Origin of the sequence: Cellulosimicrobium sp. RS, assembly GCF_046159675.1 — a bacterium.
Classification (GTDB): domain Bacteria; phylum Actinomycetota; class Actinomycetes; order Actinomycetales; family Cellulomonadaceae; genus Cellulosimicrobium; species Cellulosimicrobium funkei.
The window spans coordinates 1-228,469 of record NZ_JBJXVU010000005.1 but is presented as its reverse complement, the minus strand read 5'-3'; the positions used below and the strand labels follow the sequence as shown (position 1 = coordinate 228,469).

Here is a 228,469-nt window from a genome sequence, read left to right as displayed (position 1 = left end):
AAGGGGAAGACGGACCCCGCGTCTCGTGAGGCCATGAGCCGCGAGACGATGGAGCTCTACCGCAAGCACGGGACGAACCCCTTCGCCTCGTGCATGCCGATCCTGCTCCAGTCGCCGATCTTCTTCGCACTCTTCCGGGTGCTGAACTCGCTGAAGCCGATCTCGGACGGTACGTACTCGCGCGACAGCATCGGACCGATCGACGCTTCGGTGGCGAGCGACATCGAGAGCTCGTCGGTCTTCGGAGCCAAGCTCTCCGACGTCTTCCTCCAGACGGACGACCTGCAGACCCGCATCGTCATCGCCGTGCTCATCCTGGCGATGTGCGCGACGACGTTCTTCACGCAGCGACAGCTCACGATGAAGAACATGCCGAAGGCCGCTCTCGAGGGCCCGATGGCCTCGACGCAGAAGATGATGCTCTACGTCTTCCCCTTCATCTTCGCCGTCTCCGGCGTGAACTTCCCCGTCGGCGTCCTCGTCTACTGGACCACGACGAACCTCTGGTCGATGGGGCAGCAGTTCTACACGATCCGACGCATGCCGGCCCCGGGTTCGGAGGCGGAGCGCCTCCTCAAGGAGCGCCAGGCGCGCAAGCGCGCGGCGAAGGGCGTCGTCGAGGACGCGACGCCGGTCATCGAGCAGCCTCGCGGCCAGCGTCAGCAGCCCAAGCGCAAGGACCGCCAGAAGAGCGCCCCCCGTCCCGTCGGGACGGTGTCCGCGACCACCCCGGAGGATGCCCCGGTGGAGGATGCCCCGGCGGACAAGCCGGCACCGGGCGGTGCCGCGAAGGGCGGGTCCGGGACCGGCGCGTCGAAGCCCGCGCCCAAGAAGAAGAAGCAGAAGTAGACCTGCGCCCGAGCGCGCACGTGCCGTGAGGAGCAACGCATGACGCCTACCGAGACGCCCGCGCCCGACGCGACGTCCACCGAGGAATCCGCCCCGGAGACCACCCGACTCGAGGAGGAAGGGGAGATCGCGGCGGACTACCTCGAGGAGCTCCTCGACATCGCGGACCTCGACGGTGACATCGACATCGACGTCGAGCACGACCGGGCCGCTGTCGAGATCGTCGCGGACGACCCCGCCGCTCTGAGCTCTCTCGTGGGCGACGACGGCGAGGTGCTCGATGCGCTGCAGGAGCTGACGCGTCTCGCCGTGCAGGCCAGGACGGGGGAGCGGAGCCGCCTGATGCTCGACGTCGCCGGCTTCCGTGCGGGCCGCCGTCGTGAGCTCACGGCGCAGGCCGCAGAGGCGATCGAGCGCGTGCGTGCCGAGGGCACCAAGGTTTCGCTCGAGCCGCTCAACGCCTTCGAGCGCAAGGTCATCCACGACGCCGTGGCCGCAGCAGGGCTGCGGAGCGACTCGGAGGGTGTCGAGCCGCAGCGCTACGTCGTCATCTACCCGGCAGACTGACACCGTCGGAGACGACCCCTCCGCTTCTTCGCCCCGCGTTTCACGTGAAACGCGGGGCGAAGTGCGTTCCTGAGGGTGTGCAGGTGCCCACGAGCTGCGAGTGACTCTGGGTGCGGAACTGCTGACGATCCCGCCGGCAGGGGAACCGCACAGGAGATGCGGGGCGCGGCGAGCGCCGGTGGCGGGGCGTGTGCGGTCCCGGGCCGATGCCCTGATAGACGGCGTTCGCTACGTCGCGACGACCGCCGTTCCTCGCGTCGGCGAGGAGAAGTGTGACGACGATCCTCGGAACGTGCGGGACCGTGGTCGCAGCGCGTCGAACCTCGCTCCGCACTCGGTGGGCCGCGCACGCTCGACGTCGTTTCACGTGAAACGATGAGGCGTTCGCACACGAGGAGGCAGACGACCCGATGCAGCACGAGTCCGTAGGCAACGAGGATCCGGACATCCCCCGGGAGGCGTTGATCGAGTACTTCGGTGACGCGTTCGTCGTCGTCGAGAAGTTCGCCGAACGGTTGCGGAGCGAAGGCGAGCTGCGCGGTCTCATCGGACCGCGGGAGGTTCCGCGGATCTGGGATCGTCACATCCTGAACTCGGCCGCCGTCGTGCCCTTCCTGCCCAGGACCGGGTTGATCGCTGACGTGGGATCGGGCGCCGGCCTGCCGGGCGTCGTGATCGCCGCCATGCGGCCGGAGGCGACCGTCTACCTCATCGAACCGATGGAGCGGCGCTGCGCCTGGCTGACGGAGATCGCCGAGGACCTCTCCTTGCCGAACATCGAGGTCAAGCGAGGACGGGCCGAGGAGTATCACGGGGCGTTCGAGTGCGACGCGGTGACGTCGCGAGCCGTCGCGGCACTCGACAAGCTCGCGCGACTGTCGCTCCCGCTGGTTCGACCCGGCGGAGAGATGATCGTTCTCAAGGGTCGTAACGTGAGTCGCGAGATCGATCCGGCGCGGAAGGTCCTGCGCAAGCTCGAGGGGTCGGAGCCGGAGATCATCGAGGCACCGACGCTCCCCGGCGTGGAGACCACGACGGTCGTTCGTATCGTGCGGCAGACTGGATCCCGCTGATCTGGGGAACGGGTGCCGAGGACGTGAGCGACACGCCCGATCTCGGCCCCGACATCCGTCGAAAGCCATGGCGCACGGCGGATGCTGAGAGGCGACGACGGAGAGGATGAGACGCGTGACGCAGAGCCCTGTGGGCCCCGACGGCTCCGAGGAGCAGGTGGCGCTCTCCCACGACGGGGAGGGCGATCGGAGCATGGGAACCGAGGACGACCGCCGGGCAGCGCTGATGGCGAGTCTTCCCGTCGCCGACGAGTCGACGCCGTTGGCGGCTCAGCTCGCGGAGGACGCTCGCCGCCGGATCGACCTCCACGGACGTCGCTTCCCCCGACCGGTGACGACCCGGATCATCACCGTCGCGAACCAGAAGGGCGGCGTCGGGAAGACCACGACGACGGTGAACCTTGCCGCCGGGCTGGCGATGGCCGGGCTCAACGTCCTGGTGATCGACAACGATCCCCAGGGGAACGCGTCGACCGCTCTCGGCGTCGAGCATCGCGCAGGGACGCCGTCGGTCTACGAGGTTCTCGTCGATGGCGACCCGTTGGCGAGTGCGGTGCAGCAGTGTCCCGACATCCCCACCCTCTGGTGCGTCCCGGCGACCATCGATCTTTCGGGTGCAGAGATCGAGCTCGTGTCGCTCGTTTCACGTGAAACACGGCTTCGTCGTGCGCTCGATGAGTATCTCGCCCAGCGTGAGCGCGACGGCCTCGAACCCATCGACTACGTCCTCGTGGACTGCCCGCCGAGCCTTGGCCTCTTGACGGTGAACGCCTTCGTGGTCGGTCGGGAAGTGCTCATCCCGATCCAGTGCGAGTACTACGCCCTGGAAGGCCTGAGCCAGCTCCTCAAGACGATCGAGCTGATCAAGGCGCACCTCAACCCGGGGCTCCATGTCTCGACGATCCTGCTCACGATGTACGACGGCAGGACGAACCTTGCGCAGCAGGTCGCCAGCGAAGTCCGCGAGCACTTCCCGGAGCAGACGCTGCGCACGACGGTCCCGCGCTCCGTGCGCATCTCGGAGGCCCCGAGCCATGGGCAGACGGTCATGACCTATGACCCGGGGTCGACGGGGGCCCTCGCGTACCTCGAAGCGGCCCGCGAGCTCACGCAGCGAGCGGAGAACCGTAGCGACGAGGGGACGAGCGAGGACCGTCAACGGAACGCCGACTTGCGGCCACCCCAGGACCCTCCGGGGTCAGCACATTCCGGTTCCACGTCTCACCACGATCATGAGTTCGCCGGCACCATCGGTGGTCCCGGCCTGCGGCAGGAGGAACAGCGATGAGCGAGAAGCGCCGAGGACTCGGTCGAGGACTAGGTGCCCTGATCCCGACGAGCTCCGAGGGCAGGCGGCCCGTCGACGTCTTCTTCCCGAGCCCTGCCACGGACGAGGCGAAGCACCACGAGACGGCCGGCGCCGCAGAGACTTCTGTCGACCAGCAGGCCGAGGAGGCGGCAGCCACCACGAGTGTGACGACGCTGGTGGCGGACGCGGACGCGGACGCGGACGCCGGGCCCGCTGACCTCGCGTCCCTTACCTCGCTCTCGGACGCGGACCTCGCTGAGCTGGATGCTGTGGCGGCGGGGGACACCGCCGACTCGAGCGCGAGCCTGGCGCCGACTCGCGACTCGTCGACGACAGACCAGGCGACGACAGACCAGGCGACGGTCGACTCGGCAATGACGGGCGCGGTTTCACGTGAAACGACGTCGGACTCCAGCCTGAAGGCCGGCGAGGAGGAGATCACCGCAACGGAGCCTGGTGCCTCTTCATCTGCGGGATCGACCAGCGTGGAGGAGTGGGCAGGCGGGGCCGCCGACGACCTGGTGCCCGTTCCGGGCGCGCGGTTCGCCGAGCTCCCGACCTCGTCCATCCGACCCAACCCGCGGCAGCCGCGCACCGTCTTCGACGAGGGCGAGCTCGACGAGCTCATCGGTTCCATCCGAGAGATCGGCGTGCTCCAGCCGATCGTCGTGCGCCCGGTGCCGGGGGAGTCCGGCGCGTATGAGCTGATCATGGGCGAGCGCCGCTGGCGGGCGACGCAGGCAGCGGGTCTTGATGTCATCCCGGCCATCGTCCGGGAGACCGACGATGCCGACCTGCTGCGTGATGCGCTCCTCGAGAACCTGCACCGCAGTGCTCTCAATCCCCTCGAAGAGGCAGCCGCGTACCGGCAGCTCCTGGACGACTTCGGCTGCACTCACGAGGAGCTGGCGGACCGCATCTCGCGAAGCCGTCCGCAGATCTCGAACACCCTGCGTCTGCTGCGCCTGCCTCCGCTGGTACAGCGTCGGGTTGCTGCCGGAGTGCTGTCGGCAGGACACGCCCGGGCGCTCCTGGGGCTCACGGACGGTGCGGAGATCGAGCGCCTGGCGCAGCGCATCGTCGCCGAAGGCCTCTCCGTGCGGGCGACGGAGGAGATCGTCGCGATGGGCGGTCTGGACGGGGAGCGTCGCCCGCCGCGAACTCCTCGCGCCGGACAGCGGTCCGCGGCGATCGACGAGCTCGCGCATCGGTTGTCCGATCGCTTCGAGACGCGCGTCAAGGTCGACCTGGGCAAGAACAAGGGCCGTCTCACCGTGGAGTTCGCGTCCGTCGAGGACCTCAACCGCATCCTCGATGTCATGGCGCCCGACGACCCGGGTCTGTTGCGGAAGTAGACGACGATCGCGCCGGTGTTGTCGGTGAATCTGCGTCGACCAGCGTCGGCTCGCGGGATCACCTAGGGGGCGGGTGCGCACGCCATACGGCGAGTGCACCCGCCCCGCTGGCCTGTCGGGAGGACGGACCGCACCTCGTCTCCTCAGCATTACGGTGAGACGCGTGATCCGGCCTCACCGGCGCGCGTCCGAGTCGCATGACCAGCAACCCCTGTGTCGGCCGGTCGCCACAACGCGCTGTGCCCGTGGCGCGTGGTGAGGGAATTGCGTATCTACCGCAGACCCGCCTCGGGACGGGCGGAAGGAAGACTGCCGGGTGGAGCACAAGGCTATTCAGCGAGTGCTGGAACGCCTCGCTGACGAGGACGGCCGTGTCACGATGGGCGGCCTTCGCTCACACCCTTCGAGCGCTGTGTACACGCGAAGGTGATGGTTCCCGCCCGAAGGCAACGGCGGATGTTCCACGTGAAACGGCAGACCAGCGGCCGCGCGCGGGGCATACGCCGTGGAGCGCTCGCGGCTCGGCAGACCCAGCTTCGCCGAACGCTTCTCTGGGAGCGCCCGCGTTGCGTACGCGTGCGAGGTCGTCGCGCCCCGCCTCGACCGACACCGTCGCCGTTCACAGCGTTCCTCCTCGCGCAGAGTCGAGACGCGCATCACGGAGCAGGCTGTGGTCGCGACGTGTTTCACGTGCAACATGTCCGGGACGACGTGGCTGCTGATCCGCTCCACGACGGCGAGCAAGCAGAAGGTCGACGCCGAGCTCCTCATACGCTGCAGCGCCAGCCCATCGTCGAGGCAGCGTAGGCCCGCGGCGCTCTCCGCTCGGAGGCGCGCGCGTCGGAGGCGAGGCCAAACCGCCCCGGAGATGTCGGGCAGATCAAGCGCTCCGTGATGTGGCCGCTCTGGCATCCTGCCAACGGGTCGATGTGCGGGGCGGCGCCTCGTTGTTCTTTGCGGCAGAGGCCGAGGACCCCCGACACCACGCAGATGCTCTGCCAACGGGATGGCCCGTGAGCGGGGCGGCCCTCGGGTCTTCGACGATGGGCCGCAGAGCTGTCGCTCGCGGTTCAATGGCCGACGCCGCTCGATGCCGCTGCCATGCACCACGGCCGACCTCGGGCGCCGGTCGACGGTCCGCCGGAGTCCTCTCGTGAGAACACAGGGGCGTCGCGGCTGGTCGGTACGCGGACGGGCCGGACAACGCGGCGCCTTTCGCTCACGCGCCGTGACCGGCTGTTTCACGTGGAACATCGGAAGGTCGTGGCACCGTCCGATGCGGCTGGGCTAGACACCGCGCACCTACCCGCACCGCGTCGTCCGACTCCGCAGGTGAAGCGCCAGGGCGCGCGACGCATCGGCGGGGCTGGAGGCCACAGCCCGGCACCGGGGGAGGGGAGGGGCTCCCGTGATGCGCCGCCAGGGTCACCAGGGGTGGACCTGGATGCAGGGGAGGGGCTCCCGTGATGCGCCGCCAGGGTCACCAGGGGTGGACCTGGATGCAGGGGAGGTCAGAAGTGCCGCGGTCGGGAAGCTCGCCGCGTGAGGCTCGCTCTTTTCGCTCTCGACCATCCCGATTCCGCGGCAGCCGTGGACGGTCAGCGGCGTCAGGCATCGGTACGGGCGAACCCCCCGCCCACCCGAGACCATCGCCACAGTGGCTCTGCTGCACCGTGCGCGTCGCCGTGGGTGGGAAAGCTCTCCGCCTTCGGAGAATGAGTCAGCACGGGTGCGTCCACACGAACCAGACGTCTACGCGCTTCGCGAGCGCGACGCCGTGCGTCGCCCAGTCCATGGGCGCGGACCCGGGACGCCGTCCGGGGACGGCGCGTTCGCGACGCGGGGCGGTTCGCCCGGAGAGTGGCCCCGCGCGAAGTCGGCCGGTCCCATCAGGCGTGTTTCACGTGAAACGACGCTCCTGTCGGCGACCCCGAGCCGACCTGTCGGTGGGGCGCGAGGGTGCACCGTTCGAGATCATGACGGGAACGTGGGTCGGGCCGGGAACGAGCATCCGCGCCACGGTCGTGATGGGTCGCATCAGTCGGTGCTATCCCGTCGGGCCACCACACCGCGAACTCCGTCGCGGCAGGTCGTGGCATCGCCGTGTCTCTCGCTCACCAGTGCCACCGGAGTGGGCCGAAAACGAACCCCGCGGAGTGGGCCGAAAACGAACGGCGCCGCCGTTTCACGTGAAACAGCGACGCCGGTCAGCCAGGCGGAGGAGGGATCAGTGCCGCACGTGCGCGTTGACGAGAGACCGGTAGAGGTGCCCGAGATCGAGTCCGGCAGCGCGTGCCGCCTGGGGGAGGAGGGACGTCTCGGTCATCCCCGGCGCGACGTTGACCTCGAGGAACTGCACGACCCCGTCAGCGTCGAGGATGACGTCCGTCCGGGAGAGGTCGCGGAGACCGAGCGCGGAGTGGGCTCGAACGGCGACCTCGCGGACGACGCCGAGGACGTCGTCGTCGAGTCGCGCCGGTGCGAAGTACTCGGTGCGGCCGGGGTTGTAGCGTGCGTCGAAGTCGTACGGACCCGTCGTCACGATCTCGACCGGCGGCAGGGCCTCCGGACCGCGGCCCAGGTCGACGACGCTCACGGCCAGCTCGACACCGCGGACGGCCTGCTCGATGAGTGCGACCTCGCCGTACGCGAAGCAGTCGACCATGGCGCGAGGAAGCTGGTCGGCTCGCTCGACGAGCGTGACGCCGAGCGCGGACCCGCCGTGCGTCGGCTTCACGACGAGCGGCAGCCCGAGGCGTGCGACGACCGCGTCGAGCACGGGCTGGGCGCCGAGCTCGCGGAACAGGCTCTGGGGGAGGGTGACGTACTCCGGGGTGCACAAGCCGGCCCCGAGGACGACGTTCTTCGCCACGGGCTTGCTCCAGGCCGCACGGCTCTCGCGCGGACCGGTGCCGACGTAGGGCACGCCGACGAGCTCGAGGACGTCGCGGATGGAACCGTCCTCTCCGCTGGCACCGTGGAGGAGCGGCCAGACGACGTCGGGTCGTGCGGACTCGAGGAAGGGGAGGAGGTCGGCGTCGACGTCGTGCACGGTCACCTCGAGACCGGCGGCGCGGAGGCTCTCCGCGACACGGCGCCCGGAGCGGAGCGAGACGTCGCGCTCGTGCGAGAGACCGCCGGCGAGGATGGCGACGTGCCCGCCCGGGGGGACGTCGTCGTCGGGCCGGAGAAGGTGAAGGTGCTGGTCAGGGCGCTGCGCGTCCGTCGAGGTCGTGCTGTCGGGTACGCCGCTCGTCGTGGGGCTGCCCGTGGTCGTGTCCACTGGTGACGGACTCCTGTTCGGTGCCGCGGGCGCCCGGTGGGGCGGCCGCGGCGTCGTGTGGTGAGGGGCTTCAGGCCAGGTTCGGCGAGGGGTTCTCGACGTCCGTGACGTCGGGGTCGAGCTCGGCGTTGGTGCCGAAGATCTCGACGAGCTCCTGCTCGGCGTTCACGACGCCCGCGAGGCGACGGACGCCCTCGCGGATCCGCTCCGGGGTCGGGAAGCAGTAGGAGAGGCGCACGTGGCTCGCGCCCGTGCCGTCGGCGTAGAACGCGGTCCCGGGGACGTAGGCGACGCGCGCGGTGACCGCGCGGGGGAGCATGGATCGCGCGTCGAGCCCGTCGGGGAGCTGGACCCAGGTGTAGAAGCCGCCGTCGGGCACCGTCCAGCGCGCCGAGGGGAGGTGCTCGGCGAGGGCGCCGATCATGGCGTCGCGACGCTCGCGGTAGAGCTCACGGAACTGCTTGATCTGGCCCTTCCAGTCGCACGTGTCCAGGTAGGCGGCGATGGCGAGCTGCGACGCGTTCGACGGGCACAGGATCGCGGACTCGCTGGCGAGCACGAGCTTCTCGCGGACGGCGTGCGGCGCGACGACCCAGCCGACGCGGTAGCCCGGGGCGAAGGTCTTCGAGAACGAGCCGAGGTAGAGGACGCCGTCCTCGTCGAGGGATCGCAGCGCGGGGAGCGTCTGGCCGTCGAAGCCGAGCAGCCCGTAGGGGTTGTCCTCGATGACGAGGACGCCGTATCGCTGCGCGATCTCGAGGATGCGCGGGCGGCGCTCGGCGGTGAGGGTCACGCCGGCGGGGTTGTGGAAGTTCGGGACGGTGTAGAGCAGCTTGACACGACGCCCGTCGGCGGCGAGGCGCGCGAGCGTCTCCTCCAGCGCCTCCGGGACGAGACCGTGCTCGTCGAGGGGCACGTGCACGACGTCGGCCTGGTACGACCGGAACACGCCCAGCGCCCCGACGTAGCTCGGCGCCTCCGCGACGACCACGTCGCCCGGGTCGACGAAGATCCGCGTGACGAGGTCGAGCGCCTGCTGCGAGCCGGTCGTCACGACGACGTCGTCGGGGTGGCACTCGATGCCTTCCATCCGCACCACGTCGAGGATCCGCTCACGCAGGGTCTCGTCGCCCTGGCCGGAGCCGTACTGCAGCGCCGTGGCACCGCGCGTCGCGACGAGGCGCTGCATGGTGTCGGCGATCTGGTCGAGGGGGAGGCCTTCGAGGTACGGCATGCCGCCGGCGAGCGACACGACCTCCGGCCGGTTCGCGACCGAGAACAGCGCTCGGATCTCCGACGCTCGCATCCCGTGCGCTCGCTCTGCGTAGGCACCGAACCACGGGTCGAGGCGGGTGCCGCTGGGAGCGGGCTGCTGCGAGGGAGTCGTCGGTCCAGTCACGATCCCCAGTGTGGCACGGAGGATCGGGGGATCGCGTGAAGACGCCGGAGGGCGGACCACCGTGCTGGTGGCCCGCCCTCCGGCGTGCGTGGTGCGAGGTCGCTCGCGGACCGTGCGGTCGCGGGAGGCGACGGCTCAGACGGTCGTGGCGAGCACGGCGTCGATCTCCTCCGTGAGCGCGCGCTTGGGGCGCGCACCGATGATCGACTTCTGCAGCTCGCCGCCGACGTAGACGTTGAGCGTCGGGATCGACACGATGCCGTAGGCGGCGGTCGTCTCGGGGTTCGCGTCGGTGTCGAGCTTGGCGATCTTGATCTTGCCGTCGTACTCCTCGGCGAGCTCCTCGAGGATCGGCGCCACCTGGCGGCACGGGCCGCACCAGGTTGCCCAGAAGTCGACGAGGACGGGGACGTCGGACTCGAGGACCTCCGCGCGGAAGGTGGCGTCGGTGACGGGGACGGTCGACATGGTGAACCTCCTGGGGACGTCGGTGGCTGCGGTGCGGGGTCAGGCCTGGAGCTCGGCGAGCGCCTCGGGCAGCTCGTCGGGGTTCGGCGTCTGCGGGGTGCCGGCGAGGTCCGCGAGGCCCGCCGCGTCGGCGAGCTCGGTGAGGTAGCGCTGCGCGTCGAGCGCGGCGGAGCACCCCGAGCCGGCGGCGGTGATGGCCTGGCGGTAGGTGTGGTCGACGGCGTCGCCGCACGCGAACACGCCCTCGAGGTTGGTCGCGGTGGTGCGCCCGACGACCTGGATGTAGCCCTCGTCGTCCAGGTCGATCTGACCCTTGACGAGCTCGGTGCGGGGCTCGTGGCCGATCGCGACGAACAGTCCCGTCGCGGGGAGCTCGCGCTCCTCGCCGGTCACGGTGTCGCGCAGCGTCACGCCCTCGACCTTCTTGTCGCCCTCGATCCCGGCGACCTCGCTGTTCCAGGCGAACTCGATCTTCGGGTCGTTGAGCGCGCGGTCGGCCATGATCTTCGACGCGCGCAGCTCGTCACGACGGTGCACCAGCGTCACCTTCTCGGCGAAGCGGGTGAGGAACGTGGCCTCCTCCATCGCCGAGTCGCCGCCGCCGACGACCGCGATGTGCTGGTCGCGGAAGAAGAAGCCGTCGCACGTCGCGCACCAGGACACGCCGCGGCCGGACAGGCGCTTCTCGTCGTCCAGGCCGAGCTCGCGGTACGCGGACCCGGTCGCGAGGATGACGGCGCGGGCGCGGTAGGTGTCACCGTTGCCCGTCACGACGGTCTTGACCGGCCCCTGGAGGTCGAGCAGCGTGGCGTCGTCCCACTCGATGCGCGCGCCGAACCGCTCGGCCTGCTTCTGCATGTGGTCCATGAGCTCGGGGCCCATGATCCCGTCGGGGAACCCGGGGAAGTTCTCGACCTCGGTCGTGTTCATCAGCGCACCGCCGGCGGTGACCGACCCCGCGAGCACCAGCGGGGACAGGCCCGCGCGCGCCGCGTAGATCGCCGCGGTGTACCCGGCGGGACCGGACCCGACGATGATCAGGTTCTGGACGGCTGACTGCTCGGTCACGTGCTGCTCCTCGGATGCTCGGTGCGTGGCGGCCGACCACGCGAGAGTGTGAACGCCGCCGGGGCGGCTTCTGTTCCACGGTACGGGGGTTCGCGGGTCGGCGGGTGCTCGGCTCACCGTGGGTGCGAACCGACCGGCACCCGGCTCGCCGCGGCGATGGTCCCGGCGCCGGCCCGCGGCCGTGCCGGCCGACACGGTGCCGTGGGCGGGCGCTCCACGGCACCGTGGCGCCGGAGCGAGGGGCGGTCGGCGACGTCGCACGTGCCCGCGACGAGCACCGCACCACGGGCACGAGCGCAGCGGCAGGCGACGCCGCGGACCGTGGGGGACCCGGCGTCGGGCCCCCCACGACGTCAGGAGACGAGGATCTCGTTGATCTCCGCGCGGTACTCGCCGGCCGGGTTCTGCGGCAGCTCGGTGAACCACAGGACGATGGACTCGGCCTCGACCGGCTGCTCGAACGTGAACGTCGCACCGGGGGAGAGCGGCCCGGAGGCGAGCACCGTGCCCTCGGTGGGGGTGTCCGGGCTCGTCGCGCGGATCTCGACGTTGCCACCGTTCGTCGCGGTGTCGATGACGATCGACGAGACGGGCGCCTTCTCCTCGAGGGTGACGGCGAAACCGATCCCCGAGCGCAGCCCGGCGAAGTCCGCCGCGTTGTAGCGCCGCGAGATCCACGTCGTGTCCGGCTGCTGGTCGTAGGCCAGCGACGCCAGCTCGGGGTGCTCGCCGTCGTTGTTGCCGGCGGCGTCGCCCTCGGGGTCGAGCGCGGTGCCGGACGCGATCATCGGGCGGACCTCGGGCGCGGGGGGTGCCTCCTCGCCCGCGGAGCCGGTGCCTTCACCGCGCTCGGCCGGTGCCTCCGACCCGCCCGCGGTGGGCTCGTTGGTCTGCACGGCGGGGCCGAAGCCGTCGAACGCCGTGTTGACGGCCCAGACGACACCGCCGACGACGAGGGCCAGCACGAGCACGAGGACGATGGGGGTCGCGTTGAACCGTCGCGGCCCGCGCCGCGACGGGACGGGCTCGCTCCACGCTTGCGCGGCGTCGGGACCTGCGGGCGGGGGCGGCGGGGACGCCGGGTCGTACGGCAGGGGAACGGTGCCCGCGTCGTAGCCGACGGGCGGCGGCGGGACCGAGTACGCCTCGGCGGTGGGCGGCGGCACGGCGGCGGTGGCCCCGGTCGCCGCCCCGGCGGCGTACGCAGCCCCCGCGCCCGCACCGGCCGACCCCGGCACCGCGCCGACGCGGTGGATGCGTCCGGTCGTCGGACGGCGGACGGGCGGCGCGGGCGGCGGCGTCCCGGGCGGCGCGCTCGCTGCGCCGTCGAACGCCGTCCGCACCGACTGGCGGCTCACACCGGCGGCGGGCTGCACGAACGCGGGCAGCGCCGCGACGACGGAGACCTCGCCCCAGGGCTCGACCGCACCCACGACGTCGGCGGGCGAGCGCGGGCCCTCTCCCCGGGGCGTCGCGGTCCACTCCGCGGCGGTGCCGTGGGTGCCGGCGAAGGTCTCGGCGCACAGCTCGTCGAGCTCGGCGGGGACGTCGGGACGGACGTCCGAGAGGGCGAGCACGCTGTCGCCCGCGCGCTGCGCGGGCAGCGGGTGGATGGAGTCCGCGGCGATCCAGGGGACGTCGAGGGACGGCCCGGCCCAGCGGGCCGTCATCGCGTAGTAGAGGAGCGCGACGAGCCCGACGGCGTCCGCGCGCGAGGTCTGCTCGGCGTCGTGCTGGTCGTGGCCCGCCACGCCCGCGTCGAGCCCGAGGCCCGTGACGAGCACGCGGCTGCCGTCGACGCGCACCGCGTCCGGGCGCAGCGCGAGATGGTGGACACCGCGGCGCCGGGCGACCTCGAGCGCCGCGGCAGCCTCGCCGACGATGGCGCGGGCCTGCTGCGGGTCGACGATCCCGCCGGCGACGACCTCGCTCAGCGTGATGCCCGTGTAGCGCTCGGTCACGACGTACGCCACGCCGTCCTCGGACCCGACGTCGAGCACCCGCGTGAGGCGCGGGTCGACGACGAGCGCCGCGCGTCGTGCGGAGTCGAGCGCCTCGGCGACGTGCGCGCCGGTGACGACCGAGAGCCGCACCGGTCGGTCGAGGATCTGGTCGTGGGCCGACCATGCCGTGACGTCCGACAGGTCGGACGCGAGCTGCTCGTCGAGCCGGTAGCGCGCGACGAGCAACGTTCCTGGGGCCACGCCGTTCACCGGACCTCCTCCGTGTGGGACTCGTGGTCGAGACCCCATGGTACGCGGGCCCGGATTGCCCCCGTATCACCGGATACCCGCACGTCAGACGTGTCGCGTCACCGGCGGACGAGGCGTCTGACGCGGCCCACGAGCGGTCCCGCGAGCTGGTCGAGCTCCCGCACGCGCATGAGCTTGAGGCCGCCCGCGTAGACGAGGCCCATCACGGTGCCGCCGACCGCCACGACGACGACCGACTGCCACCACGAGAGCCCGTAGATCCCGTCGGCGGGGTCACCCGAGAGCACGACGAAGGCCCGCAGCACGCCCCACCCGGCGACGGCGCTCACGAGCGCGGCGAGGCCGGCCTTGACGTGCAGGCGGAGGATCCGCGCGCCGTCGAGCCCGTGGAGGGTGCGGCGCAGGCCGACGGTGCGGAGCCCGACCGCCACGAGGTTGGACAGGCTCATCGCGAGGCCGATGCCCACGACCCACAGCTGAGGAGGGAGGACCTGCGTGCCGAGCCACGACACGCCGACGAGCACGAGCGTGCCCGGCACCTGGATCCAGAAGACCGTGCGCCCGTCCTCGAACGCGTAGTAGACCCACTTCATGAGGACCATGCCGCCGAGCGGCACGAGCCCGAGCGCCATCGCGCGCAGCACCATGGACACGGCCTCGCCCGAGGCGGCGTCCACCGAGGGCACGAGCAGCTTGGTGACGGGCAGGGCGAGGACGACGAGGACCGCCGTCGCGAACACCGTGAACACGCCGACGGTGCGCACGCCGCGCGAGAGGTCGTGCCGCACGCGCGCGAGGTCGCCCGCGTGGGCGGCCGCGCTCATGCCCGTGAACAGCGCCGTCGCGATGGAGACGGTCACGAGGGAGTGCGGCAGGAGGTAGATCATCAGCGCCTGCGTGTAGGCCGCGTTGCCCGCGACGGCCAGCGCGTCCGAGAAGGCGCCGGGTGCGCCCGTCACGAGCCCGGTGACGGCGCCCAGGGTCCCGGGGTCGTCGCGGTAGGCCCCGAAGGTCTGGGCGAGCGCCGCACGGGGCGCCTCGCTCGCGAAGCGCGTCGTGAACAGGACGCCGACCTGCTCCAGGAGGACGGCGGCGAACGTCCACAGGGCCACCTGGCCCGCGGACCGCAGGCCGATGCCGTGGAGGCCGAACCGCAGGTGCCAGCGGAAGCCCGCGCGCCACAGCGGGACGACGAGGATGAGCGCCTGGGCGGCGACGCCGAGCGTCGCGGTGCCCGCGAGGAGCGCGATCTTGGTCCCGTCCCACTGCGTGAGGTCGTCGACGTTCCCCGTCGCCGCCGGGCCGTACAGCGCGATGAACGCCGCGAACCCGGCGATCGACACGACGTTGTTGAGCACGGGCGCCCACATGAACGGGCCGAACTGCCCCCGCGCGTTGAGGACCTGCCCGAGCAGCGTGTACAGGCCGTAGAAGAAGAGCTGGGGCGTGCACCAGAACGCGAACGCGACGGCGAGCGACGTCTGCGGTGCCGTCCAGCCCGGTCCCGTGTACAGCGCGACGAGGATGCTCGAACCGGCCGTGAGCAGCGCGGACAGGGCCAGCAGGATCACGCCCGAGAGCGTGAGCAGCTTGTCGAGCCGCTCCTGCGTGTTGCGCGCGCGGTAGGCGCGCACGATCTGCGGGACGAGGACGGCGTTGAGCACGCCGCCCGCGAGGATGGCGAAGAGGACGTTGGGGATCTTGTTCGCGACGTCGAACGCGTCCGCCACGAGGCCCGTCGTGCCGATCGCGGCGACCAGCAGGACGTTGCGCACGAGGCCGAGGCCGCGCGAGACGAAGGTGCCGGACGCCATGAGCGCCGACGACCGGCCGAGACTCCCCGTGCGGGGTGCCGGGGCCTCGGTGGCGCCCGCCTCCGCGGTCTCGTCGGGGGTGCCCGACGCCGCGGGGTCGCCGGGGAGGGCGCCGCGGTCCGGGGCGACGGCGCGCGCGGTGCCGGGGCGTGGCCCCCGCCCGGCACCCGCGGGCCGGACGTGCCGCGGCTGGCCGGGGCTCACTCGACGCGCTCCTCGTCACGCCGGGGCGGTCCGTCGGACCCGCCCGGCGCCGCGGCCGGCGCGTCCTGCGGCGACGGCTGGTCGAGCGTGGCGCCGGCCAGACGACGGGGCGAGCGGCCACGACGCACGGTGCGCCAGATGCCGGCGAACAGGGCGATGACGAGCAGGACGGCGACGACGACCGTGCCGACGGACTCCCAGTCGGCCCGCACCCGCACGACGAACTGCTGCGGCTCCGCGACCCGCACCTGGGGCTGCGCGGCGCTGACGAGCTCGACCTCGACCGTGACGTTGCCGCTCCCGAAGCCCTCGACCGGCACCCCGACGCTCGCCTCGGTCGGGACGAGGTCGCCGTCCGCGTCGCGCGTCGCCGCCGGGATCGTCACCGTCGTGCGCTCCGGGGCCCGCAGCCGGGGGTCGTCCGGACGGAGCACGACCTGGACCGTCGCATCCTGCGTGAGGGTGCTGCGCACCCGGACCGGCAGGTCCTCCTGCTCGGCGACGAAGAAGAACGACGAGCGCGTCTCCACCGAGAGCCCGCCCCGCACCGCGGCGGACCGCTGCTCGGCCTGCTGGACGGCGAGCGTGCGCGACGGCGGCGCCGCGCGGTAGGCGACGGCCGTCGGCGTGACGAACGCCGGCTCGAGCGGGCGCGTGAGCGCCGTCGGGTCCGCCGCGACCGTCGCGAACGCGGCGAGCTCCGCGCGCGACCGGTCGAGGGACCGGAGCTCGGCGGCACCGATCTCGCCGTCGGCGGGGGCGTCCTCGGGCAGGGACGCGCGGTCGACGGCGGGCGGCTCGACCGCGAGGAGCTGGTCCACGGGCGCGAGGTCGACCCAGCCGGAGTCGCGCAGCGCGTCGAGCCGCGCCGTGAACAGGCCGGGCTCGGGCTCCCACGACCGGGGCAGGGCGGCGAGGACGTGCCGCTGGTCGGCGGGGCGCTCGCGCGCGATCACGGCCGTCTCGGCGAGCAGGCGCTGCGTGGCGGAGACGCCGGAGCCGTCGCCGGCGGAGAGCAGCGCGGTGAGCACCGGGTCGGCGACGAGCGCCGTGACCGGTCCCGCGGACGTCGTCACCGTCGCGACGCCCGAGGGCGTGTACGTGAGCGACTCGTCCGGCGCGAGGCCGCCCGGGCCGACGACCGTCGCGGTCGCCCCCGACGCGACGGCGAGCGTCGTGGTCGCGAGGTCGGGGACGGCGTCGGCCGGCCAGGCGAGGTCGGTGCGCCACCCGTTCGTCGGGTCCGGGGGCGCGGGGGTCCCCGTGTCCGCGGCGTCGTCGGTGCCGTCGGTCGTGTCGTCAGCCGACGTGCCCGACGCCGGGTCGGACGAGGTGCCCGACGACGGCAGCGGCGTCCCCTCGGGCAGCGCGAGGCCCGCGTGCGCGAACGCCGCGACGTCCGGGTCGTAGGCGCGCAGCGCGAACGTGGAGCGCCCGGCGGTCGCCCCGCTCACGGCGTCCGCCCAGGCGTTCACCGCCGGGTCGGCGGCGACGGCGGCCGCCGCGAGCAGCGCCGGGTCGGCGACCCAGCCCACGTCGGACGTCCCGCCCGTCGCGGCGAGCAGGCGGCCGAGCCGTCCCTCGCTCGCGACCGCGGCCGAGAGCGCGTCGTCGTACGCGACCGGGTCGGGGTCGACCGGAGGGCCCGTCACCGCCGCGACCACGCTGAGCCGCACGGGAGACACGTCGTCCGCCGGGGCCCGGAGCGCGAACGTGCGCTGCACGGCGAGGCGCGTACCGCCGTCGGACACGGCGACCGCCAGGCCGCGCGGGCCCGGGTCGTTGCCCGTGCCGAGGCCGAGCTCGGCGGCCGACGCGGAGAGCGTCACGTCGGCGCTCTCCCCGGGGGCGAGCGGCCGCCCGACGTCCTCGGTGGCGACGGTGGCGCCGACACGCCCGTCGAGACCGGTCGTCGTCCAGCTCTCGAGCGCGGACCGCGTGCGCAGCGCGCGGCGGTCGACGCCGAGGGTCACCGCGGGGGAGCCGAGCGTCTGCTCCGTCCCGTTCGTCACGCGCGCGGTGACGGTGAGGGTGCTGTCCGGCGCGAGGACGGTCGGTGCGAACGACGTGAGCTCGAGCGTCACCGCGTCCTCGCCCTCCGGGACCGTGTCGGCCGCGGCGGGCGGGGCCGCCGTCGTGCCGCCGAGCAGGACGCCGGCCGCGACGACCAGCACCAGGAGCAGGGTGACGAGCAGCCGTGCGGTCGGACCGCGGAGCGAGGCCGGCGCGGCGCCGGGAGGGCGCGCACCGCTGCGGGAGGAGGGCGTCATGAGTGGTCGGTCGAGCTCCGTGGGGCGGGCGGTGCCGGGCCGCCGCGGCCGTCGTGCGGGTGGCCGTGCGGGCGGACGATCGTCCGGGTCACACTACTCTCGACCACCCCGTGGAACCGCGTGCGACGGCCCTCGAGGACGCCCTGCGCGACGACGGCGATGCGCCGCTCGTTCGGGTACGCCAGCCGGGCCGGAAGGTCCACGACCGGGATCCAGGCGACGTCCTCGGCCTCGCCGTCCGGGTCGCCCTCGACCGTGAGGTGCCCGCCCGTCGCGCGGAGCAGGAAGTGGTGGACGACCTTGTGCACGCGCCGGTCGTCGCCCGTGAACCAGTAGTCGATGACGCCGAGGGGCTCCTGCACCGCGCCGCGGATGCCCGTCTCCTCCGCGATCTCGCGGACGGCCGCCTGCTCCGGCGTCTCGTCGCCCTCGAGGTGGCCCTTCGGCAGGCACCACTCCAGGCGGCCCCCGCGGTTGCGCCGCGCGATGATCGCCGCGCACGGGTAGCCACCGGCGACGGTGATGACGAGGCCGCCCGCGGAGACCTCGTCGACGACCGGGAGCGGCGCCGGCGCGGGGCCCGGTCGCGAGCGCGGGTCGATGCGGAGGGCGTGGCCGCCCGGCGGGGCCGGGACGGGGGCGGGCTGCCCGCGGCCGTCGCCACGCCCGCCCGCCGGATCCCTCCGGGGGTCGTCGGCGTGCGCGGGGGTGGACATGGGTTCAACTTTACCGAGTGGGCACCCACCTCCCCGGGACCGGCTCCCCGGCGCGGGCGCCGCATCTGGCAGGCTTGGGTGTCGTGCCCCAGCCTTCGTCCCCCTCGCCGTCGCCCCAGCCGACACCGCCCGCGACGCCGCACGCGCTCGAGCTGCAGCGCCGCGCCCTCGCGGTGCTCACCGAGATGGCGCCCGCGGCGATCGAGCTCGGCGAGGCATTCCGGGCCGCGGGCCACGAGCTCGCGCTCGTCGGGGGACCGGTCCGCGACGCGTTCCTCGGGCGGGCGAGCAACGACCTCGACTTCGCCACCTCCGCGTCGCCCGACGAGACCGAGGCGATCCTCGCGCGGTGGGGCGACGCGCACTGGGACATCGGCAAGGAGTTCGGCACGATCGGCGCGAAGCGCTTCGGGAGCAGCGGCCCCGGTGACGACCTCGTCGTCGAGGTGACGACGTACCGGACGGACGAGTACGACCCGACGTCACGCAAGCCCGTCGTCGCGTTCGGCGACACGCTCGAGGGCGACCTGTCGCGCCGCGACTTCACCGTCAACGCGATGGCCGTGCGGGTGCCGGACATGACGTTCGTCGACCCGTTCGACGGCCTGGGCGACCTCGCCCGCCGCGTCCTGCGCACCCCGATCGCCCCCGAGCGGTCGTTCGACGACGACCCGCTGCGCATGATGCGCGCGGCGCGGTTCGCCGCGCAGCTCGAGTTCGACGTCGACGGCGGGACGCTCGCCGCGCTGGTCCTCATGACCGAGCGCATCGAGATCGTCTCGGCCGAGCGCGTGCGCGACGAGCTGTCGAAGCTGCTGTGCGGCGCCGCGCCGCGGCGCGGGCTCGAGGTCCTCGTGGACACGGGCCTCGCCGACCACGTGCTGCCCGAGCTGCCCGCGCTCAAGCTCGAGATCGACGAGCACCACCGGCACAAGGACGTGTACGAGCACTCGCTCACGGTCCTCGACCAGGCCATCGCGCAGGAGACCGGGCCCGACGGCGCCGTCCCCTCGCCCGACCTCGTGCTCCGCCTCGCGGCGCTCCTGCACGACGTCGGCAAGCCGCCCACGCGCCGGTTCGAGGCCGGGGGCGGCGTGAGCTTCCACCACCACGAGGTCGTCGGCGCCAAGATGGTCGCCAAGCGCCTCAAGGCGCTGCGGTACGACAAGCAGGTGGTCAAGGACGTCGCGCGCCTCGTCGAGCTGCACCTGCGGTTCCACGGCTACGGCGACGGCGCGTGGACCGACTCGGCCGTGCGCCGCTACGTGACCGACGCCGGCCCGCTGCTCGAGCGCCTGCACCGCCTCACGCGCGCCGACTGCACGACCCGCAACCGGCGCAAGGCCCAGCGGCTGCGCGAGTCGTACGACGACCTGGAGCGCCGCATCGCCGACCTCCAGGCGAAGGAGGAGCTCGACGCCGTCCGCCCCGACCTCGACGGGCAGCAGATCATGGAGATCCTCGGGATCCGCCCCGGGCCCGTGGTGGGGAAGGCGTACAAGCACCTGCTGGAGCTGCGCCTCGACCGCGGCCCCGTCGACGAGGAGACGGCGCGCGCGGACCTCCTGCGGTGGTGGGCCGAGCAGCCGGAGTCGTCGGCGTCCTGAGCGTGGCCCGCCCGCGTGCGCGCGGGTGAGCGCTCGGGGGCGAGAAGAAGCAGGAACACCGCAGGGGTGCCGCTCTCGGGCTGAGAGCGGCACCCCTTGCCGTGCGCGCGGGTGCGACGTCGTGCCGGACGCCTCAGACGTCGTCGGTGGCCAGGGCGGCCTCGACCTTCACGTCCGCGGTGCGGGCGTCCGTGGCGCGGGAGTCCCCGGTGCGGGCGTCCTCGACCGGGGCGTCCTGCGTGCCGGGCTGAGCCGGGCCGTGCCCGTGCGCCGGCGGCGCGCTGCGGCGCAGGAGGAACGACAGGCCGACGGCGACCAGCATGACCGCCGTGCCCCAGACGAACGCGTCACCGACGCCCTCGGCCAGCGCCACCCGGGGCGACGCGCCCGCCTCGCCGTAGGCGATCGAGCGCGACGTCATGACCGCGACGAACATCGCGGTCCCGGCGGCGCCTGCGAGCTGCTGCACCGTGCCGATCGAGGCGGAGCCGTGCGAGTACTGGTGCGGCTCGAGCGACGAGAGCGCGGACGTGAACAGCGGCGTGAACATGAACGCGAGGCCCAGGCTCAGCGTGACGTGCAGCGCCAGGACGAACCACGGCGACGAGTCCGCGTGGATCGTCGTGAACGCCGCGAGGGCCACCGCGACGACGCTCACGCCCGGGATGACGAGCGGACGCGGGCCCACCCGGTCGTAGAGCCGGCCGACGGTCGGGCCGAGCAGACCCATGAGGAGCCCGCCCGGGAGCACGATGAGCCCGGTCGCGAGCGGCTCGAGGCCCATCGCGTCCTGGAGGAACAGCGGCAGGAGGATGAGCGACCCGAACATCGCGACCATGCCGACGGCCATGATGCCGAGCGGCACGCTGAACCCGCGGCGCGTGAACACGCGCAGGTCGAGCAGGGCGCGGTCCTCGCGCTGGAGGACGATCTGCCGCCACGCGAACGCGGCGAGCGCGAGGACGCCGAGAGCGAGCGGCACGGCGGGCGGGACGACGGGCGTGTGGCGCGCGGCCTCCCCGATGCTCGAGAGCCCGTAGACGAGCCCGCCGAACGCGAACGCCGCGAGGACCAGGGAGAACGGGTCGAGGCGCGAGTGCGTACGGTCCGCGACGTCCCGGATGTACAGGAAGCCGAGGAGGAGCGCGACGAGACCGATGGGCAGCACGATGCCGAAGACCCACCGCCAGCTCAGGGAGTTGAGGATGAGGCCCGAGAGCGACGGACCGAGCGCGGGCGCGGCAGCCATGACGATCGAGATGTTGCCCATGACCTTGCCGCGGATGGCCGGCGGCACGAGCGTCATGATCGTCGTCATGAGGAGCGGCATCATGATGGCCGTGCCCGACGCCTGGACGACGCGCCCGACGAGCAGCCACGCGAAGCCGGGGGAGAGCGCGGCGAGCAGCGTGCCCGCGCTGAACAGCGACATCGCGAGCAGGTAGGCACCGCGCGTCCCGAGCCGCTGGAGCAGGAACCCGGTCGCCGGGATGACGACGGCCATGGTCAGCATGAACGCCGTCGTGAGCCACTGGCCGGTGCTCGCGGTGATCCCGAGGTCCGCCATGAGCGGCGCGAGCGCCACGCTCATCGTCGTCTCGTTGAGGATCACGACGAACGCCGAGCCGAGCAGCAGCGCGATGACGAGGAAGTCCGCCCGGGGGAGGCGGTCGACGGCGGCCGAGGTGTCGTGGGTGGGGGAGGCTGTCACGGTGTGTCTCCGCTCGCGTCGGTGGCGGCCCGGGCGCAGGGTCGGACCCGGTCGGGGGGCAGGGTGCGCTGCAGGGCAGCGCGACGGTCGCGTGCGGGGGCACGCGACGACGGTGTCGGTTCGGTCGGCGGGGTCACGAGCAGGGTGACGCGACCCGGGACGGCCCGCGCGGCGCTCGCCGCGAGATCCGTACCCTGTACGACCATTCACCATCCTGCGTTATTCCCGCCGACGGTGACGACCTCTTTTCCGCCCCGGACTCATCGGTACGCCGAGGGCAGAAGGCGGCCCGCGCGCGTCGCGCAGGCGGTCGAGCGGAGGGCCGCGTCAGGCGGGCGACGTGCGGGGGGAGGCCCCGGCGTCGGGCACGACGGCGTCGCCCGGCTCGGACGGCGTGCGCGCCCCCCGCGTCCACAGGACCAGGGCGGCCACGCCGTATGCCACCGCCAGCACGGCGAACACGCCGCGCGACCAGCCCGTGTCCGGGAGCGTGAAGGCCGCGAGGGCCGCCGCGCCCACGAACGCCGCGTTGTAGAGCACGTCGTAGAACGCGAACGCGCGACCGCGAAACTCGTCGTCCGTGTCGCGCTGGACGATCGTGTCCACCGCGATCTTCGTGCCCTGGGCGGCCAGGCCCAGCAGCGTCGCGCCCGTGAACACCACCGCGCGCGACGGCGTCGTGACGAGCAGGAGCTGGCTCGCCGCCGCGAGCAGCAACATGATCGCGATCCACACCTGCGGGCCGGTGCGGCGCGACAGGAACGGGGTGATGACCGCCGCAGCGGCACCCCCCACGCCCGTGAGCCCCACGACGAGCCCGAACGTCACGAAGCCCGCGTCCTGGTCGCCGGGGCTCAGGAGGTTGCGCGCGATGAGGATCGACGCGATGAACACCACGCCGTAGAGGAAGCGGTGCGTCGCCATCGCGAGCAGCGCCTGCCCCGGCGTGCGGCGCGCGACGAGGTACCGGGCGCCGTCGGCCAGACCGCGCGCGACCCGCGCGATCTCCGAGCGGATCGCGGACTCCGCCGGGCGCTCCGGGCCGAGCTGCGTGCGCCCGAGGCGCAGCGCCAGGAGCGACGCGACGCCGAAGACCAGCGCGGCGCACACGAGCGCCGACGAGTCCTTGACCCGGCCCGGCTCGAACGCCAGCCCGAGCACCACGCCGATCCCGCCCCCGACGAACGCCGCACCCGCGCCGAGCGTCGGCGTGAGGGAGTTCGCCGTGAGGAGCAGCGGGCCGTCGACGACCCGCGGCAGGCCCGCCGAGAGCCCGGCGAGGAGGAAGCGGTTCACGGACAGCGCGGCCAGGCCCAGCGCGTAGATCCAGCCGCTCACCCCGCCAGTCAGCATGAGCACCGCCATGCCGAGCGTGATGACGACGCGCACCGCGTTGCCCCACGCGAGGACCTGACGCCGCTGCCAGCGGTCGAGGAACACCCCGGCGAACGGGCCGACGATCGTGAACGGCGCGAGCATCACCGCGAACGCGCCCGCGATGGCCGCCGCCGTGCCCTGCGACTCGGGGGAGAAGAACAGGAGCGACGCCAGGCCGACCTGGAACATGCCGTCCCCGGCCTGCGACACGAGCCGGACGGCGAACAGCTTGCGGAAGCCGTCCAGACGCAGCAGCGCCCGCAGCTCGGAGATCACACCCACGCGGTCACCCTACGTTCGTCGTCGTGCGGTCGGACATGCGGTTGTCCCCCGTGGGGCGTCGTGCGGTGGGTCGGCGGGGTCGGGGGCCGACGACGCGGGTCGCCCTGGGAGGTCGGGCGGGGAGGCGCGCCGCGTCTACCATCCGCCGCTCGTCCCTCGCGGCTCCCGCCAGGCCCGCCACGACGCGGCGCGCCTCCCCGCCCTGCCGGTGCCGTCTCACCTCGGGCGTGCCCGCGGCCGACGGCGAACCCGGCCGAGCGAGGTAGAGCCCTGGTCCTCCTGCCGGACGACCAGGGCTCTACCTCGGCGGAGCGCTCAGCTTTCAGGGCTCCAGGTCAGCGCTCGACTCTTCGGTCGCGCTGGTCCTGCGCTCCGCTACGGCCGGGAGCCCGGCGAAAAGCGTGCCGGGCTCTCGACCTTCGCTGCACTCCGGATCAGCGCTCGACCTCACCGGCGATGAAGGCCTCCAGCTGCGCACGGCCCTTCGTGTCCTCCATCTGGACCGGCGGGGACTTCATGAAGTACGTCGAGGCCGAGAGGATCGGGCCGCCGACGCCGCGGTCCTTGGCGATCTTCGCGGCGCGGACGGCGTCGATGATGATGCCGGCGGAGTTGGGGGAGTCCCACACCTCGAGCTTGTACTCCAGGTTCAGCGGGACCTCGCCGAACGCGCGGCCCTCGAGGCGCACGTACGCCCACTTGCGGTCGTCGAGCCACGCGACGTAGTCCGACGGGCCGATGTGGACGTTGCGGTCCTCCTTCTTGCCGCCGAGCGGGCCCTCGAGGTTCGAGGTCACGGCCTGCGTCTTGGAGATCTTCTTGGACTCCAGGCGCTCGCGCTCGAGCATGTTCTTGAAGTCCATGTTGCCGCCGACGTTGAGCTGGTACGTGCGGTCCAGCACGACGCCGCGGTCCTCGAAGAGCTTCGCGAGCACGCGGTGCGTGATCGTCGCGCCGACCTGCGACTTGATGTCGTCGCCGACGATCGGGACGCCGGCCTCCTCGAACTTCGCGGCCCACTCCGGGTCGGACGCGATGAAGACGGGGAGCGCGTTGACGAACGCCACGCCGGCGTCGATCGCGGCCTGCGCGTAGAACTTCGCGGCCTGCTCCGAGCCCACGGGGAGGTAGCAGACGAGCACGTCGACCTGCGCCTCGCGCAGCGCGGCGACGACGTCGACCGGCTCCGCGTCCGACTCCTCGATCGTCTGCGCGTAGTACTTGCCGACGCCGTCGAGGGTCGGGCCGCGTTGGACGGTCACGCCGAGCGGCGGGACGTCGGCGATCTTGATCGTGTTGTTCTCGGAGGCGTTGATGGCCTCGGAGAGGTCGAAGCCGACCTTCTTCGCGTCGACGTCGAACGCCGCCACGAACTCCAGGCTCGACACGTGGTAGTCGCCGAACTGGACGTGCATGAGGCCCGGGACGGTGCTGCTCGGGTCGGCGTCACGGTAGAAGTGCACGCCCTGGACGAGGGACGATGCGCAGTTGCCTACGCCGACGATGGCGACGCGGATGGAGGTCATCCTCGCTCCTTGGTGTTCGTTGTTCCAGGGTCCTCGGGACGCCTCGCGCCGTCGGGCTCCTGCTCGGATGGTTCCGCAGGATGCGGGGTGCTGCTGGACCGCGCACGGGCGGCGCCCCGGGCGTGCCCGGAGCTCCTGTCGCGCTCGGTGGTGATGAGACCGTCGAGCCAGCGCACCTCGCGCTCGACCTGCTCGAGTCCGTGGCGTTGCAGCTCGAGCGTGTACTCGTCGAGCCGCTCGCGCGTGCGAGCCGCGGACTCCCTGACCGCCTCCAGCCTCTCGGTGAGCCGGGTGCGCCGGCCCTCGAGGATGCGGATGCGGGTCTCGGCGTCGGTCTGCGCGAAGAACGCGAACCGGACGTCGAAGCTCTCGTCCTCCCACGCCGCCGGCCCGGAGGAGGCCAGGACGGTCTGGAGGTGCTCCTTGCCCTCGGCCGTCAGCTCGTAGACGATCCGCGCGCGCTTGCCCGAGAGGGCGGGCGCGAGGGTCGACTGCGCGGCCGACTGCTCCGTGCCGGTGATGAGCCCGCGGGCCACCAGCGACTTGAGGGCGGGGTACAGCGAGCCGTAGGACAGCACGCGGAAGGAGCCGAGCATGATGTTGAGCCGCTTGCGCAGCTCGTACCCGTGCAGCGGTGCCTCCTTGAGGAGCCCCAGGATCGCGGTCTCGAGCACAGGTGTCTTGCTCCGCACGATCCCACCTCCTGACGCTCCTCGGCGTGCCCCGGAGGGACCCGCTGGGATCTTGTTCGACCCGATGTATCGAGTCGATACATCGACAGGTTAGGTCGTCCCGATGTGTCGTGCAATCCTGACCGGACTGTGACACGCGTCGCCGGGCATGTGAAGAACCCGCGGAGGCGGCGGGACGCCCGGGCGAATCAATGGCGGACGATCCCGCTCACGGTGCGCTGAACCCTTGTCGGGACAGGGGGACGCCCTATTGTTCAGGGTGGTCCGGCGTGCGCCGACCTCGTGCCCGACGGCGGCCCGCCCCCGAGGCGGGGCCCGTCCCGTCGGTCAGGTGGTCTCCGCACTGCGGCCCACGGGCGGGCCCGCGGTCGACGCGGGCCGGCTCCTCGATGCCCCCCAGAGGAAGGTAGACCGTGGCGCGATCCACGAGGACGAACGGACGGACGACCCCGCGCGGGCGCCGTCGGTTCTTCAACTACCCACGCTCGCACGTCAAGGGCGTCCGCCGCTGGCTGCCGTCGTGGCGCGTGGTCGTCGGGACCATGCTGACGGGCATCGCGCTCGTCGCGGGCGTCGCCGTCGCCGCGTGGTACACGACCGACGTGCCGACGAAGCTGCCCAGCGTCGGCGCCCAGACGTCGACCGTCTACTGGGGCGACGGCACCACCGAGATGGGCAAGTACGCGGTCGAGGACCGCGAGATCGTCGACTACGCGACGCTGCCGGAGTACGTCGGCAACGCGGTCGTCGCGTCCGAGGACCGCACGTTCTGGACGAACTCCGGCGTCGACGTCAAGGGCATCGCGCGGGCCTTTTACAACAACATCAAGGGCGGCGGCCGTCAGGGCGCGTCCACGCTGACGCAGCAGTACGTCGAGCGGTACTACACGAACACCGTGACCGACTACGCGGGCAAGGCGCGCGAGGCGATCCTCGCCGTCAAGATCACCCAGAAGCAGGACAAGCCCGAGATCCTCGGCAACTACCTCAACACCATCTACTTCGGTCGTGGTGCCTACGGCATCCAGGCGGCCGCCAAGAAGTACTACAACGTGAACGCCGCCGACCTTACGGTGTCGCAGGCCGCGATGATCGCCGGCATCATCCCCAGCCCCACCAACTGGGACCCGGCCGTCAACCCCGCGCAGGCCGAGGAGCGGTGGAAGCGGACGCTGCGGAACATGGAGGAGGACGGCCACATCACCGCCGAGGAGCACCAGGCGGCGGTGGACGCGGGCTTCCCCAAGGCCGAGGCGTACGTGAAGTCCCAGAAGTACGAGGGTCCCACCGGCTACCTCCTCGCCATGGTGGAGAAGGAGCTGGCCGGCGAGGGGATCGGCATCAGCGAGGACGCCCTCACGAGCAAGGGCTACAAGGTCACGACGACGATCGACCCGGCGATGCAGCAGGCCGCCGTCACGACGGCGGACTCGCTCCCCCAGGAGGGCCGCGACGAGAACCCGGTCTCCCCGAACCTCCGGACCGCGATCGTCTCCGTCGACCCGAACGACGGGTCGATCCGCGCCCTGTACGGCGGCAAGAACTTCCTCGAGAACCAGTACAACAGCGCGACCCCCGGCGCGGCGCAGGGCGGCTCGACGTTCAAGCCGTTCACGCTCATCGCGGGACTGGAGAACGGGCACACGCTCGACGAGCGCTTCGACGGCAACTCGCCCAAGACCTTCCCCGGCGCCAACAACGGCGAGGACTGGAAGGTCCGCAACTTCGGCGACCACGACTGGGGGAACGTCGACCTCACCGAGGCGACCGCGCAGTCGGTGAACACCGCGTACGCGGAGCTCAACCTCGAGGTCGGGCCGGAGAAGACCGCGGACGTCGCGGCGCGCCTGGGCATCAAGGCCGACGTCGGGTCGAACCTGGCGAACGTGCTCGGTGACGCGACGGTGACGCCGCTCGAGCTGACCAACGCCTACGCGACCATCGCGGCCCAGGGCATGAAGGCGACGCCGCACATCGTGGCCTCCGTGACCGACTCCCGCGGCAACCTCGTCTATGAGGCGCCGGGGGCCGACAAGCGGACGCAGGAGTTCGACCCCGAGGTGATGGCAGCGGCGACGTACGCGCTCTCCCAGGTCGTCGAGACGGGTTCGGGCAAGCCCGCGCAGGCGATCGGTCGTCCCGCGGCAGGCAAGACCGGTACGTCGACGGACAACAAGTCCGCGTGGTTCGCCGGCTTCACCCCCGGTCTCGCGACGGTCGTCGGTCTCTACCAGTCCGGCCCCAACGGCGAGCAGGAGCAGATCACGCCGTTCGGCAAGTGGGTCAACAGCGAGATCACCGGTGGGTCGTGGCCGGTCGAGGCCTGGACGTCGTACATGCAGACCGCCGCGGCGAACCTGCCGGCTGGCGAGTTCCCGGACTACACCCCGCCCAAGCCGAAGCCGACGGAGACGCCCACCGAGACCCCGACGGAGACCCCGACCGAGGAGCCGACGCCGGAGGAGACGGAGGAGCCGCAGCAGCCGGAGAACGTGGCCGTGCCGTCCGTCGTCGGCATGGAGGCCCGCGCCGCGCGCGCCCAGATCGAGGCCGCCGGCCTCAAGGTGCGGATCACCGAGGAGTTCTCCGACCAGCAGCCGCGGGGCTACGTCATCAGCCAGTCCTCGATGGACCAGGTGCCGCCGGGGTCGACCATCGCGCTCGTGGTCTCCAAGGGGACCGACCCGGGCCAGCAACCGCCGCCGGAGACGCCGGATCCGGAGGATCCGGACCCGTCGCCCACCGAGACCGGGAACCCGGGTGGTGGAGGCAACCCCGGCGGGGGCAACGGCAACGTCGGCGGCATCATCCCGGGCCGGGGCTGACCTGCCCGTCGGCCGCAGATTTCCGGGCGCCCGCGCCGAGCGGGTACCCTGGGGAGCTGCCGTCCGCCCGTCGGACGGCAGCAGCATGAAGCATGAACCCTCCTGTCACGGAGAGACCGTGACCGCGAAGACCAGAGGAGGTGGGTTATCCGCATGCGTCAGTACGAACTGATGATCATCCTCGACCCCGAGATCGAGGAGCGCACCGTCGCCCCGTCGCTCGACAAGTACCTGTCGGTCATCAAGACCGACGGCGGCTCCGTCGACAAGGTGGACATCTGGGGTCGTCGCCGCCTGGCGTACGACATCAACAAGAAGTCCGAGGGCATCTACGCGGTCGTCGACTTCACGTCGACCTCCGACACCGCCAAGGAGCTGGACCGTCAGCTCGGCCTCAACGAGGTCGTCCTGCGGACCAAGATCCTGCGCACGGACGCTCGCTGATCCTCCCCGCTTCCCCCGTTCGACCGTCCTGCACCGGGATGCTGCACGCCGTAGCGCGTGTGGGCGCCGCGTGGTGGGATGAGCGACGCGAGAACGTTACGAGCGAGGCGCACGGCGCCGTCGACGACACAGACGACACACGAAGGAGCTGGCCATGGCAGGTGACACCGTCATCACGGTGATCGGGAACCTCACGGGAGACCCGGAGCTGCGTTTCACCCCCTCGGGTGCGGCGGTGGCCAACTTCACGGTGGCGTCCACGCCGCGGACCTTCGACCGCCAGTCGAACGAGTGGAAGGACGGGGACACCCTGTTCATGCGCTGCTCGATCTGGCGCGAGGCTGCGGAGAACGTCGCGGAGTCGCTGACGAAGGGCATGCGCGTCATCGTGCAGGGCCGCCTCGTCCAGCGCTCGTACGAGACCCGCGAGGGGGAGAAGCGCACCGTCGTCGAGCTGCAGGTGGACGAGATCGGTCCCTCCCTGCGCTACGCCTCTGCCAAGGTCACCCGCGCTCAGCGCTCGGGTGGCGGTGGCGGCGGCTTCGGCGGCGGTGGCGGCTACGGAGGTGGCGCCAACTCCGGCGGCGCCTCCGGCGGCGGATTCAGCTCCGGCGGCGGTCAGCAGCAGAGCGACGACCCGTGGGCCACGGCTGGTCCCGCGTCGTCCGGTGGCTCGTTCTCCGACGAGCCCCCGTTCTGATCGTCCGCCACTCCCAGAACACACACCCGTCCCCGCGGGTGCTGCGCCGCTCGTCGGCGCAGTCCGCACGCGGGGATCGCACCTTGTAGAGGAGCAACACCATGGCGAAGCCTGTGGTGCGCAAGCCCAAGAAGAAGTCCAACCCGCTGAAGTCGGCCAAGATCGAGTCGGTCGACTACAAGGACACCGCGCTGCTGCGCAAGTTCATCTCCGACCGCGGCAAGATCCGCGCGCGTCGCGTGACCGGCGTCTCCGTCCAGGAGCAGCGCCAGATCGCCCGTGCGGTGAAGAACGCGCGCGAGATGGCGCTGCTGCCGTACACGTCGACGGCTCGCTGAGCGGGAAGGGAGAGAACTCATGGCCAAGCTGATCCTGACCCACGAGGTCACCGGTCTCGGTGAGCCCGGCGACGTCGTCGAGGTGAAGGACGGGTACGCCCGTAACTTCCTCGTCCCGCGCAAGCTCGCCACGCCGTGGTCCAAGGGCGCCGAGTCGCAGGTGACTGCGATCCGCAAGGCGCGCAAGGCCCGCGAGATCGCGTCGCTCGACGACGCGAAGGCGATCCGCGACTCGCTGCAGGCGAAGCCGGTCGTCGTCGAGGCGAAGGCCGGCGCTGCCGGTCGCCTCTTCGGCGCCGTCACGACGGCGGACATCGCGTCCGCCGTGACGGCCGCCGGTGCGTCGGTCGACAAGCGCAAGATCGAGATCGGTCAGCCGATCAAGGCGACGGGGGACTACACGGTCTCCGTCCGCCTCCACCCGGAGGTCTCCGCGACCCTCGCGGTGAAGGTCGTCGCTGCCTGATCTGCTGCTGAGCAGTCCACGAAGGCCCGGCCCCTCCTCGGAGGGGCCGGGCCTTCGTCGCGTCCGGCCCAGTCGCCGGCTGCGCGCGTCGAGCCCTCAGGCGGTGCCGGTGACCATCCAGGCGCTCCCGCGCGCACGGAGCCCGGTGGTGACGGCGCGTGCCGCCATGAAGACCCCCGCGAAGGCGAGCCAGAGCCACGCGAGGCCCGCCGCGCCGTCGGGCGCCCAGTGCCGGACGGCGAGCGCGAACGGCGCGTAGACCACGAGCGTGAGCATGCCCGCCCAGGCGAGGAAGCGGCCGTCCCCGGCGCCGATGAGGACGCCGTCGAGCACGAACACCCACCCCGCCATCGGCAGGAGGACGCCGCACACCGCCATGCCGACGGCGACGGCGGTGCGCACCTCGGGGTCGGACGTGAAGAGGAGCGCGAACCACCAGCCACCCGCGGCCATGACGACGCCCAGCCCTGCCCCGGCGGCCACTCCCCACTGGAGGGTGCGGCGCAGGACGGCGCGGACGCGCGGGACGTCGTCGGCCCCCAGCCCGTGCCCGACGAGCGCCTGCGCCGCGATGGCGAGCGCGTCGAGAGCGAAGGCCGCGAGACCCCAGACGGAGTTCACGACCTGGTAGCCCGCGAGCGTGACCTCCCCGAGCCCGGTCGCGACGAACACGGTGAGGAGGATCGCGAGGCGGAGCGAGAGCGTGCGGACGAAGAGCGGAGCGCCGGCGCGCGCGTTGGCCCAGATCCCGCCCGCGGCGGGCCGCAGCGACGCGCCGTGCCGCCGGGCGCCGCGCACCACGACCACGACGAGTACCGCGCCCATGGTGAGTTGGGCGACGGCCGTCCCGATGCCGGACCCGGCGATCCCGAGCCCTGCCCCGTAGACGAGGACGACGTTGAGGACCGCGTTGAAGGTCGCGCCGCCCGCGGCGACCCACAGGGGCGTCCGGGTGTCCTGCATGCCGCGCAGCACGCCGGTGGACGCGAGGACGAGGAGCATCCCGGGGAGCCCGAGCGCGGACCAGCGGAGGTAGACCACGGCGTGCTCGGCGACCTCACCCGTGCCGCCCATCGCGCCGACGGCCCACGGGGCCGTCGTCCACAGGACGGCCGCGAGGAGCGCGCCCAGCCCGACGGCGAGCCAGAGGCCGTCGATCCCGGACTGGAGGGCCTCCCGCGTGTGGCCCGCACCGATGCGGCGCGCGACGGCGGCCGTGGTCGCGTAGGCGAGGAAGACGCACAGGCCGACGAGGGTCACGAGGAGGGTCGACGCGAGGGAGAGGCCCGCGAGCTGCGCGGTGCCGAGGTGGCCGACGACGGCGCTGTCGACGAGCACGAACAGCGGCTCGGCCACGAGCGCGCCGAGCGCGGGGACGGCGAGGGCCAGGATCTCCCGGTCGAGCCGGGACCGGGCGCGGCGACCTGTGGACGACGCACCGGGGCCGGACGGCGGCCCGATGTCGTCGGGGTGGCCGGACGGTGTCCGGCGTGTCGTCGGCGTGTCGCCCGACTTTCTTTCTTCCACACCCCTGAGGGTAGTGATGAGGCTGGTCAGAGGCCGCTCACGGCGATGTACACAGGAAGATCGTGAGGTTGTCCACACCGTTTTCCACCGGGTGTGCACAGTGTGGGGGACTGTGTCCACAGGAACGGGGGTCCCTGTCCACCGGGCGTGCACAGGGCCGTTTGCAGGGCGTCCGGTGGCGATCTAGTGTCGCGGGGTCGTGCCCGTCGGAGGCGGGGGGCGCGGCCACCGGGACAGTCGTGTGGGTGGCCCGCGGTAGAACACGTGTACGACGAAGAGTGGTCCCGGTCGTGCGGTCCCGCAAGGGCCGTTCCAGTCCCGGGGGAGCGAGGGGCGCATGTCGATCGAGGAGCTCGAGGAGAGCTACGGGGGACCGGGGCCGTCGGGGTTCGACCGGACGCCGCCCCAGGACGTCGCCGCCGAGATGAGCGTGCTCGGCGGCATGCTGCTGTCGAAGGACGCCATCGCGGACGTCATCGAGCAGATCCGCGGCTCCGACTTCTACCGCCCGGCGCACGAGATCGTCTACGAGTCGATCATCGACCTCTACGGTCGGGGCGAGCCCGCCGACGCCATCACCGTCGTCGCGGAGCTGACCAAGCGCGGCGAGCTCCAGCGCATCGGCGGCGCGCCCTACATCCACGACCTCATGGCCGGCGTGCCGACCGCCGCCAACGCCGGGTACTACGCGCGCATCGTCCGCGAGCGTGCGGTCCTCCGCCGTCTCGTCGAGGCGGGCACGCGCATCGTGCAGCTCGGCTACGCGACCGACGGCGGCGACGTCGACGAGATCGTCAACAACGCCCAGGCCGAGGTGTACGCCGTCACGGAGCGGCGCACGACGGAGGACTACCTCCCCCTCGCCGAGATCCTCGGGCCCACGTTCGACGAGATCGAGGCCGCCCAGGGGCGCGGCGAGGGCATGACCGGCGTCCCTACCGGCTACTCCGACTTCGACCGGCTCACCAACGGCCTGCACCCGGGCCAGATGATCGTCGTCGCGGCGCGCCCGGCCATTGGAAAATCCGTTCTAGGAATCAATGTTGCGACGCACGCCGCGGTGCACCACCAAATGGCGGCCGTCATCTTCTCCCTGGAGATGAGCCGCAACGAGATCACGATGCGTCTGCTCGCCGCCGAGGCGAAGGTGCCGCTCACGCGGATGCGTTCCGGGAAGATGGACGAGCAGGACTGGCAGAAGCTGGCCTCGACGATGGGCAAGGTCGCCGAGGCCCCGCTGTTCATCGACGACTCGCCGAACATGTCGCTCATGGAGATCCGGGCCAAGTGTCGACGGCTCAAGCAGCGGCACGACCTGAAGCTCGTCGTCATCGACTATCTCCAGCTCATGAGCTCCGGCAAGCGCGTCGAGTCGCGCCAGCAGGAGGTCTCGGAGTTCTCGCGTGCGCTCAAGTTGCTCGCGAAGGAGCTCGAGGTTCCTGTCATCGCGATCTCGCAGCTGAACCGTGGTCCGGAGCAGCGTGGCGACAAGAAGCCGCAGATGAGCGATCTTCGTGAAAGTGGGTCTATCGAGCAGGATGCTGACGTCGTGATCCTTTTGCACCGCGAAGACGCCTATGAAAAAGAATCGCCCCGAGCGGGCGAGGCGGACCTGATCGTCGCTAAGCACAGAAATGGTCCGACCGACACGATTACCGTCGCGTTCCAAGGTCATTACCAACGCTTCGCGGACATGCAGATGTAGCCGCTTGGGTGTTTCGCGTCTGTCGAGATTCCGGCTCAGTGGCCATCACATGCTTGATGAACTCGTAAGCCGCTCCGACGGCTCTCCGTGATCGAAACGCCCTGGAACGTGTGGCAAGACCGCTCCGCCTCGTTCGGGAGAACACCGCCGGGAGCTATCGACAACGAGGGCGCCTCTCGACGCACACCTGCGGGCTCAAGCCGGTGGTCCGAGAGAGAGATCGGCGATCCGCGGCCGTGGCATGCCGTCGCCAGGCTGCCTTTCCACCATGCTGCTCAGGGCGCGACGCGCCATCGACGAGCCGTCTGAGCCCGCTGGGAGAGCATCACCGACACGAGGGCAAGGATCACCACCCCCGTGTTGGCGGCGAGGGTGCCCGCCCAGGTCGTCGGCGGGATGCCGAGGGTGAAGCTGGCGGCGTTGAACACCGTGTGGGTGAGGATGCACAGGAGCACCCCGTTCGTGCCCGCCACCCGGAAGATCGCGCCGTAGAGGAAGCGGAACGCCATGACCTGGACCGCGAACATCCAGAAATCGATCTGACCGGACTCGTGGTTCGTGCCGGGGATGAAGAAGAGCGGCACGTGCCAGAGGAGCCAGACGATCCCGACCACCAGCGAGGACGGGACGAACCCCCACCGCCGATCGAGCCCGGGTTGCAGCGCGGTCATCCAGCCGGCCTCCTCCATGCCGCCGATGACGAGGTTGCCCGGCAGGGACAGGAAGAACATGAACCACGGGAGCGCGTGCGCGGAGGGGCCGGAGACCAGCAGGTGGAGCGCGAAGTACAGGGCGAGCGCGGAGAGGGCGAGCAGAAACCCCGCGGGACGGCCACGGACGGCGAAGACGAGCCACAACCACTCCCGGAGGCCTGAGACCCTGCGGTTCGCTCGCAGGACGACGTAGGAGGCGATCGCCGGCGAGAGGATGTAGAGCGCGAACGGCACGTTCGCCAGGAGCTCGGGAACCGTGGTGACGACGTTGTTCACCTCGTAGCCGAAGCGGGCCGCCACGATCAGACCGCCGGAGAGCCCGTAGGCGATCAGGAACGTGAGCGTCACGAACTGGCGAGCGATCCGTGCGTCCGTCACCCCGCAACGATAGGGCCGGCACCGAAGGCGGACGCCGCTCGTCCAGGAGCGCGGCACGACGTGGGCGCGAGGGGCCCGGACTTCAGCCGCACGTCGTCGGTGGGCACGGTCGTCCGGTCGCTGCTGCGGACGAGGTGCGGTCGGGACGGCGGGTCGTCGTCCGCCGTCAGCCCGCGACCGCCATGCGCGCGAGCGCCTGGACGGCGCGCTCCGTGACGACCGCGAGCGACGCGCCGACGTGGTGGTGCAGGGCGGTGCGGGCCTCGGGGAGCCGGTCGGCGAGCACGAGCTCGAGGATCCGGACGTGCTCGTCGACGGTGCTGCGGACGCGCTCGTCCTCGACGAAGTCGTACCGCCGCACGGCGCGCACCTTCTCGTTGACCTCCACGAGCGCCTCGGTGATCCGCTCGTTCCCGGCCGCGCGGGACAGCGCCGTGTGGAATTGCTCGTCGAGCAGCACGAAGCCGGGGTCCGGTCGGGGAGGTGCGGCGCGGAGCTCGACCCACCGCGCGAGCTCGGCGCGCAGCACGTCCGTGTCGTGGCGCAGCCCCGGGTTCTCGATGACGCGGTCGATCCCTCGGAGCTCGAGGGTCGCGCGCAGCTCGTCGAGGTCGCGCAGCTCGGCCAGGCTCGGCACGACGACGGCGTACCCGAAGTCGGTGCGCTCGACGAGTCCGTCGGACAGCAGGCGGGACAGCGCCTCGCGCACGGGGGTGCGTGAGACGCCGAACCGTCGGCCGAGCTTGGGCTCGGTGAGCCGTTCGCGGGGGTCGACGCGCCCGTCGAGGATCTCGCCCCGCAGGCGTGCGTACACGGCGTCGCGCAGCGAGGTGGTGGCTCGTTCCGACGCGGTGACGACGTCCGTGCGGGCGCCCGGGTCGTCGGCCCGGGCCCCGGCCCGTGCTCTCACCGTCCGCACGCGCCGTGCCGTCGGTCGCCGCCGGTGGCCACCCACCGCCCCGCGAGCACGGTGCCTACACCGCCATCGCCGCGCGCACGCTGTGCTCGGCGGCCTCGCCGCCCGCGCCGCGGCTCGTCACGCGCCCGGACTGCAGGACGACGTAGTCGCGTGCCGCGCCGAGCGCGAACCCGACGTGCTGCTCGACGAGCAGCACGGACAGCCCGCCCGCGTCGGTGAGCGTGAGGATCGCGTCCTCGATCTCCGTGACGACGGACGGCTGGATGCCCTCGGTGGGCTCGTCGAGCACGAGCACGCGCGGGCCGGTGAGGAGGGCGCGCGCGATGGCGAGCTGCTGGCGCTGCCCGCCGGACAGGAGCCCCGCCCGCCGGCCGAGCAGCCCGCGCAGGGCGGGGAACAGGTCGAGCGCCTCGTCGAGGCGGCGCGGCCCCTCGCGCGACGTGTCGGCGACGAGCTGGAGGTTCTCCCGCGCCGTGAGCTCGCCGAACGACTGCTGCCCCTGCGGCACGTACGCGAGACCGCGCCGCACGCGCTGGTGGGTCGGGAGGCGGGTGAGGTCCTCGCCGTCGAGCACGACGCTCCCCGACCGGGCCTTGAGCAGCCCGAGCGCGGTGCGCAGGAGCGTCGTCTTGCCGGCGCCGTTGTGCCCGAGCACGGCGGCGACGCCGCCGGTGGGCACGGTGACGTCGACGCCGTGGAGCACCATGGTCCGGCCGTAGCCGGCGTGCAGGCCCGTGAGCTCGAGCATCACGCCTCCTTCTCGTCGGTCGTCGTGGCCGACGACGTCGGCGCAGCGCCCCGTCGTCGGGCGCCGCGGGTCGCGCCCGCGCTGCCGAGGTAGACCTCCTGCACGCGCGGGTCGGCCTGGACCTCGGCGTACGTGCCCTCGGCGAGCACCTGCCCGAGGTGCAGCACGGTCACCGAGGATGCGAACGCCCGCAGGAACTCCATGTCGTGCTCGACGACCACGACGGTCCGCTGGGCGCCGATGCGTCGCAGCAGCTCTCCCGTCTGCTCGCGCTCGGCCTGGCTCATGCCGGCGACGGGCTCGTCGAGGAGCAGCAGCCGCGCGTCCTGGACGAGCAGCATGCCGATCTCGAGCCACTGCTTCTGCCCGTGCGCGAGGATCCCCGCCTGGACGTCGCGCAGGTGGGCGAGCCCGACGGTCTCCAGCGCCTGCTCGACGGCCGCGGGGGTCGAGGACCGGCGGCGCAGCAGCGTGAGCGGGCCCCGGCCGGCGCCGGCCGCGATGTCGAGGTTCTGCAGCACGCTCAGCTCCTCGAAGACGCTCGCGGTCTGGAACGTGCGCCCGACGCCCGCCCGCGCGATGCGGTGCGTCTTCTTCCCGAGGAGCTCGACGCCCCCGAACTGCACCGAGCCGGACGCCGTGGCGAGACCGGTGATCGCGTCGACGATCGTCGTCTTGCCCGCGCCGTTGGGCCCGATGAGGAAGCGCAGGTCGCCCGCGGTGACGGTGAGGTCGACGCCCTGGACGGCGACGAACCCGTCGAACTCGACGCGCAGCCCCCGGACCTGGAGGTAGTCGTGGCGGAAGCGCGAGTCGTCGACGCCGAGGACGGCCTGCGCGGCCTCCAGGTCGAGGCCGTCGCCCGCGACGCCGGTCTCGAGGACGGCAGCGCCGAGCGCCTTCAGGTCGGTCGCCGTGGCCGCCGCGTCCGCGGCGGGCTCGGTGGGTCGGGTGGTCATGCGGTCCTCCCGGTGGTCGCGGGGTCGTGGTCGACGGCGGTCGTCCCCGCGGTGGCCGACCCGCCCGCGGTGGTGCCGCCGCCCGGGCGAGCGTCCTCCGAGGCGGCGTCGCCTGCCGGGGTGGGGCCGCCGTCGGGCACGGGGGTGGCGCGCGACCGGCGCCATCGCGTGAACAGCTCGGCGAGGCCGCCGGGCAGGAACGCGACGACGAGGATGAACAGCGCGCCCTGCGCGTAGATCCAGCCGGACGGGAACGTCTCGGACAGGCTCGTCTGCGCCCAGCTCACGGCGACGGACCCGAGCACCGGCCCGAGCAGGGTGGCCCGGCCGCCGATCGCGACCCCGATGAGGAAGCCGATCGAGGGCACGACCCCCACGTCGGCGGGCGAGACGATCCCGACGATCGGCACGAACAGCGCACCGCCCACGGCGGCCATGAAGGCGGCGACGGCGTACGCGACGACCTTGACCTTCGCGGGGTCGTAGCCGAGGAACCGCACGCGGTTCTCCTGGTCGCGCACGGCGACGAGCAGCTCGCCGAACCGCGACACCATGAGCTGGCGCGCGACCGCGACCATGACGAGGAGGGCCCCTGCGGCGAGGAAGAAGAGCATCCGCTTGTTCACGGGGTCGGCGAGGTCGTACCCGAAGAACGAGCGGAACCCGTTGAGGCCGTTGGTGCCGCCCGTCGTCGCCTGCTGGCCGACGAGGAGGATCGCGAACGCGGCGGCGAGCGCCTGCGAGAGGATCGCGAAGTACGCGCCCCGGACGCGTCGCGTGAAGACGGCGAACCCGAGCAGCGCGGCGAGGCCCGCGGGCACGACCGCGATGGCGAGGAGCGTCACGACGGGCGACCGGAACGGCTCCCACCAGCCCGGGACCTCGCCCGAGCCGTAGAGCATCATGAAGTCCGGGACGCCGTCCGGCCCGGCGTCCGCGAGCTTGAGGTGCATCGCCATGAGGTACGCGCCGAGGCCGAAGAACACGCCCTGGCCGAGCGTGAGCATCCCGCCGCGGCCCCACGCGAGCCCGATGCCGACGGCGACCATGGCGAGGCACAGGAACTTCCCGAGCAGGCCGAGCCGGAACGTGGACAGCGTCGCGGGCGCGACGGCGAACAGCAGGACCGCGGCGACGGCGAACCCGACGACGACGCGGGCGCGCGACGAGCGGTACAGGGCGGCGAGCCGCGACGGGCTCCCGGTCGTGACGGCGGTCATGCGAGGCTCCTCGTCCGGACCGACACGAGGCCCTGGGGTCGCACCTGGAGGAAGACGACGATGACGACGAACACGAGCACCTTGGCGATGCTCGCCGTCGTCGAGTACTCGAAGGTGGCCTGGAGCAGCCCGAGCGCGAACGCGGCGACGACCGTGCCCTTGATCTGCCCGATGCCGCCGGCCACGACGACGAGGAACGCGTCGACGACGTAGCTCGTCCCGAGCGTGGGCCCGATGGACCCGAGCAGGGTGAGCGCGACGCCCGCGATCCCCGCGAGACCCGAGCCGACGAAGAACGTGAGGCGGTCCGTCGCGCGGGTGGAGACCCCGCTCGCCTCGGCGAGGTCGCGGTTCTGCACGACGGCGCGGATCCGCCGCCCGAGCGGCGTCACCTTGAGCACGACGGCCAGCGCGACGACCGCGACGACGGCGAGCGCCAGGATGAACACGCGCGTCCTCGGGACGGCGAGGCCGAACAGGTCGACGGCGCCGCTCAGCCAGGCGGGGGCACGCACGTCGACGTTCGGGGCGCCGAACACGTCGCGCGCGACCTGCTGGAGCACGAGCGCGACGCCCCAGGTCACGAGCAGGGTGTCGAGCGGCCGCTTGTACATGCGGTGGATGAGCGTCGCCTCGAGCAGCAGGCCCAGCAGCCCGCCGACGAGGAACCCGAGCGGCAGCGACACGAGGAGCGAGAGCCCGGCGTTCCCGACGACCCCCTGCACGACGAACGCCGTGTAGGCGCCCGCCATCATGAACTCGCCGTGCGCCATGTTGATGACGCCCATCTGACCGAACGTGAGCGCCAGCCCGAGGGCGGCGAGGAGCAGGACCGAGCCGAGGCTCAGGCCCGCGAAGAGCTGCGAGAACAGCACGTCCATGGGCGTTCGTGCCTTCCGGTGGGTGCGGAGGAGGACGGGTGACGTGACCGCCGAGGTGGGGGGCGGGGGTGCGCGTGCCGGGTCGTGGCGGGTCTGGCCGAGGGAGACTCCGTAGTGAGCTTGCGAACGGAGGAGGATCCCGACCGAGAACACGGGAGCCCGCGAGGAACGAGCGGGCGGATGGTAGACCCGGCACGCGCACCCCCGGTCCCCACCGGACTCAGCGGGTCGGGAGCGACGAGGTCGTCAGGAGAGGCCCTCGGCCCAGTCGTAGCCCTCGAGGTACGGGTCGGGCTCGATCGGCTCGCCCGAGCTCCACTCGGTGTAGATGAGGCCGTCGGGGCCGATCTTGCCGATGAGCGCGGTCTTGGCGACGTGGTGGTTGTCCCCGTCCACGGTGACGGAGCCCTCCGGCGCGTCGAAGGTGACGCCGTCGGCGGCCTCCTGGACGTCGGCGACGTCGAACGACTCGGCCTTCTCGACCATGCCCTTCCACAGGTAGAGCGACGTGTACGCGGCCTCCATCGGGTCCGACGTCACGCGGTCGGCGCCGTACTTCGCCTGGAACGCCTCGACGAACGTGGTGTTCTCCGGGCTGTCGATGGTCTGGTAGTAGTTCCAGGCCGTGAGCTGGCCCTCGACGTTCTCGATGCCGACGCCGCCGACCTCCTCCTCGGCGATCGACACCGACACGACGGGCATCGTGTCCGGGCCGAGCCCGGCGTTCTTGTACTCCTTGAAGAACGCGACGTTGGAGTCGCCGTTGAGCGTGTTGAACACGGCGTCCGCTCCGGCGGACCTCACCTTGTTGACGATCGTGGAGAAGTCGGTGTGGCCGAGGGGCGCGTACTCCTCGCCGAGGACCTCGATGCCGTGGGCCTCCGCGTAGGCGTTGATGATCTTGTTCGCGGTGCGGGGGAAGACGTAGTCGGAGCCGACGAGGAAGATCGACGTGACGCCCTGCTCCTCGAGGTAGTCGAGCGCGGGGACGATCTGCTGGTTCGTCGTCGCGCCGGTGTAGAAGATGTTGGGCGACGACTCGAGGCCCTCGTACTGGACGGGGTAGAACAGCAGGGAGTCCTGCGCCTCGAAGACGGGGAGCATCGCCTTGCGCGACGCGGAGGTCCAGCCGCCGAACACCGCGGCGACGCAGTCGCTCGTGATGAGCTTCTCCGCCTTCTCCGCGAAGACGGTGGGCTCGGACTGCCCGTCCTCCTGGACGATCTCGAGCTGCTTGCCGAGCACGCCGCCGTCGGCGTTGATCTCCTCCGCCGCGAGGGCGAGCGAGTCGGCGACGGTCTGCTCGGAGATCGCCATCGTGCCGGAGAGCGAGTTGAGGAAGCCGATCTTGACGGTGTCGCCGGAGGTGTCGACGCAGCTCTCGGCGGCGCTGGTCGTGGAGCCCCCGCCCTCGCCGGCCTCCGTCCTCGCGCCGCACGCGGTGAGCGTGAGCGCGAGCGCGACGAGGGCGGCGGCCGGGGCGAGACGGGTCGTGGCGCGTGAAGGTGTCACGAGGGTCCTTTCAGCGGGTTCTCACAGCGGGGTTCTCGGCGGGTGCCGACGGCTGCCGGACGGGCGGCCGCTCCTCGCGGGCTCCGGGTACGGGCGCGTATACGGCCGTGCGCCCTGCGCGGTGCCCACGGTCGTCGACGCTAGTGACGGCGTGTTTCGGGTGTTCTGCCCGGGTTGTTAACGGGGCGTGTCAGGCAGTCACGATCCGGTCACGCCGACCCGGGCGGTGCGACGGCCGGCGGCGCGCAGGCCCGCGCCCAGCACGCCGACGGTCAGCGCGACGACGAGCACGACGCCGACGAGCCCTGCGACGCCGACGAAGATCCCGCCGACCTCGCCGTAGTCCGCGAGGGGTGCGCCCGCGAACGCGTGGTCGCGCGCTGCGTCGGCGAACCCGACCGACTCGGCGGTCGCCTCGAGCCCGTCGGGCGTCGCCGCGGCAAACGACGACACGACGACGGCGGCGAGCAGCGCCCCGGTGCCGAGGGCGAGGACGGCGCGCCGCACCGCGGCGAGGGGGGCGGACGGCGCGAGCGCCGGGGCCCGGCGGCCCTCGACGGCCGCGGCGCCCGGCGCGACGGCGAGCACGAGGCCGACGACGCCGGCCGTGATGAGCGCCTCGCCGAGCCCGACGAGGAGGTGCACGCCGAGCATCTGGCCGACGAGCTCGCCGACCGGGACCGGCACGGTCCCGCCGACGGCGAAGAGGCCTGCGAACACCGCGGCGGACACCGGGACGCTCACGAGCGCGCCGGCGCCGGCGGCGGCCGCGGCGCCCCGGCCGCGCGTCGCGCGGAGCACCCCGCGCGTCACCGCCCAGCCGACGAGCGTCCCGACGACGGCCATGAGGAGCACGTTCGTGCCCAGGGCGGTGAGCCCGCCGTCGGCGAACACGAGCGCCTGCACGAGCAGCACGGCGGTCACGGACAGGACGCCGAGCCACGGCCCGACGAGCGCCGCCGCGAGCGCCCCGCCCATGAGGTGCCCGCTCGTGCCGGCGGCGACGGGGTAGTTGAGCATCTGCACGGCGAAGACGAACCCGGTCGTCGCGGCCGTGAGCGCGACGCGCCGGGGCGTGAGGTCCTCGCGTGCCCGGTACGCGGCGTACCCGACGGCGGCGAGGGACACGACGGCGGTGGTCGCCGACGTGGGGTCGTCGAGGAAGTGGTCGGGGACGTGCATGTCAGGCTCCTGTCGTCAGCAGTGCGGTGCGGTGGTCGGGGAGGCCGAGGTCAGGGAGGCCGCGCGTGGCGCGCGCGGCCGCCGCCCAGGCGGTGACGACGCCGTCGGTGCCGGCGTCGTGGGTGCTCGCCCCCAGGTGGCGGACGACGGCGCCCGGGCCGTCGAGGTCGAGCCACAGGGGGCCGGACGGGGCGGCGGCGTGCGCCGCGGGCGGCCGGGCGCCCAGGCACAGCACCGAGTCGACGACGCGGGCGTCACCGAGGATCCCGGGCAGCGCCCGGTCGTCGCCGAGGTCGAGGTCCTCGACGAAGAGCTCGCGCGCCTGCCGGGGCGTGCCCCCTGCATCTGGTGACTCTCGCGGGGCCCCGGTCTCGTCGGTGGCCCGGGTGCGCGAGCGCAGGCGCCCGCCCCGCTCGCCGGTCCGGCCGAGCACGAGCGTCTCGCGGAGCAGCGCGACGGCGCTCCTGCCGAGGCGCACGTCGGTGCGCCGGTCGACGTCGGCCCCGTCCGCGACGACGAACGGCAGCGCGTCCCAGACGAGGAGGCCGTCGTCGTCCACCCGGACCGCGACGTCCCAGGACGCGGACCGGCCGCGCCCGGCGTACGCGACGGTGCCCGACACCTCGACGAGCTCGACCTCGACGCCGCGCCCGACGTGCACCTCGACCCGGACGCGGTCGCCGCCCAGGAGCAGCGCGCGCGTCGCGACGAGCGCGATGCGCACCGTCGTGGGGCTCGCGGACAGCACGCGCGGGCTCAGCGCGCCGGGGCGCAGGTCGCAGCGCACGCGGCCGCCCTCGCGGTACGCCCCGACGCGCGTCACGTCGTCCACGTGCGGCCCGTCGCCCGGGGTCAGCCGCGCCCGGGCGCGGTCACCGGCTCCGCGGCTGCGGCGTCGTGCTCGTAGGCGGGGGAGTGGCCGTCGTGGGCGGGCGCGTGGTCGTGCGGGGCGTCGCCCTCACCGTGGGTGTGGAGGAACCCGCCGCCGTCCTCGTCGGCGTGGAAGTGGGGCGCCATCGGGCCCGGGTCCTGCGGCACGTGCGCACCGGCCCGGTGCGCCGCGAGGAGCGTCTGCACCCACGTCGTGAGCGTGTCGATCGACTCGCGGTCGAGGCGCGAGAGCGCGAGCACGGGGGCGCCGTCGCGCGCGGCCGTCGCGTCGAGGACCATGCGCGGGACGTCCACCCCCACGTACGGGGCGAGGTCGGTCTTGTTGACGACGAGCAGGTCAGCCCGGGCGATCCCCGGTCCGCCCTTGCGCGCGACGTCGCCGCCCCCGGCGACGTCGAGCACGAAGATCTGCGCGTCGACGAGCGCGGGCGAGAAGGTGGCGGTGAGGTTGTCGCCGCCGGACTCGACGAGCACGACGTCGAGCGGCGCAAAGTCCTCCTCGAGGTCCTCGACGGCGAGGAGGTTGGCGGTGACGTCGTCGCGGATCGCGGTGTGCGGGCACGCGCCGGTCTCGACCGCGCGGATGCGCTCGGGGTCGAGCACGCCCGCGGAGCGCAGGAACCGCGCGTCCTCGTCCGTGTAGATGTCGTTGGTGATGACCCCGAGCCGCAGCACCTCGGACAGCTCGCGGCACAGGAGCGCGATGAGCGAGCTCTTGCCGGTGCCGACGGGGCCGGCGACGCCGAGGCGCAGCGAGCGGGTCGTGGGGGTCGTGGCGGTCGGGGCGTCGGGCAGGTTCTCAGGCACTGAACAGCCTCTCGGTGGTGCGGGCGTGGGTCTCGGCCCACTGCTCGACGAGCGGTGCGCCGTGCGCGGGGATCGCGCGGGGGTCGGTCAGGGGGGCGACGTCGTGGGCGAGCGCGTCGATCGCGGCCTGGGACGCGACGACCCAGCCCGTCGCGACGACCGGGTCGACGGGCTCGAGCTTGAGCGTGGCCGCGGCGACGGTCTGCACGTCCTCGTACCCGACGAGGCGCGCGACCTGCAGCGCGGACAGCCCCGCGCAGGCGGCCGTCACCCCGAGCACCAGGGGGCGCGGGGGCTGCGGCGCCCGGCGGCCCGACGGCGGTCGGTCGCCCGGACCACCGCGTCCCTCGTCCGCTGGGCGCGCGGCGGCGACGAGCGCCGCCGCCGCGTCGAGCGCGGCGACCGCGGGGTGCCCCGCCCACAGGCGGCGCAGGAGCCGGAGGTAGCCCCGGCCGAGCCGCTGCGACGTCTCGCGGAGCGCGGGCGACGGCGTCCGCGCCGCCCACGCGACCCAGGTGTCGGCGAGGGCGACCGCGACGGGCGGGGGGCCGTCGTCGGGCGCGAGCGCCGCGTGCCGCGCGACGACGGCGGTCGCGGCCTCGGTGCGCGTGACGGTGGCCAGGCGGGCGCGCACGTAGTCGGGGACGTGCGCGGCAGGCATCCCGGCGCGCAGCGCGGGCTCGAGGCCCGCGGACTGCGTGTGGCCGCCGGTCGGCAGCCGCGCGTCGGCGAGGAGCGCGAGCATGAGCTCGGCGCGCCCGTCGGCGTCGTGGCGGGGGAGGGCGTCCATGTCAGAACAGCGAGTAGAGCTGCGCGAGGGGCAGCCGGTCGGCGGGGGCGGGCACGACGAGCTCGCCGTCGACCTCGATCGCGAACGACTCGGGGTCGATGTCGATCCGGGGCAGGTAGTCGTTGTTCCGCATCTGGGCCTTCCCGACGTCGCGCGTCCCGGCCACGGGCAGGAGCGTCCGGGCCAGGCCGAGCCGCTCCGCGAGGCCGTCGTCGAGCGCGGCGGGCGACACGAAGGACACGGACACGTCGGCCCCGATCGCGTCGGCGAGCGCGGGCCGCATGAGCACGGGCTGCGGCGACGGGATGGACGCGTTGGGGTCGCCCAGCGCGCCCCACACGAGCGCCCCGCCCTTCATGACGACGCTCGGCCGCACGCCGAACAGCTTCGGCTCCCACAGCACCAGGTCGGCGAGCTTGCCGGGCTCGACGGACCCGACGTGCGCGTCGATCCCGTGCGCGACGGCCGGGTTGATCGTGTACTTCGCGACGTAGCGCCGGGCGCGCAGGTTGTCGGCCGGCAGGACAGGACCGGGGGCGCCGCCGGGGATCGGGCCGCGCCGCGCCTTCATGACGTGCGCCACCTGCCACGTCCGCGTCACGACCTCGCCGATGCGCCCCATGGCCTGGGCGTCGGACGACGTGATCGAGATGGCGCCGAGGTCGTGCAGCACGTCCTCGGCGGCGATCGTGGTCCCGCGGATGCGCGACTCGGCGAACGCGAGGTCCTCCGCCACCTGCGGGTTGAGGTGGTGGCACACCATGAGCATGTCCAGGTGCTCGGCGACAGTGTTCACCGTGTGCGGGAGGGTGGGGTTCGTCGAGCCGGGGATGACGTTCGGGTGGCTCGCGACGGTGAGGATGTCGGGCGCGTGCCCGCCGCCCGCGCCCTCCGCGTGGAAGGCATGGATCGAGCGGCCGCCGATCGCCCGGAGGGTCGACTCGACGAACCCCGCCTCGTTGAGCGAGTCGGAGTGGAGCGCGACCTGCAGGCCCCAGTCGTCGGCGGCCCGGAGCGCGGCGTCGATCGCCGCGGGCGTGGACCCCCAGTCCTCGTGCACCTTGTAGCCGCCCGCGCCGGCCATCGCCTGCTCGCGCAGACCCTCGGCGCTCACGGTGTTCCCCTTGCCGAGCAGCAGCACGTTCACGGGGAGCCGGTCGAGCGAGCGGTGGATCGCCTCCAGGTGCCAGGCGCCGGGCGTGACCGTCGTGGCCTTCGTGCCCTCGCTCGGGCCGGTGCCGCCGCCCGCGACCGTCGTGATGCCCGTGGCGAGCGCCTCGACGACCTGCGACGGCGAGATGAGGTGCACGTGCGAGTCGATGCCGCCCGCGGTGAGGATCCTGCCCTCGCCGCTCACGACGTCCGTGCTCGGGCCGATGTGCAGGTCGGGGTGCACGCCGTCCGCGACGTCGGGGTTGCCCGCGCGGCCCAGCGCGACGATCCGCCCGTCGCGGATCCCCACGTCCGTCTTCACGACGCCCCACCAGTCGAGCACGACGGCGTTGGTGATCACCGTGTCGAGCGCGCCCTCGGCGCGGGTCGTCGTGCCCTGGGCCATCGACTCGCGCAGTGACTTCCCGCCGCCGAACACGACCTCCTCGCCCCCGAAGGTGCGGTCCTCCTCGACCTCGATCCACAGGTCCGTGTCGCCGAGGCGCACCTGGTCGCCCGTCGTCGGGCCGTAGAGCGCGACGTAGCGCTCGCGCGAGATCGCGACCATGCGTCAGTCCTCCTCGGGTGCGGTGGGGTCCAGGGCGCCGCCATCGGGCTTGCCGCGCTGGAGCCCGGGGACGCGCCGTCGGCCGCGCAGCGCCACGGCCTGGACCTCGGCGGACGCGCCGGGCTCGAACCGCCGCGACGTGCCGGACGGCACGTCCAGCCGGAAGCCGTGCGCCGCCGCGCGGTCGAGGTCGAGCGCCGCGTTGGCGTCGGGCAGGTGGAGGTGGGAGCCGATCTGCACGGGCCGGTCGCCCGTGTTCGTCACGACGAGGGTCACGCGCTCGTCGTCCGAGCGGTCGGCGTTGAGGACGAGCGGCACGTCCTCCGCGCCCTCCCGGAGCCGGATCGCGCCCGGTCCCGAGGTGCTGATGCCTGCCATGCCTCGCCGTCCTCTCGTCGTGCGTCGCGTCGCCGGGACCGGCTCAGGCGATGGGCTGGTGGATGGTGACGAGCTTGCGCCCGTCGGGGAACGTCGCCTCGACCTGGACGTCGGGCAGCATCTCCGCGACGCCCTCCATCACCTCGTCGCGGCCCAGCACGGCGCGCCCGGAGACCATGAGCTCCTCCACGGCGGCCCCTTCGCGGGCCCGCTCGATCACCCACGTCGTCAGGAGGGCGACCGTCTCCGGGTAGTTGAGCAGGACGCCGCGCTCGCGCCGGTCGCGGGCGACCATGCCCGCGACGGCGAGCAGCAGCTTCTCGGTGTCGGCGGGCGTCAGGTGCATGGCCGCGATCCTGTCGCGCCCGCGTTTCCGGCGTGTATACCCCGCGTTATACGTTCGTGTACCCGCTCCGCGCGGGCCGCCGCCCGCCACGCCTCCGCCGTCGTGCGCCGGCTCCGGGCGAGCCGTTGACCCCTGCTCGACCGAGGGCTACTCTCTCCGCCCCCATTCGGAAAGTTCGGCCGAAATTTCGGGGCCGTGACACGAAGGAGTGCCTGATGGATGGATCGACCGACCGCGCGTGCGAGACGACGCGGCGCCGACGCAGGGCGACGGGCCTCGTCGCCGGTGGGCTCGCCGGCGGGCTGGCGCTCGCGGCGGGACTCGCCGTCCCGGCCGCGGCCGCGAGCGCCCCGGCCGCCGCCGAGGGCGCCCTGCGCACGGCGAGCGTCCCGGCGACGGCGACGTCCGCCGTCGGGCAGCCCGCCCTGACGGGCGCGCAGCGCGCGACGCTGGAGACGTACCTGGAGGACACCTACACCTCGCTGGAGGCCATGACCGACGAGGAGACCGGCCTGCCCGCGGACAACATCGAGGGCGACCTGGACCCGGCGTCGAGCAGCGCGTACACGTCGCCGACGAACATCGGCGGCTGGCTGTGGTCCACCGTCGTGGCGCGCGACCTGGGCCTGGTCGACGAGGCCGAGGCGCGCGACCGCCTCGCGACGACGATCGACACGGTCGCGTCCCTCGACCGGCACGACGCGAGCGGCATGTTCTACAACTGGTACGACCCGGCGACGGGCGACCGGGTGGAGACGTGGCCGGACGACGGCAACCCGGTGCACCAATTCCTCAGCTCGGTGGACAACGGCTGGCTCGCCGCGGGCCTGCGCGTCGTCGCGGAGGCGGAGCCGAGCCTCGCGGAGGAGGCGCTGGCCGTCTACGACGGCATGCACTTCGGCGCGTTCTACAACGCGGAGGCGCGGCCGGACCTCGGCGTCGGGCTGCTGCGCGGCGGGTTCTGGGACGAGGAGCCGCCCGGGTGCTCGGTCGCCGGGGACTACCTCGGCACGGGGACCGACGTCTACTACACGTGCCACAACTACGACACGACGGTCTCCGAGACGCGCATCGCGACCTACCTCGGCATCGCCGAGGGCGAGGTGCCGCCGGAGGCCTACTACGCGAGCTACCGGACGTTCCCGGACACGTGCGACTGGTCGTGGCAGGAGCAGAAGCCGGTCGGCGAGACGCGCGAGCACCTCGGCGTCCCGGTGTTCGAGGGGGCGTACCGCTACCGCGACCTCGCGGTCGTGCCGGGCTGGGGCGGCTCGATGTTCGAGGCGCTCATGCCGGACATGCTCGTCCCCGAGGCGGAGTGGGGTCCGACGTCGTGGGGCGTCAACCACCCGCTCGTGGTGCGCGCGCACAAGGAGCACGGCCTCGACGAGGCCGGGTACGGGGCCTGGGGCTTCTCGCCCGCGAGCAACCCCTTCGGCGGGTACGCGGAGTACGGCGTCGACGCGATCGGTCTGCGATCCGACGGCTACCTGTCCGACGGCGAGACCGACGTCGACCTCGGCTTCGAGGGCTGCCGCGAGGCCACGAACCCGGCGCCGGAGTTCGGTGACGGCGTCGTGACGCCGCACGCGTCGTTCCTCGGGCTCGCGTACGACACCGAGGGCGTGCTCGACAACCTGGCCCACCTCGCCGACGACCTCGACGCGTACGGGCCGGGCGGGTTCTACGACTCGGTCGCGGTCCGCTCGGGCACGGTCGCCGAGCGCTACCTGTCGCTCGACCAGGCGATGATCGTCGCCGCGATCGGCAACGTCCTCGACGACTCGCGCCTCAAGGACTACTTCGTCGACGACCGGCTCGAGCAGGCGCTGCGCCCGCTCATGGAGGCGGAGACGTTCTCGGCCGTCGCCGACCTCACGCCCGGCGTGGGCGCCGACGTCGAGGTCGAGGCGCGCTGCCTCGGCAACCGGGCGGCCGTCGCGGTGCGCGCCACCAGCACGTCCGACGGCCGCACGACCGTCGAGCTCGCCACCCCGTACGGGACGCGGTCGTACGACGACGTCGCCCCGCACCGCAGCACCTACCGGGCGTTCTCGGCGCGCACGGCGGAGATCCCGTCGGGCACCGCGACCGTGACGGTGACGTCCGACGACGGCGCGACCGTCCAGGAGCTGCCGTACCGCTACGCGGGCGTCTCCTGCGGCTGACCCCCACCCACCGCGGCCGACTGCCGTGCCGCGCGCGTCAGGCGCGCGGCGCGGCGGTCGACGCGCGCACGACGAGGCTCGTCGCGAGCTCCGTGCGCAGGGTGCGGCCGCTCGCGCTGCGTGCCCGGTGCACGAGCGCGACGGCCGAGGCGCCCATCTCGACGAGCGGCTGGCGCACCGTGGTGAGCGGAGGGTCGGTCCAGGGCGCGACGGGCAGGTCGTCGAACCCGACGAGCGAGACGTCGTCCGGCACGGAGCGACCCGCCTCGCGCAGCGCCCGCAGCGCGCCGAGCGCGGTGTCGTCGCTGCACGCGAAGATCGCCGTCGGGGCGTCGTCGAGGGTGAGCAGCCGCTGCGTCTCCTCGTAGCCCGCGGCGACCCCGTAGGTGCTCAGGCGCACGAGGTCGTCGTCGACGGGCACGTCCGCCTGGATGAGCGCGGCGCGGTAGCCCGCGAGGCGGGCGAGCGCGTTGTCCTGCTCGGGGACGCCCGTGATCGTCGCGATCCGTCGGTGCCCCAGGGCGAGCAGGTGCGCCGTCGCCTCGAGCGCGCCCTGGAAGTTGGCCGCGCCGACGCTGAGCACGTCCTCGGGCGGACGGCGGCGCGGGTCGACGACGACGAGCGGCACCCCGGCCGTGGCGAGCGCGGCACGCGCCTCGGCGTCGGGCACGGCGACGACGCTCACGAGACCGTCCGTGCCCCGGGCGAGCGCGTGCCGGACCCAGGCGCCGCAGTCGTCGGGGTCCAGCTCGACGGACAGCACGACGTCGAGCCCGAGGCGCCGCGCCTCCGCGACCGCCCCGCGCACGACCGCCTCGGACCACGGGCCCTCGAAGTCGACGATCCGGACGTCGACGAGCCCCGTCCGCCGGGACGTGGGGGGCCGGATCTCGTAGCCGTGCCGCCGCAGGACGCCCGCGACCCGTTCGCGCGTCGCCGCCGAGACGTCCGGGCGCGCGTTGAGCACCTTCGACACCGTGGGGACGGACACCCCGGCGTCGGCCGCGACCCGGGCGAGGGGGACGCGCTGACCCGGCTGCGACGCTGCCATCCGAGCCCTCCGTCCGTCGTGCGACCCGCGGCCGGTCCGGCCGGGGGAGCGTGCCCCGACCCCGGATCGTAGCGAGGCCCCGGGTCGCGACCGGGCCTGGCACGGACGACGACGGCCCGGCCGGGACCGCGAGGTCCGGACCGGGCCGCCGTGCGCGCGGTCAGTCGTCGAGCGAGACGCTCCCGCGGGCGACGCCGCCGAGCCAGCCGAGGCTGGGCTTGGGCGTGCGCTCGAAGGTCTCCGGGTCCCACGCGACGAGCCCGAACGTCGGGGCGAACGAGCCCCACTCGTAGTTGTCGAGCAGCGACCAGTGCAGGTAGCCGAGCAGCGGGAGGCCCGCCTCCATCTCGGCGTGCAGCGCGCGCAGGGCGTCGCGCGTGTAGTCGATGCGGCGCGCGTCGTCCGCCGTCGCGATGCCGTTCTCCGAGACGAGGACCGGCAGACCGGTGATCTCGTGCCCGAGGCGCGCGGCCTCCGCGATGGCGGCCGGGTAGTACTCCCACCCGGTGAGCGTCTTCTCGGAGTCCTCCGGGGCGGGCAGCGGCCCGTCCACGGTGATCCGCGTGCGCGTGTAGGCCTGGACGGCGACGAAGTCGTCGCCGCGCGAGGCCTCGAGGAAGACGGTCTCGCGGGGGTAGGCGTACTCGCGCAGGACCTCCTCGGCGCCGGGGTCGGCGAAGAACTGCTGCGGCGCGACGGACCACCCGACGGGCACCCCGACGGTCCGCACGAGCTCCACGGCCCGGCGGTGCGCGGCGATGAGGTGCTCGGTCGCGACCGGGTCGGGAGCGTGCATCGTGCCGGCCTGGAGCTGCTCGGTGCCCTTGGCGGCCGTGATCATCATCGCGAGGATGTTCGGCTCGTTGATGGTGAACACGTGCGACGCGCGGTCGAGCAGCGGCAGCACGTGCTCGACGTACCGCGCGAACCGCTCGACGGACCGCGGGTCGGTCCAGCCGCCGTCCTCCGCGAACCAGCGCGGCGAGGTGAAGTGGTGCAGCGTGACGAGCGGCGTGACCCCGTGCTCGAGGCAGCAGTCGATCATGCGGCGGTAGTGGTCGACCTCGGCCCGCGAGAAGCGGCCCTCGGCCGGCTCGATGCGCGCCCACTCGATCGAGAACCGGTACGAGGTGAGCCCGGACTCGGCCAGCAGCCGGATGTCGTCGGCGTACCGGTGGTAGGAGTCGGCGGCGTCGCCCGACGGCTCGGCGAGGGTCGAGGCCGGGTCGACCTCGCGCGCCCACCAGTCGCTGTTGACGTTGTTGCCCTCGATCTGGTGGGCCGCCGTGGCGGCGCCCCAGACGAAGGACTCGGGGAAGGTGATCGACACAGGCTCTCCTCGTCGGTCGCCGGTCACTTGATGCCGGTCATGGCGATGCCCTGCACGAAGTAGCGCTGCAGGAACAGGAACAGGATGAGGATCGGCGTCACGACGAGCACGGACCCGGCCATGAGCAAGCCGTAGTAGGTGCCGTTCGAGCCGACCGAGTACAGCGAGAGCGCGACGGGGAGGGTGTACATGTTCTCCGTCTGCGCGACGACCAGGGGCCACAGGAAGTTGTTCCACGACCCGAGGAACGTGAGGATGCTCAGCGTCGCGAGCGGCGGCCCGCACTGGGGGAGCACGATCCGGAAGAAGACCCGGAACTCGCCCGCGCCGTCGATCCGGGCGGCCTCGATGAGCGCGTCCGGGATGCCGAGCATGAACTGCCGCATGAGGAACACGCCGAGCGGGCCGGCGAGGAACGGCAGGATGAGCGCCGGGTAGGTGTTGACGAGGCCCATGTTGGACACGAGCACGAACATCGGCACGAGCGTGACGACGCCCGGGACCATGAGCGTGAGCATGACGAGCGCGAACAGCACCTTCTTGCCGGGGAACTGCATCTTCGCGAGGGCGTAGCCGACCATCGAGCAGAAGACGATGTTGCCGAGCACCACGACGACGGCGACGACGATCGAGTTGGTGAAGTACTGCCCGTAGTTGAGCTGGGACAGCCACCGCTCGTAGTTGTCGAGCGTCGGGTTCTCGGGCCACCAGGTGATGGGCCGCTGCAGGAGCTCGCCCTGCGTCTTGAAGCTGCCGAGCGCCATCCAGATGAACGGCATGAGCGTCAGGAGCAGCCCGACGACGAGCGCGGTGTACGTGGCGCCGCGCGACCAGCGGACCGGGCGTCGCGGCCGACGGCGCGGCGCGTCCTGGGGGGCCGACGTCGCGGAGGGGGTCCGCGAGGACGTGACGGTCATGTCAATCCTCCTTCGACCGCAGCAGGCGGAACTGGACGGCGGCGAGGGCGGCGATCAGCGCGAAGAGCACGTACGCGGCTGCGGAGGCGAACGCGTAGTTGCCGTACCCGAACTGGTTGTAGACGTAGTAGCTGATGGTCAGCGTCGAGTTGACCGGGCCGCCCTTGGTCATGACGAAGGGCTCCTCGAACACCTGGAGGAAGCCGACCGACAGCAGCACCGCGCCGAGCAGCAGCGTCGGGCGCATCAGCGGGACCGTGATGGAGCGGAAGCGGCGCCACGAGCCCGCGCCGTCGACCTCGGCCGCCTCGTAGACGTCGCGCGGGATCGCCTGCAGGCCGGCCAGGAAGATGATCATGAGCGTGCCCATGTTGCGCCACGCGGCCATGAGGATGATCGACGGCATCGCCCACGTGCTGTCGTTGAGCCAGTCGGGACCGTCGATCCCGACCCAGCCGAGCACGGTGTTCACGAGGCCCGAGTCCTGGAGGATGAACCGCCAGACGACCGCCACGGCGACGATCGACGTCACGACGGGCGTGTAGAAGCCGACGCGGAAGACGCTGCGGAACTTCTCGATGCCCGAGTTGAGCGCGACGGCCAGGGCGAGGCCGAGCACCATCGTCAGCGGGATGCCGACGAGGACGAAGTAGAAGGTGTTGACCAGCGCCTTGCGGAACAGCTCGTCCTGGAAGACGCCGGTGAAGTTCTCGATCCCGACGAAGTTCACCGCGAACGGGGTCTTGATGTCACGGATCGTGAGGTCCGAGAACGACATCCCGAACGACGCGAGCAGCGGCCCCAGCATGAAGACCGTGAAGACCGCGACGAACGGGAGCGCGAACAGCCAGGCGACGAGCGCTTGCCGTCGCCGGTGGACGGCGCCGGCCGTACGCCGGCGCCGTCCCTCGGTGGTGGTGGTCATGACTGACGGGCCCTGTTACCAGCCGAGCCCGAGCGTGTCGGCCTTGGCCTGGATGGCCTTCGCCGCGTCCTCGGAGGACACCTGACCGTTCGCGACCTTCTCGGCCTCGGTCTCGATGGTGGCCGAGAGCTCGTCCCAGCTCGGGACGGTCGGCGGGGCGATCGTGTTCTCGAGCTGCTCCTGGAGCACCTGGGTGCGGGGGTTCGAGGTGAGCGCCTCGTAGTCCCACGCGCTGTTCAGCGCGGGCAGGTCGCTCGTCGCGTCGAACCACGCCTGCTGCGTCTCGGGCTCGGAGAGCCAGCGGATCAGCTTCCAGGCGCCGTCGGCGTTCTTGGCCTCGGCGAAGACGCCGAGGTGCGCGCCGCCGATGTAGGAGTCGTTGTTGGCGGAGCCGGCGGGCACGGGCACGGTGGCCACGTTCTGCTCGACCCAGTCCTCGCCCTGGAGGTCGGCGAGCACGTTGACCATCCACGGGCCGGAGATGAACGCCGGGTCGGAGCCGTCGACGAACGCGCTGTTCTGCGAGTCGCCGTAGCCGGACAGCGGCGACAGGCCCTCGGTGAAGAAGGACGCGTAGTAGTCGAGCGCGTCGACCATCGCCTGGTTGTCGAGGTCGAACCCGTCGCCGGCCTCGTTGAGGACGGAGCCGCCGGCCTGCGAGTAGAACGGCAGGATGACCTGCGTCGAGTCCTCGGCGTCGCCCATCGGGAGCTGGAGGCCGTAGGTCGAGCCGTTGGCCTTCATGGCCTCCGCGAACGCGGTGAGCTCCTCCCAGCTGGTGGGAGCCTCGACGCCCGCGGCCTGGGCGAGGTCGGAGCGGTAGTACAGGACGCGCGTCTCGACGTACCACGGCACGCCGTACGCGACGCCGTCGGCGACGGTCGAGGCGGCGGCGCCCTCGACGAAGTCGTCGTTGTCGACGAGGCCCTCGGGGACGGGGGCGAGGCCGCCGGTCGCGACCATCGTCGGCATGAAGGACGAGCCGATCATGATCGCGTCGGGCACGGTGCCCGCGGCGACGGCGGTCTGGAACTTCGTCATGACGTCGGCCCACGGGATCGTGGTGACCTCGACGTTCGCGTCGGGGTTCTCCTCCGTGAAGCCCTGGACGAAGTCGGGCAGCTTCTCGCCCTCCTCACCCATCGCCCAGATCGTGATGTCACCCTCCGCGGGCGCGTCGTCCACCGTCGTGGTGGAGCCGGCGCTGGTCTCACCACCCGTGGAGTCGTCGTCCGCGCGACCGCACGCGGTCAGGGCCAGGAGTCCGACGACGCCGATGGCGACCGCCTTGCGTCCGAGCTTCATGAGCAATCCTCCTCATCGAGCAGTCGGCTCGTCCGTGTGAGCCGCTGTGGAAACTACCTTAGCGTGCGCTCGGTTAGTATTTTCAACCGGGGCGTCCAGGCCGTACCGTTGGCGCCGACAGACCTGCCGAAGGAGACGGTGATGAACGAGAGCGACCCCGCAGGTGGCGGCGCCACGACGGGGACGGCCGGGGGCCCGAGGACGACGACCGCGACGGGCGCTCGCGGCACGACGGCGGCCGGCCTCCCCGACCGCCGCATCGTCCGCGGCGAGCAGCGCCGCCGCGAGATCCTCCGCACGGCGGTCGAGGTGTTCGGCGAGCAGGGCTTCCGCGGGAGCTCGCTGCGCGAGATCGCGGCCCGCGTCGGGATCTCCGAGGCCGGGCTCCTGCACCACTTCGGCAGCAAGGCCGGCCTCCTCACGGCGACCCTGGAGGAGCGCGACCGGCGCGACCGGGTGCGCCGCGGCGAGGACGAGGCCGCCGGCGCCGACCTGCTGACGACCATCCGCGACCAGGTGCGCCGCAACGCCGAGACGCCCGGCCTCGTGTCCCTCCACGTGGTGGTCGCCGCCGAGGCGACCGATGCGACCCACCCCGCGCACGACGTCGTCCGCGACCGCTACCGCGCGCTGCGCCACCAGGACGACACCCGCTTCCAGGACGCCGTCGCCCGGGGCGAGCTGCGCCCCGAGGTCGACCCGGCCGCGATCGGCCAGCTCTTCTCCGCCGTCATGGACGGCCTGCAGCTCCAGTGGCTGCTCGACCCCGACAACGTCGACATGGTCGCCCTCTTCGACCAGTTCCTCGCGCTGCTGCGCCCCGACGGCACGTCGCCCGCAGCACCCGAGCCCCGCACCACCGAGCAGGAGACCGCGTGACCCTCACCGCGACCGAGACCCCCGCCCGCGCCACGCTCACCTCGGGCGGCCTGACCGTCGAGCTCACCGGCGGCGGCGACGTGCGCGCCGTCAGCACGGACGGCCTGCTCGTGAACCAGTACCTGCCGGGCGAGCACGACCGCATGCCCGGCGGCATCCTGCTGCGCGCCACGCGCCCGGACGGCACGGTCGAGGTCGCGCGCCTCACCGGCTCCGCACCCGCCGTGACGGCGGTCGAGGTCGGCGCCGACCGCGTCGTGTGGTCGGGCGCCGCGCTCGGGCTCGCCACGCGCGTCGCGCTCACGCTCGACGGGCGCGCGCTCGTCTGGCGCGTCGACCTCACGGCCGGCCCCGCGACGGACGCCGGGACGCGCTACGACGTCGTGCACGCGCAGGACCTGGCGCTCGCGCCGCCCGCCGCGGCGCTGTCGAGCGAGCCGTACGTGTGCCAGTACCTGCTGCACCGCGCGCTCGAGCACCCCGACGCCGGGACCGTGCTCGTCAGCCGGCAGACCATGTCCGCGCAGCCGCGCCTCCCGCTCGCGGTCGCGTTCCTCGTCGAGGGCGCCGTCGCGCACCTCACGGACTCGCTCCAGGTCTTCACCGCGCGCTCGCGGCGCGACGGGCTGCCGCACGGCCTGCTCGGCCCCGTGCAGCCGGGCGTGCTCCAGTACGAGTACGCGATGCCGACGCTCGTCTCGCGCCCGCTCGACCTCTCGACCGGGACCGCGGTCGTGCACGCCGTGACCGTGGTCGACGCCGACGCGCCCGGGCCGCTCGCGGCCCACCTCGTCGAGGTGTCCGGCTGGGCCGCCGCCGCGGTCGCCGCCGCGGCCGCCGAGCGCCCGACCGCGCGCTTCACGCCCTCCGCCTCCGCGCTGCGCGACGCGCCGCTCCTCGCGGGCGACGAGCTCGACGAGGCCGGGCTGCTCGCCGCCGTCGGCCTCTCCGCCGACGACGTGCTCCTGCCCGAGCGCGACGCCGACGGCACGCTCCTGTCGTTCTTCACCGCGACGGGGACGCACGTCGTCGACGCGCGCAAGGACACCGTGACCGAGCGCTCGCACGGGCACGTGCTCAAGGCGGGCGACGACGTGCTGCCCACGGACGACGTCCTCTCCACGACGGCGTTCGCGCCCGGCGTCTTCGCGTCGCACGTCGTGCTCGGCAACACCACGGCGAACCGCCTCGCGACCGTGCACCGCCACCACCTCAACCTCGTGCGCAGCAGCGGCCTGCGCGTGCTCGTCGACGACGGGCGCGGGCCCCGGCTCCTCGGCCTGCCGTCCGCGCTCGTGCTCGACGTCGGCGGCGTCCGCTGGCTCTACGAGACGCCGCTCGGGCGGGTCGACGTGCGGACCGTCGCGCACGACCGCGAGAACCGCATCGACGTCGCCGTGCGCTGCGAGCGCCCGCTGCACGTCACCGCGACCCTCGAGCTCGAGGACGAGGCCGGCGGCTGGCTCGCCGAGCACGTCCCCGCGGCCCCGGGCGACGCCGTCGTGGTGCGGCCCGTGCCGGGCGGCGACGTCGACGCGCACTACCCGGACCTGCGGTACGCCCTGGCGTCGTCCGCGCGGCTCGTCGTCGAGGACGCGGGCGCCGGGGACGCCGCGTCCGGCACGACCCGCCGCCTCACGAGCACGACCGGCACCGGGTCGCTCACGCTCGCCCTCACCGGCTCGCTGCGTGGGACCGACGCCGCGCTCGGGCTCCTCGCGGGCGCGCTCGACCCCCTGGCGGACGTCGACGCGACCCTCGCGCGGCACGTCGAGACCGTCCGCGGCGTCGTGCGCGGGCTGCGGTTCGCGCCGCACGCGACGGTCGAGACGCAGGAGCTCGACCTCCTCGTGCCCTGGTACGCGCACGACGCGCTGATCCACTTCCTCGTACCGCACGGCCTGGAGCAGTACTCCGGCGCGGCCTGGGGCACGCGCGACGTGTGCCAGGGCCCGTTCGAGCTCGCGCTCGCGGGCGGGCGCCACGACGTCGCGCGCGAGATCGTGCTGCGCGTCCTGGCCCACCAGCACACGTGGGGCGAGTTCCCGCAGTGGTTCATGTTCGACGCCTACGCGGAGCGGTACAACGACTCCTCGCACGGCGACGTCGTGGTGTGGCCGCTGTTCGCGCTCGCCCAGTACCTGGAGGCGAGCGGCGACCTCGCCGTGCTCGACGAGCACGTCCCGTTCTGGGACCACGAGCAGCGCCGCCCGGCCGCCTCGGGGCCCGACGCCGCGGCGACCGTCCGCGACCACGTGGCCCGCCTGCTCGACCACCTCGACCGCGACCGCCTGCCCGGCACCGCGCTGCCCGCCTACGGCGAGGGCGACTGGGACGACACGCTGCAGCCCGCCGACCCGCGGATGCGCACCGACCTGGCGTCGACGTGGACCTCCGCGCTGCTCGTGCAGGCCGCGGAGCTGCTCGCCCGCACGACCGCCGGCCGCGACGACCTCGCAGCGCTCTCCGGGCGCGCGGGCACGCTCGCGGCGGAGGTCCGCGCGGACCTGCGCGAGCGCGCCCTCGTGGACGGCGTCCTCGCCGGGTACGTGCGCCACGGCGCCGACGGCGACGAGCTCGTCATCCACCCGTCGGACACCGTCTCCGGGATGCGGTACCGCCTCATCCCCATGTCGCAGTCGATCATCGCGGGCATCCTCACGCCCGAGGAGGCCGCGGACCACGAGCGACTCGTGCTGGAGCACCTGCACTTCCCCGACGGCGTGCGCCTCATGGACCACCCGGCCGCGTTCGACGAGGGCGTGCCGCACACGTTCCTGCGCGCCGAGCAGGCCGCGAACGTCGGCCGCGAGATCGGGCTCATGTACGTGCACGCGCACATCCGTTACGTCGAGGCGCTCGCGGCCCTGGGCCGCGGCCGCGCGCTCGACGAGCTGCTGCGCATCAGCCCGGTCGACCTCGGCCGGCGCCTCGCGCACGCCGCCCCGCGCCAGCGCAACGCCTACTTCTCGTCGAGCGACGCGGACTTCCCCGACCGCGAGAGCTTCGCGCGCGACTTCGACGGGCTCCGCGACGGGAGCGTCGGGGTGCGCGGCGGGTGGCGCGTGTACTCCAGCGGCCCCGGCATCTACCTGCGCCAGCTCGTCCAGGGCGTCCTCGGGCTGACCGAGCGCGGCGGGGAGATCGTCGTCGACCCCGTGCTGCCCGCGGCCGCGGACGGCCTCGCCGTCGACCTGGACCTCGGCGGCCGCACGCGCCGCGTGGCCTACCGCGTCACGGCGACCGGGGACGGCGTGCGGGTGCGCGCCGGGAGCGGCCCGGACGCGCTCGCGCCCGTCCCGACGACGGCGCGCACCGGCGACTACCGGCAGCGCGGCGTCGTCGTCGCGACGCGCGACCTCGGGGACGCCGCGCACGTCGAGGTCACGGTGCCCGCGGGGTCGTAGGCCCGGCCGCCGGTCAGGTGCAGTCGACGCCCGCGTAGGGCGTCTCGACGACCACGGGGCCGTCGGCGCCGGGGACCGTGAGCGTCGCGGTCCCCGCGTCGACCGACGCCGCACGGGCGCTGAACGCGCGGTACGCGTTGCGCCCCGGCGCCACGGCGTCGAACGTGCGCTCGCCGGCCGGCGTGCCGAGCGTGACGTCGACCGGGTCGCTCCCGACGTTCTCGGCACGGACGGCGACGTGCGCCGTCCCGCCGAGGCACCGCGCGTCGGCCTCGACGTGGACGGGCGGCAGCTCGCGGACCCGCACCTCGCGGAACGACACGACGTCCGGCGCGGAGCCGTGCGCCTGGAGGCCGACGTACCCGACGAGCCCGCGCGAGCTCGAGTCCGGGTCGAGCGGACGGTCGGGGAACGGCACGCCCGGCAGGTTCTCGTACTCGTTGATGACCACGCCGTCGCGGATCACCGTGTAGTGCTGCCCGACGACGCGCACCTCCAGCTCGTTCCACGTGCCCTTGGCGGTGGGCCGGGCCTCGTCGAGGCCGAGGTCGGCGAACCCGTAGACCGAGCCCGTCTTGCGCGGGTCGTTCGAGCCGCCCTCGGGGGAGTCGTTGACCTGGATCTCGTGGCCGCAGTTGACCGCGATCCACGACAGGTTGCCCGTCTCGTTGCCGTTGAACGTCGTCGGGCAGCCCTCGACCGGACCGGACAGGTCGGGGAACCGCACCTGGATCCCGCTGTTCGCGCGCGCGTCGCCGGGGGCGTCGTCGCGGAGCTCGACCACCATCGAGAAGTCGCCGTACTGGCGCACCGGGTACCAGAGGGTCCCGAACCCGCCGCGCGCTCCGGCGCGGCTGCGCACCGTGCCGTCGTCGAGACGGTCGAACCCGCCGTCGCCTGCGTACTCCCACGCGTCGAACGACTCCGGGGTGCCGTCGAGGATCACCTCGTAGCCGTCGTCGGCGGGTGCCGCGGTGGGCACGACCGCCGCGGCCGGCGCCGCGAGCGCGATCCCCGCGGCCAGGGCCGTCGCCCCGGCGAGCCGGGCGCGGCGCACCCTGCCCTGGGTCGCGCGGGCGGGGGTACGGGTGGTGCTCGTCATCGGAACTCCCTCGTTCGACGCGGTCCCGTCCACCCTCGCACGGTCCGCACGGGCTCTCAACGGCACCCGGGCCGGTGCGAGAATCGACGCGTGGCCGGAGCCGAGGAGCGAGTGCTGGAGTCCGCGCGGGTCGCGTCCCGGCTGCGGGACGAGATCCTCGACGGCGTGCGCGAGCCCGGCTCGCGCCTCGTCGAGCGCGACCTCGCCGCCGGGTTCGGCGTGAGCCGCATCCCCGTGCGCGACGCGCTCAAGGTCCTGGAGGGGGAGGGGCTCGTCGCGCTGCGCCCGCACACGTGGGCCGTCGTGCGGGCGTTCACCGACGCCGACCTCGCCGACCTGGACGAGGTCCGCACCGTGCTCGAGCCGCTCGCGTTCCGCCTCGCCGCCGAGCGCCACGAGCCCGCGGGCCTGGATCGCCTGCGCGCCGTGCTCGACCGCGAGCAGGAGGGTGCGCGCGCGGCCGACCCCGTGGGGTCGCGCCGCTCGGCCGCCGACTTCCACGAGATCGTCACGGCGCTCGCGGGCAACCGGCTGCTCGACGACATGATGCAGGGCATCCGCAGCCGGATGCGCTGGGCCCTGTCGCAGCACGACGACCTCGCCGACGTCACCGACGAGCACGTGGCGCTGTTCGACGCGGTGCGTGCCCGGGACGGCGACCGGGCCGCGGAGCTCGCCGCGGCCCACGTCGAGAGCAGCCGACGGCGGCGGGCCGCGCTCGCGTCGCGTCGCGCCGCGTCGCGGGCCTGAGCGTCAGACGGGCTCGTCAGACCGGCCCGGGCGTCCCGTCGCCGACCGACCGGGCCGGGATCTGGACGGCCTTGTCCCACGCGCCGACCAGGCGGCCGTCGGAGGTCTCCAGGCGGAACGGTGCGAGCGGGAGGTTGCCGGCCCGGCGCCGGGCCCGCAGCACGTCGAGCGCGTCCTCGTCCGTCTCGGCGCCGAACGGCTCGCCGCGCCGCGCACCCGTGGCGGTGACGACGCGATAGCTCGTCATCCGGTCGTCGTCGTGGTGGACCTCGTCGGCGAGCGAGGCGACCTCCTGGGCGATCTCGAGGCTCGGCAGCGCGCCCCACGTGCGGCCGGGGCCGTCGAGGGTCCAGGTGCCGGTGTCGTCGCGCCGGACGACGTACTCGCGCGAGGCGCTGCGGGCACGCCAGGTCCGGTGGTCGACGGCGGTCCAGGTGAGCAGGTTCATGTGCGGTGAGGTGGGTCGGACGACGGTCGGTCACTCGTCGGTCGAGCAGTTCCCCCCTGCCGTGTCCGGCGACCCACCGGCAGCGTACTGGTACCGATCGCGCGCGCGTGTCCACCCTGAGGAGGAGATCGGGCGGCGGGTACGGCGCCCGGGGTAGGCCGCGCGGGGGACCCCGTCACCCGACGCGCGGCCCGCCCGCGACGCTGCCATCATCGACCGGGTCAGCACGGCGACGCCGAGCCGCTCGGCGCGGGCCGGCACGCGAGCGCGAGGGGCGTGGGGCATGACCGCTGAGGGCACGGCGCAGGGCACGACGTCCGGCACCACGAAGGTCACCGTGCTCACGCTCACGGCGATGGTCGTGGGCTCCATGGTGGGGGCGGGCGTCTTCTCGCTCCCGCGCCGCTTCGCGCAGGAGACGGGCGTCGCGGGCGCGCTCGTGGCGTGGGTCGTCGCGGGTGCGGGCATGTTCACGCTCGCCCTCGTCTTCCAGCGGCTCGCGGTCCGCAAGCCCGGGCTCGACGCCGGGGTCTACGCGTACGCGAAGGCGGGCTTCGGGGAGTTCACGGGCTTCTACGCCGCCGCCGGGTACTGGGCGAGCGCGTGCGTGGGCAACGTGACGTACTGGGTGCTCATCATGTCGACGCTCGGGGCGTGGGTTCCGGCCCTGGGCGCGGGGGACACGGTGCTCGCGCTCGTGCTCTCGTCGGTCGGGCTGTGGCTCTTCTTCGCGCTCGTGCGGCAGGGGATCCGGGAGGCGACGGCGATCAACCGGATCGTCACGATCGCCAAGCTCGTGCCCATCCTCGTCTTCGTCCTGCTCGCCGTGCTCGCGTTCGACCCCGCGGTCTTCGCGGCGAACCTCCACGGCGCCTCGTACACCGGGTCGCTGTTCGACCAGGTGCGCGACACCATGCTCGTCACCGTGTTCGTCTTCCTCGGGGTCGAGGGCGCGAGCGTCTACTCGCGGCACGCGCGCCGCCGCGAGGACGTGGGGCGGGCGACGATCCTCGGGTTCACGAGCGTGCTCGCGATCTTCGCGTCGGTGACGATCGTGTCCTACGGGATCCTGCCGATGGCCGAGATCGCGGAGCTGCGCCAGCCGTCGATGGCGGGCGTGCTGGAGGCCGCGGTCGGGCCGTGGGGGAGCGTCTTCGTGGGCGTCGGGCTGATCGTCTCGGTCCTGGGCGCCTACCTCGCGTGGACCCTCATGGCGGCGGAGGTCCTCTTCGTCGCGGCCCAGGACCGGGACATGCCGCGGTTCCTCACCCGCACGCGCCGGGAGGACGTCCCGGTGAACGCGCTGCTGCTCAGCACGGCGCTCTCGCAGGTGGTCCTCGTCGTCACGTACTTCTCCGACGACGCGTTCGACTTCGCGCTCGACCTCACCGCGTCGATGACCCTCATCCCGTTCCTCCTGGCCGCGCTCTACGCGCTGCGGCTGCGGCTCACGCGCGAGACGTACGACGGCGCCCCCGCCCGCACCCTGACGGGCGACCTCGTCGTGGCGGTCCTCGCGTCGGCGTACACCGCGTTCCTGCTCTTCGCGGCCGGGCTCGACCTCGCGCTGCTCGCGTTCGTCTTCTACGCGCCCGTCACCGTCCTCTTCGTCATGACGCGCCGCGAGCAGGGGCGGCGGGCGTTCGGGCCCGCGGAGCTCGCGCTGCTCGGCGTCGTCGTGGCGCTCGCGGTGCTCGCCGTCGTCGGGCTCGCGGCGGGGTGGGTGTCGCTGTGAGACCACCGGACCGTACCGACCGCACCACCGAGAGGGAGCACCCATGAGCGTCGCGTCCGCCGTCCCGTCCACCGTCCCGCCCGCGCAGCACGGCGTCCACTCGGAGGTGGGGCGCCTGCGCAAGGTCCTCGTCTGCGCACCGGGGCTCGCGCACGAGCGGCTGACCCCGACGAACTCCGACGACCTCCTCTTCGACGACGTCATGTGGGTGGAGGCCGCCCAGCGCGACCACCTCGACTTCGTCAACAAGCTGACGAACCGGGGCGTCGAGGTCGTCGAGCTGCACGACCTCCTCGCGCAGACACTCGCGATCCCCGAGGCGCGGGCGTGGGTGCTCGACCGCAAGGTCGTGCCGAACCAGGTGGGCCTGGGGCTCGTCGAGGGCACGCGGGCCTACCTCGACTCGCTGAGCGAGCGCGAGCTCGCGCGGTTCCTCGTGGGCGGCCTGGCGACGACCGACCTGCCCGACGACTACCGCACCGGCTACGTGAACCTCGCGCGCGAGTCGACGGGCGGGTTCGAGTACCTGCTCCCGCCGCTGCCGAACACCCTGTACACGCGCGACACCACGTGCTGGGTCTACGGGGGTCTGACGCTCAACCCGCTGTACTGGCCGGCGCGCCAGGAGGAGACGCTCCTCATGAAGGCGGTCTACGCGTTCCACCCCGAGTACCGGGAGTCGACGGTGTGGTGGGGCGACCCGGAGCAGGACTGGGGCCAGGCCACGCTGGAGGGCGGCGACGTCATGCCGGTGGGCAACGGCGCGGTGCTCGTCGGGATGAGCGAGCGCACGTCGCGCCAGGCGATCTCGCAGCTCGCGAAGGCGCTGTTCGACGCGGGCGCGGCGGAGCAGGTCGTCGTCGCGGGCATGCCGCGGCTGCGCGCGGCGATGCACCTCGACACCGTGTTCACGTTCGCGGACCGCGACCTCGTCACGGTGCACCCGGCGATCGTCGACGGCATCCACACCTTCACGCTGCGGCCGTCGGACCGTGCGCCGGGCGTCGAGATCACCGACGAGGGCGACACGCCCTTCGTCGACGTGGTGGCGCGCGCCCTGGACCTGCCCGCGCTGCGCGTCGTGGAGACGGCGGGCGACGCGTACGCGTCCGAGCGGCAGCAGTGGGACTCGGGGAACAACGCCGTCGCCATCGAGCCGGGCGTCGTCGTCACCTACGACCGCAACACCCTGACCAACGCGGCGCTGCGGCGCGCGGGCGTCGAGGTCGTGACGATCGTCGGGGCGGAGCTCGGCCGCGGCCGGGGCGGCGGGCACTGCATGACGTGCCCCGTCGCGCGCGACCCGCTCGACTGAGACGCCGCTCGGCGGACCACCGGCGCGGCACGGCTCCCGGGATACCCTGCACGAGCCGCCCACGACGAGAGGACCCGCCCGATGTCCGACCCCACCGAGCCGTACGAGCCGGTCGACGACCAGACCGTCATGCGGCCGCCGCGGCGGTACGGGGACGACGGCGCCGCGACCCCGGGCGGGACGCCGCCCCCGCCCGGACCGGGGCAGCCCCACGCCCAGGTCCCGTACGGCACGGACCCGTACGGGCAGCGCGGGGCGCCGCCCGCGCCGCAGGGGTACCGCGGCCCGGACCCGCACGCGACGATCCCGCCCGCGGACACGGGCGCGACCTGGCCCCCCGCGGAGACCGGCGCGACGTGGCCGCCCGCCGCGACGTCGTCGGGCCACACGGCACCCCCGCCGTCCGGGCACACCGCGCCGCCGCCGCCCGGGGCGTACGCGGGCGCGCCCGGCGCGCCCTACGGCGCCCCGCCGCACGGCACCCACCCCACGGCTCCGTACGGCAGCCCGTCCGGGCCGTACGGGGCGCCGTCGGGCCCGGGCTACGGCGCGCCCGACGACGCGACGGTCGTCCCGACGGCGACCGCGCCGCCGTCGGACCCGTACGGCTTCTCCCCGTACGCGACGCCGCCGGGCCGCGGCCGTCGCCCGTGGCTCGTGCCGGTGCTCGCCGGCCTGGGCGCGTTCGGGCTCGTCGCGGGCGCCCTCGGCGTGTGGCTCGGGCTGCGCGACGACGCCGCGCCCGACCCCGGGCCGACCTCGGCCGAGCAGGCGCCCGCGACGTCGGACGCGCCGACGGAGCCGGAGCCGGAGGAGACCGAGGACCCCGCGGACACCGACGTCACGGACGACGAGCCGTGGCTCGCGCAGGAGTACCGCGCGGGCGCGGAGATGGACCCGGAGAAGGGCCCCGAGCTCGCGCCGATGTCGTGGGCGTACTTCTCCGACAACGACTACCTCGTCAACGACGACCGCATCGCCCTCGTGGCGCGGCGGGACTTCGCGTGCGACGACGTCCCCGCGATCCCCGCGATCCAGGCCCTCGCGGGCTCGTGCCAGGCGGGGTTCGAGGCGCGCGTCGTGTCCGACGACGGCCCGACCGTCGCGCTCGACGTCGTCGTGCTGGACGTCGGCTCGAAGGAGGAGGCCGAGCGCGCCGCCGCGGCGTTCAACGACGCGCCGGAGGGCGACCCCCTGGCCGACACCACCGGCCCGGCCCACCCGACCCTGGCCGCGGCCGTCCCGCAGCCCGGGTTCCAGGGCTCGTACGCGATCCTCGACGACGGGGACGCGCCGTCGGTCATGCTGAGCACGGGCACCGTCGTGATCATGTACCGGCTCGGGATCGACGACGGCCTGGAGCGCGACCAGGTGCTCCCGGTCGCGCAGGCGGTCGGGTTCGTCGTCACCGACCACGAGCTGGCGAAGTCGTTCGACGAGAAGAAGTTCGCGAAGCCCAAGGCCGGCTGAGCGGGCGGTCCCGGCGCTGGCTACGCTGGGAGCGGTGATGGATCCCGCCGGGGCGCAGCCGCCCGAACCGCCGCCCGGGCTGATGGTTCCTGACTCGTCGCACGTCGGCGGGCAGGGCGCTGCCCGCGGGAGGAGGCCGCATGAGAGCACGGCCGCACGCGGGGGCGGTGCCCCAGCCCGCGCTCGACAGGATGGTCCCGTTCGCGGGGCACGCCGTGGTGGTGGGCGTCGTCCCGGGCGGTGACCCGCTCGTCGTCCGCACGGCGGCGGCCTGGGCGGACGCCGCCGGGTCCCGGCTCGTCGCGGCGTACGCCGACGCGTCGCGCGCCGTGGTCGAGGAGCACCCGGACGGGTCCGTGACGCACGCGCCCCTCGACCCGGACTCCGCCGACGACGCCTGGCAGGGCACCGCCGAGCGCCTGCGCGCCGAGGTCGGCGCGGAGCTCGCGGGAGCACGCGTGCCGTGGGAGCTGCGCTACCTCGCGGGGCGGCCCGACCGCGCGCTGACCCACCTCGCGCGCGCCGTCGACGCGGCGGTGATCGTCGTCGGCTCGCGCGCGCCGGGCTCGCTCGCGCACGTGCGCGAGCTCGTCGAGGGGTCGGTCGCGGTGCACCTGGCCCACCACCAGCACCGTCCCGTGCTCACGGTCCCGCTCGCCGTCGTGGACTGGAAGGAGATCCGCACCCCGTGGGAGAGGTGACGCGCCGGACCCCGCTGCTCGCGCTCGCGGGCCTCGTCGCGGCCGGGGGAGCGGTCGGCACGACGGCGCGCGCGCTGCTCGAGCAGGCGTTCGCGCCCGTGCCGGGCGCGTGGCCGTGGACGACGTTCTGGATCAACCTCGTCGGCTCGTTCGTGCTCGGTGCGCTGCTCGAGACGCTGCTGCGCGCGGGCCCCGACTCGGGCCGGCGCCGGGCCGTCCGGCTCGGGTGCGGCACGGGCGTGCTCGGCGGCTTCACGACGTACTCGACGTTCGTCGTCGAGGTCGAGCGCCTCGCGAGCGGCGGGCACGCCGCCCTCGGCGCGGCCTACGCGCTGGGGAGCGTCGCGCTGGGAGTCGCGGCGGCGGTGGGCGGCGTCGCGCTCGCGGCCGCGGCCCGACGGCGGCGCGTCGCCCGGGGCGGTGGCGCGCGGTGACGGGGCTCCCCGAGCTGCTGCTCGTCGCCGTCGCTGGCGGGCTCGGTGCGGCGTCCCGGTTCCTCCTCGACACGGTCGTCGCGCGGCACAACCGCTGGTCGACGCCGCTCGGCACGCTCGTGGTCAACGTGACGGCGTGCTTCCTGGTGGGGCTGCTCACGGGCTGGGGGGCGACGCACCCGGGCCAGGGGGACGTCGTGGCGGTGCTCGGCGTCGGGTTCCTCGGCGGCTACTCCACGTTCTCGACGGCGTCGGTCGAGGGGGCGCGGCTCCTGCTCGCGGGCCGAGGTGCGGCCGCGCTCGTGCACGCGCTGGGGATGCTGCTCGTGTGCTCCGCGGCCGCCGTGGCGGGGATCGCGCTCGCGGGCGGGTGACGTGACGCCCGTGCCGGTGCAACCAGGGGGTTGCGCTCGATGGAGCACTGTGCAACTGTGGAGTTGCACAGCGAGACCTTCCCCACGGAGAGGACGCACCATGACCACCACCAACGAGCCGGCCGTCGTCGACACGGCGTCGTACACCGTCACCCGGACCGTGACGATCGACGCCCCGGCCGCCCGCGTCTGGGCGGCGCTCACCCAGGAGGACCTCATCAGCCGCTGGTTCGGTCAGCGCACGTCCCTGCCCGACCTGCGCGTCGGCGGCGAGGGCGTGTTCAGCTGGCCCGACGTCCCCGACGTCCAGGTGCGGATCGAGGAGTACGACCCCACGACGACGTTCGCCTTCCGGTGGGGGACCCCGGTGGGGCAGCCCCTGGACGAGACGACGTCGACCGTCGCGCGCTTCACGCTCGAGCCGCAGGGCCCGACGACCGTCCTGCGCGTCGTCGAGACCGGGTTCGAGCGCACCGCCGACCCCGAGGCGCTGCTCGAGAGCCACCGGCAAGGGTGGACGAGCGAGCTCGACGAGCTCGTCGAGCTCCTCGAGGGCGCTCTCGCGGGCGAGGGCGGGCCCGCGTGAGCGCAGCGGCGACGGAGCTCGCCCCCGTGTTCTCCGCGCTCGCGGAAGACACCCGGTGGCGGATCCTCCAGGAGCTCGGCAGCGCGGACCTCTCGGCGTCCGCGCTCGCCGAGCGGCTCCCCGTGAGCCGGCAGGCCATCGCGAAGCACCTCGCCGTGCTCGCGGAGGTCGGGCTCGTCGAGTCGGTGCGCGTCGGGCGCGAGGTCCGGCACCGGGCCGTCGGGACGCGGCTCGGCGAGACCGCGCGCGCCCTCGAGGCCATCGGCGCGGCGTGGGACCGCCGGCTCGCGGCGATCAAGCGGATCGCGGAGGCGTAGCGGTCGTCGGTCAGGAGCCGGGAGCGGGGACGGGGTGCGCCGCGAGCGCCGACGCGACGGCGTGCAGGTTGTGCGCCATGAGGCGCCCGGTCTCGCGCGCCCACTCGTGCCCGTGGCCGGTCTGGACGTAGTCCGGCCCGGGCCCCGGGCCCTGGTTCCAGTAGGTCCACGCCTGCCCCGGGATCGTGTAGCCGATGTCCGCGAGGGCGCCGCTCACCTCCGAGATGACGTGGTGCGCGCCGTCCTCGTTGCCCGTGACCACGACCCCCGCGACCCGGTTGTACGCGACCGGGATCCCGTCGGGCCCTTCCTCGGAGATCATCGCGTCCATGCGCTCGAGCATGCGCTGGGCGAGCGACGACGGGCGCCCGAGCCACGTGGGCGTGAGGACCACGAGGATCTCCGACGCGACCAGCCGCTCGTGCACGCGGGGCCACTCGTCGCCCTCCCCGACGTCGGTGACGACGCCGGGCGGCACGGCGAGGTCGACGAGGCGGACGTGCTCGACCTCGACCCCGCGGTCCTGGAGCGCCTCGGCGACCACGCGCCCGAGCGCCTCGGTGTTGGACGGCTCCGGAGAGCTCTTGAGCGTGCAGCTGACGAACAGCGCCTTCATGGGGTCCTCCCGTGGCGCCGGGCGGTCGTGCCGCCCGGGACGGCCGGCGGCGGCTGGCTCCACCGTCCCGTCCAGCGTCACGGGGACGCGCGCCGCTCGCAACGCGCGACGGCGTCAGGGGAGGGCGGCGTCCTCCTGCCGGTAGCCGCGCGCGAGCCGGACCTCGCCCTGCCCGACGGCGGCGACGTCGTCCCACGGCACGAGGAACGTGCCGCGGTGCCGACGCCGCACGAGCTGCGGCACGGGCCACGGCGCCGTGACGCCCGTGCGCTCGTACCCGAGAAACGAGGTCCCGGTCCGCGGGCTCACGAGGATCCCGACGACCCGCGCGCGCCCGACGCGGCTGCGCCGTCGCACCTGATCGCTCAGCGCGCGGTCCTCGGGGTGCGCGTCGTCGGGGTCGGCCCGGCCCGCGGGCGGGCCGTCGTCGGGCAGCGTGTCGAGGGCGAGGCGCACGTCGACGAGGAACCCGAGGTCCTCCCCGCCGGGCCCGAGGACGCGCGCGTCGAGCAGGTCGCCGAGGATCACGACTCCTCCTCGGGGTCGTGCCGGCCGCCCGGGATGCGGCCGACCACGTGCTCGCGCAGCCAGTCCTCGGTCCAGTGCAGGTCGAGCGAGTCCGCGCGGACGGTGAGCTCGAGCGCCGTGCCCACGTGCCCGACGTCGGACCACGGCACGCGCTCCCAGCGCGACGCGGGCGGGCGGCCGCCGAGGAGGCGCGTCACGAGCACCGGCCCGGTGAGGACCGCGCCGACCTCCGCCGGCTCGCCGGGCACCGCGTCCCGCGGGCCGTCGTCCGGCGAGCGGTCCGGCGCGGCGTCGTCCGCGGCGGCGGAGGCGACGAGCTCGAGGTCGTCGACGGTGGTGACCGGCTCGCCGTCGACGTCGAGCACCTGACGGCTCAGCAGGTGCAGGCGCGCGTCCACGACGCGCACCCCCGTCGGCGCGGTGGTGTCCCGGCTCATGACCCTGCTCCCGTCGCGATCATCAGGGGGATCGCCGCCACCGCCGCGACGACGACGATCACCAGGTACACCATGCCGAGGGCGTTGGTCACGCGCCCGTTGACGTGCTCGCCCATGTACTCCGGGTCGTTGGCTACGAGGAGGATCGGCACGTACGTGAGGGGCAGCGCGACCGCGGAGAACACGACGGACATCTCGGTGACCGCCACCGGGTCGACGCTCGTCATGAGGATCGCCACCGCGAGCAGCAGCGCGACGACCATCGTCAGGTGGAAGCGCACGGCGCGCGCCGGGCGGCGGAACTTCCCCCACGACCAGCCGAGGTACTGCGCGAGCGTGTACCCGCTCGACAGGGCCGTCTCGAGCGCGGCGCCGAACGTCGCCGCGACGATCCCGACGATCACCACGGCGAGCAGCAGCGTCCCCCCGGCCTCGGCGACGGGCAGCACGATCTGCGACAGCGACGACACCTCGATGCCTGCGGGCAGCAGCACGACGGCCGCGCACGCGGCGATCGCCACCGACAGGAGCCCGCCGAGGGGGAACCCGACGAGCACGTTGACGCGGTTCTGCGCGAGGTCCTTCGCGGTCCAGCCCTCCTCGACGGCCCCGGACGAGAAGAAGAACACCTCGTACGGCGTCATCGCGGCGCCGAAGAGCGCGACGGCGTAGTACCAGTACGTCGCGACGTGCTCCGTCTCCGGGGGCGACGGCGGCACCGCCTGGCGCAGCAGCTCGCCCCAGTCCGGCCCCAGCAGGAACAGCGCGACGCCGAACCCGACGAGCAGCAGCCCGAGCAGGCCCGCGACGTTCTCCATGACCTGGAACTTCACGCGCCACAGCACGAGCCAGACGGCGAGCGCCGCGACCGGCATCCACAGGCGCGGCTCGACGCTGCTCGCGAGGTGCAGCGCGAGCGCGATGCCGCCGATCTCCGCGGTGAGCGTGAGGAGGTTGATCGCGAACGACGCCGCGAGGTTCGCGCCCGCCGCCCGGGGGCCGAGGCGCTCGCGGATGATCTCGAACGTCGCGCGACCGCTCACCGCCGCGACGCGGCCCGACATCGACGCGAACAGGCAGATCCCGACGACGCCCACGACCACGACCCACACGAGCGACAGCCCGAACCGCGACCCCACGACGGCGTTCGTGACGAGGTCGCCGATGTCGACGAACCCGCCGATCGCCGTGAGGATGCCGAGCGCGACACCGAGGAGCTGCTTCACGCGCCACCCGCCAGGACGAGCACCGTGTCGAGGTCGTCGGCCGCGCGCGCGAGGTCGGCCTCGAGCTCGGACGCCGTGAGCGGCACCGCCCCGGCGGCCGACAGGTCGCCGCCCGCCTCGCGCGCGACCCAGGCGCGCGCGGTGACGACCTCGGCCGTCGCGTCGGCGACGGCCGCGAGCCCCGCGTCGCGCTGCGCGGAGGAGACGTCGTCGGGCGGGACGAGCGTGGTCAGGGCGGTCGTGGACTCCTCGAGGACCCGGACCTGGTCGAGCACGGCGGCGTCCGCCACGGGGGTCGTCACACGGTCGGCGTCGAGCAGCCGCACGGTGAGCCGCGTCGTCTCGACCGCGGACCCCGCCTGGGCGACCGCGTCGGCGACGGCGGCCGTCGCCTGGCCCGGCTCCTGCCGGCTCGCCGTGCAGCCCACCGTCGTGCCGAGCGCGAGCCCGAGCAGCAGCCCGAGCGCGGCCCCGGACCGGGTGATGCGCGCACGACGTCCCACGTCAGCGATGGTGCCGCTGCTCCGGGAGGCCCGCACCCGGACGGGCCGGCGGTCAGGCGGCCTGGACGCCCGCGAGCACGCGGTCGAGCGCCGGTCGCGGGTCGGCCCCGGCCGGCAGGTCCTGCGCGACGGCGACGACCGACTCGGCGATGTCGCGCACCTTGACGTTGGCGAGGCTCGACGAGCGACGGAGCGACGCGAACGCGGCGTCGGGGGTGACGCGGTAGGCGAGCGCGATGATGCCCTTGGCCTGCTCGATCGCGGCGCGGGACTGTGCCCACAGGCCGATCTGCTCGTTCGCCTGGGCCCGTGCGCCGACGCCGACGACGCTCGTCACGTCGAGCACGACGCCCCGGGCGACGGGTACGCCGGTCGGGTCGGTCCAGGCGACGTCCACGAGCACGATGACCGCGCACTCCCGGCCCCTCGCGTCCCGCATGACCTGCACCTGCACCGGCGCCTCGCCGGACACGGCGCGCGCGATGGCGGTGAGCGTCTGCGCACGGTCCTTGCCCGTGGCCCGGTGGTGCCACAGGAGCAGCTCCGTCGTGGGGACGACCTCACCGGGGGAGTAGCCGAAGAGCTCGAGGAGCGGGTCCGACCACCACCACCGGTCCTCCTCCGGGTAGTACCGAAACTCCCCGGCGGCGACGGCGCCGGGAGAGGGCACCCACGTCGAGAGGGCGGCGTCGGCCGAACCGTTCACTTCTGCTCCTTGCGGCCTCGAGGGCGGCGTCCGGGCCGCTGCATGACCCCGTCGCCCCGGCGCACATGCTCCCGCACCGCGCCCCCGGGCGACGAATCGCGTGCTCAGGGGCGCGGCGGAGCGGTTCGACGCCGCGCTACGGGCGGTCCGGGGCCGTTCCCGCGGGCGCCTGCGCGGAGTCGGCCGACGCGTCGGCCGCCGGGCCGGAAGCCCTCTCGGCCGCCCGCCCCGGGCGCGACGGCACGAGCTTGAGGCCCACCACCGCCGCGATGATCCCGGCGATGAAGACCACCTTGCCCACGCTCACGGACTCGTCGCCCGTGAGGATGGCGTAGGTGACGGTGAGCGCCGCGCCGACCCCGACCCACACCGCGTACGCGGTGCCGATCGGGATGTGCTTGGTCGCCCAGCCGAGGCCGAGCATGCTCAGCGCGAGCGCGACGAAGAAGACGACGGACGGCCCGAGGACGGACAGCCCGTCGGACGTGCCGAGCGCCGTCGCCCAGACGGCCTCGAAGACGGCGCTGACGAGCAGGATGATCCACGGCACGGTCAGCTCACCGCCTTGAGCCCGATGACGGAGCCGACGAGCAGCACGAGCAGGCCGACGCGCGCCACGGTGGCGCGCTCCTTGCCCGTGACGAAGCCCCAGACGACGGTCAGCGTCGCGCCGATCCCGACCCACACCGCGTACGCGGTGCCGGTGGGGAGCGTGGTCATCGCCCAGGCGAGACCGACCATGCTCAGCGACATGGCGACGAAGAAGACGACGGTCGGGCGCCACCGGCGGAAGTTCTCCGACGCTCCGAGTGCGGTGGCCCACACTGCCTCGAGCAGGCCCGAGAGGACCAGGACGAGCCAAGCCATGACAAGTAACCCTCCTGAGTCAGTCTTGTCCGTGCGGGTACTGCTCCCTCGTCCGCAGAGCTACCTCGACGCAACTCTGGTACTAACGTACCACATTCGACCTCTCCAGCCGCCAGCCGCGGCTCACGGTCGTCAGCTCGCGGAACCCCCAGGCGCGCAGCTGGGCGATCTCCTCGTGGTCCGTCGCGTCCGTGCCGACCAGGACACGGTGCACCCCGGCGAGCTCGAGCCACGCCCGGGCCTCGGCCAGCACCCCGGCCAGCAGGGCGTCGTCGGCCCCCGGGCCGGGCGCGAGGTCCACCAGCTCGGCGGTGCCTCCCGTCGCGGCCTGTCGCTCGGCGCGGCCGAGGGTCGTGTCGAGCTCGACGTACGCGGCCGTCTCCGTGCCGCGGTGCGCGGTGAACCGCACGCCCCCGCCGGGGCCGAGCGTGCGCCGCAGGGCGACGTCGTCCGGCACGGGGACGGCGCGGGGGAGCGCCGAGGTCGGGGCGAGCAGCACCGTCTCGGCGTGCTCTCCGGGACGGAAGCCCGCGCGCTCCAGGGCCTCGCGGACGTGCGGCCACTGCTCCGGCACCCCGTAGACGCCCGCGAACGGCAGCTGCCCGTCCGCGTACGCGACGCGCACCTGCCACGCCGCGAGCTGTGCGTGGCACGCGGCCGTCAGCGCGTCCGCGGCCGCGCGGGCCTCGGCGGACTGCTCCGGGTCCTCGTCGTCGGGCGGCGTGAGGAGGAGCCACTGCACGAGGCCGGCGTCGCGGTAGTCGTCGCTCGCCTCCGGCCCGGCCGTGAACCGGTGCAGGTGCGCGGCGCCCACGACCCGGTGCCGGGACTCGACGACGAACGTCGCGCGCTCGACGACCCACGGGTCGACGACGTGCTCGTCGGGCTGGCGCTCCAGGCTCCCGAGCACGCTGTTGACCGAGAGCCGCGCGCCCGGCACGACGGCGGAGAGGTGGGAGTTGACGAGGTCCGTGAGCTGGTCGCGGTCGTCGCGACGGAAGGTCCGGACACGGGGACGTGCAGACATGCGGCTGTCTCCAGGCAAAAGGATGAGCTGGGAAGGCCGCCACGCGATGCGGTACGCGGGCACCCTAGCAGCCGCGGTCGGCCGCGGTCAGGGGCGCAGCAGCGCCTTGATCGCGCGCCGCTCGTCCATCGCGGCGTAGCCCTCGGCCGCGTCGTCGAGCGAGAGCTCGAGGTCGAACACGCGCGCGGGGTCGATGCGCCGCTCCAGCACGAGGTCGAGCAGCTCGGGCAGGTACCGGCGCACGGGCGCAGGGCCGCCGGACCAGTGCACGTGCCGGTAGAACATGTCGACCGCCGGGAGGTCGACGCCGTGCGGCAGCCCGACGACCCCGACGTGCCCGCCCGCACGGACGGCACCGAGCGCCTGGCTCATGGAGTCCGGCGTGCCCACCGCCTCGACGACGCTGTGCGCGCCGAGCCCGTCGGTCAGCTCGCGGACCCGCTCCACGCCCTCGTCGCCCCGCTCCGCGACGACCTCCGTCGCGCCGAACGCGCGCGCGAGCTCCTGGCGCGGCGCGTGCCGGCTCATCGCGATCACCTGCTCGGCGCCGAGCTGCGCGGCGGCGAGGACCGCGAGCAGCCCGACGGCGCCGTCGCCCACCACGACGACCGTCTTCCCCGGGCCGGCCTCGGCCGCCCGGGCGCCGAACCAGCCGGTCCCCAGCACGTCCGACGCCGTGAGCAGCCCGGGCAGGAGGTCGTCGTCGGGGCGTTCCGGCGTCGCGACGAGCGTCCCGTCCGCGAGCGGGACGCGCAGCAGCTCGGCCTGGGCGCCGCGCACGGGCTCCCGGTGCACGCACGACGTCTGGTACCCGGCCCGGCAGATCGGGCACGTGTTGTCGGACGCGAAGAACGACCCGACGACGAGCTGTCCCGGGCGCACGGTCCGGACGTCCGCGCCGACCTCCTCAACGGTGCCCACGTACTCGTGCCCCATCGCGACGGGGTGCTCGACCCGGTTGACGCCGCGGTACGTCCACAGGTCCGACCCGCACACGCACGCGGCCTCGACGCGCACGATCGCGTCGGTCGGCGCGAGCAGGCGCGGGTCGTCGCGCTGCTCCACGCGGACGTCGTACGGGGCGTGGATGACGGTCGCGCGCACGGGGGCTCCTCGGGGTGGGCGGGTGGCGGTCGGGACGTCGTCGAGCCTACGGCGACCGGTGGCGCGGGGCCTGTGCGGCTGTCGAGAGCCTGAGGTCAGCCGTCGTCGGTCCGGAGCGTCTGGACGGCGTGCTCCTCGTCGTAGGCGAAGCTGAGCCGCCTCGTGACGACCTCCTCGGCGACGTCGTCGAGCGTCGTGGACCGGGCGTAGGCGTGCGCCCGGAGCACCGCGAGCGCGTCGCCGGGCGGGATGCGGAGCTGGGCGGTGACCATGCCGGTCGCCTGGTGGACCTCCGCGCGGGGCGCCCAGTCCAACGAGTCCAGGTCGCCCAGCAGGGAGAGCCCGACGGTGTCGGCGAGGAGCTGCACGTCCTCCGGTCCCCGCGCCAGCGTCCGGGAGGAGGTGACGAGGCTCAGCACGCCGACGACCCGCCCTCCCGCGTGCATCGGCACGGCGTGGTACGCGCCCGGGCCCGTGATCGCCTCGACCGCGTGGGAGAAGACGGGGAAGTCGTGCTCGTCGCGGCCCTCGTCGGCCCCGCTGACGACGATGTGGTCCTCCGAGAGGGCGCGCTGGACCGGGCCCTCCCCGATCACCTCGCCCAGCCCCTCGATCCGGGCCGCGAGGCCGTCCGCCGTGGACACGGTGAGCCGGTCGTCCGCCGTCGGCGCGACCGTCAGCGCCGCGCTCCGGGCTCCGAGGACGGTCGCGGACGCCTGGCACAGCCGCGTGGCGAGGGGCAGGCTGCGGTCGGCCCGGGAGAGGGCGCGCGAGAGCAGCTCCAGCAGATCCGGCGCGGCGCCCACGGTGTGCCTCCCTACCTCGTGCACGGTCAGTCTGACAGCGCTCCCCGCGCTCGCTCGTCGGCGGTGCGCGGACGGCCCCGCGGCGCTCCCGGTCCGGGCAGCTCCCGGACCGGTTGCAGGAAACCGCCACCGGGCTAGAGTCCCGGAGTCGAGTCTGGACCTGGCTCACCACCCCGCTGAACGACGACGGAGACGACCCATGTCCGTGGAGAACCCCGCAGCGCTGCACCCTGTCTCGCTCGGCGACGGCACGACGCCCGGGCAGTTCCGGGTCGACCTCGCGACCGACGTCTGGTGGTGGTCGCCGGAGACGTACCGCCTCCACGGCTTCGAGCCCGGGGAGGTCGTGCCCACGACGTCGCTCGTGCTCGCCCACAAGCACCCCGACGACCGCGACCGCGTCCGCGACCTGCTGGAGCGGGCCCGCGTCGACGGGGAGCCGTTCTCGAGCATGCACCGCATCATGGACGCGCGCGGCGCGGAGCGGGTCCTCGTGCTCGTCGGGCACGGCCGTCGCGACCGGGACACCGGCCGGGTCGTCGAGCTGATGGGCAGCTTCGTCGACGTGACGGTCGCCGTCCGGGACCGGGCGGAGCAGCAGGCCGAGCGCGACATCGCGGCCGCGGCCCGCAGCCGCGGACCGATCGAGCAGGCCAAGGGCGTCGTCGCCGCCGCGCTCGGGGTGGGGACGGAGCAGGCGTTCGGGCTCCTCAAGCGCGTCTCGAACGACCGCAACGTGCGTCTGCGGGAGCTCGCCCGGCGGGTCGTCGAGGAGGGCACCACGCCGAGCCCGGACCGGGCCCGGCGCGTCGTGTCCCTCCTGCGGTAGGCGGCGGGCCGGGCGGTCAGCGCCGCGCGAGCGCCCGGACGACCGCGGCGACGTCGCCGGGCGCCTCCTCGGCCATGAAGTGGCCCGCCGTCGTCGTGAGGTGCTCGAGGTCGGGCGCCCAGCGCCGCCAGACGCCCGCGGCGTCGTACCCGAGCTGCGCGCCCCAGTCCTGCTGCACCACGGCGACGGGCATCGCGAGCCGGTCGCCCGCGTCGAGCGACGCCTGGTCGTGCTCGACGTCGATCGTCGCGGTCGCGCGGTAGTCGGCCACGATCGAGTCGACCGCGTCGCGGCTCGACGCGAGGTAGTGCGCGCGCACGTCGGCGGGGATCGCGGCCGGGTCCTGCGTCCACGCGTCGAGGAAGGACCCGAAGAACGCGTCGGCGCTGTTGCGGATCATCGTCTCCGGCAGGCCCGGGGGCTGCGCCATGAGGTACAGGTGGAACGCGACGGCGGCGTCCACGCCGTGCAGCACTCCCCACGTGTCGAGCGTGGGCACCACGTCGAGGATGCCGAGGTGGCTCACGCGGTCGGGGTGGTCGAGCGCCGCGCGGAACGCGACGAGCGCGCCGCGGTCGTGGCCCACGAGGACGAACCGGTCGACGTCGAGCGCGTCGGCCAGCGCGACGACGTCGGCGGCCATGGTGCGCTTGGCGTAGACGTCGGGCGTCGTGGCGGCGGGCTTCGCGCTCTCGCCGTAGCCGCGCAGGTCGGGCACGACGACGCGGTGGTCGCGCGCGAGGTCGGTCGCGACGTGCCGCCACATGTGGCGCGTCTGCGGGAAGCCGTGCAGGAGCACGACGGGCGTGCCCTCGCCCGCGGTCTCGGCGCGCAGCGCGACGCCGGGCGCGACCTCGACGGTGCGGGTCTCGAAGCCGGGGATGTGCATGGGGTGTCCTCTCTCGGGGCGGTTCTCGGCCGTGCCGGGGTCGTGCCCGGTCGGTTCGTCGCCATCCTCCGGGCGGCGGATCAGCGTCCGATCAGTGCCGCCCGATCCGTGCCGTCCGATCAGTGCCCCGGCGCGGCGAGAATGGCGGGGTGGTGGAGCTGCGCGTCGAGGTGCTCGGGCCGGTCCGCGTGCTGCGCGACGGCGCGGACGTCGACCCCGGCGGACCGCGCCAGCGCGAGCTCCTCGCGCGCCTCGCCGCCGCGCGCGGGCGCCCGGTGCCGTTCGACCGCCTCGCCGACGACCTCTGGGACGAGCCCGGCGCGGGGACGGGCGACCGGCGCGGCGCGCTCGCGACGTTCGTCGGCGACCTGCGGCGGCGCCTGGAGCCCGGGCGCGCGCCGCGCACGCCCCCGCGCGTCCTCGTCACCGCGCACGGCGGCTACGCGCTGCGGCTCCCGGACGACGCGCTCGACGCGGCGCGCCTGGAGGCGGCCGTCGCCCGGGCGAGCGCGTCTCCCGGGGCCGGGGACGCGGCGTCGGGCACGACGCGCGCGCTGGCGGACGCCGTCGCCGCCTGGCGCGGCGAGCCGTACGCCGACCTGCCGGACCGGGAGTGGGTGCGGGCCGAGCGCCGGCACCTCGTCGAGGTGCACGCGCGCGCCGTCGAGCTGCTCGCGGACGCGCTGCTCGGCGAGGGCCGGGCCGCGGAGGCGGTCGTCGTGCTCGACGCGCACGCCGCCGCGCACCCGTGGCGCGAGCACGCGTGGGCGCTGCTCGCGCTCGCGCTGTACCGCGACGGGCGGCAGGCCGACGCGCTCGACGTCCTGCGGCGCGCGCGCCGCCGGCTCGCCGACGAGCTCGGCCTCGACCCGGGCCCCGAGCTCGTCCGGCTCGAGCGCGACGTGCTCGGCCACGCGGCGTCGCTCGACGGCCCGACGCCGGGGCCGCGCCTCGCCGTCACGGCCCCCACCGGCTCGCGCACGCACCTGCGGTCCACGGTCGACGTCGCGCGCACGCTCGCCGTCGCCGGGGGCGACCACCTCGCGACCGCGCAGGAGCAGCGCGTCGCCGCGGCGCTCGCGGCCGAGGCGACCGGCGACCCGGTGCTCGCCGCGCGGACCGTCACCGCGTACGACGTCCCGGCCGTCTGGACCCGGAGCGACGACCCGGCGGCGGCCGACGCGCTCGTCGGCGTCGCGCGGCGGACCCTCGGGCGCCTCGGCCCGGACGCGCCCCCGGTGCTGCGGGCGCGTCTGCTCGCGGTGGTCGGCATCGAGCACCGCGGGACGCGCGACGCGTGGGCGTGGGCCGCGGCGGAGGACGCCGTCGGGATCGCGCGCGACCTCGGCGACCCGGCGACGCTCGCGCTCGCGCTCAACGCGCGGTTCCTCCAGTCCTTCCAGCGGCCGGGCGCCGGTCCCGAGCGGGACCGGACCGGCGCCGAGCTGGTCGCCCTGGCGGAGGACCACGACCTCCCGACCTTCGCGATCCTCGGCCACCTCGTCCGGATGCAGGCGGCGGCGGCCGCGGGCCGGTTCCCCGACGCCGACGCCCACGCCGCCGCGGCCGAGGAAGTCGCCGCGGGCTACGAGTCGCCCGTGGTCCCGATGCTCACCGCCTGGTACCGGGCGATGCGCGACGCCGAGACCGCCCCGCCCGACGCCGCGGCGCGCGCGTACCGCGCCGCCGACGACCGGCTCGCCGGGGTGCGCATGCCCGGCGTGCGCGACGGGCTGCTCCCGCTCGCGCTCCTCACCGTGCGCGTGCGGCACGGGCGCCCGCTCGCCGGGATCGAGATCGCCGACCTCGGCCCGTACGCCCCGTGGGCGGAGCCGCTGCTCGTGCTCGACGCGGGCGACCCCGACGCCGCCGCACAGCTCGCGCTCGCGGCGCCCGAGCCGCCCGCCGACCACCTGCGCGAGCTGCTGTGGGCGCTGCGCGCGGAGACCGCCCTGCGGCTCGGGGACCGAGCGCTCGCCGGGCAGGCCCGACGCGCGCTCGCCCGCACCCCCGACGAGCTCGCCGGGGCCGGGTCGGGCCTGGTCTCGCTCGGGCCGGTCCGCGGCTGGCTCGACCGGCTCGACGAGCGCCGCGCGTCGTAGGAGCGGCCGTTCGGGGGCGGGCGTGAGGCCGCTCAGCGCTCCGGGAGCAACCCCGCCACGAGCGCGTCGACGACGTCGTCGGTCGGGATGTCGGGGTCGATCGGCGTGGTGAGACGGTCGAGGAGCAGCCCGTCGATCGCGTAGTGGAACAGGGCGATCTCCCGGCGTCCGCCGGGCAGGCCGGCCGACCGGTTGAACGCGACGTCGGCCTCGAATCCCGCGCGCAGCCACGGGCCGAGCACGGCCGCGAGCTCGCCCCGACGGCCGGACTCGAGCCGCAGCTCGAACAGGGCTCGGGTGACGTCGGCGTCGGTCGACAACCGGCGCACGATGTCGCGGAGGTAGTCCGCGAACAGCGCGCGGTCGGGCGTCTGGGCCGCGCGTCGGGCGAGGTCCTCGGGTGTCGGCGCGAGCCGCTCCCCGATGCGCTCGAAGAGCCCTGCGACGAGGGCGTCTCGGCTCCGGAAGTAGTTCGACGTCGTGCCCGTCGGGACCCCGGCCTCGTCGTCGATCGCGCGGTGCGTCAGGCCGCGCGACCCCTCGCGGGCGAGCACGGCGATCCCGGCGTCCGCCAGGGCGCTGCGCCGTGCGGTGTTCTTCGCCATGCGCCGAGGCTATCGCAACCACTGCACCTGTTGTAGTCTCACCGGCAACCACTTCATCTGTAGTTGTCAGGAGACATGATGCGCGAGCTGACCTACTACGTCGCCGTGAGCCTCGACGGGTACATCGCCGGGCCGGGAGGCGAGTTCGACGCCTTCCTCGCCGAGGGCGACCACATGGCGCCCATCTGGTCCCGGTACCGCGGCACGGCGCCGACGGACCTGGCCGAGGCCGCGGGGCTCCCGGTCGCCGACGGCCCCTTCGACACCGTCCTCATGGGCTGGAACACCTACGCCGTCGGCCTCCCCGACCACCACCTGCCGAACCCCTACCGGCACCTGCGACAGATCGTCTTCACCCGCACGCACGAGGCGCCCGAGGGGAGCGAGGGGGTGCTGTTCACCGGCGCCGACCCGGTCGAGACGGTCCGCGCGCTCAAGCGGGAGGACGGCCAGGGGATCTGGCTGTGCGGCGGGGGAGCGCTCGCCGCCGTGCTCGTCGACGAGATCGACCGGCTCGCGCTCAAGGTGAACCCGGTGATGCTCGGCGCCGGCGTCCCGCTGTTCGGCGAGCGGGACTACGCGCCCCTCTCCTGGAGATCGACGGGCACGCAGACGTTCCGCTCCGGCGTCACGCTCGCGGAGTATGCGCGGGCGTGAGTGCGGGTCCCGCCGAGACGACCGTGCGCCTAGACGTCGAGCGGTCCCCGCACGACCGAGTCGCCCGAGTGGGACGGGTCGCCGTCGAAGTGCTCCTCGGAGACGTCGACCACCGGGAACTCGGCGAGGTCCAGGCCGTCGGGCACGTCGAAGCGACCCTCCGTGCCGTCGAGCACGCCGAGGCTCACGAGGCCGCTGAGGTCCTCCGCGAGCAGCCACACCTCGCGGTACGTGCCGTCGGGCACCGGCGCGTCGACCGTCACGACGACCTGGCGCCGCCCGTCGGGCCGCTCCTCGACGCGCGCGTCGCCGCTCGCGCCCTGCCAGTCGGGCAGCGGGTCGAGCGTCGCGCTCGCGACCGTCGTCTCGGGCGGCTCGACCTCGCGGCGCTCCCAGAGGACGCCGCCCACGCCGCCGACGACGAGCGCGGCCGCAGCCGCCGCCGCGACCGGGACCCAGACCCGTCGGCGCCGCGACGCGAGCGGCACGACGACGGCCGTGCCGGTCGCGCCGCCGTCCTCCGTCCTGGGCTCGGCCGTGTCCCGCGGGAGCGTCGTCGCGGCCGGAGCGTCGGTGACCGCCCTAGGGGCGACGACGGGCGGAGCGGCGGCGCTCGTCAGGCCGAGCTCGGCCTGGACCCGCGACCACACCGCGGCGTCGGGGGCGACGAGCTCGTCCGCCGGGTCCGCGCCGTCGAACGCGTCGACGACGCGCGCGAGCCGGGCGACGGCGTCGGCGCACTCCGGGCAGGAGGACAGGTGCGCGCGCGCGTCGTCGTCGAGCACGTCCTCGCCGAGCGCGAGGAGCGCGAGGGTCTCGTCATCGATGTGCTGCACCGTCCACCTCCAATCGGTCGCGCAGCCGGATCAGGCTTCGTCGTACGTGGCTCTTGACCGTACCCAGCGGCAGGCCGAGCTCCTCGGCGATCTGCACGTGCGTCAGGTCGCGGAAGAACGCGAGCTCCAGGATCGTCCGCCCCGGGTCGCCGAGCCGTCGCAGCTCCTCGGTGAGGAGCACGCGGTCGGCGACGCGTCCGACGTCGCTGTCCTCGCTCGCCGCGCGGCCCGGGTCCGGGGCGGTCGTGGCCGCGGCCTCCTCCGACCGGCGGACCCGCGACCGGGCCTCGTGCGCGTCGGCCACCGTGTGCCGCGTGATCCCGACGAGCCAGGCCGGGAGCCGGGCCCGGTCGGGGTCGAACCGGCCCCGGCCGCGCCACGCCGCGACGAACACCTGCTGGGTGACGTCCTCGGCGTCGGCGCGCGTGCCGAGCGAGCGCAGCGCGATCGTGTGCACGAGCGCTGACCAGCGCCGGTAGGCCTCGGCGAGCGCCTGCTCGTCGCCGTCGGCGAAGTCGCGGCCGAGGCGCCACAGGTCCGGGTCGGTGGTCCCGGTCTCGGTCACGTTCAGGGCGGGTCCTCGAGGGTCGGTGCCGACCACCCGGGCGGCAGCGGCGAGCGGGTAGCAGCGATCGTAGCGCCCGTGCGGGCCGTCACCGCGACGGGACCGCGGTCACGACGACGTTGTCCGAGTACGAGCGTCGTTCGGCGTCCCAGCGGCCGCCGCACGTCACGAGGACGAGGCGGCGCTCGCCGTCACGGTCGAACAGCGCGTCGAGCGGGACGTCGGGCTTCGCGATGCTCCTGATGTCGGTCACTGTGTAGGTGTACGAGGTGCCCGTCGCGTCGACGACGTCGACGCTCGCGCCCGTCGTGATCTCGCGGAGCCGCGCGAACGGCCCGACGCCGTCCGGGTCGTCCACGTGGGCCGCGACCAGGGTCGTCCCGGTGGGGCTCGCCGGGGCCGGTCCGAACCGGTACCACGCGGCGACGTCGCCGGAGCCCGGCAGCGCCATGCGCCCCTCGGGGTCGACGCCGGCCGGCTCGACGGGCAGGTCGATCCCGAGGTCACCGACGACGACCCGTGCGGGTGCCGGCGGCGGGGGAGCCGGGACGTCCCGGGCCGGGCGCACCGGCACCGGTGCGTCCCGGGCCGGCCCGGGCGTCCCCGCGGTCGCCTCCCCGCCCTGGTGGGGGGCCGGGGTGGGGAGGGGGTCGGCCGACGGTCCGAGTCCGTCGGCAGACCCGTCGGCGGACGGCAGGGAGCATCCGCCGACGACCGCTGCGGTGACGAGCACCGCCCCCAGGAGGGTCCGGAGGCCGGCCCGCGCGCCCCGGGCGGGGCGCGCGGGACCGGCGGTCGTGCGCTGCGTCATGCCGTCCGGTCGCTCCGGACGGCGTGGGCCGCGTGCTGCTGGCGCCACGCGCGCGCCAGCATGAAGGTGGCCGCGACGAGCAGCAGGCCGAACAGCGACGCACCGAACGCGATGGCGACGCCCGTGGCGGTGCTGCTCGGCGCGTCGGCCGCGAGGCCCGAGAGCCCGGCCGGGACGCCCGACGGCGACGAGTGCAGGCCCTCGACCGTCTGGGTCGCGAGGGCGAGGTTGCCGTCCTCGAGGCTGCCCCACGCGTAGGCGATGGTGTTGACGCCCTCGGCGACCGTGAGGTCGGCCGGGCCGAGCACGGGCTCCGTGGTGCCCGCGGCGGCGACGGTCGCCGAGATCGTGCCGGCCGGCAGGTCGAGCACGGCCTCCTTCGGGTTCTCCAGGCCGGTCACGACCGCCTCCCCGCCCGCGAGGACGTCGACCGCGGGCGCCGCGGCGACGTGGCGCACGGTGAGCCGGCCCTGGCCCGCGGCCGTGGGCTTCGTGTCGTTCGTGAAGAGCGTCGCGGTCGGCTGCCCGCCCGCGTCGAGGTGCGCGACGGCGGTGTAGCTCGTGCCGCCCGCGAGCTGGAGGTCGACCGGGCCGATGACCGGGGAGCTCGTGTCGGTCGCGTCGGGCGCCGTGATCGCGACCGTGTACGTCCCGGCGGGGAGATCGAGCGGACCCGCGAGGTCGCCGGGCTGGAAGTCGTCGAGGGTGAGCTCGTCGTTCACCCAGACGTCCACGGGCGTGTCCGGCACGCCGTGCAGGACGGAGAGCGAGGCGCCGTCGTCGGTGGCGGCCTGGGCGGGGAGCGCGACGGCCCCCAGCGCGACGAGGGTCGCTGCGCCCGCGAGCGCGGCGGTGCGTCGTGCGGTGCGGTGCATGGTGTCCTCCGGTGGTCGAGCCCGGTCCGTCCCGGGCGCTCGATCTGCTGACACCCCCTCTTCCCCCGCAGGTGCGGATCTGGATGCACACGCATCAAAAAAAGTGCCCGGCCCCGCGGGTGCGGGGCCGGGCACGGGGGACCGGTCAGAGGTTCTGGGGCCGCAGCACCGCGCTGATGCCGTGCGCGATCTGGACGTTGCCCTTGTTGAGGTCGAGCTTGCTCTTCACGAGGAACGGGTCGACGTCGTTGCGGTCCTGGTCGACGAGGCGGACCAGGGCGAGGCGCTTGCTCAGCACGTCGACCCGGAACGTCGCGCCCTGCGCCGTGGTGAGGACGGCGTCGTCGGACCGCAGCGCGGTGCCGGAGTCGATCGTCGCGCCGGGGACGACGTGGTAGAGCAGCACCTGCTCGATCGCGTCGATGCCGACCGCCCCGGCGAGCGAGGTGAGCACGCGCTCCTCCGTGGGCTGCCAGCGGTGCGTGAGGTCGAACGCGAGGAGCTGGAACGCCCGGTCGTTCGGCAGGAACGCGGTGAGCGGCACCGTGCCGTCGGCCAGGACCGCCACGGGGCTGTCCGGCTTGGCGGCGAGGACCGCGGCCACGGCCTGGTCGACGATGTCGAAGTCGTACCAGTTGCGGTCGAACGTGTCGCCGTCGGCCGCGAGCACGGAGGCGAGGCTCGCGGTGCCCGACGGCGGCGCCGTCGTGGGGGCGGGTGCCGCGACGGCCGGTGCGGCCGCGGCGGTCAGGGCGAGGAGCGCGGCTCCCGCCGCGGTGAGCGTGCGTCGGAGGTTCATCGTCGAGTCCCTTCGTCGTGCACGGGACGGCGGTGCGCCGTCGGACGCCGGACGGCGTCCACCTCTCCTTCACCCGGACCGCCGCCCGCGGATGCACCCACCGCCGACGACTTCCTGACGCGCTCGACGCGCCGCCCGCTCAGCCCTCCGCGTCAGGCCCGTCCGTCGCGCCGCCCCCGAGGGGGCGCGCGAGCGCGCGGACCGTGTCGATCGTGTCGGCCTCGGCCGCCGTCTTGTCGTCGCGGTACCGGACGACGCGCGCGAAGCGCAGCGCGAGCCCACCGGGGTAGCGGGTCGAGCGCTGGAGGCCGTCGAACGCGATCTCGACGACCTGCTCGGGGCGCACGTGCACGACATACCCCTCGTCGGAGGTCTGGAGCTCGCGGAAACGCTGCGTCTGCCACGCGAGCATCTCGTCGGTCATGCCCTTGAACGTCTTGCCGAGCATGACGAACCCGCCCTCGGGGTCGCGCGCGCCGAGCCAGATGTTCGACAACCACCCGCTGCGCCGGCCGGAGCCCCGCTCGACGGCGAGCACGACGAGGTCGAGCGTGTGCCGCGGCTTGACCTTCACCCAGCCCGCACCACGCCGCCCGGCCGCGTAGGGCGCGTCGAGCGACTTCACGACGACGCCCTCCTGGCCCTCCGCGACGGCGGTGTCGAAGAACGCGGTCGCGGCCGCGGCGTCGTCGGTCACGAGGCGCCGCACGACGAGCGGCTCGGCGGCGTCGGCGAGCAGGTCGTCGAGCACCGCGAGCCGGTCGCGCAGCGGCTCGTCCAGCAGGTCGCGGCCGTCGGTGTGGAGCACGTCGAAGAAGAACGGGGAGAGCTCGAGCGAGGCCGCGAGCTCGGCCTCCTCGGCGGCGCTGCGCTCGCCCTGGGTCGCGGAGCGGGCGGCGGTCTCCTGGAACGGGCGGGGGACGCCGTCGGGCCCGACGACGAGCGCCTCCCCGTCGAGGACGAGCGCCCGGGCGGGGAGCGCCCGCACGGCCGCGACGATCTCGGGGACGCGCTCGGTGATGTTGTCGAGGGAGCGCGTGAAGACGCGCACGTCGTCGCCGTCGCGGTGCACCTGGATGCGGATGCCGTCGAGCTTGACGTCCACGGCGACGGCGGTGCCTGACGCGTCCTCGCCGCCCGGCGCGGCCCCGAGCTTGTCGAGCGCGGCGCCGACGTCGGGTGCGGACTGCGCGAGCATCGGCCGCACCGGGCGGCCGACGGTGAGCCGGAACGCCGCGAGCGCCTCCGTCGCGGCCTCCGGGCCGCCCGCGGTGAGCGCCGCGCGGGCGACCGGCCCGGTCGCGCCCGCGAGCATGACCGCGCGCCGCACCGCGTCGGCGGGGACGCCCGCAGCCTCGGCGACGGCGTCGACCACCACGGAGTCGAGCGCGCCCTGGCGCAGCTCGCCCGAGACGAGCCCGGCGAGGAGCGACTGCTCGCGCGCCGTCGCGGCGCCGAACAGGGCGGCCGCCTCGGCCTGGCGCGCGGTCGACGACCCGGGGCCGGAGAGGTCCGCCATGCGGGCGAACGCGGCGTCGACGTCGGTCAGCGTGAGACCGGGCTCCTCCGCGGGCGCGGGGAGGTCGCGCAGCGACCGCCACCCGAGCCCGGTGCGGCGCTGGCGCAGCTCGCCCGCGAGGTACGCGACGGCGATCTCCACCTCCGCGCTCCCGGCCTCGGCGCCGTCCGCGACGCGCCGCAGCAGGTCGGCGATGGCCGCGCGCTTGGCGAGGCGCGAGCGCGTGGCGGCGACGGCGTCGGACGTGGCGGCGACCTCGGCGAGCAGCATGCCCCATCCTCGCGCCGACCACCCACGCCTCGCCCGCCGGGGCGCGCTCAGGGGGAGGGGGCCACCACGACGTCGACCCGCCCGACCGACGGCAGGACGTGCCGCAGCGCGTCGTCGGCGCGGGCCGACGTCCGGTCGGCGACGGCGACCGAGGTCTCGGGCGGGACGAGGACGCGCGCCTGCACGGTGAGCCGGTGCCCTGCCCAGCGCAGACGGACGTCGTCCACGCCGTCCAGACCGTCCACCGCGTCGAGCGCGCGGCGGGCGCGGTCCGTGAGCGCGGGGTCGACGCCGTCCAGCAGCCGACGGCCGACGTCGCGCGCGGTGCCCCACAGGAGGACGAGGATCGCGACGGTGATGAGCAGGCCGACGGCGGGGTCGGCGAGGGGGACGCCGACGAGGACACCGAGCGCGCCGAGCACGACCGCGAGCGAGGTGAACCCGTCCGTGCGCGCGTGCACGCCGTCGGCGACGAGCGCGGCGGAGCCGATGCGGCGCCCGACGCGGATCCGGTAGACGGCGACGGCCTCGTTCCCGGCGAACCCGACGACGCCCGCGGCGACCACCCACCCGAGGTTCTCCACGGGCTGCGGGTCGGCGAGGCGCCGCACGGACTCGACGCCTGCGACGACGGCCGAGAGGGCGATCATCGCGACGATGAACAGGCCCGCGAGGTCCTCGGCCCGGCCGTAGCCGTGGGTGTACCGGCGCGTCGCGGCACGACGACCGAGCACGAACGCGATCCACAGCGGCACCGCCGTGAGCGCGTCGGAGAGGTTGTGCACCGTGTCGGCGAGGAGGGCGACCGAGCCGCTCACCGCCACGATGGCGAGCTGCGCGAGCGCAGTGAGCCCGAGGACCACGAGCGAGACCTTCACCGCGCGGATGCCCTGGCCGCTGGCGACGAGCTCGTCGTCGATCGAGTCGGCCGCGTCGTGGGAGTGCGGCACGAACACCTCGTGCAGCCAGCCGCGCAGGCCCGTCGGGTGCGCGTCGTGATGATGGTCGTGGTCGTGGTCGTGGTCGTGGTCGTGGTCGTGGTCGTGCGGGTGGCCGAGGGCGGCCGGCCGCGGCGCCGTCACCGCGCGGCCTCGTCCGCACTGCCCGCGGCCGGCTTCTCCGCCGCCTGGTGCGCACCGTCGGCGTGATGCTGCGGGTGGTCGTCCACCGCGTGCTGCGCCTGGAAGACGGCCTGCGTGACGAGCGTGCGTGCGTGCTCGTCGACGAGCGAGTAGAAGACGCGGTTTCCCTCCTGCCGGGCACGGACGATCCGGCCCCACCGGAGCTTCGCGAGGTGCTGGGAGACCGCGGTCGGTGACTTGCCCACCACCTCGGCGAGGGCGTTGACGGGGAGCTCGGCGTCTCGCAGGGCGAGGACGATCCGGACCCGCGTCGCGTCGGCGAGCAGCGAGAACACCTCGGCCGCGAGCTCGACGTAGGGGCTCTCGGTGCCGAAGGTGCAAGCCTTCGTATCTTCACGCATACGCAGATAGTAGCGGTCCGGCTGACCCCCGTCCTTGCTCGGACGACCGCCTCGGTCTCGCCGTGAACGACGCCTCACGGGTCGGAGCAGCGCGCCCCCGTGGCTGCGAGGGCACGAGCCCCCGGACCGCCGAGCGTGGCGCACCGGTCGTACAGTGACCGCCGTGACGACCGAGCCTCCCCCTGATGTCGGCGTGGACTCCGGCGCCGCCGCGGGCACGGCTCACCGGCGACGCCGCCGTGGCCTGCCGCCGTGGCTGCTCGCCGCGGTGGTCGTCGTCGCGCTCCCCGCGACGGGTCTGCTCCCCGCGGCGGACGCGCGCGACCTGCTCGTGCGCACCGGGCCGGTCCTGGTGTTCCTCCTCGCCATCACGGTCGTCGCGGAGCTGTGCGCGGGCGCGGGCCTGTTCGACGCCGTCGCCGCCCGGGCGGCGCGGCTCGCCCGAGGTCGGCGGATCGTGCTGTGGGTGCTCGTCGTCCTGCTCGCGACGGCCAGCACCGTCGTGCTGTCGCTCGACACGACGGCGGTGCTCGTCACGCCCGTCGTGCTCGCCCTCGCCCGCCGCACGGGCACCAGGCCCCTGCCGCTCGCGCTCACCGTGCTCGCGCTCGCCAACACGGCGTCGCTCCTCCTGCCGGTCTCGAACCTCACCAACCTGCTCGCGGCGGACCGGTTCGGCACCGGGTACGTCGGGGTGATGTGGGCGCCGGCGCTCGCGGTCCTCGCGGTGACGGTCGTCGTCCTGCTCGCGCTGCACGGTCGCCACCTGCGGGGACGCTTCGACCTCGCGGGCCCCGGCCCGACGCCGCCCGACCGGGTGCTCCTGCGCGTCACCGGGGCCGTCGTCGTGCTCCTCGCGGTCGCGTTCGCGCTCGAGCTGCCCGTCGCGCCGACGGCGCTCGCGGGCGCGGCGGTGCTCGCGCTCGCGACGTGGTGGCGGCGCGTGCGCCCGCTCGTGCCGGTGCGCGAGATGCTGCCGTGGCGGTCGGCGCTCGTCGTGGCGGCGCTGTTCGTGGTCGTGGAGACCTGGCACGCGCACGGGCTCGGCGACCTCCTCGCCGCCGTCGCGGGCACGGGGACCGGGCCGGGCGACCTCGCCCGCCTGGCCGCGACGGGCGTCGTCGCGGCGAACCTCGTGAACAACCTGCCCGCGTTCCTCGCGCTGCTCCCCGCGGCGGGCGAGGACGTCGAGCGGCTCGCGACCCTGCTCGTCGCGGTCGACGCCGGGCCGCTGATCACGCCCTGGGCGTCGCTCGCGACCGTGCTGTGGTGGCAGCAGTACCGCCGTCACACCTTCGGGCAGGAGGCGCCGCCCGCGTGGCACGTGATCCGCCAGGGCCTCGTGCTCGCGCCCCTCGCCGTCGCGGCGGGGGTCGCCGTCGTGGTGCTGACCCGGCCGACGTGACCCGGCATCACGGCCGAGCGGTCATGACGAAGCCCGCGCGAGGAGACGAGACGAGATCTCCGGACGCGGGCTGCGTGCTGTCTCAGGCTGAGAGCTTGTGGTTGGCGAGACGGTTCATCGAGATGCCCTGCGCGGCAGCCTCCTCGACGAGCCGACGGTGCATGGCCGGGGGGATCCGCACGCGGAACTCGCCGGAGTAGTGGCGCTCGGACAGGGGCTCGGGGACCTCTTCGCCAGAGGCTGCGAGGTCCTCGACCACCTCGGAGGCGAGCTTCCGGATCCCGGCGAACGCGGCGGCCGACTCGGGCTCGAGCCAGGAGAGGGAGGGTAGCTCGAGAACCGTACCGACGAACTCTCCGTCGTCTGCGGACCAGGACACGCGGTAGCTGTAGTGCTCGGCGGCGTTCACTTCTCCTCCTCCGTGGAGTCGTTCTCCTCGTGCATGGCCTCGAGCCTGTCGATCGCCTCGAGGACCTGTCTGACCTGGTAGGCCTTGGCCCGGCCGTTGCTGTTCTGGATGTTGACCCGGGGGTCACCGGGCCACGGCATGGCATAGACGTGGTGCGAGCCCCCGCTGCGTCTGGGCTCGCCGAAGTAGTGGTCGCACACGGCGGCGAGCTCGTCGAAGCGAACGCTGCCGGGGCTGTTCCGCATGCGGTCCAGCACCTTGTCTCGCTTCGTCACAAGACCTACGGTACCAATAGTGGTACCACCCGTGCTGTGGCCCGGCGTGCTCGGCCGCACAGGTCCGGGTGCGCTCCTCGCGGGGCCGTGGTCGGATGGGGAGCGATGACTTCGCGATCGATGACGACACGAACCGTCCGCGCCGCCGCCTCGTCGCTGGCGGCGGTCCTCCTGCTCGGCGGGGTCCCCGCCGCGGCTGTCGCGGGCCCGGGGGGTGAGCCAGCCCGCACCGGTGCCGCCACGGCGTCGGCCCGCACCGGACCCGCCACGACGACGGCCGCCCAGGTCGAGGCACCCGTGCCCGAGATCGCGTGGGGCCCCTGCGACGGCGACGGCCTCGAGGCGTTCGAGTGCGCGACGGCGCAGGTGCCGACCGACTACGACCGCCCTCACGGCCGTACGACGACCATCGGCCTGACGCGGCTCCCGGCGTCCGACCCCGAGCAGCGGATCGGGAGCCTGTTCACCAACTTCGGCGGCCCGGGCGGGCCGGGTGTCGAGACGCTACACCTGCTGGGGGGCTCGCTCTTCGACGACGACGTGCTCGCGCGGTTCGACGTCATCGGGTTCGACCCGCGCGCCGTCGGGACGTCCGACCCCGCGACGTGCTTCCGCGACCAGGAGCGGGAGAACGCGTTCCTCGCGGGCCTGCCCGCGTTCCCCGTGACCGACCGCGAGGAGGCGCGCTACCTCGGCCAGATGGCGGCGTTCGGGGCGTCGTGCACGCTGTTCTCCGGCGACCGGATCGCGCACGCGTCGACGGCGAACGTCGCGCGGGACATGGACCTGCTGCGCCAGGCGGTGGGCGACGAGCAGCTCAGCTACGTGGGGTACTCCTACGGCACGGTGCTCGGCGCGACGTACGGGGCGCTGTTCCCCGACCGCGTCCGCGCCCTCGTGCTCGACGGCACGATGGACGTCGACGCGTGGTCGGGCGTCGGGTCGCGCGAGCTGATCGGCGCCCGGATCGGGCAGGCCGCCGGCGCGACCGAGACGTTCGGCGAGTTCACGCGGCTGTGCGCGGAGGCGGGGCCGTCGGCGTGCGCGCTCGCGTCGCTCGGCGACCCGGCCGACGTCGTCGAGGCGACCTACGCCGCGCTCCGCGGGGCGCCCGTCGACGTGCCGCTCCCCGACGGCACGAGCGTGCGCGTCGGCTACCCGGACACGGTCGCGCTCGTCTTCCAGTACCTGTACGAGCCCGTCGCGTGGGGCGACCTCGACCTCACGCTCGCGTCGCTCGCCGTGCTGAGCGGCGCCGTCGAGCCGCCCGCGGCCGCGGACCGGCAGCGCACCCTCGGCGCCCTGCCCTCGCTGGGGGAGCTGCTCCGCCGCGCCGGATTCGCCGAGGACTACGCGTCGGTCGGCGGCGCGCTCGCGAGCCTGTGCGTCGACACGACGACCCCCGGCCGCCCGTGGCAGTACCCCGCGAAGGTCGACGCGCTCGACGCGCAGTACCCGCACTTCGGGCGCTTCCGCGGCTGGGTGGGCGTCCAGTGCGAGTTCGTGCCCGTCGAGGACCGCGACGCGTTCACGGGCCCGTGGGACCAGACGACGGACGCCCCCGTGCTCGTGGTCGGCACCCGGTTCGACCCCGCGACGCCGTACGGGTTCACGCAGCCCTACGCGGACCGCTGGCCCGACGCCCGCGTGCTCACCGTCGAGGGCTGGGGCCACACGATCATCGGCAAGAGCGCGTGCGCGGACGCCGCCGTCGCGCGGTACCTCGTGGACCTCGACGCGACCGACGGCGCGACGTGCGAGCAGGACGCCGTGCCGTTCCAGGGCCCGTCGGTCCCGCTCGGCGAGGCGCTGCGCCTGCCGGTCGTCTGACCCGCGGGGCGCTGCCCGCTGGTCCCCGCGGTCACGGCCGTTCGGCCCTGGCGACCCGTCCCGGCGCATGCCCACCCTGGAGGCATGACCGGACCGGGCCGCCGCGTGACGGAGGCCGCCCGGCGCTACCCGTGGGTGGTCGCCACGGTGGCGGTGGGTGGTCTCGCCGGCGTGCTCGAGGCCTGGGGGCCGGCCCTCTCGGCCCAGGTCGTGGTCTCGGCGTTCGCGCTCGTGCTCGTCGTGGTCCGGGCGCGCGGCATGGTGGCGGACCTGCGGGCGGGCACGTACGGCGTCGACCTGCTCGCCGTCCTGTCCGTCACGGCCACGGTGCTCGTGGGGGAGTACTGGGCCGCCCTCGTGGTGTGCCTCATGCTCTCGGGCGGCGAGGCGCTCGAGGACTACGCGAACGGGCGCGCGCGGCGCGAGCTGTCGAGCCTGCTCGCCGGCGCCCCGCGCGTCGCCCACCGGGCCGGGCCCGGCGGGGAGCTCGAGGACGTCCCCGTCGACGACGTGCGCCCCGGCGACGAGGTGTGGGTTAGGCCAGGGGAGGTCGTTCCCGTGGACGGCGTCCTGCTCAGCAAGGCGGCCACGTTCGACGAGTCGTCGCTGTCCGGGGAGTCGCTCCCGGTGGAGCACCGGCGCGGGGACGTCGTGCTTTCCGGGTCGGTCAACGGCGGCGGAGCGGCGCAGGTCCGGGCGACCGCGACGGCCGCTGGCTCGCAGTACCAGGCGATCGTCGAGCTCGTGAAGCAGGCGCAGGAGTCCAAGGCGCCGTTCGTGCGCCTCGCCGACCGCGTGGCGGTGCCGTTCACGGTCGCCGCCCTCGCGCTCGCGGGCGCAGCGTGGGCGCTCAGCGGCGAGGCGACCCGCTTCGCCGAGGTGCTCGTCGTCGCGACGCCGTGCCCGCTGATCATCGCGGCCCCGGTCGCCTTCATGTCCGGCATGTCCCGCGCGGCCCGGAACGGGATCATCGTGAAGTCGGCGGGCACGCTCGAACAGCTCTCGCGCGTGCGCACCGTCGCGTTCGACAAGACGGGCACGCTGACCCACGGGGCGCCGGTCGTCGTGGAGGTCCTGCCCGCGGGCGACCGCACGCCGGACCGCGTGCTCGCGCTCGCGGCCGCCGTCGAGCAGTACTCGGTGCACCCGCTCGCGGCGGCGATCGTCCGCGCGGCCCAGGAGCGGGACCTCGCGCTGCCCGCCGCACGGGACGCGACGGAGGAGACCGCCCGGGGAGCCCGCGCGACGGCGGACGGCCACGCGGTGGCGGTCGGTCGGCTGGCCTTCGTCACCGCGGGCGCGCCCGCGGGCGTCCCCGTGCCCGGCGCGGGCCGCAGCGCCGTCCACGTGGGCGTCGACGGCGCGTACGCCGGGACCGTGCTCCTCGCCGACGAGCTGCGGGCCGAGGCCCGCCCCACCGTCGCCGCCCTCCACGCCGCGGGCGTGCGGACCACCGTCATGCTCACCGGCGACGGCGCGGCGACCGCCCGGCACGTCGCGGACCAGGTGGGCATCGACGACGTGCGCGCCGGCCTCCTCCCGCAGGACAAGGTCGACGCGGTGCGTGCGCTGCCGGACCGCCCCGTGATGATGGTCGGGGACGGCGTGAACGACGCCCCGGTCCTCGCGGTGGCCGACGTCGGCATGGCCATGGGCGCACGGGGCTCGACGGCGGCGACCGAGTCCGCGGACGCCGTCGTCGTCCGCGACGACCTCGCGCGCACCGTCGGCGCCGTGCGGATCGGCCGCCGCACCGTGCGGGTCGCGTGGCAGGCCATCGGCATCGGGATCGCCCTGTCCGGGCTGCTCATGGTCGTGGCCGCGACGGGGCGGCTCCCCGCGCTCGCGGGGGCGTGGCTCCAGGAGGTCGTCGACCTCGCGTGCATCCTCTGGGCGCTGCTCGCCACCCGCCCGGGCAGGGACGAGACGCCGCCCGGACCGTCCCGGTCGGCACCCGCCGCGGAGGTCGGCGAGCCGCTCGTGCCGGCGGCGTCGTCCCGCTGAGACCCGGCGTCCACCCGCCCACGGGCGGACGAGAGGGTCGGACCCCGGATCACCGGCACCGTCTCCGAGAATGCTCTGAGAATCGGCGGGCACGCTGTCTCGCATGAGCATCCTCACGACGCGCCGGACGTCGGCCCCGCAGGCCCAGCAGGCCCAGCAGGCCCAGCCTCAGGACCGGGCCACGGCCCGGGCACGGCGCGGAGCGGGCGCACCCGCTCCGGGCGCGGTCGTCCTGTGGGCGGTGCTGGTCGGTGTCCTCGTGCTCGTCGTCGCGTTCTGGTGGCGGGGCACGCCGCCGTCCGCCGGGGCGTCCCCGGCCGGCGCGCTCACCGGCGTGGGGGAGCTCGTGGGGCTCGTCGCGTCGGTGCTGGTCTGCGCCCAGCTCCTCCTCGTCGGGCGCGTGCCCTGGTTCGAGCGTGCGGTGGGCCTGGACCGGCTCGTCGCGTGGCACCGCGTCCTCGGGACGGCCGTCGTGCTCCTCGTCCTCACGCACACGCTCCTCATGGTGGCCGGGACCGCCCTGCCGGCGCAGGCCGCGTCCTGGTGGCAGGCGCTCACCCTCGTGCTGGCGGAGCCGGACATGACGGCCGCGCTGGTCGGCACCGGCCTGTTCGTGGTCGTGGGGGTGTCCGGCGCGCGCCTCGTGCGGCGGCACCTGTCGTACGAGGCGTGGTTCCTCGTGCACCTGACGATCTACGCCGGGGTGTACCTCACGTTCGCGCACCAGGTCACGGCGGGCGCGCACTTCGTCGCCGACCCGACGGCCCGCGCCGCCTGGGTGCTCCTCTACGCGGGCACCGCCGCGGCCCTGCTCACGTGGCGCGTGGTGCTGCCGCTCCTGGGCGTGCTCCGGGACGCGCCGCGGGTGAGCGCGGTCGTGCCGGAGGCCGGGGGGATGACGAGCGTGTGGGTGTCGGGTCCGGCGCTCGCGGACGCCGGGGCACGGGCGGGCCAGTTCTTCCTCGTGCGCTTCCTCGCGCGGGGCCACGTCGTCACCGCCCACCCCTACTCGGTCTCCGTCGCGCCCGACGGCGAGCACCTGCGCTTCACCGTCGGTGGCCTGGGCGACCACTCGCGCGCGGTGGCCCACCTGCGGCCGGGGACGCGCGTGCTCCTCGAGGGACCGTTCGGCCGCTTCACCGCCGCCCGGGCGCGACGCCGCGGTGTGCTGCTCGTCGCCGGGGGCGCGGGCGTCGGGCCCGTGCGGGCGCTCGCGGAGGACCTGGTCGCGCGCGGTCACGACGTCGTCGTCGTGCACCGCGCCCGGTCCCGGGCGGACCTCGGCCTCGGCCACGAGCTCGCCGACGCGCCGCTCACGTACCTGCCCGTCGTGGGCCGCCGGGCCGACCTCGGGTACGACCCCCTGGGCCCGGGGCGGCTCGACGCCCTGGTCCCCGACATCGCGTCGCGCGACGTGTTCGTGTGCGGTCCGCCCGCGATGGTCGCCACCGTCGAGGACTCGGCACGCCGCGCGGGCGTGCCGCGGTCCGCCGTCCACCACGAGGAGCTGAGCCTGTCATGACCGGACGCCGCTGGAGAGGGACGATCGTCTACGCGGGCAGCGTGCTCGCGCTCGGGGCCGCCGCGCTCGCGCGGTACGGCGGGGTGCCGGGCCTCGCCGGGGACGGGTCCGCGACGTCGGCTGGTCCCGCCGCCGTCGTCGCGGGGTCGGAGCCCGTGACCCCCACGACCCCGACGCCGGCCCCCTCCACCGCGGGCTCGACGGACCCGGGCACGTCCCCGGCGAGCCCGGGCACCGGCACGCCCGACCCGACGCGGGCGACCGTGACGGGGTCGGTCGTCCAGACGCGGTACGGGCCGGTGCAGGTCGCGGTGACGTTCACCGGGACGCACCTCGACGCGGTGCAGACCGTGCGGTCGCCCAGCGGGGGAGAGAGCTCCCAGATCTCCGCGCGCGCCACGCCGCTGCTCGCGCAGGAGGCCGTGCGGGCGCAGTCCGCGCGCATCGACACCGTCTCCGGGGCGACCTACACCTCCGAGGGCTACCGCGAGTCCCTCCAGGCCGCGATCGACGCGCGGGGCTGACGGTGCGCCGGACGGAGACGGTCATGGGGCTGCCGATGTCGCTGGACCTGCGCGCGCCCGACGACGAGCGTGCGCAGGCTGCCGCCCGCGCGGCGTTCGCGGTGCTCCACGCCGCGGACGCGCGGTTCAGCGGGCGACGCGCGGACAGCGAGCTGTCCCGCCACCGGCGCGGGCTCGTCGCGCGCCCCTCCCGGGACCTGCGCGAGGTGCTCGACCTCGCGGAGGCCGCGCGCGTCGCGAGCGGTGGCGCGTTCGACGTGCACCGGCCGGACGGCACGCTCGACACCGACGGCGTCGTCAAGGGCTGGGCCGCGCAGCGCGCGGTGGACCGGCTCGTCGCCGCGGGGTTCTCCGACCTGTGCCTCAACGCCGGCGGGGACGTCGCCGTCCGTGGCGGGCCGGAGCCCGGCCGGCCCTGGGTGGTGGGCGTGCGCTCCCCGGCGCGCGTGGACGGGCTCGTGGCGCGGGTCGAGCTGCACGACGGCGCGGTGGCGACGTCGGGGACGTACGAGCGCGGTCTCCACGTGTGGGACGGGCGCACGGGTGCCGCCGCGCGCGGGCTCCTGTCGGCGACCGTCGTCGCGCCCGACCTCACGACCGCCGACGTCCTCGCGACGAGCGTCCTCGCGCTGGGCGAGGAGGGGGTCGCGTGGGCGGTGGACCAGGGGGCCGCCCTCGTGCTCGCCGTCCTCCCGGACGGGACGGTCGTCAGCGACGGGCCGGCGGGCCGAGCGGCAGCGTGAGCACGAGACGGGCCCCGTGCGGTGCGTCGGGGCGGTTCGTCGCCTCCACGGTGCCCGCGTGCTGGGCCGCGACCTCCGCGACGAGCGCGAGCCCCAGCCCGTAGTGGCGGCGCCCGCCCTCGTCGGGTGCCGGCCCGGGGCGGCGCGAGGCGAAGCGTGCGAACAGGTCGCCGGCGTCCTCGCCCAGCCCGGGTCCGTCGTCGTCGACGAGCGCCTGCGCGGCCGACCCGGCGCGCCGCACCGTGACGACGACCTCGTGCGTCGCGTGGTCGACCGCGTTGTCCACGAGCGCGGTGAGCGCGCGGCGCAGCGCGGCCGGCGCCCCCGCGACCGTGAGGTCGTCCGTCCCCGCGCGCCGCAGCGCGACGGAGCGCGACGCCGCGCGCGCCTCGGCCGAGCGCACGACGGCGTCGGCCAGCGCCGCGAGGTCGACGGGGACGAGGTCCACGGACCGCGTGTCCGCGGCCGTCAGCAGGTCGTCGAGCACGTCGCTGAGCGCGGCCGTGTCCTCGAGGAGCCCGTCGACGTCGCGCGCCACCTGCTCCGCCGTCCCCGGGCCCGGTCGTTCGAGCCGGCGACGCAGGAGCTGCGCGCGCGTCGAGAGCAGGGTGAGGGGGGTCCGCAGCTCGTGGCTCGCGTCCGCCACGAAGCGCCGCTGCATCGCGAGGGCCTGCGCCGTGGGGAGGACGGCGCGACGCCCGAGCCACCAGCCCCCGACGGTGGCGAGCACGACCCCGACGGCCGTCGCGACACCGAGCGCGAGGAGGAGGCGCGCCAGCTCCTCGCGCGTCTCGGACGGGTCGAGGACGGCCTGGACGACGCCGTCCCGACGCTCCACCGTGAGCACCCAGAACGTGCCTGCCGAGGTCGTCACCCGCTCCCGCGCGCTCGTCCCCGTGCGTGCCACCTGCTCGACGAGACCGAGGTCGGGCAGGCCGGCCGGCATCCCGGGCGACGCCTCGACACCGCGCGGCGAGGCCACGGCGACCCAGGTCCCTGGGCCCGCGTCGGTGACCTCGTCGGCCGACGCCGCCGACTCGAGCCGACGGTCGTCCGCCTCGCCGAGCGCGCGAGCCACCACGGCGAGGACGACCGCCGCCACCACGAGCAGGCTCACGAGCACGAGGAGACCCGTCTGCACCGCGAGGCGCCGGCTCGTGCGCCGCAGGAGGTCGCGCTCCGCGCCCGTGATCACAGTGCGCCCCACCGGTACCCCAGCCCGCGCACGGTCGTGACCGCGCGGCGGCCGAGCTTGCGGCGCAGGTAGTACACGTAGGTGTCCACGACCCCCGGGTCGGACGCCTCGGGGAACACGCGCTCCAGCAGCTCGTCCCGGCCGAAGACCTGGTGCGGGTGCCGGGCGAGGACCTCGGCGAGCGCGGCCTCGCGCGCCGAGAGGTCGGCGGTCGTGCCTGCGTCCGTCGTCACGCGGCGGGTCCCGAGGTCGAGCGTGCCGCCCGGGAGGCGGATCGCGCCCGCCGCCGGGGACGCCTGGCCCCGCCGGCGCAGCGCGCGCAGCCGCGCCAGCAGCTCGTCGACGTCGAACGGCTTCCCCACGTAGTCCTCGGCCCCGGCGTCGAGGCCGGCCACACGGTCGGCCGGGTTGCCGAGCGCCGACAGCACGAGCGCGGGCGCCGTGACGCCGCGCGAGCGCAGCCGGGCGAGCAGGTCGAGCCCCTCGACGGCGGGCAGGCCACGGTCGAGGAGCAGCAGGTCGTACTCGCGCGCGAGGCCGAGGTGGAGCCCGCGCTGGCCGTCGTGCGCGACCTCGACGGCGTAGCCCTCGCTCCCGAGGAGCTCCACGAGCATGTCCGCGAGCATGCGGTCGTCCTCGACCACGAGGACCCGTGCCTCGACTGTCATGCGGTTCCGCCTCGTCTCCCGGACGTGTCCATTCTGACCGCCGGGCGGTCGGGCACAACTGCGGCCGACGCACCGCCGCCCTCCCGGAGCGGGTCCTCACGGACGGTCGCGACGTGCGACAGTGTTCCGGGCGTTCGAGCACAGGACGCCCGCCGTCCGACCGTGAGGCGCCCCGTGGCCACCTCGACCTCCTCGTCCGACCCCCCGGCCGCCGCCCTGGCCGAGGCGGAGCGGCTCGCCGTCGCGCTCGAACGCCGGGCGATGTCCGCGAGCGATGTCTCGTTCACCATCGCCGACGCGCGCGCTCCCGGCATGCCGCTGGTGTGGGCCAACCCCGCGTTCACGGCGACGACCGGCTACACCGCGGACGAGGTGCTGGGGACGAACTGCCGGTTCCTCCAGGGTCTGGGCACCGACCGCGAGGCGGTCGCGAGGATCCGCGCCGCGGTCGACGACGGCAGCACGGTGGGCGAGACGCTGCTGAACTATCGCAAGGACGGCACGGCGTTCTGGAACCAGCTCACCATCTCGCCGGTCCACGACGACCACGGGACCCTCACTCACTTCGTCGGCGTCCAGGCGGACGTCACCACCCGGGTCGAGGCGGAGCGGTCCCGCGAGGCGGCTCTCGACGCGGCGATCTCCGCGAACCGTCGGCTGACCACGACGACGCGTCTCGTCGAGCGGCTGGGCGAGCTCCTCGACGTCGAGGACGTGCTGGCCGAGGCGGCGCACGCCGTGGCCGAGGTCTTCTCGGGCTGGGCGGTCGTCGTGACGTACCCGGACCGTCGCTCGCGCACCGACGTCGCGTCGCACGACCCGGCGCTCGCCGCTGCGGCAAGGCGCCTGTCCCGGACGCCCGGCTGGGCCGACCGGTCGCTCGCGGCGGTCGACGTGCTCGGGGGCGGCGCGCGGTTCGCGCGGCCGTTCGACGTCACGCCCGACCTCGTCTCGCCGCACGCGGACGAGGAGGAGCTCGCGGCCATGCGCGCGCTCGGGCTCGGCTCCGCTATGTCGGTGGGGCTGCGGGCCCGGGGCCGGGTCGTCGGCGTGCTCGCCGTCGTCAGCCCGCAGGCCGGGTTCTTCGGTGACGAGGACGCCGTGATGTTCGAGGACCTCGGGCACCGGATCGGCCTCCTGCTCGACAACGCGCGGCTCTACGAGCGGGAGCGCGACGCCGCGCACACCCTGCAGGAGCGGATGCTGCCTCGCCTCGCCCCGCTCGACGACCTCGACGTCGCCGTGGTCTACCGGCCCGCGGCCGGCGCGTCGGGCGCCGCGGTCGGCGGCGACTGGTTCGAGGCACTCGAGCTCCCCGGCGGCCGCGTGCTCCTCGTGGTGGGTGACGTCGTCGGGCACGACATGCACGCCGCGGCGGCGATGGGCCAGATCCGGTCGGCGCTGCTGAGCGTCGCCGCGGACGGCACGACGCCCGAGGAGGTCGTCGAGCGCCTGGACGGGCTCGTGAAGCGCTTCGGCCTCGCGGACGTCGCGACGTGCGTCGTCGCGACGCTCGGGCCGCCCGACGCGGACGGCGGGCGCGAGCTCGTCTACTGCCGGGCCGGCCACCCGCCGCCCCTGCTCCGCACGCCCGACGGCGCCGTCCGCCCGCTCGACGAGTCGCTCACCACGCCGATCGGGGTCGTCACGCCCCGGCCCGTCACGGCCGCCCGGCTGCGACCGCGTGCCGGGAGCGTGCTCGCGCTGTACACCGACGGCCTCGTGGAGTCCCGCGCCCGGGGCCAGCGCGAGGGCGTCGCGGAGCTCGCGCGGGCCCTCGGCCGCGCCCCGGCGGACGCGGACGCTGCCGCCGTCCGGGACCACCTGCTCGACCAGGCCGGGGGCCGCAGCGACGAGGACGACACGTGCCTGCTCGTCGTCCGCCTGCCGCGCGCGGACGAGGCCGCGGCGTCCGACGGCGGTGCGCCGCCCCACGCCTGAGCGGCGGGCGTTACGGACCCTCGGCGAGCGGCCCCCGCAGCCGCGCCCGGTCGTCCTCGGTCCCGCCCCGGAGCCGGCGCGCGAGCGTGTCGCGCCAGCGCGCGGGGAGCGTCGGGAGCGCGGCGAGCGCCGCGGCGGCCGGGAGGTCGTCGCGGTCGAGGTTCATCACGCGGTTGACCTCGCGCACCGTCGCGCTCCGGCGCGGCCGGTCGACGACGACGGCGGTCGTGCCCGACCGCACCGTGCCGGGCGTGAGCACGCGCAGGTACCAGCCCGTGCGACCCGACGTCTGGACCCGGTCCGGCAGGTCGACGAGGCCGTGGACCGCCGCGAGCTTGTAGCAGGGGCGGCGCGGCATGCTCACCTGGAGGGTCGCCGTCCCGAGCGTGAGCACGTCGCCCAGCAGCAGGTCGTCCTCGGTGAGCCCGCGCGTCAGGAGGTTCTCCCCGAACGCGCCGGGCGGGAGGTCCGCGCCGAGCTCGTCGCGCCACGCCGCGTAGTGCTCGACCGGGTACACGCACACCGCCTTCTCGGGGCCGCCGTGCACGCGCCGGTCGGCCTGCGCGTCGCCCTCCAGCCCTTCCGTCCCCACCGCGACGGGGCCGAGGCGCGGCCGCTTGCGGAACGCCGTCGGCACCTCGCGCCCGCGGTGGGCCACCGTGCCCACCCCGCCGGTGCGCACCTCCAGCACGACGGCGCTCGCGGGCCCCGGGGCCGGCACGGGGGAGCGCGGGTCGCCAGGTCGGGACGGTGCGGCGGGGCGGGACGGTGCGGCGGGGCGGGACGGCACGGTGGCTCCTCTCAGGCGGCGCGGCGCAGGCCGACGGCGGGGAAGTCGACGGGGACGTCGAGCGCCACGTTGACGTAGTTGGTGAACAGGTTGAGCGCGACGTGCGCGACGACCTCGACCACCTGCTCGTCGGTCCACCCCGCGTCGCGCACCGCCTGGACGTCCTGCGCGGTCACGTGACCGCGCTCGTCCACGAGGGCGAGCGCGAAGCGCAGCAGCGCCTCGACGCGCGGGTCGGACGCGGTGCCGTCCTGCGCGGCGGTGAGGTCGTCGCGCGCGACGCCGGCCTTGCGCCCGAGCGCGGTGTGGGCGGCGAGGCAGTACTCGCACGCGTTCCGGTTCGCGACGGCGACGGCGATCTGCTCGCCGACGGCCGCGCCGAGCGTGCCGGTGCCGAGGGCGCCGAACGCACCCCACATGCTCTGCAGGGCGGCGGGCGAGTTCGCGACCGCCCGGAACATCGCCGGGACGCCGCCGAACGCGGCACGGATCTGGTCGAGCCCGTCGGCGACGGGGCCGGTGGCGGACTCGGGGCTGAGGAGGGGGACACGGGACACGGGGATCTCCTCCGGGTGCGGGGACGCCGGTCCCGGGCGGGGCCGACGCAGTCCAGCCTGGTCGCTCGCGTCGGACGACGGGGAACGAATCGTCCTCGGAACGTGTCCGATCGTCTGGCATCCTGGGGTGATGGCTCCCGTCGACCGGCTCTCGCACCTGCTCGAGCGGTTCCGCGTGCGGACGCACCTCTTCCACACCGGGCCGCTGTGCGGCGTCACGACGTTCGACGCGCGGCCCGGGCGCGGGTTCCTGCACGTGCTCCGGCGGGGCGAGATGGACATGACCCACGTCGGCGCGGACGGCCGGGTCGAGCGCCGCAGCGTCGACCGCCCGAGCCTGCTCTTCTACCCGCGCCCGCTCGACCACGCGTTCCACAACGCACCCACCGCGGACTCCGACTTCGCGTGCGCGACGCTCGACGTCGAGGGCGGCGCCACCCACCCGCTCGTGCGCACGCTGCCGCCCGTGCTCGTGCTGCCGCTCGCCGACGTCGCGGGGCTCGAGCCCGCGCTCGACCTGCTCTTCCGCGAGATCGACGACGTCCGCTGCGGCCGTCGCGTCCTCGCCGACCGGCTCTTCGAGGTCGTGCTCGTGCAGCTCTTCCGGTGGATCCTCGACCACGCCGACGACCTCGCGCTCCCGCCGGGGCTGCTCCCCGGCCTCGCCGACGAGCGCCTCGCGCCCGTGCTCGTCGCGGTGCACGAGGCGCCGGGGGAGCCGTGGACGCTCGCGTCGATGGCGCGCGCGGCGCACCTGTCGCGGAGCGCGTTCGCGGCCCGGTTCACCGCCGTCGTCGGGCAGCCGCCCGGCGACTACGTGACCGGGTGGCGCCTCACCGTCGCGCAGGACCGGCTCCGGGCGGGCGCCTCGGTGAGCCGGACCGCGACCGAGCTCGGGTACGCGACGCCCGCCGCGTTCTCGCGCGCGTTCAGCCACCGGGTCGGCCGTTCGCCGCGCGCGTGGCTGGCCGAGCGCGCGGACCCGGTCGCGCCGCCCGTGGCATCCTGACGCGGTGCGGTCGAAGGGGCGGGTCGAACGGTGCGGGCCGAACCGAGGCGGGTCGAGCCGGTGCGCGTCGAGCCGCTGAGCGAGGACGTCCTCGTGGACCGGGTGGTCGAGCGCGTGCTCGCCGTCGGGCGTGAGCAGCCCCGGGCGGTCCGCCTCCTCGTCGACGGCCACCCCTCCACGCGGCCCGAGGACCTCGCGGATCGTCTGGTCGCGCCGCTGCGCGCGGCGGGTCGCCCGGTCGCGCGCGTGCGCGTGCAGGACTTCTGGCGTCCCGCGTCGCTGCGCCTCGAGCGCGGGCGCGAGGACCCCGACGCTCTTCTCGACGAGTGGGTCGACGTGGCCGGGCTCCGGCGCGAGGTGCTGGATGCCGTCGGGCCGGGTGGTACCGGCCGCTACCTGCCGAGCCTGCGCGACCCCGCGACGAGCCGGTCGACGCGCGCCGCGTACGTCGAGGCCGAGCCGGGCCTCGTCGTCGTGCTCGACGGCGCGCTCTGCCTGGGCCTCGGCCTCGCGCTCGACCTCACCGTGCACCTCGCCCTGCGCCCCGCGACGCTCGCGCGCCGCACCGCGCCCGACGCGGCGTGGACGCTCGCCGCCTACGGCCGGTACGCGCAGGAGGTCCGTCCCGAGGACGTGGCGGACGTCGTCGTGCGGGTCGACGACCCGCGGCACCCGGCGCTCGTCGTCCGCTGAGCGGCCGTGGCCGTGGCCGTGGCTGCGGGGGCGGCGGGCCGGAGCGGGCGCGGTCAGCGGGGGAGGTGCGTCTCGACGAGCTCGACGATCGCCGGGTCGTCGGGCAGGGTGCGCGGCCGGAACCGGTGCACCTCGCCGCCCGGCAGGACGAGGAACTTCTCGAAGTTCCACGTGACGCGCCCCGCCTTGCCGTCCGCGTCGGGCGTCTTCTTGAGCTCCGAGTAGAGCGGGTGCGCATGGCGGCCGTTGACGCGCACACGGTCCACCACGGGAAACGTCACGCCGTAGGTGAGCGAGCAGAACTCCTGGATCGCCTCGTTGCTGCCGAGCTCCTGGAGGAACTGGTTGCTGGGGAACCCGATCACGGTGAACCCGCGGTCGCGGTACTTCTCCTGCATCGCCTCGAGCGTCGCGTACTGCGGCGCGAGCCCGCACCGCGACGCGACGTTGACGACCAGCACGACGTCGTCCGCGTGCTCGCGCAGGGTGCGCGCCGTCCCGTCCATGGCGTCGAACGGGATGTCGTACAGGCTCATGGGACCTCCTCGGGCGAGGCGCCGGCGCGTCCGGGCCCGTCCCATCCTCGCACCGCGGGTGTGACGTCGTGCGGAACCCGTCCCCACCCCCGGTCGAGCGCGCGCGAGCCTGCCCGTGGCGTGCTGAAGTATGTGCGCGATGCCAGCAGCCGAGAGAAGGGACGCCTCCATGCGCCCGTGGACCCCGAAGACCGACATGGTGCGCCGGTTGTACGTCGCAGGCCGGGAGGCGACGAGCCCGGCCGAGGCGCTCCGGATGTCCCCGCAGGAGCTCGCGGAGGAGTTCGACCGCTGGCTCGAGGGCGTCCGCGCCGCGCGCGAGCAGTAGGAGCGGCGGAATCTCGGTGGCCTCCCGCGCCCGCGCGGGACAGACTCGGGGCATGACGACGCGGCTGCCGGACGACGGCCCGGGCCACGGACACGACGGGGGACCGGACGACGGCCCCGACACCACCTCGCCCGTGACCCGGGCGGTGGTCGGCGTGGTCGTGGGCATCGCGATCTTCGCGTTCGTCGGCGTCGTGGGGTACTTCGCCGTCGTGACGGTCGGGATGCGGTCGTGGGCCGACCAGCGGGGCGCCTCCGCCGAGCGGTCGGTCGCGAGCGCCCCGGCGAGCACCTCGGCCGGCGCCGGGACCGGGCGCGAGGCGACGCTCGACGCGTCGAACGAGGCGTACCGCCAGCGCCAGGGCACGCCCGAGCGCGACGCCGAGGCGGCCCGCTCGGTGCCCGCCGTCCGCGCCGCGCTCGACCCGGTCGCGGACGGCTCGGCGGTCGACGCCGACGAGGTCGCGGCGGCGCTCGCCGCCGCGGGGTTCGAGACCGTGCAGGTCGTGGGCACGACGGCGTCCGGCGAGGTCGCGACGACCGTCGGCGTGGGCGTCGCGGTGCCCGGCGGCTGCGTGTTCGGGGGCGTCGCGCCCGACGCCGTGACCCTCGAGGCCGGGGGTCCGATCGCGGACGGCGGCTGCCTGGAGATGCCGGCGCACTGACGCCCCTCGCACCGGGCGCCTGCGGCCGCGAGGCCCGGCCCGGGCGGTCCGGGAGGCCGCCGGGCGGGTCGATCTCGCGACCTGCGGCTCCACCTGGGTACGGTCAGCGGGGCGGGCGACGGAGCCCGCACGGCTGACGGAGGATGAGAGATGCGGATCGAGGGCGCGGTCGCGCTGGTGACGGGCGGGGCGTCGGGCCTCGGGCGCGCGACGGCGGAGGGCCTGGTGGCTGCCGGCGCGCGCGTCGTGCTCGCCGACCTCGCGTCGTCCGACGGCGCGGCGGTCGCCGAGGGCCTCGGCGACGCGGCGCGGTTCGTCCCCACGGACGTGACGAGCGAGGACGACGTCGCGCGGGCCCTGGACGCCGCCGACGCCCTGGGCGGGGCGCGCGTCGTCGTGAGCTGCGCCGGGATCGTGCTCGCGCAGCGGGTCCTCGGCCGGTCCGGGGTGCACGCGCTCGACGCGTTCCGCCGCGTGGTCGACGTCAACCTCGTCGGCACGTTCAACGTCGTCCGGCTCGCCGCGGAGCGCATGCTCGCCCTCGACCCGCTCGGTCCCGACGGCCCCGACCCCGACGGCGAGGAGCGCGGCGTCGTCGTGCAGACGGCGTCGGTCGCGGCGTTCGACGGCCAGGTCGGGCAGGCGGCCTACGCCGCGTCCAAGGCCGGGGTCGCCGGCCTCACGCTGCCGCTCGCGCGCGACCTCGCGCAGCACCGGATCCGCGTCATGACGATCGCGCCCGGGATCTTCCGCACCCCGATGATGGCGTCGCTCCCCGAGGCGGCGCAGGAGTCGCTCGGGGCGCAGGTGCCGCACCCGAGCCGGCTCGGGCGCCCGGAGGAGTACGCGCACCTCGTGCGCGCGATCGTGGAGAACCCGATGCTCAACGGCGAGGTGGTCCGCCTCGACGGCGCCATCCGCATGGCGCCGCGCTGAGCCGCAGGACCGCCGGGGGCACGGGCCGCCCGACGCACAGGACCCCGGGCACGCGCCCGGAGGAGAGGAGAGGGACGATGCCGCCGTACACGACGGCGACCGACTTCCGGGCCGACCTGCTCGCCCGCGCGACGGCGGCCCAGCGCCGCGCGTCCGCCCGGAGCTTCCCGGGCGACGGCACCGTCGCCGGGGTACGCATGGGCGACGTGTTCGTGCTCGCGAAGAACGCCCTCGACCTGCCGGTCGACCAGATCGAGCTGCTGCTCGAGGACCGGATCCACGAGGTGCGGGCCGGCGGGTGCTCGATCATGGGCAAGGCGGCGACCGCCCGGCGCGTGACGGTCGAGCGGCACGCGGAGCTCGTGGAGCTCTTCCTGCGCCGGCACGACCGCATCGACACGTGGGACCTCGTGGACCTCACCGCGTCCCAGGTGCTGGGGACGTGGCTGCTCGACCGCCCGCGCGACGTGCTCGACGACCTGGCGCGCGCGCCCGACTGGCCGCGCCGTCGCTCCGCCGTCGTCGCGACGGCGGCGTTCCTGCGCCGCGGCCAGGTCGACGACACGTTCCGGCTGTCGGCGATGCTGCTCGACGACCCGGAGCCGTACGTCCAGAAGGGCGTCGGCTGGATGCTCCGGCACGCGGGCGACGTCGAGCCCGAGCGGCTGCGGGCGTTCCTCGAGGAGCGGGCCGCCACGATGTCGCGCGACGTGCTGCGCGCCGCCGTCGAGAAGCTGCCGCCCGCGGAGCGCAAGGAGTGGCTCGCGCGCTGAGCGCCGGGGTCGCCCTCAGCCCCGGGACGGCATCCGGCCGCAGCAGGGCTCGAGGATCCGCAGCCCTTCGCGGCGGGAGAACCAGACCGTGAGCACGGCGGTGGCGCTGCCGAGGAGCGCGAGGTCGACGAGCAGCACGAGCGGCTCGATCGCGCCCTGCTCCATCGACGAGGCGCTGAAGGGCGCGAGGAGGAACAGGAAGAGGTTGTTGGCGACGTGCACAAGCACGGCCAGCTCGAGCCCGCCCGTCTTCCAGACGAGGAACCCGGTGCAGAGCGCGAACGCCGCGATGCCGATCTGCCCCACCCCGTCGTACCCGTGGCCGACGACGAAGAACGGGACCGGCAGGACGATCCCCCACACCGGCGAGCGCAGCCAGGTGCCGAGCATCTGCTGGGGCAGGCCGCGGAACGCGTACTCCTCGGCGGCGCACTGCAGCGGCCCGAGGAGGAGGATGCACCCCAGGCTCACCAGCAGGGCCGGGGTCACGGCGGGGGTCGCGAGGTCCGACGGCGGCCGGAGCAGGAACCCGCCCACGGTGACGACGCCGTAGAGCGGCACGACGAGCGGCACCGCGCTGCCGACGAGCCCCCACCGGAACCGTCCGGTGACCGAGTGGATCGTGCCGCGGCGCCGACCGCCCCAGCGCACGCCGAGCACGACGGCGGGCAGCAGGAGCGCGATGAGCCCGAGGCCGATCGCCCAGTCCAGCGGGTTGAGCGGGTCGGAGAAGTCGTCGGACGGCGTCGGCAGCCCGGGCCGGTAGGGCACCAGCACGGCGTAGGCGACCGCGACGACGGCGACCGGGGCGAGGAAGGCGAGGTAGAGGAGCGCCGTCGCGCCGAACGTGGTGAGCGGGCTCCACCACCGTGCGGGGCGAAGGTCGACGCGGGCCGCCCGGTGGTAGGCGAAGGTGGTCGCGGTCGTGCTGTCGAGCGTGGGCTGGGACACGGGACCGAAGAGCGGCGGGCCGGGCACGGGTGCCGTCGGGACGGGGCTCTCGTCGAGCGAGGGGTGCATGCGTCGAGCCTGGTCGGGCGGCTCGGGCCGCGGTATCGGTCATCGGTCTGATTTCCCGTCCTCAGCCGGGGCGCCGGGCTCGTCGGTGCCTACAGTGCTCCGGTGAGCATGTTCGCGCAGCGCCCGGCGTGGCGTCGGGTCCTCCGCGAGACCGGCCTCCTGGCCGCGGTCGCCCTGTCGGGTGCCCTGCTGTTCCTCGGCAACTTCGCGCTCAGCGTCGACACGCCGGGAGCGCAGGACGACCCCGTGCGGTTCGCCGCGCTCCTGTTCCTCGACCTCGCGTTCGGGGTCGCCGCGTGGGTCGTCGTGCTCTGGCGCCGCAGCGCGCCCTTCCTCGTCGCCCTGCTGCTCGCCGTGCTCGCCGTCGTCTCGACCGCGGCGGTGCCGGCGGCCCTCTTCGCGTTCGGGTCGCTCGCCACCCGGCGCCGGCTGCGCGAGCTGGCGCCGGTCGCGGCGGTCTGGCTCGTCGGCGTCCTGACGGTGGCCGCCCTGGGGATCGACCTGGTCGGCGTCGCGCTGCCGTGGTGGGAGGTGGTGGCCGCGGTGGGCGCGACCGCGGTCGTCCTCGCCGTCGCGCTCGCCGCGGGCCTCGCGGTCGGCGCGCGGCGGGACCTCGTCGCCGCGCTGCACGAGCGGGTCCGGCTGACCGCGGAGGAGCAGCGCCTCGGCGAGGAGCGAGCTCGCCACCAGGAGCGCACGCAGATCGCCCGGGAGATGCACGACGCCCTCGCCCACCGCCTCTCGGTGACCGCGATGCACGCGAGCGTCCTGCGGCACCGGACGGACCTCGACGCCGCGGACCGGGACGAGGCCGTCGCCGCCCTGCACGACAGCAGCCGTCAGGCGCTCGCCGACCTGCGCGAGCTCCTCACCTACGCGCGGGGCCCGAGCCGGTCGGACGACGACCGGCCCCAGCCGACCCTGGACCGGCTCGACGAGCTCGTGGCCGAGACGCCGCTCGCCCGGACGGACTGCGCCGTCGACCTCGAGCGCCTGCCCCCGACCGTCAGCCGGCACTCGTTCCGGATCGTCCAGGAGTGCCTGACCAACGCCCGGCGGCACGCCCCCGGGCAGCGCGTCGACGTCGCCATCAGCGGCGCTCCCGGCCGTGAGCTGGCCATCGTGGTGCGCAACGCTCTCGCGGGGCCGCGGCAGGGTGCGCCCCGACCGGGCCTCGGCGTCATCGGGATGCAGGAACGGGCGCGGGCCGTGGGCGGGTCCGTCAGCGTCCGCCCGGGCGTCGACGAGCACGTGGTGTCGGTGACGATCCCCTGGCCCGCCGCGTGAGCCGCCCGTCGCCCGACGTCGTCCGGGTGGTCACCGTCGACGACCAGCCGGAGGTCCGCTCGGCGCTGCGCCTGATGCTCGGTGGCGAGCCCGACATCGCCGTGGTGGGCGAGGCGGTCGACGGGGACCACGCGCGCGACGTCATCGAGGCCTGCCGGCCGGACGTCGTGCTCATGGACCTGCGCATGCCACGCTGCGACGGGCTGGTCGCGACGGCGCGCGAGACCGCGCTCCGGCCGGAGACGGCGATCATCGTCCTGACGACCTTCGACACGGACCACCACGTCGTGCGCGCCCTGCGTGCCGGGGCGTGCGGGTTCCTCCTCAAGGACGCGCCGCCCGACGAGCTCGCCCACGCCGTCCGCGCGGCGGCCCAGGGGCGGCCCGTCCTCGCGCCCGCGGTGCTGCGGCGGGTGATGACGCTCGCCGCCGAGAACACCCGACCGCCGGACAGCGCCGCGGTCGACGCCCTCGCGACGCTCTCCCCGCGCGAGCGCGAGATCGCGCGCGCCCTCGCCCGGGGGATGTCGAACGCGGAGATCTGCGCGGCGCTGTTCATCTCGCTCGCCACCGTGAAGACGCACGTCAGCCGGGTGATCGCCAAGCTCGGCGTGGAGTCGCGCACCCAGGTCGCCGCCCTCGTGCTGCGGAACGACCCGGAGCACGGATGACCGCGGCGGGGGTTCCCGCGGCGGGCCGGGCGGCGTACGGTGAGCGCACGCGGCCCGGACATCCTGGCAAGAATCTCCCTTTTGACTCTCTGCTGTGAAACTTTGTGCCACACTGGCCCCGTGAGCAGCAGCACGCCCGGGGGGCCGTGGGTCGTCGGGCTCGACGTCGGGGGGTCGGGGAGCCGCCTCCTCGCCCGTCGCCTGCCCGCTGCGGCGGGCTCCGGTGCGAAAGCGGACGACGTCGCGCTGACCGGCCGACCGGTCGCGATCGGGCCCACGGGGAGCGACGCCGCGGACGTCGTGCGCGACCTCCTCGACCGGCTCCGGGACGCGGTCCCCACCCTCGCCGCGGACGGCGTCGCCGCTGCCGCGGTCGGTGCGACCGGCCTCGCGTCCCTCGTGCGCGATCCCGCCGAGCTGCACGCCGCGCTGCGCACGGGCCTGCCTCCCGCCGAAGGTCTCGGGGTCGACGGCGACCCGTCCGTCCGGCCCGGCCCGCGTACCGCCGTCGCGGCCGACGCGCTCACCGCGCACCTCGGCGCGCTGGGTGGCCGTCCCGGCGCCGTCGTGGCGGTCGGGACGGGGGCGATCGCGCTCGGCACCGACCTGCGGACCGTGTGGCACCGCGTCGACGGGTGGGGCCACCTGCTCGGCGACCTGGGCTCCGGGTCGTGGATCGGCGCGCAGGGGCTGCGTGCCGCGGTCGCCGCGCACGACGGCCGCGACTCCGGCGGTTCGGCGGCGCTGCTCGCCGCCGCCGTCGCGCGGTTCGGCCCGGTGCCGTCGTGGCCCGGGCAGCTCTACACGCGCCCCGACCGCGCCCAGGTGCTCGCGTCGTTCACGCCCGACGTCGCGGCCGCCGCCCGTGCCGACGACCCCGTCGCGCGGCAGGTCCTCGCGGGCGCCGGGACCCACCTCGCGACGACGCTCGCCGCCGCGCTCGTCGACGGCGTCCCGCCGCTCGCCGCCGCGACCGGCGGGGTGCTGGGGATCGGCCCGCTCCTCACCGACGCGTTCCGGGCGCGGCTCGCCGTGCTGCGGCCGGACGTCGCGCTCGTCGACCCTGCGGGCACGCCGCTCGACGGCGCGCTGCACCTCGCCGCGCGCCTCGCGACCGAGCCGGGCTCCGTCGTCGAGCACGCGCCCTGGCTCACGCTCGGCGACCACGCCGCGCCACCGACCGCCGCACCACCGACCGCCGCGCCACCGACCGCCCTGCCGCCGGGCGCGCCCGGCACCGCCCCGCACCCGACCACCGCCGAGGAGACTCCATGACCGCCGACGGCCTCGTCCGCATCCGCCAGGCCCTGCCGAGCCTGCGGCCCGCCGAGGCGCGCATCGCCGAGGCCGTGCTCGCCGACCCGGCGGCCGTCGTGGGCAAGACGATCACGGAGCTCGCCGCGCTCGTCGGGACGTCGCAGGCGACGGTCGTGCGGTTCTGCCGCGCGGTCGGGTACGCCGGGTACCCGGAGTTCCGCATCGACCTCGCGCAGGCGACGAGCCGCCGCGCCGTCGAGCAGGAGCGCGCGAACGTCGCGCACGGCGAGATCGACCCCGACGACACGCTGCACGACGTCGTCACGAAGATCGCGTTCCACGAGGCGCGCACCATCGAGGAGACGGCGCGCATGCTCGACCTCGACGCGCTGGAGCAGGTCACCGCCGCGGTCGCGCAGGCGACGCGGATCGACCTGTTCGGTGTCGGGTCGAGCGGGCTCACGGCGCAGGACCTCGCGCAGAAGCTCCAGCGCATCGGGCTGCTGTGCTTCGCGTCGCCGGACCCGCACGTCCAGCTCCAGTCCGCCGCGCTCCTGGCCGAGGGCGCCGTCGCCGTCGGCGTCTCGCACAGCGGGCTCACCGTCGAGACGAACGACGCCCTGCGCATCGCGCGCGACCGCGGCGCGACGACCGTCGCCGTGACGAACTTCCCCGAGTCGCCGCTCGTCGAGCACGCGGACCTCGTGCTCACCACGACGGCGCGCGAGACGCAGTTCCGGTCCGGCGCCCTGTCGAGCCGCATCGCGCAGCTCGCGCTCGTCGACTTCCTGTTCGTGCGCGTCGCGCAGCGCCTGTACGACCGCACGACCGCGAACCTGCGCGCGACGTACGAGGCCGTGCAGCCCCACCGCCTCGGCTACGACCGCCGGACGCGCCCGTGACCGCCGTCGAGACGCCCGGCCTCGAGCTGCGCACGGACCTCCTGACGCGGGTCGCGCAGGCGCACGACGCGTCGCACTACCTCCTGCGGCCCGAGGTCGTCGTGCGCGCGCACGACCGCGACGGCGTCGTCGCCGCGATGCGCGAGGCGTCCCGCCGCGGGCTGCCGGTGACGTTCCGCTCCGGCGGCACGAGCCTGTCCGGCCAGGCGTCGGGCGCGGGCGTGCTCGTCGACACGCGCACGCGCTTCACCCGGGTCGAGGTGCTCGACGGCGGCGAGCGCGTGCGCTGCGAGCCCGGCGCGACGCTGCGGCTCGTCAACGCGCACCTGCTGCGGCACGGGCGCCGGCTCGGCCCGGACCCGGCGAGCGAGATCGCGTGCACGATCGGCGGGGTCGTGGCGAACAACTCGTCGGGCATGTCGTCGGGGACGGCGCGGACCGCGTACCGGACGGTCGAGGCGATGACGGTCGTGCTCGCGAGCGGGACGGTCGTCGACACGGGCGCGCCCGACGCCGACGCGCGCCTGCGCGCCGCCGAGCCCGCGATCCACCGCGGTCTCGCGGAGCTGCGCGACCGCGTGCGGGGCAGCGCGGCGGCGCGCGCGGAGATCGAGCGCCAGTTCTCGATGAAGAACACGATGGGCTACTCCGTCAACGCGTTCCTCGACCACGACGAGCCCGTGAAGATCCTCGAGCACCTGCTCGTCGGGAGCGAGGGCACGCTCGGCTGGGTCGCCGACGTGACGTTCCGGACGGTGCCGCTCCTCGCGCACGCCGCGACGACCCTCCTCGTGCTCGACTCGCTCGAGCACGCGACGGACGCGCTCGTGCCGCTCGTCGCGTCGGGCGCGGAGGCGATCGAGCTGCTCGACGCGGCGTCGCTCCGCGTGGCCGCGGCGGACCCGGCCGCCGACCCCTCGATGCGCTCGCTCGCCTCCGGGGCGGGGATCCACCGGCAGACCGCGCTCCTCGTGGAGTACCGGGCCGCGACCCCCGAGGGCCTCGCGCCCTTCCAGGAGGCGGCGCGCGACGTCGTCGGCTCGCTCGCCGGCTCCCTCGCCGTCCCCGCCACGGTGACGACCGACGCCGCGACGCGCGAGCGCCTGTGGCGCGTGCGCAAGGGCCTGTACACCGCCGTCGCGGGCGCGCGGCCCGCGGGCAGCACCGCGCTGCTCGAGGACGTGGCCGTCCCCGTCGCCGACCTCACCGCGACGGTGCGCGACCTCGGCGCGCTCTTCGAGCGCCGGGGCTACGGCGACGCGGTGACGTTCGGGCACGCCAAGGACGGCAACCTGCACTTCATGATCACGCCGCGCCTCGGCGACCGCGCCGAGCTCGACCGGTACGCGGCGTTCAGCGACGACCTCGTCGACCTCGTGCTCGGCCACGGCGGCACGCTCAAGGCCGAGCACGGCACCGGCCGCATCATGGCGCCGTTCGTGCGGCGCCAGTACGGCGACGAGCTCTACGCCGTCATGCGCGAGGTCAAGCGGCTGCTCGACCCGCACGGCCTGCTCAACCCGGGCGTCGTGCTCACCGACGACGACCACGAGCACCTGCGCAACCTCAAGGTCGAGTCGTCGGCGGGCGGGGACGACGCGGCGCTCGTCGACCGCTGCGTCGAGTGCGGGTACTGCGAGCCGGGCTGCCCGTCGCGCACCGTGACGACCACGCCGCGCCAGCGGATCGCGCTGCTCAAGGAGATGGCCGCCGCGCCGCCAGCGGAGCGCCGTGAGCTCGAGCGGCAGTACGCCTACCAGGGCGTCGCGACGTGCGCCGCGGACTCGCTGTGCGTCGAGGCGTGCCCCGTGGGCATCGACACGGGCGTCGTCATGAAGGGCCACCGCGCGCGCTCACAGCCGCGGCTCGTGCAGCGCGGGGGAGCGGCCGCCGCCGAGCACTGGGGGACCGTGGTCACGGGCCTGCGCGCCGCGCTCGGCGTCGTCGAAGCGCTCCCGACGCCGCTCGTGCGCGTCGCGTCCGACGTCGCCCGCGGGGTCGTCGGGACGGACGTCGTGCCGCGCGTCGACGCCGACCTGCCCGGCCCGGGGCCGCGCCGCGGGACCACGGCCGTCGTGCCCGACGGCGGCGACGCCTCCGCGCGCGCGGTGCTGTTCGCGTCGTGCATGGGCGAGCTCTTCGCGCCCGCCGGGGCCGGCCTGCCCGCGGGCGCGTGCGGCGGGGACGGCGCGAGCCGCCCGGTCGGGGCCGAGGCCGCGTTCCGGGCGCTGTGCGAGCGGGCGGGCGTGGGGCTCGTGGTCCCCGACGGGATCGGCGGCCTGTGCTGCGGCACCCCGTGGTCGTCGAAGGGCCTGCCCGACGGCGCGGCCGCCATGGCCCGCAAGGTCGTGGACGCGCTGTGGGTCGCCACGCGCGAGGGCGAGCTGCCGGTCGTGTGCGACGCATCGAGCTGCACGCACGGCCTCGTCGAGACGGCGCGCCACCTCACCGGGACGGACCCGCGCGACGAGCGGGCGCGCGACCGGTTCGCCCGCCTGCGGGTCGTCGACGCCGTGACGTTCGTGCGCACCGACGTGCTGCCCGGCCTCGCGGCCCGCGGGGTCGACGTCGCGCGGGCGGGGGACGTCGTCGTGCACCCGACGTGCGCGACCGTGCACCTGGGCGCCGTGGACGACCTGCGGGCCGTGGCGGAGGCCGTCGCCGAGCGCGCCACCGTGCCGACGGCCTGGGGCTGCTGCGGGTTCGCGGGCGACCGGGGGATGCTGCACCCCGAGCTCACCGCGGGCGCGACGCGCGCCGAGGCGGACGAGGTCGCGCACCGCGCCGGCAGGCTCCCCGAGGGTCGCTTCGACGCGTACGTGTCGAGCAACCGGACGTGCGAGATGGGCATGTCCCGCGCCACGGGCGAGGACTACGTCCACGTGCTCGAGCTCCTCGAGGCGGCCACGCGCCCCGGCGCGGCCGTCTGACCCCCGCGCGGTCGAGCCGGGAGCGGGCGCTCGGCGCGGTCGCTGCGACGCGGGGAGGCGGCAGACCGCTCGTCGCGGTGCATAGGGAGTGCTGACCGGTGGACGCCACCGCCGGCACGCTCCCAGGAGGACGACCGGATGGACGGCATCACCGCGATCGCGCAGCGGGTGGCTGCCATCGAGGCGACCCTCAGTCCCGCCCGCGCCGTCGACGTCCGTGCTGTCGATCCCGGTGCGGCGCAGGCGGTCGCGACCGGCTCCGGCGCGCGCTTCGACGAGCTCCTCAGCACGGTGCTGGCGGGCTCGACCGGCACCGGCAGCACCCCGGTGGCGGGCGCGACCGGTCCGGACCGGACGCGCACGGTCGACGGCGTCCCCGGCGACCTCGCGGCCTACGGCAACGGGAAGATCCCCCGGACCGCCCTGCAGGAGGTCGGCACGACCGGCCACCGCCTCTGGGCGCCCGCGGGCCAGGCGCTCGAGGGCCTGCTCGCCGAGGCGGCGCGCGACGGCGTCCGCATCGGCATCACGGACTCCTACCGGTCCTACGACGCGCAGGTCGACGTCGCCGCGCGCAAGGGCCTGTACTCCCAGGGCGGGCTCGCCGCCGAGCCGGGGACCAGCCCGCACGGCTGGGGCATCGCGGTCGACCTCGACCTGGACGACCGGGCCCAGGCGTGGATGCGCACCAACGGCGGCCGCTTCGGCTTCGTCGAGGACACCCCGCGCGAACCGTGGCACTGGGTGTACCGGTCCTGACCACCGCGGTCGCGACCTTGTGCGGTAGGCGTCGCAACAACCGCTCGGCCGCGGTCGCGACCTCGAGCCGCCACGCTGGGGGTCTGGTCGGCGGTCACCGGGCCGGCAGCCCCGACCGTGCTCGCAGGTCGTCACCGGACGTCGTCGCGCCCTCGGCGGCGGCGCGACGGGCCCCGTCGACGTCGTCGAGCACGCAGGGCTCGGACAGCCAGAACAGCGTCTCGCGCAGCGACTCGAGGTAGTCCCCGGCCATCAGCACCGCGGCACCGCGCCCCTGCCGGGTGATCCGCACGATCTGGAGCTCTCGCTCGGCCTCGTCCACCAGGGCCGACAGCCTGTCCCTCGCCTCGCTGAGAGCTACCGACTTCATGCGCTCATACTGTCCGGACTACGAGCCTGTGAATAGCCTCATTCTTGCCAAAGAGGCACCCCTTCTTCCCGTGCTCGCGGCCTTCTCGGCCCACGGGACGCCGGGAGGCCCGCGCAGCGGGCGTGCAGGCCGTCGGCCTCGACGTGCTCGACGGCGGATCGTTGGCGGGATCTCTGCGCGCTCGAGGTCAGTTCCCGAACCCGACAGCGCAGTCAGGATTCGGCTGCGTTCCTGCCTGTAGTCCGTGCATCGGCGGACTTTCGACTTTTGATTGACACCCGACAGAAGCCTCGTAGGATGACGACCGAGTGGTAGGTGAATTTCACCCGACCGCTACGGCCCGACCGCCTCCGCGCGTGCCCCGGTGCACGTGGTGGCACTCTCCGTCCGCACGACGACGTGCGGGGGGATCGCGCTCGACGACGAGACGAGGAGGACCACCGGGCAGGGGGCGCGCAGCCCTCCCACCAGCACAGACAGACCGAGCCGCCCTGATTCCGTCGTTGGCGCGACGGGGGCGACCCGGTCCGGATGACCCCTCACAGGCGACTGAACCTCACAGGAGCGGCATCAGATGAAGGATATCGACCGGCGTACGCGCCGGAACCGGCGGGTGACCGCGGCTCTGGCCGCCGGCGCCCTCGCGCTCACGGGCCTGGGCGCGGCGACGGCACCCGCCGTCGCGCACGACGGCGTCGACCACGGCGCGGAACCGGGCGCCGAGGCGGCGCTCGACTGGTCCAACTACGAGCGCGTGCTGCTGACGAAGGACGTGGGCGAGCCCATCGACCTCGCGATCCTCCCGGACTCGCGCGTCCTGCACACGGCCCGCAACGGCGACGTGCGGCTCACGGACCCGGCGACGGGCGTGACGCGCGTGATCACGACGCTCGACGTCTACGCGAACTCGGAGGACGGTCTCCAGGGCGTCGCGCTCGACCCGGAGTTCGAGGACAACGGGTGGGTCTACCTCGTCTACGCGCCGCGCGACGCGGACGGCGACGGCGTCGCGGACACCCCGACGGGCAACGCGCCCAACTCGCTCCCGGCGGGCGAGGACGAGAGCTACTGGGACCGCTGGGTGGGCGTGAACCGCCTCGCCCGGTTCCAGTGGACGGGCGACACGATCGACCTCGCGAGCGAGCAGGTGATCCTCGACGTCGAGGTGCAGCGCGGGCAGTGCTGCCACGTCGGGGCGGACATCGACTTCGACGGCGACGGCAACCTCTACCTCACGACCGGCGACAACACGCCCGCGAGCACCCCGGGCGCGAACGGCTTCGCGCCGAACAACGACGCCCCCGGCATGAACCCCGGCTTCGACTCGCGTCGTGGCGCGGGGAGCACGAACGACCTGCGCGGCAAGATCCTGCGGATCCACGTCGAGGACGACGGCTCGTACTCGATCCCCGAGGGCAACCTGTTCGCGCCGGGCACCGAGGGCACGCGCCCCGAGATCTTCGTCATGGGCGTGCGCAACCCGTTCCGGTTCGAGGTCGACCCGGAGACGAACTCGCTCTCGTGGGGCGACTACGGCCCCGACGCGACGAAGGCGGTCGCGGAGACCGCGGGCCGCGGGCCCATGGGCCTCGTGGAGTGGAACGTCGTCTCGCTCGACGACCCGCACAACGCCGGCTGGCCCTACGTCCAGGGCGACAACTTCGCCTACAACGACTGGGACTTCGCGACAGGCACGCCGGGGGAGTTCTTCGACCCCGAGAACCTCGTCAACGACTCCCGCTGGAACACGGGCCTGCGCGAGCTGCCGCCGGCCCGCGCCGCGACGCTCTGGTACGGCGACAACCCGGGCGACCAGCCGTGGGACGAGCTCGTGAACTTCGGCTCCGGCTCCGGCCAGGCGCCGATGGGCGGCCCCGTCTACCACTACGACGCCGACAACCCGTCGACCACGAAGCTCCCCGCGTACTGGGACCGCAAGGCGTTCTTCGGCGAGTTCTCGCAGGACTACCTCGCCGCGTTCACGGTCGACTGGGAGACGTTCGACGTCACGCACATCGAGGACTTCCTGCCGAACGCCGCGCTCGCCGCGGCGGGCCAGCCGCCGCACGACAACCCGATGGACCTCGAGTTCGGTCCCGACGGCTCGCTCTACGTGCTCGACTACGGCGACGGCTTCTTCCGCGCCAACCCCGACGCGGGCCTGTACCGGATCGACTACGCCGAGGGCAACAAGGCGCCCCAGGCGCGCTTCACCGCGACGCCCACGTCGTCCTCGCAGGCGCCGCTCGAGGTGACGTTCGACGCGTCGACGTCGTCCGACCCCGAGGGCGACGACCTCACCTACGCGTGGGACGTGGACGGGGACGGCACGTTCGACGCCGAGGGCGTCCGGACGACGCACACGTACACGGAGATCGGCGCGTACACCGCGCGCCTGCGCGTCACCGACGCGTCGGGCAAGTTCTCCCTCACGTCGCGCGTCATCTCCGTCGGGAACCAGGCGCCCGAGGTCACGATCGAGTACCCGGCCGACGGCGCGTTCTTCGACTGGGGCCAGGCCGTCCCGTACAAGGTGACCACGACCGACGCCGAGGACGACCTCGGCGGCGGCGAGGCGCCGACGCCGCACCTCACGTCGGGCGACCAGATCGGGGAGTGGCTCGCGGACGCGATCGGGCACGACGCCCTCGTCGAGACGCTCGGGGTCGACGCCGAGACGCTGGGCGAGGCCTCCGGCTTCACCCTCGACGAGCTCGTCGCGATCTCCGGCGGCGCCGTCACCGCGCAGATGGTGGCGGACGTGCTCGAGGCGTACGCCGCCGCGTTCGAGGACCCGCAGGCGGGCTCGGGCACCGTGTGCTCGCGCGTCGCGTGGACGTACGGCCTCGGGCACGACGAGCACGCGCACCCCGAGTCCACGGGCACGGGCTGCACGGGCGCGTGGCGCACCGACCCCAACTCGCCCGAGCACGGCCCGGGCGCGCTCCTGTACGGGGCGGTCGTCGTCACGTACACCGACGCGGGCCACAACGGCCTCCCGCCGGCCACGGGCGAGGCGACGCTGCGCCTCAACCCGAAGGAGCAGCAGGGCGAGCACGCGATCGGGCGAGAGGGCGTCGAGGTGTTCGCCGACGCGACCGCACGGGGTGGCAACGCCGTCCGCGGGCTCGGCGCGGGCGACTTCCTGCGGTACGACCCGGTGAGCTTCGCCGGGATCGACGGCGCCGTGGTCCGCGCGAGCGGCGGCGGCGAGCTCGAGCTCCGCTGGGGCGCGGCCGACGCCGAGCCGTTCGCGACCGCCGTCGTCCCCGCGGGCGAGGGCTGGCAGGACGTGGAGATCACGTTCGACGCCCCCGAGGGCTCGGGCACGCTGTTCGTGACGTCGTCCGACGAGCTCGCGGTGGACGCGATCACCATGGTGGGCGCGGGCGCGGCCGACGTCACCGCCCCGACCGTCGCGCACACGCTCGCGCCGGAGACGCCCACGGGCGTCGGCGGCGTGTTCAACGAGCCGGTGCGGTTCTCCGTGCAGGCCACCGACGACGGCGCGGTCGCGAGCGTGCAGTACTCGCGCGACGCGGGCGCGACGTGGACGAACCTCGCGGCGAACCAGCAGTACGGCGTGACGTTCTCGCAGGACGGCGCGTACGACCTGCTCTACCGCGCGACCGACACGGGCGGCAACGTCTCCGAGGCCGGCGCGGTGTCGTTCACGATCGACCTCGACGCTCCGGACGAGCCGACGGTCGCCTCGGCCACGACGGTCTCCGTCGGCGCCGCGCGCGTCTCCTACGGCGCGCCGGGCGAGGCCGTCGTCACGGTCACGGGCGAGGGTGGCACGCCCACGGGCGAGGTCGTGCTCACCACGGGCGAGACCGAGGTCGGGCGCGGGACGCTCGCGGACGGCACGGCGACGATCGCGATCGACCCGTCGCTCGCCGTCGGGACGCACACCCTCACCGCGACGTACGGCGCCGACGGCGTCTACACGGCGTCGGCGGGGACGGTGCGCCTCACGGTGGCCCAGGCCCGGTCGACCACGACGGGCAGCGTGGCGCCGAACCCGGTGAAGCCCGCCGTCGCGGCGAAGGCGACGCTCCACGTGGAGTCGTCGACCGGCGTCGTGCCCACGGGCGACGTGCAGGTGACGGTGCGCAGGAACAACGGCACCGTCGCGTCGCTCACCGGGACGCTCGACGAGGCGGGGGACGTCGTCGTGACGCTCCCCAAGCTCGCGGCGACCGGCACCTACCAGGTGCAGGCCCGCTACCAGGGGTCCGCCGGGGTCGCGCCCAGCACGGTGAACCTCACCCTCACGGTCCGCAGCTGACCGTCCCACCGGTGGCCCGGGCGACCCGCCCGGGCCACCGGCCCCCAGGCGTCCCCGGGTGCGGTCCCGGGGCGGCTCACCTCGAAGGAGAGACATGAGTTCACACCACCACCCGACGGTCTCGGCCAAGCCGATGACCCGTCGCAACCTGCTCAAGGCGCTCGCGGCGTCGTCGGTCGCCGTGGGCGTGGGGGCCGCCCTCGGTCCGTCGGCGGCGAACGCGCTCGGCGGCGCCCTCCCGACGGCGGTCGCGCCGTCCGGCGGGCGCAACCGGCTCGTGCCGGTGAACCGCATCGGCATCCAGCTCTACACCGTGCGGGACAAGGTCAGCTCGCTCGGGTTCCGGGCCGTGTTCGAGGAGCTCGCCGACATCGGCTACTCCGAGATCGAGTTCGCGGGCTACACGCAGGGGAGCGTCGGCGCGATCACCGTGCCGGAGATCCGGCAGCTGCTCGACGACTACGGCCTGCGGGCCGTCGGCGCGCACGTCAACCTCACCCCGGCGAACATCGACGCCGAGATCGAGAAGGCGCTCGCGCTCGGCATGCCGCACCTCGGCCAGGGCGGACCCATCGCGGGCGGCTACGGCGGACCCATCCCCAAGGCGCAGTGGCTCCAGGCCTGCGAGACCTGGAACCAGATGGGCGAGAAGGCCCGCGCGGCGGGGCTCAAGCTCTACTCGCACAACCACGCCCAGGAGTGGGCGTTCACCAGCGACGACCCGAACCAGCGCGTCTACGACCTGCTGTGGGACAACCTCGACCCCGAGCTCGTGTTCTTCGAGATGGACGTCTACTGGGCGTACGTGGGCCGCCACCTGTACCCCGGGTTCGAGCCGATCGACTACGTCGCGCGCGACCCGCGCCGCTTCCCGATCCTGCACCTGAAGGACGGCAAGACCAACGAGTCCAGCGGCAACGGCTACGACATCATCGAGTTCGGCGCCGGCGACATCCCCTACCAGGCGTTCCTCTCCCAGCTCCGCGACCGAGGGCAGCGGTTCGGGCTGTACGAGCAGGACAACGCGGCGACCGTGGCCGAGCCCGGCAACGCCCTCAACTCCCTGGGCAACGCCCGCCGCAGCTACGGCGAGATCTCCTCGCTCCGCGGCTGACGCGGACCGACCACACCTGACAAGGAGCATCACATGAAGTGGAAGTGGAAGGTCCCGGCCGCCGCGCTGCTCGCGGTGGCCACGGCCACGGCGGTCGCGCCCGCGGCGCAGGCCGCCGACGTCGAGTGCACGACCGACCTCGGCGACCGGACCGTCAGCGGCGACCTCGTCGTCCCCGGGGGCGCGGACTGCGTCCTCGGCGGCGCGACCGTCGAGGGCGACATCGTGGTCCAGCCGGGCGGCTGGCTCGACGCGACGTCCGTGACCGTCGGGGGCGACGTCGTCGCGACCGACGCGTACGGCGTGCTGCTCGACGGCACGAGCGTCGCCGGGGACGTCAGCGTCTACTCGGCGGGCACCCGGAACGGGTTCCTGTACCTCAACGACCTCACCGTCGGGGGCGACGTCGCGGCTGGGGGCGTGGACGTCGAGATCAGCGACTCGACCGTCTCCGGCGGGCTGCTCACGCAGGAGGCGAGCTACGTCGACCTGCTGCGCACGTCCGTGCGCGGCGACGTGACGCTCGACGGCTCCGCGTTCGGCGTGACGGTCGCGGGCGCCGTGGTCGGGGGCACGCTCACCGTGAGCAACGGTGCGCGCGACCTGCTCGTCGGCGCGACGGCGTCCGGCGAGGCCGACGAGTGGGGCAACGCGGTCGCGGGCGACCTCGTGCTCAGCGGCAACGCCGGCAACCTGCGGGTCGCGGGCACGGCGGTCCAGGGCACGATCCGCGCGACGGGCAACGACCCGGCCGCCGTCTTCGGGCCCGGGAACACCGCGGGCGGCGTCGAGGGAGACCACACCGGTGAGGAGCCGGGGGCTGCGCCCGAGGGCGACCAGGCCGTGGCCGTCACCGTGCCGCAGCAGTCCGGGGGCGAGCTCACGTGGTCGCTCGAGGGCTCGTCGCGCCTCGTCGACCTCGGCGTCGCCGACGAGGAGCTCAGCTACTACCAGGCCCAGGGCCAGCTCGTCCCCGTGCGCGTGCAGGACACGCGCGCGGGCGACCCGGCGTGGTCGGTCACCGGCCAGGTGTCCGACTTCACGGCGGGCGGCCAGACGGTCGACGGCAAGCACCTCGGCTGGACGCCGGGCGTCATCGAGAACGGCGGCGACGCGGTCGCCGGCGCCCCGGTCGCGTCCGGGTTCGACGAGGGCGAGGGCCTCAAGCAGGCACGCACCCTCGCGCGGGCCGACGAGGGCCACGCGCGCGGCGCGTCCGTGGTCGGCGCCGAGCTCGACCTCAAGATGCCGCTCGACACCCCGCGCGGCACCTACACCGCGACGATCACGCTCACCGCACTGGGCTGATCCCGCGGGACACCGCAGCCCGGCCCGGCACGGGTCGGGCGACCGGTCGGCCACCACGCACGCCGTGGTGGCCGGCCGGTCCGGCGGCTCTCGTCCGAGCCGCCCCACCTGCACCGACGAAGGACCGAGCGCATGACCCACCGCCGCACCTCTCCCGCCCCCGCGTCCCGCGCCCTGCGCGCGCTCGCCGGGCCCCTGCTCGCGCTCGCGCTGACCGCCGCGCCCGCCGCCGCCGCGCTCCCGGGGGACGCCGCGGCCCCCGGCCACGTCGCGCCCGCCGCGCGGACTGCCGTCGCGACCGACGACGCCCCCGCGCCCGACCCGGAGCAGACCGTGCAGTGGGGCGTGCGTCCGGGAGACACCGCCCAGGGCGTCGACCGGCCCAACTTCGCGTACTCGCTCGCGCCCGGCGGCTCCCTGCGCGACAGCCTCGTCGTCTCGAACCACGGCGACACCCCGCTCGCGCTCGCCGTCTACGCCGCCGACGGCTTCCTCACCGACGACGGCACGCTCGACCTCCTGCCCGCGGGCGAGGAGTCGACCGCGCTCGGGACGTGGATCGCCCTCGACCAGGCCGAGGTCGAGATCCCTCCGCAGGAGCGCGTCGAGGTCCCCTTCACCGTCACCGTGCCCGACGACGCGACGCCGGGAGACTACGCCGCCGGAGTCGTGTCGTCCCTCGTCGTGGTCGCCGAGGACGGCGTCACGACCGATCGGCGGCTCGGCTCGCGCGTGCACCTGCGGGTCCAGGGCGAGCTCGCCCCGGCGCTCGCGGTCGACGACGTGCGGCTCGCCTACGACGGCACGCTCAACCCGTTCGCGCCCGGCAGCGCGACCGTCACGTTCACCGTGACGAACGAGGGCAACGCGCGCGTCGCCCCGGCGACCGCCGTCCGCATCTCCGGGCCGTTCGGGCTCGGCGCGACGTCCGCGACCGACGTCGACGTGCCCGAGCTGCTCCCCGGCTCGTCCGTCGAGCGGACCGTCGAGGTCGACGGCGTCTGGCCGCTCGGGCGCGAGGTCGCGACGCTGACGGTCGGCGGCGAGGTCGTGCCGCTGCCCGGGACGGTGCCCGACCCGGAGGTCGTCGTGCCGGGCGTCGTCGCGACCGCCACCACCTGGGCCGTGCCATGGGTCGCGCTCGGCCTCCTCGCCCTCGTGGCGCTGGTCGTCGTCTGGCGCGTCCGCGCGCGGCGCCGGGCGCGGACCGCCCAGCAGCGCGCGGTCGACGCCGCCGTCGCCGCCGCGCTCGCCGAGCGTGCCGCGGGTGGGGCGGACGAGCCGACGACCGAGGACTCCCCGCGAGACCCCGACGCCGTCGGCAGCCCCGGTGCCTCCGGCAGCGCGGTCGCCGGCTCTGCAGGCTAAGGGGCCGAGGAAACGCGTGCCGTGAGATCACACCGTACGACGCGCCGGCCCTGTGGCGAGGCGCTGAGTCGGGGGATCAGTGCAGGTGGATACCCAGACGTCTTCGGGCGGTGCGGAGTGCGGGGTCGGTGAGCTCGAGCGGATCGTGAGACAGCACCTCGTACTCGGTCGCGACCGCTTCGGCGACGGTGACGTCAGGCCCATGTCGGTCGAGATCGACCCAGAGCGCGTAGCACTGGAGGTCTGTGCCATGGCGCGAGGGGTAGACGATGCCGGCGGGAAGCGATCCGTCGGCCAGCACGGTGCGCGAGAGCCACCAGGCTGCCTGGGTGGTCGCAGTTCGGCGAGGGCCGGTGAGGGTAGCCACGTCGATCGACAGCGGCTCGTCGCGCAGCCCGCGCGGAGCCCACTGCTCTGCCGTCGCGCGTAGATAGGCCAGGGAGTTGCTGGAAGCGATGTCGACGACGCGACCGGCGCCGACGCGCCGGAAGGAACTGATGGTGCGGACGTCACGCCACTGGCGAGGGACTGAGCGCGTCGGCATGTGCCCGAGCCGCTCCCACTGCTGCTCGACCGGTTCGGGGTTCTGGTCGTCGAACAGGTCGGCGAGCGGTAGGGGGACGAGTTCGGCGTAGGCGAGGGACTCCATGAACGCGCCGACGGGATTCACGGCCCCGTAGAGGGTCGCCCAGCCGCGCAGGTCGAACCTGCCCCAGGTCTTGTTCGGGCGGCCTGCGCGTGGAGGAGGGTTCAAGGGGCCGTACGACGTCTTGTGAACCCGCCACAGCGCCTTCGGGACGGTGACGACGTCCGGGAGCGGCGCACCTGCCGTACGGGAATCCGCGGCAGGTGTGCCCTTGTTCAGTCGTGCCATGTGCCGGTGACGAAGGCCTCGGCCGCCTGGGCGACCTCCTTGGCGCGGCCCTCGCGCAGCGCGAGTACCGGTGAGGTCTCGCCCAGGAGGGGGTTGTTTCCGAGGAACCACGTGCGCGCCACATGGTCGGACTCGGCATCGGCGATCAGCAGCCACACGCGATGAGCGGTGTAGATGCGATCCTGAGCACCCTGGCCCGGTTCGGTCTCCTTCGCCCACCGGTAGGGAAGCTTGCTGTCGCGGCTTCCTGCGAGTGCCGCGACCGCGGTTGCGCCCAGGTGTGTGTTCAGTCGCCGCACGACTTCGTGAATGTCCATCCGGGTCGAGCGCATGTGTGCGTCGACCATCGCGTCGAGAGCCATCAGGCCACCCTTCCTACCACCTGCTTACCACCCGAGAATACACCGGTGTCTTCCGGGAATGCTCTGCCTGCCACGGGCGCCCCGCGGCAGAGGCGCCTGAGCGACCCCGCCGCGCGGCCGCAGGCTCAGCCTCCGGGCCGTGCGACGTCGTCGTGCGGGACGAGCACCCGCACCCCCGGCCGGTCGAGGACGGTCGTCGTCGTGGCGTCGAGGGTCTGCCAGGTCTCGTCGCTGAACCCGTTGCCGGTCGACCGCACGAGCACGGCGGACGACCCCGACGTCAGGTAGCGCAGCGCCTCCTCCTGCCACGCGAGGTTCCGACGGCGCGGCACCGGCTCGCCGGCGGCGTCCCGCGCGCCGTGGTCGTACGAGTACCCCGACAGGTCCACGGGAAGCTCGCAGCCGCGCTCGAGGTCGCGGCTCAGCACGTCGAGGACGGCGAGGACCCCGGGGGAGTCGGCGCGGACGCAGCCGTCGTCGGGGACCGCCGCCGCCACCTCGGCCGTCGGGAACGGGGCGATGCGCGGTGCGGTCTGCACCGCGGCCACGAGGAGGGCTGCGGCGCCGATGCTCAGGAGCGCCCCCGCCGCGACCCGGCCCGGGCGGGGCAGGAGCGAGCACGCGGCGGCCAGGACGAGGACCAGCGCCGGTGCCGAGAACGCGGCGTACTGCGGGTACGCGGACGGCGAGAGCAGCAGGACGCCGACCTGCACCGCGAGCAGCACGACCCACAGCCGCCCGCGCCGCCCGACCCACGCCGCGACCGCGGCGACCGTCGCGAGCGTCAGCACGGTCCACGCCACCGCGAGCTGCTCCTGCTCCGGCACGAGGTCGCGCAGGCCGCCGGTCCCCGTGAGCCACACGAGCCGCTGCTCGAGGTCCGTCGTCGCCGGGGGCCGGGTGAGCTGGTCGAGCACGACCATGCGGACCATGTCCGACCCCGCGGCGAGGAGGAACGGGCCGAGCACCGCCACCAGCGCGACGACGGCGGCCGCGGCCGCGCGGGCCGCGGTGCGCCACCCGGCGCCGACCAGCAGCCAGAGGAGCACGACGAGCAGCGGCACCACGCCCCAGATCTTGACCGTCGCACCGAGCCCGAGGACGGCACCGCCCGCCCAGAGCCACGGGCGCTCGCGGCCGGTGCCCTCCCGGTGCCGGTCGAGGCCCCGGAGCAGCAGCACGACCCCGCCGAGCAGGCACAGGGAGCCGAGGGGTTCGAGGAGCGTGAGCCGCTCGGCCCACGCCGCCGCGTACGACAGCGCGTAGAGGACGCCGCCCACGACGGCCGCCGTCGTGCCCCACCGGCGCGCCACGCGCGTCACGAGCACGGCGTTGGCCGCGCCCACGAGCATGATGCCGACGCGCGCGGCGACCAGGGCGTGGTCGTCGCTCGTCCACGTGGTGAGCGCCGCGAAGGGCGTCAGGGCGAGCGTCGAGCCGGGCGGGTGCAGCAGCAGGAAGTCGCGGTAGGGCACGCGGCCGTGCACGAGCGCCACCGCGGCCGAGAAGTACACGCCGTCGTCGTAGCCGCGGTACCCGCCGATCCCGGCCGAGCCGCCGACGAGGTGCCACCGCACGAGGAACGCCAGGCCCGCCACGACGGCGGCCACGACCCACCCCCACCGCGCGGCAGCGGGCGCTCGGCGCGGGGCACGGGCTGCCAGGCTCACACCCGCCAGTGTGCGCCGGGGCCGCGGCGGGCGCGCGACGCGTCCTCCTAGCGGGACCCGACCGGGCGCTCCCGGCCGGGCTCCGGCAGGTCGTCGGCCGGGGCGGGCGCCGCCGGGCGCGGCAGCGGCCGGACCTGGCCCGCGACCGCGAGCGACAGCACCGTGGCGGCGCAGATCACGAGGAGCGCGTGGCGGGCCCCGACGCCGTCGACCAGCAGGCCGAGGAGCGGGGGAGCGCTGAGCATCGCGACCGTGGAGAACGACGTCGCGACCGCGACGCGGGGCGCGGCGTGCGCGGGGTCGTCGGACGCGGCAGCGATCGCGACGGGGTTCGCGAGCGCGGCACCGCAGCCCCACAGGACGATGCCGACCCACGCGAGCGGGAGCGTGGGCGCGAGGCCGAACACGAGGAGCCCGACGAGCGCCGAGGCGCCCGACGCCCGGAGCACGGCGACGCGACCGAACCGGTCGATGAGCCCGGTGCCCGCGAACCGGAACACCGTCATCGCGCCGACGAACGTCCCGTACGCCACCGCGCCGAGCGCCTCGCGCACGTCGAACCCGTCGACCACGGCGATCGACAGCCAGTTGCCCGCCGAGCCCTCGGAGAGCGACGACGCGAGCAGCACGAGCCCGATGAGGAGGGTGCGCGGCTCGCGCCACGCGGCGAGCGCCGCGCGGACGCCCGCGCCGCGCCGGGGTGCGGGGGCGCCGTCGGCCGCCGCCGTGCGCGCCGCGGCCCGCTCGGGCGCGATCGCCGTCGCGGGCGCGATGAGGAGCGCGCGGGCGGCCGTGACGACGAGCGTGACGACGACGACCTGCGTGGCGATGCCCACGTGCGCCCACGAGAACGCGGCGGCGACGAGCGCCCCGCACGCCGCCCCGATCGAGAAGGCCGCGTGGAAGTGGGGGAGGATCGCACGCCCGACGTGCTGCTCCACCGACGCCGCGCAGATGTTGATGGGGACGTTGGTCAGCGCGCCGCACATGCCGTTGAGGAACGCGCCCGCCGCGAACACGCCGACGCTGCCGGTCGCCGTGCCGAGCGCGACGAGGCCGAACCCGACGACGTTCGCGGACGTCGCGACGACGAGCGTCGTGCGGCTGCCGAAGCGCGCGACGACCGCGCCCGTCACGACGACGGCCGTGAGGGTGCCGACCCCGCCCACGACGAGCAGCGCGCCGAGCTGGCCCGAGCTCAGCCCGAGCGCCTCGCGCACCGACGGCAGGCGGCTCATCCACGACGTGCCGACGACGCCGAACAGCGCGAACTGCACCATGAGCGCCCACCGCGCGCGCGAGACCACGGCGCGGTCCGTCAGGGCGCGCGCCGTCCCGGAAACCGGAGGGTTTGTTGACACTTGCCCGAGTCTACGGAGCGAGCGGGCCCCCGGGCCTCCGTTTTCCGCGGCGGCGACCCGTCAGAGGCGGACGGTCCCCGCGACGCACGTGACGCTCGACCCGCCGACCCAGACGGTCCCGGCGCCGTCGCGCTCGACGTGCACGCGCCCCGCCCGGCCGAGCGCGGCGCCCTGGGCGGCGACGTAGCGCCCGGGGAGGCGCCCGTCGCGCGTGAGCCACTGCCCGACGACGGCGTTGAGGCTCCCGGTGACCGGGTCCTCGGGGATGCCCATGGCGAGCGCGAACCCGCGCACCTCGACGGCGGTGCCGTCGGGGCCGCCGTCGTCCCCGTGCAGGCCGGCGACGCCCACCGAGAGGTCGGGGTGCTCCGCGCGCAGCCGGGTCCAGTCGGGCGTCAGCCCCGCGACGCGCGCGGCGGAGTCGAGCAGGACGACGCGCCAGCCCGGACCGTTGTCGAGCACGCGGTGGTCGAGGACGGCCTCGTCGGGGACGCCGAGCGCGGCGACGATCGCCGCGAGGTCCTCGGCCGGGACCGGCTCGTCGGCCAGCAGCGCGGGCGCGGCGAACGCGAGCCGCTCCGTGCCCTCCTCGCGCCGGATCGTCACGAGCCCGACGCCGCACTCCTGCACGACGACGTCGCCCGCGCGGGGGGTGCCGCCCGCCTCGAGCCACGCGTGGCACGACCCGAGGGTCGGGTGGCCCGCGAACGGCAGCTCGCCTGCCGGGGTGAAGATCCGCAGGCGGTAGTCGGCGCCGCCCGCGGCGCCGTCGGGCGTGGGCGGCAGGAGGAACGTCGTCTCCGAGAGGTTGGTCCAGCGCGCGAAGGCGGCCATCTGCTCGTCCGTGAGGCCGACGGCGTCGAGCACGACCGCGACGGGGTTCCCGAGGGTCGGCGTGCGGGTGAAGACGTCGACCTGGGCGAACGGGCGGGACGCGGTCCGGTCGGCGATGTCGCCGTGGCGTGCGGTCATGCCGTGAGCGTACGTCCCCGCTGGTGGGACCACTTTTGTCGACGGTGCGACGGAAGTTGTAGACACATCGATAGAACGGGGGCTAGCCTGTCCAGCGTTGTCATCGACGGAGCCAGGCAGGGGTTACGCTCCGTGGACTCGTAGTCCGACCGAGTAAGGAGCAACGATGCTCGAACGCACCAGCCTGCCGGTGTCCCGCCGGATCAGGTACCGACGCGGCGCGGCCGCCCTCACCCTCGGCGCCCTGGTCGTCGCGGGCTGGGCCGTCCCCGCCGCGGCAGAGCTGCCCGAGCAGGAGCCCGGCGTCACGCTGCGGACCTTCCAGCTCGCGCAGAACCCCGGCGGGGTCTGCACCCTGAAGTCCGGGCAGACGCCCAACGTCGACAAGCTCATGCCGACCATCGACTGGTCCACGGCCGAGCAGTTCGGCGCCGAGGACAACTTCATCTCGCAGGTGAGCGCGAACCTGCACGTCCCCGCGGACGGCCAGTACCAGTTCCGCGTCACCAACGACGACGGCGCGCTCGTCTACATCGACGGCCAGCTCGTCCTCGAGAACGACGGCCCCAACGACTCGACCTCCGTCGAGGGCAGCGCGACGCTCACCGCGGGCGTGCACGACCTGCGGGTCGACTACTACGAGGGCAGCGACAAGCAGCGCCTCACGCTCGCGTGGAAGACGCCGGGCAGCTCCTCCTTCCAGGTGATCCCGACGTCGGCGCTCAGCACCGAGGCCGGCGTCGTGCGCGTGACCGCGCCCGGCTACAAGTACTGCGAGGGCGCGACCGACACGGCCGGCGACGGCCTGCGGCTCGACTCCGTCAACCCCAACTACGAGCTCGTCGACCTGCGCCCCGCGGGCTTCGAGCCCAAGGTCTCCGGGCTGGCGTTCACGCCGGACGAGCAGCTCGCCGTCGTGACCACGGGCGAGGTCAGCTCCGGCGGCTGGCGCCCCGACCCGGTGTCCGGCGAGGTGTACTTCCTCGACGGCGTCACCACGGCCGACGGCCCCGAGGACGTCACGGCGACGCTCGTCGCGGACGAGCTCCTCAACCCCATGGGCATCGAGGTCGTCGAGGACTCGATCTTCGTCTCGGAGCGGTACCAGCTCACGCAGCTCACCGACCCCGACGGCGACGGCTTCTACGACACGCACACGAAGATCGCGGAGTGGCCCGACGGCGGCAACTTCCACGAGTTCGCGTTCGGCCTGATCCACGACGAGGACTACTTCTACGTCAACCTCTCCGTGGCCATCAACAACGGCGGCGCGACGACGAACCCGCAGCCCGCGGCCAACCGCGGCACGTCGATCAAGATCGACCGCGAGACGGGCGAGGTGAGCTACGTCGCGGGCGGCCTCCGCACGCCGAACGGCATCGGCTTCGGCCCCGAGGGCGAGATCTTCGCGACGGACAACCAGGGTGCCTGGCTGCCGTCGAACAAGCTCATCCACATCCAGCAGGACAAGTTCTACAACCACTACACGAACCCGGCCGGGCCGTTCGACTCGAACCCCGTCGCCCCGCCGGCCGTGTGGCTGCCGCAGAACGAGATCGCCAACTCCCCGGGCAACCCGATCCTCGTCGAGGACGGCGAGTTCGCGGGCCAGATGCTGCTCGGCGACGTCACGTACGGCGGCATCCAGCGCGCGTTCCTCGAGAAGGTCGACGGCGAGTTCCAGGGTGCGGTCTTCCGCCACACCGCGGGCCTCGAGGTCGGCGTGAACCGCGTCATCTACGGCCCCGACGGCGCGCTCTACGCCGGCGGCACCGGTGAGGGCGGCAACTGGGGCGAGTCCGGCAAGCTCCGGTTCGGCCTCCAGAAGCTCGTCCCCGTCAACGAGGACTCCTTCGACATGAAGGAGATGCGCGTGGTCGAGGGCGGCTTCGAGATCGAGTACACCGACCCGGTCTCCGACGAGGTCGTCGAGAACCTCGCCGACGCGTACCAGATCAAGCAGTGGCGCTACGTGCCGACGCAGCAGTACGGCGGCCCGAAGGTCGACGAGCAGCCGCTCTTCGTCACGGACGCCCAGGTGTCCGAGGACCGCACGACCGTCACGCTGAAGATCGACGGTCTCAAGCCCGGCCACGTCGTCTACGTCCGGTCCCCGCGCCCGTTCGCCTCGGCCGACGGCGCGGAGCTCCTCAGCACCGAGGCCTGGTACACGCTCAACTCGCTGCCCGGCTACGTCGCCCCGGCCGACCGCGGCTGGTACGAGGCGGAGCTGGCCCAGCCTCTCGGCGGCTCGAGCATCGGCTCGGACCACAGCAACTACTCCGGCTCCGGCTTCGCCGCGGGCATGACGAGCGTCGGCTCCGGCCGCACGTTCTCCGTGACCGTCCCCGAGGCGGGCACCTACCCGGTGAACGTGCGCTACGCCAACGGCATCCACCCGTACACCGAGCTGCGGTCCAAGAACGTCTCGCTCCACGTGAACGGCCAGGACCTCGGCCAGTGGAACTTCCCGACCACGGGGAGCTGGAAGGACTGGGGCGTGCAGACGCGCGACCTCGAGCTCCAGGCCGGCACGAACACCATCACGCTCGCGTACGAGACGGGCGACCAGGGCAACATCAACATCGACGTGCTCTCGATCGGCGAGAACCCGGACATCTGCACCCCGGGCGAGGTCGAGGACGGCTACACCGCCCTCTTCGACGGCACCCTCGCGAGCCTCCAGGAGGGCTGGCGCATGGCCGGTCCGGGTGGCTTCGGCCGCCAGGAGGACTGCTCGATCCAGGGCGCGGGCGGCATGGGCCTGCTCTGGTACAACCAGGAGCTCGGTGACAGCTACAGCCTGAAGCTCGACTGGAAGCTCCTCAAGGACGACAACGGCGGCGTGTTCGTCGGGTTCCCGAACCCGGGCGACGACCCGTGGGTGGCCGTCAACAAGGGCTACGAGATCCAGATCGACGCGACCGACGCCGCCGACCGCACCACGGGTGCCATCTACACGTTCCAGGGTGCCGACGCCGCGGCCGTCGAGGCCTCGCTCAAGCCGGTCGGCCAGTGGAACGCGTACGACATCCGCGTCGAGGGCGACCGCATCCGGGTCTACCTCAACGACGTGCTGGTCAACGACTTCACGAGCAGCGACCCGGCCCGCCTGGTCAACAGCTTCGTGGGGATCCAGAACCACGGCAACGGCGAGATGGTCAACTACCGGAACATCCGGTTCAAGGAGCTGACCGACGAGCCCGTCGAGGAGCTCGCGATCTCGACGACGGTCCAGACCCGCTGCCTCGCGGGCAAGGTCTACGTCGCGGTCCGTGCCACGAACGACGACACGGTGCCGGCGGACGTCACGCTCACGACGCCGTTCGGGACGAAGACGGTGACCGGCGTCCAGCCGGGTGCCTCCGCGTACCAGTCGTTCGCGACGCGTGCCACGTCGGTCGAGGCCGGCGTCGCGCAGGTCTCCGCGACCGGTGACGGCCGGACGTTCGAGGCGGACGCCGCCTACGAGGCCGTCAGCTGCGGCTGAGCCGATGACCCGGGGCGGGCGGCGTGAGCCGTCCGCCCCGGGTCGCACCGGGCGGGGGCGGCGGCACGAGCCGCCCCCGCCCGACCCGTCTCGTCCGGCGCCCGGCAGGGCGTCCCCGCAGGGCGGAGCGCGGTCCGACGGCGCTCCCACCCTCGCGTAGGGTGCTCACGTCCGCGCGCTGCCGCACGGACGCACCGCACGAACGTCGTGGGCGAGCCGGCCGAGGCCGACCCCACGACTCCCCGACGAGTTCCCGACGAGGGGAGCCCCCATGACGCTCGGACGCCTCCTGCACCGGACCGGACGGTTCGCCGCCCGCCGCCGGGGCGTGGTCCTCGCCGTCTGGGCCGTCCTCCTCGTCGCGGGCGCCGTGCTCGGCGGGGCGGTCTTCGACAAGACCTCCGACGTCGACCCCGCCCCGCCGGGCAGCGCGTCCGCCCTCGCGGCGGAACGCCTCGAGGAGCTCGCCCCCGAGGGGGAGACCGTCGTCGCGGTGCTGTCCGGCCGCGACCACTTCTCCGCCGACCTCATCGCTCAGGCGAGCGAGGTCATGCACGGCATCCGCGCGATGCCCGGCGTCGTGGAGCTCTCCGACGCCTACACCGGCGGCGGGCTCATCGCCGACGACGCGCAGGGCTCGCTCGTCGTCGTCGAGCTCGACCCCGCGCTGTCCGACGACGAGGCGCTCGCCCTCGCGCACCGCGTCGCCGACGCGCTGCACACCGTCGACACCCCCGAGGTGCTCGTGGGCGGTGCGCTGCTCGCGGAGGAGGCGTTCGTCGAGCAGGCGATCACCGACGCCGCGGTGGGCGAGGGGATCGCGATCGCGGTGCTCCTCGTCGTGCTCGTCGTCGTCCTCGGCGGCCTGCGGGCCGGCCTGGTCCCGCTGCTCTCCGCGCTCGCCGCGATCGCGGTCGCGCTGCTCGTGCTCAGCGGGCTGCTCGGCGTGGTGCCCGTCAACGAGTTCGCCGTGAACGTCGTGACGCTGCTCGGTCTCGGCCTCACGGTCGACTACTCGCTGCTCGTGCTCGCGCGCTTCCGCGAGGAGCGCGCCGCGTCCCCGGGCCTCCCGCTCGACGAGCTCGTCGGGCGCACGCTCGCGACCGCCGGCCGCGCCGTGCTCGCCTCCGGCCTCGCGGTCGCCATCTCGCTCGCCGGGCTCCTCCTGCTCGGTGACTCCCTGCTCTCCGGCATGGCGGTGGGCGGCGCGATCGTCGTGCTCGTCGCGACCGCCGCCGGGCTCACGCTCGTCCCCGCGCTCGTCGCGACGTGGCACCGCGCGATCCCCGCGCCGGGCGCGCGCACCTGGTCCCACCCGTGGACGGGCCGCGGCGGCGCCGGCACGCTCGGCCGGCTCGCGCGCACCGCGCAGCGCCACGCCGTGCTCGTCACGCTCGGCGCGACGGCGCTCCTGCTCGCGCTCGCCGTGCCCCTCGGCTCGCTCACGCTCGGCAGCTCGGAGGTCCGCTCGCTGCCCGCCGACGCCGAGGCGCGCCTCGCCGCCGACGCCACCATCTCCCGCTTCGCCGACCTCGGCGTCGCGCCCGTCACCGTGCTCGTGGAGGGCCCGGTCGACGACCCGGCGGTGCCCGACCTCCTCGACCGGGCCGCCGCCCTGCCCGGTGTCGAGGACGCCATGCAGGACACCGGCTACCCGCCCGAGGTCACCGTTGTCGACCTCACGCCCGACGTCGGCCCGGGCGGTGACGCGACGGCCCAGGAGGCGCAGGACCTCGTGCACGCCGTGCGCGCCCTCGACACCGACCTGGAGGTGCGGGTCGCCGGACCGGCCGCCGAGGTCGTCGACACCCAGGAGCACCTCGCGCAGCGGCTCCCGCTCGCCGCCGGGGTCGTGGTGCTCGCGACCTTCGTGCTGCTCTTCCTGCTCACCGGCTCGCTCGTGGTGCCGCTCAAGGCCCTCGTGCTCAACCTCCTCACGCTCGCGGCGACGCTCGGCGTCCTCGTCTCCGTGTTCCAGCACGGCGTCGGCGCCTCGCTCCTCGGGTTCGAGCCGTGGGGCGCGCTCGACGTCACCACGCCCCTGCTCGTCGGCATGCTCGTGTTCGGCCTCTCGACCGACTACGAGGTCTTCCTGCTGTCCCGCACCGCGGAGGAGTGGCGCGCCCGCCCGCCCGGCGAGGACCCGCGCGTCGCGAACGACCGGGCCGTGCTCCGCGGCATCACCGCGTCCGGCCCGGTCGTCACGACGGCGGCCGTCGCCATCGGCATCGTGTTCCTCGGCTTCGCGGCGGGAGAGCTCGTCGCGATGAAGGAGGTCGGCGTCGGGATGGCCGTCGCCGTGCTCCTCGACGTCACCGTCGTGCGCGGGCTGCTGCTGCCCGCGACGATGACGCTCCTGGGCCGGTGGAACTGGTGGCCCTCCTGGCGCGGGGGAGAACCCGGGTCCGCCGACGTAGAGCCCGGGTCCGCCGAGGGAGACCCCGGGTCCGCCGAGGGAGAGCCTGGGTCCGCCGAGGTAGAGCCGCGGTCGGTCACACGTCGCGCATGACCTCGGTGACGAAGCGCGCGGAGCGCTCGCGGAGGCCGTCGACGCGGAGCTCGACGAACAGCTCGCGCATCGACTCGTCGTCGCCCATCTCGGTGCGGGTGGGCGCCCGGCGGACGTTCTGCGAGCAGAGGAACTGCGTGCAGATGAGGGTGCCGACGGTGTTGCCGCGGCGCCCGGCGGCCCCGGCGCGGCGCGCCACGTAGAGGCTGACGTCGTCCGTCACGACGACGTCCTCGCACCACGCGCACACCGCGCGCTTGCGCCGTCCGCCCGTCTTGGCGTCGGTCGAGCGCAGCAGGACGCCGCGCGGCTCGTCGTCGACCTCCACGACGGCGTACGCGAGGAGCGGGGCCTTGCGGTCGCGCCACCCGAGGTAGTCGAGGCGGTCCCAGTCGAGCGTGTCGAGGTCGGGGAGGGTCGCCTGCGCGGCCTCGCGCTTGGACGCGTTGACGAACGACGCGCGGATCTGCTTCTCGGTCAGGGGGTTCATGGGTTCGCTGCTTCCGTGTCAGGACGGTCCGCGGCCCGGCGGGCGTGCACGACGACGCGTGCTCGCCCGGGCGCACGACGGCGCCTCCGGGGGCGGGGAGGACGGCGTGCCCGCAGCCGTCGCGTCGTGACCGGCGCGGCCGGGCGACGACGGGGTCGTCGGACGGCGGTGCGCCCCGGAGCGCGGCGGGCGTCGGGGACGACGGCCCGCGGCCCGGTGGTCTCAGCGGGTGACGGTGCGGGGGGAGAGGGCGCCCGAGCAGGCCGCCATGGCCACCTCGCAGCCTGCGGTGCCGTGCATCCGCGTCTCCTCGTCCCGTGCGGCGCGCCGTCGGCGCGATCCTGATCCGTGGTCGTGCCCGTCGGGCACGACGGACGGCTGCCCACGGCAACCGTCACTCTCGATGGTGCGCCTCGGCACCCGCCGTCGTCAACGTGATTGCCGCCGGGCTGCCGCGCGACCCCGGCCCCGACGGCCGACGTCGCCCCTCAGGACGTGGCCCAGACACCCAGCTCGTTGCCGCTCGGGTCGAGGAAGTGGAACCGGCGGCCGCCGGGGAACTCGTACGGGCCCTCGACCACCTCCCCGCCCGCGTCCCGCACGGCGGCGAGCGTCGCGTCGAGGTCTTCGGAGAACAGCAGGACGAACGGACCGCCGCGGGTCACGTCGCCCGACTCGGCCAGACGCAGACCGCCGGCCTCGTCCGCGCCGGACTCCGCCGCCGTGCGGATGCCGGCGTACCCGGGGCCGTAGGGGACGAACTCCCAGCCGAAGGCCGCGCCGTAGAACGCCTGCGCGGCGGCGAGGTCGGTCACGGGGAGCTCGACGTAGTCGATCGAGTGGTGGATGCCGTGCGCGTGGGTGCTCATGCACCCATCGTGACGTGGGCCACCCACGGTCGGCGCGCGGGCCGCTCGCAGACACCACCGCGGCGGGCGTTTCCCCGGTGACCTTCGACCCCGACCGGGTGACGAAGTGCCGGGTCCGGCGAGCGGGTCGCCCGGCCAGACTCGGAAGTTCCGCCGTCCACCGTCCGGGAGGAACTCCGTGCCCGTCGCCCTGCCGTCCCCGTCCGAGACCGCCGCACCCGCCGGGGAGCGGCTGGTGTTCGTGGAGGTGGTGGTGCCGTCCGGGGTGTTCTGGGCGGGGGAGGCGCGGAGCGTGACGGTCCCGGCGGCGTCGGGCACGCTGGGCATCCTGCCGCGGCACCAGCCGGTCGCGGCGTCGCTCATGGCGGGCCGGGTGCGTCTGCGCACCCCGGACCGCCCGACGGCCGAGCTGCGGATCGGGGGCGGGTTCCTCGTCGTCGACCAGGACGAGGTGACGATCCTCGCCGACGACGCGACATGGGTGCGCGCTCGGTAGCCCGCTACGCGGGGTCGGTCGTCGTCCCGAGCTGCACGACGACGACCCGGTGCCCGTCGGGGTCGTGGACGTGCGCGAACCGGTCGCCGGTCTCGGCGTCGGCGTCGGGCCCGACGAACGGCTCGACCCCGGCCGCGGCGAGGCGTGCGAGGGTCGCGTCGAGGTCGTCGACGTAGAGCACGAGGTTGGGCAGGCCGTGGCGCACGAGCGGGGCGCCGCCCTCGGGGAGCGGCACGAGCCACAGGCCGGGCTCGTCGACGCGTCCGGGGCCGACGTGGAGCAGGGGGAACCCCTCGGTCTCTCCCTGGAACAACGTGCGGAAGCCGAACCCGTCGGCCCAGAACGCGGCGCTCGCGTCGAGGTCGCGGCAGAGCAGGACCGTGCGCCCGATCGTCGTCGTCATGCGACGAGCCTAGGGCGCACCGCCGACGCTGCGCCGCGTGGGGCCGGCCTCCCGGGGCGCGCCCGCGCCGTCGGGCATACCGTGGACGGTATGGCGACCGACGGCGGCATCCGCAGGACGATCAGCGACCTCGTGGCGCAGGAGCGCGAGCTCCGCGAGCAGCTCGCGCAGGGTGAGATCACCGGGGGCGAGGAGCACGAGCGGCTCCGCGCGATCGAGGTCGAGCTCGACCAGTGCTGGGACCTGCTGCGCCAGCGTGGCGCCGCCCGGGAGTTCGGCGGCGACCCCGATGCGGCGGCGGTGCGAGACCCCGGTACGGTGGAGAACTACCTGGACTGATCGCCGACGGCGACGTCCGGCTCCCGTTCCGACCTCAGAAGGAGAACCCCATGACCACGTCCAGCGAGCAGGCGGCGCACAGCCCCCTCCCCACCGGGACCGAAGGGCGCGACATCCCCGGTCACGCGGGCGCGGTCGCACGGTTCGTCGTGGCGTTCGCGCTGTTCGTCGGCGGGCTCGTGCTCATGGGGTCGGGCATGTCCGGCGTCGACGGCGGTGTGTGGCTCTTCGTGGGCGGCCTCGCGGCGGCGACGCTCGCCTTCGCCCTCCCGATGGCGGGCACGGGCACGACCGAGCGCTGACACCCTCGACACGGAGGCCGGGTCCTGACGGGACCCGGCCTCCGGCGTCTCCGGGGTCAGCCGAGCGTGGCCCGGACGGCCTTCGCCGCGGTGACGAGGTGCTCGAGCGACGGCACGGTCTCCTCGTAGCGGCGGGTCTTCAGGCCGCAGTCGGGGTTGACCCAGACGACGCGCGGGTCGATCGACTTCACGGCGAGCTCCAGCAGCTCGGTGACCTCCTCCGTCGAGGGCACGCGCGGGCTGTGGATGTCGTAGACGCCCGGCCCGATGCCGCGCGAGTACCCGGCGTCGCGCAGCTCCGGCACGATCTCCATGCGCGAGCGCGCCGCCTCGACCGACGTCACGTCGGCGTCGAGGCCGTCGATCGCGCCGATGACCTCGCCGAACTCCGAGTAGCACAGGTGCGTGTGGATCTGCGTCGCCGCCTCCACGCCCGACGTCGCGAGCCGGAACGACCCGACGGACCAATCGAGGTACGCCGGCTGGTCCGCGCGGCGCAGCGGCAGGAGCTCGCGCAGCGCGGGCTCGTCGACCTGGACGATCCCGATGCCGGCGGCCTCGAGGTCCGCGATCTCGTCGCGCAGCGCGAGGCCCACCTGGTTCGCCGTGTCGCCGAGCGGCTGGTCGTCGCGCACGAACGACCACGCGAGGATCGTCACGGGCCCGGTGAGCATGCCCTTGACGGGCTTCTCGGTGAGCGACGCCGTGTACGCGGACCACTCGACCGTGATCGGCGCGGGCCGCGTGACGTCGCCCCACAGGATCGGCGGGCGGACGCAGCGCGACCCGTACGACTGGACCCAGCCGTTCGCCGTGACGGCGAACCCGTCGAGGTGCTCCGCGAAGTACTGCACCATGTCGTTGCGCTCCGGCTCGCCGTGCACGAGCACGTCCAGGCGCAGCTCCTCCTGGAGCGCGACGACGCGCGCGATCTCCTCGCGCATCGCGGTCGTGTAGTCCGCGTCCGACAGCTCGCCCTTCGTCCACAGCGCGCGGGCCCGGCGGATCTCGGGCGTCTGCGGGAACGAGCCGATCGTCGTCGTGGGCAGCAGCGGCAGGTTCAGGCGCTCCTGCTGCGCGGCCGCACGCTCGGCGTAGTCACCGCGCGCGAAGTCCGCGTCGGTCAGCGCGGCCGCACGCTCGCGCACCGCGGGCACGACGACGCCGCTCGCCTCCGCGCGCGACGCCACCGCCGCGCGGGACGCCTCGATCTCCTCCGCGACGGCGTCGCGACCCTCGGTCAGCGCGCGGGCGAGCGTCGCGACCTCGCCGACCTTCTGGTCCGCGAACGCGAGCCAGTCGCGCAGGCGCGGGTCGAGCGTCGTGCCCGACGCCGTTCCCGCCTCGGCGAACGTCTCGTCCTCCACGTCGTGCGGCACGTGCAGCAGCGACGTCGACGTGCCGACGGCGACCGCGCCCGCGCCCAGGGCCCGGACGGTGTCGACGATGTCGAGCTTCGCCGCGAGGTCGGCGCGCCACACGTTGTGCCCGTCGATCACGCCCGCGACGAGCGTCTTGCCCGCGAGGCCGGGGACCTCGCCGTCGGCCGCTGCCGGGACCGCGCCCTTGACGAGGTCGATCGCGATCGCGTCCACGTCCGTGCCGGCGAGCAGCGCGAGACCGTCGCGGGCCGCGGCGCCGTCGCGCTCGGCGGCGGCCTGGAGGCCGCCGAACGGCGCGGCGACGAGGATCGCGGGACGCGCCTGCGCGGCGTCCCGGGCACCGACGGAGAGCTCCGTCGCGAGGGCGCGGTACGCGGACCCCACGGCGGCGGCGAGCTCGGCGAAGGGCACGTCGACCGAGTCGGTGACGAGGATCGGCTCGTCGAGCTGGACCCACGGCGCGCCGGCCGCGGCGAGTGCGCGCAGCAGGTCGGCGTAGGCGGCGACGACGTCGTCGAGGCGGTCGAGCGGCGCGAACCCGGCGGGCGCGTCGTCCGCGGCCTTGGACAGCGCGAGGAACGTCACGGGCCCGACGACGACGGGCCGCGTCACGACGCCGGCCTCCTTCGCCTCGACGAACTCGCGCGCGACGCGGTCGTCGACGAACCGGATCGGGGTGTCCGGGCCGATCTCGGGGACCAGGTAGTGGTAGTTCGTGTCGAACCACTTGGTCATCTCGAGCGGGGCGTCGTCCCCCTGGCCGCGCGCCACGGTGAAGTAGCCCGCGAGGTCGAGGCGGCCGGCGTCGTCCGTCAACGACGCGAACCGCGACGGGACCGCCCCGAGGGCGGCGGCGACGTCGAGCACCTGGTCGTAGAAGGAGAACGAGCCGGGGACGGACGCGTTGTCGGCGCCGAGGCCGAGCTCGACGAGGCGGCGCACGGTCGCGAGGCGCAGCTCGCGGGCCGTGGCCTCGAGCTCCTCGGCCGACGTCTTGCCGGCCCAGAACGCCTCGACGGCCTTCTTGAGCTCGCGGCGGCGCCCGATGCGCGGGTAGCCGAGCACGGTCCCGGCGGGGAATCCGACCGGGTTCTGGGTAGGGGAGGGTACGGAAGTGGCCATGATCGAAACCTCTTGCTGGTCCGGAGGACCGGTCAGACGGGCGCGCCGTGCGTGGCGGCGCTCGTCGTGGGCAGGGAGGTGCCGGTGACCCACGGCCCGCTGGCCAGGTCCGGGACGAGCGGGGCGGCGGCGGCGCTGGCGCCGCCCCCGGTCCCGCCCGACCCGCCGCCGAGGTGGACACCCTCGAGCAGGTCAAGAGCGGCGCGGTGCTTGTTGAACGTGTACACGTGCAGACCGGGCGTGCCCGCGTCGAGGACGCGCTGCGCGAGGTCGACCGAGTACGCGATCCCGTAGGCGTGCTGCGCCTCCGGGTCGGGCAGGGCGTCGAGCGCGTCCAGCAGGTGCTGGGGCGCGCGCACGCCCGTGAGCTCCTCGACGCGACGGAGCCGCGCGGGCTCCGTCGTGGGCAGCAGCCCGGCGAGGATGGGGATCGTCACGCCGGCCGCACGGGCCTCGGCGACGAAGTCGGTGTACGACGACGCGTCGTAGAAGAGCTGCGTGATCGCGAAGCTCGCGCCGGCCTGCTGCTTCTGCCAGAGGCGGCGCACCTCCTGGGCGCGCGTCGTGCCGGCGGCGGGGTTGCCGTCGCAGAACGTCGCGACGGCGATCGTCAGCGGCCGGGCCGCGCCGCGCAGCGCGACCGCCGGGTCGGACGCGCAGCGCGACGCCTCGACCTCGCGCAGCAGCGCGACGAGCTCGGTCGACGACCGGACGCCGTCGGGCGCGGGCTGCCAGTCCGGCTGGTCGCGCGGCGGGTCGCCCCGCAGCGCGAGGAAGCTCCGCACGCCCTCGTCGAGGAAGTCGGTGATGACCGACTCCACGTCCTCGCGCGACGCCCCGACGCACGTGAGGTGTGCGATCGGCAGCACGGGCGTGCCCTGGAGCAGGCGTCCGACGACCTGGCGCGCGGTCGCGCGGTCGGTGCCCGCGGCGCCGTACGTCACGGACACGAAGTCGGGGTGCGTCGCGACGAGACGGCGTGCCGTCTCCCAGAACTTCGGGGCCGCGTCCGGTCGGCGCGGGGGCATGAGCTCGAACGACACCGTCGGCCGAGGACGGCCCGGACGGTGCGCGAAGGATGCCTCTGAGGTCATGCGTCACTCCATCGACCCTGGCGTTAGCACCTTTGTCCTCGGGAGGCTTCCGTCGGCGGGTTGCTGCGGTGTCGTCGAGCCAGGACTCTCGACCGCTCTGGATGGTTGGCACGATCCTACGACCCATCCGACATGCGGTCGAGAGCGCCCGCCAGGTGAGATGCGGAGGGATCGGCCGGAGGCGTAGCGGCGCCCCGCGCTACGGATCTCAGGCTCTCTACGCTACGAATTTCAGGTTTCCTACGCTACAGATTTCAGGTGCTCGAGCGAGGTCCCAGACACCGACCATGGCGACGGGTCGGCGTCGGCCTCGCAGGTCTCAGGCCCTCCGGCGCTCGGGCACGTGCAGACGCCGGAGGAACCGGTCGGTGCGCAGCGGCGGGCCGCGCCGGTCGAGGAGAGACACGACGACGACGGTCGCCGTCGCGAGCGGGATGGTCCAGGCAGCGGGCTGGGCGAGCAGGGCGCGCACGATGCCGGGGACGCCGTCGGCCATGTCGCCGGACGGGCTCCCGTACCCCGCGGCGACGAGCGCGGACGACGCGAGCAGCGCCGTCGCGCACAGGACGGCCCCCACGACCATGCCCGCCACCGCGCCCCGCGCGGTGAGGCCGCGCCACCACACGCCGAGCAGGATGACGGGGGACAGGGCCGACGCCGCGAAGACGAACACCGTCCCGACGCTCGTCACGAGGCCCTGCGGGATGGTGACGAGCGCGAACGCGAGCGGGATGAGCGTGCACGCGACCGCGGACCAGCGGAAGGACCGCACGGTGCCGCCGAACAGGTCCTGGCTCACGACGCCCGCCAGCGCCACCACGAGCCCCGACGACGTCCCGAGGAACGCGGCGAACGCCCCGGCGACGACGAGCGCGGCGAGCAGCTCGCCGCCGAGCCCGGGCACGAGGCGGGTCGGCAGCGCGAGGACGACGGTGTCCGCGACGCCGGGCGCCGCGAGGTCGGGCGCGACGACCCGCGCCACGAGCCCGAGCGTGCTCGACACCATGTAGAACACGCTGATCATGACGAGCACGACCACGGTCGTGCGGCGGGCCGAGCCGCCGTCGGGCGAGGTGTAGAAGCGCACGAGGACGTGCGGCAGGCCGGTCGTGCCGAGCAGGAGGGCGAGCAGGAGCGAGACGGTCGCGTACGCGTCGAGGCCGCCCGGCCCGGCCTCGTGGGGGAACACGGCGGCGGGGTCGAACGTGACGACGGCGCCGCCGGGCTCGAACGCCCCGCCGAGCGCCATGAGCACGACGACGAGCGGCACCGCGAGCGCGGTGAGCTTGACCCAGAACTGGAACGCCTGGACGAACGTGATGGAGCGCATCCCGCCCGCGGCGACGACGGCGCTCACCACGACCGCGATCCCCACCGAGCCGACCCACGGCGGCACCGGGGCCACGCTCGTGATGACGAGCGCCGCCCCGTGGAGCTGCGGCACCACGTAGAGCCACCCGATGACGAGCACGAGCACGCTCGTCACGCGGCGCGCGACCACGGAGTCGAGCCGGGCGTGCACGAAGTCGGGGATCGTGTACGCGCCGCTGCGCCGCAGGGGGCCCGCGACGAACAGCAGGACGAGCAGGTAGCCCGCCGCGTACCCCACGGGGAACCAGAACGCCTCCGCGCCGGACAGCAGCACGAGGCCCGAGAGCCCGAGGAACGTGCCCGCGGACAGGTACTCGCCGCTGATCGCCGACGCGTTCCAGACCGGCCGCACGGTGCGCGACGCGACGAAGAAGTCGCTCGTGGTGCGCGAGATCCGCAGGCCGTAGAACCCGATGAGCCCGGTCGCGAGCAGGAGCAGCGCGATCGCGACGAGGGGCAGCGTGCTGGTCACGGCGCACCGCCGTCGTCGGGGCCGGGCTCGTCGGGCGCGCCCGCGCTCTCGGCGAGCGCGCGGTACCGGCGCTCGTTGCGCGCCGCCGCGACCGCGAAGACGACCGCGAACGCGACGATCACGGGGTAGAAGCCGTACGCGTGCACGAGCCACGGCAGCGGCACGCCGAGCACCACGACGTCGTCCAGCGCGGGCACGCCGCTCATCGTCACCGTGAGCAGCGTGACGACGGCGAGGAACGACGCCACGCACGCCAGCCCGAGCCGGAGCTGGGCCCGGACGAGCCCGCGCGTGTACGCGGTCGCGGCGTCGTCGGGCTCGCCAGCCCGCGCCGTGCCCGACGCCGCGCCGCCCCGCGGGGCGGTGCCCTCGCCGGGGCTCGGGCCCGCGGGGACGTCCGTGGACCGGACGCGCACGCGCGCGTCCCGACGCGGGTCGGTGCCCGTCACGGCGCGCCCCGGTGCGGCCCGAGGAGCGCCTCGCGGACCGCGGGCACCATGCGGCGGCTCACCGGGACCTCGTGCCCGGCGACGACGAGCGCGGGCTGCGCCCCGCCGAACCGCGCCGCGGTCACGGCCGCGCGGTCCACGAGGTACGACCGGTGCACGCGCAGGAACCCCGCGGGCGCCCACCGCTCCTCGAGGTCGGAGAGCGGCTCGCGCACGAGGAACTGCTCGGTGTCCGTCACGAGCCGGGAGTAGTCGCCCTGCGCCTGCACCCACCGCACCGCGCTGCGCCGGACGAGCCGCGTCGTCGTGCCGACCGTCACGACGAGCGTCTCGTCGGCCGGGGCGGCGCCTCCCGCCGGGCCACCGGCCGCGGGCGAGGGAGCGGCGGCGCTGGCGGGCGCTGCCGCGTCGGTCGCGGGGGCGCGCCCCGCCGCGGTGCGCTCCGCGACCCGCTCGACGACGCGGTCGACGGCCCGCGCGAGCCGCTCGCGCCGCACGGGCTTGAGCACGTAGTCGACGGCCTCGACGTCGAACGCCTCCAGCGCGCGCGCCTCGTCGGCGGTCACGAACACGACCGCCGGGCGGTCGGCGAACCGGGAGAGCGCGCGGGCGAGGTCGAGGCCGGTCAGCCCCGGCATGTGGATGTCGAGGAACGCCGCGTCCACCGTGCGCGACGAGAGCTCGCGCAGCGCCTCCGAGCCGCTCGCGACCCCGCGCACGGTGCGCACGCGCGGGTCGCGGCGGAGCAGGGCCACGAGCTCGTCGAGCACGGGCCGCTCGTCGTCGGCGACGAGCACGTCCAGCCCGACGGCGTCGCCCGCCCCGCCGGGGAGACCGCCGGCCGGAGCCGGGTCCGGGGTGGTCACGGCACGCTCACCTCCGTCTCGTGCAGCGGCTGCGACCGCGGGACGCGCAGCCGCACGAGCGTGCCCGAGCCGGGCGCGGTCTCGATGTCGAGCGCGTGGTCGTCGCCGTAGAGCTGGCGCACGCGGGTGTCGACGTTGCGCAGGCCCACGTGCGTCGTGTCGCGCGACGTGAGGAGCTCGCGCACGACGGCCGGGTCCATGCCGACGCCGTCGTCCTCGACCGTGATCTCCGTCTGGGTGCCCTCGTCGCGCGCGGTGATGACGATCGTGCCGCCGTGCTCGCGCGGCTCCAGGCCGTGGCGCACGGCGTTCTCGACGAGCGGCTGCACGGAGAGGAAGGGGATGACCGCCGTCAGCGACTCCGGCGCGATCTGCAGGGTGACGGCGAGGCGCTCGCCGAACCGGGCGCGCTCGAGCTCGACGTAGGAGTGGATCGAGCGCAGCTCGTCGGCGAGGGTCGTGAAGTCGCCGCGCCCGCGGAACGAGTAGCGCGTGAAGTCGGCGAAGTCGAGCACGAGGTCGCGCGCCCGCTCGGGGTCGGTGCTGATGAACGACGCGATGGCGCCGAGCGCGTTGTAGACGAAGTGCGGGCTGATCTGGGCGCGCAGCGCGCGGAGCTCGGCCTGGGCGAGCGCCGTGCGCGACGCCTCCAGCTCGGCGAGCTCGAGCTGCGCCGCGCACCACTGCGCCACCTCGCCCGTCGCGCGCACGAGCGGCGGCCGCACGGTGTCGGCGAACGCGACGACGACCCCGGCGACGCGCCCGCCCGCGACGACGGGCGCCCCGACGGCGTCCTCGACGTCGCCGCTCTCGACGTGCCGCCGTCCCGTCGCGAGGACGCGCTCGGCGACGCGCCGCGCGTCGGGCTCGAGCGTCGAGCTCCCGTCGAGGGCGACCGCGCCGTCCGCCGTGACGACGGCGAGCGCGTCGGCGCCGAGGAGCTGGCGCAGGGAGCGGGCCGCGCGGCCGACGTCGTCGCCGTCGAGCCCGTCGCGCAGGTGCGTCGCGGCGCGCGACGCGAGGTGGAGGGTGCGGAACGTCGCCCGGTCGGAGTCGCTCCCGAGCTCGCGCGACCCGCGCGCGAGCCGCCAGGCGAGCACGAGCCCGAGGGTGAGCAGGACGCCCACGACGAGACCGGCGGCGGCGCCGGCGAACACGGGCCCGGACATGCAGTGATCGTATCCAGCGCGGCGTCACCCACCCCGGTGGGGCAGATAAGGTTAGGCAGTCCTATCCCATGACGAAGGAACCTCCTGTGCCGATCTCCCGGACCACGTCGAGCCCGCGCGTGCGCCGCAGCGTCACCACCACCGCCCTCGTGCTCGCCGCGACCCTCCTCGCGGCGTGCTCGTCCGACCCCGAGCCCGCGGCGACCGGCGCGCCGGCGCCGGACGACACCGCGACGGGGTACGCCGTCGAGCACGCGCGGGGGACCGCCGAGCTCGACGCGGCGCCGCAGCGCGTCGTGACGCTCGAGCCCGTCGAGACGGACACCGCCGTCGCGCTCGGCGTCGTCCCCGTGGGGGCCGCCGTGCTGAGCGTCGAAGCGGGCGTGCCCGCGTACCTCGGCGAGGAGGCGCAGGCGATCGAGGTCGTCGGGACCGTGCCCGAGCCGAACCTCGAGGCCATCGCGGCGCTCGAGCCGGACCTCATCCTCGGCACGGAGTCGCGCCACTCAGACCTGTACGACCAGCTCGCGAGCGTCGCGCCGACCGTCTTCATGGCGACCCAGACCGACCCGTGGCAGGACAACGTGCTGCTCGTCGGGCGCGCGCTCGGCCGGGAGGCGGACGCCCAGGCCCTGCTCGACGCCTACGACGCGCGGTGCGCCCAGCTCCAGGAGGACTACGACGTCTCCGGGACGGCGCAGCTCCTGCGCCCGCGCGACGGCATCGTGTCCGCGTACGGGCCGCGGTCGTTCGCGGGCAGCACGCTCGAGTGCGTCGGGTTCACGACGCCGGAGCAGGAGTGGGGCGAGGACATCTCCGTGGACCTGTCCCCGGAGCGCGTGACCGAGGCCGCCGCCGACCTCGTGCTGGTCTCGGCCGCCGACCCCGACGACGCGTCCGCGGTCCCCGCGGAGATCCCGCTCAACGCCGCGTCGTTCCCCGACGTGCGCGTCGTGGACCAGTCGTCCTGGATCAGCGGCGTCGGGCCGCTCGGCGGGCAGGCCGTGCTCGACGACGTCGAGCGCTTCCTGCAGGACCGTGCCGGCTCCTGACGCGGCGGCCGGGCCCCCGGCGACCGCCGGGAGCCCGGCCGGGTGCCGGTTCCACCGGTCGCCCAACGTGCTCTTCCCGACGACCGTCGCGCGCGTGCACGACGTCGGCCCGCGCCTCGTGCGCGTGACGCTCGCCGGTCCGGACCTCGCCGTGTGCGCCGACGTCGGGCTCGACCAGCGAGTGAAGATCCTGCTCCCGGGGCCGGGCGCGGACCGCCTCGCGCGCCGGGCGCGCCTCGCGGACGAGAGCACGTGGCGCCGTGAGTGGTCCGCGCTCGACGACGACGAGCGCCCCGTCATGCGCTCGTACACGCCCGTGGCCGTGCGGTCGGAGGCCGCCGAGGTCGACCTCGACCTGTACCTGCACGAGCCCGCGGGCCCGGCGAGCGCCTGGGCGCGGCGGGCGGCGGTCGGGGACCGCGTCCTGCTGTCCGCGCCGCACGCGCGGTTCGGCGTGACCGACCACGGCACCCAGTGGGACCCGGGCCCCGCCGTCGGGCACGTGCTCCTCGTCGCCGACGAGACCTCCGCGCCCGCGGTGCGCGGGATCCTCGCGAGCCTCGGACCCGACGTCCGGGCGCACGTGCTCGTCGAGGCCGACGACCCGGCGGACGCCCCGCTCGGTGACGTGCCCGCGACCGTGCACGTCGAGCGCGTGCCCCGCGCGCGACGCCGGGGCGCCGAGCGGGCGGTGCTGGGCGCCGTCCGCGACTGGGTCGCGGAGCACGGCCGGTCCGCGGCCTCCGCGGGCGACGGCTTCTACGCGTGGTGCGCGACGGAGAGCGCCACGGTCGCGCGCGCCCGGGCCGAGCTCGTGGCGGCAGGCGTGGCGCGGTCGCGCGTGCACGCCCAGGGCTACTGGCACGACCGCGCCCGGCCGGACGCGACGCTCAGACGAGGAACGCGACCATGACGACGAACGCGACCAGGAAGAACAGCAGCACGCCGACCCCGACGAGCAGGCCCAGCGCGACCGGGTGCGCCTGACGCCACGGCACGAGCCGGGGGTCCATCGCCCGCAGCTGCACGGGAGTGACCGGCTGGTGGACCGGGTTGAGCGGGACGCCGCGGTGCGCGAGGTCGAGCGCGAGGGCCGAGAGCTGGTCGCGGTCCCACATCTGCCCGACGAGCAGGGCCAGGCGCTTCGTCGGCCCCACGACGATGAGGTGGTGCGTCGGCGTCGTGCCCCCGAACCCCATGCTGTCGACCGTGACGACGCGCTCGATCTCGGCGACCGTGAACCGCCGCGGCCGGCCCCACCCCTGGACCGTCACGGACCCGTCGCCGAACGTGACGCGGGAGCGGTCGGTGAAGTGGCGCGCGAGCACGTACGTCAGCGGGATCATCGCGAGCACGACGCACGCGTACCCGACCGCGAGGGCGACGTTGCGCGTGCTGATCCCCAGGGAGACCGCCGTCAGCCCGAGGATTGGCACGAGGATCGCGACGTACGTGAGGTTGGCGCGCAGCACACGGCGCTTGGCGTCGTCGTCCAGGGTCAGCTCCGTCACGGGCGGCATCGTCCCACGGCACCCCACCCCCGCGCCGGGCGGCCCGCCCGGACGGTCGGTGCAAGGTTCGACCGCCGGGCGACACGATCGAGACATGACCCGACGACGTCCCCCGTGCAGGGCGACGGCCCTCCCGGTGCTCGCCGTGGCGCTCCTCGCCTCGTGCGCCGGGCCGGGTGCCGACGCGCCCGCCCGCCCCGGGGAGGCGTCCGGGCCCGTGCACACGACGACCGCCGAGCCCGTCTCTCTGCCCGACGGCGCAGTGCCCGCCACCGCGGGGGACCTGGTCGGCCGCTGGCAGCCCGAGACCGACTACGCGACGGACCCGCACGTCGTGCTCGCGGAGGACGGCACGTGGACCGGGACCGACGGGTGCAACGTCGCGGACGGCACCTGGCGCGTCGGCGCCGAGGGGCGCCTGGTCGTCACCTCAGGCGGGCACACCGAGATCGGCTGCGAGGGCGAGCCGGTGCCGTACCTCCTGGCACTCTCCTCCCGCGCCGGGCTCGACGGTGACGTGCTCGTGCTCGTCGACCACGACGGCGCCGAGCTCGCGCGGCTGGAACGGGGCTGACTCACGTACCGCCCGTCCTGGGCTACCGGTAGGCGTCGGCCCGGTAGGCCATCCGCATCACGGTGACCAGACGCTGGTCGTCGTCGATGCGGACCAGGACGCGGAACCCGATCCCGACGTACCCGGCGCGCTGGCCGGCGAGCTCGGCCCCGAGCGCCTTCGTCACCCGGTAGGGGTTCGACGCAAGTGGTTCGTCGCAGAAGCGGATCACGGCGTCGGCCAGGCGTGGTGGGAGCTGGTAGAGCATGCGCGCGGCCGGTGGGCTCAGGCGCACCTCCCACCCACCGTCGACGTCGGTCACCGTCGCGAGGCCAGCTGCTCGCGCACCTCAGCGAGGCTCAGGGTGCGGCCCTGCGCCACCGCCTCCTCGGCCTCGGCCATCTCGGCCGCGTGGTCAGGGTCGGACAGCCATGCCAGCGTCTCCATGAGCGTCGCCAGGTCTTCCGGCGCGATCAGCACCGCCGCTGCCTTCCCGTGACGGGTGATCGTCACCGGTTGGTGGGTGCTCTCCACCTCGTCGACCAGGGCGGACAGGTTGGTCTTCGCTTCGCTCATGGGATAGGTCTGCACCCCATGATTCTAGTCTCTATTCAGACTCGAATTCTAGTCTGAAGATGAGGCGCCTTCTCGGTGTCCATCTGGTCGGTACGGGTGCTCAGGAACCGCGGAACAGGCGCTTGCGCGACCGCGGGTGGCCGGGGGAACCGGCGGGCAGGTCGTAGGCGCTCGTCCACACCGGGACGTCGTCGGGCGGGAACGCCCCGGCGCGGACCGCGGCCTCGTGCAGGTGCCGCGCGACGGCGCCGAAGCTCTCGCGGCACGAGAGCTGGCCCTCGACCAGGGAGAGCGTGACGACGGTGCGGTGCGCGGCGCCGTCGGGCTGGACCGTCGCGACGGCCCGCCCGTGGGAGAAGAACGCCGCCGCACGCGGGGTGACCAGGCGGAGCACGTCGAGGTCGTCGAGGAAGAACGCGCGGGCCGCGCCCCCGACCTCCCACAACGACGCGCCCTCGCGGTGCGCGGCGTCGGACGCCCGGCGCTTCCAGCGCAGCGCGTCGAACGCGGCGGCGACCCACCCGGCCGCCGTCTCGGGGTCGGTCGCGAGCACGAGGGTGCACGCGGAGAACGTCCCCCGCGGCGGGTCGGACGTGATGCGGACGGGAGGGCGGACCACGCCCGTCACCGTAGCCCGTGGGGGTCGGGCCCCTCGCCGAGGCCGGCGAGCGCCCGCAGCAGGACGTCGTGACCGGACCGTGCGGCACCGGGCAGCCAGGCGGCGAAGACCGCGCCGAAGGCGAGGGGGAGGAGCGCGACGAGCCACGCGACCCCGTTCTGGTAGACGGCGCCGAGCGTCGCGATCCCGGCGGCCGCGGCGAGCCAGATCGCCACCAGCACGAGGTCCAGCCCGCTCGGGGCGACCGTCCCGCGCACGCGGACGCCGTCGGGCTCCTCGGTGAGCCGGGCGCGCAGCACGCTGTGCCCGCTCGCGTGCACGCCCCGGGCCCAGCGGCGCGCGACGAGCACGTCGTCGCGCACGCGGACCCGGACCTCCTGCCCGCGGCGGGGCAGCTCCGCGGCGCGCTGCCGGACGTCGGCGACGGAGACCCGCGGCAGGAGCAGGTCGAGGGGGACGCGGAGCACGGCGCCGAGCCTAGGCCGTCAGCAGCAGCGCGACCCCGGGTTGGCGTCCTGCTCGGCGTGCCGCATGCGCCAGAACTCGCGCTCGGTCATGACGACGCCGCCCGGGTGCACCGCGCGCTGGTGCGCGGCGTAGGTCGCGTACGCGTCGTCGCCCATCACCTGCCGCACGTACCAGCGGACGCGGGCCGCGCCGTCGTGCACGCGGGCCGCGGCGGTGCGGAGCCCCGCCACGACGGTCGCGCGGACCGTCGTGGCGGGACCCTGCGTCCCCTGCCGCACCGTCACCGGTGCCCCGTCGCGGCAGGGCGCTTCTCGGGCGGCAGCGCCGCCCACTCCTTCTGGATCGCCTTCTCAGTCTTCGTCGCGAACAGGTCGGCCGGGGCGAACCGGCGCGACGCGACGGGCGGGTCCTCGTGGTTGGCGCCGCCGCCGTCGCGCAGCGCCTTCGCGGTCACGAGGACCGACGCGACGATGACGACGATCGCGAGGACGACGAACACGATCGAGAGCGTGCCCTGGACGAACGTGTTGCGGACGACCGCCTCCATCGCCTCGACCGAGCCGGCGGTGCCGAACGACGTCTCGCCGGCGGCGAGCGCGTCCTTGAACGCGTTGTGGTTGGCCCAGTACCCGACCGCGGGGACGGGGGAGAAGATCTTCTCGATCGACGCCCAGATGGTGATGACCGCGGTGAACGCGAGCGGTGCCGCGACGATCCACAGCCAGCGCTGGTAGCTGCGCCCGCGCTTGGCGACGATCGCCAGCACGACGGCGAGCGCGATGGCCGCGAGGAGCTGGTTCGCGATGCCGAACAGCGGGAAGAACGTGTTGATCCCGCCGAGCGGGTCGGTGACGCCGAGGTAGAGGATGCTGCCCCACCCGGCGACCATGATCGCGGTGCACAACCACACGCCCGGCCGCCACGTGACGTCGCGGAACCTCGGCGACACGTTGCCGAGGGTGTCCTGGAGCATGAACCGCGCGACGCGCGTGCCGGCGTCGACGGCGGTGAGGATGAACAGCGCCTCGAACATGATGGCGAAGTGGTACCAGAAGCCCATCATCGCGGTGCCGCCCACGAGCTGCTGCATGATGTGCGCGAGGCCGAGCGCGAGCGTCGGGGCACCGCCCGTCCGGGACACGATCGACGGCTCCCCGACGGCCTCCGCGGTCGAGGTGAGCATGTCCGGCGTGAGGTGGACGCCCATGAGGCCAAGTCCGTTGACGAACGCGACCGCGCCCTCGACCGTGCCGCCCGTGGCGGCGGCGGACGAGTTCATCGCGAAGTAGATGCCGCGGTCGATGGAGATCGCGGCGACGAGCGCCATGATCGCGACGAACGACTCCATGAGCATGCCGCCGTAGCCGATGAAGCGCGTCTGGCGCTCCTTCTCGACGAGCTTCGGCGTCGTGCCCGACGCGATGAGCGCGTGGAAGCCGGACAGCGCGCCGCACGCGATGGTGACGAAGAGGAACGGGAACAACGCCCCGGACACGACCGGGCCCGTCTCGCCGCTCGCGAACTCGCTGATCGCGGGCACCGTGATCTCGGGCCGCACGACGATCACCGCGACCGCGAGGACGACGATGACGCCGACCTTCATGAACGTCGAGAGGTAGTCGCGGGGCGCGAGCAGGAGCCACACGGGCAGGACGGCGGCGACGAAGCCGTACACGATGACGCCGACCGCGATCGTCGTGCGGTCGAGGTGGAAGAGCTCGGCGCCCCACGCGGTGTCCGCGATCCAGCCGCCGCCGACGATCGCGGCGAGCAGCAGCACGAAGCCGATGACCGAGACCTCGGTGATCTTCCCGGGCCGGATGTACCGCAGGTACACGCCCATGAACAGCGCGATGGGGATCGTCATCGACACGGAGAACACGCCCCACGGGCTCTCGCCGAGCGCGTTGACGACGACGAGCGCGAGGATCGCGACGATGATGATCATGATGAGCAGCGACGCGACGATCGCGGCGGTGCCGCCCACGCGGCCGAGCTCCTGACGCGCCATCTGGCCGATGGTCCGCCCGCCGCGGCGCATGGAGAAGAACAGGACGAGGTAGTCCTGGACCGCGCCGGCGAGCACGACGCCGACGATGATCCAGATCGTGCCGGGCAGGTAGCCCATCTGGGCGGCGAGCACCGGGCCGACGAGCGGGCCCGCGCCGGCGATCGCGGCGAAGTGGTGGCCGAACAGCACGTGCCGGTCGGTCGGGACGTAGTCCTTGCCGTCCTCGCGGGCCTCGGCGGGCGTGGCGCGGCGGTCGTCGGGGCGCGTGATGTAGCGCTCGATGACCTTGGAGTAGAAGCGGTACCCGATGAGGTACGTGCACACGGCGGCGAACACGAACCAGATCGCGTTCACGGTCTCGCCGCGGACGACCGCGAGCATGACCCACGCGATGCCGCCGAGCAGGGAGATCGCGGCCCACAGGGCGATCTTCTGCGGCGTCCAGCGGGTGCGCGCCTGTGCCCCGGGGAGCTCCTCGGGCACCGCGGTGGGGGGCAGGGACGGGTCCGGCGCGATCTCCGGGTCGTCGTCCGCGGCGTTCCGCGCCGCGCGGGTGTCTGTCGTCATCGAGCCTCTCCAGGGTCGCGTCGTTGCGGTCCGACCACGGAAGGCTAGGAACCGCGGCGGACCGTGATCCACGTCACGACGGCGGGCGGTCGAGGTGTGCGACGAACGGTGGTCGGTGTGCGACGAGCGGCGCAGGAAGAAGGTTGCGCGCGGCTCGTAGCCTGGGGCGGTGCAGACGCTGACGACGCCCCGACTGACCCTCCGCCCCTGGCAGCCCGACGACGCCGACGCCGTCCTCGACATCTACTCCCGCTGGGACGTGATGCGGTACGTCGGGACGACGCCGCGCGTCCTGGAGCACCGGGACGAGGCGCTCGCGCGGGTCGCCGCGTGGGCCGAGGTCGACGACGGCACGTACGGCGTCTGGGCGGTCGTCCCGCGCGAGGACGACGGCGCCGGTCTGCCCGACGGCGTGCCGGTGGGGACGATCCTGCTCAAGTCGATCCCGGCGTCGGGCACGGGGGACCCGTTGCAGCCCTCCGGCGACACGGAGATCGGGTGGCACTTCCACCCCGACGCGTGGGGCCGCGGGTACGCGTCGGAGGCGGCCTCGGCCGTCCTCGCGCACGCGTTCGCGCGGGGTCTCGACCGGGTCGTCGCGGTGACGCACCCCGACAACGCGGCGTCCCAGGCGGTCTGCCGGCGGATCGGTATGACCCCCCGCGGCAGGACCGACGCCTACTACGGCGTGACGTGCGAGCTGTTCGACGTCACCGCGGCGGAGGGGGTGCGGGCGGCCCGACCCGCGTGAGGCGGCGGACCGCACCGAGGACGTCGACGTCGTCGTGCGGCTCGGTGTCGAGCGCGCGGTGGATCGTCATGCCCTCGATGAACGCGTCGAGCACGCGGCACGTCGCGGGGTCGAAGTGGCGGCCCAGCGCGGCGCGGCTGCGACGCATCCAGTCGTTGGTGAGCGTCCGGTAGGCCGGGTCCCGCGCCGCGAGCGTGTAGAGCTCGTGCGACAGGACGAGGTCGCGCTGCGTCGCGAAGACGTCGTGCGTGATGAGCGTCGTGACGGCCTGGACGGCCTCCTCGGGCGTGCGCGCGTCGCCCATGCGGCGCTCGAACTGCGCGGCGGCCTCGCGCGTGAACCGGCCGAACGCCTCGCGCAGCAGGTCGTCCATCCCGGCGAAGTGGTACGTCATGGAGCCGAGCGGGACGTCGGCCGCCGCCGCGACGCGCCGGTGCGAGGTCCCTTCGACCCCGTGCTCCGCGATCACGTCGAGGCACGCGTCGATGATGCGGTCGCGGCGCTCCGGGTCGTGGCGGCGCGCGCGGCCCGTCGGGCCGGGAGGCACGGGGGTCTTGGTCACGGCTCAGATGTTCTCGCGGATCACGCGCGCCGGGTTGCCGACGGCCACGACGTTCGCGGGCAGGTCGCGCGTGACGACGGAGCCCGCACCCACGACGGTGTTGTCGCCGATCGTCACGCCCGGGCACACGATGACGCCGCCGCCGAGCCACACGTTGTCGCCGAGCGTGATGGGCTCGGCGGCCTCGAGCTTGTCGCGCCGCGGCTGGGGGTCGACGGGGTGCGTGGGGGTGAGGAGCTGGACGTTGGGGCCGATGAGGCAGTCGTCGCCGACGGTGATCGCCGCGACGTCGAGCGCGGTGAGCCCGGAGTTGACGAAGGTCCGGTCGCCGAGGTGCACGTTGCTGCCGAAGTCGACCGCGAGCGGGGGCTTCACCGACGCGCCCTCGCCGAGCGAGCCGAGCAGGTCGGTGAGGATCTCGCGGGCGCCGTCGTCGTCGCCGTCGAGCACCGCCCGGTGGTAGGCGTCGACGAGGCGCAGGCCGCGGTGGACGCCGCGCGCGATCTCCGGGTCGTCGGCGACGTACAGGTCGCCCGCGGCCATGCGCTCGTAGCTGGTGCGGTCGTCGCCGGCGAAGTAGTCGGTGGTCATGCGCGGGTCTCCTGGGACTCGAGGGTGCGGTCGTGCGGGGCGGGGCGGTGCCGCGAGGTGGTGGCGCGGCGCGGTGCGAGGACGCCGGCGAGCAGCACGACGACGACGCCCGCCAGCGGGAGCACGAGCAGGCCGGTCCGCAGGCTCGTGGCGTCGGCGACGAGCCCGACGATCGGCGGCGACAGGAGGAACCCGAGCCGCATGAGCCACGAGACGAGCGTGAGGCCCGTGCCCGCGCGCAGCCCGGGGAGCTCGTCCGCCTGCTGCATCGCGGCCGGGACGAGGGTCGCGACGCCGAACCCGGCGGCGGCGAACCCGGCGATGGTGCCGGGCACGGAGGGGAACGCGAGCGCGAGGCCCGTACCGAGCGCGACGAGCGCACCCCCGGTCCGGGCGACGGCACGCTGGCCGAAGCGGTCCACGAGGCGGTCGCCGACGAGGCGCCCGACGAACTGGGCGCCGACGAGCGCGACGAAGCCGGCGGCGGCGAGCGTCGCGGGGGCGCCGAGCGACCCGGACAGGTAGACCGCGGCCCACGTGCTGCCCGCGTCCTCGACGAGGGTGCCCGCGACGGCGACGAGCACGAGCGCGGCGAGGACGGCGGCCGTGCGGCCCCGGGACGCGCGCGCGAGTGCTGCGCCGGCCCCTGCGGGCTCCGCGCTCGCCGGGGCGCCGGCCGCCGCACCCGCCTCGGCCTCGGCCGGGACGGCGTCGGGCGCCTCGCCGTCGAGCCCCGGCAGGCACCAGCGCAGCGCGACGAGCGCGACCACCGCGAAGAGCGCGCCCGTGATCGCGAGGTGGACGCCGAGGGGCAGGCCGAGCGCGATGGCGGCGGCCGCCATGCCCCCGCCGACGACGGCGCCGACCGACCACAGCGCGTGGAAGCCGTTGATGATCGAACGGCCGTAGCGGCGCTGGACGCGCAGCCCGTGCGCGTTCTGCGCGACGTCCGTGAACGCGTCCATCGCCCCCGCCGCGAACAGCGCGACGACGAGCAGCGGCAGGGCGGGCGCCAGGCCCGCGAGCAGCAGCCCGGCCGCGGTGAGCACGGTGCCCGCGACCGCGACGCGCGCCGACCCGAACCGGCGGACGAGCGCCGCGGCCGCGAGCCCGGCAGTGATGGCCCCCGCGGGGAACGCCGCGACGGCGAGCCCGTACGTCGCGTTGCCCAGGTCGAGCCCGGCCTTGATCTCGGGGTATCGCGGCACGAGGTTCGCGAACAGCGCGCCGTTCGTGAGGAACAGCGCGGCGACGGCGACCCGCGCGCGCCGGACGTCCGGCGCCGGGCGCGCGAGGGTGGGAGACGGCATGCGGACGATCGTACACACGATGTGTACGGCCGTACACATCGACTCAGTCGACGGTGTCCTGGACGAAGCGCGTCAGCACGTCCGCCATCGCCGCGGGATCCCAGGAGTGGAACGCGCCCTCGATCGCGCGGACCTCGCCGTGCGGCACCGCGTCCACGATCTTCCGTGCGGAGAGCGGCATCTCGGGGAACGTCGACGTCCCGTACGCCGCGAACACCGGGACCCCCACGCGCGCGAGAGTCCCGTCCTCGATCGCCGCCGACGCGCGGACGAGGGACTCGCCGTCGGCGCGCTGGCTGCGCGAGCCGCGCGCGAGCCGTTCGAAGTCGGGGGAGCGGCGCATGCCCTCGAGCCACTCGGGCGGCATGTCCTTCATGTACTGCTCGGTCGCGCCGACGTAGTCCTCGGCGTCGAGCCGGCGCTCGAACTCGTCGATCCACTCCTTCGTCGTCGCTGCGTCGTCGCCCAGCGGCGCCTCCCACAGCACGAGGCCGGTCACGGGCAGGCCGGCGAGTACCGCCGCGAGCGCGATCGTGCAGCCGGACGAGTGCCCGCACAGCACCGCCCCGCGGCCCGTGCCGCGGTCTGCGACGGCGATGACCGCCGCGAGGGCGGACAGCTCGCGCTCGAGGTCGAGCACGCCGTCGGCCGGGCTGTCGCCCCGCCCGAGGCGGTCGTGGACGAGGGTCGTGACGCCCTGCCGGGCCACGCGCTCCGCCGTCTCGGTGGTCACCGGGTCGATCGCGCGGAACGGCCCCGCACCGGCGACGAACACGAGGCCCGGGCCCTCGCCGCGCAGGTCGTAGGCGACGGCGTCGCCCCGGGCGGTGGTGACGCGGCTCGTCGTGAGGCGGTCGGTCATGGCTGCTCCCTCGGCTCGGCGGCGGCCGGCGTCCGGCCGCCACCGAGGAGGACCGGCGCGGGACCCGGGACTCATCGACCGGGGCCCACGCCGCCCGGGTGCGGCGGCGCGGCGTCGTGGTCTGCGCCTAGGCTGGCGGGCATGGACACCGAGGAGCGCCTGGCCGTCTTCATCGACTACGAGAACCTCGCGCTCGGGGCGCGCGAGCACCTGGGCGGCATGACGTTCGACTTCGGCCCGATCGCCGACGCGCTCGCCGTGCGCGGGCGCGTCGTCGTGCGGCGGGCGTACGCGGACTGGTCGTACTTCGACGAGGACCGTCGCTCGCTCACGCGCCACCAGGTCGAGCTCATCGAGATGCCCCAGCGCATGGGGGCGTCCCGCAAGAACGCCGCCGACATCAAGATGGTCGTCGACGCGATCGAGATGGCGTTCGAGCGCGACTACATCTCGACGTTCGTCATGTGCACGGGGGACAGCGACTTCTCCCCGCTCGTCCACAAGCTGCGCGAGCTGAACAAGCGCGTCATCGGCGTCGGCGTCGAGAAGTCGACGTCCCGCCTCCTGCCGCCCGCGTGCGACGAGTTCCTCTTCTACGACCGGCTCGAGGGTGTCGACGTCCCCGACGAGCCGGAGCCCCGCTCGGTCCGCGGCGGGCGCGCCGGGGCGCCGTCGGGCGGCGCGAAGGCGAAGCGCACCGGGGGTCGCACGTCCGGGCGCCGCAAGGCGACCGAGATCGCCGAGCCGGAGGTCGAGACCCCGGCCGCGGCGGCGCTCGCGGAGCTCGGCGAGGCCGTCGGGCGCTCGTCGCGCCGGGGCGAGCCCGTCGTGACCGAGAACGCCGAGGTCGACGGCGAGACGACGCCCGTCGAGCAGCCGACCGACGAGCCCGCGCTCGTCGCGACGACCCCCGAGGCCGACGACGACGCGCCGTCGGGCGAGGACGTCCCGATGGAGGTGCGCGTCGCGCAGACGCTGGCCGACCTCGAGGCGTCCACGAGCGGCCCGGTCACCGCGTCGGTGCTCAAGCGCACGCTGCTGCGCAAGGACCCGACGTTCAGCGAGGCGGACTACGGGTTCCGCAACTTCGGCGAGTTCCTGCGGTTCCTCGCCGACCGGAGCTTCGTGGAGCTCGCGCCCGGCCCCGCGACGGGCGACCCCGAGGTGTCGCTGCCCGCGCAGGGCGACACGGACCAGGCGTTCGCGCTCGTGCGCGACGTGGTCCGCGAGGAGGGCGGCTCGACGGTCCTGTCCGGGCTGAAGAACGCGATCCGCAAGAAGCGCCCCGACTTCAGCGAGAAGGCGCTCGGGTACCGCGGGTTCCTGCAGTTCTGCAAGGCGGCGCAGGCCGCCGGCGCCGTCGACCTCGCCTGGGACGACGACGCCGACGACTACCGCGTGACGGTCGCCTGACGCTCACTCGGCCGTGGCGCCGGGCGCCGGGGACCACCCCGGCGCCCGGTCGCGGCGCTCGGACGGGCGACCGCTCCCGCGAGGAGCGTCGCGGTCAGCGACCGACGAAGGCGAGCAGCGCCTCGTTGACCTCGGCCGCGTGCGTGACGAGCAGGCCGTGGGGAGCGCCCTCGACCTCGACGTACTCGGCGTCCGGCACGAGCTGGCGGAAGCGGCGCCCGGTCGCGTCGATCGGCAGGATGTTGTCCTTCGTGCCGTGCAGGATCAGCGTCGGCTTGCCGGCCGCGCGGACGGCCTCGACGTCGGCCCGGAAGTCCTCGATCCAGGTCGGCACGACCGCGTACGCGGCGACGGGCGCGGAGCCGATCGCGGTGATCCAGCTCGCGTGCACGGCGTCCTCGCTGATGCGGGTCCCGAGGTTCTCGTCGAGGTTGTAGAAGTCCTTGTAGAACTGCGTGTACCAGGCGTAGCGGTCGGAGCGCGCGGCCTCGACGATGCCGTCGAACACGGACTGCGGGACGCCCTCCGGGTTGTCGTCGCGCTGGACGAGGAAGGGCTCGAGCGAGGCGAGGAACGCGAGCTTGGCGACGCGCTCGTGGCCGTGGTTCTTCACGTAGCGGGCGAGCTCGCCGGTGCCCATGGAGAAGCCGACGAGGATCACGTCGCGCAGGTCGAGCGTCTCGAGGACGGTGTCGAGGTCGGCTGCGAACGTGTCGTAGTCGTAGCCGCTGCCGACCTTGCTCGACGCGCCGAACCCGCGGCGGTCGTAGGTGATGACGCGGTGGCCGGCGTCGAGCAGCTCGCGCTTCTGCAGCTCCCAGCTGTGGCCGTCGAGCGGGTAGCCGTGGATGAGGACGACCGGCTGCCCGGTGCCCTGGTCCTCGTAGTAGAGCTCGATGTCGGTGGAGTTCTCCTGCCCGACGGTGATGTACCCCATGGTCGTGCTCCCTTCGCGGCGTCGGGAGAACGGTCGTTCTCCCGTGAGTCGCTACACTAGAGAACGATGGTTCTCCGCGCAAGCGGTACGACGTGAACAGGAGATGAGCGATGCTCGACGACGCGAGCGCCCGTGCGGCCGTGGTGGCCGCGGCCGACCGGCTGTTCTACGCCCAGGGCGTGCAGTCCGTCGGGATGGACGCCGTCCGCGCCGAGGCCGGGGTGTCGCTCAAGCGCATCTACTCGCTCTTCCCGTCCAAGGACGACCTCGTCGTCGCCGTCCTGCGCCAGCGCACGCGCCGGTGGGACGAGGGGATCGCGCAGGCCGCCGCGGGAGCGGCCACGCCCCGTGACCGCCTGCTCGCGGTGTTCGACTTCCTCGACACGTGGTTCCGCGAGGACGGCTTCCGCGGGTGCGCGTTCATCAACTCGTTCGGCGAGCTGGGCGCGACGTCGCCCGGGGTCGCCGCCGCGGTGCGCGAGCACAAGGAGTCGTTCCAGCGGTACGCGCGCGACGTCGTGCGCGAGGCGGGCCTGCCCGACGACGTCGCGCTCCAGGTCGTGCTGCTCGCCGAGGGTGCGCAGACGACGGCGGCCATCACGCAGGACCTCGACGTCGCGCGCCAGGCGCGCCGGGCGGCCGAGGCGATCCTCGACGCGGCGGTCCCTGCGACCGCCTGACGTGCTGGGGCGTTCACGGGGGCGGTCGGGCCGCCCGCGCGCCCGGGGTGGCGGGGAAAGCGAGATGGGAGCGATCCCACGACACGCCGAGAGAGCGCTTGCTCGGCATGATCCCGCCGCCGTAGGTTCGCGACGGAGGGCCGAGGAACGGCCCCCGCCCCGGTGCAGAGTCGCGCCGAGAGCACGTCGCGCACCGTGGCGAGACGCAGGCGGCACCGCCGCCGGACCTGGAGGAACGATGGACCTCGCACGTCACCGCTCCCTGACCCCGCCCCTGACCCCGCCCCGCACCCCGGCCGGGCCCCGACCCCGCGCCCGGCGGCGCCTCGCGGGCGCGCTCGTCGCCGCGCTCACGGCGGCCGCCGCGGCGCTCGCCGTCACCGTGCCCGCGACGTCGGCCGCAGCCGCACCCGGCGACCTCCTGTGGTCCGACGAGTTCGACGGCGCGGCGGGCTCGGCGCCGAACCCGGCCGTCTGGAACCACGAGACCGGCGCGCACGGGTGGGGCAACGCCGAGCTCCAGAACTACACGGCCTCGCGCGCCAACTCCGCGCTCGACGGCCAGGGCAACCTCGTCATCACCGCGCGTCGCGAGGGCGACGGGCCGTACACGTCGGCCCGCATGACGACCCAGGGCAAGTACCAGCCGCAGTACGGGCGCATCGAGGCGCGCATCCAGATCCCGCGCGGCCAGGGGATCTGGCCGGCGTTCTGGATGCTCGGCGGGAGCTTCCCCGGGACGCCGTGGCCGTCGTCGGGCGAGATCGACATCATGGAGAACGTCGGGTTCGAGCCGCACCGCGTGCACGGCACGGTGCACGGCCCGGGGTACTCCGGCGGCTCCGGCATCACGGGCATGTACCAGCACCCGCAGGGCTGGTCGTTCGCGGACACGTTCCACACGTTCGCGGTCGACTGGAAGCCGGGGGAGATCACGTGGTTCGTCGACGGCCAGCAGTTCCACCGCGTCACGCGCGCGAGCGTCGGCGCGAACGCCTGGGTGTTCGACCAGCCGTTCTTCCTCATCCTCAACGTCGCGGTCGGCGGGCAGTGGCCCGGCTACCCCGACGGCACGACCCAGCTCCCGCAGCAGATGAAGGTCGACTACGTGCGCGTCTACGACAACGGCTCGGGCTCGTCGAACCCGGGGAACCCCGGCACCGGCCTGCCCACGGGGACCGGCGCGGTGCGCGCCGCGAACGGCATGTGCGTCGACGTCCCGTGGGCGGACCCGACCGACGGCAACCAGGTGCAGATCGTCACGTGCAGCGGCAACGCCGCGCAGACCTGGACGCGCGGCTCCGACGGGTCCGTCCGTGCGCTCGGCAAGTGCCTCGACGTGCGCGACGGCGCGACGACGCGCGGCGCCGCCGTGCAGGTGTGGACGTGCAACGGGACGGGCGCGCAGAAGTGGGCCTACGACGCGGGGAGCAAGGCGCTGCGCAACCCGCAGTCCGGGCTCTGCCTCGACGCCACGGGCGGCGCGCCCCTGCACGACGGCCAGCGGCTGCAGACCTGGACGTGCAACGGCACGACCGCCCAGCAGTGGACGCTCTGACACCCGGCTGACCTGGCTCCGCGGCGACCGGCCGCGCGGGCGGGGCACCCCGGGGTGCGTCACCCGCGCGCGGTCGCCGCGTCGTCGGGCGGGTCGACGCGCGGGCCCGGCTCGCCCTGCTCGCCCGGTCCGGGCGAGCGGGCGCCCGGCTCGCGCGGGCCGAGCCGGCTCGCGACCATCGGCAGCACGATCACCGACAGCACGCCCGCGCCGACGAGCGCCGCCCCGACCTGCGACGTCATGGCGCCCTGCTCGACCGCGATCTCCGTGAGCGCGACGAGCAGCGGCAGCGCGGTCGCCGCGTAGAGCGCCGTCTGGACGCGTTCGACCGACGGCAGCTCGCGCCGGAACCACAGGAGCACCGGGCCGCCCCGCACGACCACCATGAGCGCGAAGAACGTCAGCGGCAGCAGCGGAGACGCGACGATGGAGTCGATGTCCAGGCCCATGCCGGAGCTCACGAAGAACACCGGCACGAACACGCCCCACGCGACCGCGTCGAGCTTCTTCTCCAGCGCCTCGACGTCGCCGGGCGCCCAGCGTCGCAGCACCATGCCGCCGACGAACGCGCCCAGCACCGCGTCGAAGCCCAGGCCCGCGGCGAGCGCGAGCAGCACGACGAGCAGCAGCACCGTGAGGCGCAGCGTGCTCTGGCCGGTCCCGTGCTCCGCCGCGCTGAAGAGGCGGTCGCCGCCGAGTGCCTTGAGGCGCCCCAGCCGGCCCGGCAGCGCGGACAGCGCGACCGCGACGACCGCGAACAGGACGAGCAGGATCGCCGCGACCCCGCTCTCGCGCGTCCCGAGCAGCACGGCCATGGCGACGATCGGGCCGAGCTCGCCCACCGCGCCGACCACGAGCACCGCACGGCCGAGCCGCGAGCCGAGCTGACCGCCGTCGCGCAGGATGGGGAGCACCACGCCGAGCGCCGTCGTCGTGAGCGCGATCGCCCCCGCCGCGACGGCGTGCGGCGAGTCGTGGCCCACGATCGCGAGGACGAGCACGGCGCCGACGACGAGCGACGTCAGCCACGCCGCTCCGGCCCGCCGACCGACGCGCTCGCGCAGGAGGCTCGGCTCGAGCTCGTACCCGGCCAGGAGGAAGAGGAAGCCCATGCCGAGGTCCGAGAGGAGCGTGACGTCGTCGGGCGTGGCGAGGTCGAGCGCGGACGGCCCGACGAGGATGCCGCCCAGCAGCAGCACGACGACCTGCGGGACGCGCGACCGCACGGGCATGAGGCCCGTGAGCAGCGGCGCCACCAGGGCGACGACGAACACCGGCACGAGCGGGGCGTAGACGTTCACGGACGGCTCCCGGTGGTCGGCGGCGGCGAGCACCAGGATGGCGCAGCGGCCGAGGTCGCGCGCGGGAAGCGGCGGGCGCATCTTGACGGCGGTCGCGGCCCGGCCTAGCGTCGGCCGGGCCGCGTGACGCGCGGCACCTGGATCGGCAGACAGGACCACTGAGCCGGCGCACCGTGGCGCCGGAGCCGCGCCCCGGTGAGCGACGAGCCACCAGGAGGCACCATGACCAGCACCGACGCAGCGACCAGGACGTGGGTCCGCGACCCGCTCGGCGTGTTCACCGCCGACGACTCCCCGGGCGCCCCGGACGCGCGCGGCGGCCTCGTCGTCGAGGGCGGGGTGATCGTCGAGCTCGTCGCGGCCGGCGCGCAGCCGTCCGCTCCCGTCGACGAGACGTTCGACGCGTCGCAGCACGTGCTCACGCCAGGCCTGATCAACACGCACCACCACTTCTACCAGACGCTCACGCGGGCCTGGGGGCCGGTCGCCGACGCCCCGCTCTTCCCCTGGCTGCAGCGCCTCTACCCGGTCTGGGCGCGCCTCACGCCGCGCGACCACGAGCTCGCGACGACCGTCGCCCTCGCCGAGCTCCTGCTCTCCGGCTGCACGACGGCGGCCGACCACCACTACGTGTTCCCGGACGGTCTCGACGACGCGATCGACCTCCAGGTCGCGGCGGTCCGGCGGCTCGGGATGCGCGCGACCCTCACGCGCGGCTCCATGACGCTCGGCCAGGACGACGGCGGCCTGCCGCCGCAGTCGGTCGTCCAGGACCTCGACACGATCCTCGCGGACTCGCGGCGGCTCGTGGACACGTACCACGAGCGGGGCGCCGGGGCGCAGGTGCAGATCGCGTTCGCGCCCTGCTCGCCGTTCTCCGTGACGACCGACGCGATGCGCGAGAGCGCGGCGCTCGCGGAGGAGCTCGACGTCCGCCTGCACACGCACCTCGCCGAGACGGTCGACGAGGAGGACTTCTGCCGCGAGCGCTTCGGGATGCGCACGGTCGACTACCTGGAGTCCGTCGGCTGGCTCACGGACCGCGCCTGGCTCGGCCACGGCATCCACCTCGACGACGACGAGGTGCGCCGCCTCGGGGCGGCGGGGACCGGCGTCGCGCACTGCCCGACGTCGAACATGCGCCTCGCGTCCGGCATCGCCCGGGCAGCGGAGCTGGAGGACGCGGGCGCGCCGGTCGGTCTCGGGGTCGACGGCTCGGCGTCGAACGACGCCTCGACGATGATCCTCGAGGCGCGCCAGGCGCTCTACCTCCAGCGCCTCCGGTACGGCGCCGACATCCCCGTGACGCGTGCGCTCGGCTGGGGCACTCGGGGCTCGGCGCGCGTGCTGGGGCGGGACGACGTCGGCGTGCTCGCGGTGGGCAAGCAGGCCGACCTCGCGCTGTGGCGGCTCGACGAGCTGCGCTTCTCGGGCGCCCACGACCCGGTCGCCGCGCTCCTGCTGTGCGGCGCCGACCGCGCGGACCGCGTCATGGTGGGCGGCGCGTGGCGCGTCGTCGACGGCGCGATCCCCGGGCTCGACCTCGGCGCCCTGGCGGCCGAGCACTCGGCGGCGGCCCGGCGCCTCGTCGCGGGGTGAGCCGCGGCCGGCGGGGACGGATCGGGCCGACGCCCGGGCGTCCCCGCCGGCTCAGAGCTCGCGGTAGTAGTGGACGACGGGCAGGGCGGTGAAGCCGCTCGACTCGTACAGGGCGCGCGCGGCGCCGTGGCCCGGGTCGCCGCCGGTCCAGACGTTGGCGTAGGCGCACCCGGCGTCGCGCATGAGCGCGAGGGCGGCCTCCACGAGCCGGCGGCCGATGCCGTCGCCCTGCACGTCGGGGTCGACGGCGATGATCTCCAGGTCGGCGGTGCGGGCGCCCTCCGGCGCGGGCTCGCCGAGCACCGTGGTGGCGAACCCGACGACCCGGCCGTCGCGCTCCGCGACGACCGTCGTCGCGGGGTGCTTCTCGCACGCGCCCCGCACCTCCGCCGCCTGGCTGCGGCGCCAGTCGGGGTAGGCGAGGTCGTAGAGGCGCTCCCCGAGGATCTCGCGCCAGGAGGCGAACGCGTCCTCCCACGCGCGCAGCGACAGCGCGACGACCGCGTCGAGGTCGGCGGGGCGGTAGGGCCGCAGGGTCGTGGTCACCGGTGGAGCGTAGGGAGGACGCGCGACGTGGTGCCAGCGCTTTGCCGCGTCGCACGGGCGACGTCACGGGCGGCGGCGGACGGGCGACGTCGGGCGGCCGCATCCGTCCTCGCTGGCCACGTACGAGTTGCGGGCCGGGACTTGACACAGGTCACACTAGGCGTTCGAATAGTGGAAGTAGTTTTCCGCCAAGCGGAACGATAGCTGACGAGGAGGTCCGCTATGAATGCGCGAGCCACGAGGGCCACGGACGGCGCCGAACGGCGTCCGGTACGCCCCGAGGACGAGCGGCTGCCCATCGGGTCGACGTTCGGGTACGGGTTCCAGCACGTGCTCACGATGTACGGCGGCATCATCGCCCCGCCGCTCATCGTGGGGAGCGCCGCGGGCCTGACCGGCGCCGAGATCGGGATGCTCGTCGCGGCGTCCCTCTTCATCGGCGGCCTCGCGACGATCCTGCAGACGGTGGGCATCCCGTTCTTCGGGTCCCAGCTGCCGCTGGTCCAGGGCGTGTCCTTCGCGGGCGTGTCCACGATGGTCGCGATCGTCAACGGCGGCGGAGGGATCCCGGGCGTCCTGGGCGCGGTGCTCGTCGCCTCCGTGATCGGCCTGCTCATCACGCCGTTCTTCGCGCAGATCATCCGGTTCTTCCCACCCGTGGTGACGGGCGTCGTCATCACGACGATCGGGCTCACGCTCATGCCCGTCGCGGCCAACTGGGCAATGGGCGGCAACGCGAGCGCGCCCGACTACGGCTCGGTGAGCAACATCGGCCTCGCCGCGCTGACGTTCGCGATCGTCATCCTGCTGTCCAAGGTCGGCAGCGGCACGATCTCGCGCCTGTCGATCCTCATCGCGATCGTCGTCGGGACGCTCATCGCCCTCGCGCTCGGCAAGGCCGACTTCTCCGGCGTGGGCGACGGCCCCGTCGCCGCGTTCCCGTCGTTCCTCGGCTTCGGGGCGCCGACGTTCGAGATCGCCGCGATCATCTCCATGCTCATCGTCATCCTCGTGACCCTCACCGAGACGACGGCCGACATCATCGCCGTCGGCGAGATCGTCGGCACCAAGGTGAACCGCAAGCGCATCGCGGACGGCCTCCGGGCCGACATGGCGTCGTCCATCGTGTCGCCGTTCTTCGGCTCCTTCACGCAGTCGGCGTTCGCGCAGAACGTCGGCCTCGTGGCCATCACGGGCGTGAAGTCGCGGTTCGTCGTGGGGGCGGGCGGCGCGATCCTCGTGATCCTCGGCCTGCTGCCGGTCCTCGGCCGCGTCGTCGCCGCGGTGCCGACGCCGGTCCTCGGCGGTGCGGGCGTCGTCCTGTTCGGCTCGGTCGCGGCGTCGGGCATCCGCACGCTCGCCAAGGTCGACTACTCGCGCCCGATGAACCTCATCATCGTGGCGGCGTCGATCTCGTTCGGCATGATCCCCATCGCCAAGCCCGACTTCTACGACCAGTTCCCTACCTGGTTCGGGATCATCTTCCACTCGGGCATCAGCTCGGCCGCGGTCATGGCGATCCTGCTCAACCTGCTCTTCAACCACCTGAAGTTCGGCACGCCGCCCGACCCGTCGGTGTTCGCCGCCGGGGCGGAGCACGGTGCGAACGCCGTGGACGACGAGGACCTCGACGACCTCCAGGACGACGGCGTCCTCAACGGCTCGACGCGCCGACCGGTCGCCGTCGACGCCTCGGCGCCGACGCCCGACGCCCCGGCGCCGGACGGCGACGGACGTCAGACCGGCACCGCCGCCGGAGCGGGCGAGCGCGCCGACGACCCGGCCGCACCGGGCGACGGCACCGCCGCGCCGCGCCAGCACGCCGTCGCCCCGCTCCCGCGGACCGCGACCCCGTAGCGACGGCACAGCGTCGTGCCCGACGCCGCCCCGCACCCCGAGCGTCCCTCACGCCGGGTGCGGGGCGTCGTCGCGCCCGGGCCGTGTAGCGTCGTGGGTCGGCGTCGAGCACGGCGTCCCGACCCCGACCGCAGGACCGCACCATGAGCACCCCCACGCCCGAACGCCCGGCACCGTCCGCGAGCGGGGCCCCGGCCGAGACCCGGCCGTCGACGACCGACCCGACCGCCGACGCGACCGTCGACCGCGGCGCCGACCCGAGCGCCGGCCCTGGCGCCGCCCCGGGAGCCGACCACCTGGGCAGCGGGCTGCGCACGCGGCACCTGACGATGATGGGCCTCGGCTCCGCGATCGGCGCCGGGCTGTTCCTCGGCTCCGGCGTCGGGATCGCCACCGCCGGCCCGGCCGTGCTCGTGTCGTACGCGATCGCGGGCGTCGTCGTCATCCTCGTGATGCGGATGCTCGCCGAGATGGCGAGCGCGCGCCCCGCGAGCGGGTCGTTCTCCGTCTACGCGGAGGAGGCGCTCGGGCCGTGGGCCGGGTTCCTGCTCGGCTGGCTGTACTGGTTCATGCTCGTCATGGTGCTCGGCGCCGAGATCACCGGGGCCGCGCGCATCGTCACCGGCTGGTACCCCGACGTGCCGCAGTGGGGCGTCGCGCTCGCCGTGGTCGTCGTGTTCGCCGTGATCAACCTGTGGGGCGTGCGGCAGTTCGGCGAGCTCGAGTTCTGGTTCGCGTTCGTCAAGGTCGCGGCGATCGTCGGGTTCCTCGTCGTCGGCGTGCTGCTCGTGCTCGGCCTGCTGCCCGGGACGGAGCCCGTCGGCACGTCGAACCTGCTCGGCCAGGGCGGCTTCGCCCCGGAGGGATGGGGCGGCATCGCAGCGGGGCTGCTCGTCGTCGTCTTCGCGTTCGGCGGCATCGAGATCGTCACGATCGCCGCCGCCGAGGCGCGCGAGCCGCGCACCGCCGTCGCGCGCGCGACGCGCAGCATCGTGTGGCGGATCCTCGTGTTCTACCTGGGCTCGGTCGCGATCATGGTGCTCGTGCTCCCGTGGGACTCGCCGCTGCTCGCCGAGAGCCCGTTCGTCGCGGTGCTCGACCTCGCCGGGCTGCCGGGCGCGGCGCGCGTCATGGAGGTCGTCGTCGTGGTCGCGCTGCTCTCGGCGTTCAACGCGAACGTGTACGGCACGTCGCGCATGGCCTACTCGCTGGCCGGGCGCGGCGACGGCCCGCGCGCGCTGCGGCGCGTGTCGCGGCGCGACGTCCCCTGGGTGTCGGTGCTGGTCTCCGTGTTCTTCGCGCTCGTCGCGGTCGGGCTGAACTGGCTCCTGCCGGAGGCGCTGCTGGGCATCCTGCTCAACGCCGTGGGCGCCGCGCTGCTCGTCGTGTGGGTCCTCGTCGCCGTCTCGCAGCTCCGGCTCCGCCGTCGGATCGAGGTGCAGGCCCGCGCGTCGGGCGAGCCGATGACGCTGCGCATGTGGGGCTTCCCGTGGCTCACGTGGGCGGTGCTCGGGGGTCTCGCCGCGCTCGCCGTCCTCATGCTGACCGACGCCGCCGCGCGCGCCCAGCTCGTGTCCACCGCCGGGCTCGTGGCCGTGATCCTCGCGGTGTACCTCGTCACCCGGCGGGGCCGGGTGCGGCGCGGTGCGGCGGTGGGAGCGCGCGCCGACGGGTGAGCCGTCGTCCACGGCGTGCACGGACGTGCGCCCCGGACGGTGCACAATGAACGGATGACCTATCGCGTCCTGAGGCTCATCCTGTCGCTGCTCGCCTACGTGCTGCTGCGGCCCCAGGTGACAGGACGCAACAACATCCCGCGCCACGGTGCGGTGATCCTCGCGAGCAACCACCTGTCGTTCATCGACTCGCTGCTCATCCCGATCGTCGCGCCGCGGCACGTGACGTTCCTCGCCAAGGCCGAGTACTTCACGGGCCGCGGGATCAAGGGCCGCCTGTCGCGGTGGTTCTTCACGACGATCGGCATGATCCCCGTCCAGCGCGACGACCCGCGCGCCGGGCAGCGCTCGCTCGAGGACGCGCTCGAGGTGCTCCAGCGCGGCGGCGCGTTCGGGATCTACCCCGAGGGCACGCGCTCGCGCGACGGCAAGCTGCACCCGGGCCGCACGGGCGTCGCGTGGCTCGCGCTCGCCGGGCACGCGCCCGTCGTCCCCGTCGCCGTGCGCGGCACGGACAAGGTCCAGCCGGTCGGCAAGCGGATCCCGCGCCTGCACCGCGTCGAGGTGCACTTCGGCAAGCCCATCGACCCGCAGCGCCAGATCACGGCCGGGACCAAGCCGGCGCAGGCGCGGCGCGAGCTCACGGACGAGGTCATGGCGTCGATCCACCGCATGAGCGGCCAGGACCTCGCGGCCTGACGGCGGTCAGCCGCCGATCGAGCTCAGCCCGAACGCCGTCGCGAACCCGAGCACCGTGACGAGCCCGGTGACCGGTCCGCCGAACTCCGTCGCCTCGGGGATCATCGTGTCGACGAGCATGGTGAGCAGCGCGCCCGCGGCGAACGCCTGGGTGACCGCCACGACGGCGGGCGACGCGCCGTCGAGCGCGAGGTAGCCGATCCCGGCCGCGAGCGCCGAGACGAGCGTCGTCGACCCCCACAGCACCCACAGCCGCAACGGCTTCGTGCCGGCCTTGAGCAGCCCCGCCGTCGCCGACATCGCCTCCGGCAGGTTGGACACGAAGACGGCGGCGAGCATCGCGACGCTCACCCCGCCGCCCCCGATGAGCGTCGCGCCGAGCACCACGGACTCGGGGATGCCGTCGAGCACGGTGCCGAGCGCGATCGCCGCGCCGCCGGTCCCGCCCGCGGCCTGGACCGACTCCTTCTGCACGCCCGTGGAGCGCTTGCGGCCCTCGCCGCCCATCCGGTCGATGATCCGGTCGCCGACGAAGAACGTCAGCGCCCCGCCCGCGAGACCCGCGAGCAGGACGAGCCCGCTCGCGCGGGTCGACGCGTCCTCCACGAGGTCGTAGGCGACCGCGCTGATGAGCACGCCCGAGCCGAACGCCATGACGAGCCCGATGAGCCGCTGGCCCGGCGGGCGCCAGAAGACGAGCGCGGCCCCGAGGAGCAGCGACGACGCCCCGACGAGGCCCCACCAGAACCCGGTCACGCTCCCATTGCACCAGCGGGCGTGCCGGGGCGCGCGGCGTCGCGCAGGTCGCGGTTCCCCCGTCGAGGGGATGTGCCGCGCGGGCGGCGCGGTGAGACTGGGGGCCATGACGACCGACGCGCGCCCGCCGCGAGGGTGGGGACGGGTGCTCGCCCCGCTGCGCAGCACGGCCACCGTGCGCGCCGGGGTGCTCCTCGTGGTCGGCGGCGTCGTCGCCGGGGCGTACGTGGTGCTCGTCGCGGGGTTCGTGCAGATGTTCGCGTCCCTCCAGACGCCGCGCGTCGCGACGGTCGTCCTGGCGCTCGTGACGGCGGTCCTCGCGAGCACGCCCCCGTTCCTCGCGCCCGTGCGCACGCTCGAGATCGCGGCGGCGCGGACGTTCCTCGACGTCGACGTGCCGCTCCCCGCGGCCGGTGCCGCCCCGCCGGGCGCGGCGACGCGCTGGCGGGCCGCGGCCTGGTACGCGCTGCACCTGTCCCTCGGTGCCGCGGTCGTGGTCGTGGTGCTGTTCGGGGTCCCGGTCGCGACGCAGCTCGTGCTGTCCGCGACGGGCGTCGAGCCGGTGCTGCTCGCCGACTGGCGACCGTGGGAGGCGCTGCCTGCGTGGACGTGGCTGCTCACCGCGGTGCTCGTGCTGCTCGCCGTCCCGTACGTCGTGGTGCTCGCGCGCGCCGTGCTGCGCCAGGCGGCCCTCCCGCTGCTCGGCCCGGACCAGACGGAGCAGATCGCGGAGCTGGAGGCGGCCGCGGACCGTGCGGCGGAGCGGGGCCGGCTCGCGCGCGAGCTGCACGACTCGGTCGGCCACGCCCTGACCGTCACGACGCTCCAGGCGGCCGCGGCGGCACACCTGCTGGACTCCGACCCGCCCGCGGCGCGCCGTGCGCTCGCCGCGATCGAGGAGACGGGCCGCAGCGCGATGGCGGACCTCGACCACGTGCTCGGCCTCCTGCGCGCGGACGTCCCGGGGGCGCCGCCCCGCGCCCCGGCCCGCACGCTCGCCGACCTCGACGCCCTGCTCGACGACGCGCGCGGCACGGGCGCCGACGTGCGGCTCGCGCGGGACGGCGCCGCGCTGCCTGACGTCCCGCGCGCCGTGTCGCAGGAGGCGTACCGGGTCGTGCAGGAGGCGCTGACCAACGCGCTGCGCCACGCGCCCGGCGAGCCCGTCGCCGTCGAGGTGGCGCCCGGTCCCGGTGACGCGCTGGTCGTCGAGGTGCGCAACCCGCTCGGGGCGGGCGCGCGGCGTCGGGCACCCGACGGCGGCGCGCGCGAGCACCGCGGCCTCGCGGGCATGCGCGAGCGGGCCCACCTGCTGCGTGGGGAGGTCGCGGCCGGTCCCGCGCCCGACGGCGGCGCCTGGGTCGTGCGCGCGACGTTCCCGCGCGCGGGGTCGTCGCGATGAGCGCGGGCCCGGGCAGGAGCGGTCCCGTGACGCGGGCGGTCCGCGTGGTGCTCGTCGACGACGAGCCGCTCGTGCGCGCGGGGCTGCGCGTCATCCTCGACGCGGAGCCGGACCTCGAGGTCGTCGGCGAGGGGGGAGACGGCGCGGAGGTGCCAGGCGTCGTCGCGCGGACGCGGCCCGACGTCGTGCTCATGGACGTGCGGATGCCGCGCGTCGACGGGATCGCGGCGACGCGGGCGCTGCTCGCGCGGGACGGCGCCCCGCGCGTCCTCGTGCTCACGACCTTCGAGAACGACGACCACGTGCTCGACGCGCTCCGGGCCGGGGCGCACGGGTTCCTGCTCAAGCGCGCTCGCCCGGAGGAGGTCGCGCAGGCGGTGCGCGTCGTCGCGCGCGGCGAGTCGCTGCTCTTCCCCGACGCCGTGCGACGCCTCGCGACGGCGCACCCGCCCACGGGCGACGCGCTGCGCGGCGCGCGCCTGACCGAGCGGGAGGGGGAGGTGCTGCGGCTCGTCGCGCAGGGGCTGTCGAACGCGGAGATCGCGGCCGAGCTCTACCTCGGCGTCGAGACCGTGCGCACGCACGTGGGCAACGTCCTCGCCAAGCTCGGCGTCCGGGACCGCACGCAGGCCGTGGTGCGCGCCTACGAGTCGGGGTTCGTGCGGGCGGGCTGACGCGCGCGCCGACCGCCCCGGTGCGACGATCGCGCCATGGACCTCTCCGTGCTCACCCGCCCCGCCCCGCCCGTGCCGCCCGTCGCGACGGTCGCACGCGTCGCGCTGGGGCTCGCCCTGGTCGGGGCCGGGATCAGCCACCTCACGGTCGCGCGCGAGGAGTTCCAGGCGCAGGTCCCGTCCTGGTTCCCCGTGGACGACGACGTGACGGTGCTCGCGTCGGGCGCCGTCGAGATCGCGCTCGGCGGGTCGCTCGTCGTGCTGTCCCGGTGGCGCGTCGCCGTGGGGCTCGTCGCTGCCGCGTTCTTCGTGGTGATCTTCCCGGGGAACGTCGGGCAGTGGCTCGAGCACCAGGACGGGTTCGGCCTCGACACCGACGCCAAGCGGTTCGGGCGCCTGTTCTTCCAGCCCGTGCTCGTGGCGTGGGCGCTCTGGTCCACGGGCGCCCTCCGGGCGCTGCGTCGGGCGCGCCCGCGCGACTGATCCCCTGACGCGCCGGCCGGTCGCTGCCGGACCGGTCGCGCCGGAGCGCGGTCACCCGCGCGGGGGAGCGGGCTCGCCGCGCCGGGGGATCCGCTGGCGGGCGGGGTCCGGGAGCGTCGAGGCATGACCACCTCGACACCGCACCCGCCCCTGTCCGACCGCACGCCGGCACCCGCGCCGTCGGCCGACGACCACCGACCGTCCACCCGCGGCGGACCACCCGCCCGTCCCGGGCGGCCGTCCCGTGGCCGCTGGGTCGCCCCCGCCGCAGCGGCGTGGTGGACCCTCGGCGGCGTCGTCGCGCTCGTCGTCACCCTGACCGGCGGCACGCTCGCCGTCGGTGCCGCGAACGACCTGTCGTTCGGCGCCCTGAGCAGGGTCCCGGGCGCGACCCTCACGCCGTGGGTCGCGGTCCTCGCGCTCGTCGGTGCGGCCACCGCGCTGCGCGCGTGGCTCGGCGGACGGCGCGGTCCCGTCGCCCGGGCGGACCGCGCGCTGACCGTCGCGGCGACCGCGGTCGTCTCGGCCGGGGTGCTCGCCCTCACCGACGCGTCGATCCTCGCCCGGCTCGGGTACCTGCCGGTCACGCTCGTCATGGCGCCGTTCGACCCCGTGATCCGCGCCGCGTTCGAGGACTTCCTCGGCGCCGGCCCGCTCACGCAGCTCGCGCTCCTCGGCGGCGGCGCCCTGCTCGTCGCCTCGACGTGGCGGTTCGTGCGCCGCGGGGCCGGGGCGTGCGCGTCCTGCGGGCGCCGCCACGACGGCCGCGACCCGGCGTGGACCACGCCCGCCGCCGCGGCGCGCTGGGGCCGGACCGCCGCGCTCGTCGCCGCCGCGATCCCCACCTTCTACGCGGTCACGCGCATCGCCTGGGTGCTCGGCATCCCGCTCGGCTTCTCGCCCGACGACGTCGCGCAGCTCGCCGGGGACGACGGCTGGGTCGCGGCGCTCGGCCTGGGCGGCTTCGCGCTCGTCGGCGCGGTGCTCACGCTCGGCCTGTTCCAGCGCTGGGGCGAGGTCTTCCCGCGCTGGGCGGTCGGGCTCGCGGGCCGCCGCGTGCCGGTCGGGCTCGCGGTGGTCCCCGCGACGGTCGTCGCGGTCGCGGTGCTCCCCGCGGGGCTCTCGCTCATCGTCCTCGGGTTCGGCGAGAGCCGGCTGGCCCTGACGGCGGACTCGTGGGGCGCCGTCGGGCCGACGCTCCTGTGGCCGGTCTGGTCGCTCGCGCTCGGCGCGGCGACCTACGCCTACTGGCTCCGCCGCCGTGGCGCGTGCCGGGTGTGCGGGCGCGGCTGAGCCGGACGGCGTTGGCCTGGAGCACGCACCAGGACCCAGAATCGGGAGCGCGTACCGACAGCGCAGAGAGAGGCTCCTCATGTCCGACACGCTCACGCCGCAGGCGGCCGCCGCCCGAGCAGGCGTCAGCCTCGACACGCTCCGCTACTACGAGCGGGAGGGGCTCATCGGGCCGATCGCCCGGACGGCCGGCGGGCACCGGGCCTACGACGGGGACGACCTGTTCTGGATCGGGCTGGTGACGTGCCTCCGCGACGCCGGGCTGGGGATCTCCGAGCTGCGCGAGTTCACGTCGCTCCTGCGCCGCGAGGGGAGCCCCGCGGACCGCGTCGCGTTCCTCCAGGGCCATCGGCGGGAGCTGCACGAGCGCAGGGCGCGGATCGACCTCGCGCTCGGCGTGCTCGACGAGAAGATCGCGTACTACCGCGAGCAGGCGGGAGAGGCCCCGGGGCCGAGCGTCGAGGGGGACCCGGCTCCGCCGTCGCGCACCGCTTGACCTGGAGCGCGCTCCAGCATCGAGCATCGGGGCATGACCGCACAGCAGAACGCCCCCCAGATCGTCCTCGGGACCATGGACCACGGCACGCGCGTGGAGCAGACCACCGCGTTCCGGCTGCTCGACCGTTTCGTCGAGGCCGGTGGCCACTGGCTCGACACCGCCAACTGCTACGCCTTCTGGACCGATCCGAGCGGGCTGGGCGGCGCCAGCGAGCGCGTGCTCGGCGCGTGGCTGCGGGCGAACCCGGGGGCACGGTCGGCCGTCGGGCTCGCGACCAAGGTTCGTCAGGACCCGCTGGTCGCGCACGCGTGGCCCGAGAGCGCGGAAGGGCTCTCCGCGTCCGCCGTCCGGGCCGGGCTCGACGGGAGCCTCGAGCGGCTCGGCGTCGACCACGTCGACCTGCTGTGGGCGCACGCGGAGGACCGGACGGTCGACCTCGCCGAGACCGTCGCCGCGTTCGGGGAGGCGGTGGCCGAGGGGCGTGCCACCCGGATCGGCGCGGCCAACCATGCGTCGTGGCGGGTGCAGCAGGCGCGTGACCTCGCGCGTCGGCAGGGCGTGGCCGAGTGGTCGGCGCTGCAGCTCCGGCACTCCCTCGTGCAGCCCCGCCCGGGGACCACGGTCCCGGAGGCGGGCCACAAGCTCCTGGCCCCGGACGACCTCGACCACGCCCGCACGCAAGGGCTCGACCTGTGGTGCTACACGCCCCTGATGATGGGCGGGTACACCCGCGCGGACCGCCCGTTCTCCGCGGGCTACGCCCACCCCGGGACCGAGCGCGTGCTCCGCGTGCTCGACGAGGTCGCCCGGGAGACCGGCGCGACGCCGAACCAGGTCGTCCTGGCCTGGCTGATGAGCCAGGGGATCTCGCCCATCGTCGGGGCGAGCAGGATCGAGCAGGTCGACGAGGCGATGGCCGCGCGCGACGTCACGCTGTCCCCGAGCCAGCTGGACCGCTTCGCCGACGCCCGCTGACTGCTCACGCCCGCTGACCGCTCACGCCCGCTGACCGCCGCGGCCGACACCCCCGGAACGGTGACGACCCCGAGCCTGCTCCCCGTCGAGCACGACGTTGCTGTCGGCATCGGCCTGATGACGACAGCAAGGTCGTGCTCGGCGGGGCTGCTGCGGCTCGGCCGGGCTGCTGCGGCTCGGCGGGGCTACTGCGGCTCGACCGGGCCGTCCTGGCCGGCCACGAGGTCGCCGCAGCTCGTCTCCTGCGCCGTCGTGACGACCGGGTCGTCGGCGGCGGCGCCCTGCGCGACCGTCTCCTCCTCGCCGTTCGTCGCGACCTTCGCGCCCGTGTCGAGGTCGACGAAGGTGCGCGACACCGTGAAGGTGGAGCCGTCGTCGGGCACGGCGTTCAAGCCCGCGAGGCGCAGCGCGCCGTCGACCTCGGTGCAGCCGACGCCCGTGCCGAAGCCCGTGAAGCCCTTGTCGAACGTGTAGGGCTCGTCCTGCGCGTTCTGCGTCGGCGTCAGGGCGCAGTCGGCGGCCGAGAGCAGCAGGACCTCGCGGCCGGTGTCGACGAGCGCGATCGGCGCGGTCCCGTCGCCCGCCGCGACGAGCTGGACGATCGCGCTCGCGGGCTGCGGGCTCGCCGACTCGACGGGTGCGGAGAACGTGGCGCCGGACGCCGTCGTGATGCCGAACGTGCGGTCCGCGCCGCCGGTGAGCCACGCCGTGTCCGGGCGGCCGTCGCCGTCGACGTCGACGATCTCGTGCGTGCCCGCCCCGGCGGGGACGCCGTCGCCGGTCGCGGGGCACCCCTCGGCGGCGGGGGTCGAGGCGCCGTCGGTGGGCGACGCCGCGTCGGTGGGGGACGGGCTCGCGGGAGCGCTGGTCGACGGCGCGGGCGTCTCGACGGCGGGGCCCTCGTCGGTCGGGCGGTTGACCAGCCACACGACGAGCGCGATCACCAGCACCGCGACGACCGTGACGACGATCCACGGCCACGTGCGGCGCGTCGGCGCGGGCTCGGGGTCGGGCGTGGGGAACGGGCCTCCGGGCGTGGTCATGTCCTCAGGCAACCACTCCCGCCGGGGCGCGGCATCCGGAACCGCGGAGGACCGACGGCACCGGTCTCAGCGACGCAGGACCTGGGCGAGCGAGCGGGTGAGCGCGTCGCCGTCGGGCCCGTGCGCCGTCGGGACGCCCCCGACGTCGCCCGGCAGGCTGCCCGGCGCGGGCAGCGGCGAGCCGTGCGCGAGGACCTGCTGCGCGGGCGTCAGCTCGCGGATCGCGACGGCCGCGACGTGGCCCGGGTGGCGCCGCGCGGCGCGCGCGTAGATGTCGGGGTCGTGCTGGCCGTCGTCGCCGATCAGCAGCCAGTCGACGTCGGGCAGCTCGCGGAACAGCCGGTCGAGCGACGTGTCCTTGTGCTCCGGGCCGCTGCGGAACCAGCCCGTGTTGGTGGGGCCCCAGTCGGTGAGCAGCAGCGGGCCGGGCGGGAAGCCGTGGCGCTGGAGGAAGCGTCGCAGGTTGGCGGCGGTGTTCCACGCGCCCGTCGACACGTAGACGAACGGGGTGCCGGGCCGCGACGTCGCGATGCCGCGGTACAGCGCCGCCATGCCCGGCACCGGCACACGGGCGCTCGAGTGCCGCACGAACGTGTTCCACGCCGCGATGAACGGGCGCGGGACGGCGGTCACCATCGCGGTGTCGTCGATGTCCGAGACGACGCCGAGCCGGCGCCCGTCGGCCACGACGAACACCCTGCCGGTCGCCGTCGCGCCCGCCGACGTCCGGAACGAGACGTCGTGCCAGCCCGGCGCGAGGTCGACGTCGATCACCCGGTCGAGGTAGCCGCCGCGGTCGGACACGAGGTCGACCGTTGTGCTGCCCACCCGCACGCGGACCTCCTCGCGCGGGGCCGGGGCGGTGAAGAAGTAGCGCCAGCCGCGGCGGTCCGCGGACTCGCGCTCGTGCAGCGCCGGGTCGAACGCGGGGCTCGCGAGCAGCACCCGGCCCAGCACGCGCACGCGGCGCGGGCTCCCGTAGCCGGCGAACGGCTCGACGCGCGGGCGCCACCCGCGGGCCTTCTGGAAGCGGGAGACGACGGCGCGCCACCGGTCCTCGAGCCGCGCGGCCCGGTGGGGGCGCTGGCTCGGGGTCGGCTCGCTCGTGACGGTCGGTACGGGTGCGGTCTGTGGCATGGCTCGGGGCGCTGTCCTCGGTCGGGGGTGGCGGGTCCAACCCTGTCACAGCCTGCCCACGAGCGCGGGGTGTCGCTCGGGGCGGCGGTCGTCGCTCTGGACGGCGGCCGTCGCCGACGAGCGCGTGCGGGCCCGGCGGGCCGTGCCTAGCGTGGCCGCGTGAGCGACGAGACCTCCCGGAACCTTGCGGACCTGCCCGGCCGTCCCGTGCCCGACGGCGTGACCGACGCGACCGTCGACGCGCTCGGGGCCCTGAGCGAGGCGCTCGAGACGACGGAACGCGCGCGCGGGCACCTCTACACGTTCCACCAGCTCACCGGCGAGGCGGACCTCGCGCTCGGCGACGCGGTCGAGAAGCTGCGCGCCGCGGGGCACGCGGAGGTCGCGGACCGGATCGAGGCGGACCTCGTGGGGCGCAACGTCGTCCCCGGCCGTTGGACGTTCCAGCTCGTCGAGGAGTACGACGACGGCTACTGGTCGGCGTTCCGCGAGCACGAGCGCGCCGCGCGCGACGAGCTCGCGGGCGGCGCGCGGCACCTCTTCGAGGCCAGGATGAAGCAGGACCGGCGCACGGTGGGCCGTCCCGGCCACGAGGCCGACCCCGACGACGTGCGGTGACGCCCCGCCGGTCGGCGCAGGTCCCCTGCTGGCGCCACCGATGAGTCCGGGCGCGCTCGTCGGTCCCAGGGGCAGGACCGACGAGAGGACCGCCATGACCACCGCCGACCAGCCGGCCGCCCGACCCGCCGACCCCGACGCACCGCAGGGCACGCTCGTCCCCGGCTTCAGCTCTCCCGGCGCGAGCCCCGTCCCGTGGGAGACGGTGCGCGGCGCGCTCGAACGGGCCGAGATCTCGTGGATCTCGACCGTGCGCCCCGACGGGCGCCCGCACGTCACGCCGCTCATGACGGTCGTCGCCGACGGCCGCCTCCACGTGACCACCGGGCCCGACGAGCGCAAGGCCCGCAACCTCGCCGAGAACGCACGCGTCGTCCTCACGACCGGGACGAACGCCTACGAGGACGCGCTCGACGTCGTCGTCGAGGGCACCGCCGCACGCGTCACCGACGACGCCGCGCTGCACCGCCTCGCCGAGCGGTGGCGCTGCAAGTACGGCGACGACTGGGCGTTCGACGTCGGGGACGGCGTGTTCTTCCACGACGGCGACCCGGCACTCGTCTTCGCCGTGCGGCCCGAGGTTGTGTTCGCGTACGAGCGCACGTCCGAGCACGCGGCGATGCGGTGGCGGTTCGACGCGAGCGACGGCCGGGCGGTGCACGCCGTCAGTGGCGAGGATCCCGGATCGCCGCGGTGAAGAGCGGCCAGCCGGTGTCGTCGGCGGACACCGAGAAGACGTAGGGCCGGTCCACGCGGAAGGAGATGCTCTCCGCCACGCCAGACGCCGCGTCCTCGGCCACACCGATCTCGGTGACGGCCGCCGCGACGGTGCCCTCGGCGTCGACCTGGAGGAGCGCCTGCTGCCACGCCTGCGAGACGTAGAGCTTGTCGTCGCTGATGCCGCGGAGGTTCGGCGGCGTGACCGAGTCGAGGAGCCCGCCCAGCCCGGCGGCGGAGAGCGCGGGCCGGAAGTCCAGCGGGTCGTCGGCGGGGACGTCGAGCGTGGGCAGGGTCAGCGCGACCGTCTGCCCGGGTGCCGCGGCCAGCGCCTCCCGCAGCGCGAGGAGCTGCTCCGGCGCGACGGACGCCGGATCGACTCCCTCGGGCGGCAGCACGACGTCGGCGTGGAACCCCTCGACGTACGGCAGCCGGACCGCGCGCCACCCGTCGTCCTCGGCGTACGCCCACGTCTCCGTGAGCCGCAGCGACTCCACGTCCACCGTGTCGCCGCCCCGGAGCGTGAAGGGCGACGGCGCCGTGTCGCTCACGTCGAACGGTGCCTTCCACCGGGCGGCGAACAGGACCGCGTTCTGGAGCACGAGGCGCAGGTAGATGTCGGGCTCGATGGCGCTCTCCTCGATCAGCCCGCCCGTGTGGAACCGGAGCCACTCGCTGAGCGGCACGATGCCCGACGACGTCCCGAGGTCCGTGTGCAGCACCCCGGCGCCGTACCCGGCCGCGAGCGACTCGAGGTAGGGCTCGTGGACCTCGGCCTCGTCGTCGAGCACGATCTGGTTCGCGACGTGCACGAGCGGCTTCTCCGGCAGATCGTCCGCCCGGACCTGCGCCGGGTCGCCGTCGTAGGCCTCGAGCGACGCGAGGAGGGCGTTGACCGCGTCCGTCCGCTCCTGGCCGGACGCGCCGAGCGCGTCGTCGAGGGCGAGCGCTATGTCGCCCCGCGCGCCCTCGGCCAGCATCGAGAGCGCGACCACGGCGCTCGCGGGCGACACCACCACGTTCCCCTCGGGCGGTGCCGCGGCGAGCATCGTCAGGCCGAGCCGCTCGGTCGCGTCGACCACGCGCGGCGTGGCACCGGCGTCGGCCACGCGCACGACGTCCCGCGCGGTGTCGGCGGTGGCGACGGGCAGGCCCGGGCCCGCCGGCGCGCCGCCTGCGCACGCCGTGAGCGCGGCCAGCGCCGCCGTCGTCGCCAGGGCGGTCAGCGTGCGCCGCGGCGGGCTCGGCTCCCGGTGCGGTCCTGCGGTCGTCGTCGTCATCGATCCCCCCGGCCGTCGGGGGCGGCGCGCTCGCCGCCCTCTCTCCGACCGTGTCGGCGGGAGCGCGGTCCTTGCGCAGCGGTACCGCTGCGGCTCTGACGCGCTCCGCCCCGGTCAGTCGACCGCGGGCCCGAAGCGCTCGGTCTTGATCCGCGCCGGGTCGTGGCCGAGCGCCACGAGCTGCCGTGCGACGGCCTCGACGAACCCCGTCGGCCCGCACACGAAGCACGCGGGCTCGATCTCGGGCGGCCAGCCCCACCCGGCGAGCTCACGCCGCTCGACGCGGCCGGGCCCGCGCATCGAGCCGAGTGGGGTCGAACGGGTGTGGACCACGTGGACGTCGAGCCCGTCGTGCGCGGCGGCGAGGCGGTCGAGGTCCTCGACGTACAGCGCGTCCTCGGGGCGGCGCACCGAGTACACGAGCCGGAACGGCGTGCGGTCGCCGGCGTCGCGCCGGGTGCGGAGCATCGCCATGAGCGGGACGAGGCCCGAGCCGCCGGCCGCGAGCAGCACGGGCGTCCCGGCGTCGCGCTCCGGCGACCAGACGAACCACCCGCCGACGGGCCCGCGCAGCTCGATCGCGTCGCCCACCGCGAACACGTCGGTGAGGTAGGTCGAGACCTCGCCGCCGGGGACCCGCTGGACGGTGACCTCGACGCGCGCGGGGGCGACGCCGTCGGGCGCCGCGCCGTGCGGGACGGCGGGCGGGTCGCCCGGGGAGGGGTCGTCGTCGGGCAGGGGGGTGCGCGTCGCGGCGCTGCCGATCGAGTAGCTGCGCTCGGCGGTGTAGCCGTCGGGCGCGGTGAGGCGCAGGTCGACGTGCTGGCCGGCGAGGTGGCCGGGCCACGCGGGGACCTCGAGGACGAGCGTCCGCGCGGACGGGCTCTCGGCCCACGCGTCGACGAGCGTCGCGACCTGCCAGCGCGACGGCGTCGCGTACCGCGCGCCGAGGCGGACAGGCGCCTCAGTCACCCTGGTACCTCTGCTCGCGCCACGGGTCGCCGAGGTCGTGGTAGCCGAGCCGCTCCCAGAAGCCCTGCCGGTCCATGGGCATGAGGGTGATGCTGTTGACCCACTTCGCCGACTTCCAGAAGTACAGGTGCGGCACGAGGAGCCGCGCGGGGCCGCCGTGCACGGGGTGCAGCGGGGCGCCGTCGAACGTGTGCACGACCCACGCCTTGCCGCCGAGCAGCTCGGCGACCGGGAGGTTCGTCGTGTAGCCGCCGTAGCAGCCGACCATCGCGAAGTCGGCCGTGGACTCGACCTCGCCGAGGAGCGTGTCGAGCGAGACGCCGCGCCAGGACGTGCCGAACTTCGACCAGCGGGTGACGCAGTGGATGTCGACGGTCGGCTCGTCCTGGGGGAGCGCCAGGAGCTCGGCCCACGACCAGGAGCGGGTCGCGCCGGTCTCGGTGGTGACGTCGAAGCGCCAGGTCGCGGTGTCGACGCGCGGTGTGGGCCCTGCCGAGAGCACGGGGAACCCGGTCTCGACGTACTGGCCCGGCGGGAGCGCCACGCCCTGCGGGCGTGGCCGGCCCTGGAAGCCGGGGGTGAGGGTGCTCATGGCTCACGGTAGGCGCGGCCCGCCAGGCCGCGCCAGGGGTCAGGCGTCCGCGTCGCCTGGCGGCGGTGCGGCGACGAGTCGCACGACGGCGTCGCGCAGCCACGCGCGGTACCGCTCGCGCGACCAGCCCGCACCGGCCGCGAAGTGCGTCCAGCCCTCCGGCGCGAGGAGGTAGGACAGGGTCTCGGCGGCCTCGTCCCGCGGCGCGCGCAGCCGGAACCCGTGGTCCGCGAGCACGTCGACGCTCGCGCGCAGGTCCGCGCGACGGCGGTCGAGGAGCGCCGCGAGCTCGACGGCGACGGCCTCGTCGGAGCGGGCCGCCGACGTGAACGCCGACCACAGGGCCGCGACGCGTTCGTTCGCCGCCGCCACGAGCGCGACGAGCCCGTCGAGGAAGGCCTCGGGGTCGGTGGTCCCGGCGACGGCGCGGCCCTCGGGCCGAGCGGCGAGCGACTCCTGACCCTCGGACCCCGCGAACGTCACCTCGAAGGCCGCGAGGAGCAGGGCGCGCTTGGGCCCGTGCGCCTTGACGGTCTCGAGCGACACGCCCGCCCGCTCGGCGACGCGCGCGAGGGTCGTGCGCTCGTAGCCGCGCTCGGCGAGCTCCTCGGCCGCCGCGCGCACGACGCGCTCGCGGGTGCGCGCGGCCTGCTCGGCGCGGAGGTCGGACGTGTAGGCGCGGGGTACCACTATTGACTACCTCTCTAGGGTGATGAATACTCCTGACGGTTACCGATCTTCTCACACGCCGCCTCCCCCTCGGCGTCCTCGCGCGGACGGCCCGGTCCCGCGCCCTTCCCGTCCGACCGGCGCGTCCCGCGCCGCCCGAGAGAGGCACACCGATGGCCACCGTCCTGCTCTGCTCCACCCCCGTGCACGCGCACGTCACCCCTCTGCTCGCGGTCACGCGCGCGCTCGTCGCGCACGGCCACGAGGTCCGGTTTCTCACCGGCGCACGCTTCGCCGCGGCCGTGGAGGCGGCCGGCGCCGAGCACGTGCCGCTGCCCGCCGCCGCCGACTTCGACGACCGCGACCTCGCGGCCGCCTTCCCGGGCCGCGCGGGCCGCACCGGTCTCGACGCGATCCGGCACGACATGCTCGAGATCTTCGTCCGGCCGGGCGCCGCGCAGCACCGCGCCGTCGTCGACGCCCTCTCCGCGCGCCCGGCCGACGTCGTGCTCGTCGAGCCCCTGTTCCTCGGCGCGATGGCGCTCGTCGCCACCCCGGCCGACCGGCGCCCTCCCGTGCTCGCGCTGGGCATCTTCCCGCTCGGGCTGAAGAGCGACCTCACCGCACCGTTCGGCCTCGGCGTGCTGCCCGCGCGCGGGCCGCTCGGGGTGCTGCGCAACCGAGCGCTGCACCGGTTCGTCGAGGGGGTCGCGTTCGCCGCGCCGCAGCGCGCCGCGCAGGAGATGGTGCGCGCGACCGGCGCCACCCCCAGCGACACCTTCTTCCTGGGCTGGCCCGCCGACGCGGACGCCGTCGTGCAGCTCACCGTCCCCGAGCTCGAGTACCCGCGGCCCGACGTCGTCACGCCCGTCCGGTTCGTCGGCCCGCCGCGACCCGTCGCCGCGCACGGCGACCTCCCCGCCTGGTGGGACGACCTCGGCACGCGCCGCCCCGTCGTCCACGTCACGCAGGGCACGGTCGCGAACGAGGACCCGCACCAGCTCCTCGTCCCGACCCTGCGCGCGCTCGCGGACGAGGACGTGCTCGTCGTCGCCGCCACCGGCGGGCGGCCCGTCGAGACGCTCGGCACGCTGCCCGCCAACGCGCGCGCCGCCGAGTACCTCCCGTACGACGTGCTGCTCCCGCGCACGTCGGTCCTCGTGACGAACGGCGGCTACGGGGGCGTGCACCACGCGCTGCGGCACGGCGTGCCCGTCGTCGTCGCCGGGAAGACGGAGGACAAGGCGGAGGTCGCGGCCCGCGTCGCGTGGACCGGGACGGGCGTACGGCTGCGGACCAGCACGCCGCGACCCGCCCAGATACGACGCGCGGTGCGCCGCCTGCTCGACGACCCCGCGTACACCCGGGCCGCCGCGCGCCTCGGCGAGCGCATCGCCGTCGCGCCGGGGGAGGACGGCGTCGTCGCGGTCGTGGAGGAGGTCGTCGCCCGGCGCGCCGCGCCCCGTGCCGCACGCTGACGGGGGAGGAGGATCGGGGGATGCCCAGCGACCTGCTCATGCGCATCCACGGTCCCGAGTTCCGCGCCATGTCCGAGCGCGTGCTGGAGGCGACCGCGCTCACCTCGCGGCTCAACGTGCTCCCGTTCGACGACGAGGACGGCAGGGCCCGGCTCCTCGAGCAGATCCTCGGGCGGCCGCTGCCCCCGCGCACGACGATCTACCCGCCGTTCTTCACCGACCACGGCCTGCACCTCGACCTCGGTGAGCGGGTCTTCGTCAACCAGAACTGCACGTTCCTCGACTACGCCGGCATCCGGCTCGCCGACCGCGTGCTGGTCGCACCGCGGGTCACGTTCATCACCGTCGGGCACCCCGTCGACACCGACGACCGCAAGGTCTGGCTCACCGGCGGCCCGATCGACGTCCACGAGAACGTGTGGATCGGCGCGGGCGCGACCATCCTGCCCGGCGTGACCATCGGTCGCGACGCCGTCGTCGCCGCGGGCGCCGTCGTCACCGACGACGTCCCGCCGCGCAGCCTCGTGGCCGGGCCGCGGGCGGACGTCCGCCGCACCTGGTGAGGGGCCGCCGGCTCAGCACTCGACGACGTTGACCGCAAGGCCACCCGTCGAGGTCTCCTTGTACTTGGTCGACATGTCGACGCCCGTCTGGCGCATGGTCTCGATGACGGTGTCCAGCGAGACGACGTGCGAGCCGTCGCCCTGGAGCGCGAGGCGCGCGGCGGAGACGGCGGTGCACGCGGCGATGGCGTTGCGCTCGATGCACGGGACCTGGACGAGCCCCCCGACGGGGTCGCACGTGAGGCCGAGGTTGTGCTCCATCGCGATCTCGGCCGCGTTCTCGACCTGGGCGGGCGTCCCGCCGAGCACCGCGCAGACGGCGCCGGCGGCCATGGAGCAGGCCGACCCGACCTCGCCCTGGCACCCGGCCTCCGCGCCGGAGATGGACGCGTTGCGCTTGTACAGCGCGCCGATGGCGGCGGCGGTGAGCAGGTACGTGCGCATCGCCCGACGACGGCGGGCCGGGTCGGCGGCGACGTCCGGGTGCGTGCGCAGGAAGTGCCGCCCGACGGCCGGGATGATCCCGGCGGCGCCGTTCGTCGGGGCGGTCACGACGCGCCGCCCGTCGGCGTTCTCCTCGTTGACGGCCATCGCGAAGGCCTGGAGCCACTCGATCGTCGTGTCGGCGCCGCGCTCGTCGGCCAGCTCGAGGCGCTCGCGCTGCGCGCGGGCCCGACGCCGGACCTTGAGCCGCCCGGGCAGGACGCCGTCGCGCTCCAGCCCGGCGTCGACGCACGCGCTCATCGTGTCCCAGATGCGGTCGACGCCCGCCTCGACCTCGGCGACCGGGCGCAGGGCGGTCTCGTTGGCCCACGCGACCGCGGCGATGGACGTCCGCTCGCGCTCGCACACCGCGAGGAGCTCGGCCGCGTTGGCGAACGGGAACGGCACGCCGGCCGGTTCGGTCCGCGGGTCGATCGCCTCGCCCGCGAGCTCGGCCCCGACCTGGGCGGCCTCGTTCGCGGCGGCTGCCTCGAGCTCGGCCGCGGTGAGGACGAACCCGCCGCCGACGGAGTAGTACGCCTCCTCGGCGACCGTCGCGCCGTCGGCGTCGAGCGCGGTGAAGCGCATCCCGTTGGGGTGACCGGGCATGCGCGTCAGCGGCGCGAGGCGCACGTCGTCGCTGGTCATGGTGATGCGGTGGCGACCCAGGAGCGTGACGGGCGCGCCATCGCCGAGCTTCTCCCACGACCCGGGCACGCGCGCCGGGTCGCACGTCTCGGGGTCGAGGCCGAGCAGGCCAGCGACGACGGCGTCCGGGGTCCCGTGGCCGACGCCCGTCGCGCCGAGCGAGCCGCACAGCACGACCCGCAGCCCGGCCACGCTGCCGAGCGTGTCGTCCGCGGCCAGGGTCGTGACGAACGCCTTCGCCGCGCGCATCGGCCCGACGGTGTGCGAGCTCGACGGGCCGACGCCGACGGAGAACAGGTCGAGGACCGAGACGTAGGCGCTCATGCCCACCATGGTCGCACCTCGTCCACGATGCGGGCGGATTTTGCTATAGCGGATCGGTCACGACCGTGCGGAGGCGGACCGGCCCAGCACGACGGGGCACGTCGCGAGGTGGTCGTCCACGAGGCCGCACGCCTGCATGGCCGCGTACGCCGTGGTGGGCCCGACGAACCGGAAGCCGTGCTTCTTGAGCGCCTTCGACAGGGCGACCGACTCCGGGCTCGTGCTCGGGACGTCGCCCCACGTGGCGGGCCGGCCGGAGCGCGCGGGCGGCGCGAACGACCACACCAGCTCGTCGAGCGAGCCGCCGCCGGCCTGGAGGGCGAGGAGCGCCCGCGCGTTGTCGATCGTCGCCGTGATCTTCTGGCGGTTGCGGATGATGCGGGCGTCCGTCAGGAGCCGCTCGACGTCGGGCTCGTCGAACGCCGCGACCGCCTCGGGGTTGAACCCCGCGAACACCTCGCGGAAGGCCGGTCGCTTCCGCAGCACCGTGATCCAGGACAGCCCGGACTGGAAGCCCTCGAGGACCAGGCGCTCGAACAGCGCGGTGTCGCCGTGCACCGGCACCCCCCACTCGGTGTCGTGGTACTCCTCGTAGAGCGGGTCGCCGTCGCCGAAGCAGCGGGCGCCGGGGCGCGGCGCGGGCGGCGCGTCGTCGGGCACGGCGAGCGGGGTGGACGCGTCGGTCTCGGTCGTCATGCGCCCCACTCTGCCGCCTCCCGCCGACACCCACGAGGTCCCTGTGGACGGCGCGCGTCCGGACGCGCGCGCCGAGGATCCTGTGGTCAGGCGTCGGCCGGGGGCAGCGCGACCTCCGCGATCGCGCGCAGCGCGTCGAGGTGCGCGCGCAGGGCGGCGGCGCCGGCGGGCGTGAGGCGCACCCAGGTGCGCGTGCGTCGTCCGGCACGCTCCTTGCTGATCTCGACGTACCCGGCGTCCTCGAGCACCGTGAGCTGCTTCGACAGGGTCGAGTCGGACAGCTCGATGGTGTCGCGCAGGGTCCGGAAGTCCGCCTTCTCGACGCCCGAGAGCGCGGCGACGACGGAGAGGCGCACGGGGGAGTGGATCACCTCGTCGAGCGTGTGGCGCGGGTGGTGGTCGACGGCGGAGCCGTCGCCCGCGGTGGGACGGTGCGTCGTCACGCCGTCACCGCCGCGTCCCGCGGGGCGGGCCGCCACGCCGCGACGAGCAGCGGGACGGCGCTCACGAAAGCCGCGGGCACCCAGTACGCCACGGAGCCGGGCCACACCACCAGCCCGGCGACGAGCACGGCCCCGTAGACCACGGCCCAGGACACGGCGCCGACGGCGATCCGGCGTCGCGTGCCGACGGCCAGGGCGCCCTGCCGCCCCGCCCACGTGGCGCCGACGGTGACGATCGCGACCCAGGCCGCCATGCCGACGACGAAGCCGACGCGGCCGCCCAGCCCGATCGCGAGCACCAGCCCGACGCTCGCGACGGCCCACCCCGTCAGGTAGAGCCGGACCCACCGCCACCCGCGCGCCCGGGTGGCGCCGGCGAGGCGGTCGGCACGGTCGAGAGCGGCTGCCGCGTCGAGGGGTGCGGTGCGGGTCGTGTCGTCGGTGCTCATGGATGCCATCGAAGCATCTACTTTCCATCATGGCAAGTGGTTTCCATGGGGACCTCTCCCTATCGTGCACGTCACCGGTCCCGTGCACACTGGTCCCGGCCGTGCCCCGCCCCGGGCCGCACGACGCCGTCGTCCCGAACGCCGTCCCCGAGGAGCACCCATGTCCGACGCCCTGGCCGCGCTCGCCACCGCCGTCGCGGCAGCGCCCACGAGCGCGCCCCTGCGCGTGCACTACGCGAGCCTCCTGCTCGCCGCGGGGCGTCCCGTCGAGGCGCTCGAGCAGGCGAGCGCCGGGCTGCGGATCGACCCCGCCGACGGCGAGGCGCTGCGGCTCGTGCAGGAGGCGGCCGCGTCCGCCGCGGCGGCGTCGCGACCGGCGGGCGCCGCGCCCGGGCAGGCGCCGGGCGACCCCGCGCCGTCCGGCGACCCTGCGCCGTCCGGCGACCCTGCGCCGTCCGACCACCCCGGGCAGCGCGCTCCCGCCGGGCCGGGGAGCCCGGCGTGGGGCATCGACTGGGACCGGCTGGAGGACGAGCTCGACGTGCGCGTCCCGCCGCCCTTCGTCGAGGAGCCTGCGGTCGGCCCCACAGGCCCCGCCCCCGCCGACCCGAGCCCGGCACCCGAGCAGGGCCACACCGCCCCCGCACCCGGGGGCGGGCAGCCGTTCCTCGTGCCCGCGCGCGACGACGCTCCCGACGACGGGTCGGGCCTGCTCGAGGTCTCGCGCGAGACGGTGACGCTCGCCGACGTCGGCGGACTGGAGCCGGTGAAGAAGCGCATCCGCGAGGCGTTCCTGGAGCCGATGCGCCACCAGGCCATCGCGCAGGCGTTCGGCAAGTCGCTGCGCGGCGGCCTGCTGCTCTACGGGCCGCCCGGCACCGGCAAGACGTACATGGCGCGCGCGGTCGCGGGCGAGCTCGGCGCGCGGTTCCTCACGGTGACGCTCGCGGACATCCTCGACAAGTACATCGGGGAGAGCGAGCAGAACCTCCACGCCCTGTTCCAGCGGGCGCGGCAGCTCGCGCCGGCCGTCCTGTTCCTCGACGAGGTCGACGCGATCGGCGGCAGGCGCGCGCAGTACTCCGGCTCGTCGGGCATGCGGACGGTCGTCAACCAGCTCCTCCAGGAGATGGACGGCATCGGCTCCGACAACGACGGCCTGTTCGTGCTCGGCGCGACCAATCACCCGTGGGACGTCGACACCGCGCTCCTGCGCCCGGGCCGGTTCGACCGCGTCGTGCTCGTCCTGCCGCCCGACGAGCCCGCGCGCGAGGCCATCCTGCGCCACCACCTCGCGGGGCGGCCCGTCGCCGGGATCGACCTGGGCGCCGTCGTGCGGCGCACCGAAGGGTTCTCCGGCGCGGACCTGGAGCACCTGGCGGCCACGGCAGCCGAGAAGGCGATGATGGACTCGATCGCGTCCGGCCAGGTGCGACCCGTCACGATGGCCGACATGGAGTCGGCGCTCGCGGACGTGCGGCCGTCCACGACGGCGTGGCTCCAGTCCGCGCGCAACGTCGTGACGTTCGCGAACAACGACGGCCGCTACGACGAGCTCGCCGCGTACCTGCGCGCGCGGCGCATGCTCTGAGAGGGCGAGGCAGCCGACGGTGACCACGACCACCGACCCGCGCGCCGTCGGCGCGCGCGTCGAGATGCTCGTCCAGATGGGGCGGCCCGAGCGCGCGCTCGACGAGGTCGACGAGGCGCTCGCGACCGTCCCCGACGACCCGCGGCTCCTCCTCGCCGCCGCGTGGGTGCGGCTGCACCTCCAGCGCTCCGCCGACGCGCTGCCCCTCCTGGAGCAGGTGGTCGCCGCCCAGCCCGCGGCCGACGGCGCGCTCTACCTGCTGTCGGTCGCGCGCCAGAACACCGGTGACGTCCCGGGCGCGCGCGACGCCGCACGCCGCGCGCTCGAGCTCGACCCCGACGACGCGCGGTACCACCTCCAGCTCGCCGACGCCCTCCTCTCGGGGCGCGTGCGCGGCGCCGACCGGCGGCTCGCGCGCGAGCGCATCGCCTCGGCGCTCGAGCTCGCCCCCGAGGCCCCGGACCGGCTCGCGCAGGCGGCCCGGCTCTGGTCGCGCCTCGGGGACGACGACCGGGCGCGCGCCCTCGTGCGGCAGGGGCTCGCCGTTGCGCCGGAGCACGAGGACCTCCTCTACCTCGACGCGGCCCTCGCGCTCGACGCGAGCCGCAGCGCCCAGGGGTACAGCGGCGTCCTCGCCATGAACCCCGAGCACGCCGAGGCCGGGTACCTGCTGCACCTCAGCGTGTGGCAGCAGGTGCTGCGGCTCGTCGAGATGCCGGTCCTGCTCGTCGGGGCGGTCGCCCTCGTCGTCGCCTTCGCGATGAGCGACGCCCACGTGGGCAGCGTGCCGGTCTGGGGGGTCGTCGTGCTCCTGTGGACGGGCGTGACCGCGCTGCGCGTCCTGCCCGTCCTGCTCCAGGTCCCGCGCGGGCTGCTGCGCCGCACCCTGCGCCGGACCCCGTTCCGCGGCGGCACCGTCGTGGCGATCGCCGTCGGGTGGGCGGGCGTCCTCGCGGGCCTCGCCCTGCTCTACGTCGTGCGCGACGCCGTCGCCGTCCGCTGGTTCCTCGTCGGGCTCGGGACGGTGCTCGCCCTGGTGACCGTCACCTCGGCCGTCCTGCACGCGGCGATGTTCACGCAGGCGCGCGAGCTCGGGTACCTGCCGCCCGGGACGGCGGGAGCCGCGCGGATCGCGGCCCTGCGCGCGAGCCTGCGGGGCGCGGTCGTGCGCCGCGTCGTCGTCCTCGGGATCGTCGCGGTCGTCGTCGGGAGCATCGGCCCGGGCGCGGTCGCGCGCGAGGACGCCCGGCCCGTGGCGGCGCTGGCCGCGGTGGCGTACGTGCTGCCGCTCGTCGTCGGGACGTGGGCCGCGTGGCGCGTCGCGGCCCGGCAGCGCGCGGTGTCCGACGAGCGCCCGCCCGTGAGCACGGCCGCCGCGGTCCGCGCGGGGCTGGGCGGCGCCGTCCTCGTCCTCGCCACGGTCCTGCTGCTGCTCGCCGAGGCGGCCGCGCTCGCCGCGCTGCCCGTCGCCCCCGACGAGCACGACGCCGACGGTCGCTACGTCCAGGAGGAGCGCGCCCCGCGCGACCCGGGCTCGGCGGTGCAGGAGTGCACCGGGCGCCCCGCCGCGCGCCTCGCGTGCCTCCAGGAGAACGACCGGGTCCGCCAGGAGGAGCTCCAGGAGCGGATGGGCGAGCTCGACGTCCCGACGATCGACGTCCCCACGTTCGACGTGCCGGACCTCCCGGATCTCTCGGATCTCCAGACGCCGGGCTCCACGGGGCAGCAGACTCCCTGATCCCGGGCACCCCGGGCGGGTGACGAGCCCGCGGCCGTGCGGGTGACGCGGGGCGGTGCGACCGTGGCCGCGTGGCAGGACTCGTGGAGACGCTCTCTCGACCCGTCGGCGCGGCGCTCGCGGCCGTGACCGGCACGGTCGCGCGCGTGCGCGGCGGCCGCCCGATGCACGCGCGCGGCGTGCTGCTCCGCGGCACGCTCGTCGTCGCGGAGGACGAGGCGGGCGCGGTCAGCGTCCCGCAGGGCCGCACGCCCGTCACGGTGCGCGTGTCCCTCGGGGCAGGCCTCCCCCGCGGGCTCCCGGACGTCGTCGGGATCGCCGTGCGCTGGACCGACGACGGCGCGCCCCAGGACGTCCTGTTCGCCTCCTCGGGGAGGGGGCGGCTCACGCGCTTCCTCCTCGTGCCGCGCCGCGCGCTGCTGGGCGGCTGGCTGTCGACGCTCATGCCGCTGCGGTCGCCGCACGGTCCCCGCGTGCTCGCCCTGCGGCCGGACCACGACGCGGCGCGGGTCGTCGGCACGCCGGTGCTCGAGGTGCTGGAGGCGACCCCGCTCGGCGCCTGGCACCGGTTCGGCGCGATCGAGCTGCACGGCCCCGAGACGGGTTCCGCGCACGACGGCGACGACCCCGAGGTCCGTTTCGACCCCACCGGTCACGCGCCGCGCCACCTCGGCACGTACGGCTGGGAGGACGCGCTGCGCGCTCGCGGCTACGCGGCCGCGCGCCGTGGCGGCGGGCCTGCAGCCCGGTAGCGAGAGAAGGGCGGCGACCCCGGAGTCCTGTCCACCGGGACCGCCGCCCGCGAGGGCGGCACCGTCGACGTGAGGCCGCCCCCGAGCCGAGGGCCGGGCGGCGAGGACGCCGCCCGGCCGTGCGCGCCGGTCCGTCAGACCGCCGCGAGCCGACGGCGCAGCCCGAGCCCGACGCCCGCGACGCCCGCGAGCACGGACCCGCCGACCAGCGCCGACATACCGAGCGACACCCGTCCGACGGGGCTGTTCTCGACGCTGTCCTTGAGCTCCGTCGTGCCGTCGGAGAGGGTGCCCGTGCCGTCCGCGAGCGCGGCCGCGCCGTCGGCGATGCGGGTGCTGCCGTCGTGCAGGTCGGACGCGCCGTCGGCCAGGGTCGTCGTGCCGGCGTGCAGCGTCGCGGAGCCCTCGGCCAGCGCCGCGTTGCCCGCGGCGAGGGTCGTCGCGCCCGTCGAGAGGGTCGTGAGCCCGTTCTGCAGGCGCAGCGTCCCGTCCTCCAGCCGCGTGGTCCCGCCGAACAGGTCGCCCGCGCCCGTGCGCAGCCGCACCGTGCCGGCGGAGAGGTCGCTCGCGCCGGTCGCGGCCTTCGCCATCCCCGCCTTGAGGTCGGCGGCGCCGGACGCGAGCTCCGACGCGCCTGCGGCGAGCTCGGAGGTCTTGGTGGCGAGCTGGGCGTTGCCGCCCGCGACCCGGGAGGCGCCGTCGGCCAGGCGAGCCGTGCCCTCGGCGAGCGCTGCCGAGGCGGCGGCCGCGTCGGTGTTCCCGGCGGCGAGACGGGCGGCGCCGTCTGCCGACGCCGCGTTCCCGGCGGCCAGGGTCGTCGCGCCGCCCGACACCTTGGCGGCGCCGTCGGCGAGGGCGCGGGTCGCCCCGGCGAGCGAGGCGTTGCCGGCCGAGACCGTGCTCGCACCGGCGGCGAGGGCGTCGGCCCCTCCGGAGAGCTGCGCCGTCCCGGCGGCGAGGCTCTGTGCCCCGCCGGAGACCGCGGCGGCGCCGGAGGCGAGCCCGGCCGCACCCTCCGCGAGCCGCGTCGCGCCCGCGTCCGCCTCCTGGGCGCCGGTGGACACCCGTGCGGCTCCGGTGCTGAGGTCCCGAAGACCCGCCTCGAGCCGGGCCGCGCCCGCTGCGGCGCCGGAGTCGCCCGCGAGCCCGTCGCGCAGGGCGGACGCGCCGGCGACGAGCCCTCCTGCGCCGGCGTCGACCCGCGCCGCGCCGTCGCGCACCGAGCCCGCCGCACCCGCGAGCGCGTCGAGCTTCGCCTTGAGGGCCGGGTCGTCGGTCGCCGCGGCCAGCCCCTGGAGCTGTGCGGCGAGGGAGTCCGCGCCCGCGTGGACCTGGTCGGCACCCTCGGCCACCGAACGCGTCCCGTCGGCCAGGCGGACGGCGCCGTCGCGAGCCGTGGACAGACCTGCCGCGAGTCCGGTCGCGCCGTCCCGGAGCTGGGCGGACGCCGCCGCGACCTGCTGCGCGCCCGGCGCCAGGAGCGCCGTGCCGGCCTGCAACGAGCTCGCTCCGGCGGACAGCTGCTCGGCGCCCGCCGCGACCGTCGCCGCGCCCGGCGCGAGCGAGCCGGCGCCCCGGGCGGTGGCGGCGACGCCGTCGCGCAGGGTCGACGCGCCCGCCGAGACGCTGCTCGCCCCGGTCGCGAGATCGCGTGCGCCGGACGCGGCGCCGGTGAGGCCCGTGGTGACCGTCGACGCGCCGTCCGCGACGGTGCTCGCCCCGACGGCGAGCCGTGCCGTGCCGTCGGCGAGGTCGGACGCGCCGCTGGCGAGCGCCGAGGTGCCCTCGGCGAGCAGCCCGGCACCCTGCGCGGCCGTCGCGTTCCCGGCGAAGAGCTCGGCCGCGCCGTCCTTCAGGGTGCCCGCACCCGACGCGATCTGGGACGCGCCGTCGGCGGCACGGGCGTTCCCCGCGGCGAGGCGTGCCGCCCCGGAGTCGAGGTCCTTGCTGCCCGCGGCGAGGCGGGCCGCGCCGCTCGCGGCGTCGCCCGCCCCGGCGGCGAGGCGTGCCGCCCCGGCGTTGAGCTCGTCCGCCCCGGCGGCGAGCTCGGTCGCGCCGTCCAGCGCGGTGGCGCCGCCCGTGGCGAGCTGGGTGGCGCCGTCGGACGCCTTCCGCGCGCCGGCGGAGAGGTCGCCCGCGCCGGCCTCGAGGTCGTCCGCCCCGTCGGCGAGACGCTGCGCGCCGGCCTGGGCCTCGGTCGTGCCGTCGGCGAGGGTCGCGGCGCCCGCGTCGAGCTCGGCGGCGCCGTCGTCGAGGCGGGTCGCGCCGTCGGCGACCTTGCCGTTGTACACGAGGAGGAACGCGACCAGGCCGGCGACCGCGAGGGCCAGCACGGCGAGCGCGACGGAGGTGAGGACCGTGTGCGTGCGTGACGGTCGGAGAGCGTGCTGCGTCATCTGTCGTCCTTCCTCACGCCCGGCGTCGTCGCGGGGCGGTCGGCACGAGGGGAGAGCTGCGGGAGAGGCGGGTACCGGTCTGCTCGGCGCGGGAGTGCGCCGGTGCGCCCACCACCGTTGGCGGGACGTGGAGTAGCAGGTAGATCCCCAGCGACGCTAGCAACGCCCCGGACACCACGGACAGCGAGTACTAGGTACTTTCGCCGTCACGATTCGGTCACGGGCCCGAAGTATCAGGTACTCCGTGCGCGAGACCGTCGCTCGGAGCAACGGCCGCCCGCCCGGGGCGCCGGAGAGGAGCCCGAGCGCTGCCGTCCGGAGTCGGAGCCGCGCCGCTCATGAGGCGATCTCGGCGCTCATCGGCGAAGGTAGGGCGGTGCTCGACGACGCGCCCGACGCGCGGGCTCCGGTGCGGCTCGACGGTGACGCTCCGGACGGCTGCTGGGACCGGGGCGGAGCGGGGGTCTGGCAGAAGGGGAAGAGGAACAGCACGGAGCGCAGTACGCCGACCGGCGTGTCGTCCTGCCCGGGCACGGCGCGGAAGACCGACGCCGAGCCCGGGACCACCGTCGACGGCTCCGGAGCCCGTCCGCGAGCAGGTGCGGTGATCCGGTGAGGGCGTCGTCACGCGCGGCGCGGTGGGCCGCCGGCCTCACGACCGTGGTCGTCCCGCTGACGGGGGCGGGGTGCTCGTTCCAGAGCTCCGAGGAGGGGGCCGCGGAGCAGGTGGTCACGACCTTCTTCGACCGCCTCGTCGACGGCGACGCCACGGGAGCGGGCGAGCTGCTGAGCGATCCGTCGGTCCTCAGCCCGGTCGCGCTCGACGACGCGGTCTACGCCGAGGCGGTGCGCCCCGTCGAGGCCCGCGTCACCTCCGTGACCGGGTCCGGCCCGGAGTCCTCGGTGGACGTCGAGTACCGGCTCGACGGCGAGGAGGAGACGCGCACCCTCGTGGTCGGCACGGAGACCGTCGGAGGGGAGCCGAGGGTCGCGCTCTGGTCCGACCACGGGCTCCCGGTCGTCCATCCGGGCGTCCCGGTGGAGATCGTGGTCGAGGGGTCGGGCGCGTTCGACCTCGCGACGTCGGGGCCCCTGCGGCTGCTTCCCGGGATCTACGACCTCGAGCTCGCCGGGCCGCAGGACCTCACGACGATCGATCCCGACGGCGGCGACAGCGAGCCGTTCACGGTGGAGTTCCCCGTGGACCCCGACGCGATCCAGCCTCCTCCGGGAGCGGAGCTGCGCTCGCAGATGCTGCACGTCGACCTGGTGCTCCGCGCCGAGGTGGCCACCGAGGCCGAGGCGCGCATCGACGAGCTGCTCGCCTCGTGCACCGCCGCCGGGCTCACGGGCGACGCCTGCCCGCAGAGCGTCGCGGACGGGATCTTCCGCGGGTACGCAGGGGTGGACGTGGCGTCCGCCGTCTGGGCCCAGGACGAGCCGCTCGACCTCGTGACCGGGGAGGAGTTGCGCGCGTCCGCCCCGTACACGGTGAGTGCTCGATGGCCGCAGGGCCCGCTGGAGGTCACCGTGAGGGTCGAGGGCACGGTGCTGCGTGACCCGTCCGGCGCCGTCGTCGTCGAGCTCGACTGAGGCGTCCCTCCCGCCGGGGGGTCGGTCGAACGGCGGACGGGGGCTTCGCCCGAGCGGTGTACGTGCCGACGGAAGATCGGCCAGGAGAGGGCATCGCCCGGCACCCGGGTCTCCCTAGGTTCGGTGGCGTCATCGTCACCGACCCCGAGGGGGGAGCATGATCGAAGCACGCGGCCTGACCAAGAGGTACGGGCCCAAGACCGCGGTGGACGGCATCTCGTTCACCGTGCGTCCCGGGACCGTGACCGGCTTCCTGGGCCCCAACGGCGCGGGCAAGTCCACGACCATGCGCATGATCATGGGCCTGGACCGCCCCACCGCCGGGACCGTCACCGTCAACGGGCGCCCCTACGCCCAGCACCGCTCACCGCTGACCGAGGTCGGCGCGCTGCTGGACGCCAAGGCCGTGCACACCGGCCGCTCGGCCTACAACCACCTGCTCGCGATGGCCGCCACCCACGGCATCCCGACCCAGCGCGTGGACGAGGTCATCGAGATGACCGGCCTGCAGCCGGTCGCCAAGAAGCGGGTGGGCGGCTTCTCCCTCGGCATGGGCCAGCGCCTGGGCATCGCGTCCGCGCTGCTGGGCGACCCCAAGACCCTCATCCTGGACGAGCCCGTCAACGGCCTGGACCCCGAGGGCGTGCTGTGGGTGCGCAACCTCGCGCGCTACCTCGCCTCCGAGGGCCGCACCGTCTTCCTGTCGAGCCACCTCATGAGCGAGGTCGCCCTCACCGCCGACCACATCATCGTCATCGGCAAGGGCCGCATCATCGCGGACGCCGCCGTCGAGGACGTCGTCGACGGCGGCACCCGGCGCAGCGTCCGGGTCCGTACCCCGCACGCCACGCGGCTCGCCGAGCTGTTGACGCAGGACGGCGCGACGGTCACCTCGGACGAACCCGGCCTGCTCCAGGTGGAGGGTGCCGAGGCGCCGGGGATCGGAGAGCTCGCCGCGGCGTCGGGCGTCGTGCTCCACGAGCTCACGCCGGAGACGTCCACGCTCGAGGAGGCGTACATGCGGCTCACCGCCGACGCGGTCGAGTACCGCACCGAGCCCGCGGCCGCCGCGGCCGACCCCGACGACACGGTTCGTCCCACCGCTCTCGAAGGAGCCCGACGATGACCACGGCCACGTTCTCCGCCCCGGCTCCCGCGACGACCCTCCGCACGACGGCCCGCCTCTCGTTCGGCCGCGTGCTGCGGTCGGAATGGGTCAAGTTCCGCTCCGTGCGCTCCACCTGGTGGACAATGGGCTCGACCGTGGTCGTCATGATGCTGTTCGGCGTCGTCATGGCCGCGTCCCTGAACTTCGCCGCCACCCGGCCCGAGGAGGCGGGCGCGCTCGGCAGCGTCTCGACGGTGCAGACGCTCGTGCTCGGCTACATCTTCGCGCAGCTCGCGCTCGCGGTGCTGGGTGCGCTGAGCATGACCACCGAGTACTCCACGGGCATGATCCGGTCGACCTTCAGCGCCGTCCCCGCACGGCTCCCGGCGTTCTGGGCCAAGGTCGTCGTCGTGGCGGCGGCGTCGCTCGTCGTGGCGGTCGTCGGGCTGGCGGCGTCCTACCTGGTGACCGCGCCCCTGCTGGCGGGCAACGACCTCGTGCCCGACCTCGGCGACCGGGTCGTGCAGCGGGTGCTGCTCGCGTGCGCGGGCTACCTCACGTGCGTCGCGGTCCTGGCCGTCGCGGTGGGGGCGATCCTGCGGCACCCGGCGGGCACCATCTTCACGCTCGCCACGCTGCTCTTCGTGGTGCCGATGATCACGGAGTTCGTGCCCCACGACGGGGTCCAGGACGTCGTCCGGTTCCTGCCCATGAACCTCGGCACCGCCATGATGGCCGTCACCGCGGCGGACGCCGGCCGGGTCGAGGTCCTGACGCCCGGTGCCGCTGCCCTCGCCCTGGGGGCCTGGACCGTGGTGCCGCTCGCCGTGGCGGCCCTGCTCCTGCGGCGTCGCGACGTCTGAGCGGCGTCGCGACGTCTGACCGGCGTCGCGTCCGACCGGCGTCGCGTCCGACCGGCGTCGCGTCCGACCGGCGTCGCGTCCGACCGGCGTCGCGGCTGACCGGCGTCGGCCGGGTCAGTCGCGGTCGTTCGGCATGAGGGCCCACAGGACCAGGTACGCGATGACCTGGGGGCCCGGGAGCAGGATCGAGACCGCGGCGACGATGCGGACGACGGTCGGGTCCCAGCCGAACCGGCGGGCGATCCCGGCGCACACGCCGGCGATCATCCGGCCGTGGCGCGGTCGGGACAGCGTCGGGCGGTACGCGGCGGTGGAGGCGTCTGAGGTGCTCATGCCTCGACGGTACGAGCGTCCCGGGCGCCCCGGTATCCGGAGGTCCCCCGACCCGACCCTGATCCTCGGGGCGGTGACCCCGAGGGTCGGGGCTCAGCGGGCGAGGGCGGCCTGGAACGCCGCGAGCGCCCGCGGCGTCGCGAGGGCGAACGTCACGGCCGCGACGCCCGGCCCGGGGCGCGATCCGTCCCGGTCCCGGGCTGCCGCCGGGTCGGCGGGCTCGTCGAAGAGGTCGGGTGCGGACCAGCCGCGGACGGCGTCCACCGCCACGCGGGCGACCTCCTCGACGTCCCAGCCGTACGCGCCCGCGCTGATCGCGGGGAAGGCGACGGTCGTGGCGCCGAGGTCGTCCGCGACGTCGAGCGAGCGGGCGAAGCACGACGCGAGGAGCGCGGGGTCCGTCTCGCCGCGGTAGCGGTTCGGCCCGACGGTGTGCACGACCCAGCGGGCGGGGAGGTCGTAGGCGTCGGTGGCGACGGCGTCGCCCACGGGCAGGCCGTCGGGGAGGGTCGTGCGCCGGAGCCGACGGCACTCCTCCAGGAGCCGCGGCCCGGCCGCGGCGTGGATCGCGCCGTCCACCCCGCCGCCGCCCAGGAGGGACGAGTTCGCGGCGTTGACGATCGCGTCGACGTCGAGCGTCGTGATGTCGGCGAGGCGTGCGTCGAGGTCCATCGCTCCATCGTGCCCGGGGACGGGGTTGCTCGCCGTCGACCACGGGGTCCGTGGCGTCCTGGCCGCCTTCCCGACGGCGACCTCGTGCTCGGCGACCCCGGTCAGTCGCGCGAGACCACGACGCTCGAGCTGTGACCGCCGAACCCGAACGCGTCGACGAGCGCGTGCCGGGCCGACGTCGTGGCCGCCTCCCGGACGACGTCGAGGTCGATCGCGGGGTCGAGCGTGTCGACGTTGAGCGTGGGCGGCACGCGGCCGTCGCGCAGGGCGAGGAGCGCGACGAGGACGCCCAGCGCGCCCGACGCGCCGAGGAGGTGGCCCGTCGCGCCCTTCGTGCTCGTGACGGGCGGCGGCATCCCGAGGGCGGCGCGCAGCGCGTCCGCCTCGTTGACGTCCCCGACGGGGGTCGCCGTCGCATGCGCGTGGACGAGCCCGACGTCCTCGGGGGAGAGGCACGCCGAGCGCAGCGCCATCGTGATCGTGCGGGCCTGGTTCTCGGGGTCGCCGCCGACGATGTCGTACGCGTCCGACGTCAGGGCCGCACCCGAGACGACGCCGTGCACGACCGCCCCGCGGGCCCGGGCGTGGTCCTCGCGCTCGAGCACGAGGAGCGTCGAGCCCTCGCCCATGACGAACCCGTCCCGGTCCACGTCGAACGGCCGGGACGCGCGCTCCGGCTCGTCGTTGCGGGTCGACATCGCGCGGGCCGCGGCGAAGGCCGCGAGCGAGAACGGCTGGACGCCCGCCTCGACGCCCCCGCACACGACGACGTCTGCCGAGCCGGCGAGGATCATCTCGCGGCCCATCGTGATCGCCTCCGAGCCCGCCGCGCACGCGCTGATCGGGGCGCGCGCGCCGGCCTTGGCGCCGAGGTCGATCGACAGCCACGCGGCCGGGCCGTTGGCCATGAGCATCGTCACGGTGTGCGGGGAGACACGCCGGTGGCCCTGCTCGTGCAGGACGCGCGACTGGTCGAGCGTCGTCGCGATCCCGCCGTTCGCGGAGCCGACGACGACGGCGAGACGCGTCGGGTCGACGTCGGGCGACCCGGCGGACGCCCACGCCTCGCGGCCCGCGACGAGCGTGAGCTGCTCCGCACGGTCCGTGCGGCGCCGCTCCCGGACGGAGAGCGCCTCGGCGAAGGCGTCGTCGACGCGCGCGGCGATGCGCACGGGCAGCTCGGCCGCCCAGTCGTCGTCGATCGCCTGCACGCCCGGCTCCCCGCGCAGCAGCGCCTCCCACGTGTCGGGGGCGGTGCGCCCGACCGGGGTCACCGCCCCGTACCCGCTGACGACGACTCGTGTCATGGTGTGCCCCTTGCAGCCGAGCCGCCGAGAACGGCGACGGGTGTGGTCGATGGGTCTTATTCCAAGTCATCGCGGCGGCCTTTGTCGCCCTCGCAGGTGTGACGGTGCGCACGCCCGCATCCCGGCAGGAGCGGCGGACGACTGCCGCGAGCGCCCGCCGGCCGCGTACGGTCGGCACAGCGGCCGCCGTCGGGGAGGCCGCTGGACGAGGGCGGGGGAGCCGCGGTGCACCGTGCGGGGACGCGAGGGCCTGCTGCCCGACGGCGCGCGCACCGGGCCGTGGTGGCGGTCGCCGTGGGCGTCGTCGTGCTCGGGACCGGGTCGTGCACCGCCCCCGCGTCCCCGGCGCCCGCGGCCTCTGCCCGGGCGGAGACACCCGCCCTGCCGCCCACGGACGGCGTGCTCGACTACCAGCTCGGCGCCGCGTACGACGAGGTCGACGCGGGGGACGGGCCCGTGCGGCCGGACGTCGTCGTGCGGGACGCGACCGCCGCACCGCTGCCGGGCGTGTACTCGGTCTGCTACGTCAACGGCTTCCAGACCCAGCCGGGAGAGACCGACCGGTGGCTCGACGGCCACGAGGACCTGCTCCTGCACGACGCCGACGGGACGCTCGTCGTCGACCCCGACTGGCCGGACGAGCACGTCCTCGACCCCTCCACGCCCGAGCAGCGCGACGGCATCCTCGCGATCCTCGGGCCCGTCGTCACGGGCTGCGCCGACGACGGCTTCGACGCCGTCGAGCTCGACAACCTCGACACCTGGACGCGGTTCGACGCCATCGACGAGGACGGCGCCCACGCCCTCGCCCGCGCGTACGTCGACCTCGCGCACGACGCCGGGCTCGCCGTCGCGCAGAAGAACGCGGCGGAGATCGCGACCGTCGCGCACGACGACCTCGGCTTCGACCTCGCCGTCACCGAGGAGTGCGCGGTCTTCGACGAGTGCGCCGCGTACACCGACGTCTACGGCGACCACGTGCTCCAGGTCGAGTACCCCGACGCGCTCGCCGACGCGGGCCTGACCTTCGACGACGTCTGCGCCCGCGACGACCGCGCCCCGCTCACCGTCCTGCGCGACCGCGACCTCGTCGGCCCGGACGAGCCGGGCTACGTCTACGCGTCGTGCTGACCGCGGTGTCGACGAGTGTCGGCCGGCAGCGACGGCTGCAGGCGGCCGACGAGCCGTGGCGGTCGCCCCGGCACTCTGGTGCACTGTCCGGTGTGAGCGCACAGACCCCGACCGGGGCGGCTCTCCGGGCACTCGTCCCGGAGCTGATGGCCGGCTACGACGACATCGTGTGGCAGTTCGACGACGACGTGTCCGACGCCCTCTGCGTCGTGATGAGGCCGGTCAGAGCGCCTGAGCGTGTCGCGCGCGTGCTCGTCCACCGCGGCGAGGAGGTCTTCGCGCTGCAGCTCGATTCCCACTTCGGGGTGACGTTCGAGTACGAGCAGGACGAGAAGCCGAATGAGCTTCGTGATCGGCTGGCCACCGCGGTCGCCGCGGTCCGCGGACCCAGCCGCCTCGTCCTGACCTTTGCCGGCTCCACGCAGACACGGAGCGAGCTCGTGCTCGCACCCGACTCGCCCGACGAGCGCAGCGACGGCATCTGGATGGAGCGGCAGACCGCCGAGATTCTCTGGCGCGTGCGACGGCGCCGACTTCGGCGAGAGGTACGCGACTTCCCCAGGCTCTAGCGTGCCCCTCCGTCTGCTCGTCGAGGCCGTGCCGGCGATCGAGCCGTCACCAGCCGTCGGGCGTGAGGAGCGTGCGGATGCGCTTCTCGCTCACCGGGCCGTCGGTGCCGCGCTGCTGCGCGAGCAGCGACACGCGCAGCTCAGGCACTGCTCAGCCCTTCACGTCGTACGCAGGGACTCGATGTCGACGTCACGCGGTGCCATGGCTGCGGTGGTCACGGCCACGCCGACCACGGCGGCGACGGTGAGAGCCGCAAGGACGGCGATCGACGCCCAGTCCGGTTCCCGGACGAGACCGCCCGCGTACTGCCAGGCCAGGCCGCCGAGGACCCCGCAGAGCAGGGCGAGCGACGCTCCTGTCCCGAGGGTCGTCAGCGACTCCCAGCGGTGAGCCGCTCGCAGGGTGGATGCGTCGACACCTGCGGCCAGCAGACTCATGTCGGGGCGGCGTCGCGTCGTCGCACGATCCGCCAACGCGACAGCGAGGGCGAGCACCGTCATCACCGTCCCCAGGAGGAGGCCGAGCCGGACGAACCCGTTGATCATCGCGATGTTGCGTCCACTGTCAGGGTCGAGTCCTGTCGCGGTGGGCTGACTGTATGGGGCCGTCCGGTAGATGCTGGCGAGCGTCGCGGCGACGTCGGCCGACGGAACAGCCGTCACGAGCTGGACGTTCGTCGCGTATGCGGTCCCACCGGCCTCGGTGACGACGGGGCCACGAGCTACGGCATCGAGGACGGCAGCCGGATCGATGGTGACGAGCAGATCGACACCTGACTCGGCGAGGAGACCGGCGACGTTCTCGGGGAGCACTCCGCGATGCGGGAGGTTCTCCGCGAGCGACGCGATCGCCGGGACGTCGTCGACCCGGACGGACGACGGGTCCTCGTCGATCGACGAGGTCAGCACCGCGCCGTCGACGCAGCCGGGAACCGACGCCCCACCGACGGCGCGGAGGAAGGCGTCCACGCGATCGCACGGCGCGATGGCGGCCAGGCGCATCTCCGGCGACGCGGGATCGCTCGCCGCCAACCCGATCGCCGCGGTGGGCAGCTCGTCGAGCAGCGTGGCCGCTCCGCCGTCCGGAAGCTCGGAGACGTCGACGGCGACCGGGACGACCGCGGCGGTGGGGACGCTCACGGCACGGGCGTCCCGTGTCTGACCGATGGTCACGCCTGCGGCCATGACGAGGAGCGCGAGCGCGACGACCAGACGTGCGCCGTCACGTGGGTCGAAGGCGGCTCGCGCTCCGCCGAGCCGTGCCGAGACCGTCTTCCCGTGGACCGCGAGGACACGGCCCGACCAACGGATGACGGAGGGCATCGCGACGGCGAGCCCGGCCGCCGTCACGACGACGGCCGTGGACATGAGGAGGTCGAGGCGCACGGGCGTCACCCCGGGGGGACGAAGCGCCCCCGTGACGACCTGAGCGGAGAGAGACGTCAGGCCGCACGCGAGAGGAACCAGTCTCCACGCGGAGACGGTGCGCGCGGGGTCCGCCTGCCGGATCTCCGCCCGTGTTCCCGTCCCGGTCTCGATCCGTCGACCGATGACGACCGCCAGCGTGAGAAGCAGGACCCCGGGGAGGATCGCCGTCGCCGCCGTGAGCTCTGTGTCGGAGGCGAACCAGGTCGTGCCCAGCAGCCCGGACCGAGCGACGACCCGGTTGACGACGGGAAAGACTGCGACTCCACCGAGCCACCCGATGAACGAGAGCGTCGTCACCTCGAGCATGTTGACGCTACGGATCGTCGAGGTCGACGCACCGAGGAACTGGAGGACTGCGAGCCGCCGTGCTCGGGTCGCCGCGGAGAGCCTGGTCGCAACCCCGAGGAACGCCGCGACCGGTAGTCCCACGAGAACCGCGAGGACGGTGACGAGCGCGGCGACCTGTCCAGGAGGGATGTCCGGGGTGTCTCGGTCGTGCGCGCCCGCGCCCGTCGCCCCCGGCGCGACGACACCCTCACCACCACGAGGTTGCTCTGACGCCGGCACCCCCCGGTAGATGACGAGCTCGTCCGGGCTGCGGAGCCCGGCGTCCCCGACGGTCCCGGCGACCCTCCCCGGGGCCAAGGCCCGGAACGCCGCGGTCGAACGTAGCTCTTCCGCAGCCGGGGACAGGATGACCTCGCCGGAGGCGGGCCATCGGCCGAGGCCCGGGGGCAACGGGAGCTCGCCGTCGAGCGGATCGACGTCCACGCGAAGCAGCATCCGCTCCCCGTAGGCGATGCGTGACACCGTCACGCGAGCCTGGGAGTGCGCGTCGTCGACCGCCGACGTGAAGGAGCGTTCCCACGTGCGGTCCGCCTGCGCCGAGACGACGGTCGCGGCAGCGATGCAGAGGAGTGTGCCGACCATGGCCATGCACACGCCGCCGACGACGAGCGCTCGCGACCACCACCGGCGGTGCCCGCTCGATCGGAGAAGACGAAGCCCGAGGAGCGTCGCGCTACGACGGTTCATGCGACCGGGTGCGGGCGTGCGCCGTGTGGCGCCCCGATCTCGGCCATGTCGACGACCCGGTCCGCCAGGGCCGCGACGGCCGCGTCGTGCGTGGCGAGGACGACCGCAGCGCCGCGGCTCCGTGCCGCGTCGAGCAAGAGCTCCAGGACGCGCCCTCCGGTCGCTGCATCGAGGGCCCCGGTGGGTTCGTCGGCGAGCACGACCGAGGGTTCATGGATCAGCGCTCGGGCAACGGCAGCCCTCTGGGCCTGCCCGCCCGAGACCTGAGCCGGGTACCGCTGGGCGAGCTGGGATATGCCCAGCTCGCCCAGCAGATCACGCGCCGTGCGTGTCGCGACTCGCCGCGGTGACCCGAGCAGCTCGAGCGGGAGCGAGACGTTCTCCAGGAGCGTGAGCTCGGCGATGAGCTCCGAGAACTGAAAGACCATTCCCACGTGCCGCCTGCGGATCGCGCTCCGCTCCTCCGTGGTCATTCCCGTGATGACGTGCCCGGTCACGGCCACCGCCCCGGAGGACGGGACGAGGATTCCGGACAGGCAGTGCAGGAGCGTCGTCTTGCCGGTGCCGCTCGTGCCCGTCAACGCGACGGCCTCACGGCCGACGGTCAGATCGACGTGGTCGAGAATCGGCTGCTCGAGGGGAAAGGCGAAAGAGATCGCGCGCGCCTCGACGGCGACCGTGCGCTCGGTCACCGGGTGTAGGTCTTCTCCGCCGAGCAGTTGTCCGGGAGGAGCGTGCCGCGGTCTCGGCACACCTTGGCGCGCGCCCTCGTCACGTACAGCTGAGGCGCCGCCCAGATGTACTGGTTCAGGTACTTGTCGGCGTCGACCGGTGCGTAGGAGGGGTTGTACCCGTAGCCCTCGCCGGCCAACCGTGAACGACGTCCCTTCATCTTTCCCCCTGGCGAGATGCGCCCCACACCGGCGATTCGATCGGGACGCTAACGAACCTCGTCCGTGGCGTCAAGGACGAGGCGCGTCGTGGATCGCGTTCCCGCCGCGCGTCACCAGCCGTCAGGTGTGAGGAGCTTGCGGATGCGCTTCTCGCTCACCGGGCCGTCGGTGCCGAGCTGCTGCGCGAACAGCGACACGCGCAGCTCCTCGATCAGCCACCGCACCTCGGCCAGGTCGGCGGCGCGGACCGGGTCGGCCGGGCCCTGGGCGTACGCGGCACGGGCGCGCTGGTAGGCGTCCTCGACGTCGTGCACGCGCCACGCGAGCTCGGCGTCGCGGTTCGGGTTCGACTGCGCCTTCTCCAGCCGGTACGACGCCGCCCGCAGGTAGCGAGTCAGGTGCGGCAGGCGTCGGGGCGGGGTCTGCGAGACGAAGCCGTCGTGGATCAGGCCCGCGGCCTGGTCGCGCAGGTCGGTGAGCGTGTTGAGCAGCGCGAGGCTGTTCGACGCGCGGATCTCCGCGTCGAGGTTCCGCGACGCGGTGAGCGCGGCGACCACGTGCCCGACCACCTGGTGCACGTGCTCCTCCAGGTGCGCGCGGACGAACGTGCGCGCGGCCGCGTAGGCCTCGGCGTCTCTGATCGTGGCCGCGTCGGGCTGCCCGCTGCCGCCGCTCGTCAGCGCGATCACCGCGGCGAGCTGCAGGTCCGCGACGAGCGCGTCCGTGTTCCGGTAGGGGCTGGCCGCCAACGTGAGCGACTGCGTCCCGTTCCACCGGCTCGTGATGCGCCCGGTCTGCAGCGCCGTCTCGGTCAGCAGCAGACGCCGCACACCCCGCGCGTGCTCCCGCGCCTGCGCGGTCGCGTCGGCCAGCACGCGCAGCGCGACGACCGGCTTCCCCTTCGCGTCCTGCTCCTCGACGACCGCCGGGTACCCCCGCACCACGACCCCACCCCCGAGGTCGGTCGACACCGTCGCGGGCAGCCGCCCGTCGGTGAGGTCGTCGGGCCAGGTGGTCAGGTCGGTGCGCTCGCTCACCAGGCTCGTGGTCGAGCCCGCGGGCGGTGTGCCGTCGATGCTCGGGCCGGCCGCGCCGTGACTTGGTGCGGTCGGCCGTCCATGTCCGCGCGCGGCCTCGACGCCCGTCGCGCCCGACGACGCGCCGCCCGCTCGTCCTGCACCTCGCCCGGGTGAGCCGGACGCGGAGGCGGGGGAGGGGGCGTCGGATGCGAAGGGCGTGGCGGGCCTGGCGGGAGCGCCGTGAGGAACGAGCGGCGCGGATGGTAGCCCGAGCACCGACGCCCCCTCCGCCGCCGGACCCGACCCCGGGACCGACGCACCCGACCCCGAGACCGACGCACCCGACCCGGGAACCGATCCTGAAGCGGCCTCACGAAGAGCAGCACCCACCGCTCCCTTGACCGCCGCGCGGACGGCGGCCTGGTTCTGCGCGGCGAGACGGCGCTGGAGCGCGAGGAGGTCCTTCGACTCGTCGAGCACGACGGAGCCGCCGCGCCCGCGGGTGTCCTCGACGCGGAACGTCATGCGCAGGTGCGCAGGCAGGCGCGCCTCCTGCTCGGGGCCCCATGCGTCGTCGGGGATGACGACGTCGCGCAGCGCCCGGACGGCGCGCGTGAACGCGACGTGGAACGGCTCGGCCATGTCGCCCGCGCGGGCCATGTCCTCCCAGGCGGGCGTGTGCTCGCGGAGCCAGGCGACGACGTCGCGCGCGACGTCCGGTGCCGGCACGAGCTGGACACGGACCGGCTTGGGCAGCGAGCGGATCGTCGCCGTGGCGAGCTCGTCGAGCAGGCCCGGCACCATCCAGTCGAACCCGTCGGGGACGACGCGGTTGAGCACGGAGATCGGGACGTGCACGGTCACGCCGTCGGCCTCGGTCCCGGGCTGGAACTGGTAGGTGAGCGGGAGCGTCAGCTCGCCCTGAGGCCAGGTCTCGGGGAACTGCGACGTGTCGACCTGCTCGGCGTCGGGCACGAGCTGTTCGAGCGTGAAGGTGAGCAGGTCGGGGTCGCGGCGCTGCGCCGTCTTCCACCAGCGGTCGAAGTGCGCGGCGGACACGACGTCGTCGGGCACGCGCTCGTCGTAGAAGTCGAACAGCACGTCGTCGTCGACGACGAGCCCGCGCTGGCGCGAGCGCGCCTCGAGCTCCTCCGCCTCGGCGAGGAGCTTGCGGTTGTCGTGGAAGAACCGGTGGTGGGTCGTCCACTCGCCCTGCACGAGCGCGTGCCGCACGAACATCTCGCGCGCGGCCTCGGGGTCGACCTTCGCGTAGAGGACCTTGCGGTCCGCGACGATCGGCACGCCGTACAGCAGCACCTTCTCGGTCGCGATCGCCGCGCCGCGCTTGGTCGACCAGTGCGGCTCGGAGTACGTGCGCCGCGCGAGGTCGCCCGCGAGGTCCTCGGCCCACTCGGGCTGGATGCGGGCGACGTCGCGCGCCCACAGCCGCGACGTCTCGACGAGCTCTCCCGCCATGATCCAGGCCGGCGGCTTCTTGCTCAGCGGCGAGCCGGGGAAGATCGCGAACCGCGCGCCGCGCGCGCCGGTGTACTCGTTGCGGGCCTGCTTCTGCGCCCGCCGCAGCGCCTTGGCGCGGGCCTCGCCCTTGAGGTGCGCGACCGACGACGCCTTCACCTCGCCCGTGTCCTGCATCCCGATCTGCGACAGCAGGCCGGACAGGAGCGCCTTGTGGATCGTGTCCCCGTCCCAGGCGCGCTTGTAGGCCTGGGTGTCGGGGGTTGCGTCGGGGGCGGTGGTCGGGTCCGCGGCGGCTGCCCCCGAGGTGCTCGGGCTACCATCCGCGCCGCTCGTTCCTCGCGTCGCTCCCGCCAGGCCCGCCACGCCCTTCGCATCCTCGGGCGCAGCCGCCGCTCGCCCTGGACCTCGCCGCCCGTCGTCACCGGCCGCGCCGCGTGCGCGCGGCTTGTACGACATGTCGATGCCGAGGGGCTTGGACATCTCGCGGAGCTGGGCGACGACGTCCTGCCACTCGCGGATGCGCAGGAAGTTGAGGTACTCGGCCTTGCACAGGCGGCGGAAGGCCGACGACGAGAGCTCGTGCTGCTGCTCGCGGACGTACTCCCAGACGTTGAGGTAGGTGAGGAAGTCGGAGTGCGGGTCGGTGAAGCGCGCGTGCGCCTGGTCGGCTTGGGCACGGACCTCGGCGGGGCGCTCGCGCGGGTCCTGGATCGACATGACGGCGGCGATGATCGCGACCTCGCGCGCGACGCCGAGCCTCGAGCCCTCCCAGATCATGCGGGCGAGGCGCGGGTCCATGGGGAGCTGCGCGAGGACGCGCCCGACCTCGGTGAGGCGCGTGACGCCGTCGGACGTGGCGAGGGCGCCGAGCTCGGTGAGGAGCTGCACGCCGTCGCGCACGGCGCGCGTGTCCGGGGGCTCGACGAACGGGAAGCGCGCGACCTCGTCGGGGGTCTCGACGACGCCGACGGAGATCATCTGGAGCAACACGGACGCGAGGGAGGTGCGCAGGATCTCCGGCTCGGTGAACTCGGGCCGGGCGAGGAAGTCGTCCTCGGAGTAGAGGCGCACCGCGATGCCGTCGGCGACGCGGCCGGAGCGGCCGGAGCGCTGGTTCGCGCTCGCCTGCGAGACGGGCTCGATGGGCAGGCGCTGGACCTTCGTCGCCTTGGAGTAGCGCGAGATGCGGGCCGTGCCAGGGTCGACGACGTAGTGGATCCCGGGCACGGTGAGCGACGTCTCGGCGACGTTCGTCGCGAGCACGATGCGCCGCGAGGAGTGCGCCTGGAACACGCGGTGCTGCTCGGCCGACGACAGCCGCGCGTACAGCGGCAGGATCTCGACGCGCTGCGGGTGCTTCGGGTCGGTGATGCGGTCCTTGAGGTGGCCGGTGAGCGCGTCGGCGGCGTCGTGGATCTCGCGCTCGCCGGAGAGGAACACGAGGATGTCGCCCGGTCCCTCGCGCATGAGCTCGTCGCACGCGTCGACGATGCCGGTCACGAGGTCCTTCTCCTCGGCGCCCGCGCGGCCCTTCGCCTTCGTGCCGCTGCCGGGGTCGACGTCCGGGGACAGCGGCCGGTACCGGATCTCGACCGGGTAGGTGCGGCCGGACACCTCGACGACGGGCGCGGCGTCGGGCAGCGCGTCGACCACGTACTCCGGCGCGCCGCCGAGCTGGGCGAGGTGCGCGGGGGAGAAGTGCTGCGCGAAGCGCTCGGAGTCGATCGTCGCCGACGTGATGATCAGCTTGAGGTCGGGGCGGCGCGGCAGGAGCCGCGCGAGGTAGCCGAGCAGGAAGTCGATGTTGAGGGACCGCTCGTGCGCCTCGTCGACGATGATCGTGTCGTACGCGAGGAGCTCCGGGTCGCGCTGGATCTGCGCGAGCAGGATGCCGTCCGTCATGACCTTGACGAGCGTGTCCTCGCTGGACGTGTCGGTGAACCGCACCTGGTACCCGACGACGCCGCCCAGCTCCGTGCCGAGCTCCTCCGCGATGCGCTCGGCGACCGTGCGCGCGGCGATGCGGCGGGGCTGCGTGTGCCCGACCTGACCCGAGCGGCCTCGGCCGAGCTCGAGCGCGATCTTGGGGAGCTGCGTCGTCTTCCCGGAGCCCGTCTCGCCCGCCACGATGACGACCTGGTGGTCGCGGATCGCGGCGGCGATGTCCGCGCGTCGGGCGCTGACCGGAAGCTGCTCGGGGTACGTGATGGGCGGGACCGTCACGTTAGCGCGCGCCTGCGCGGCCCGGTCGAGCTGCGCGCGGCTCACCTGCCGCGGGCCCGACGTCGTCCGCTCGCCCCGCCCGCGACGCGTCGGCTCCGTGGTCGTCGAGGTGCCCGACGCCGTCCGCTCGCCTCGCCCGCGCCCGCGGCGGTTCCCGCGGCGTCGGCGACCCTCGCGCGGGGTGCCCTCGGCGGCGCCGTCCCGCTGGGGAGGGCGCGCGTCAGGTTGGTTCGCTGCGGGCTCGGTACTCACGACGGTCCATTCTCTCAACCTCTCGCAACTTCATTGCTCTCGAGGAGGGGCCGACCCTGGCGCATCGTGCTGTCATTTTGCTAGCGTCGTACGTGGGAGGTGGTCCAGGTGGCGACGCTGACGATCCGAGGGCTCGACGACGACGTGCGCGAACGGCTGCGGGCGCGGGCGGCGGAGCACGGGCGGTCCATGGAGGCGGAGGTGCGCGAGATCCTCACCTCCGCGGTGACAGCCCCCAGCGGGCTGGAACGGGGGCTGGGCACCTTCATCCACAGGTCGTTCGCCGACGCCGGTCTGGCGGTCGAGCTCGACCTCCCCGCGCGCTCAGAGCACGGCCGGGTCGTCGACCTCTCCGACGAACCGGGCACGCCGGACCGGGAGACCGCGGACACGTGATCGTCCTCGACACGAACGTGGTGTCCGAGGTGATCCGCCCGGTGCCCGAGGCGCGCGTGCTCCGCTGGCTCGACGCGCAGGCTCCGCAGGCGCTGTCGATCACGGCGGTCACCGTCGGCGAGATCGTCCACGGGGTGGCGCGGCTCCCCGAAGGGCGGCGCCGTGACCGCCTCGCCGCGCTCGTCGAGGAGCACGTCACCACGACCTTCGCGGGCCTGGTGCTCCCGTACGACGCCGACGCCGCGCGCGTCGGGGGCACCCTCCTGGCGCTCCGCGAGCGAGCGGGGCGGCCGATGAGCCTGGCCGACGCGCAGATCGCCGCGATCTGCCGCGTGCACGACGCGACGCTCGCGACGCGCAACGTCCGTGACTTCGCCGCTACCGGAGTGGACGTCGTCGACCCGTGGGACCCCGGCACGACCTGACTGACGCGGGAGCCCGCGACCGGTTCGGGTCACGGCGGGGTCGCGCGGGCGTAGCGGGTGGCCAGGGTGCGCACGTGGTCGACGAGAGCCTGCGGTTCCGTCACGTGGAAGTCCAGGCCCAACATGCCGATCCACACCGCGACGACCTCGACGCTGTCGCCGCCGGTGACGAGGACGCAGCGGTCGTCGGCGAGCGGTTCGACCGTGCCGACCGTCGGGTTGATGCGTCGCAGGACCTCGTCGGCGGGCGCGTCGACGACGATCCGGGCGTGCACGGCCCAGCCGGCGCGCGCGACCTCGCGCACGACGAAGTCGGTCAGGTCGCCGGGGAAGTCCACCGGCGCGAACCGCCGCCCGCCTGGCACGCGCAGCACGAGCCAGTCGACGCGGTAGGGAGCCCACGCGCCCGTCGCCGGGTCGCGGGCCACGAGGAACCAGCGGCGCTGCCACGCGACGAGGCGGTACGGCTCCAGCTCGAGCGGCTGGTCGCGGTAGAAGCAGCGCAGGCCCTGGTGGTCGCGCACGGCGTCGGCCAGCGCGGTGAGCGTGTCCGGGTCGACGACCGGGTCCTCGACGTTCGAGTCCGTGTTCGCGGGGCCGGCGGCGCTCGCGGACCGGAGCGCGGCGAGACGACGGCGCAGGCGGTCCGGCATGACCTGCTCCAGCTTGGCGAGCGCGGACGCCCCGGACTCCTCGAAGCCGGCCGTGCCGGTCGCGGCCCGCAGCCCGACGGCGACCGCGACGGCCTCGGCGTCGTCGAGCAGGAGCGGGGGCAGCCGCGCCCCGGCGCCGAGCCGGTACCGGCCGCCCGGGCCGCGCACCGCGTCGACGGGGTAGCCGAGCTCGCGCAGGCGGGCGACGTCGTTGCGGACCGTGCGGTCGCTGACGTCGAGGCGCTCGGCGAGCTCGGCGCCCGACCAGTCGGGGCGCGACTGGAGCAGGCCGAGCAGCGCGAGCATGCGGGCCGAGGTGGAAGCCACGGGTCCCTCCTGGGGTCGACGGACGACGCGGGAGAACTCCTCAGAGCACCGCCAGAATAACGGAAGGAAGCGTTCCTGAACCCTTCCTAGAGTCGGGAGCAGAGCAGGGCACGAGGCCCCGCCCGACCGAGGAGACCACCATGACCGCGTCGCACCGCTCCCCGTCCCTCGAGCACCGCCCGTTCTCCGTCGCCGTCCCGCAGGCCGACCTCGACGACCTCCGGTCGCGCCTCGAACGGACCCGGTTCGCGCCCGCCGCCCCCGGGGACTCCTGGGACTACGGGACGCCCGAGTCCTACCTGCGCGACATGGTCGGGCGCTGGACGGCGTTCGACTGGAGGGCCGTCGAGGACCGGGCCAACACGTACCCGGGCTTCCGCACCGAGATCGACGGCCAGCCGATCCACTACCTCCACGTGCGCTCCCGGCACGACGCCGCGACGCCCCTGCTGCTCGCGCACACCTACCCGGGCTCGTTCCTCGACTTCCTCGACATGATCGACCCGCTCGTCGACCCCGTCGCGCACGGCGGCCGCCCCGAGGATGCGTTCCACCTCGTCATCCCCTCCATGCCGGGCTTCGGGTTCTCCACCCCGGTGGTCGGGGACACGGACTGGACGATGGCGCGCGTCGCCCGCGCCTACGACGTCCTCATGCGCGACCTCGGGTACGACTCCTACGGGATCCACGGCAGCGACGGCGGCGCCATGGTCGGCCGCGAGCTCGCGGTCCTCGACCCCGAGGGTTTCCTCGGCGCCCACGTGCTCCAGCTCTTCTCCTTCCCGTCGGGCGCTCCCGGCGAGATGGACGGCTTCGGCGAGAAGGAGCTCGCCGCGCTCGGGCACCTCCAGTGGTTCCAGTCCGTGGGTGCCTACAACACGATGAACGCGTCGCGGCCGCAGACGATGGCCGCGGGGCTCGCCGACTCGCCCGTCGCCGTCCTCGCCTACCACGAGCTGTTCGAGAGCTTCGGCAACGGGACGAGCCTCGTGAGCGCCGACCAGGTGCTCGCTCAGGCGACGCTCTACTGGCTGACCAACTCCTACGCGACCGCCGCGCGCTACCACTACGCGGAGCAGCGCTCGGGCGCCGAGCCGGTCGTGAGCCGGGGTCGGATCGGCGTGGCCGTCTTCGCCGACGACTTCCAGACGATCCGCGCGTTCGCCGAGCGCGACAACTCCCGGATCGAGCACTGGTCCGAGCACCCGCGCGGTGGTCACTACGCGGCGCTCGAGGTCCCGCTCGACGTCGTCGCCGACCTCCGGGTCTTCTTCGCCTGACGCCCGCGACCGTCGAGAACGGGGTACCGCACGCTCGACCACGACGTCGCCGTCGTCATCCGGCCGATGACGACGGCGTCGTCGTGCTCGGCGCAGAATGGGGCGGTGTCCTCCCGACCCGTGACCCGCCTCGACCTCGTCCCGCGCCGCGTCCGCGTGCACGCCGTCCGGGAGACGTCCGGCGCGCTGCGCCGCCTCACCTTCCGGGACGCCGCCCCGGGCGGGGCCTCGCTCGCGACGCTGCGCGTACCCGGCCCCGACGACCACGTCAAGGTGTTCCTCCCGGACCCGGCCACCGGCGTCCTGCACGCCCCGACGCTCACCGACGACGGCGCCCTCCAGCGCCCGACGGGCGTCGTGTCGATCTCGCGCGAGCTGACCGTCCGGGCGACGCGGACCGTCGACGGGGTTCCCGAGGTCGACGTCGACTGGGTGCTCCACGGCGGCACCGACCCGGGTGCGCCGCCCACCGGCGAGGGTGGCCCGGCGTCGGCGTGGGCCGCACGGGCGGCGGTGGGTGACGAGGTCGTCCTCGCCGGCCCGACGACGAGCCGCGCCGTGCCGGACGGCGTCGGGCGGCTCCTGCTCGTCGGGGACGAGACGGGCCTGCCGGCGCTCGCGCGCTGGGTCGAGGCGGTCGGGGCCGACGTGCCCGTGACCGCGATCGTGGAGATCGGTGACGACGTCGACGAGGCGTTCGTCGAGGACGAGCTCGGGCGCGCGACGACCGAGCTCCTCTACCGCACCGACGGGCCGGGGCAGCTCGTCGAGGCCGTCCGCGCGCTCGGCCCGCTCGACGCCGACGAGTACGTGTTCGCCGCGGGCGAGGCGACCGACCTCGTCGCGGTCCGCCGGGCGCTGCGCGGCTCCGGCGCGCGGCCCGACCAGCTCGCCGTCCACGGCTACTGGCGTCGCGGCGTCGTCAACCTCGACCCCGAGGCACCCCTGGACCCGACCGACCCCGACTGACCCCTCGCCCGGGTCAGCCGCCGTGCAGGACGTCGACGGCGAGCCCGCGCCCGGCGACGGCGAGCCGCGAGTCGTTCGTCCACAGGGCGGAGCACCCGTGGACCTGCGCGGCGGCGAGGTGCAGCGCGTCGGGCGTCCGGAGCGACGAGGAGGCGCGCAGGCGTGCCGCCCGCTCGAAGGCCGTGGCATCGAGGGGAAGTTCGACGAACAGGTCGAGCACGCCCCGGTACCGGTCCTCGAGCTCCGGGTCCCCGGACCGCAGCGGTCCCACGAGGCACTCCAGCCGGACGAGCGGGCTGATCGCGAACTCCTCGTGCCCGTGCCGGGCCAGCAGCTCACGCACGTGCGGGCCACGCTCGGCGTCCTCGACCAGGTAGATGACGAGGCAGGTGTCGAGGTAGATCACTCCCAGCCCTCGCGCGCAGCCTCGATGTCGGCGTCGATCTGGCTCGCCGAGCGGGCGGTCCGTCGCGACGGCGGGTGGTCGTCGAGCCACTCGACGATGGCCGCCCCGGTCCCGTGCGCGAGGTCGGCCCGGACCGGCACGAGCCGCACGAGCGGGACACCGCGACGCGCGATGACCACGTCCTCGCCGGCCGCGGCACGGCTGACGAGCTGGGAGAGGTTGTTCTTGGCCTCGAGCACGTTGACCTGCATCGCCGCTCCTCGGGTGGGGTTTCCTGGCCAGGATATCTGGCCAGTGTGCTCCGCGGAAGGCCCGGGAGGGTCGTGAGGTCCCCTCCCGCGGCCGTCTGCGGGCGGCGTAACGGGCTGCAAGCGGACCGACGGCGCGCCACAGTGGGCCCATGACCCGACTCCTCGTCCTCGGCGGTTCCGACTTCGTGGGGCGCGCCGTCGTCGACGACGCCCTCGCCCGCGGCTGGGACGTCACCGTCCTCAACCGGGGCACCGCCCCCGTGCCCGACGGCGTCCGGCAGCTCGTGGGCGACCGCACCCGGCCCGACGGCCTGGACGCGCTGCGCGCGGACGACGTCCCGCAGAAGTGGGACGTCGTCGTCGACACGTGGTCCTGGGCGCCCGCAGCGGCGCGCGACGCCGCCCGGCTCCTCGCCGGCCGGGTGCCGGGCGACAACCGGTACGTCTACGTGTCGTCGCGCTCGGTGTACCCGTTCCCGCGGCCGCGCGGGGCCGACGAGACGTCGGAGCTCGTCGACGGCGACCCGGACGACACGACCTCCGACGACTACGCCCGCGCGAAGCGCGGCGCGGAGATCGCCGTGACCGACGCGCTCGGAGACCGGGCGATCCTGCTGCGCGCGGGCCTCATCCTCGGGCCGCGGGAGAACGTCGGCCGCCTGCCGTGGTGGCTGCGTCGCGTCGCGCGCGGCGGTCCGGTGCTCGCCCCCGGGCCCGCCGACCTGCCGCTGCAGTACGTCGACGCGCGCGACCTCGCGGCGTTCGCGCTCGACGTGGCGCTCGCGGGTGCGTCCGGGCCGGTCGACGTCGTCAGCGCGCCCGGGCACACGACCATGGGCGAGCTGCTCGCCGCGTGCGTCGAGGCGACCGCCGACGACGCGGCAGCGGCGGGCGACCCGCCCGCCGAGCTCGTATGGGTCGAGCCGGAGGCCGTCCTCGCGGCCGGGATCGAGCCGTGGACCCAGCTCCCGGTCTGGTTGCCGCCGGGCGAGCTGCACGACGCGCTCCACGGCTCCGACACGTCGCGCGCGGCGGCGCTCGGCCTGCGCACGCGCGACGTGCGCGAGACGGTGCGCGACACGTGGGCATGGCTCCGCGCCCTCGACGCCACGGGAGAGACGACGCCGCAGCGCGCGGACCGCCCCGCCGTCGGGCTCCCGCCGGACCTCGAGGCCGCCGCGCTGCGCGCCGCCGGCCGCGGCTGACCCGCCGGCGCGCTGGCCCGCCGCCCGCCGCCCGCCGACCACCCGCCGTCGAGCCGAACCTGCCCTTCGTCGAGCACGACGTTGCTGTCGTTCTCGCCCCGATGGCGACGGCAACGTCGTGCTCGGCGAGGGGGCTGGCCGCGCAGGCGATCGGTGGGGGTCAGCGCTCCGCGAGGAGCTCGCGGACGCGGGGGATGACCTGGGTGCCGTAGAGCTCGATGCTGCGCAGCATCGTCGAATGGGGGAGCGTGCCGGTCGAGTACTTGAGGTCGAACCGGCCCGCGCCGAGGAGGCGGACGGTGCGGGCGATCTTGCGGGCCACGGTCTCGGGCGAGCCGACGTAGAGCGAGCCGTCGCGCACGTCGTGGGCGAACCGCCCGCGGTGGTACGCGGGCCAGCCGCGCTCGCGCCCGATCCGGTTGTTCATCGCCGCGAAGTGCTCGTAGACCTCTTCCTGCGCCTGCTCGTCGGTGTCGGCGACGTGGCCGGGCGAGTGCACGCCGATCGGCAGCGCCGGCGTGCCGAGCTCCTCGACCGCGCGGTGGTAGAGGTCCACGTAGGGGCGGAACCGCTCGGGCTCGCCCCCGATGATCGCGAGCATGAGGCCCAGACCGTGCCGCGCGGTCCGCACGACCGACTCGGGCGAGCCGCCGACCCCGACCCACGTGCGCAGGCGCCCGCTCTCGGTCTTGGGCCAGACCTCCTGGTCGGCGAGCCCGGCGCGCGTCGTGCCCGACCACGTGACCGGGCCCTCGTCGAGCAGGTGGACGAACAGGTCGAGCTTCTCCTCGAACAGCACCTCGTAGTCGGCGAGGTCGTAGCCGAACAGCGGGAACGACTCGATGAACGACCCGCGCCCCAGGATGACCTCCGCGCGCCCGCCGGACAGCGCGTCGAGCGTCGAGAACCGCTCGAAGACGCGCACCGGGTCGTCGGAGCTGAGCACGGTCACCGCGGAGCCGAGGCGGATGCGCGACGTCCGCGTCGCGATCCCGGCGAGCACCACCTCGGGCGCGCTGATGGCGAAGTCCGCGCGGTGGTGCTCCCCGACGCCGAAGAAGTCGACGCCGACCTGGTCCGCGAGCTCCGCCTCCTCGACGACGTCGCGGATCGTGCGCGCCCCGCTGAGCAGCACGCCGTCCGGCCCTGCGGTCACGTCGCCGAAGGTGTCGAGCCCGAGCTCGACGGTCGCGGGGTCCGGTGCGGCCGTCGCGCTCTCGGTGGGGATCGGGGAGGTCGTCTCGTCGGTCATGATCTGCTCCTGCGGTCGGGCGACCGTCGGGGGGCCGGTGCTCTCACCGGTGGCGCGGTCGTGCGCGTCTCAACCGTGCCCGGTCCGCGGATCTTCCGCGACCCGTCCGCGGGCGGCCGGCAGGGACGACGACGGCCGCCGCCCCGGGTGGGACGGCGGCCGTCGGTGCCGCGCCGGCGGACCGGCGGGGACGTCAGTACGTCGCGACGTCGCCGCTCGCGACGAGCGCCGCGATGGCGACGATGTAGATGATGAAGCCGATGGCGCCGAGCACGGTGAAGACGATGCTGAGGATGAGGCCCCACTTGGCGAGCTGGTTGTCGAAGCCCGCCTCCTTGCTCTTCTTGCGCGCGATCGCGCTGACGACGATGCCCGCGATCGCGAAGACGAACGCGAGGACGAAGCCGACGATGCCGAGGGTCTTGCCCGGGTCCTCGATCGGGGCCGAGTAGCCGGCGGGGGCCTGCGGAGCGGCGGGGTACTGCTGGGCCATGGTTCTTCTGCTTTCTGGTGGGGCCGACGTGGTCGAGTCCGGACGGGGCGCGGACGGGGTGCCGTCCGCGCGACTGCGGGGCTCATTGTGGGGCATGACGCCTGTGCGTGAACAGGGGGAGTTCTCCCCGGGTGACGTGAACACAGGACATACAGGACAGGCCGGGCGGATCAGCCCGCCGTCGGGTCGCTCGGGGCGTAGAGACGCAGCGCTCCGCGCCGCATGGTGAGACGGACGGTGACCGGCCCGGTGGGGGCGACGTCGTCGAGCGAGAGCGTCTCGCCGTCGTGCGCGAGCACCACGGGCGGCCCGGGGCGCCCGGGCTCGGCGTCGGGGGAGCGGTCCGTCGTGACGGCCTCGCCGTCGGGCCCGACGACCGCGCCGCGCGCGGGGAAGCGGAGCTCCAGGGCCGGGACGGACGTCGCGTCCACGACGAGGTGCCCCCGCACCCCGGGCACGCGCCGCGCGACGCGCGTCCCCGCGTCGCCCGCCGCGACCTCGAGGAACGTGCGCAGCCGGCTCGCGCGCCGCTCGGCCCGGGCCGTGCGGACGTCGAGCACGCCGTCGTCGAGGCGGTGCCGCTCGACCGGTGCGAGGCTCTGCGGGTAGTAGCGGTTGACTCCCGCGAACAGCGACCAGTACTCGCCCTCGTGCCCGTCCACCTCCATGCGCACCCGGTGCGCGCGCCGCAGCACGCGCGCCGCCGCGAGGACGGCCGCCGGCCACTTGCCGAGCCGGTGCTCGTGCTTCTCGCGCTCGGTGACGAGCTCCGGGTAGACACCGGCCGAGAAGGTGTTGAGCACGGTGCGGGGCGGTCCGTCGACCCCGTCGACCTCGAGGTCCGCGACGTCGATCGTCACGCCCGATCCCGTCCGCACCGCCTCGATCGTCGCGCGCATCGACGTGAGGTCGGCCGCGCGCGCGAAGTGGTTGAGGGTGCCGCCGGGGAGCACGGCGAGCGGGAGGTCGTGCGCGCGCGCCGCCGCGGCCGCGGTCGACACCGTGCCGTCGCCGCCGCTGATGCCGAGCGCACGGGCGCCCCGCGCGACGGCGTCGTCGTACAGGCGGCGCAGGTCGTCGCCCTCGGCGAGCACGTGGAGGTCGGCGCGGGGAAGTCCGTCGCGGACCGCCGCGAGCGGGTCCTCCTTGAGCAGCCGGCCCGAGCCCGCCGCCGGGTTGACGACGACGAAGAGGCCCGCGCCGTCGTCGAGCGCGGGGACGTCCGCGGGCGGCCCCGCCGGGACGTCGGGGCGCTGCTCGGCACGGCCGGGGACGAGCACCCGACCCGCGAGCGCGACCCCGACGCCCAGCGCCGCGCCCGCGGCGACGTCCGAGAACCAGTGCGAGCCCGTGTGCAGGCGTGAGTACAGGACCGCCCCGGCGAGCGGCGTGAGCGCCAGCCCGACCGTCGGCCACTCGATGGCGACGCCCGTGACGAACGCGGCGGCCGACGCCGAGTGGCCCGACGGGAACGAGGGCGACGTCGGGGGGTCCGCCACGCGCCGCCACAGCGGGAGGCCGTCGAGCGACGGGCGCACGCCCCCGAACACGGTCTTGCCGACGACGTTCGCGAGGACGCTCGACACGAGCAGCGAGCCGTAGCCGCGCAGGGCGGCGTCGCGCCCGCGCCGCCCGGTGGCGGCGATCCCGACGGCGGCCCCGGCCCACAGCACGCTGTGGTCGGCCCACGTCGAGAGCCGGGAGAGCGCGGTGTCGGCCGCGGCCCCCAGCGCGCGGCGGTTCGTCCAGCGGTTCACCGCGCGGTCGAGGCGGGCGACGCCGGGGAGCGCCTCGTGCGGCTTGACGATCCCGGTGACACGAGGCATCTCGCCATCGTAGGAAGGGCGGTCGGGGACCGCGCGGCGACGGCGCCTCGCGACCCCCTGAGATCGACCCGTGAGCCGCGACGTCGGCCCTCCGAAGGTCGATCTCGACCGTGCGGGTCGACCTCGTGATCGGGACTCAGGCCCCCGCGCGGCTCGTCTCGCCGCGGAGCGTGTCGATGTGCGCCTGCAGGCGCTCCAGCGCGACGGCGACGCCCTCGCCCGCGTCGTGCGCGAGGTCCGTCACGTGGCGGAGCTGGGCGGACGCCGCGTCGAGCGCGACCTGGGCGTCGGCGAGCGCGACGGCCGCGCGACCGTCGGCCGCCTCGTCGTCGTCGGTCGCACGCTCGAGCGCGGAGCGGGCCTCGTCCGTCGCGGCCTGGACCGACTCGACGGCGTCGAGCACGTCGTTGCGGAGCACGGGGTGCAGGGCGGGGAGCTGGGCGTGCACGCGGTCGAGGTCGTTCCCGATGGTCTCCGTCTGGACCTGCGCGTCGGCGATGAGCTGCTGGACCTCGGCGGCGCTCGCCGTCGAGCACATCGGCAGCATCATGGACAGCGCGAGCAGGCTCGCCGCGGCGAACCGGGCAGACGTGCGCGTGCGCTGCGGCGTCGTGGGCTCGCTCGTCCTCGCTGACATGGCGACAAGTCTCCCGGGCGAACCTGAGAAGCACCAGGGAATCGAGGGCGAATTCATGGAGATTTCGCACACAGCGCACGCAGGAGACGTGGTCCGGCGGCCCGCACCGGGTCCGGGCCGCCGAGCGCGGACGATCAGACGCGCGCGAGCCGACGGCGTCGGGCCGCCGCGACGCGCGTCCCGACGAGCCCGTGCCGCGGGCTGAACAGGTACGCGAGCGCGAACGCCACGCCCAGCGCGACGACGACCGTCCCGCCCGACGCCGTGTCGAGGTAGTAGCTGACGTAGATGCCCACGACCCCGCACACCGCCGCGACGAGCGGCGAGATCCACAGCATCCGCGAGAAGCGGTCGGTGAGGAGGTACGCCGTCGCGCCCGGCGTGATGAGCAGCGCGACGACGAGGACCACGCCGACGGCCTGGAGCGCGACGACGACCGTCAGCGCGAGCAGGCCGAGCAGCAGCGCGCCGAGCCGCCGGGGCGAGAGCCCGATCGCGTGCGCGTGCGTCGGGTCGAACGCGTAGAGCGTGAGGTCGCGCCGCTTGAGCACGACGACCGCGAGCGTCACCGCGCCGAGCGCCAGCACCTGGAGCAGGTCCGCGCGCGACACCCCGAGCAGGTTGCCGAAGAGGATGTGGTTGAGATCCGTCTGGCTCGGCGTCACGGAGATGAGGACGAGGCCGAGCGCGAACAGCGTCGTGAACACGACCCCGATCGCGGCGTCCTCCTTGACGCGGGACGTGTCGCGCACCGCGCCGATGAGGAGCACCGCGAGCAGCCCGAAGACGAGCGCGCCGAGCGCGAACGGCGCCCCCACCACGTACGCGAGCACGACGCCGGGCAGCACGGCGTGCGAGACGGCGTCGCCCATGAGGGACCAGCCCACGAGCACGAGCCAGCACGACAGCACGCCGCACACGATCCCGGCGGTCACCGTGACGGCGAGCGCGGTGCGCAGGAACTCGAACGACAGGGGCTCGAGGAGGATGGCGAGGAGGTCGGTCACGGGGCCACCTCCACGCCGAACGCGAGCGCGAGGTTCTCGGGCCGCAGGACCTCCGCGGGCGTCGAGTGCAGCAGGACGCGGCGGTGGAGCAGCACCGCCTCGTCGGCGAGCTCGGGCAGCGCGTGCAGGTCGTGGGTCGAGACGAGGACGGTCGCCCCGCCGGCCGCGAGCTCGCGCAGCAGCGTGGTGATGGTCGCCTCCGTGCGCTTGTCCACACCGGCGAACGGCTCGTCGAGCAGGAGGATCGTCGCGCCCTGCGCGAGCCCCCGGGCGACGAACGCGCGCTTGCGCTGCCCGCCCGAGAGCGCGCCGATCTGCCGGTCGGCCAGGTCGGTGAGCTCGACGCGCGCGAGCGCGTGCTCGACCGCCTCCCGGTCGGCGGGCCGCGTGCGCCGCGTGAAGCCCTGGTAGCCGTAGCGGCCCGTCATGACGACGTCGCGCACGCTCAGCGGGAACGCCCAGTCGACGTCCTCGCTCTGCGGCACGTACCCCACCGCCTGGGCGCGCCGGGCGCGCGCGGGGGGTGCGCCGTCGACCAGGACGGTGCCGCGGTCCGGCCGGACCATGCCCATGACCGCCTTGAACAGCGTCGACTTGCCCGAGCCGTTCATGCCGACGAGCCCGCACACCGTCCCGCGCCCGCTCGACGCCCCGAGCGTGAGCGTCGCGCCGTCGAGCGCGAGGACGTCGCCGTAGTGGACGGTGAGGTCGCGCACGTCGATCGCGGGCGTGCCCGACGGCGCCCGCCCGCCCCCGCTCACGCGTCACCGCCCGCGGTGGTGCCGGTGAGGCCCGCGACGATGGTCTCGGTGTCGTGGCGCAGGAGGTCGAGATAGGTCGGCACGGGGCCGTCGGGCGCGGAGAGGGAGTCGACGTAGAGCGTCCCGCCGAACGCCGCGCCGGACTCGCGCGCGACCTGCTGCATCGCGTCGTCGGAGACGGTGGACTCGCAGAACACGGCCGGGACGTCGTGCTGCTCGACGAACTCGATCGCGCCGACGACCGACTGCGGCGTCGCCTGCTGCTCGGCGTTGACCGCCCACAGGTACTTCTCCGCGAGCCCGGCGTCGCGCGCGAGGTAGGGGAACGCGCCCTCGCAGGTAACGAGTGCGCGGTGGCCCTCGGGCAGCGCGTCGAGCGCCGTCGTGAGCTCGTCGTGCACGGCCGCGAGCTCGGCGGAGTAGGCCGCGGCGTTCGCCGCGTAGTCGTCGGCGTGGGCCGGGTCCAGCTCCGCGAACGCGTCGGCCATGTTCTGCACGTAGACCTGCGCGTTCACCGGCGACATCCAGGCGTGCGGGTTCTCCTTGCCCTGGTACTCCTCGGCGGTGTCGTCGCCGAGCGCGATGGGCTCGACGCCCTCGCTCACGACGACGTGCGGCACGTCGAGCCCGTCGACGAACCGCCCGAACCACGCCTCGAGCCCCATGCCGTTGTCGAGGATGAGGTCGGCGTCCGCGGCCCTGCGGACGTCGCCGGGCGTCGGCTCGTAGCCGTGGATCTCCGCCCCGACCTTGGTGATCGACTCGACGCGCAGGTGGTCGCCCGCCACGTTCTCCGCCATGTCGGCGAGCACGGTGAACGTCGTGAGCACGACGGGCCGGCCGTCGTCGGGCGGGGTCGCCCCCGCGTCCGTGGCGCTCGAGCAGCCGCTCAGCGTCGCTGCGGCGAGGACCGCGACGGCTGCGGCAGCGCGGGATGCGGACTTCCGCGTCGAAAAGTTCGGCATACCGAAAAATCTAGCCGGCGCGTCGGCCGCACGCAACGCCGCTTCCATCCCGGTCGCCGAGGTAGAGCCCAGGTCCCGCGAGGTAGAGCCCAGGTCCCGCGAGGTAGAGCCCTGGTTCAGCGAGGGGGAAGACCAGGGCTCTACCTCGGCAGACCGGGGCTCTACCTCGGCAGACCAGAGCTCTACCTCGGCGTACCGGGGCTCTACCTCGGGGTGGTCGGAGTGGTGCGGGCGCCCAGGCGGCGGCTCACCTCGGCGGCGGCGCGCCCGACGGCGGCGGCGAGCTCCGCGCGTCGGGCGGGCGGGGCGTCGTCGGCCCAGAAGGTGAGGGCGATGCCGGCGACGGGGAGCCCGGTGTGGTCGACGGCCGCGTGCGCGACGGACGCGAGGCCCGGGGTGACCTCGCCGTCCTCCTCGGCCCAGCCGCGCCGTCGGACGCCGCGCAGCACCTCGCGCAGGGCACCGAGGGTCTGCGGCCCGACGCCGGTGCGGTCGGCGAACGCCGCGGCGCCGGGGAAGAGGGCGCGGACCTGGGCCGCGGGGAGGCCGGCGAGGACGGCGCGCCCGCTCGCGGTGAGGTGCGCGGGGAGGCGCACGTCGACGTCGGTCACGAGCGTGGGGCGGCGCGGCGCGCGCTGCTCGACGAGGTAGAGGACCTCGCGCCCGTTGAGCACGGCGAGGTGCGCGCTCTCGCCCGTCGACTCGACGAGGCGCGCGACCACCGGCCGCGCGAGCCGCGCGAGGGGCGCCTGCCGCGCGTACGCCGACCCGAGCGCGAGCGACGCCGTCCCGAGCCCGTAGCGGTGCTCCTCGGGGAGGTGGGTCACGAACCCCTCGTCGACGAGGACGGACAGCAGGTGGTAGACGGTCGAGCGGGGCAGCCCGAGGCCCTGCGCGACGGCGGCCGCGGGCGACGGGCCCGCCTGCGCGGCGAGGAACGTGAGCACGCGCACGGCCTGGCGCGCGGCGGGGACGTCGCTCGGCATGGAGGCCACGGTAGGCCCGTGGCACGATCGAGGCGTGACGACGACGCCCGACGACCAGCGCCTGCGCGACCTCGCGCGCCTGCGGCGCGTGCGCGACCGGATCGACCGGGAGTACGCGCAGCCGCTCGACGTCACGGCGCTCGCGTCCGGCGTGCACGTGTCCGCCGGGCACCTGAGCCGCGAGTTCAAGGCCGCCTACGGGGAGTCGGTGTACGCGTACCTCATGACGCGGCGCATCGAGCGCGCCAAGGCGCTGCTGCGCCGCGGGGACCTGAGCGTCACGGACGTGTGCTTCGCGGTGGGGTGCTCGTCCCTGGGGACGTTCAGCACGCGCTTCACCGAGCTCGTCGGCGTGCCGCCGAGCGTGTACCGACGGCGCGCGGCCGAGTCCGACGCGGGCTCCCCGGCTGCCGCGGAGTCGCGGGCGGCCGCGGCGGCGGGCACCGTGCGCGGCGCTGCGCCGGGCACATCGCCGGGCGCCTCGCCGGAGACCACGCCGGGCACCGACGCGGGCGCCTTCCCCGGCGCGGAGCGGCTGGACGGGATGCCGGCGTGCGTCGCGCGACGCGTCACGCGACCGGTCAGGAATCGAGAAGCGCAGGCCGGACGACGGTCCTAGCGTCGTTCTCATGAACCTCACCATCAACTCCAGCTTCCTGCCCCAGACCGACCCCGACGCGTCGCTCGCGTTCTACCGCGACGTGCTCGGCTTCGAGGTCCGCAACGACGTCGGCTACGAGGGGATGCGGTGGATCACCGTGGGCCCGGCCGACCAGCCGGACACCGCGATCGTGCTGCACCCGCCGGCCGCGACGCCGGGCCTCAACGACGACGACAAGCGCGCCCTCCTGGAGATCGTGGCCAAGGGCGCGTACTTCGGCGTCAACCTCGCGACGCCCGACGTCGACGAGACGTTCGCCCGGATCGAGGCCGCGGGGGCGGAGGTCGTGCAGGAGCCGATCGACCAGCCCTACGGCGTGCGCGACTGCGCGTTCCGCGACCCGGCGGGCAACGAGATCCGCATCCAGCAGCGCTCCTGACCTCCGCACGCAGCACGCCCGCCCTGACCACCCGGCGTCGCGCCGCCGTCGTGCACGACGCGATGAGTCCCGACCGCGCGGCCGGTCCTCACCCCCGGGACGTCCACGCACCACACCCATCCACGCGCCGACCGTCCGGCTCTCCGGCAGACTCTCACCGAGCTGCCGGGAGCGGGCGGTCGGCGCCGTCGACCGGTCGCCCGACCGCGCGACGAGGCTCGACGACGAGGAGACACGCATGAGCACGGCCACGACGACGGGAACCTCGACCTCGGAGCGCCAGGACCCCGACGCGCACGACGTCATCCGGGTCCAGGGGGCGCGGGCGAACAACCTCCAGGACGTGAGCGTCGAGATCCCCAAGCGGCGCCTCACGGTGTTCACGGGTGTCTCCGGGTCGGGCAAGAGCTCGCTCGTGTTCGACACCGTCGCGGCCGAGTCGCAGCGCCTCATCAACGAGACGTACCCGGCGTTCCTCCAGGGCTTCATGCCCACGCTGGACCGCCCCGACGTCGACGTCCTCGAGGGGCTCACGACGGCGATCGTCGTGGACCAGGAGCGCCTGGGCGCCAACCCGCGGTCCACGGTGGGCACGGTGACCGACGCGAACGCGATCCTGCGGGTGCTGTTCAGCCGGTTCGGCGAGCCGCAGGTGGGGCCGCCCACGGCGTTCTCCTTCAACATCCCCGCGCGCAAGGCGAGCGGCATCATGACGTCCGCCACCGGGGAGAAGACGATCGTCCGCAACGCGATCTACCACGGCGGCATGTGCCCGCGGTGCGAGGGGCGCGGCGCGGTCTCGGACCTCGACCTCACCGAGATCTTCGACGACTCGAAGTCCCTGCTCGACGGCGCGATCAAGGTCCCGGGGTACACCGCCGACGGGTGGATGGTGCGCGGGTTCGCCGAGTCGGGGTTCTTCCCGGCCGATCGGCCGATCCGGGAGTTCACGGAGCAGCAGCTCGAGGACTTCCTCTACAAGGAGCCCACCAAGATCAAGGCGATGGGGATCAACGTCACCTACGAGGGGCTCATCCCCAAGATCCAGAAGTCGATGTTCTCCAAGGACGTCGACTCGCTCCAGCCGCACGTCCGTGCGTTCGTCGAGCGTGCGGCGACGTTCGCACCGTGCCCCGAGTGCGGCGGCACGCGCCTGTCGGAGTCGGCGCGCTCCTCGAAGATCCGCGGCGTCAACATCGCGGACCTGTGCGCGATGCAGATCACCGACCTCGCCGCGTGGATCCGCGACCTCGACGACCCGCACATGGCGCCCGTCGTCAACGCCCTCGGCGAGAACCTCGCGTCGTTCGTCGAGCTCGGGCTGGGCTACCTCAGCCTCGACCGGCCGTCGGGCACGCTGTCGGGCGGCGAGTCGCAGCGCATCAAGATGCTGCGCCACCTCGGGTCGTCGCTCACCGACGTCACGTACGTGTTCGACGAGCCGACCATCGGTCTGCACCCGCACGACATCGACCGCATGAACGGCCTCCTGCTCCAGCTGCGCGACAAGGGCAACACGGTCCTCGTCGTCGAGCACAAGCCGGAGACGATCGTGATCGCGGACCACGTCGTCGACCTCGGCCCGGGTGCGGGCACGGCCGGTGGCCGGGTGGCGTTCGAGGGCACGGTCGACGGGCTGCGGGGGAGCGACACCGTCACCGGCCGCCACCTCGACGACCGCGCGACGCTCAAGGAGGAGGTGCGCTCGCCGTCGGGCGTGCTGGAGATCCGCGGCGCGGACGCGCACAACCTCCAGGACGTGGACGTCGACGTCCCGCTCGGGGTGCTCGTCGTCCTGACCGGGGTGGCCGGGTCGGGCAAGAGCTCGCTCGTCGAGGGGTCGGTGTCGCGGCGCGAGGGCGTCGTGACGATCGACCAGAGCGCGGTGCGGGGGTCGCGCCGCAGCAACCCCGCGACGTACACGGGCCTGCTGGAGCCGATCCGCAAGGCGTTCGCCAAGGCCAACGGCGTCAAGCCCGCCCTGTTCAGCGCGAACTCCGAGGGCGCGTGCCCCGAGTGCAAGGGCGCGGGCGTCATCTACACCGAGCTCGGCTTCATGGAGACCGTCTCGACCCCGTGCGAGGACTGCGGCGGACGCCGGTTCCAGGCCGCGGTGCTCGACTACACGCTCGGCGGGCTGAACATCGCCGACGTGCTCGACCTCCCGGTCGCGAAGGCGCGCGCGTTCTTCTCGTCCGGCGAGGGCAAGGTGCCGGCCGCCGCGGCGATCCTCGAGCGCCTCGACGACGTCGGCCTCGGGTACGTGAGCCTCGGCCAGCCGCTCACGACGCTGTCCGGCGGCGAGCGCCAGCGCCTCAAGCTCGCGACCCACCTCGGCGACAAGGGCGGCGTGATCGTGCTCGACGAGCCGACAACCGGCCTCCACCTCGCCGACGTGCAGAATCTCCTCGGGCTCCTCGACCGGATCGTCGACGCGGGCAAGTCCGTCATCGTCATCGAGCACCACCAGGCGGTCATGGCGCACGCGGACTGGATCATCGACCTCGGCCCCGGCGCCGGGCACGACGGCGGTCGCGTCGTCTTCGAGGGCACCCCGGCCGACCTCGTGGCGGCCCGCTCCACCCTGACGGGCGAGCACCTCGCGGCCTACGTGAACGCCTGACCCGCTGCCACCCCGCCGCCCGACCCTCCCGCCCCCTTCCACCCC

At 74.7% G+C, this 228,469-nt stretch carries 213 protein-coding genes, 2 pseudogenes and 2 riboswitches (1 of these 217 cut by a window edge); of the genes and pseudogenes, 92 read left to right on the top strand and 123 right to left on the bottom strand.

What is annotated here, in order from left to right; translation table 11 throughout:
- From yidC to ACI769_RS10075, 5 genes are all read left to right on the top strand, one after another.
- A protein-coding gene (yidC, locus tag ACI769_RS10095) for a membrane protein insertase YidC (protein ID WP_043651562.1) crosses the window boundary here: on the top strand, positions 1-849 show its 3' portion. The gene continues 243 nt to the left of window position 1, outside the view; only the last 849 of its 1,092 coding nucleotides appear in the window; its start codon lies beyond the left edge, outside the window; its stop codon occupies positions 847-849.
- 39 nt (positions 850-888) lie between these two features.
- Complete coding sequence (locus tag ACI769_RS10090) at positions 889-1,416, top strand: R3H domain-containing nucleic acid-binding protein (protein WP_034651924.1); 528 nt, start codon at positions 889-891, stop codon at positions 1,414-1,416.
- Between the two features lie 410 nt (positions 1,417-1,826).
- Entirely contained in the window at positions 1,827-2,489 is a 663-nt protein-coding gene (gene rsmG, locus ACI769_RS10085) for a 16S rRNA (guanine(527)-N(7))-methyltransferase RsmG (RefSeq protein ID WP_043651568.1), read from the top strand.
- Between the two features lie 115 nt (positions 2,490-2,604).
- A complete protein-coding gene (locus ACI769_RS10080; protein WP_332306493.1) occupies positions 2,605-3,777 on the top strand; it encodes a ParA family protein in 1,173 nt (390 codons plus the stop codon).
- Positions 3,774-5,153, top strand: a complete 1,380-nt coding sequence (locus ACI769_RS10075; protein WP_409141546.1) for a ParB/RepB/Spo0J family partition protein — start codon at positions 3,774-3,776, stop codon at positions 5,151-5,153. Before ACI769_RS10080 ends, ACI769_RS10075 begins: the two co-directional genes overlap by 4 nt.
- Before the next feature lie 2,227 nt (positions 5,154-7,380).
- Here ACI769_RS10075 and ACI769_RS10070 read toward each other — a convergent pair.
- From ACI769_RS10070 to ACI769_RS10035, 8 genes and pseudogenes are all read right to left on the bottom strand, one after another.
- On the bottom strand, positions 7,381-8,301 hold the full coding sequence (locus ACI769_RS10070) for a D-alanine--D-alanine ligase (RefSeq protein ID WP_076404571.1): 921 nt from the start codon (positions 8,299-8,301) through the stop codon (positions 7,381-7,383).
- A gap of 205 nt (positions 8,302-8,506) precedes the next feature.
- Positions 8,507-9,835, bottom strand: coding sequence for a PLP-dependent aminotransferase family protein (locus ACI769_RS10065; protein ID WP_061268283.1), 1,329 nt, complete (start codon positions 9,833-9,835; stop codon positions 8,507-8,509).
- A gap of 135 nt (positions 9,836-9,970) precedes the next feature.
- Positions 9,971-10,303: a thioredoxin gene (gene trxA / locus ACI769_RS10060; protein ID WP_021479912.1), complete on the bottom strand. Its 333-nt coding sequence runs from the start codon at positions 10,301-10,303 to the stop codon at positions 9,971-9,973.
- Between the two features lie 39 nt (positions 10,304-10,342).
- Positions 10,343-11,371, bottom strand: a complete 1,029-nt coding sequence (trxB, locus tag ACI769_RS10055) for a thioredoxin-disulfide reductase (RefSeq protein ID WP_021479913.1) — start codon at positions 11,369-11,371, stop codon at positions 10,343-10,345.
- A gap of 353 nt (positions 11,372-11,724) precedes the next feature.
- A complete protein-coding gene (locus ACI769_RS10050) occupies positions 11,725-13,575 on the bottom strand; it encodes a protein kinase family protein (protein ID WP_232322667.1) in 1,851 nt (616 codons plus the stop codon).
- A gap of 107 nt (positions 13,576-13,682) precedes the next feature.
- Positions 13,683-15,602: a murein biosynthesis integral membrane protein MurJ gene (gene murJ / locus ACI769_RS10045; protein WP_340697512.1), complete on the bottom strand. Its 1,920-nt coding sequence runs from the start codon at positions 15,600-15,602 to the stop codon at positions 13,683-13,685.
- The gene (locus ACI769_RS10040) at positions 15,599-17,872 is read right to left on the bottom strand and encodes a DUF6049 family protein (protein WP_409141545.1); all 2,274 of its coding nucleotides are present in this window, start codon (positions 17,870-17,872) and stop codon (positions 15,599-15,601) included. Before ACI769_RS10040 ends, murJ begins: the two co-directional genes overlap by 4 nt.
- Positions 17,873-18,000: 128 nt before the next feature.
- A pseudogene (locus ACI769_RS10035) lies at positions 18,001-18,588 on the bottom strand (NUDIX hydrolase); the annotation flags it as partial.
- A 152-nt stretch (positions 18,589-18,740) separates the two neighbouring features.
- On the opposite strand from ACI769_RS10035, the gene ACI769_RS10030 reads away from it, so the two are divergent.
- Complete coding sequence (locus tag ACI769_RS10030) at positions 18,741-20,195, top strand: CCA tRNA nucleotidyltransferase (protein ID WP_409141562.1); 1,455 nt, start codon at positions 18,741-18,743, stop codon at positions 20,193-20,195.
- Positions 20,196-20,328: 133 nt separating this feature from the next.
- Here ACI769_RS10030 and ACI769_RS10025 read toward each other — a convergent pair whose 3' ends face one another.
- The 4 genes from ACI769_RS10025 to ACI769_RS10010 form a co-directional block, all read right to left on the bottom strand.
- On the bottom strand, positions 20,329-21,906 hold the full coding sequence (locus ACI769_RS10025; RefSeq protein ID WP_409141544.1) for an MDR family MFS transporter: 1,578 nt from the start codon (positions 21,904-21,906) through the stop codon (positions 20,329-20,331).
- Positions 21,907-22,233: 327 nt separating this feature from the next.
- Complete coding sequence (locus tag ACI769_RS10020; protein ID WP_409141543.1) at positions 22,234-23,565, bottom strand: MFS transporter; 1,332 nt, start codon at positions 23,563-23,565, stop codon at positions 22,234-22,236.
- A gap of 434 nt (positions 23,566-23,999) precedes the next feature.
- Positions 24,000-25,091: an inositol-3-phosphate synthase gene (locus ACI769_RS10015; protein ID WP_021482832.1), complete on the bottom strand. Its 1,092-nt coding sequence runs from the start codon at positions 25,089-25,091 to the stop codon at positions 24,000-24,002.
- On the bottom strand, positions 25,088-25,783 hold the full coding sequence (locus ACI769_RS10010; protein ID WP_021482833.1) for a PadR family transcriptional regulator: 696 nt from the start codon (positions 25,781-25,783) through the stop codon (positions 25,088-25,090). Before ACI769_RS10010 ends, ACI769_RS10015 begins: the two co-directional genes overlap by 4 nt.
- Positions 25,784-26,196: 413 nt before the next feature.
- On the opposite strand from ACI769_RS10010, the gene ACI769_RS10005 reads away from it, so the two are divergent.
- The 5 genes from ACI769_RS10005 to rplI all read left to right on the top strand — a co-directional run bounded on the left by ACI769_RS10005 (position 26,197) and on the right by rplI (position 30,556).
- Positions 26,197-28,608 carry a penicillin-binding protein gene (locus tag ACI769_RS10005; protein WP_157446549.1) on the top strand — a complete coding sequence of 804 codons (2,412 nt, stop codon included), beginning with the start codon at positions 26,197-26,199 and terminating at the stop codon, positions 28,606-28,608.
- A gap of 153 nt (positions 28,609-28,761) precedes the next feature.
- On the top strand, positions 28,762-29,052 hold the full coding sequence (rpsF, locus tag ACI769_RS10000; RefSeq protein ID WP_009863694.1) for a 30S ribosomal protein S6: 291 nt from the start codon (positions 28,762-28,764) through the stop codon (positions 29,050-29,052).
- 154 nt (positions 29,053-29,206) lie between these two features.
- On the top strand, positions 29,207-29,752 hold the full coding sequence (locus ACI769_RS09995) for a single-stranded DNA-binding protein (protein WP_021481583.1): 546 nt from the start codon (positions 29,207-29,209) through the stop codon (positions 29,750-29,752).
- A gap of 101 nt (positions 29,753-29,853) precedes the next feature.
- Positions 29,854-30,090 (top strand): 30S ribosomal protein S18, encoded by a 237-nt coding sequence (rpsR, locus tag ACI769_RS09990; RefSeq protein WP_021481584.1) that lies wholly within the window; start codon positions 29,854-29,856, stop codon positions 30,088-30,090.
- Positions 30,091-30,109: 19 nt separating this feature from the next.
- Positions 30,110-30,556: a 50S ribosomal protein L9 gene (gene rplI / locus ACI769_RS09985; RefSeq protein WP_021481585.1), complete on the top strand. Its 447-nt coding sequence runs from the start codon at positions 30,110-30,112 to the stop codon at positions 30,554-30,556.
- Positions 30,557-30,652: 96 nt separating this feature from the next.
- On the opposite strand, the gene ACI769_RS09980 is transcribed toward rplI, so the two are convergent.
- Entirely contained in the window at positions 30,653-32,017 is a 1,365-nt protein-coding gene (locus ACI769_RS09980) for an MATE family efflux transporter (protein ID WP_043653617.1), read from the bottom strand.
- Positions 32,018-32,420: 403 nt separating this feature from the next.
- On the opposite strand from ACI769_RS09980, the gene dnaB reads away from it, so the two are divergent.
- Positions 32,421-33,788 (top strand): replicative DNA helicase, encoded by a 1,368-nt coding sequence (gene dnaB, locus ACI769_RS09975; RefSeq protein WP_021479895.1) that lies wholly within the window; start codon positions 32,421-32,423, stop codon positions 33,786-33,788.
- Positions 33,789-34,063: 275 nt separating this feature from the next.
- On the opposite strand, the gene ACI769_RS09970 is transcribed toward dnaB, so the two are convergent.
- The 14 genes from ACI769_RS09970 to ACI769_RS09905 form a co-directional block, all read right to left on the bottom strand.
- Complete coding sequence (locus tag ACI769_RS09970) at positions 34,064-34,879, bottom strand: CPBP family intramembrane glutamic endopeptidase (RefSeq protein ID WP_043653599.1); 816 nt, start codon at positions 34,877-34,879, stop codon at positions 34,064-34,066.
- A 166-nt stretch (positions 34,880-35,045) separates the two neighbouring features.
- Positions 35,046-35,789 (bottom strand): GntR family transcriptional regulator, encoded by a 744-nt coding sequence (locus tag ACI769_RS09965; protein ID WP_081599916.1) that lies wholly within the window; start codon positions 35,787-35,789, stop codon positions 35,046-35,048.
- A 64-nt stretch (positions 35,790-35,853) separates the two neighbouring features.
- A complete protein-coding gene (gene urtE / locus ACI769_RS09960) occupies positions 35,854-36,546 on the bottom strand; it encodes an urea ABC transporter ATP-binding subunit UrtE (RefSeq protein ID WP_409141542.1) in 693 nt (230 codons plus the stop codon).
- A complete protein-coding gene (gene urtD / locus ACI769_RS09955) occupies positions 36,546-37,505 on the bottom strand; it encodes an urea ABC transporter ATP-binding protein UrtD (protein ID WP_081599913.1) in 960 nt (319 codons plus the stop codon). The genes urtE and urtD overlap by 1 nt, the downstream gene beginning before the upstream one ends.
- Positions 37,502-38,725, bottom strand: a complete 1,224-nt coding sequence (urtC, locus tag ACI769_RS09950; RefSeq protein WP_085386974.1) for an urea ABC transporter permease subunit UrtC — start codon at positions 38,723-38,725, stop codon at positions 37,502-37,504. The genes urtD and urtC overlap by 4 nt, the downstream gene beginning before the upstream one ends.
- Complete coding sequence (gene urtB / locus ACI769_RS09945; RefSeq protein WP_043653602.1) at positions 38,722-39,606, bottom strand: urea ABC transporter permease subunit UrtB; 885 nt, start codon at positions 39,604-39,606, stop codon at positions 38,722-38,724. The genes urtC and urtB overlap by 4 nt, the downstream gene beginning before the upstream one ends.
- A 246-nt stretch (positions 39,607-39,852) precedes the next feature.
- Positions 39,853-41,118: an urea ABC transporter substrate-binding protein gene (gene urtA / locus ACI769_RS09940; RefSeq protein ID WP_043653604.1), complete on the bottom strand. Its 1,266-nt coding sequence runs from the start codon at positions 41,116-41,118 to the stop codon at positions 39,853-39,855.
- Positions 41,119-41,316: 198 nt separating this feature from the next.
- Entirely contained in the window at positions 41,317-42,300 is a 984-nt protein-coding gene (locus ACI769_RS09935; RefSeq protein WP_085386975.1) for an energy-coupling factor ABC transporter permease, read from the bottom strand.
- A gap of 1 nt (position 42,301) precedes the next feature.
- Positions 42,302-43,132: an urease accessory protein UreD gene (locus ACI769_RS09930; protein ID WP_051028734.1), complete on the bottom strand. Its 831-nt coding sequence runs from the start codon at positions 43,130-43,132 to the stop codon at positions 42,302-42,304.
- Between the two features lie 20 nt (positions 43,133-43,152).
- Positions 43,153-43,998, bottom strand: a complete 846-nt coding sequence (gene ureG / locus ACI769_RS09925) for an urease accessory protein UreG (protein ID WP_198163140.1) — start codon at positions 43,996-43,998, stop codon at positions 43,153-43,155.
- Positions 43,991-44,788 (bottom strand): urease accessory protein UreF, encoded by a 798-nt coding sequence (locus ACI769_RS09920; protein WP_171468615.1) that lies wholly within the window; start codon positions 44,786-44,788, stop codon positions 43,991-43,993. Before ACI769_RS09920 ends, ureG begins: the two co-directional genes overlap by 8 nt.
- 1 nt (position 44,789) lies before the next feature.
- Positions 44,790-46,508 (bottom strand): urease subunit alpha, encoded by a 1,719-nt coding sequence (locus ACI769_RS09915; protein ID WP_061268122.1) that lies wholly within the window; start codon positions 46,506-46,508, stop codon positions 44,790-44,792.
- 3 nt (positions 46,509-46,511) lie between these two features.
- Positions 46,512-46,886 carry an urease subunit beta gene (gene ureB / locus ACI769_RS09910; RefSeq protein ID WP_086150101.1) on the bottom strand — a complete coding sequence of 125 codons (375 nt, stop codon included), beginning with the start codon at positions 46,884-46,886 and terminating at the stop codon, positions 46,512-46,514.
- A 43-nt stretch (positions 46,887-46,929) separates the two neighbouring features.
- The gene (locus ACI769_RS09905; RefSeq protein WP_043654671.1) at positions 46,930-47,232 is read right to left on the bottom strand and encodes an urease subunit gamma; all 303 of its coding nucleotides are present in this window, start codon (positions 47,230-47,232) and stop codon (positions 46,930-46,932) included.
- A gap of 215 nt (positions 47,233-47,447) precedes the next feature.
- Here ACI769_RS09905 and ACI769_RS09900 point away from each other — a divergent pair, with 215 nt between their 5' ends.
- Positions 47,448-49,400, top strand: coding sequence for a glucoamylase family protein (locus tag ACI769_RS09900; RefSeq protein ID WP_409141541.1), 1,953 nt, complete (start codon positions 47,448-47,450; stop codon positions 49,398-49,400).
- 37 nt (positions 49,401-49,437) lie between these two features.
- On the opposite strand, the gene ACI769_RS09895 is transcribed toward ACI769_RS09900, so the two are convergent.
- The 5 genes from ACI769_RS09895 to ACI769_RS09875 form a co-directional block, all read right to left on the bottom strand.
- Positions 49,438-50,451, bottom strand: a complete 1,014-nt coding sequence (locus ACI769_RS09895; protein ID WP_409141540.1) for a LacI family DNA-binding transcriptional regulator — start codon at positions 50,449-50,451, stop codon at positions 49,438-49,440.
- Positions 50,452-50,611: 160 nt separating this feature from the next.
- Entirely contained in the window at positions 50,612-51,781 is a 1,170-nt protein-coding gene (locus ACI769_RS09890; protein ID WP_409141539.1) for a glycoside hydrolase family 1 protein, read from the bottom strand.
- A 23-nt stretch (positions 51,782-51,804) separates the two neighbouring features.
- A complete protein-coding gene (locus tag ACI769_RS09885; protein ID WP_409141538.1) occupies positions 51,805-52,698 on the bottom strand; it encodes a carbohydrate ABC transporter permease in 894 nt (297 codons plus the stop codon).
- Between the two features lies 1 nt (position 52,699).
- Positions 52,700-53,623, bottom strand: a complete 924-nt coding sequence (locus tag ACI769_RS09880) for a carbohydrate ABC transporter permease (RefSeq protein WP_021481814.1) — start codon at positions 53,621-53,623, stop codon at positions 52,700-52,702.
- A 15-nt stretch (positions 53,624-53,638) separates the two neighbouring features.
- On the bottom strand, positions 53,639-54,928 hold the full coding sequence (locus ACI769_RS09875) for an extracellular solute-binding protein (protein ID WP_085386978.1): 1,290 nt from the start codon (positions 54,926-54,928) through the stop codon (positions 53,639-53,641).
- A gap of 141 nt (positions 54,929-55,069) precedes the next feature.
- On the opposite strand from ACI769_RS09875, the gene ACI769_RS09870 reads away from it, so the two are divergent.
- Together ACI769_RS09870 and ACI769_RS09865 are read left to right on the top strand one after the other, a co-directional pair.
- Positions 55,070-55,807 (top strand): TetR/AcrR family transcriptional regulator, encoded by a 738-nt coding sequence (locus ACI769_RS09870; RefSeq protein WP_081895914.1) that lies wholly within the window; start codon positions 55,070-55,072, stop codon positions 55,805-55,807.
- Positions 55,804-59,214 (top strand): GH36-type glycosyl hydrolase domain-containing protein, encoded by a 3,411-nt coding sequence (locus ACI769_RS09865; protein WP_409141537.1) that lies wholly within the window; start codon positions 55,804-55,806, stop codon positions 59,212-59,214. The genes ACI769_RS09870 and ACI769_RS09865 overlap by 4 nt, the downstream gene beginning before the upstream one ends.
- A 13-nt stretch (positions 59,215-59,227) precedes the next feature.
- Here ACI769_RS09865 and ACI769_RS09860 read toward each other — a convergent pair whose 3' ends face one another.
- On the bottom strand, positions 59,228-60,316 hold the full coding sequence (locus ACI769_RS09860; protein WP_409141536.1) for a DUF1080 domain-containing protein: 1,089 nt from the start codon (positions 60,314-60,316) through the stop codon (positions 59,228-59,230).
- Between the two features lie 90 nt (positions 60,317-60,406).
- On the opposite strand from ACI769_RS09860, the gene ACI769_RS09855 reads away from it, so the two are divergent.
- The gene (locus ACI769_RS09855; protein WP_409141535.1) at positions 60,407-61,066 is read left to right on the top strand and encodes a GntR family transcriptional regulator; all 660 of its coding nucleotides are present in this window, start codon (positions 60,407-60,409) and stop codon (positions 61,064-61,066) included.
- Positions 61,067-61,082: 16 nt separating this feature from the next.
- Here ACI769_RS09855 and ACI769_RS09850 read toward each other — a convergent pair whose 3' ends face one another.
- Positions 61,083-61,514 carry a hypothetical protein gene (locus tag ACI769_RS09850; RefSeq protein ID WP_043654679.1) on the bottom strand — a complete coding sequence of 144 codons (432 nt, stop codon included), beginning with the start codon at positions 61,512-61,514 and terminating at the stop codon, positions 61,083-61,085.
- A gap of 283 nt (positions 61,515-61,797) precedes the next feature.
- On the opposite strand from ACI769_RS09850, the gene ACI769_RS09845 reads away from it, so the two are divergent.
- From ACI769_RS09845 to ACI769_RS09810, 8 genes are all read left to right on the top strand, one after another.
- Positions 61,798-63,249, top strand: coding sequence for a basic amino acid/polyamine antiporter (locus ACI769_RS09845; RefSeq protein WP_409141534.1), 1,452 nt, complete (start codon positions 61,798-61,800; stop codon positions 63,247-63,249).
- A gap of 43 nt (positions 63,250-63,292) precedes the next feature.
- Positions 63,293-64,564, top strand: coding sequence for an arginine deiminase (locus tag ACI769_RS09840; RefSeq protein ID WP_085386983.1), 1,272 nt, complete (start codon positions 63,293-63,295; stop codon positions 64,562-64,564).
- Positions 64,565-64,645: 81 nt separating this feature from the next.
- Entirely contained in the window at positions 64,646-66,034 is a 1,389-nt protein-coding gene (locus tag ACI769_RS09835) for a hypothetical protein (protein ID WP_409141533.1), read from the top strand.
- 24 nt (positions 66,035-66,058) lie between these two features.
- Positions 66,059-66,133, top strand: a riboswitch (Fluoride riboswitch).
- Between the two features lie 41 nt (positions 66,134-66,174).
- A complete protein-coding gene (locus tag ACI769_RS09830; protein WP_061268133.1) occupies positions 66,175-66,735 on the top strand; it encodes a universal stress protein in 561 nt (186 codons plus the stop codon).
- Positions 66,723-67,169, top strand: coding sequence for a CrcB family protein (locus tag ACI769_RS09825; protein ID WP_085386986.1), 447 nt, complete (start codon positions 66,723-66,725; stop codon positions 67,167-67,169). Before ACI769_RS09830 ends, ACI769_RS09825 begins: the two co-directional genes overlap by 13 nt.
- The gene (locus ACI769_RS09820; RefSeq protein WP_409141532.1) at positions 67,166-67,543 is read left to right on the top strand and encodes a fluoride efflux transporter FluC; all 378 of its coding nucleotides are present in this window, start codon (positions 67,166-67,168) and stop codon (positions 67,541-67,543) included. Before ACI769_RS09825 ends, ACI769_RS09820 begins: the two co-directional genes overlap by 4 nt.
- Before the next feature lie 100 nt (positions 67,544-67,643).
- Positions 67,644-68,129, top strand: a complete 486-nt coding sequence (locus tag ACI769_RS09815; protein ID WP_409141531.1) for an SRPBCC domain-containing protein — start codon at positions 67,644-67,646, stop codon at positions 68,127-68,129.
- On the top strand, positions 68,126-68,446 hold the full coding sequence (locus ACI769_RS09810) for an ArsR/SmtB family transcription factor (RefSeq protein WP_409141530.1): 321 nt from the start codon (positions 68,126-68,128) through the stop codon (positions 68,444-68,446). Before ACI769_RS09815 ends, ACI769_RS09810 begins: the two co-directional genes overlap by 4 nt.
- 10 nt (positions 68,447-68,456) lie before the next feature.
- Here the strand turns inward: ACI769_RS09810 and ACI769_RS09805 are convergent, their stop codons facing one another.
- From ACI769_RS09805 to ACI769_RS09755, 11 genes are all read right to left on the bottom strand, one after another.
- Complete coding sequence (locus ACI769_RS09805; protein ID WP_034652636.1) at positions 68,457-69,062, bottom strand: flavodoxin family protein; 606 nt, start codon at positions 69,060-69,062, stop codon at positions 68,457-68,459.
- 114 nt (positions 69,063-69,176) lie between these two features.
- On the bottom strand, positions 69,177-69,590 hold the full coding sequence (locus ACI769_RS09800) for a PRC-barrel domain containing protein (RefSeq protein WP_409141529.1): 414 nt from the start codon (positions 69,588-69,590) through the stop codon (positions 69,177-69,179).
- Entirely contained in the window at positions 69,587-70,027 is a 441-nt protein-coding gene (locus ACI769_RS09795) for a hypothetical protein (protein WP_171468608.1), read from the bottom strand. Before ACI769_RS09795 ends, ACI769_RS09800 begins: the two co-directional genes overlap by 4 nt.
- On the bottom strand, positions 70,024-71,253 hold the full coding sequence (locus ACI769_RS09790) for an NRAMP family divalent metal transporter (RefSeq protein WP_085386991.1): 1,230 nt from the start codon (positions 71,251-71,253) through the stop codon (positions 70,024-70,026). The genes ACI769_RS09795 and ACI769_RS09790 overlap by 4 nt, the downstream gene beginning before the upstream one ends.
- Positions 71,250-71,756 (bottom strand): hypothetical protein, encoded by a 507-nt coding sequence (locus ACI769_RS09785; protein ID WP_409141528.1) that lies wholly within the window; start codon positions 71,754-71,756, stop codon positions 71,250-71,252. The genes ACI769_RS09790 and ACI769_RS09785 overlap by 4 nt, the downstream gene beginning before the upstream one ends.
- Positions 71,757-71,808: 52 nt before the next feature.
- On the bottom strand, positions 71,809-72,462 hold the full coding sequence (locus tag ACI769_RS09780; protein ID WP_051028361.1) for an ANTAR domain-containing protein: 654 nt from the start codon (positions 72,460-72,462) through the stop codon (positions 71,809-71,811).
- Between the two features lie 136 nt (positions 72,463-72,598).
- A complete protein-coding gene (locus ACI769_RS09775; RefSeq protein WP_209829288.1) occupies positions 72,599-73,012 on the bottom strand; it encodes a multidrug efflux SMR transporter in 414 nt (137 codons plus the stop codon).
- A gap of 2 nt (positions 73,013-73,014) precedes the next feature.
- A complete protein-coding gene (locus ACI769_RS09770) occupies positions 73,015-73,329 on the bottom strand; it encodes a multidrug efflux SMR transporter (RefSeq protein WP_021482216.1) in 315 nt (104 codons plus the stop codon).
- Positions 73,330-73,411: 82 nt separating this feature from the next.
- Positions 73,412-74,356 (bottom strand): hypothetical protein, encoded by a 945-nt coding sequence (locus ACI769_RS09765; RefSeq protein ID WP_085386992.1) that lies wholly within the window; start codon positions 74,354-74,356, stop codon positions 73,412-73,414.
- Between the two features lie 87 nt (positions 74,357-74,443).
- Complete coding sequence (locus tag ACI769_RS09760; protein ID WP_076404211.1) at positions 74,444-75,460, bottom strand: zinc-binding dehydrogenase; 1,017 nt, start codon at positions 75,458-75,460, stop codon at positions 74,444-74,446.
- Between the two features lie 95 nt (positions 75,461-75,555).
- Positions 75,556-76,266 (bottom strand): GAF and ANTAR domain-containing protein, encoded by a 711-nt coding sequence (locus ACI769_RS09755; RefSeq protein WP_171468603.1) that lies wholly within the window; start codon positions 76,264-76,266, stop codon positions 75,556-75,558.
- Between the two features lie 199 nt (positions 76,267-76,465).
- Here ACI769_RS09755 and ACI769_RS09750 point away from each other — a divergent pair, with 199 nt between their 5' ends.
- Complete coding sequence (locus tag ACI769_RS09750; protein ID WP_137281332.1) at positions 76,466-77,095, top strand: PAS and ANTAR domain-containing protein; 630 nt, start codon at positions 76,466-76,468, stop codon at positions 77,093-77,095.
- 16 nt (positions 77,096-77,111) lie between these two features.
- On the opposite strand, the gene ACI769_RS09745 is transcribed toward ACI769_RS09750, so the two are convergent.
- Positions 77,112-77,984, bottom strand: coding sequence for an alpha/beta fold hydrolase (locus ACI769_RS09745; RefSeq protein ID WP_409141527.1), 873 nt, complete (start codon positions 77,982-77,984; stop codon positions 77,112-77,114).
- A 149-nt stretch (positions 77,985-78,133) separates the two neighbouring features.
- Between ACI769_RS09745 and ACI769_RS09740 the strand changes: the two genes are divergently transcribed.
- On the top strand, positions 78,134-80,086 hold the full coding sequence (locus tag ACI769_RS09740; protein WP_409141526.1) for a BTAD domain-containing putative transcriptional regulator: 1,953 nt from the start codon (positions 78,134-78,136) through the stop codon (positions 80,084-80,086).
- A 32-nt stretch (positions 80,087-80,118) separates the two neighbouring features.
- On the opposite strand, the gene ACI769_RS09735 is transcribed toward ACI769_RS09740, so the two are convergent.
- Positions 80,119-80,691 (bottom strand): TetR/AcrR family transcriptional regulator, encoded by a 573-nt coding sequence (locus tag ACI769_RS09735; RefSeq protein ID WP_043652855.1) that lies wholly within the window; start codon positions 80,689-80,691, stop codon positions 80,119-80,121.
- Positions 80,692-80,769: 78 nt separating this feature from the next.
- On the opposite strand from ACI769_RS09735, the gene ACI769_RS09730 reads away from it, so the two are divergent.
- Positions 80,770-81,348: a dihydrofolate reductase family protein gene (locus tag ACI769_RS09730; protein ID WP_043652905.1), complete on the top strand. Its 579-nt coding sequence runs from the start codon at positions 80,770-80,772 to the stop codon at positions 81,346-81,348.
- Positions 81,349-81,377: 29 nt separating this feature from the next.
- On the opposite strand, the gene ACI769_RS09725 is transcribed toward ACI769_RS09730, so the two are convergent.
- The 8 genes from ACI769_RS09725 to ACI769_RS09690 form a co-directional block, all read right to left on the bottom strand.
- Positions 81,378-82,184, bottom strand: coding sequence for an anti-sigma factor domain-containing protein (locus ACI769_RS09725; protein WP_391513214.1), 807 nt, complete (start codon positions 82,182-82,184; stop codon positions 81,378-81,380).
- Complete coding sequence (locus ACI769_RS09720; protein WP_222123622.1) at positions 82,168-82,749, bottom strand: RNA polymerase sigma factor; 582 nt, start codon at positions 82,747-82,749, stop codon at positions 82,168-82,170. Before ACI769_RS09720 ends, ACI769_RS09725 begins: the two co-directional genes overlap by 17 nt.
- Before the next feature lie 88 nt (positions 82,750-82,837).
- Entirely contained in the window at positions 82,838-83,560 is a 723-nt protein-coding gene (locus tag ACI769_RS09715; RefSeq protein WP_391513212.1) for a class F sortase, read from the bottom strand.
- Positions 83,557-84,435: a DUF4397 domain-containing protein gene (locus ACI769_RS09710; protein WP_085386999.1), complete on the bottom strand. Its 879-nt coding sequence runs from the start codon at positions 84,433-84,435 to the stop codon at positions 83,557-83,559. The genes ACI769_RS09715 and ACI769_RS09710 overlap by 4 nt, the downstream gene beginning before the upstream one ends.
- Positions 84,436-84,580: 145 nt before the next feature.
- A complete protein-coding gene (locus ACI769_RS09705) occupies positions 84,581-85,234 on the bottom strand; it encodes a fasciclin domain-containing protein (RefSeq protein WP_114553975.1) in 654 nt (217 codons plus the stop codon).
- A gap of 139 nt (positions 85,235-85,373) precedes the next feature.
- A complete protein-coding gene (locus ACI769_RS09700) occupies positions 85,374-87,023 on the bottom strand; it encodes an ATP-dependent DNA ligase (RefSeq protein WP_409141525.1) in 1,650 nt (549 codons plus the stop codon).
- Between the two features lie 47 nt (positions 87,024-87,070).
- Positions 87,071-88,105: a cation diffusion facilitator family transporter gene (locus ACI769_RS09695; protein ID WP_409141524.1), complete on the bottom strand. Its 1,035-nt coding sequence runs from the start codon at positions 88,103-88,105 to the stop codon at positions 87,071-87,073.
- Positions 88,102-88,506: a metalloregulator ArsR/SmtB family transcription factor gene (locus ACI769_RS09690; protein WP_363372256.1), complete on the bottom strand. Its 405-nt coding sequence runs from the start codon at positions 88,504-88,506 to the stop codon at positions 88,102-88,104. The genes ACI769_RS09695 and ACI769_RS09690 overlap by 4 nt, the downstream gene beginning before the upstream one ends.
- A gap of 163 nt (positions 88,507-88,669) precedes the next feature.
- On the opposite strand from ACI769_RS09690, the gene ACI769_RS09685 reads away from it, so the two are divergent.
- Positions 88,670-89,911, top strand: a complete 1,242-nt coding sequence (locus tag ACI769_RS09685) for an SLC13 family permease (RefSeq protein WP_409141523.1) — start codon at positions 88,670-88,672, stop codon at positions 89,909-89,911.
- 82 nt (positions 89,912-89,993) lie between these two features.
- Here ACI769_RS09685 and ACI769_RS09680 read toward each other — a convergent pair whose 3' ends face one another.
- Entirely contained in the window at positions 89,994-90,320 is a 327-nt protein-coding gene (locus ACI769_RS09680; RefSeq protein ID WP_043652837.1) for a type II toxin-antitoxin system HicB family antitoxin, read from the bottom strand.
- Complete coding sequence (locus ACI769_RS09675; protein ID WP_157446550.1) at positions 90,317-90,595, bottom strand: toxin HicA; 279 nt, start codon at positions 90,593-90,595, stop codon at positions 90,317-90,319. Before ACI769_RS09675 ends, ACI769_RS09680 begins: the two co-directional genes overlap by 4 nt.
- 120 nt (positions 90,596-90,715) lie before the next feature.
- On the opposite strand from ACI769_RS09675, the gene ACI769_RS09670 reads away from it, so the two are divergent.
- The 5 genes from ACI769_RS09670 to ACI769_RS09650 all read left to right on the top strand — a co-directional run bounded on the left by ACI769_RS09670 (position 90,716) and on the right by ACI769_RS09650 (position 97,218).
- A complete protein-coding gene (locus ACI769_RS09670; RefSeq protein ID WP_409141522.1) occupies positions 90,716-92,425 on the top strand; it encodes an alpha/beta hydrolase in 1,710 nt (569 codons plus the stop codon).
- An 84-nt stretch (positions 92,426-92,509) separates the two neighbouring features.
- Entirely contained in the window at positions 92,510-94,429 is a 1,920-nt protein-coding gene (locus ACI769_RS09665) for a heavy metal translocating P-type ATPase (protein WP_409141521.1), read from the top strand.
- A gap of 103 nt (positions 94,430-94,532) precedes the next feature.
- Positions 94,533-95,951: a ferric reductase-like transmembrane domain-containing protein gene (locus ACI769_RS09660; protein WP_085387004.1), complete on the top strand. Its 1,419-nt coding sequence runs from the start codon at positions 94,533-94,535 to the stop codon at positions 95,949-95,951.
- A complete protein-coding gene (locus ACI769_RS09655) occupies positions 95,948-96,475 on the top strand; it encodes an FMN-binding protein (RefSeq protein ID WP_043652828.1) in 528 nt (175 codons plus the stop codon). Before ACI769_RS09660 ends, ACI769_RS09655 begins: the two co-directional genes overlap by 4 nt.
- 23 nt (positions 96,476-96,498) lie before the next feature.
- Complete coding sequence (locus tag ACI769_RS09650) at positions 96,499-97,218, top strand: FAD:protein FMN transferase (RefSeq protein WP_076404591.1); 720 nt, start codon at positions 96,499-96,501, stop codon at positions 97,216-97,218.
- Here ACI769_RS09650 and ACI769_RS09645 read toward each other — a convergent pair.
- Both ACI769_RS09645 and ACI769_RS09640 read right to left on the bottom strand, forming a co-directional pair.
- Entirely contained in the window at positions 97,184-98,425 is a 1,242-nt protein-coding gene (locus ACI769_RS09645; RefSeq protein WP_128957692.1) for a HAMP domain-containing sensor histidine kinase, read from the bottom strand. The two genes, ACI769_RS09650 and ACI769_RS09645, sit on opposite strands and share 35 nt — an antisense overlap.
- Positions 98,410-99,081: a response regulator transcription factor gene (locus tag ACI769_RS09640; protein ID WP_085387006.1), complete on the bottom strand. Its 672-nt coding sequence runs from the start codon at positions 99,079-99,081 to the stop codon at positions 98,410-98,412. Before ACI769_RS09640 ends, ACI769_RS09645 begins: the two co-directional genes overlap by 16 nt.
- Positions 99,082-99,255: 174 nt before the next feature.
- On the opposite strand from ACI769_RS09640, the gene ACI769_RS09635 reads away from it, so the two are divergent.
- On the top strand, positions 99,256-101,022 hold the full coding sequence (locus ACI769_RS09635) for a SpoIIE family protein phosphatase (RefSeq protein ID WP_409141520.1): 1,767 nt from the start codon (positions 99,256-99,258) through the stop codon (positions 101,020-101,022).
- A 10-nt stretch (positions 101,023-101,032) separates the two neighbouring features.
- Here the strand turns inward: ACI769_RS09635 and ACI769_RS09630 are convergent, their stop codons facing one another.
- Together ACI769_RS09630 and ACI769_RS09625 are read right to left on the bottom strand one after the other, a co-directional pair.
- Entirely contained in the window at positions 101,033-101,812 is a 780-nt protein-coding gene (locus ACI769_RS09630; protein ID WP_198285588.1) for an MOSC domain-containing protein, read from the bottom strand.
- An 11-nt stretch (positions 101,813-101,823) separates the two neighbouring features.
- Entirely contained in the window at positions 101,824-102,369 is a 546-nt protein-coding gene (locus ACI769_RS09625; RefSeq protein WP_043652824.1) for a carboxymuconolactone decarboxylase family protein, read from the bottom strand.
- Positions 102,370-102,499: 130 nt separating this feature from the next.
- Between ACI769_RS09625 and ACI769_RS09620 the strand changes: the two genes are divergently transcribed.
- Entirely contained in the window at positions 102,500-103,378 is an 879-nt protein-coding gene (locus ACI769_RS09620) for an AraC family transcriptional regulator (protein WP_043652821.1), read from the top strand.
- 60 nt (positions 103,379-103,438) lie between these two features.
- The gene (locus tag ACI769_RS09615) at positions 103,439-104,071 is read left to right on the top strand and encodes a uridine kinase (protein ID WP_043652819.1); all 633 of its coding nucleotides are present in this window, start codon (positions 103,439-103,441) and stop codon (positions 104,069-104,071) included.
- Between the two features lie 53 nt (positions 104,072-104,124).
- Here the strand turns inward: ACI769_RS09615 and ACI769_RS09610 are convergent, their stop codons facing one another.
- Entirely contained in the window at positions 104,125-104,607 is a 483-nt protein-coding gene (locus tag ACI769_RS09610; protein ID WP_194521519.1) for a glutathione peroxidase, read from the bottom strand.
- 169 nt (positions 104,608-104,776) lie between these two features.
- Between ACI769_RS09610 and ACI769_RS09605 the strand changes: the two genes are divergently transcribed.
- The 4 genes from ACI769_RS09605 (at position 104,777) to ACI769_RS09590 (ending at position 107,308) form a co-directional block, all read left to right on the top strand.
- Positions 104,777-104,935, top strand: a complete 159-nt coding sequence (locus tag ACI769_RS09605) for a hypothetical protein (RefSeq protein ID WP_021483806.1) — start codon at positions 104,777-104,779, stop codon at positions 104,933-104,935.
- Positions 104,936-104,987: 52 nt separating this feature from the next.
- Positions 104,988-105,599 (top strand): DUF6993 domain-containing protein, encoded by a 612-nt coding sequence (locus ACI769_RS09600; protein ID WP_409141519.1) that lies wholly within the window; start codon positions 104,988-104,990, stop codon positions 105,597-105,599.
- 150 nt (positions 105,600-105,749) lie between these two features.
- Positions 105,750-106,535 (top strand): SDR family NAD(P)-dependent oxidoreductase, encoded by a 786-nt coding sequence (locus tag ACI769_RS09595; protein ID WP_085387013.1) that lies wholly within the window; start codon positions 105,750-105,752, stop codon positions 106,533-106,535.
- 77 nt (positions 106,536-106,612) lie between these two features.
- Entirely contained in the window at positions 106,613-107,308 is a 696-nt protein-coding gene (locus ACI769_RS09590) for a DNA alkylation repair protein (protein ID WP_061268167.1), read from the top strand.
- Between the two features lie 15 nt (positions 107,309-107,323).
- On the opposite strand, the gene ACI769_RS09585 is transcribed toward ACI769_RS09590, so the two are convergent.
- Positions 107,324-108,328 (bottom strand): lysostaphin resistance A-like protein, encoded by a 1,005-nt coding sequence (locus ACI769_RS09585; protein WP_409141518.1) that lies wholly within the window; start codon positions 108,326-108,328, stop codon positions 107,324-107,326.
- A gap of 108 nt (positions 108,329-108,436) precedes the next feature.
- Here ACI769_RS09585 and ACI769_RS09580 point away from each other — a divergent pair, with 108 nt between their 5' ends.
- The 6 genes from ACI769_RS09580 to ACI769_RS09555 all read left to right on the top strand — a co-directional run bounded on the left by ACI769_RS09580 (position 108,437) and on the right by ACI769_RS09555 (position 116,134).
- The gene (locus tag ACI769_RS09580) at positions 108,437-109,615 is read left to right on the top strand and encodes a sensor histidine kinase (protein ID WP_409141561.1); all 1,179 of its coding nucleotides are present in this window, start codon (positions 108,437-108,439) and stop codon (positions 109,613-109,615) included.
- Complete coding sequence (locus tag ACI769_RS09575; RefSeq protein WP_043652811.1) at positions 109,612-110,286, top strand: response regulator transcription factor; 675 nt, start codon at positions 109,612-109,614, stop codon at positions 110,284-110,286. The genes ACI769_RS09580 and ACI769_RS09575 overlap by 4 nt, the downstream gene beginning before the upstream one ends.
- 120 nt (positions 110,287-110,406) lie before the next feature.
- The gene (locus ACI769_RS09570; RefSeq protein WP_409141517.1) at positions 110,407-111,561 is read left to right on the top strand and encodes an N-acetylglucosamine kinase; all 1,155 of its coding nucleotides are present in this window, start codon (positions 110,407-110,409) and stop codon (positions 111,559-111,561) included.
- Complete coding sequence (locus ACI769_RS09565) at positions 111,558-112,445, top strand: MurR/RpiR family transcriptional regulator (protein ID WP_021482220.1); 888 nt, start codon at positions 111,558-111,560, stop codon at positions 112,443-112,445. The genes ACI769_RS09570 and ACI769_RS09565 overlap by 4 nt, the downstream gene beginning before the upstream one ends.
- Positions 112,442-115,375 (top strand): FAD-binding and (Fe-S)-binding domain-containing protein, encoded by a 2,934-nt coding sequence (locus ACI769_RS09560; protein WP_409141516.1) that lies wholly within the window; start codon positions 112,442-112,444, stop codon positions 115,373-115,375. The genes ACI769_RS09565 and ACI769_RS09560 overlap by 4 nt, the downstream gene beginning before the upstream one ends.
- Before the next feature lie 138 nt (positions 115,376-115,513).
- Entirely contained in the window at positions 115,514-116,134 is a 621-nt protein-coding gene (locus ACI769_RS09555; protein ID WP_354804884.1) for a M15 family metallopeptidase, read from the top strand.
- A 94-nt stretch (positions 116,135-116,228) separates the two neighbouring features.
- On the opposite strand, the gene ACI769_RS09550 is transcribed toward ACI769_RS09555, so the two are convergent.
- A complete protein-coding gene (locus ACI769_RS09550; protein ID WP_085387017.1) occupies positions 116,229-116,504 on the bottom strand; it encodes a type II toxin-antitoxin system Phd/YefM family antitoxin in 276 nt (91 codons plus the stop codon).
- Between the two features lie 613 nt (positions 116,505-117,117).
- Here ACI769_RS09550 and ACI769_RS09545 point away from each other — a divergent pair.
- The 4 genes from ACI769_RS09545 (at position 117,118) to ACI769_RS09530 (ending at position 124,585) form a co-directional block, all read left to right on the top strand.
- Positions 117,118-120,795 (top strand): PQQ-dependent sugar dehydrogenase, encoded by a 3,678-nt coding sequence (locus ACI769_RS09545; protein ID WP_409141515.1) that lies wholly within the window; start codon positions 117,118-117,120, stop codon positions 120,793-120,795.
- 94 nt (positions 120,796-120,889) lie between these two features.
- Positions 120,890-121,909, top strand: coding sequence for a sugar phosphate isomerase/epimerase family protein (locus tag ACI769_RS09540; RefSeq protein WP_409141514.1), 1,020 nt, complete (start codon positions 120,890-120,892; stop codon positions 121,907-121,909).
- 33 nt (positions 121,910-121,942) lie between these two features.
- The gene (locus ACI769_RS09535) at positions 121,943-123,217 is read left to right on the top strand and encodes a hypothetical protein (RefSeq protein ID WP_409141513.1); all 1,275 of its coding nucleotides are present in this window, start codon (positions 121,943-121,945) and stop codon (positions 123,215-123,217) included.
- 132 nt (positions 123,218-123,349) lie between these two features.
- Entirely contained in the window at positions 123,350-124,585 is a 1,236-nt protein-coding gene (locus tag ACI769_RS09530) for a WxL protein peptidoglycan domain-containing protein (protein WP_409141512.1), read from the top strand.
- A 76-nt stretch (positions 124,586-124,661) separates the two neighbouring features.
- Here ACI769_RS09530 and ACI769_RS09525 read toward each other — a convergent pair whose 3' ends face one another.
- The 5 genes from ACI769_RS09525 to ACI769_RS09505 form a co-directional block, all read right to left on the bottom strand.
- Positions 124,662-125,459, bottom strand: a complete 798-nt coding sequence (locus ACI769_RS09525; RefSeq protein ID WP_114553987.1) for an RES family NAD+ phosphorylase — start codon at positions 125,457-125,459, stop codon at positions 124,662-124,664.
- The gene (locus tag ACI769_RS09520; protein ID WP_114553988.1) at positions 125,447-125,821 is read right to left on the bottom strand and encodes a hypothetical protein; all 375 of its coding nucleotides are present in this window, start codon (positions 125,819-125,821) and stop codon (positions 125,447-125,449) included. The genes ACI769_RS09525 and ACI769_RS09520 overlap by 13 nt, the downstream gene beginning before the upstream one ends.
- Positions 125,822-125,946: 125 nt before the next feature.
- Positions 125,947-127,491: a glycosyltransferase 87 family protein gene (locus tag ACI769_RS09515; RefSeq protein ID WP_186325298.1), complete on the bottom strand. Its 1,545-nt coding sequence runs from the start codon at positions 127,489-127,491 to the stop codon at positions 125,947-125,949.
- A 47-nt stretch (positions 127,492-127,538) separates the two neighbouring features.
- Entirely contained in the window at positions 127,539-128,852 is a 1,314-nt protein-coding gene (locus tag ACI769_RS09510) for a sugar MFS transporter (RefSeq protein ID WP_144722959.1), read from the bottom strand.
- Between the two features lie 60 nt (positions 128,853-128,912).
- Positions 128,913-129,824 (bottom strand): PhzF family phenazine biosynthesis protein, encoded by a 912-nt coding sequence (locus tag ACI769_RS09505; protein WP_144722960.1) that lies wholly within the window; start codon positions 129,822-129,824, stop codon positions 128,913-128,915.
- A gap of 166 nt (positions 129,825-129,990) precedes the next feature.
- On the opposite strand from ACI769_RS09505, the gene ACI769_RS09500 reads away from it, so the two are divergent.
- Positions 129,991-133,314, top strand: coding sequence for a family 16 glycoside hydrolase (locus ACI769_RS09500; protein ID WP_171468578.1), 3,324 nt, complete (start codon positions 129,991-129,993; stop codon positions 133,312-133,314).
- A 271-nt stretch (positions 133,315-133,585) separates the two neighbouring features.
- On the top strand, positions 133,586-135,823 hold the full coding sequence (locus ACI769_RS09495) for an MMPL family transporter (RefSeq protein WP_409141511.1): 2,238 nt from the start codon (positions 133,586-133,588) through the stop codon (positions 135,821-135,823).
- Here the strand turns inward: ACI769_RS09495 and ACI769_RS09490 are convergent.
- On the bottom strand, positions 135,807-136,313 hold the full coding sequence (locus ACI769_RS09490; protein ID WP_021483431.1) for an FBP domain-containing protein: 507 nt from the start codon (positions 136,311-136,313) through the stop codon (positions 135,807-135,809). The genes ACI769_RS09495 and ACI769_RS09490 overlap by 17 nt on opposite strands.
- A gap of 488 nt (positions 136,314-136,801) precedes the next feature.
- Positions 136,802-137,182, bottom strand: a complete 381-nt coding sequence (locus ACI769_RS09485) for a VOC family protein (protein ID WP_043655328.1) — start codon at positions 137,180-137,182, stop codon at positions 136,802-136,804.
- 178 nt (positions 137,183-137,360) lie between these two features.
- Here ACI769_RS09485 and atpC point away from each other — a divergent pair, with 178 nt between their 5' ends.
- On the top strand, positions 137,361-137,678 hold the full coding sequence (gene atpC / locus ACI769_RS09480) for an ATP synthase F1 subunit epsilon (RefSeq protein ID WP_198285629.1): 318 nt from the start codon (positions 137,361-137,363) through the stop codon (positions 137,676-137,678).
- Between the two features lie 4 nt (positions 137,679-137,682).
- Here atpC and ACI769_RS09475 read toward each other — a convergent pair whose 3' ends face one another.
- On the bottom strand, positions 137,683-138,081 hold the full coding sequence (locus tag ACI769_RS09475) for a VOC family protein (RefSeq protein WP_051028203.1): 399 nt from the start codon (positions 138,079-138,081) through the stop codon (positions 137,683-137,685).
- Positions 138,082-138,171: 90 nt separating this feature from the next.
- Between ACI769_RS09475 and ACI769_RS09470 the strand changes: the two genes are divergently transcribed.
- Complete coding sequence (locus ACI769_RS09470) at positions 138,172-138,420, top strand: DUF2630 family protein (protein WP_043655332.1); 249 nt, start codon at positions 138,172-138,174, stop codon at positions 138,418-138,420.
- Positions 138,421-138,470: 50 nt separating this feature from the next.
- Positions 138,471-138,722, top strand: a complete 252-nt coding sequence (locus ACI769_RS09465; protein WP_021483231.1) for a hypothetical protein — start codon at positions 138,471-138,473, stop codon at positions 138,720-138,722.
- A gap of 56 nt (positions 138,723-138,778) precedes the next feature.
- On the opposite strand, the gene metE is transcribed toward ACI769_RS09465, so the two are convergent.
- From metE to ACI769_RS09435, 6 genes are all read right to left on the bottom strand, one after another.
- Positions 138,779-141,226, bottom strand: a complete 2,448-nt coding sequence (gene metE, locus ACI769_RS09460; RefSeq protein ID WP_409141510.1) for a 5-methyltetrahydropteroyltriglutamate--homocysteine S-methyltransferase — start codon at positions 141,224-141,226, stop codon at positions 138,779-138,781.
- A 32-nt stretch (positions 141,227-141,258) separates the two neighbouring features.
- Positions 141,259-142,320, bottom strand: a complete 1,062-nt coding sequence (locus ACI769_RS09455; protein ID WP_409141509.1) for a methylenetetrahydrofolate reductase — start codon at positions 142,318-142,320, stop codon at positions 141,259-141,261.
- A 5-nt stretch (positions 142,321-142,325) separates the two neighbouring features.
- Positions 142,326-142,428, bottom strand: a riboswitch (SAM riboswitch).
- Between the two features lie 211 nt (positions 142,429-142,639).
- Positions 142,640-144,163: a cation acetate symporter gene (locus tag ACI769_RS09450; protein ID WP_409141508.1), complete on the bottom strand. Its 1,524-nt coding sequence runs from the start codon at positions 144,161-144,163 to the stop codon at positions 142,640-142,642.
- Positions 144,160-144,612, bottom strand: a complete 453-nt coding sequence (locus tag ACI769_RS09445; protein ID WP_409141507.1) for a heavy metal transporter — start codon at positions 144,610-144,612, stop codon at positions 144,160-144,162. Before ACI769_RS09445 ends, ACI769_RS09450 begins: the two co-directional genes overlap by 4 nt.
- On the bottom strand, positions 144,609-145,415 hold the full coding sequence (locus ACI769_RS09440; RefSeq protein WP_409141560.1) for a LytR/AlgR family response regulator transcription factor: 807 nt from the start codon (positions 145,413-145,415) through the stop codon (positions 144,609-144,611). Before ACI769_RS09440 ends, ACI769_RS09445 begins: the two co-directional genes overlap by 4 nt.
- A 59-nt stretch (positions 145,416-145,474) precedes the next feature.
- Complete coding sequence (locus tag ACI769_RS09435) at positions 145,475-146,647, bottom strand: sensor histidine kinase (RefSeq protein ID WP_034653820.1); 1,173 nt, start codon at positions 146,645-146,647, stop codon at positions 145,475-145,477.
- Between the two features lie 86 nt (positions 146,648-146,733).
- On the opposite strand from ACI769_RS09435, the gene ACI769_RS09430 reads away from it, so the two are divergent.
- Together ACI769_RS09430 and ACI769_RS09425 are read left to right on the top strand one after the other, a co-directional pair.
- A complete protein-coding gene (locus tag ACI769_RS09430) occupies positions 146,734-147,699 on the top strand; it encodes an ABC transporter substrate-binding protein (RefSeq protein WP_255438127.1) in 966 nt (321 codons plus the stop codon).
- Positions 147,686-148,612, top strand: a complete 927-nt coding sequence (locus ACI769_RS09425; protein WP_409141506.1) for a siderophore-interacting protein — start codon at positions 147,686-147,688, stop codon at positions 148,610-148,612. The genes ACI769_RS09430 and ACI769_RS09425 overlap by 14 nt, the downstream gene beginning before the upstream one ends.
- Here ACI769_RS09425 and ACI769_RS09420 read toward each other — a convergent pair.
- On the bottom strand, positions 148,590-149,210 hold the full coding sequence (locus ACI769_RS09420; protein ID WP_409141505.1) for a hypothetical protein: 621 nt from the start codon (positions 149,208-149,210) through the stop codon (positions 148,590-148,592). The genes ACI769_RS09425 and ACI769_RS09420 overlap by 23 nt on opposite strands.
- Before the next feature lie 94 nt (positions 149,211-149,304).
- Here ACI769_RS09420 and ACI769_RS09415 point away from each other — a divergent pair, with 94 nt between their 5' ends.
- Positions 149,305-149,784, top strand: a complete 480-nt coding sequence (locus ACI769_RS09415; RefSeq protein WP_409141504.1) for an META domain-containing protein — start codon at positions 149,305-149,307, stop codon at positions 149,782-149,784.
- 22 nt (positions 149,785-149,806) lie between these two features.
- Here the strand turns inward: ACI769_RS09415 and ACI769_RS09410 are convergent, their stop codons facing one another.
- The 6 genes from ACI769_RS09410 to ACI769_RS09385 form a co-directional block, all read right to left on the bottom strand.
- A complete protein-coding gene (locus ACI769_RS09410; RefSeq protein WP_034653831.1) occupies positions 149,807-150,085 on the bottom strand; it encodes a type II toxin-antitoxin system RelE/ParE family toxin in 279 nt (92 codons plus the stop codon).
- On the bottom strand, positions 150,082-150,354 hold the full coding sequence (locus ACI769_RS09405; protein WP_034653834.1) for a type II toxin-antitoxin system Phd/YefM family antitoxin: 273 nt from the start codon (positions 150,352-150,354) through the stop codon (positions 150,082-150,084). Before ACI769_RS09405 ends, ACI769_RS09410 begins: the two co-directional genes overlap by 4 nt.
- 85 nt (positions 150,355-150,439) lie before the next feature.
- Entirely contained in the window at positions 150,440-150,958 is a 519-nt protein-coding gene (locus ACI769_RS09400; RefSeq protein WP_157837946.1) for a hypothetical protein, read from the bottom strand.
- Positions 150,959-150,963: 5 nt separating this feature from the next.
- A complete protein-coding gene (locus ACI769_RS09395; protein ID WP_409141503.1) occupies positions 150,964-151,425 on the bottom strand; it encodes a hypothetical protein in 462 nt (153 codons plus the stop codon).
- Positions 151,426-151,443: 18 nt separating this feature from the next.
- The gene (locus tag ACI769_RS09390) at positions 151,444-151,710 is read right to left on the bottom strand and encodes a YbdD/YjiX family protein (protein WP_319946636.1); all 267 of its coding nucleotides are present in this window, start codon (positions 151,708-151,710) and stop codon (positions 151,444-151,446) included.
- Positions 151,707-154,004 carry a carbon starvation CstA family protein gene (locus tag ACI769_RS09385; RefSeq protein WP_409141502.1) on the bottom strand — a complete coding sequence of 766 codons (2,298 nt, stop codon included), beginning with the start codon at positions 154,002-154,004 and terminating at the stop codon, positions 151,707-151,709. The genes ACI769_RS09390 and ACI769_RS09385 overlap by 4 nt, the downstream gene beginning before the upstream one ends.
- 169 nt (positions 154,005-154,173) lie before the next feature.
- Between ACI769_RS09385 and ACI769_RS09380 the strand changes: the two genes are divergently transcribed.
- On the top strand, positions 154,174-154,755 hold the full coding sequence (locus ACI769_RS09380; protein WP_409141501.1) for a GNAT family N-acetyltransferase: 582 nt from the start codon (positions 154,174-154,176) through the stop codon (positions 154,753-154,755).
- Here ACI769_RS09380 and ACI769_RS09375 read toward each other — a convergent pair.
- The 4 genes from ACI769_RS09375 to ACI769_RS09360 are packed head-to-tail and all read right to left on the bottom strand — an operon-like array spanning position 154,715 to position 158,080.
- Positions 154,715-155,317: a TetR/AcrR family transcriptional regulator gene (locus ACI769_RS09375; RefSeq protein WP_409141500.1), complete on the bottom strand. Its 603-nt coding sequence runs from the start codon at positions 155,315-155,317 to the stop codon at positions 154,715-154,717. The genes ACI769_RS09380 and ACI769_RS09375 overlap by 41 nt on opposite strands.
- A gap of 3 nt (positions 155,318-155,320) precedes the next feature.
- On the bottom strand, positions 155,321-155,908 hold the full coding sequence (locus ACI769_RS09370; protein WP_354052250.1) for a sugar O-acetyltransferase: 588 nt from the start codon (positions 155,906-155,908) through the stop codon (positions 155,321-155,323).
- Positions 155,905-157,218, bottom strand: coding sequence for an MFS transporter (locus ACI769_RS09365; RefSeq protein ID WP_409141499.1), 1,314 nt, complete (start codon positions 157,216-157,218; stop codon positions 155,905-155,907). Before ACI769_RS09365 ends, ACI769_RS09370 begins: the two co-directional genes overlap by 4 nt.
- A 43-nt stretch (positions 157,219-157,261) precedes the next feature.
- The gene (locus tag ACI769_RS09360) at positions 157,262-158,080 is read right to left on the bottom strand and encodes an alpha/beta fold hydrolase (protein ID WP_409141498.1); all 819 of its coding nucleotides are present in this window, start codon (positions 158,078-158,080) and stop codon (positions 157,262-157,264) included.
- 141 nt (positions 158,081-158,221) lie between these two features.
- On the opposite strand from ACI769_RS09360, the gene ACI769_RS09355 reads away from it, so the two are divergent.
- Positions 158,222-159,493 (top strand): NYN domain-containing protein, encoded by a 1,272-nt coding sequence (locus ACI769_RS09355; protein ID WP_061268961.1) that lies wholly within the window; start codon positions 158,222-158,224, stop codon positions 159,491-159,493.
- A gap of 94 nt (positions 159,494-159,587) precedes the next feature.
- Here the strand turns inward: ACI769_RS09355 and ACI769_RS09350 are convergent, their stop codons facing one another.
- On the bottom strand, positions 159,588-160,430 hold the full coding sequence (locus tag ACI769_RS09350) for an alpha/beta fold hydrolase (RefSeq protein ID WP_061268960.1): 843 nt from the start codon (positions 160,428-160,430) through the stop codon (positions 159,588-159,590).
- A gap of 110 nt (positions 160,431-160,540) precedes the next feature.
- Here ACI769_RS09350 and ACI769_RS09345 point away from each other — a divergent pair, with 110 nt between their 5' ends.
- Both ACI769_RS09345 and ACI769_RS09340 read left to right on the top strand, forming a co-directional pair.
- A complete protein-coding gene (locus ACI769_RS09345; protein ID WP_137281287.1) occupies positions 160,541-161,110 on the top strand; it encodes a TetR/AcrR family transcriptional regulator in 570 nt (189 codons plus the stop codon).
- A gap of 238 nt (positions 161,111-161,348) precedes the next feature.
- A complete protein-coding gene (locus tag ACI769_RS09340) occupies positions 161,349-162,668 on the top strand; it encodes a family 16 glycosylhydrolase (RefSeq protein ID WP_409141497.1) in 1,320 nt (439 codons plus the stop codon).
- 59 nt (positions 162,669-162,727) lie between these two features.
- Here the strand turns inward: ACI769_RS09340 and ACI769_RS09335 are convergent, their stop codons facing one another.
- On the bottom strand, positions 162,728-164,050 hold the full coding sequence (locus ACI769_RS09335; protein WP_409141496.1) for a cation:proton antiporter: 1,323 nt from the start codon (positions 164,048-164,050) through the stop codon (positions 162,728-162,730).
- A gap of 141 nt (positions 164,051-164,191) precedes the next feature.
- On the opposite strand from ACI769_RS09335, the gene ACI769_RS09330 reads away from it, so the two are divergent.
- Entirely contained in the window at positions 164,192-165,568 is a 1,377-nt protein-coding gene (locus ACI769_RS09330) for an 8-oxoguanine deaminase (RefSeq protein ID WP_409141495.1), read from the top strand.
- Between the two features lie 51 nt (positions 165,569-165,619).
- Here the strand turns inward: ACI769_RS09330 and ACI769_RS09325 are convergent, their stop codons facing one another.
- Entirely contained in the window at positions 165,620-166,114 is a 495-nt protein-coding gene (locus ACI769_RS09325; RefSeq protein WP_085387047.1) for a GNAT family N-acetyltransferase, read from the bottom strand.
- Between the two features lie 222 nt (positions 166,115-166,336).
- Here ACI769_RS09325 and ACI769_RS09320 point away from each other — a divergent pair, with 222 nt between their 5' ends.
- The 3 genes from ACI769_RS09320 (at position 166,337) to ACI769_RS09310 (ending at position 170,346) form a co-directional block, all read left to right on the top strand.
- On the top strand, positions 166,337-167,971 hold the full coding sequence (locus ACI769_RS09320) for a nucleobase:cation symporter-2 family protein (RefSeq protein ID WP_081600215.1): 1,635 nt from the start codon (positions 166,337-166,339) through the stop codon (positions 167,969-167,971).
- A 143-nt stretch (positions 167,972-168,114) separates the two neighbouring features.
- A complete protein-coding gene (locus tag ACI769_RS09315) occupies positions 168,115-169,647 on the top strand; it encodes an amino acid permease (RefSeq protein ID WP_409141494.1) in 1,533 nt (510 codons plus the stop codon).
- Positions 169,648-169,701: 54 nt separating this feature from the next.
- Positions 169,702-170,346 carry a 1-acyl-sn-glycerol-3-phosphate acyltransferase gene (locus ACI769_RS09310; RefSeq protein ID WP_061268954.1) on the top strand — a complete coding sequence of 215 codons (645 nt, stop codon included), beginning with the start codon at positions 169,702-169,704 and terminating at the stop codon, positions 170,344-170,346.
- 6 nt (positions 170,347-170,352) lie between these two features.
- On the opposite strand, the gene ACI769_RS09305 is transcribed toward ACI769_RS09310, so the two are convergent.
- The gene (locus tag ACI769_RS09305) at positions 170,353-171,102 is read right to left on the bottom strand and encodes a ZIP family metal transporter (RefSeq protein ID WP_137281280.1); all 750 of its coding nucleotides are present in this window, start codon (positions 171,100-171,102) and stop codon (positions 170,353-170,355) included.
- Between the two features lie 106 nt (positions 171,103-171,208).
- Between ACI769_RS09305 and ACI769_RS09300 the strand changes: the two genes are divergently transcribed.
- The 6 genes from ACI769_RS09300 (at position 171,209) to ACI769_RS09275 (ending at position 176,428) form a co-directional block, all read left to right on the top strand.
- Complete coding sequence (locus ACI769_RS09300; RefSeq protein WP_409141493.1) at positions 171,209-172,504, top strand: sensor histidine kinase; 1,296 nt, start codon at positions 171,209-171,211, stop codon at positions 172,502-172,504.
- A gap of 26 nt (positions 172,505-172,530) precedes the next feature.
- Positions 172,531-173,178 (top strand): response regulator, encoded by a 648-nt coding sequence (locus ACI769_RS09295; RefSeq protein WP_409141492.1) that lies wholly within the window; start codon positions 172,531-172,533, stop codon positions 173,176-173,178.
- Between the two features lie 36 nt (positions 173,179-173,214).
- Entirely contained in the window at positions 173,215-173,661 is a 447-nt protein-coding gene (locus ACI769_RS09290) for a MauE/DoxX family redox-associated membrane protein (protein WP_009864071.1), read from the top strand.
- Positions 173,662-173,784: 123 nt separating this feature from the next.
- Positions 173,785-174,954: a hypothetical protein gene (locus ACI769_RS09285; protein WP_409141491.1), complete on the top strand. Its 1,170-nt coding sequence runs from the start codon at positions 173,785-173,787 to the stop codon at positions 174,952-174,954.
- Positions 174,955-175,033: 79 nt separating this feature from the next.
- Positions 175,034-175,450 carry a MerR family transcriptional regulator gene (locus tag ACI769_RS09280; protein ID WP_081600290.1) on the top strand — a complete coding sequence of 139 codons (417 nt, stop codon included), beginning with the start codon at positions 175,034-175,036 and terminating at the stop codon, positions 175,448-175,450.
- A 33-nt stretch (positions 175,451-175,483) separates the two neighbouring features.
- The gene (locus ACI769_RS09275) at positions 175,484-176,428 is read left to right on the top strand and encodes an aldo/keto reductase (RefSeq protein ID WP_409141490.1); all 945 of its coding nucleotides are present in this window, start codon (positions 175,484-175,486) and stop codon (positions 176,426-176,428) included.
- A gap of 185 nt (positions 176,429-176,613) precedes the next feature.
- Here the strand turns inward: ACI769_RS09275 and ACI769_RS09270 are convergent, their stop codons facing one another.
- On the bottom strand, positions 176,614-177,471 hold the full coding sequence (locus tag ACI769_RS09270) for a hypothetical protein (protein ID WP_409141489.1): 858 nt from the start codon (positions 177,469-177,471) through the stop codon (positions 176,614-176,616).
- Between the two features lie 66 nt (positions 177,472-177,537).
- A complete protein-coding gene (locus ACI769_RS09265; protein ID WP_085387055.1) occupies positions 177,538-178,608 on the bottom strand; it encodes an App1 family protein in 1,071 nt (356 codons plus the stop codon).
- Positions 178,609-178,767: 159 nt separating this feature from the next.
- On the opposite strand from ACI769_RS09265, the gene ACI769_RS09260 reads away from it, so the two are divergent.
- Both ACI769_RS09260 and ACI769_RS09255 read left to right on the top strand, forming a co-directional pair.
- Positions 178,768-179,226: a hypothetical protein gene (locus tag ACI769_RS09260; protein ID WP_085387056.1), complete on the top strand. Its 459-nt coding sequence runs from the start codon at positions 178,768-178,770 to the stop codon at positions 179,224-179,226.
- A 94-nt stretch (positions 179,227-179,320) separates the two neighbouring features.
- Positions 179,321-179,923, top strand: coding sequence for a pyridoxamine 5'-phosphate oxidase family protein (locus ACI769_RS09255; protein WP_085387057.1), 603 nt, complete (start codon positions 179,321-179,323; stop codon positions 179,921-179,923).
- On the opposite strand, the gene ACI769_RS09250 is transcribed toward ACI769_RS09255, so the two are convergent.
- The 4 genes from ACI769_RS09250 to ACI769_RS09235 form a co-directional block, all read right to left on the bottom strand.
- Entirely contained in the window at positions 179,892-181,223 is a 1,332-nt protein-coding gene (locus ACI769_RS09250) for a serpin family protein (RefSeq protein WP_085387058.1), read from the bottom strand. The genes ACI769_RS09255 and ACI769_RS09250 overlap by 32 nt on opposite strands.
- A gap of 114 nt (positions 181,224-181,337) precedes the next feature.
- On the bottom strand, positions 181,338-182,195 hold the full coding sequence (locus tag ACI769_RS09245; protein ID WP_085387059.1) for a ferredoxin reductase: 858 nt from the start codon (positions 182,193-182,195) through the stop codon (positions 181,338-181,340).
- Entirely contained in the window at positions 182,188-182,787 is a 600-nt protein-coding gene (locus ACI769_RS09240; RefSeq protein ID WP_034654951.1) for a sulfite oxidase-like oxidoreductase, read from the bottom strand. Before ACI769_RS09240 ends, ACI769_RS09245 begins: the two co-directional genes overlap by 8 nt.
- Before the next feature lie 39 nt (positions 182,788-182,826).
- The gene (locus ACI769_RS09235) at positions 182,827-183,477 is read right to left on the bottom strand and encodes a TetR/AcrR family transcriptional regulator (RefSeq protein WP_232322674.1); all 651 of its coding nucleotides are present in this window, start codon (positions 183,475-183,477) and stop codon (positions 182,827-182,829) included.
- A gap of 152 nt (positions 183,478-183,629) precedes the next feature.
- Here ACI769_RS09235 and ACI769_RS09230 point away from each other — a divergent pair, with 152 nt between their 5' ends.
- Together ACI769_RS09230 and ACI769_RS09225 are read left to right on the top strand one after the other, a co-directional pair.
- The gene (locus tag ACI769_RS09230) at positions 183,630-184,934 is read left to right on the top strand and encodes a glycosyltransferase (RefSeq protein WP_085387061.1); all 1,305 of its coding nucleotides are present in this window, start codon (positions 183,630-183,632) and stop codon (positions 184,932-184,934) included.
- A gap of 20 nt (positions 184,935-184,954) precedes the next feature.
- Positions 184,955-185,497 (top strand): DapH/DapD/GlmU-related protein, encoded by a 543-nt coding sequence (locus tag ACI769_RS09225; protein ID WP_085387062.1) that lies wholly within the window; start codon positions 184,955-184,957, stop codon positions 185,495-185,497.
- A gap of 12 nt (positions 185,498-185,509) precedes the next feature.
- Here ACI769_RS09225 and ACI769_RS09220 read toward each other — a convergent pair whose 3' ends face one another.
- The 4 genes from ACI769_RS09220 to ACI769_RS09205 form a co-directional block, all read right to left on the bottom strand.
- On the bottom strand, positions 185,510-186,952 hold the full coding sequence (locus ACI769_RS09220) for an L-serine ammonia-lyase (protein WP_085388606.1): 1,443 nt from the start codon (positions 186,950-186,952) through the stop codon (positions 185,510-185,512).
- Between the two features lie 57 nt (positions 186,953-187,009).
- Entirely contained in the window at positions 187,010-187,648 is a 639-nt protein-coding gene (locus ACI769_RS09215; protein ID WP_085387063.1) for a DNA-3-methyladenine glycosylase I, read from the bottom strand.
- Between the two features lie 86 nt (positions 187,649-187,734).
- Positions 187,735-188,091, bottom strand: coding sequence for a transcriptional regulator (locus ACI769_RS09210; RefSeq protein WP_194216422.1), 357 nt, complete (start codon positions 188,089-188,091; stop codon positions 187,735-187,737).
- Entirely contained in the window at positions 188,088-188,540 is a 453-nt protein-coding gene (locus ACI769_RS09205) for a hypothetical protein (protein WP_232322675.1), read from the bottom strand. The genes ACI769_RS09210 and ACI769_RS09205 overlap by 4 nt, the downstream gene beginning before the upstream one ends.
- A 160-nt stretch (positions 188,541-188,700) precedes the next feature.
- On the opposite strand from ACI769_RS09205, the gene ACI769_RS09200 reads away from it, so the two are divergent.
- The 3 genes from ACI769_RS09200 to ACI769_RS09190 all read left to right on the top strand — a co-directional run bounded on the left by ACI769_RS09200 (position 188,701) and on the right by ACI769_RS09190 (position 192,621).
- Positions 188,701-190,131, top strand: coding sequence for a 26S protease regulatory subunit (locus ACI769_RS09200; RefSeq protein ID WP_085387064.1), 1,431 nt, complete (start codon positions 188,701-188,703; stop codon positions 190,129-190,131).
- 19 nt (positions 190,132-190,150) lie between these two features.
- A complete protein-coding gene (locus tag ACI769_RS09195) occupies positions 190,151-191,869 on the top strand; it encodes a tetratricopeptide repeat protein (RefSeq protein WP_085387065.1) in 1,719 nt (572 codons plus the stop codon).
- A 71-nt stretch (positions 191,870-191,940) separates the two neighbouring features.
- Positions 191,941-192,621: a hypothetical protein gene (locus ACI769_RS09190; RefSeq protein WP_157446558.1), complete on the top strand. Its 681-nt coding sequence runs from the start codon at positions 191,941-191,943 to the stop codon at positions 192,619-192,621.
- A gap of 134 nt (positions 192,622-192,755) precedes the next feature.
- Here the strand turns inward: ACI769_RS09190 and ACI769_RS09185 are convergent, their stop codons facing one another.
- Positions 192,756-195,017: a hypothetical protein gene (locus tag ACI769_RS09185; protein ID WP_085387067.1), complete on the bottom strand. Its 2,262-nt coding sequence runs from the start codon at positions 195,015-195,017 to the stop codon at positions 192,756-192,758.
- Positions 195,018-195,629: 612 nt separating this feature from the next.
- Here ACI769_RS09185 and ACI769_RS09180 point away from each other — a divergent pair.
- From ACI769_RS09180 to ACI769_RS09170, 3 genes are all read left to right on the top strand, one after another.
- Complete coding sequence (locus tag ACI769_RS09180) at positions 195,630-196,610, top strand: hypothetical protein (protein WP_085387069.1); 981 nt, start codon at positions 195,630-195,632, stop codon at positions 196,608-196,610.
- 157 nt (positions 196,611-196,767) lie between these two features.
- Complete coding sequence (locus tag ACI769_RS09175) at positions 196,768-197,736, top strand: ABC transporter ATP-binding protein (protein ID WP_085387070.1); 969 nt, start codon at positions 196,768-196,770, stop codon at positions 197,734-197,736.
- A complete protein-coding gene (locus ACI769_RS09170; protein ID WP_085387071.1) occupies positions 197,733-198,581 on the top strand; it encodes a hypothetical protein in 849 nt (282 codons plus the stop codon). The genes ACI769_RS09175 and ACI769_RS09170 overlap by 4 nt, the downstream gene beginning before the upstream one ends.
- 114 nt (positions 198,582-198,695) lie before the next feature.
- Here ACI769_RS09170 and ACI769_RS09165 read toward each other — a convergent pair whose 3' ends face one another.
- The 3 genes from ACI769_RS09165 to ACI769_RS09155 form a co-directional block, all read right to left on the bottom strand.
- On the bottom strand, positions 198,696-198,914 hold the full coding sequence (locus tag ACI769_RS09165; RefSeq protein ID WP_021482897.1) for a PspC domain-containing protein: 219 nt from the start codon (positions 198,912-198,914) through the stop codon (positions 198,696-198,698).
- A gap of 93 nt (positions 198,915-199,007) precedes the next feature.
- Positions 199,008-199,586, bottom strand: a complete 579-nt coding sequence (locus ACI769_RS09160; RefSeq protein ID WP_085387072.1) for an O-acetyl-ADP-ribose deacetylase — start codon at positions 199,584-199,586, stop codon at positions 199,008-199,010.
- A 101-nt stretch (positions 199,587-199,687) separates the two neighbouring features.
- Positions 199,688-200,893: a beta-ketoacyl synthase gene (locus ACI769_RS09155; protein WP_085387073.1), complete on the bottom strand. Its 1,206-nt coding sequence runs from the start codon at positions 200,891-200,893 to the stop codon at positions 199,688-199,690.
- A gap of 282 nt (positions 200,894-201,175) precedes the next feature.
- Here ACI769_RS09155 and ACI769_RS09150 point away from each other — a divergent pair, with 282 nt between their 5' ends.
- Together ACI769_RS09150 and ACI769_RS09145 are read left to right on the top strand one after the other, a co-directional pair.
- Positions 201,176-202,024 carry an endo alpha-1,4 polygalactosaminidase gene (locus ACI769_RS09150; protein WP_085388608.1) on the top strand — a complete coding sequence of 283 codons (849 nt, stop codon included), beginning with the start codon at positions 201,176-201,178 and terminating at the stop codon, positions 202,022-202,024.
- Positions 202,025-202,116: 92 nt separating this feature from the next.
- A complete protein-coding gene (locus ACI769_RS09145) occupies positions 202,117-202,593 on the top strand; it encodes a hypothetical protein (protein ID WP_144722295.1) in 477 nt (158 codons plus the stop codon).
- A 46-nt stretch (positions 202,594-202,639) separates the two neighbouring features.
- Here ACI769_RS09145 and ACI769_RS09140 read toward each other — a convergent pair whose 3' ends face one another.
- From ACI769_RS09140 to hrpA, 5 genes are all read right to left on the bottom strand, one after another.
- Positions 202,640-202,741, bottom strand: coding sequence for a DUF3418 domain-containing protein (locus tag ACI769_RS09140; protein WP_157446559.1), 102 nt, complete (start codon positions 202,739-202,741; stop codon positions 202,640-202,642).
- Between the two features lie 11 nt (positions 202,742-202,752).
- Positions 202,753-204,951, bottom strand: a complete 2,199-nt coding sequence (locus ACI769_RS09135) for an ABC transporter permease (protein WP_157446560.1) — start codon at positions 204,949-204,951, stop codon at positions 202,753-202,755.
- A gap of 101 nt (positions 204,952-205,052) precedes the next feature.
- Positions 205,053-205,748, bottom strand: a complete 696-nt coding sequence (locus tag ACI769_RS09130; protein WP_198163148.1) for an ABC transporter ATP-binding protein — start codon at positions 205,746-205,748, stop codon at positions 205,053-205,055.
- Positions 205,745-205,948, bottom strand: a complete 204-nt coding sequence (locus tag ACI769_RS09125) for a hypothetical protein (RefSeq protein WP_137280949.1) — start codon at positions 205,946-205,948, stop codon at positions 205,745-205,747. The genes ACI769_RS09130 and ACI769_RS09125 overlap by 4 nt, the downstream gene beginning before the upstream one ends.
- A gap of 111 nt (positions 205,949-206,059) precedes the next feature.
- Positions 206,060-210,922, bottom strand: coding sequence for an ATP-dependent RNA helicase HrpA (gene hrpA / locus ACI769_RS09120; RefSeq protein WP_085387076.1), 4,863 nt, complete (start codon positions 210,920-210,922; stop codon positions 206,060-206,062).
- A 108-nt stretch (positions 210,923-211,030) separates the two neighbouring features.
- Here hrpA and ACI769_RS09115 point away from each other — a divergent pair, with 108 nt between their 5' ends.
- Positions 211,031-211,318, top strand: coding sequence for a FitA-like ribbon-helix-helix domain-containing protein (locus ACI769_RS09115; RefSeq protein WP_085388609.1), 288 nt, complete (start codon positions 211,031-211,033; stop codon positions 211,316-211,318).
- The gene (locus ACI769_RS09110) at positions 211,315-211,743 is read left to right on the top strand and encodes a type II toxin-antitoxin system VapC family toxin (RefSeq protein ID WP_085387077.1); all 429 of its coding nucleotides are present in this window, start codon (positions 211,315-211,317) and stop codon (positions 211,741-211,743) included. Before ACI769_RS09115 ends, ACI769_RS09110 begins: the two co-directional genes overlap by 4 nt.
- A gap of 29 nt (positions 211,744-211,772) precedes the next feature.
- Here the strand turns inward: ACI769_RS09110 and ACI769_RS09105 are convergent, their stop codons facing one another.
- A complete protein-coding gene (locus ACI769_RS09105; protein WP_085387078.1) occupies positions 211,773-212,723 on the bottom strand; it encodes a YafY family protein in 951 nt (316 codons plus the stop codon).
- A 140-nt stretch (positions 212,724-212,863) separates the two neighbouring features.
- Between ACI769_RS09105 and ACI769_RS09100 the strand changes: the two genes are divergently transcribed.
- Positions 212,864-214,003 (top strand): epoxide hydrolase family protein, encoded by a 1,140-nt coding sequence (locus tag ACI769_RS09100; protein ID WP_085387079.1) that lies wholly within the window; start codon positions 212,864-212,866, stop codon positions 214,001-214,003.
- Between the two features lie 105 nt (positions 214,004-214,108).
- The gene (locus ACI769_RS09095) at positions 214,109-214,972 is read left to right on the top strand and encodes a siderophore-interacting protein (protein WP_198163149.1); all 864 of its coding nucleotides are present in this window, start codon (positions 214,109-214,111) and stop codon (positions 214,970-214,972) included.
- A 13-nt stretch (positions 214,973-214,985) separates the two neighbouring features.
- Here ACI769_RS09095 and ACI769_RS09090 read toward each other — a convergent pair whose 3' ends face one another.
- Together ACI769_RS09090 and ACI769_RS09085 are read right to left on the bottom strand one after the other, a co-directional pair.
- Entirely contained in the window at positions 214,986-215,378 is a 393-nt protein-coding gene (locus ACI769_RS09090; protein ID WP_051876492.1) for a type II toxin-antitoxin system VapC family toxin, read from the bottom strand.
- Positions 215,375-215,629 (bottom strand): type II toxin-antitoxin system Phd/YefM family antitoxin, encoded by a 255-nt coding sequence (locus ACI769_RS09085; RefSeq protein WP_034651325.1) that lies wholly within the window; start codon positions 215,627-215,629, stop codon positions 215,375-215,377. Before ACI769_RS09085 ends, ACI769_RS09090 begins: the two co-directional genes overlap by 4 nt.
- A 149-nt stretch (positions 215,630-215,778) precedes the next feature.
- Here ACI769_RS09085 and ACI769_RS09080 point away from each other — a divergent pair, with 149 nt between their 5' ends.
- Positions 215,779-216,834: an NAD-dependent epimerase/dehydratase family protein gene (locus tag ACI769_RS09080; protein ID WP_085387082.1), complete on the top strand. Its 1,056-nt coding sequence runs from the start codon at positions 215,779-215,781 to the stop codon at positions 216,832-216,834.
- Between the two features lie 160 nt (positions 216,835-216,994).
- Here the strand turns inward: ACI769_RS09080 and ACI769_RS09075 are convergent, their stop codons facing one another.
- The 8 genes from ACI769_RS09075 to ACI769_RS09040 form a co-directional block, all read right to left on the bottom strand.
- Positions 216,995-218,086: an LLM class flavin-dependent oxidoreductase gene (locus tag ACI769_RS09075; RefSeq protein ID WP_085387083.1), complete on the bottom strand. Its 1,092-nt coding sequence runs from the start codon at positions 218,084-218,086 to the stop codon at positions 216,995-216,997.
- Positions 218,087-218,279: 193 nt separating this feature from the next.
- On the bottom strand, positions 218,280-218,579 hold the full coding sequence (locus ACI769_RS09070; protein ID WP_085387084.1) for a hypothetical protein: 300 nt from the start codon (positions 218,577-218,579) through the stop codon (positions 218,280-218,282).
- A 170-nt stretch (positions 218,580-218,749) separates the two neighbouring features.
- Positions 218,750-220,405 (bottom strand): bifunctional phosphatase PAP2/diacylglycerol kinase family protein, encoded by a 1,656-nt coding sequence (locus tag ACI769_RS09065; RefSeq protein ID WP_085387085.1) that lies wholly within the window; start codon positions 220,403-220,405, stop codon positions 218,750-218,752.
- A gap of 136 nt (positions 220,406-220,541) precedes the next feature.
- On the bottom strand, positions 220,542-221,042 hold the full coding sequence (locus ACI769_RS09060) for a hypothetical protein (RefSeq protein ID WP_074803690.1): 501 nt from the start codon (positions 221,040-221,042) through the stop codon (positions 220,542-220,544).
- A gap of 134 nt (positions 221,043-221,176) precedes the next feature.
- Positions 221,177-222,049 (bottom strand): metal ABC transporter permease, encoded by an 873-nt coding sequence (locus ACI769_RS09055; RefSeq protein ID WP_085387086.1) that lies wholly within the window; start codon positions 222,047-222,049, stop codon positions 221,177-221,179.
- The gene (locus tag ACI769_RS09050; protein ID WP_085387087.1) at positions 222,046-222,810 is read right to left on the bottom strand and encodes a metal ABC transporter ATP-binding protein; all 765 of its coding nucleotides are present in this window, start codon (positions 222,808-222,810) and stop codon (positions 222,046-222,048) included. The genes ACI769_RS09055 and ACI769_RS09050 overlap by 4 nt, the downstream gene beginning before the upstream one ends.
- The gene (locus ACI769_RS09045) at positions 222,807-223,775 is read right to left on the bottom strand and encodes a metal ABC transporter substrate-binding protein (protein ID WP_085387088.1); all 969 of its coding nucleotides are present in this window, start codon (positions 223,773-223,775) and stop codon (positions 222,807-222,809) included. The genes ACI769_RS09050 and ACI769_RS09045 overlap by 4 nt, the downstream gene beginning before the upstream one ends.
- Positions 223,776-223,978: 203 nt before the next feature.
- Positions 223,979-224,761, bottom strand: coding sequence for an IclR family transcriptional regulator (locus tag ACI769_RS09040; protein WP_085387089.1), 783 nt, complete (start codon positions 224,759-224,761; stop codon positions 223,979-223,981).
- Here ACI769_RS09040 and ACI769_RS09035 point away from each other — a divergent pair.
- The 3 genes and pseudogenes from ACI769_RS09035 to ACI769_RS09025 all read left to right on the top strand — a co-directional run.
- Positions 224,760-225,152, top strand: a pseudogene (locus tag ACI769_RS09035) (helix-turn-helix transcriptional regulator); the annotation flags it as partial. The gene ACI769_RS09040 and the pseudogene ACI769_RS09035 sit on opposite strands and share 2 nt — an antisense overlap.
- A 238-nt stretch (positions 225,153-225,390) precedes the next feature.
- Positions 225,391-225,801, top strand: coding sequence for a VOC family protein (locus ACI769_RS09030; RefSeq protein WP_031316030.1), 411 nt, complete (start codon positions 225,391-225,393; stop codon positions 225,799-225,801).
- Between the two features lie 238 nt (positions 225,802-226,039).
- On the top strand, positions 226,040-228,424 hold the full coding sequence (locus ACI769_RS09025; protein WP_409141488.1) for an ATP-binding cassette domain-containing protein: 2,385 nt from the start codon (positions 226,040-226,042) through the stop codon (positions 228,422-228,424).
- Positions 228,425-228,469: the final 45 nt, after the last annotated feature.

Coding starts and splice junctions, on each gene's coding strand:
- ACI769_RS10090 (WP_034651924.1), top strand. CDS start 889: ATGACGCCTACCGAGACGCCCGCGCCCGACGCGACGTCCACCGAGGAA.
- rsmG (WP_043651568.1), top strand. CDS start 1,827: ATGCAGCACGAGTCCGTAGGCAACGAGGATCCGGACATCCCCCGGGAG.
- ACI769_RS10075 (WP_409141546.1), top strand. CDS start 3,774: ATGAGCGAGAAGCGCCGAGGACTCGGTCGAGGACTAGGTGCCCTGATC.
- trxA (WP_021479912.1), bottom strand. CDS start 10,303: ATGTCGACCGTCCCCGTCACCGACGCCACCTTCCGCGCGGAGGTCCTC.
- ACI769_RS10040 (WP_409141545.1), bottom strand. CDS start 17,872: ATGACGCCCTCCTCCCGCAGCGGTGCGCGCCCTCCCGGCGCCGCGCCG.
- ACI769_RS10015 (WP_021482832.1), bottom strand. CDS start 25,091: ATGACCTCCATCCGCGTCGCCATCGTCGGCGTAGGCAACTGCGCATCG.
- rpsF (WP_009863694.1), top strand. CDS start 28,762: ATGCGTCAGTACGAACTGATGATCATCCTCGACCCCGAGATCGAGGAG.
- ACI769_RS09995 (WP_021481583.1), top strand. CDS start 29,207: ATGGCAGGTGACACCGTCATCACGGTGATCGGGAACCTCACGGGAGAC.
- rpsR (WP_021481584.1), top strand. CDS start 29,854: ATGGCGAAGCCTGTGGTGCGCAAGCCCAAGAAGAAGTCCAACCCGCTG.
- rplI (WP_021481585.1), top strand. CDS start 30,110: ATGGCCAAGCTGATCCTGACCCACGAGGTCACCGGTCTCGGTGAGCCC.
- dnaB (WP_021479895.1), top strand. CDS start 32,421: ATGTCGATCGAGGAGCTCGAGGAGAGCTACGGGGGACCGGGGCCGTCG.
- urtE (WP_409141542.1), bottom strand. CDS start 36,546: ATGCTCGAGCTCACGGGCCTGCACGCCGGCTACGGCCGGACCATGGTG.
- urtD (WP_081599913.1), bottom strand. CDS start 37,505: ATGACCACCCGACCCACCGAGCCCGCCGCGGACGCGGCGGCCACGGCG.
- urtC (WP_085386974.1), bottom strand. CDS start 38,725: ATGACCGCCGTCACGACCGGGAGCCCGTCGCGGCTCGCCGCCCTGTAC.
- urtB (WP_043653602.1), bottom strand. CDS start 39,606: ATGGACGTGCTGTTCTCGCAGCTCTTCGCGGGCCTGAGCCTCGGCTCG.
- ACI769_RS09935 (WP_085386975.1), bottom strand. CDS start 42,300: ATGCACGTCCCCGACCACTTCCTCGACGACCCCACGTCGGCGACCACC.
- ACI769_RS09920 (WP_171468615.1), bottom strand. CDS start 44,788: ATGGACGCCCTCCCCCGCCACGACGCCGACGGGCGCGCCGAGCTCATG.
- ACI769_RS09915 (WP_061268122.1), bottom strand. CDS start 46,508: ATGGTCGCGATCTCGCGCGAGCGCTACGTCGCGCTCTACGGCCCGACG.
- ureB (WP_086150101.1), bottom strand. CDS start 46,886: ATGGCAGGCATCAGCACCTCGGGACCGGGCGCGATCCGGCTCCGGGAG.
- ACI769_RS09905 (WP_043654671.1), bottom strand. CDS start 47,232: ATGCACCTGACGCCCGCCGACACCGAGAAGCTGCTGCTCGCCGTCGCG.
- ACI769_RS09900 (WP_409141541.1), top strand. CDS start 47,448: ATGGATGGATCGACCGACCGCGCGTGCGAGACGACGCGGCGCCGACGC.
- ACI769_RS09895 (WP_409141540.1), bottom strand. CDS start 50,451: ATGGCAGCGTCGCAGCCGGGTCAGCGCGTCCCCCTCGCCCGGGTCGCG.
- ACI769_RS09885 (WP_409141538.1), bottom strand. CDS start 52,698: ATGACCGTCACGTCCTCGCGGACCCCCTCCGCGACGTCGGCCCCCCAG.
- ACI769_RS09880 (WP_021481814.1), bottom strand. CDS start 53,623: ATGACCACCACCACCGAGGGACGGCGCCGGCGTACGGCCGGCGCCGTC.
- ACI769_RS09875 (WP_085386978.1), bottom strand. CDS start 54,928: ATGAAGCTCGGACGCAAGGCGGTCGCCATCGGCGTCGTCGGACTCCTG.
- ACI769_RS09870 (WP_081895914.1), top strand. CDS start 55,070: ATGAACGAGAGCGACCCCGCAGGTGGCGGCGCCACGACGGGGACGGCC.
- ACI769_RS09860 (WP_409141536.1), bottom strand. CDS start 60,316: ATGACGAGCACCACCCGTACCCCCGCCCGCGCGACCCAGGGCAGGGTG.
- ACI769_RS09850 (WP_043654679.1), bottom strand. CDS start 61,514: ATGAACCTGCTCACCTGGACCGCCGTCGACCACCGGACCTGGCGTGCC.
- ACI769_RS09845 (WP_409141534.1), top strand. CDS start 61,798: ATGACCGCTGAGGGCACGGCGCAGGGCACGACGTCCGGCACCACGAAG.
- ACI769_RS09840 (WP_085386983.1), top strand. CDS start 63,293: ATGAGCGTCGCGTCCGCCGTCCCGTCCACCGTCCCGCCCGCGCAGCAC.
- ACI769_RS09835 (WP_409141533.1), top strand. CDS start 64,646: ATGTCCGACCCCACCGAGCCGTACGAGCCGGTCGACGACCAGACCGTC.
- ACI769_RS09830 (WP_061268133.1), top strand. CDS start 66,175: ATGAGAGCACGGCCGCACGCGGGGGCGGTGCCCCAGCCCGCGCTCGAC.
- ACI769_RS09815 (WP_409141531.1), top strand. CDS start 67,644: ATGACCACCACCAACGAGCCGGCCGTCGTCGACACGGCGTCGTACACC.
- ACI769_RS09805 (WP_034652636.1), bottom strand. CDS start 69,062: ATGAAGGCGCTGTTCGTCAGCTGCACGCTCAAGAGCTCTCCGGAGCCG.
- ACI769_RS09795 (WP_171468608.1), bottom strand. CDS start 70,027: ATGAGCCGGGACACCACCGCGCCGACGGGGGTGCGCGTCGTGGACGCG.
- ACI769_RS09770 (WP_021482216.1), bottom strand. CDS start 73,329: ATGGCTTGGCTCGTCCTGGTCCTCTCGGGCCTGCTCGAGGCAGTGTGG.
- ACI769_RS09765 (WP_085386992.1), bottom strand. CDS start 74,356: ATGTCTGCACGTCCCCGTGTCCGGACCTTCCGTCGCGACGACCGCGAC.
- ACI769_RS09750 (WP_137281332.1), top strand. CDS start 76,466: ATGTCCGTGGAGAACCCCGCAGCGCTGCACCCTGTCTCGCTCGGCGAC.
- ACI769_RS09745 (WP_409141527.1), bottom strand. CDS start 77,984: ATGCACATCCCCGGCTTCGAGACCCGCACCGTCGAGGTCGCGCCCGGC.
- ACI769_RS09735 (WP_043652855.1), bottom strand. CDS start 80,691: ATGGCGAAGAACACCGCACGGCGCAGCGCCCTGGCGGACGCCGGGATC.
- ACI769_RS09730 (WP_043652905.1), top strand. CDS start 80,770: ATGCGCGAGCTGACCTACTACGTCGCCGTGAGCCTCGACGGGTACATC.
- ACI769_RS09715 (WP_391513212.1), bottom strand. CDS start 83,560: ATGACGCAGCGCACGACCGCCGGTCCCGCGCGCCCCGCCCGGGGCGCG.
- ACI769_RS09710 (WP_085386999.1), bottom strand. CDS start 84,435: ATGCACCGCACCGCACGACGCACCGCCGCGCTCGCGGGCGCAGCGACC.
- ACI769_RS09705 (WP_114553975.1), bottom strand. CDS start 85,234: ATGAACCTCCGACGCACGCTCACCGCGGCGGGAGCCGCGCTCCTCGCC.
- ACI769_RS09700 (WP_409141525.1), bottom strand. CDS start 87,023: ATGCTGCTCGCCGAGGTCGCCGCCACGTCCGACGCCGTCGCCGCCACG.
- ACI769_RS09690 (WP_363372256.1), bottom strand. CDS start 88,506: ATGCGTGAAGATACGAAGGCTTGCACCTTCGGCACCGAGAGCCCCTAC.
- ACI769_RS09670 (WP_409141522.1), top strand. CDS start 90,716: ATGACGACACGAACCGTCCGCGCCGCCGCCTCGTCGCTGGCGGCGGTC.
- ACI769_RS09665 (WP_409141521.1), top strand. CDS start 92,510: ATGACCGGACCGGGCCGCCGCGTGACGGAGGCCGCCCGGCGCTACCCG.
- ACI769_RS09660 (WP_085387004.1), top strand. CDS start 94,533: ATGAGCATCCTCACGACGCGCCGGACGTCGGCCCCGCAGGCCCAGCAG.
- ACI769_RS09655 (WP_043652828.1), top strand. CDS start 95,948: ATGACCGGACGCCGCTGGAGAGGGACGATCGTCTACGCGGGCAGCGTG.
- ACI769_RS09650 (WP_076404591.1), top strand. CDS start 96,499: ATGGGGCTGCCGATGTCGCTGGACCTGCGCGCGCCCGACGACGAGCGT.
- ACI769_RS09640 (WP_085387006.1), bottom strand. CDS start 99,081: ATGACAGTCGAGGCACGGGTCCTCGTGGTCGAGGACGACCGCATGCTC.
- ACI769_RS09620 (WP_043652821.1), top strand. CDS start 102,500: ATGGCTCCCGTCGACCGGCTCTCGCACCTGCTCGAGCGGTTCCGCGTG.
- ACI769_RS09610 (WP_194521519.1), bottom strand. CDS start 104,607: ATGAGCCTGTACGACATCCCGTTCGACGCCATGGACGGGACGGCGCGC.
- ACI769_RS09605 (WP_021483806.1), top strand. CDS start 104,777: ATGCGCCCGTGGACCCCGAAGACCGACATGGTGCGCCGGTTGTACGTC.
- ACI769_RS09600 (WP_409141519.1), top strand. CDS start 104,988: ATGACGACGCGGCTGCCGGACGACGGCCCGGGCCACGGACACGACGGG.
- ACI769_RS09595 (WP_085387013.1), top strand. CDS start 105,750: ATGCGGATCGAGGGCGCGGTCGCGCTGGTGACGGGCGGGGCGTCGGGC.
- ACI769_RS09590 (WP_061268167.1), top strand. CDS start 106,613: ATGCCGCCGTACACGACGGCGACCGACTTCCGGGCCGACCTGCTCGCC.
- ACI769_RS09585 (WP_409141518.1), bottom strand. CDS start 108,328: ATGCACCCCTCGCTCGACGAGAGCCCCGTCCCGACGGCACCCGTGCCC.
- ACI769_RS09580 (WP_409141561.1), top strand. CDS start 108,437: ATGTTCGCGCAGCGCCCGGCGTGGCGTCGGGTCCTCCGCGAGACCGGC.
- ACI769_RS09565 (WP_021482220.1), top strand. CDS start 111,558: ATGACCGCCGACGGCCTCGTCCGCATCCGCCAGGCCCTGCCGAGCCTG.
- ACI769_RS09555 (WP_354804884.1), top strand. CDS start 115,514: ATGGACGGCATCACCGCGATCGCGCAGCGGGTGGCTGCCATCGAGGCG.
- ACI769_RS09550 (WP_085387017.1), bottom strand. CDS start 116,504: ATGAAGTCGGTAGCTCTCAGCGAGGCGAGGGACAGGCTGTCGGCCCTG.
- ACI769_RS09540 (WP_409141514.1), top strand. CDS start 120,890: ATGAGTTCACACCACCACCCGACGGTCTCGGCCAAGCCGATGACCCGT.
- ACI769_RS09535 (WP_409141513.1), top strand. CDS start 121,943: ATGAAGTGGAAGTGGAAGGTCCCGGCCGCCGCGCTGCTCGCGGTGGCC.
- ACI769_RS09530 (WP_409141512.1), top strand. CDS start 123,350: ATGACCCACCGCCGCACCTCTCCCGCCCCCGCGTCCCGCGCCCTGCGC.
- ACI769_RS09525 (WP_114553987.1), bottom strand. CDS start 125,459: ATGGCACGACTGAACAAGGGCACACCTGCCGCGGATTCCCGTACGGCA.
- ACI769_RS09520 (WP_114553988.1), bottom strand. CDS start 125,821: ATGGCTCTCGACGCGATGGTCGACGCACACATGCGCTCGACCCGGATG.
- ACI769_RS09505 (WP_144722960.1), bottom strand. CDS start 129,824: ATGACCGCACGCCACGGCGACATCGCCGACCGGACCGCGTCCCGCCCG.
- ACI769_RS09500 (WP_171468578.1), top strand. CDS start 129,991: ATGCTCGAACGCACCAGCCTGCCGGTGTCCCGCCGGATCAGGTACCGA.
- ACI769_RS09495 (WP_409141511.1), top strand. CDS start 133,586: ATGACGCTCGGACGCCTCCTGCACCGGACCGGACGGTTCGCCGCCCGC.
- ACI769_RS09490 (WP_021483431.1), bottom strand. CDS start 136,313: ATGAACCCCCTGACCGAGAAGCAGATCCGCGCGTCGTTCGTCAACGCG.
- ACI769_RS09485 (WP_043655328.1), bottom strand. CDS start 137,182: ATGAGCACCCACGCGCACGGCATCCACCACTCGATCGACTACGTCGAG.
- ACI769_RS09475 (WP_051028203.1), bottom strand. CDS start 138,081: ATGACGACGACGATCGGGCGCACGGTCCTGCTCTGCCGCGACCTCGAC.
- ACI769_RS09470 (WP_043655332.1), top strand. CDS start 138,172: ATGGCGACCGACGGCGGCATCCGCAGGACGATCAGCGACCTCGTGGCG.
- ACI769_RS09465 (WP_021483231.1), top strand. CDS start 138,471: ATGACCACGTCCAGCGAGCAGGCGGCGCACAGCCCCCTCCCCACCGGG.
- metE (WP_409141510.1), bottom strand. CDS start 141,226: ATGGCCACTTCCGTACCCTCCCCTACCCAGAACCCGGTCGGATTCCCC.
- ACI769_RS09455 (WP_409141509.1), bottom strand. CDS start 142,320: ATGACCTCAGAGGCATCCTTCGCGCACCGTCCGGGCCGTCCTCGGCCG.
- ACI769_RS09435 (WP_034653820.1), bottom strand. CDS start 146,647: ATGTCCGGGCCCGTGTTCGCCGGCGCCGCCGCCGGTCTCGTCGTGGGC.
- ACI769_RS09415 (WP_409141504.1), top strand. CDS start 149,305: ATGACCCGACGACGTCCCCCGTGCAGGGCGACGGCCCTCCCGGTGCTC.
- ACI769_RS09385 (WP_409141502.1), bottom strand. CDS start 154,004: ATGACGACAGACACCCGCGCGGCGCGGAACGCCGCGGACGACGACCCG.
- ACI769_RS09370 (WP_354052250.1), bottom strand. CDS start 155,908: ATGACCACCGACTACTTCGCCGGCGACGACCGCACCAGCTACGAGCGC.
- ACI769_RS09365 (WP_409141499.1), bottom strand. CDS start 157,218: ATGCCGTCTCCCACCCTCGCGCGCCCGGCGCCGGACGTCCGGCGCGCG.
- ACI769_RS09360 (WP_409141498.1), bottom strand. CDS start 158,080: ATGACCGACCGCCTCACGACGAGCCGCGTCACCACCGCCCGGGGCGAC.
- ACI769_RS09355 (WP_061268961.1), top strand. CDS start 158,222: ATGGACACCGAGGAGCGCCTGGCCGTCTTCATCGACTACGAGAACCTC.
- ACI769_RS09350 (WP_061268960.1), bottom strand. CDS start 160,430: ATGGGGTACATCACCGTCGGGCAGGAGAACTCCACCGACATCGAGCTC.
- ACI769_RS09345 (WP_137281287.1), top strand. CDS start 160,541: ATGCTCGACGACGCGAGCGCCCGTGCGGCCGTGGTGGCCGCGGCCGAC.
- ACI769_RS09340 (WP_409141497.1), top strand. CDS start 161,349: ATGGACCTCGCACGTCACCGCTCCCTGACCCCGCCCCTGACCCCGCCC.
- ACI769_RS09335 (WP_409141496.1), bottom strand. CDS start 164,050: ATGCGCCCGCCGCTTCCCGCGCGCGACCTCGGCCGCTGCGCCATCCTG.
- ACI769_RS09330 (WP_409141495.1), top strand. CDS start 164,192: ATGACCAGCACCGACGCAGCGACCAGGACGTGGGTCCGCGACCCGCTC.
- ACI769_RS09320 (WP_081600215.1), top strand. CDS start 166,337: ATGAATGCGCGAGCCACGAGGGCCACGGACGGCGCCGAACGGCGTCCG.
- ACI769_RS09315 (WP_409141494.1), top strand. CDS start 168,115: ATGAGCACCCCCACGCCCGAACGCCCGGCACCGTCCGCGAGCGGGGCC.
- ACI769_RS09310 (WP_061268954.1), top strand. CDS start 169,702: ATGACCTATCGCGTCCTGAGGCTCATCCTGTCGCTGCTCGCCTACGTG.
- ACI769_RS09300 (WP_409141493.1), top strand. CDS start 171,209: ATGACGACCGACGCGCGCCCGCCGCGAGGGTGGGGACGGGTGCTCGCC.
- ACI769_RS09290 (WP_009864071.1), top strand. CDS start 173,215: ATGGACCTCTCCGTGCTCACCCGCCCCGCCCCGCCCGTGCCGCCCGTC.
- ACI769_RS09285 (WP_409141491.1), top strand. CDS start 173,785: ATGACCACCTCGACACCGCACCCGCCCCTGTCCGACCGCACGCCGGCA.
- ACI769_RS09280 (WP_081600290.1), top strand. CDS start 175,034: ATGTCCGACACGCTCACGCCGCAGGCGGCCGCCGCCCGAGCAGGCGTC.
- ACI769_RS09275 (WP_409141490.1), top strand. CDS start 175,484: ATGACCGCACAGCAGAACGCCCCCCAGATCGTCCTCGGGACCATGGAC.
- ACI769_RS09270 (WP_409141489.1), bottom strand. CDS start 177,471: ATGACCACGCCCGGAGGCCCGTTCCCCACGCCCGACCCCGAGCCCGCG.
- ACI769_RS09265 (WP_085387055.1), bottom strand. CDS start 178,608: ATGCCACAGACCGCACCCGTACCGACCGTCACGAGCGAGCCGACCCCG.
- ACI769_RS09255 (WP_085387057.1), top strand. CDS start 179,321: ATGACCACCGCCGACCAGCCGGCCGCCCGACCCGCCGACCCCGACGCA.
- ACI769_RS09250 (WP_085387058.1), bottom strand. CDS start 181,223: ATGACGACGACGACCGCAGGACCGCACCGGGAGCCGAGCCCGCCGCGG.
- ACI769_RS09240 (WP_034654951.1), bottom strand. CDS start 182,787: ATGAGCACCCTCACCCCCGGCTTCCAGGGCCGGCCACGCCCGCAGGGC.
- ACI769_RS09230 (WP_085387061.1), top strand. CDS start 183,630: ATGGCCACCGTCCTGCTCTGCTCCACCCCCGTGCACGCGCACGTCACC.
- ACI769_RS09225 (WP_085387062.1), top strand. CDS start 184,955: ATGCCCAGCGACCTGCTCATGCGCATCCACGGTCCCGAGTTCCGCGCC.
- ACI769_RS09220 (WP_085388606.1), bottom strand. CDS start 186,952: ATGAGCGCCTACGTCTCGGTCCTCGACCTGTTCTCCGTCGGCGTCGGC.
- ACI769_RS09215 (WP_085387063.1), bottom strand. CDS start 187,648: ATGACGACCGAGACCGACGCGTCCACCCCGCTCGCCGTGCCCGACGAC.
- ACI769_RS09205 (WP_232322675.1), bottom strand. CDS start 188,540: ATGAGCACCGACGACACGACCCGCACCGCACCCCTCGACGCGGCAGCC.
- ACI769_RS09200 (WP_085387064.1), top strand. CDS start 188,701: ATGTCCGACGCCCTGGCCGCGCTCGCCACCGCCGTCGCGGCAGCGCCC.
- ACI769_RS09185 (WP_085387067.1), bottom strand. CDS start 195,017: ATGACGCAGCACGCTCTCCGACCGTCACGCACGCACACGGTCCTCACC.
- ACI769_RS09175 (WP_085387070.1), top strand. CDS start 196,768: ATGATCGAAGCACGCGGCCTGACCAAGAGGTACGGGCCCAAGACCGCG.
- ACI769_RS09170 (WP_085387071.1), top strand. CDS start 197,733: ATGACCACGGCCACGTTCTCCGCCCCGGCTCCCGCGACGACCCTCCGC.
- ACI769_RS09165 (WP_021482897.1), bottom strand. CDS start 198,914: ATGAGCACCTCAGACGCCTCCACCGCCGCGTACCGCCCGACGCTGTCC.
- ACI769_RS09160 (WP_085387072.1), bottom strand. CDS start 199,586: ATGGACCTCGACGCACGCCTCGCCGACATCACGACGCTCGACGTCGAC.
- ACI769_RS09155 (WP_085387073.1), bottom strand. CDS start 200,893: ATGACACGAGTCGTCGTCAGCGGGTACGGGGCGGTGACCCCGGTCGGG.
- ACI769_RS09135 (WP_157446560.1), bottom strand. CDS start 204,951: ATGGTCGGCACACTCCTCTGCATCGCTGCCGCGACCGTCGTCTCGGCG.
- ACI769_RS09125 (WP_137280949.1), bottom strand. CDS start 205,948: ATGAAGGGACGTCGTTCACGGTTGGCCGGCGAGGGCTACGGGTACAAC.
- ACI769_RS09100 (WP_085387079.1), top strand. CDS start 212,864: ATGACCGCGTCGCACCGCTCCCCGTCCCTCGAGCACCGCCCGTTCTCC.
- ACI769_RS09085 (WP_034651325.1), bottom strand. CDS start 215,629: ATGCAGGTCAACGTGCTCGAGGCCAAGAACAACCTCTCCCAGCTCGTC.
- ACI769_RS09080 (WP_085387082.1), top strand. CDS start 215,779: ATGACCCGACTCCTCGTCCTCGGCGGTTCCGACTTCGTGGGGCGCGCC.
- ACI769_RS09075 (WP_085387083.1), bottom strand. CDS start 218,086: ATGACCGACGAGACGACCTCCCCGATCCCCACCGAGAGCGCGACGGCC.
- ACI769_RS09070 (WP_085387084.1), bottom strand. CDS start 218,579: ATGGCCCAGCAGTACCCCGCCGCTCCGCAGGCCCCCGCCGGCTACTCG.
- ACI769_RS09065 (WP_085387085.1), bottom strand. CDS start 220,405: ATGCCTCGTGTCACCGGGATCGTCAAGCCGCACGAGGCGCTCCCCGGC.
- ACI769_RS09060 (WP_074803690.1), bottom strand. CDS start 221,042: ATGTCAGCGAGGACGAGCGAGCCCACGACGCCGCAGCGCACGCGCACG.
- ACI769_RS09045 (WP_085387088.1), bottom strand. CDS start 223,775: ATGCCGAACTTTTCGACGCGGAAGTCCGCATCCCGCGCTGCCGCAGCC.
- ACI769_RS09040 (WP_085387089.1), bottom strand. CDS start 224,761: ATGCCGAGCGACGTCCCCGCCGCGCGCCAGGCCGTGCGCGTGCTCACG.
- ACI769_RS09030 (WP_031316030.1), top strand. CDS start 225,391: ATGAACCTCACCATCAACTCCAGCTTCCTGCCCCAGACCGACCCCGAC.
- ACI769_RS09025 (WP_409141488.1), top strand. CDS start 226,040: ATGAGCACGGCCACGACGACGGGAACCTCGACCTCGGAGCGCCAGGAC.